Here is a 230,686-nt window from a genome sequence, read left to right as displayed (position 1 = left end):
ACGCAATCAGACCCACTGATAATAAGATCGTGCCGATGTTGATCTCAGTCAGCATATCCCAAAGGGTAGGGAAAGCTGTGATTACCAACATGAGGAATCCAGCAACAACACAGCCGATTCCCACCCAAGCTGGATTGATCTCTTCATGTGGATATCCAGGCATAGAGGACATACCCATGGTCCAAGGGGCTCCGAAGCTGTCTGGATGAAACATCATTCGTTCGTGTTCAGCAGCAGTTATTTTCATCCAAGCCGCCTTCTGCAGGGCATCAAACAACTGATAAAACCACAGCGCCGCCAGGGCAAACGGGAAGATCAAGGGCTCGGACGGAATAAACATTATACATAAGGACGCCCCGATCATAAACTGTAAACCCTGCTTTTTAAAGCCTAAGTACAAATGACCTACTCCAGGTATCATAGCCAGCATAAAAGTGAGCCAACGTCTCTTCTTAATCATAATACATCCTCCTAAAATTTGGGTAGCAAAACTTTAGCCAATTTAAACATCTATTAATGTTCAATTATTTTATTACTATCTCCCAAAGCCACCAAACCACTGGGTTACTGAATTCGACATATGGCCGTTTATTTCGGTAATACCATAGGCCAAATTCTCAAATACCCCAAACTGCAACAATAACAAACTGAGGCAAGCAGCCACTCCATAATGAATCCATGAGGTTTTTGGGGCAGAACGACGTCTTGCATTGGTCGCCTTAGTCGCTCGTGATCTGCGCCCTGTTTCGAGCTGCTCAATATGTGTCATAACATCTGCTGCGAGATCCGGGAAGTCCATCTGCGCCTGCAACTGTTCTCTGTCAGCATCCATTTCCGACCACAGCTCCGACATTGCTTTGGCTTCCTCCAGCCACTCTGCGCAATCAGGACATGACTCTATGTGCAATCGGATACTCAGCTCCATCTCTGGAGACAGTAGGCCGTCTATATAATGTGGCATCCATTCCTTCACTATTGCACAATTCATCGCCATTCCTCCCTTTGTTTACGCATCATCTGTCTGGCTCGATAAAGCTGCGATTCGATTGTTTTCACGGAAACTCCCTTTTGCTCTGCTATCTCTTGATAGGAATTTCGCTGAAAATAGTACAGCTGGACGACCGACCGGTACGGTTCCGCCAGACTGTTCACATTCTCTCCTAATTCAGCTGATGTTTCCTGCTCAAGTACCTCATGCTCCGGAGTTTGAGACGTTACCCAATCATTTTCTGTGTAATCAGCTGCACTTCGGTACTTCCACTCCCTATCGTTGGCCCGTTTCCAGTCCAGACAGGTTCGATAGGCAATCCGATACAGCCAAGTCGAGAAGGAGGATTGTCCTCTGAAGGAGGGGAGCGCTTTATATGCTTTTATAAAAACCTCCTGGGCCATATCTTTGGCCGATTCGGCTTCTCCTGTGATTTTGACACATACTCTGTATACCATGCCTTGGTAACGTGTCACCAAATGCCCAAAGGCTTGATGTTGACCGTTCAGCACAGCAGCAATCCATTCTGCCTCTTCCAGCTTTCTCCCCTCCTTCACCTTCATAACGTTAGACGCCAGCCAATCCTTCTCCCCTGCAACCTATACATAAATTTTTTAGAATTTTTTGAAATAGACTGAAGAGAGGAATATATAGTTTGTTGTCGAATAATGTTTAACTACTATGACTAAAAGAAAACTCTTCTTAATTATCGCATTGTTTCTTATTATACTCACTGGATTCCGTATCCTATGGGTAAAGATTTCTCCGCACACCACACAACCACCACTGATCAATGGTGTGTTGGATTTACGGGATAAACAATTGAATCAGGACAAGCTCCTTATTTTAAGTGGACAGTGGGAGTTCTATCCGGGTATGCTGCTTCCTTCATTCAACGAACAATCTGTAACTGCTGCTCCTGCAAAATATATACAAGTCCCGGGGAACTGGAAAGATGCCCTTAGCGGTAGCGATAGCGATAAATCTGCTTATGGCTACGGCTCCTATCGGCTACGTGTGCTTACAGATAATAATAAGAAGCAATCCTATAGTCTTCTCATTTCCGGAGCTCGCTCTTCTTCAGAAGTGTATGTCAATGGTGAACGACTGGGCAGCTCTGGTGCTCCTGCTGAGAATAAAGAGCACTATATTCCATACATACTGCCTTATTCAGTATCCTTTACAACCGATAAAAGTGAACTTGAAATTGTAATCCATGTAGCCAACTACTCCTTTTCCCAAACGGGAGGAATTTCTAAAACAATTGTATTTGGCAGCGAAAAAGCTTTAGCACGGGAAAGACTGCTCTCTATTAGCCTACAGTTGCTATTATGTGTTGTTCTACTGCTGCACGCTGTATATGCTGTTATTTTATATATAATTGGACTGCGGCAAAAGATGTTGATCTATTTTTTTCTGCTGGTAATATCCGCTATAACTACCGTACTCATAGATGATGACAGGCTTTTATTGCACGTATTTCCCTTGAACTATCAATGGAATTTCAAACTATTTTTTATCTCTTATATTGCTGTATTTATTTTTATCCTGCAGACAAGCAAACATCTTTTGTTCGCGGATTTAAAAATAAAAAGTATTCGTATCCTAACCATCCTGTCCGTAGTAGACATCCTGTTCATATTATTTGGACCCGTTGTTCACTATTATGAATTTCACACACTGATTTTCGGCATAAATTTATTAGTTTTAGCATTAGGTGTCGTAATTCTTTTTCTGAGATCTATTGTTAAAAATTACGAAGGCTCTATTTTCCTGTTGTTATCTATGTTTGCCATCGTTAACAGCACACTTTGGGGAATGTTCAAGAATTATAACTGGGTCAACGTTACCTATTATCCTTTTGATCTAATTATCGCCTTTTTGTGCTTTGCGACTTTTGGATTTAAGCGATATCACTGGAATACCAAGGAGACGGAAAAACTGGCGCACAGCCTGCAGAGAAGTGTTACGCAAAAGGATGTTTTTTTGGCTAACACCTCACATGAATTAAAAAATCCGCTGTACAGTATCATTAACATTGCCGAAACTGTCCTGGACAGCGAGCGTGACACTGTAACGCATCAAAATGCTGAGAATTTAAAACTGCTCATTACCGTTGGAAGACGTATGTCCCTTCTGGTAGACGATCTGCTGGATCAATCCCAGCTCCGTGAAAGCAATATACAATTGCAGCTCAGAGAACTTAAGATTCAATCCTTCGCAGTGGGTGTGCTTGATATGTTCAAATTCTTAACGGAAGGGAAATCTTTAACCCTAATCTCAGAAATACCAGATTCATTCCCTTCTATTGTGGCTGATGAAAAAAGACTCATTCAGATCTTGTTCAATCTGCTTCAAAATGCTGTCAAATATACGACTGTAGGCACGATAAGAATCCATGCAGATATTCATAAAAAATCGGCGCAGATTCATATTACGGATACTGGTCTTGGCATGAACGAGGAGACGTTGCTCAGAGCTTTCCAGCCCTATGAACAGGGCGACTCCAGCATGAACGAAGTTAGCGGTGGCATCGGGCTTGGATTAAGCACCAGCAAGCAGTTAGTTGAACTTCACGGCGGGAAAATAAGTGTAGTCTCTACACTTGGAGAAGGTACTACCTTTACATTCACAATGCCGTTATACGATTCAACCAGCCGGGTATTGAGTTCAGAACGGCCCTCTATGGCTGAATTCTCGGACACGCCATCTATGATCACTTTATCCAAATTAACCGCGCCGGGTATCGCATCATCAGCCCATGGAAGGAGACCCAAGCTTCTGGCTGTAGATGATGATCCGGTTAATCTAAAAATACTTACCAACGTACTTTCCATCAAGGACTATGAAATCGTTACGGTGACCAGCGGAAACGATGCTTTACTATTGCTGGATACCGTTCAGTGGGATTTAATTATTACAGATGTAATGATGCCACAAATGTCCGGGTATGAACTGGCGCATAGAATTCGTGAACGTTATACCATTGCTGAGCTTCCCATTTTGCTTCTGACGGCACGAAACCAACCAGAAGATATTTATGCCGGATTCATTTCAGGTGCAAATGACTATGTAATGAAGCCTATGAATGCAATAGAGCTGAAGGCCCGGGTACGCTCCTTAACAGATCTAAAGCAGTCCGTAAACGAACGGCTTCGTGTGGAAGCTGCCTATCTTCAGGCGCAAATACAGCCGCATTTCTTATTTAACACATTAAATTCAATATCCGCGCTGGCTTCTTTTGATATTAATAGAATGAGCCAACTTGTAGATGCCTTCAGCTCTTATTTGCGTTTAAGCTTCAATTTCCTGAATGCTGAGCCTATGATACCGATTGAACGAGAGCTTGAGCTTGTTCATGCCTACCTCTACATAGAGAAGGAGCGCTTTGAAGATAGGATGACCATTCATTGGGATTATGAGGAAAGCTTGCATTTTCAGCTGCCGCCTCTGACTATACAGCCACTGGTTGAAAATGCTGTCCGGCACGGTATTTTGAGTCGCTCCCAAGGAGGAACGGTGTCCATAACCCTCAAGGAACAAGCTGGCGATATTGAAATCACGATATCAGACAATGGCCAAGGTATGAAAAACGAACAACTCCAGCAGTTGCTCAGCAATCCGTCTAATGATGTAAGAGGAATCGGATTTTTAAATACACATAAACGGCTGTTGCGGGTCTACGGAAAAGGGCTGCAGATTAAAAGCGCCGAAGGGAAAGGAACTTCTGTGAGTTTTATTATTCCTTCTGACAAAAAAAATCCGCTTCGAAAACTTTCTGATTAACAGACAAACTATTGTGAACCGAAATATCAAGTAAGGATTCGGCGTATTTTTGGCTAAAATACTATATCTGAGTGGTGATTAATAATGATTCAGGCAATATTAGTTGACGATGAACGGCTTGCCCTTGTGAAATTAGAGTTTATGTTAAAAAAAATACCATCTTTACATATAGCCGCTTCCTATACGGACCCCTCGCAGGCCATTCAAGAGGCTCCGTCTTATCATCCTGACGTTATTTTTATTGATATTGAAATGCCTGAAATTAACGGTCTTCAAGCTGCGGAGATGCTCCAAGAGGCTTGTCCAAACGCAAATATTATCTTCGTTACCGCGTATAACCATTATGCTGTGGAAGCTTTTGAGATTAATGCACTCGATTATATTTTGAAGCCTGTGCGAAATGACCGACTACTGAAAGCTGTCCAGCGTTTAGAAGAAAGATTGTCACTTGCACCAAAAATCATAATTGCAACAGAAGAGGTAACCATTCGTTGTCTTCAATCGCTTCGTTTTGAACGAGGCGGACAATCTCTGAATAATCTGCGTTGGAGAACCTCTAAGGCCCAAGAGTTATTTGCCTTTTTGCTCCATAATCGCAACCGCTTCGTAAGTAAAGACATGCTGATTGAACTGCTGTGGCCTGACTTCAATCAGAAAAAGGCTTCTACCCATCTCTATACAACAATTTATCAAGTCCGGCAATGCTTAAAGCAGAATGAAGTCGACCTGCATATCAGCAACCTTAGCGGGGGAGAAGGCTATACCCTTGAAACCGGATCAATGTTGATCGATGTAGATAAGTGGGAACAGGGGATTCTGGCTCTGGAAACCATCAGTGAAGTTAATTGTGCGGAGCATCAAGTTTTATTCGAGCTTTATTCTGGAGATTACTTTGACGATTATGATTATTTATGGGCTGAAAGTGAGCGGCAACGCCTTCGTACCATTTGGCTGCACCATGCAATGGGCATAGCCCAATTTTATATAGAAAGCAACAGAATTGCCGAGGCCGTTACTGTCTATCAGCGAGTCGTGCAGCTGCAGCCTTATTTTGAACAAGGGCATTTAGGATTAATGAAGGTCTACGACAGTATTGGAGAACGTTCCGCTGTGGAAGAGCAGTACAAGCTGCTCAAGGATTTGTTCCAAAAGGAACTTAACCTTGGCCTTCCAGCCAGCGTTGAGCAATGGTACGAGCAATGGGAACAGCTTAACCATAGAGTGCGATGAGCTGAGTACCCTATCAAGACATAATAAAGACACCCGGATAAAACCGGGTGTCTTTATTATTACCTTCCTACCTAGTTATTACGTTTGAATCGTCTTGTTAAGACAAACCCTAGTAGTACCAGACTTCCACCTACCAAGTAGATCGGAAATGCGCTGTCTTCTCCCGTTTTCGGAAGCTGAGTCGGTTTATTGCTGTTATTTCCTGGCTTAGTGACTGTACCCTTTGGTACTTCCTCCACATCAATCTCTATGAGGATTTCTTCTTCATTTCCATTCTCATCTGTAACAATAATGGTGAACTTATCTTTACCAATATAGCCCGGATCAGGTGTGTAGACCCATTTGCCATCCTTAGTAATAATTACTTTACCATGTCCCGGCTCATCTCCCAGGCTTGGCACTCCCCCAAGTGGAATTTCACCTTCAATAGGAACATCTTCATTGGTAATCTCTTTCTGCACAGGTGGAGTTACCTGCGGAACAACAGGCGTACTAGTTGCCACAGGCTGGCTTGGAGTAGCTGTTGGCGTAACCGTTGGCGTTGCTGTCGACACTGGCGTTACCATCGGTGTTGGTGAAGGTGTTGCCACCACAACTGGTGTTGGTGTTGGCGTAGAAGTAACGACTACTTCCGGAGTCGGTGATGGTGTCCAGATAGGACCTGTCGGTTCCTCTGGTGCCGACGTTGGCGTTGCTGTTGGTGTCGATGTTGCTGTCGGTGTCGACGTTGGCGTTGCTGTCGGTGTCGACGTTGGCGTTGCTGTCGGTGTCGACGTTGGCGTTGCTGTTGGCGTCGACGTTGCTGTTGCTGTCGGTGTCGACGTTGGCGTTGCTGTTGGTGTCGATGTTGCTGTCGGCGTTGGTGTTGCTATCGGCGTCGGCGTTGGTGTTGCTGTTGGCGCTGGCGTTGGTGTTACCGTTGGTGCTGGCGTTACGGTCGGTATAGGCGTTGCTGTTGGTGTCGGAACTTTGTTTTTTACCTCAAGGCTTATCCCTGTCGTCGAAGAAATAGTCACTTCATGTGGTGTTTGATCAAGAACATAACCAGCAGGCGCTGTTTTCTCAATTAATACATATTTCCCACCTGTCAGTTTAGTAAATTCAAGTATCCCGTTTGTATCCGTAGTGCCTTCCTTAATCCAGATCTTATCGGCATCAACTACGCGATACAGATCAAAAACGGCCCCACTTAACACCTTACTCGTATTCCCGTCTTCTACTTTGGTAATCGTCAACGGTCCTCTTACGCCGCTTCCTGTACCGGAGCCGCTAGAGAGCTTAACGATAATTTCTTCGGTACTTACACCTGGAACTACCTTGATGTTTTTACCATCGAAACTAACCTGATTGGTTACTTTATCATTGTTTTGTGCTGTGATCAGGGAATCATATTTTAAAATATATGCTTCGGAAATATCCTTGAGGAAACTAAGCTTAAAGCTTTCTTTTCCGTCATTATCTGTAGTGATTTCCAGCTTATAATCTGTACCCCTCACCAATTCTTGGTTGGTGGATGTTACATCCCCATTGCTTGCAACTTTCGTTTTGTAGACATGGAATGTATTGGACAGCAGGATTTGATTGTCGCTTGGAATATCCGTAATTACCGCTTCTTTTACAAAAGATTGGTTACGGTTGATGTAAACCGTCCAATGTATTTTATTGCCATCCTGCGCACCTTCCTTGTTAACATATTCCCCGCCCTGAGGGATATTAACAGAAGCTTGCAGTTTAGCGGACTCTACTTTCGTACCGTCATATAACGTAGCTGTATTTTTAATTTCATTTGAATCAATTGCTTGATCCGCGAACGTTGTTTTGAAAGTGACGTAGAACGCATAATTAATCGTTTTATTAAATGTCACCTTCAGCTCACTGCCATCCAGCTCCACTTTATAATCAGCGGAATTCACACTAGCTTGCGGAGAAGGATTTCCATCCTTACCATACTCCCATTTATTTACTTTCACAGAATCCATATTTACAACTTGGCCAGCTGAAATGGTATCAACCAGTTGAGCTTGGCTTAACGTTTTCTGATTATAATTAGCCCCAATGTTCCAAGTGATCTCCTTAGTTACAGCATTGTAGGAACCACTCTTCTTCCCATTGTTTTTAACCTCATCTCTTGGATTAAAGGTTGCGGTCGCTTCTTTATGCTTAGACTCCTGCACCCCATTAACCGTTTCTTTCCAATCGAGTGCACCTGTATTAGTGAATTGAGTTTTACCCGGAGCCAGCCAATCATAGTTAAAGCTTGTTGTATAAGTAATTGTATAAGGCTCATTTATCGGCGCATTAAAAGTAATCACAAATCCATCGTTTACTGCAACCGGAGCATGCGCATTGTAAACAACACTATGGACGGTAGCAGTTCCACCATTAGTTGGTTGAACCTTTAATGTACCCGGGACAAGCTTTAATCCAGCATTGCCAAAAGTATCTGTCACCACTAAATTTTCCATAGTCTTGCTGTCATCGTTAATTTGGATAGTCCAATCGAGGGTCTTAGTCGCATAATTAACGTTGCTATAATTTTTATGGAGAATTTGCTGCTTGATATCACTGTAACCCGTTTCTGTTTTTCCATCATAAGTAATCTTGTTCGTAATCTGACCATCAACAAATACTCTGCCGTTTGCCTTTGTCTGATATTCAATACGGTAGGCAGAATTAATATCATTGTTAAATTTCAGATCAAAACCATTTAATCCCGTTGCAGTTGTTGGAGTTATTGTATATTCGCTTGAAGCGACTTCCGCGCTTTTAACCCCGTTGCCATTACTGTCGATCGTTACAGGATAAACTTTAACCGAGCTGAGAATTAGATCTTGGGTGTTAATAAATGTATCCTTCAAAATAGCATTTGCCGCTAGAATTGTTTTTTCATTGTAATTGAAATTAACAGCCCAGGAAATTACCTGATTCGCTGCATCGTATTTGGTGGACTCTTTCGATAGTGGTTTGCCACGTCCTACTGTAACTGTAGTGCTAGCCTTTTTAGAGAATCCGTTATCTCCTGTTAAGACTGCCTCATTAAAAAAGGTTTTCGCATCTACACCAGTACCAGTAATATCCGTAGAGAAGCCAATCCGGTAGGCCTTAGTAAGCGGGTTATCCGCAAATTTCAGCTTTAACTCTCCCAAAGTGGATCCTGTCACATCATACTTGCTGCTGTCCACTATACTGCCAAGACTCACAGTCCCATCGACCTTCACATCAAGCTCATAAACAGCAATAGATACCGTATTCAGTGATAATCCCGCAGGGAGTGTGTCTGTGACAACTGCATTTTTTACGCTTTCCAGTGCCTTATTCACATCAACCGTCCAAGCGATGCTTGTTGGGTTATAATACTGCGGCTTAGGCGAACCGTCTTTTTCTATAGTAGAGCTAACCTTCGGCTTAAAATTAAGCTCAATGGTCTGAGTACCGCCTTGTATCGGGAAAATCAGGGTTTGCTTCGTGGAGCCTGTAATCTTCTTGGAGCTCAAAAGCGACCTTACGGAGAAAGTCCCTCCCACTTTATCGTGGGTTTCGATATAAGCATTAAATGTAAATACAACGCGGTTAGTATTTTTGTCGACAGTATAAGTCCCTACAGGCTCATCGTCAAAAATAAGATCACCATTCAGATCGTTATAAAGTTCAAACTGTGTTGGAAGATCAAAGGTATAGGTGGACCCATCCTTATATCCATGCCCATCTGGAAGTGACCATGTATAGTTCAATTCCGAATAGGAATCAAGTTCATATACACTTTCTGTAACCGTATTTGTGTATTTATCATCGGTGTATACAGCAAGCGTAACACTAGTAATGAGGTCATCTCCAATTACAGTACCGTTGCCACTCGCATATGCCTGCGAATTGACTCCAAAGCCAAAGCTGTAAGCCCATTGCGTCACAAGCAAGAATACTACGAGCAATGCGCTAATTTTCTTTTTTGATAACATTATTAAAAATGCCTCCTTTGTCACTCCGTTTATCGTGCTTTCCTAAGCTTTATCCTTTGAATCCCGTACTCTACTCCCCCGCATTAACCTCCTTGACTCTTTCTCATGATATAAATTTGCAACCTAACAACTATTGTAAATAGTCCATCTATACATAATCTGAACAGCGTCCTATTACAGTCTTGGAGATCTTTTTATTGCAAAAAAAACAGGGATATGCGCAATAACTCGCATATCCCTGTCGTATTTACTACTTAGTGGAAAATAAAAATAACATTGTAGATCTTATAGACTAGCGTGATCACGTTTGGTGTAAGTCTTACGCTTCTCCAGAAGCTTGTTCAGCGCATCAATATAAGCGCGGGCACTTGCTTCTAGAATATCGGTGCTAAGTCCACGGCCTTGTGCAGCTACTTCTCCCTGCGAAAGCACCACATGAACCTCACCCTGCGCATCTTTACCACGGGAGACCGATTTAATCGAATAATCTCCAAGGGTAACTTCCTCATTCGTGGCTTTATCAATAGCATTGTAGATGGCATCTACTGAACCATTACCTTCGGCCTCAGCTACAATCGGCTGGTCTTCAGGACCTGCAATAATAACCTTGGCGGTTGGAACAGCTTCATTACCATAAGTAACGAACATCGTTTGCAGCTTAAAGACTTCTGGCGTATCAATTAATTTCTCTTCAATCAAAGCCAAAATGTCTTCATCTGATACTTCTTTTTTCTTATCTGCCAAATCCTTAAATCTAGAAAAAGCGGTGTTCAGCTCTTCTTCGGACAAATCATACCCTAGATCACTCAACTTATCGCGGAAAGCATGACGTCCAGAGTGTTTGCCGAGTACCAGCTTGCTCTCTTTAAGTCCAATAGTCTCCGGTGTCATGATCTCGTAGGTAGTTTTCTCTTTCAGCATCCCGTCCTGGTGAATACCCGATTCATGAGCAAATGCGTTAGCTCCTACAATCGCTTTATTCCCTGGAACCACCATACCTGTCAGCTTGCTGACCAGACGGCTTGTGCGAGAAATCTCGGATAACGTAAGCGATGTTTTTGCGCCAAAAAATTCAGCCCGTGTCTCAAGCGCTAGCGCAACTTCCTCAATCGCTGTGTTCCCGGCACGTTCACCGATACCGTTGATCGTTCCTTCGATCTGATCTGCACCATTCTGAATCGCAGCCAGCGTATTTGCTGTAGCCATACCAAGATCGTTATGACAATGGGCACTAAGCTGTACGCGTTCAATATCAGGCACATTCTCTTTTAGATATTTAAAGATAGCTCCGTACTCCGAAGGATTCAAATAACCTACAGTATCCGGGATATTAACAACATTAGCGCCTTCCCGGATAGCCATGCCGACCATTTCAGCCATGAAATCATACTCCGTACGGCCCGCGTCTTCTAATGAAAACTCAAGCTTAGGGAAATATTTTTTAGCGTAACGGATAGCAGACTGTGCAGTTTCCAACACCTGAGTCTTATCCATCCGTAGCTTATGCTGGCGGTGAATAGGAGATGTAGCTAGAAAAATATGAATACAAGGGTCCTGCGCTCCCTGTAGTGCTTCTTTTACAGCATCAATATCTGTCTCTCTAGAACGAGAAAGGCCGATTACCGTGACGTTCTTCACAGCTCTTGCCACCGCATTAACAGAAGCTAGATCACCTGGAGAAGCTGCAGGAAAACCCGCTTCCATGCGATCAATTCCCAGCTTCTCTAACTGGTAAGCGATCTCCACTTTCTCACGCGTGTTGAGGTTCACACCTGGTGACTGCTCTCCATCTCGCAGTGTCGTATCGAACACATAAATTTTCCGCATGCTAAGCACCTCCCAAAAATTGTGCTGAAACTCTCAAATGCGGCTCGCAAAGTCACGGCCGCATTTGAGGGTAATACTATTTAATCATAAGTATGATTATGATTATTTCTTAATCCAGTGCATCATTTCACGCAATTGGCTACCTACAACTTCTACTGGGTGAGCAGCTTCGTTGCGGCGAGTAGCGGTAAGGAAAGCACGTCCGGATTGGTTCTCAAGGATAAAGTCACGAGCGAATTTACCTTCTTGAATATCTGTCAGAACAGCTTTCATAGCTTTTTTAGTATCTTCAGTTACAATGCGCGGTCCAGTTACATAGTCACCGTACTCAGCAGTGTTACTGATGGAATCGCGCATGCTGGACAATCCGCCTTCGTATACCATGTCAACAATCAGCTTCAATTCGTGCAGACATTCGAAGTAAGCCATCTCAGGAGCATATCCTGCTTCTGTCAATGTTTCGAAGCCAGCTTTGATCAGTGCGGATACACCGCCGCAAAGTACAGCTTGTTCACCGAACAAGTCAGTTTCGGTTTCTTCACGGAAGGAAGTTTCGATAACCCCTGCACGTGTACAGCCGATACCTTTTGCATAAGCAAGACCGATTTCTTTAGCTTTTCCAGTTGCATCTTGTTCGATAGCAATCAAGCCAGGAACGCCAAAGCCTTCAACATAAGTACGACGAACCATGTGACCTGGAGATTTTGGTGCTACAAGCAGCACGTCTGCATCTTTAGGAGCAACGATTTGTCCAAAGTGTACGTTAAATCCGTGGGAGAACATCAAAGCTGCACCTTTTTTGAGGTTTGGTTCTACTTCATTTTTATATACCGAAGCCTGTGTTTCATCTGGCATTAGGATTTGCACAACATCTGCACGGGATACTGCTTCAGCTACTGGCAATACTTCAAAACCGTCATTTTTCGCAGTTTCAAAAGATTTACCTTCACGAAGACCGATGACAACTTGAAGACCACTGTCACGCAGGTTTTGTGCTTGGGCATGTCCTTGGCTACCGTACCCGATTACCGCAATTGTCTTTCCTTTTAATACACTAAGTTCTGCATCCTGTTCATAGTACGTTGTAACTGCCATTGTCAATATCCTCCTTTAATTTGAGACCCATCATAAAGAGCGGGTGCTTCAAGAGAACTGGTTTCATAGAAGATTCTAGCTGCTCCTCAAGCTCCCGCTCTTTAGCGGGAAGTTCATTCATATCATATCAGATTAATGCAATCAAGCAGTAATCCGTTAAAGTCGCAAAATAAAATATTTAAGAGTTACCGCGTACCATAGCCGTAATACCCGTGCGAGACAGCTCTCTGATTCCATAAGGTTTCAAAAGCTCGATCATCGCATCAATCTTCACTGTATCTCCAACTACCTGTACTAACAATGTAGTGCTGCCAATATCAACAACTGAAGCCCGGAAGGTTTCTACAACGCCCATAATTTCCGGACGCTCACTTGGATCAGCATTCACTTTAATCAGAGCCAGCTCACGAGCAACCATTGGCTTAGATCCAAGATCAACGACTTTAATTACATCAATTAACTTGTAGAGCTGCTTCTCGATTTGTTCAAGCGTATGCTGGTCTCCAAGAGTAACGATAACCATCCGGGACAATCCAACTTCTTCAGACTGGCCAACCGTAATACTCTCAATATTAAATCCGCGGCGACCGAACAAACCCGACACCCGTTGAAGTACACCCGGCTGGTCATTTACGAGTACAGAAATCGTATGTCTTGTCACTGTTATTCATCCCCCATCAGCATATGATCGATGGTTGAACCTTGAGTTACCATCGGGTAGACATTCTCGTCTTTTGGAACAACGAATTCTACCAATACTGGACCCGGTGTTTCCAGTGCTTTCTGCCATGCATCACGTGCTTCTTCCTTATTCGTCGCCCGTAGACCTTTTACACCATAGGCCTCAGCCAGCTTAACGAAGTCCGGACTGCCTGCGAGGTCTGTAAAGCTGTAACGTTTATCATAGATAAGATTCTGCCATTGGCGAACCATGCCAAGCACCTGATTGTTAATTACTACAATTTTGACTGGTATATTGTTAATCGCACATATCGCTAGCTCTTGGGAACACATTTGCATGCCGCCATCACCATTAATCGATACTACCAGCCGTTCAGGATGTGCCATCTGTGCACCGATAGCTGACGGGAATCCGAAGCCCATCGTTCCAAGACCGCCTGAAGTAATCCATGAACGCGGATGATTGAACTTATAGTATTGTGCAGCCCACATTTGATGCTGACCAACATCCGTTGTAACAATCGCTTCACCTTTAGTGGTGTCATTGATCATTTCAATCACCCATTGTGGTTTAAGCTCTGTTTCTGAATCCTTATACCGAAGCGGCTGATCTAGCTTCCACTGAGCAATCTGTGTTCTCCAAGCATCAGCATTAGATGCGCGGCCAACCTCAGGATTCAGCATTTCCAATACGGTTTTCACATCGCCTACAATCGGAATATCAGGCGATACATTTTTCCCGATTTCTGCAGGGTCTATGTCGATATGCACGATTTTGGCTTTTGGCGCGAAGCCGTCCAGTCTGCCAGTAACACGGTCATCAAAACGAGCACCGATATTAATGAGCAAATCGCACTGTTGGATCGCATTATTCGCGGTATACGTACCATGCATACCCGGCATTCCCATCCAAAGTTCTTCTGCACTAGGGAAAGCTCCGAGACCCAGCAAGGTTGTAGTGATTGGAATCTCTGTCCGTTTCACGAATTCGAACATAGCTTCATGTGCTCCGGAGTAAATAACTCCACCACCTGCAATGATGATCGGACGTTCAGCAACCGCAATCGCACGAACCAATTTATCAAGCTGCAGTTTGTTTGGAACTGTACAAGGATTGTAGCCCCGAAGATTCACTGTTTTCACTGGTGTGAACAACGTCTTTGCTGCTGACACATCTTTCGGAATATCGATCAACACTGGACCTTTACGACCGGTATTCGCTACATGAAAAGCTTCATGTATAACACGCGGGAGATCCTCAACATCTCTCACAAAGTAGCTATGCTTAGTGATTGGCATCGTTATCCCGGTAATGTCTGCTTCCTGGAAAGCATCTGTACCGATCAGGCTGGAGAATACGTTACCTGTGATTACAACCAATGGAGTGGAGTCCATATATGCTGTAGCAATACCTGTTACAAGATTCGTTGCTCCGGGACCTGAGGTAGCTATACATACCCCTGGTTTGCCACTTGCTCTAGCGTAACCGTCAGCTGCATGAATAGCACCTTGCTCATGACGTGTTAACACGTGATTGAAATCCGTAAAACCGTACAATGCATCATAGATGTATAGTACAGCTCCACCCGGATATCCGAATACAGTGTCTACACCTTCTAATACAAGGCTGCGGAGTAATATCTCGGAACCGGAAATGACCTCCGGCTCCATCCATTTTTCTTTTAACTGCTCAGTAGACCGTAATTCCGGTATTTGCGCGCTCATCAGTATTCCTCCTCCGATATTTAACATTCATTATGCAAATGACGGACCGTCCTTTATACATCAGCAAATGGTTCCTTATAAAACAAAAAAACCTTTCGCCTCCCACGCACAGTATTAGCGCGTGAGGGACGAAAGGTTGATCTTCCGTGGTACCACCCATGTTTGCATTACATCTCGCGATGCAACGCCTTATCAGGTATACAAAAATCCATCGATGTAGGCAAGGGCCCTAATCTCTGTAACCTGAAGTCCCTAACGCGGACTAAACGATTTCCCCTAATAATTCCACCACTCTAGCCAGTGGACCTTTCAGGAAAACAGCTCCGAGGTGAGCTCGTATATAAGGGATTTCGGTGGAGGTTGCAGCAGATCCTCACACTCTCTGAGCAAAAGAGCCCTTAAAACTTCGTCCTCATCATTGCCGATACATGTATGTTCGATAAAATGTTTAGACACATTATATGATTCCTAACATGGATAAGTCAATACCCTTATTTTTAATATTGTCACAACTCCTACTTCTACGTGCTGGGAACCCCCACCACGCTCCCGACATATGATGTACGACAATGCGTAGAAAGGGGGCGCTCTATGATCCGTTATCGTCGACCCAAGCAGGATGACGTCATTATCCTTGATTTAATCGAGCGACAGCTTGTACCATTATCTCATTTGCCAAAGACTGAAATTGCTAAAATCAAAAAAGATATCCCCCGTCGTCTGGGACACGGTATCACCTTAGTCGCCTGTCCCGACTATGAGAGTGATCCAATGGGGTTTGTCCATTTCCTGCTGCATGGTGATTTACTTTATATCGATATGTTAGCCATAGCACCCGCAGCACGGCGCAAACACTTGGGGAATATGCTCATGGATCGAGCAGAACGATTTGCACTATCACGCGGATGTCATCGGGCTAAGGTATCCGTCGATTTAGGAAACACAGCAGCTCTTGCCTTTTATCAAAAATTGGGCTACAGCGTAGCCCGTTATCAATCCCTAAGCTTCTGTTACGAATTGGAGAAAAGGTTCATCTAATTAAATCAAATTTCAACTGAACTTAAAAGAATCCGAAAGGTGGATAGGGTGTGCCTCCGTACCCGTAACCTCCATAAGGATTGCCATAGCCAGGACCTCCACCATAAGGCGCTCCACCGCCATAGCCACCACCATAAGCATAAGGTGCTGTACCAATGGCTAGCAAATCAAACAACACTAGAGGAATGATTGCTTTAGTTTGTACTTTTTTACCACTTACGCGTTGTAATATCAGACGATTTCCGGATACACGAAGCAGTTTACCTGTTACCTGAGTACCGTCCTTTTTTACTGCAATGATCTGCTTACCCACGAGTCTCATAACCTGATTCTTCGTAACTGGCTTAGTCATATGATCCCCTCCAAAATGTTTTGTCGCCTCTCATTCGCATCATCTACAAAACAGTCTATTCGCTGGAAAGAACCTTCGCCTGTACACTTGCCCTCCTGCCTCAATGTTTATCCTTGCTGATCCTAATAAAAAAGCCGTATTTCCGGGAAAAGACCGGAAATACGGCTTTGAAAAGTTACATTTCTATCGCTTACCAGGATCATATGGCTGTCCTAATGCCTTAGGAGCAGAGGAACGGCCTACAGCCCCTACCAGCACGATGATAGTCAGTACATAAGGGATCATAAAGATAAACTCTTGAGGAATATTTTGTGACCACTCATACAATTGAACATAGTTGCGAATCGCTTGGGAGAATCCGAAGAATACCGCTGCACCAAAGGCACCAAGTGGATTCCATTTCCCAAAGATCATCGCTGCAATGGCGATAAAACCTTGACCAGAGATTGTATTATGTCCAAAGGTTCCCGTTGTTGTTAAAGTGATTGTAGCCCCACCAATACCCGCCATCAATCCACTCAACATTACACCGATATATCTCATCCGATTAACTTTTACACCCAGTGTATCTGCAGCACTTGGATGCTCACCCACAGCACGCAAACGCAATCCGAATGGCGTCTTAAACAGAACCAAATAAATAACGATGACCAGTATTATGGCCAGATAAGTTGTAGGATAGGAATTAAAAATCCCTTCACCAATCACTGGGATTTTGGAGAGCCCAGGAATTGCAACCTTGCTGAATCCGTCAATGATCGGGGTTTCAGCAGATCCATCAAACAGGAGCTTTACCATATAGAGCGTGCTTCCTGCAGCTAAAAAGTTAATAACCGTACCACTAATCGTCTGATCAGATTTAAAGGTTATAGATGCAACCGCATGAATTAGTGAGCCTAGCACACCAACAGCTATAGCACAGAGTACACCAACCCAAGGAGCCCATTCGCCCATTCCAGCATCCTGAGCATAATAACCGCCTACTGCTGCCGCAAAGGCACCAAACATCATCAAACCTTCAAGTCCAATGTTTACGACACCGGAACGTTCAGAGAAGATGCCGCCAAGTGAGGCAAAAATGAGCGCTGTGGAAAAAACAAGCGTTGTATTAAGCAGTTGACCTAACGTCTGCAGATCCATCTATAACACCTTCTCTTTCTTGCGCTTGAAGTAAAAGGGCTTAAGCACCCAGCGCACAATCCCTTGTGCCGCAATAAAGAATATGATTGAACCAATAACGATACGAATAAGCTCTGGTGGAACATCTGCAGCAAAACTCATACCCGCAGAACCATAAGTCAGCGTACCGTAGAGAATCGCAGCCAGAATAACACCAAGTGGATGTGTTAAACCAAGAAGAGCAACGGCGATACCATCAAATCCATATCCTGGCGATGCCGCGAAAATAGCTTGATAATGGAATACACCAAGCACCTCTCCTGCTCCGGCCAGACCGGCGAATACACCACTTATGAACATTGCTTTCATAACGTTACGTCCAACATTCATCCCTGCATATTCGGCAGCATGTGGATTGTAACCAACTGCACGCATTTCGTAGCCCTGCTTGGTCTTCCATAAGTACACATAGAAGAATACCGCTGCAGCAAGAGCAATAGCTGTACCCCAGTGTAGACGCGCATTATCAAATATCGAATTCAAAAAGGTCATGGAAAGCGAGGCCGGAATATCCTCGGAACGATTTTGTCCTGGAAGCAACAAAAAGTTTCTTACGATATAATTCGACAGGTAAAGAGCGATCCAGTTTAACATGATTGTGGTAATAACTTCGTTAATCCCACGTTTTGCTTTCAAATAACCGGCGATCCCTGCCCATAAACCACCGCAGACACCCGCAATAATTACGGCAAGCGGGACAAGCAGGAAGGATGGCAGACCTGCCATCTTAATACCCACCACTGTTGCCGCTGTCATACCAATCATTACTTGGCCATCTGCCCCGATATTAAACATCCCTGAACGGAATGCGAAAGCTACGGCTAGCCCTGTAAGCATTAATGGTGTCATTTCGCGCACAGCTTCACCAAAGTTATACAAATTACCAAACACCCGTTTGAACAGTGCGGAGTAAGCAGTTATCGGATCATAACCGCCCAGAAGCATAACTATTGCTCCCACAAGAAAACCAAGCACGATGGCAACCAGAGGAACGATGTAGCTGTCAGTTGTGAAGATTTTTTTGAACTTATTCAACTGCCTTACCTCCCCGCTGCAAGCTGCCTGCCATCATAAGACCCAGTTCCTGATCATTCGTATCTTGCGGGAACACTTCACCGACAATTTTCCCTTCATAGATAACAGCGATTCTGTCAGAAACGTTCATAATCTCGTCCAATTCAAAGGAAATAAGTAGAACAGCCTTTCCTTGATCACGCTGAGCTATAAGTTGCTTCTGAACAAATTCGATAGCCCCAACATCTAAACCGCGCGTAGGTTGTGCGGCAATTAACAATGTCGGATTTTTATCTATTTCCCGCGCAATAATCGCTTTCTGTTGATTTCCGCCGGATAAAGAACGTGCTTTGGTCTCTATTGAAGGTGTACGTACATCAAATTGCTCTATAAGCTTCGCTGCATACTTATCAATGACATCATTTTGCAAAAAGCCATTTTTGTTGTAAGGACTCTTATAATAGGTTTCCAAAACCATATTCTCACTCATGGTGAAATCAAGCACTAACCCATGCTTGTGGCGGTCCTCAGGAATATGAGAGACATTCATCTCTGAAACCTTCCGCGGTGATAAATTAGCAATTTCATTGCCAGACACGGTTATCGAACCCGAATCAATTTTGCGCAGACCTGTAATGGCCTGGATCAACTCACTTTGTCCATTGCCATCTACGCCAGCAATCCCGAGAATCTCCCCTGCTTTAACTTCAAAGCTAAGACCATCCAGTACGGAGACCCCATCTTTACTCTTACTGCTGACATCCTTCAGTTTGAGTACAGATTGGCCAACCTCAGGAGCCTTCTTGTCCACTTTGAAAGTTACGCCACGCCCAACCATTTTTTCAGCTAGCTCATTAGGGTTAGTCTCTGCGGTATTCACAGTATCAATTACTTTCCCACGTCTAATAATGGTGACCCGATCAGATATTTGCATGATTTCTTTAAGCTTATGCGTGATCAAAATAATGGATTTTCCCTCTGCAACAAGCCGCTTCATAATCGCCATGAGTTCCGTAATTTCTTGAGGCGTAAGTACTGCGGTCGGCTCATCAAATATGAGAATATCCGCTCCACGGTACAGGGTCTTCATAATTTCTACCCTTTGCTGCATACCTACCGAAATGTCATGAATAACGGCATTTGGATTCACTTGCAGGCCATATTGCTCCGATAGCTTCCGAACCTGTTCCGCAGCGGATTTATAGTCAATTTTAAGACCTTTTTTCGGCTCCATCCCAAGAACAATATTCTCGGTCACCGTAAAAGGCTCCACAAGCTTGAAATGCTGATGAACCATACCAATACCAAGCTCAATAGCTTTATTGGGGTTATCAATAATAACCGGTTTCCCGTCGATTTCAATACTGCCTTCATCCGGTTGATACAATCCAAATACAATGTTCATTAAAGTGGACTTGCCTGCACCATTCTCACCAAGCAATGCAAGGATTTCACCCTTTTTAAGCGTCAAGCTAATGGAATCGTTAGCAACAATACCGGGAAAGCGTTTTGTGATTTGCTTCAACTCTACGACAGGAGCCGCAGCACTCATGGAATCACCCTCATCACAGAATATATAACTACCTTATAGACACGGATGTACCGCCCTTTGTAAGGCGGTATATCTATGTTCCTCTTATCATAACCAGTGCTTTAACAAGGAATAAGGCCAGCACAACACCGGCCTTATTCTTTGATCCTTATTGTAATGCAATAAATGGAGACTAACTATTACTCGGAAGGAACAGTGATTGTTCCATCAATGATTTGTTTTTTGTATTCTTCAACTTTAGCCAGGATCTCTTCAGAAACGTTGTCCTTAGTATCAGAAATACCAACACCATTATCTTTCAGACCAAGAACGGTTGTAGTACCACCCTTGAACGTACCGTCAATTACTTCTTTAGAAACTTTAAGAACAGCTTCGTCTACACGTTTGATCATGGAAGTCAAAGTAACGTCAGTACCAAACTCGATGGATTGGTCTTTATCTACACCAATAACCCATACTTTAGTACCGCCTGCTTTGTTACGAGCTTTAGCTTCGTTGAATACGCCATTTCCTGTTTGTCCAGCAGCAGGGAAGATAATGTCGTTTCCGTCGTTATACAATGTAGCCGCAAGAGATTTACCAACGTCTGGTTTGTCATAACCACCAGCATACGTAGGTGTTACTTTAGCTGAAGGGTTAACTGCTGCTACACCAGCTTTAAAGCCAGCTTCAAAACGTTTGATTACTGGGCTTTCCAGACCACCGATGAATGCAACTTTGTTAGTTTTTGTAGTCAGACCAGCAACCACACCAACCAAGAAGGAACCTTCATTTTCGGAGAAAGTAACGGAAGCTACGTTAGGAGCTTCAACTACGCTATCAATGATAGCCAAGTTAGCATTTGGGTTCTCAGTAGCTACTTTTTTAATTGCGTCGCCAAGGTCAAAACCAATACCCCAAGTCAAGTTGTATCCATCTTTAACGAAGGAGTTAAGGTTTGGCTCATAGTCAGCATTTGATTTACTTTGCAAGTACTTAACGCCACTACCTGTTTCTTTTTCAAGAGCTTGCAATGCTTCCCATGCGGATTGGTTAAACGATTTATCGTTTACGCCACCAATGTCAGTAACCATACCAAATTTGAAATCGGATTTAGGTGCGTTTGTTCCTGCATTGGTTCCTGCATTAGTTTCACCTTTAGCGGCGTTGTTATTGTTGTTTCCACAGCCTGTCAAAACGACTGTAAGAGACAGCAACATTGCAAGAGATAGCTTTAAACCTTTTTTCATTGAATGTAATCCCCCTTAAAATATTGGATGTCTTCTGTGTTCTGCTTGGACATTCCATTAGTTCAAATTATAACTGCAATAAAATCTAAAATCCAGTGCATAAATGACCTCAGGTCAATAATAATTTGCACTTTTTAGCAAGTAACCGCTTTCCATGACATAGCATGTTACAGTTATGTCTGGTTAATGTCAGAAACCCTGATTTTACTCTGTATAGTATTCCAACACATTACAAATATTATTGCACACTTAAGTGTTTTCTATTATTATGATTCCTTAGTAATTGCACTGAAAGGAAGTTATCAGATCATGACCGAAGAAAAAATTCCACAAACAACACCGGCCTTCAAATATTGCCGTGAATCCCGTGTCTTCAAAACCGGGCGCGTTTTCCCTAATGATGTCAATAATCACAAAACATTATTCGGCGGTAAGCTTATGAGCGGCATCGATGAAGTCGCCTCCATTTCTGCTATGCGCCATTGTCGAACTAACGTTGTCACAGCCTCTACAGACTCTGTAGACTTCTTGAGACCCATTCGGCCTACAGACTCCGTATGCTTTGAATCCTTCGTCTCCTGGACCGGACGGACAAGCATAGAGGTGTTTGTGAAGATCATTTCAGAAAATCTATATACTGGAGAGCGCGCTGTCGCCGCTACTTCATTTCTAACCTTTGTCGCAGTCGAAGAGGACGGCACACCTACTCCGGTTCCAGCTATCATCCCAGAAACAGACGAAGAGAAGCTGATCAACGAATCTGCTAATGAACGTTCTGAGCTACGAAAAGTTCGCCGCAATATCAGCAAAAAACTCGCCGCTCAATTAAACACCATAAAGTACTGGGAATAGCTCTGCAGATGCAGAGCTTTTTCTTTTATGTAGGGAATTCCAACGCTGCTTCATCCCTATCTTACCGCACAAAAAAGCACCGCTGCATGGGCAACCCGCAGGCGGTGCTTTTCGGTTATATTACAACACTTACGCGTTGATTTTCTCTTTAGCAATACCAGCCAAGGAGTTGAATGCGTTAAGATCATTCACAGCCAGATCAGCCAACATCTTACGGTTAACTTCTACACCAGCCAATTTCAGGCCGTATACAAGCTTGCTGTAAGAAAGACCGTTCAAACGAGCTGCTGCATTAATACGAACGATCCACAGTCTGCGGAAGTTACGTTTAGTTTGACGACGGTCGCGATAAGCGTAAACCATCGATTTCATTACTTGTTCTTTAGCTGTTTTAAAAATACGGTGTTTAGAACCGAAATAACCTTTTGCCAATTTCAACACTTTTTTATGTTTACGACGAACTACAAATCCGCCCTTAACTCTTGCCATATTAATAAACCTCCCAAAAATGTGTAATAAACTATTTCAAGTTAGCCAATCCTTGTTTCAAACGTCTTACATCCCCAGGGGCCATTACTGGATTTCCGTTCAGAACGCGCTTAGCGCGTTTAGATTTGTGGGACAGCAAGTGGTTTTTGTGAGCTTTGTAACGTGTTACTTTACCAGTTCCGGTAATTTTGAAGCGGCCTTTCAGGCTGCTGTGTGTTTTCATCTTAGGCATGGTGTTTCCTCCTTGAATATTATGCGGCGCCAAATTGCAGATAAGCAAGTGACTCCAGATTTATTGAGCTTTAGGAGCCAAAATCATAATCATGCTGCGACCTTCCAGCTTTGGCTGGCGCTCAACAACAGATATATCAGCCACTTCGTTCTTCACTCGTTCGAGGATTTTTTGGCCGATATTCGCGTGTGTAATCTCACGTCCGCGGAAACGTACGGAGCACTTCACTTTATCGCCCTCACCCAAGAACTTGATCACATTGCGGAACTTAGTTTGATAATCATGTTCCTCAATGTTAGCACGGAACCAGACTTCCTTGATATCAACGACCTTCTGGTTTTTACGCGCTTCCTTCTCTTTCTTCTGCGTTTCATAACGGAACTTGCCGTAATCCATGATGCGGCATACCGGCGGCTTAGCCTGTGGTGCTACATTGACTAGATCCAGATTAAGATCGATCGCCATTTGCAGCGCTTCGCGGATCGGTTTAATTCCGATTTGCTCACCTTCCGCACCAACCAACCGTACCTCTTTGGCCCGAATTTCATCATTGATCATATGTTCCTTACTGATAACTCTCCACCTCCGGATCTTTTTAACAACTATTCTCACGTAACTCCATAAAAAAGGGGTGCCGGTAACACCCGACACCCCGTGTTTGATCAACGTTCATGAACATTAACATTCATAAAGCATTGAGATCAAAACCAGCCGGCGAATATGCCAGTCAGGTGAGAAGCAGGTGCTTCTTCTTGCAATCCCTATGATTTGCGTACTTGAATACTATACACCACACTATTTGGGGTGTCAATCCTTTTATGCAGAAATTTCGTGAATTTTATACCTGCTTACTTTGTACTTCTTCAAGTCGCACTACGCGAGTATGCTTGGTATGGCTCCATTGCTTATTGTTCTGCGTGAAGAACGCATAGAACGTAATCGGATACCACGAGATCAAGTAGATCGGGAAGAATACAAGATAAGCATATACTTTCTTGAACGTAACCTTCTCCAATGCCATCGCAATACCAAAAGTCACCAGATTGGCGCCAATAGCTAGGAAGCTGAGCCAGATCGGCAAGCTGCCGTAAATGTTAGCGATATTCGGTCCGTTAAAGAACGCCATATCCACCCACATTACCGCCGTCATTAAAAAAGTGAGCAATACAATATATACATTCGCTCCATAAAGCGCGAGGTCAAACTTCGTTAAGCTGCGTTCTTTAATACTTTGCCAAAGCAATGGAAAAAAATAGCGGCGAGCAACAGTGAAGTGCCCCTGCATCCAACGCAGACGCTGTCTTGAGGAGGCCTTGAAGGTTAACGGCTTCTCATCAAATACCTTTGCATCATAATTGAACTTAGGATATACACCATGTGCTGCACTACGCATCGTAAACTCCAAGTCCTCGACCAAACTTGTAGCTCCCCAGCCCATTTCTTTAAGAAGTGTGGTCTCAAAACACATTCCGGTTCCGCCAAGGAAGTTAGCCATATTTAAATTATGGCGTGAAAGTTGCCACAAACGGTTAATATACCAGTACGAAATACCATAAGCAGCTGTAATCCATGAATCCTCTGGATTCTTGGTATCGATATAACCTTGGATTACCCGTGCACCTGAACAAAGATCATTATTCATCTCCATCAGGAACTCGGTATGCGCCAAGTTATCGGCATCGAACATGACAACAGCATCATATTGCCGCGGCATAGCCCACAGCTCTTTAAGCATCCATTCTATTGCGTAGCCTTTACCTCTCAGATTTGGATTGGTGCGGACACAGGCGTTCATGCCGTGTTCTCTAACGATGCGAGCTGTACCGTCTGTACAATTGTCACAAATTACGAATACATCGTACAGTTCTGATGGATAATTAAGCTGCTTCAGATTCTCCATTAATGCGCCGACAACTTCTTCCTCGTTATGTGCGGCAACAAGTACGGCAAAAGATTTTTCCGGCTTATACTGCGTCTTTTTCTTTTTCCTGTGCAGCCCGAATAATGAAAACGTAAACTGATAGACTGCGATTGCTGCCAAGATCACTTGGAGCGTAACAAACAGTGCGTCTGTCATGACCTTTTGATGCCCCCTTTTTTCACTCTTGGTGTTCTTTTTTTCTCTCTAGCTTGCTTGACGTTCTTTCTGACCCTTTTGTTGCATCCCTTAACAATAGACCAAGAGTATTCTTATTCTCGGCAGACTTCACAATTTTTATATATGCTGTTTAAAAGAATTCTATGGATTCCTTTTTTTTGAATCCTTATTTATCTCTTACCCTTTTAAACAGGTTTAGTCTGCTTGAATCATTGTAAAGCGTAATAGTGCTCTAAGTCAAAACTGGCAAATTTCGTGTAAACCTGAGCTTTTCCTTGAAATGAACTACCTTTAAAAAGTATGATTAAGACAGATCTAAGCTATAGAACGGATTACTGCATTAACATCTGTTAACGGTAGCCGGACTAGCGGAGGGAATTAGATATGAGACATTTATTCATGAAACTACATCTCTGGGAGCGGCATCTTTTTAAGTGGATCAACGGACGTATGCATAATCGTTTTTTGAACTTTTGGCTCTTTTACCTTACTCATTTGGGCGGAGCTACAAGCACGATTGTTATCAATATACTGGTATGGATATTAGCTCCTGAGCCTTGGAGAACTACAGGTTTACAAGCCTTGACAGCACTAGCTGTCAGCCATATACCCGTAGCTATCGCCAAAAAACTGTACCCGCGTATGCGTCCTTATCTGGCGTTACCGGAAACCAATACTTTTCGTAATCCGTTAAAGGATCATTCTTTTCCATCTGGTCATACTACAGCTATCTTTGCTTCTACGGTCCCTTATATGCTGGCGTTTCCTGCTTTGACCGTTATTTTGCTGCCGCTAGCTTGTATTGTCGGATTTTCTCGTATTTATCTTGGATTGCATTATCCATCAGATGTTATAGCTGGCGCAGTGATCGGTTCCTGCGTAGCAGCTGGTACTATAGCCTTATGGATGTAAAGCATTTATTGTTAATAACCGGGAAAACCCTTGAGAATAGGTGAATCAACATTGCGTAAAAAAAGAATCTTAATACTCTCGGAAGGTTTTGGCGCCGGACATACACAAGCAGCTTATGCGTTGTCCAGCAGTCTGCGCCAATTATCGCCTAATTTACAAACGAAGGTGCTAGAACTTGGGAATTTTTTAAACCCCAAGATGGCACCTATTATTCTGTCTGCTTACCGAAAGACGGTAACGACACAGCCAAAATTGATGGGTTATGTCTACCGTCACCAGAAATCATTTAATCGTCTTACCACGCTTGCCTTGCATCGTATATTTTATACGCATGCCAAAAATATTGTGAGACAACTGAAACCCGACGTAATTGTCTGCACACATTTTATACCAGGTGCTGTAGTATCCCGCCTAAAGAGATTGGATCCTACCCTAAATGTGCCGCTCGTCACCGTCATAACGGATTATGATGCGCATGCAACCTGGATTAGCCCAGAGGTAGACCTTTATCTGGTTTCAACACCTGAGGTTAAATCCAAATTGCGCAGCCGAAATATTCCTGCCACGAAAATTCAGGTAACAGGCATACCAATACATCCTAATTTTTGGAAGCATCCGGGAAAGCAGGAGATTCGAGAGCAATTCAATCTGCGGGAGATGCCAACCGTACTAGTCATGGGCGGCGGTTGGGGAATCATGAACGACCAAGTCGTAAATGCTTGTCTGGCGGAATGGCGTGACAAGATTCAGATTGTTTTCTGTCTTGGCAAAAACGAACAGCTGCTAAAGGAAATGAAAGAAGACCCGCATTATAATCATCCTAATATTTCCTTAATCGGCTTTACGCGTGAAATCCACAAGCTGATGGAGGTGTCCGATCTGCTGGTTACAAAGCCGGGTGGAATGACCTGCAGTGAAGGGCTTGCAAAAGGTATTCCGATGCTCTTCCATCACCCTCTTCCCGGTCAGGAGGAGGAGAATTGCCGCTACTTTACTGCAGCCGGCTTCGGAGAACCCATCGAATCTTTAGAGGTTGTCGAAATGTGGATGGAGCGCCTCTTAAACAACTATGAGGATGTGCAAAACAAGCGCAAACTTCATCTTGAAGACATTGCTCGCTACCACCCGTTACAATGTGCTCAGAGTATCATCGAATTATTGGAATAGTAAATTAAAAAGCGGCAGCCTCCAAACTAATTTACTTGGAGAGTTGCCGCTTTATTATTGAAGCATGCCATTTGGAGCAGTGCTTTGTAACTACAGCCGATATTTATCCAATCGGGTAGCCTGATACTGTTTGAGTGCTTCTGCACCTACAATTGCCTCGCAACGATGGATATTCACGCCACGTCCGACAAATTTCGTCTCATATTCTGTCATGATATGATCCTCGTTGATGATGCCATCTGCATGTAGGTCCAAAGAAATATTTTTCATCTGCAAGCCAAAGTCCGCAAAAGCATTTAATGAGAACTCAAAAAGACTGCGGGAATCTGTTTTCAGATGAATTTCACCTAGATCGCTAAGCAAACCGCGATATTTGTCAAGAAAACGCGGATGTGTCAAACGACGCCGGGCATGCTTGCTTTTAGGCCATGGATCGCTGAAATTAAGATAAATCCGTTCAAGCTCTCCCGGAGCAAATACTTCCTCAGCATAATCGATATTTGCAAGTGCCAATTTCAGGTTAGGCGGTGTTTCATGTCCTGCCGGCTCCCATACTGCTCTAGCCTTATCTCCAGCACGGCGGATCAGCTCATCATACATATCCACTCCGATAAAGTTAATATCAGGATATTTAAAGCTCATTTGGCTGATAAACTGTCCTTTGCCCATTCCGAACTCCACATGGATCGGATGATCGTTACCGAACAGCTTGGACCACTCACCTTTATAACTCCGAGGATCTAGAATAACTAAATCCGTCTGTTCTTCCAAACTTTCACGTATTCCTTTTCTTCCGCGTAAACGCATAGGTATTCCTCCGATTATCTCTTATACGATAACTGTCACTTGCAATATTGTGCCGAAATTGTCCCAAAAAGTAAAGGGATTGCGATAAAAAAGAAAAAGGAATTCTCTGGTTCAGCTCTTAAATGAGCTGTTCAGAGGAATTCCTTCGTTGTTGTATATTGGAAATAAATTTCGTTCTTGTCTGGCAAATCAGGATTTACTTTGTGTTTGTGGCAAATGTCTTTTTTTCGAATGCGCTACGAATTTTACGCTGCGCATCTGTCTTAATCTTAGGGTTGCCGTTAAATTCCACGCCCGTTAGTGCAAGGGCTTCATCTGGTGTTAAGTGGACTTCAATCGAATCTTTACCCTCAGCATATACCGTTTGAGAATTCATTGCTATCACCTCACGGTTATTATTATGGATCGGACGACACGAAATTATGAACTCCTGGATGAATTTCTTTATGCCACAGCAGCTTTTCACACTCTGAATATAACATACTATGTAAGCATTTTCAAGCTGAAAGCGCCTTATTTCCTGCCTATTTTTCATGCCGCTATGAGGAGTCAATGTTACGCCAAGCTCGGTTTTTTGATACAATGTATTGGATTATAAGAAACGGCTGTGCGTTCTCTGGGATAAGGACGCCATCTGTCTCAGAAAAATATAAGGATAAGGAAACTTATCCATAATTATATTTTCAGAAAGGGGCTTCTCGTGTCTAATCTTCAATACACTTCTCCTCCGCAACTTTGGGGAGATAAACGTTTTCATACTTGGAATTACGAAATGCGTGAACACATGAACACCAAGGTATTCAAAGTTATGCTTGATGCAGGCTTTACCTGTCCCAATCGTGACGGCTCCATTGCTAAGGGAGGCTGCACATTTTGCAGTGCCAGAGGTTCTGGTGATTTTGCCGGAAGCCGCCGAGATGACCTAGTCACACAATTCAATAACGTCCGTGACAGACAGCATCTGAAATGGCCAAATGCTAAATATATCGGTTACTTCCAAGCCTATACTAATACGTACGCTCCGGTCGAAGAGCTGAGAGAATATTTCGAAGTTATTTTGCAGCAGCCTGGTGTCGTTGGATTATCGATTGCTACGCGCCCTGACTGTCTGCCAGATGATGTGGTCGAATACTTAGCAGAGCTGAACAAGCGTACGTATCTTTGGGTAGAGATGGGTCTTCAGACTATACATGACTCCACTTCTGAGCTTATTAACCGGGCGCATGATACGCAGTGTTATGTGGAGGCTGTGGAGAAGCTGCGCCGTCACAATATTCGAATCTGTACCCATATCATTCACGGTCTCCCACAGGAGACGCACGAAATGATGCTCGAAACGGTATCTGCTGTAGCTCGCATGGATGTGCAGGGAATTAAGATTCACCTTCTGCATCTCATGCGCAAAACACCAATGGTGAAGCAGTATGAAGCAGGATTGCTCCGATTCATGGGACAAGACGAGTATGTAAAGCTGATTGCTGATTCACTTGAAATTCTGCCCCCTGAGATGATTGTACATCGCTTGACTGGAGATGCCCCACGGGATCTCTTAGTTGGACCGATGTGGAGTCTCAAGAAATGGGAAGTGCTAAATGCCATTGACGATGAGCTTGTTGCTCGTGATACTTGGCAGGGTAAGTATTGGAGGAAGGGCTAATGGGCTTTATGTCCGTTCTAAGCTTTGCTCATAAATTAATCTCTGAGCGGCTGATTTTAGGTGACCGTGCAATTGATGCAACTGTAGGTACTGGTGCTGACACGCTTTTTCTAGCCAAAACAACCGGAGCTCGTGGCGAAGTCTACGGCTTTGACATTCAAGCTGCGGCGCTGAAGCTGGCAGAAGAACGTCTCCGGCTTGCGCGGGAGGAAACTCCTTTGCTCTCTGCCGTTACCTTACTGGAGCGCAGCCATGCCGAAATGGCAGAAGCCGTCCCGGGTAACTGGCCAGGCACCGTTGGTGCTGTAATGTTCAATCTTGGCTATCTGCCTTCAAGCGATGCCGACAAGAATATCATTACTGAGCCGGATAGCTCTATTGCAGCCCTGGAAGCTTCACTTCAGCTGCTGCGTCCGGGGGGAATTATTACAGCTGTACTGTATCCTGGCCATGCAGGCGGAGATCTCGAAGCCGCCGCTGTTGAAGCTTGGGCTGGGACTATTTCCCCTAAGGTAGCGCAGAGCATTGTATATCGCCAGCTGCAGCGCACGGACGCACCTTATGTAATTGCCCTCGAGAAGAAAAAAGATTCTCCGTCTTAAGCTTTGTAAACAATCAAACTATCTTGTAATTGGGAAGGAAGATTACGAATGACACAACCATATCCTTTAAAATTTCAACCAGAGTTTAAAGAACGTGTCTGGGGTGGCCGCGCGCTGGAGAAATTCGGCCTGAATCTACCAGAAGGCCATATTGGTGAAGGCTGGATGATTGCCGATCATGCGAATGGAACATCTTCGGTGGTTAATGGAGAATTAGCTGGACAAGGTCTGGATCAAATTCGTGAGCAATTTGGTCATGAGTGGTTCGGAAGCAAGGGAATATCAGAAGCTGGCGGAAGATTTCCACTCTTGATCAAATTGTTGGATTGCAACGACAACCTTTCCGTTCAAGTCCACCCTACGGATGATTATGTAGGATTGCCTAAAGGTGAACTGGGTAAAACAGAGATGTGGTACGTACTAGACGCTAAGCCAGATGCAAAAATCATCTACGGCCTTAAAGAAGGCGTAGACCGTGAAACATTACGCGAAGCACTGGAAAAAGGCACGGTTATGGATAGCCTTCAAGAGGTATCTGTCTCCGCTGGCGATTCCTTCTACATCCCTGCCGGAACGGTACATGCTCTATGCGCTGGTGTCGTTGTAGCGGAAATTCAACAGAATTCCGACACTACATACCGTATTTATGACTACGACCGTCCAGGTCTAGATGGAAAACCACGCGAGCTTCATATCGAGGATTCTCTGAATGTTACAGCTTATGAAGGCGCCGGCGCTACTTCGATGAAGACCGATCATGCAGTGGCTGGAGAGTGGCTGCAGCTTGCCGCTTCACCTTATTTTATTGTCGAAAAAGGGATCGTAAATGGTTCATGGGATCTCACCACTTCAGAAGACAGCTTCACTATTCTGGTTATCTGCGAAGGCAGCGGACATCTGACTTGGGAAGGCGGCTCCCAGCCTTATGCCGCAGGGGAATGTTATCTGATTCCTTCCAACCTAGGCCGTTATACTATCGAGGGTCATTCTACTGTGCTTCGCTCTTATTTACCATAAGTCGAGAACCTTTAGGAGGAATGGACCATGAAGGAAAACAGCTTTACTCTAACGGATCCCATAGGTGTAACCATCCATGTCTATGAATGGTTACCTGAGTCCGATGTGCCAGTTAGAGGAATCGTGCAAATTTCACATGGGATGTGTGAAACTGCTGCCCGCTACGCTCGTTTTGCGGAAGCTTTAACCGGAGTTGGTTATGCAGTATATGCCAATGACCACCGGGGACATGGTAGAACCGCTGGTCAAGTCAATCTGCTTGGTGATGTTGGGGAGGACGGATTTTATTGGATGCGGCGCAATCTTCTGCAGGTAGGTGCCGCAGCACTCTCCAAGCATGAAGGAATGCCCATCATTTTATTCGCACACAGTATGGGTTCCTTTCTGGGTCAAAAACTCATGTGCGAAGAAGGCAACGAAATCTATTCAGGGTTTATCCTAAGCGGGACAAACGGTCCACGCAGTATGCTGCGTATTGGAGAATCTTTGGCTAGCGCGCAGCTTAAGCTAAAGGGTGAGCATCATCGCAGTGTACTGCTGAACAGTCTGGTATTCGGCAGCTATAACCGCGCCTTTTCCCCGGTCAGAACAACATTTGACTGGCTGAGCAGCGATACTGCAGAAGTAGATAAATACATTTCCGATCCATTCTGCGGAGCTATTTGTACAACCCGCTTTTTCCGTGGTTTCTTCCACCTCCTAAGAGAGATCCATACTGAGGAATCACTTAGCACACTGTGTACAAGTAAGCCCATTTATATATTTGGTGGGGATAAGGACCCTGTCGGAATGAACGGTCAAGGCATTCCCCGTCTTGCGGAGTTGTATAAGAAACGAGGAGTGTCAGACGTTGAGTACCGACTCTATCCAGAAGGCAGACACGAAATGCTAAATGAAGTGAATCGAGATCAAGTCACAGCCGATGTGCTCAACTGGTTAGAGCGCCACCTTCCTTCAGAGGTTTCAACGATAAGTTAAGAAAAAACGCGCTTGTTAGTGAATTTATGAGACGAGAAATGAGACAACAAATATGACAACATAGAAGCGATGCTCCCGGTATTTGGGAGATCGCTTCTTTGCGGTTTGCGGTTTGCGGTTTGCGGTTTGCGGTTTGCGGTTTGCGGTTTGGGTAGCTTGTCTCAGCAGACTTCTCAATCTAACAATCTCCAGTGCCTCCGCGCATCTGAACTTTAGTAAATAAACTTCCTCCACCGCTAATGGACTCAGTTGACGCTGTCTTCAGCTCATCGCTCTCCCACACCACGTACAAACTCGGTTGTCACTAGCTACACATCATTACTTTCCCACGCCGCTTGCTCAGTTGACACTAACTACATATCATTACTCTCCCCGCTACTTCCGGACTCAGTTGACACTAACCACACATCATTACTCTCCCCTCTACTTTCGGACTCAGATGTCACTATCGCCACACCATTACTCTCCCCGCTACTTCCGGACTCAGTTGACGCTATTTGCTAATTTATAGCCTTTCGCGCTAGGTTTCGGACTCCAGTGCACCTATTCATGCGAAACAGGTTCATATTGGATGTTTTTCGTGCCAATAGCGACTATGCGGTCCGTTAGCATCCAAAAAAACAGGATATTTCCACGTATAAGGTCCGCTGGGTCCGCCTGCGTCGGGTTACTCACCGCTTCCGGACTCAGTTGTCACTATCGCCACACCATTACTCTCCCCGCTACTTCCGGACTCAGTTGACACTAACTACACATCATTACTCTCCCCGCTACTTCCGGACTCAGATGACGCTATTTGCTGATTCATAGCCTTTCGAGCTAGGTTTCGGACTCCAGTGCACCTATTCATGCGAAACAGGTTCATATTGGATGTTTTTCGTGCCAATAGCGACTATGCGGTCCGTTAGCATCCAAAAAGCAGGATATTTCCACGTATAAGGTCCGCTGGGTCCGCCTGCGTCAGGTTACTCACCGCTTTCGGACTCAGATGACGCTAGCTACACATCATCACCATTCCCCCTACTCTCGGACTCAGTTGACACTAACTACACACCATTACTCTCCCCGCTACTTCCGGACTCAGTTGACGCTTTTTGCTAATTTATAGCCTTTCGCGCTAGGTTTCGGACTCCAGTGCACCTATTCATGCGAAACAGGTTCATATTGGATGTTTTTCAAGCCAATAGCGACTATGCGGTCCGTTAGCATCCAAAAAACAGGATATTTCCACGTATAAGGTCCGCTGGGTCCGCCTGCGTCGGGTTACTCACCGCTTCCGGACTCAGTTGTCACTAGCTACATATCATCACCTTCTTCCTCCGCTTTCTTTCGGACTCAGTCTCCAGCTGATCACCTTCCTCCACCACTTGCAGACTCAATCGTCACTAGATTCACATCATCACCTTCCCCCGCTACTTCCGGACTCAGTTGACGCTATTTGCTAATTTATAGCCTTTCGAGCTAGGTTTCGGACTCCAGTGCAGCTATTCATGCGAAACAGGTTCATATTTGGTGTGTTTCGTGCCAATAGCGACTATGCGGTCCGTTAGCATCCAAAAAACAGGATATTTCCACGTATAAGGTCCGCTGGGTCCGCCTGCGTCAGGTTACTCACCGCTTTCGGACTCAGTTGTCACTATCTCCACACCATTACTCTCCTCCACAACATGCGGACTCAATCGTCACTAAGCTCCACCTCATCCCCTTCCCAGCCACTTCCGGACCCAGATGACGCTATCGCCCAAGGCAAAAAAATAGACCGTCCCATAAGGGAACGATCTATCCTTCCACCCGCCTATTACAAAGGCAGTGTGTAGTACTGAGCGCGTTGGCTCTCGTTCTGCTGATACATTACGATTAGTAGCGTGCGTCCTTCCCTAATGGAAGCGGGATCCGCTACTGCTACAGCCGAGCTTGCTGCTTGCGCAGTCTCTTCTAAACTACTATCTGCTGCTCCCTGTAATGGCGAGTCTGCTGAAGGCAAAGCCTCCAGATTAGCCATATCAGCTTCACCATCCTCAAGGCCCTCATCGGCACGCATGCCGCTGATGGAATCCAGCACCGCTTCCAGCGAGAATGGCAATACTTCCAGCACAGTATACTTTTGCAGTTCTCTTTCGTTAAGTCCTGCTTCTGCTAACTGGGCAGAAATTTGACCCGGATTAGCCGCGATATCTTTCAAATAACTCGACCAATCCGACTTATCCAGCACGAAATCCCACCAGATTTTGCGCGGCTTGTACTTGTGTCCAAGAAAATAATCCAGCTTCATCAAGCCAGTTATAACATCCATAGACGGCGTCCCGCGATCTATCAGGAAGGACTGCAAGCGGGTGAAGAGATCTTCCAGCTGATGGCCGATCTTTTGCCAGCCTCGCTCCTCCCAGTAGTCACCGAACTCCTGAAAGAAATCGAATGGCGAATCAAATACATGACGGATCAAGTACTTAGCCGTATGGTCCATCCGGTGGCTGTTCCAGTATTTCTCCAGCACATCCTCAAGCCGCTTCAAACGAATAATGTCTGAGAAAGGCATCATATGACTGCTAAGGATTTCATAAGGTGCGTGTTCCATATACGTGTACTCATATTTAGACGCCTGCGCCCGCAGCCCCGTTCCCCGCAGCATTTTGAGGAATCCAAGCTGTAGCTCTTCCGGCTCCATAACGAATACATCATTAAACGTTTTACGGAAGGTGCTGTAATCCTCCATAGGTAGTCCGGCAATCAAATCCAGATGCTGATCGATATTGCCGCTTGCCTTAATCTTCATTACGGTACGGGACAGCTTTTTGAAATTCTGGCGGCGTTTAACAAGCTCATTCGTCTCATCGTTGGTAGATTGCACCCCAATCTCAAATCTAAAAATACCCGGAGGCGCATTCTTAGATAGGAAATCCAGAACTTCCGGCCGCATGATATCTGCGGTAATTTCGAACTGAAACACACAGCCTTGATGATTATCAATCAGGAATTGAAACATTTCCATTGCATAGTTGCGGTTGATATTAAAGGTACGGTCCAGAAATTTAATAATTTTGGCGCCATTCTGTATTAAATAAAGAAGATCAGATTTCACTCGTTCAATATCATAATAACGTACGCCTACTTCAATACTGGATAAACAGAACTGGCAGTTAAATGGGCACCCGCGGCTTGTCTCAAAATAAACAATACGTTTACTCAAATCTGGAATATCCTCAGGAAAACGATGCGGCGTAGGCAGCGTATTCAGATCGCTTTTGGGACGTGGAGGATTGACGATGATCTCTTCTCCCTTGCGATAAGCGGCACCATACACAAAGTGAAACTTACGATCATCCCTTAGCTCCTGCAGCAAATGGTGGAACGTCTCTTCCCCATCTCCATTAACTATAAAATCAATGCCAGCTTCTCTTTTCATCCAATGAAGCGGCTCATACGAAACTTCCGGTCCTCCGAGAACAATCGTAACTTCAGGCATCACTTGCTTAAGAATACCAATCAGCTTCAGCGTCTCTTCGATGTTCCAGATATAACAGGAGAAACCAATCACATCTGGCCGTTTCTGAAACAAGTCGGACACGATATTCATCACGGGATCTTTGATGGTGTACTCTGCCAAATGAATATCCTTAAATTCATGCTCACTGTACGCTTTTAGCAAGCGGATTGCGAGTGAGGTATGAATATATTTGGCGTTTAACGTGGTCAGGACGATTTTCATGCTACACGACCTTTTCTACATTTCATTTTGGAAAAACTCTAAGAATGCCTTACCGTACTTCCGGTATTTCACTTCCCCAACACCCTTTACCCTCAGCATTTCCGCTTCGGTCTGCGGGCAAACCACACTCATCTCACGCAGCGTGGCATCATTAAAAATAATGTACGACGGCACATGCTCGCGTCCTGCCAATTCACGCCGGATAAGACGCAGCTGCTCAAAGACAGTCTCATTGACGGCTGATGGCGACAGGTCATGCCCCCGACTACGAACTCTCGTACCAGATGTTGTACCTGTCCGCGAAGGCCGTGCCACACGTTGCATCACCTCACGCTGTCCGCGCAGAACCTCGGCAGCCAGAGGCTGAAGCCGTACTACAGGGTACTGGCCTTCCGACAAGGCAAGATACCCTTCTGAGATAAGCACATTGATACTCTCTGAGATTTCCTTCTCCGTCCGGCTCGACATCGTCCCGTGTGTGGGCAGCTTATCGAAGCCGTACTGCATCACCTTTTGATTGCGCGAGCCTTTCAGCACAGATGCCACCAACGCTACACCATAACGCTCCCGCATGCGGTGGATGCAGGAGAAGATCTTTTGCGCATCGACGGTCATATCCACTAGCTCTCGTTCATCCGTACATGAGCTGCAGATACCACATGGCTTGTCCCCATGCTCTTCCCCGAAATAATCCAGCTGGGCACTGCGCAAGCAGCGAGTAGTATAGCAATAATCAATCATTTGCTGAAGCTTGCGATATTCGTTAGCTTTACGGTCAGTGTCCTGTGGATTCTGCTCGATCAGGAACTTTTGCGTCATAATATCCTGCGCACTAAACAGCAAAATACATTCACTTGGCTCCCCGTCACGTCCAGCACGACCTGCTTCCTGGACATAAGCTTCCATATTTTTGGGCATATTGTAGTGAATTACGTACCGGACATTGGATTTATCAATCCCCATGCCAAAGGCATTGGTAGCTACCATGACCCGGATATCGTCATAGAGGAACCCTTCCTGGCTATCTGCCCGCTCCTGATCATTCATACCCGCATGATAGCGGCCTGCCGCTATGCCAGAAGCTTGCAGCCTCTGATACAGATCATCTACTTCTTTGCGGGTCGCCGCATATACAATCCCCGGCTGGTGAGAATGCGTAGCCGCATAATCCATAACGAATTCCCGCTTGTTCTCTCCCCGCAGCACAGACATTGCCAGATTATCTCTTCCTAGCCCCGTCATGAAAATACCCGGCTCGCGCAAGCGCAGCAGCCGGACCATATCCTCCATAACCTCCGGCGTCGCCGTGGCGGTAAATGCTGCCAGGATCGGACGTTCAGGCAGCTCATCTACAAATGGAGATACCGACAGATAACTTGTCCGAAAATCATGTCCCCACTGGGATACACAGTGCGCTTCATCAACAGCCACGCAGGAAATAGACAGCTCAGCCATTTCCAGACGGAACCAGTCCAGCTCAAGTCTTTCGGGCGCAACATAGAGCAGCTTCAAATCGCCCCGCCGGGCAGCCCGAATCCGCTCATTCACTTCTTTTCCGCTTAACGTGCTATTAATAAAGGCTGCCGGAATACCCGCAGTAGTTAACGCATCCACCTGGTCTTTCATCAACGAGATCAGTGGTGATATCACCAAAGTCAGCCCTGGCAGGAGCAGTGCAGGAACCTGATAACAGATCGATTTCCCGCCACCCGTAGGGAGGATTCCCAGTGTGTCGCGTCCTTCCAGCAAGTTCTGAACAATCTTTTTCTGGCCATCCCGAAAGTCTGGATAACCGTAATATTTTTGCAGCTCAGCCTGCGCCTGTTCAATAGTAGGTGCTTGCATCTTCATATCTCTCATAACTCCTTAGGCGTTTCTATCTTTAGTTTAGCGGTCAATGGTGTAATGAGCAACACCTCTTAACTATCATCACCCCGTTCTTCTTTTGAAATATTTACATAAAAGGTCTTCTTTTAAGCCAAGCTTTAATAAGTGTGATTTCATAGAAAGGTGGAGCGACCGTGCAAAATTGGAAACAAAAATATACCTCCTTTAAACAAAAGCCTGCACGTAAAGAGTCCTCTGCCCAGGACAATCATCCGGTCAAGCCACTGGATTCCAGCCTGAAGTGCAATATAAGCTTCATTCGACAAGTCTTTGGAGAAGACAGCGACCTTATTGTCCGTAACTTCAAGGTATACGGTAGATATGATGCGGCTATTATCTTTTTTTCTTCTGTGGTGGACCAGAATCAAATTCAGAACTATGTCTTAAAGCCATTAATGAATGTTTCCTCCGACCACTCAGAAATTCCAAAAGATCTAAAGGATTTACCTGATTACATCTGGAGTATGACGGTACAAGTCACACAAGGTAACCGCACTAAGGACCTAAATACTCTAGCCTCCGTCTTGTTGGATGGAAATGTAGTTCTAATCATAGATGGAATGGATCAGGCACTTTACTTCAATCTGCGTAAAATTGAGCATCGTAGCATTGAGCAACCTCAAACTGAACAAGTCATACGCGGTTCGCGTGATGGGTTTATAGAGAATTTAGAATCCAATATCTCTTTGCTTCGCTATCGACTGCAAACGCCCGATCTTCGTGTAGTAACTGCCCCTCTTGGCGTACGGACGCGCTCAAAAGTAGCGGTTTGTTATATCGAAGGAATAGCCGATCCAGGGCTAGTTCAAAAGGTGATGAAGCGATTATCAGCAATAAATGTAGACGGCATCCTTGATGCGGGGTATATCGAGCAATTCATAGAGGATCATCCCCTTTCCCCGTTTCCACAGGTTCAGCCAACCGAACGTCCGGATAAATCTATAGCCTCTTTATTAGAAGGACGAGTCATCATCCTTGTAGACGGCTCACCATTCTGCCTCATCGTCCCAGCGCTCTTCAATCAGTTCTTTCAGACGATGGATGACTATACAGAACGTTTTGTTGTAGGAAGCCTCCTAAGAATGATCCGCCTGATCGCATTATTATTTTCCCTTTTCTTCCCAGCCTTATATGTATCCATTATCTCTTTCAATCCTGAGCTACTGCCGACAGAGTTCGCCGTAGCAATAACTGGTGCAAGAGCTGGCGTACCCTTTCCAGCCGTATTGGAAGTTCTGATTATGGAAGTTTTCATGGAGGTGCTGCGCGAAGCAACCATTCGCCTACCGCAAATGATTGGCGGGGCTCTTTCTATTGTAGGTGTGCTTGTCATTGGTCAGGCAGCCGTAGCAGCAGGTCTGGCGAGTCCAACTACCGTAGTTGTTGTCGCTATAACGACCATAGGGTCTTTTGCCACACCCGCTTACAATGCCGCAATCTCTTCAAGAATGCTTAGATTTCCATTGATCATATTGGCAGGCTGCTTTGGCCTGTACGGAGTAATGCTGGGCACTATTGTTATTATCAACCACTTATTATTTCTGGAATCTTTTGGCGTTCCCTACATGACACCCTTTGTCCCTACAATATGGAAGGACCTTAAGGATAGTATCGTTCGGGTACCTTTATGGTGGATGCGAAGCCGCCCAAGCTTTCTTAATACACCTGATCCTGATCTTCTTGCGAAGGACATTCCCAAAATGCATACCGATCTGATTTTTAAGGAGAAAAGTGAAGCTGATGAATAGTAACCGCCCCATATCAACGATCCAAGTCATGGCTGTAATCGTCAGTACGATTATAGGAATAGGAATCTTAAGTATTCCTCGTTATATGGCTGAAGCTGGAGACAGTGGTGCACCGCTCGTGACTGCTTCTGGCGTACCTGTTGCTTTTTTGGGCTGCTGGTTTACGGCAGCTGTCTGCCGAAAATTCCCGAACGAAACGTTGTTCGTATTTAGCCGCCGCCTTCTCGGAACTGGGCTCGCGGATATTTTCTCCATTTTTATTTCTTTGTTTTTTGCTTTCTCTGCCGGGATCACCATGCGCCAATTCGGAGAAGTATGTATTGCGGTTGTCTTTAAAAAGACACCCATCGAAGCAGTAATTCTCTTAATGCTCGTACTGGTTGCCTTATCAATCCGTAGAAATATTGTGAAATTCACTTATGTCCATGTTTTCTATTTACCTTTTATTCTATTATCTGTGATAGCAATTGCCTTGGTAGCTATGAAAAATGTTGATGTTCTAAACTTGCTACCCCTCACCGGAAATCACACCACCTTTTCAAGCTTTTCCAAAGGAACGATTACGTCCGCTGGCCTTTATCAGGGCACATTTGTCATCATCCTGCTGGTTCCTTTAATGAAAAAACCTCAACAGATCCTCAAAGCAGGCACTGTTGCGCTTTGTATCATTGGATTCATTTATGTAATGATCGTTTGGGTCACTTTAGGCATGTTTGGAGCTCAAGAAACCAAATTACTTTCCTATCCAACCCTAGAAGCAGCTCGCTCCATATCCATCGGCGCAGGACTATTAGAACGGTTTGATGCTCTTTTTATAATAATTTGGGTGGTTTCTATATTCACTTCCATCTTTACGAACTACTACTTAGCCGCATACTCTCTGCAACAAGTGCTGCGGCACAAGGATCACCGCCTAATATCCAGTTTCTTACTTCCATTTATCATCACTTTTTCACTTTTTCCGAGAAATATATTTCAGGTCTATTCATTTGCTAGCATTACAGCAATAATCGGTTTGATTTTTTTGACCTTCTATCCTCTTTTATTATGGTTAGTCTCTCTAATCCGAAATAAAGGAGCCATTTCTCATGAATAAAAAAATTTACAAGCGTGTAGTTCTTATATTTATTCTCTCACTCATGTCTGGCTTACTCTCAGGGTGCTGGGACCAGCTTGAAATAGAAGACCGTGCATTGGTGCTAGGATTATCCATTGATTCCGTCCCTCCAGACAGCAAAATAAATGATGATCAAACCACTCATCTTAAAAGCGCAAATATTAACCTTCCCAAAATCCGTGTGACCGCCCAAATTGCGGTTCCGGGAAGAGTTCCACTCGGACCAGGCAGTGGGGGTGAAGGCGGAGGCGTGAATCAAAATCCAGTATGGGTCGTAGAAGTGTACGGGTACACCTTAGATGACGCCATGAACAATTTACAGCAGCAAATTTCTGATCCACGTTATCTAATTCATTTACGAGTGATTATTATTAGTGAGGACATAGCAAAAAAAAGCATGAATGATTTAAATGATTATTTGCGGCGAAATCCAGAAGTTCGTCGCCGGACCTGGCTGCTAGTATCCGAAGGGGAGGCTGCTAAATTTATGAATATTAATCCTCCGCTGCAGCGAGTGCCGACCCTTTACATCCTCTCCACCATGGAAAAAGCAGTAACATCAGGAAAATTCCCCGCTGATTATATAGGTGTATTCTGGTCAGCAGAATCCAAATGGGGCGAAAGTGGTTATCTGCCTTACGTCTCATTACATCAGGAAGACAATATCATGATTAAAGGCCTAGCTTACTTTAGTGGTGGAGTGATGGTCGGATCGACGATTCCGATTGAGATTGGCGCATATATGTCCATGAAGGGCATTAATCCGGGGGGATACTCCGATCTTTTTCATGCTGATGAATTCGGTCCGGTGATGCTCAAGGTCAACGACCGGTTCACGAGGGTGAAGGTTCATTTCAAAGAGGGCAAACCCCACATCACCTATAACCTTTTTTTAGAGGCGGCTCTAGATGAGCATTTACGTAGTGATATCCCTATCGATTCCAGCCGTTCTTTAGAAAAGATTGAAGAAATCTTTCAAAAGAGAGTGATCGGTATTTTCAACCACCTTATTGAAGAAACGCAACAAGCGCATTCCGATGTCTTTGGCATGGGTGAATATATTCGTGCATATGCTCCCTCCTACTGGAAAGCCAATATTCGTGACAAACATGACTGGGAGCAGCAGTATTCCAATCTAAGTGTTGAAGTTAAGTTGAAAACTCACATCGACAGAGTAGGTCTTAAACAAAATTAAAGGACGTTTATAGGAGGCTCTACTATGCTCTATCACCAGCTAACCTACGTAATTGTTGCGCTGCTGATCTCCAGTGTTCTGTTGCTTACTGTAGATACTAAAATATATGCAGTCAATGCTATGCACCGGGAAAAGAAATATGCCAGACTGTTAGGCTGGGTATATCTCGGTTTATTCCTGCTTCTTGGATTAGCCCAACTGTTCTATCTATGAGCATTTACAAACCAAACCAGCAAGCCTGCCCTCTCCATAGTATTTCTTCACAGCCCATGGTATATTGAGGAGTACAATATTAAAGGACGGAGAATGCATCCATGAACTCAAGAAGAAATCCTAAAGAAACAGCCAAAAGAGGTACTCGTTCTCACAGCAAGCCTACTGGCAAGCTTAACCATAAAACTAAAGCACCCGCAGCACCCAAGTCTTTTACTGTAAACGAACCTTCTGAACTGTTGCCTTTCTTACTCACCCACGTCACGGGTCGCGGACGAAATGCGATTAAATCCATCCTATCGCGTGGACAAGTGTCAGTAAATGATAAGGTAGTTACACAGCATAATTTCCAATTGCATCCGGGCCAAAGCGTTACTATTGATCAAGAGAAGCCTGTACAAACAGCAGAGATGATCGGACTTAAAATCGTTCATGAGGATGATGACCTGATTATTGTTCAAAAGGATGCTGGACTGCTATCTATCGCCACTGCGGAAGAAAACGAATTGACGGCTTACCGCCAGCTTATGGAGCATGTCCGTGTTAGCAATCCAAAAAATCGGATTTTTGTCGTACACCGTTTGGACAGAGATACATCAGGTGTAATGATGTTTGCCAAAAGCGAACGGATTCAGCAGGCATTACAAACTACGTGGAAAGATACTGTGAAGGAACGTTCTTACGTAGCGCTCGTGGAAGGCGCGGTTAAAAGACCTGAAGGCAAGATAAGCTCGTGGCTCAAAGAAACCTCAACCCTTAAAATGTATTCCAGTCCTCATGAAGGCGATGGACTACATGCAATTACACACTATAAACTTATTCAGGCTAACCGCCATTTTTCCTTGCTAGAGGTTAAGCTCGAAACCGGACGAAAAAATCAGATTCGGGTGCACATGGCAGATATCGGCCACCCTATCGCAGGTGACAAGAAATATGGTGCAGAGACCAAAACGGTAGGAAGACTTGGCCTACATGCTCGAGTGCTCTCTTTTATTCATCCAACCACTGGAGAACTGATGACCTTTGAGAGCCCGATTCCGAAGACGTTCCTGAAATATACTGCGCCTGCGCCTACAAACTAAGAATTGAACGGTATACCCACGACTGACGAGCATTCCCGCTTATGGGTAGCCGTAACTTCTACACAAGATGCCCGGTCCATTTGGTCCTGGGCGTCTTTTTTAACTTCCTATCACATCATGTTACAATATAAATAAACAAAGAAGGTGCCCTTATTGTTCCATCCTACTGTTTTCGATAATATTAAGATCGCCTTTGAGAACCAGATTTATGACTACGATAATTTAGACGGAATACTGGTGGTTACGGATCGCTCCGACCTTCTGAATATGGCGCTGATGTCCAGAGAGTTCAGTCTCTCCTTCCAATTAACTGCAGGCAGGAAAGTAACCGCCGAAATCCTGCTCACTTCGTCCACGAAAGATCTCAGCGATGAAATCTTGGAGGTTCCTAATACGGATCCCGGCTGTAATCTTTCACTTCGTTTTTATATGGAAGTCGAAGATATTCCTAGCGAATGTCAGGCGATAGACAGTATTCTGAAAGCGATCTGGGGACCTGATTTCCAGCCTGTGCAATCTTTAAGCTTCATATATGGCCAGGAAAGTGAAACTTACAATAACTGCATCGAGCTGCAATTCAAAAGACAACTTACAGAAGAACAAATGGAGGACATTCCCAACCTGCTAAGCCACCTGCTGCAAAGTGCGGAAGAACTGGAATCCTTCACGGTATAATCCCTACTTTTTAACGTTCGAACTATGGGAAAAGAGGTGTGCATGAAATGAAATTCCTGCCTGCTGCCAAAAGTAAACGTTGGTTTCTCTGGATGACCGTTTATGCCATTCTGCTATGGCTTCTCTTCCCTCTGCACCGATTTGTGATGCTGGCCCAAGAAATGGATGCCACACTCTTACTACGCTTTGCTCTTTTTTCCGTAGTAGTGGCTGGCATTGTCAACACTTTAGGCTGGCTTGGAGCACGTCTGCTCTGGGTATTTAGTACGGCGGGAATAATCATAGGCGCGGCATTTATGCTGGGCTACACCTACAAAGAGATGTCCGGTTGGGAGGATCTCGCAGGCTTCCTCGCATTTTCCTTATTTTCATGTGCCGGATTTGCACTGGGTTTATTAGCGGAAGGTATTCGTCTGCTGTATACGCGAGCATCGAAGTCTTGAATGGAAGAGGTGAAACGCTGTTGTCCAATTCTTTTCTAACCAAAAATGCATTGTCCCATTCTTTAAAAGAACTAATGGAGCATACACCGCTCAATAAAATTACTGTTAAACAACTAGTGGACCATTGCGGACTAAACAGACAAACCTTCTATTATCATTTTCAGGATATATTTGATTTGCTAGGTTGGATCTATAAGACTGAGGCTGTCGAAAGCCTCGCCCAGTATCGCAGCTACAGCACTTGGACGGACGGTTTTTATAGAATTTTCTGCTACATTGAGCGGAATAAATCCTTTTGCTGTAACACGCTAAATTCACTAGGCAGAAATCACCTGGATGCATATCTGTACGAAGTGACAAACGATCTCATCATGGGGGTTATAAACGAGTTGTCCTCCGGGATGGAGGTTTGCGAAGAAGACAAGCACTTTATAGCCAATTTCTACACGCTAGCCTTCACAGGCCTAATCATTCAGTGGATGAGAGAAGGCATGAAGGAACAACCGCACCATATGATTGAGAAGCTAAGTGATCTAATTGAAGGAAATTTTCTGAAAGCTTTACACAAATATGAGAACCATCCGTTGTAACCCTTTGGTTGCAGCGGTTTTTTTTGTCTAAAAACTAGACAGATCACCCATAATGACAAAAATCCAGACACTCTAAAGAGTTTGATTATACCTTCAAAATAGGAGTTGGTTTACATTAAGAGTGTGATTATTTAAACAACTACTTGGAGGCGACCATTGTGAAAAAAGAGTACGGTAATAGACAGGTTTATTTTGTCGGTGGCGGAATTGCATCCCTAGCGGGCGCTGCTTACCTGGTCAGAGACTGTGATTTTCCGGGACAAAACATTCACATTATTGAAGAGATGAAGATTCTTGGTGGTAGCAATGACGGCGCAGGTGACGCTGAACATGGTTACGTTGTCCGCGGCGGCCGTATGCTCAACGACGAAGCTTATGAGAATCTCTGGGAACTATTAACAACGATTCCTTCTGTCGACCGTCCGGGGTTGTCTGTGCGGGATGAAATTATTGCTTTTGATACCGCTAATCCAACACACTCAAACGCCAGACTTGTAAACAAAGACGGCAAAGTAGAAGATGTATTGTCCATGGGTTTTGATATGGCTGATCGTCTCGCTATGGGCAAGCTGATTATTACACCAGAAGATAAAATGGGAAAAGCGCGTATCAACGACTGGTTCGCCCCTCACTTTTTCACAACCAACTTCTGGTATATGTGGGCTACTACTTTTGCATTCCAACCTTGGCACAGCGCTGTAGAGTTTAAAAGATATATGCTTCGTTTCTTCCATGAATTCCCAAGAATTCAAACACTGGAAGGTGTAACTCGCACTCCTTATAACCAATATGACTCCATCATTCTGCCTTTGCACAAATATCTTGAACCATTCGGTGTCGATTTCACACTGAAATGTACAGTTACTGATCTGCAGTTCAAAAAAGGTGACGGAATTACCGTAACCCAAATGAATGTAGTGCGCGAAGGTGTCAAAGATGTGATTGATGTAAAAGAAGATGATCTCGTGATTATCACAAACGGTTCTATGACCGAAGGCTCCAGCCTTGGTTCTATGACTTCTGCTCCACGCCTTAACGGCAAAGGAAGCTCATGGAAATTATGGGAAAACATCGCTTCTAAGAAACCAAGTCTTGGCAATCCTTCTTCGTTCGATGATCATGTAGACGGTTCGAAATGGGAGTCCTTTACTGTAACTTTCCATGACTCCAAATTCTTCGATCTGATGGAAAATTTCACACGTAACCGTGCCGGCACAGGCGCTTTGGTCACTTTCAAGGATTCGAGCTGGTTTATGTCCGTTGTACTGGCTTACCAACCGCATTTCCGCAATCAGCCTGAGCATGTTAAAGTGTTCTGGGGTTACGGACTGTATCCAGACAAAGTTGGGGATTTCGTGAAAAAGAGAATGTGTGATTGTACCGGCGAAGAAATCATGCAAGAATTGATCGGTCATCTTCACTTTGAAGAACATAAGGACGAGATCATGGCTACCGCCAACTGTATTCCTTGCATGATGCCTTATATCACTTCTCAGTTCATGCCTAGACTCAATAGTGACCGACCAAAAGTTGTCCCTGAGGGTTCCACGAACCTGGCCTTTATTGGACAATTCTGTGAAATTCCAGATGACGTTGTATTCACTGAAGAATACTCCGTGAGAGCAGCGAGAATTGCGGTATATACTCTACTTGGTATCGAACGGCCTATCGAGCCAATCAACCAATATCAATACGATGTACGTACACTATTCTCAAGCTTTGTTACATCTTTCAGATAAAACCACAATTCAGCGGCGAGCGCTTCCGGATATCGGGAGCGCTTGTTTTTGAGTGTGGGAAGCAACAAAAGAACAGTTTTATCAAAACAAAAAAGAGCTGAGGGCTCCCTCAGCTCTTTTGTTTTACTCGAATCCAAACTTTAAATATTGCAAGATCCATCTGCGCAGCCATCATCGGTGGATACTTCAGAATTCCCCTTACCAACCACTTGTAACGTTGGTCCTGCTTGTTCCTCCGCCCACACAGTATCCAGTACCTCTGTAAATACAGGACCTGGTTGTGCACCAGATAAAGCATATTTATTGTTGAATACAAAGAAAGGTACACCGGTAATATTAAGGCGGCTTCCTTCTTCAATATCGCCATTAACCTCATTCGCAAAAGCATCCGTCTCCAGCATTGCCGCAGCTTCCACTTGATCCAGACCAACTTCAGCAGCGAGTGATGCCAGTACACTGCGATCTCCAAGATTTAAAGAATCCGTAAAGTAGGCGCGCAGCAGACGTTCGGACATTTCTGCACCTTTTCCCTTTGTGCTTGCAAAATGACTCAGTCTGTGACTGTCGAAAGTGTTGGTATGCTTTACTGTATCAAAATTAAATTCCAAACCCACATCTTTAGCCTGCTCCGCTAGTTGTGCGTTCATTGCTTTTGCTTTTTCGACGGTCATCCCGTATTTGGTAGCCAGCAGCTCATGAATACTCTTGTCTGTACTTACCTCTGCATGTGGATCCAGTTGAAAGCTACGGAATACTACCTCCACTTGATCACGGTTCGGAAATTGGCTTAGCGCATTCTCCAAACGTCTTTTGCCAATATAACAAAAAGGACATGCATAATCGGACCAGATATCTATTCTCACGAAAAAACCTCCTAATATTATTGATAATTTGTAGCTGTTATATAAGAGTAATAACTAAATATATGTCGCTTACTATTATATAGTTAAAAACTCAAAATTACAAACTTAACTTTTATTAAAATAACATTTATAGACGTGAATGTTAAAGCAAAAAGTAAACGAAAGTGGTATATACGCTCCCCTTCAGGGCAGATAGAATAAAGTTAACACCAGAAATTCCGAAGGGAGATCCCCATATGCATGATGTATCTATAGTGATACCTACCCGTAACCGTATAAACGACCTTACAGTGTGCATAGAGTCTATTAGCAAGCAGACACAGCTAGAGAATGTCTCCATCGAGCTCTGGATTGTGGATGACGGTGAGATTCCTGAAGAAAGATTAACCTATTATCGTAACATACTGAACAAATTGCCACAGGCTGAGTTTCGATATCATCGTAAGACTAATCCGGGGCTCTGGCTTTCCCGTTATGAGTCACTTGGACTAGTAAATGCTGAAATTGTGCTTCATTTAGACGATGATGCAGAATTAGATGATTCCTTATATATTCGACGATTACTTGATACTTATGCAGCGGACGGTTCAATTGTAGGTGTAGGCGGGGTGGCTAAAGGCATGCGCAGCAGCAAACCGGGCCGGCTGTTTGGCATGCTGACCGGACAAATGTCCGGATCCCCGGGCAGATTATCCCCAAGCATGTTTGCAGGCTCCCTATTCCTCTGGGGAGAGAAGGAGCAGGTTTTTGAGACGGATTTTTTTCACGGCTGTAATATGTCATTCCGGCGCTCAGCATTACAAGATATGAAACCCTATCCCTGGATGACAAGTTACTCCATTGCCGAGGATATTTACTTGTCCCATTTGGCTAGCCGTTATGGCAAGCTTGTCATTAACCCCGCTATGAAAATCATTCATCATGAGTCGCCGGGTTCTCGGGATAAGGCGGGCGTTGTTGCAAGAGCTACTGCCATCAATCATTATTATCTGCTCAACTTACGTAAAGCACCCCCTATGAATTATGCCGCATTGATCTGGACGTTAACCTGTCTGACAGGCAAAGAAACTCTCAAACGAAATTTTAAAGCCGTTAGCGGTTATGCCAAGGGAATCCTTTTCGTAATGAATCCTCGTAAAAACAAATACCGTGAATACATGCTAGATTAGCTCAGTAACTACCTCTATATTCACAGCATTGCTCCGAATCAGATTGCGGGGCTTTTTTTTCATGCAGACGGAGTTGTACCTAAATATGCCATGAAATTAATTTCCATCAACTTCTGATCTAGGGTATGATAGTAATAATGTGTTTTAGAAACTAACTTTATGGATGGTGGAATATGTTTAAGAACAAAAAAACGACGTTGATACTCGTTGTTATCCTCATCGCCGTCATAGCTGTCGGCGCTTGGCTAATTACTAAAAATAAGGATGACAAAGCGACTGAAACACCGGGTGGCGCAACAGCTTCAGGAAAAGGTGAAGCCAAGTCACTCTCACAGACCTTTTATATCTATGACACGGTCGTGAATATCAAAGTGTTCGGAGAAAATGTAGCCCAAAAAAATATGGATGATATTCAGCAAATGCTGGAGCGAATGGATATGGAGCTTAGCCGTACAAAAGAAGGCGGCGAGGTTTACGCAGTCAATCAAGCAGCAGGAAAAGAAGCGGTTGTCGTTTCGGACGAGACCTTAGATGTTGTAAAACAATCGGTGCAATATGCAAAAGAAATGGACGGGCTATTCGATCCCACGATTGGTCCGCTGATCGACCTCTGGAACATCGGTAGTGGCGGGGATAAAGTCCCTGATCCAGCAGCTATCGATGCAGCCAAGAGCCTAACCAATTACAGGGACGTTGAAATTGACGAAGCTGCTAAGACCGTGAAGCTACTGAAGGAAAATATGGTACTGGATCTTGGAGGTATCGGCAAAGGATATGCTGCTGACCGTATCGCTGATTATTTAAAAGAGCAAGGCCTTAACAGTGCAATGATCAACCTCGGCGGCAGCAGTATTATTGCGTTAGGTACGAAACCAAACGGAACGGATTGGAATATTGGCCTGCAAGACCCTGACCAAAGCCGCGGCACTCAGCTAGGAACAATTAAAATCGCGGATGAGGTCATCGATGCTTCTGGTGTTTACGAACGTTATTTTATGCAAGACAATGTTCGTTATCACCATATTCTTGATCCACGCACAGGTTACCCTTCTCAGAACGGTCTCAAAAGCTTGACCATTATGAGCCCTAATGCAACAGATGCGGACGCTTTGTCCACTGGGGTGTTCTTGATGGGGATCGAAGAAGGCATGAAATATCTAGAGTCGTTACCTGAAGATGTAGAAGCTTTCTTTATTACCGATGACAATAAAATCTACGCCACATCAGGCATTAAAGAAAGAATGAATCTGACTGACCCTACGTACAGCTTCGCTGATTAAATTTAGTTGAAAAGAGCTTGCCCCCATAAAGCCGTTGTTGGCTTTTAGGGGCAAGCTCTTTTGTTGCAGATAATGGTTCTTAGGCATGGCTGAGGGATGTTCATCGCCCAGCAGCCTGATAATTAGGGAATTCCTCCCTAAAATCATTAGATTTTTTCAAGGTAAACCTTCGATTAGGGAAAACCTCCCTAAAAATCACCCGAATATGGCTATAACCCTGCTTATTTCATTTTAATTAGGGAGGAATTCCCCAATAACCCCAATTTCTAGCTCTAATCGGTTAATTTCAGGGAGTTTTTCCCTAATTAATTCCCGATCAAGATTTTTACAGCACCAAAGGCAACTCGCTAAATTCCTTATAATTCGTGAAAATATAACTAGGCTCATGATCCGTAGCGGGCTGTCTGCCTCTCGGATTATACCAGCAGACCTTCCAGCCAGCCGCAAGCGCTCCTACTACATCATTAGCCCAGGTATCGCCTATATAAAGTGAATGGTCTGGTGAAGTGCCAGACTTCTGATTTACATGCAAAAAGAGTTGCGGATCTGGTTTGGCCAGACCTACAGCGTCAGAAATAAAAATCATCTCCTCGGGGATCATCTGATCCAGACCTAATCCGCGAATCTTTTTCATTTGATGATCCTTGGGTCCATTCGTAATGATGCCTACTTTATGACCAGCAGCAATGAACCTTTCCAATTGCTCCCGGACTCCATCTATCATTTGAATGGTGTACTGACGGCCAATGTATGCCGCTTGTACCGCCGTGGCTTGGTCACGATCAAGCTGTAGACCATACTCTGCAAAAGCAAGCTCCAATCGGCGTACCCTAGTCTCCTCCAGCGGAATTTCTCCACGTAAATACATAGGCCATAATACATCACTATGATGTCTTACTTTATAAAATAATTCCGCAAAGTCCAGACTGCTCTCATCCGGTTTAAGTACTTGACGCACCGCTTCTTTAAAAGGAACCAAATGATCATATAGGGTATCATCAAGGTCAAAAAAGATTGCCAACTTATTACTTGTATCCACTTTAACGCCCCTTACTCGTCTTTCTCTCTAGCTTTTAGAAAAAAAGGTTATAGGTATAAAAGTCATCATCCCGAATGTAGCCATGCGCTTCATATAAACGCTGTGCCCCCACATTCGCCGTCATTGTTGTCAGGGACAAGCCCTTCGTATTCGTTGCGAGCGCATGAGCTCTGGCACTTTCCAGCAGCTTGGAGCCGAGCCCATGTCCTCGCAGTTCCGTAGTTACATATAAATCATTCAAAATCCAGAGACGCTCCATAGAGACTGATGAAAAAGAGGGGTAGAGCTGAGTGAAGCCCCACGCTCTTTTCTCCTCGCCATCTCCCTCCACCGCAATAAAGATTACCGATTCGTTCAGCTTCAATCGATCTGATAAAAAAGCACGCGCACCATCCAGATCAGAGACTGCCCCATAAAATACCCGATACTCATTAAACAATGGGATAAGCCGTTCCAAATCATCATAGATCACATGTTCAATACGATAGTTGTTCATGCTCAGCGCTCACTTTCCGGCTTGGGCCGTTTTAACGTTATTGTATATTTCAGCCGTTCCGTGCACCATGGAGCGAACGCCAGATCATTTGGACAATTATTCTTATTCTTTGGAATCGTAGAACACATGCCGGGCACTGACTTTACCCTCTTCGATATCCAAAATTCCAAAGGAATACAGTTTCTCACGTCGTTTATCTGTTGGCGATCCTGGATTAAAGAGCAGAATCCCATTCTCTTCCCGCAATAAAGGCTGATGCGAATGACCAAAAAGAATACAATCCACCTTATCATTCGCAAAAGCAAGCAGCGCATTCCCGTCCGTTCCTTTGCGGGAGTGTGGCGTATGCCCATGCACCATTCCGATCCGGAATCCCTCAAGCGTTAGCAGCTTACGCTCCCCGAAACGCTCGATGATCTCTATTCCATCGTTATTCCCAGCAATCCCTTCCACTGGAGCCAATTCAGCCAACAAATCGTAGATTCCCATACTCACCCAATCTCCAAGATGTAGAATCAAGTCTACATTCCGGAATTCAGCAACAAGTGCTTTGGGCAGAGACTTAGCCATTCTTGTCATATGTGTATCTGATACCACGCCTACTTTCATATAACTCAGCTCCTAATCTATCATACTCATCTCATATTCAAATAATTGTACGATTTGCTTAAACGAGAAGCAAGCTCTGTGACTTCTCCCACACAGAAAAGCCGGGTACACCCCAGTAAAACAGAGCATATCCGGCTGCCATTAAGGAATTACGAAGAAATCATTTACGCTTACTACCTTCTACAGTATTTAGCATCCCGACTCAGTTCTCTCTATCCTGCCAATTCCATAATCTTACTTCTTCAACATGAATATTACTGACCCATTTTTCTTCCTTTAACTTGAGCAGTTCTTTAACCGGACCGGTTACGACAGCTCCATACAGCCTAACTCCGTTCTTCTCCAGATAACTAATGGAGTCATCCAGATCAATAAACGGAATTACCTTGTTGGCGATCGATTTATGCTCCTGCATTAAGTGCAGTGTCTTAAGGAAGTTCGCATTACGCAGTTCACCATCCCCATATGAGTCAACAGATGGAGAAACACTCGTGCGGCTAGTCCCCCCTCCAAACCAACCCCACTTTTTCTTTGACTCTTGTGTCACCTTCATATCATCAGCATGCCAGATAGGCGTACTTGGAAATCCTAAGGGATCATTTATTACTGGCTCTTGTATCCTTGGACCTGTATCTGCTGCGAACCATAAAAGCTCAAGATTTTTATGCTGAAACTTCTTCAATAGCTCATCTGTCGAAAAAAATTGTTCAAAAGACAAATAGGCTTCTCCTACCGTACCTTCAGGGAGCTTTTCTAGTTTTTCCCACTCACTGCTGTCATCTATCCTATTTTCCGCAGACTGGTTCTCAATGGGATAAATAAAGTAATTACCTGTCCCACTGCGTTCATATGTCCATGAATAACTATAGATTCTAGGCCAGCCTAATAGAAACTTCATCGAATAATCTCCAACATTAATCCGCGCATCACCAATTTGTTTTATTATTTCACCCTGCAGATTCATACTAAAAAACGGTCCGGAATCGCTACTCAAATGGACGATCGTGTTCGGCTGTGAAACAGCAATTGCGGAAGAAACGACATCACGGTAAGTCTCTCCTCTTTCTCCAGTGCCATAAAATACCGCTGTGATGATACTGCTGACAATCAAAAAAATCAAAAACGCAGAAATCACCGTTAAAGTATTTGATATGCGTGCTTTCCACTTGCCACGGCGGATGATCTTTTTTTCTTTGCCGGGTCTGTTTCTTTTACCCTTTCCGAATTTTATGCTCTTCTCCTCATCTGAAGCCGGCTTTTCTTCGCCCATGAGTTCATCCAGATAAGCCTGGTAAGCTTCCATCTTCTCTAGCTCACGTTCAACCTCATCCCTATCCTCATCAGCAAGAGTGCCTTCGCCATACCTTCTTAACTTCTCCTTAAACTCTTCACTCATGTTCATTTCTCCTCCGCTCTGCCTCACGCAGCTTCTGTCTGGCCCGAAAGATCAATATCTTATATTGGGACAAGCCCACATCCATAATGTCCGATGCTTCCCGATAACTCAGCCCATGAAAATCATGCAGCAGCAGTGCATTTCTCTGATTGTCCGGTAGCTCACTTACCGCTATCCTCATCTCTTCCCAACGTTCCTGATGAAGCAGTGTGCTTTCTGTGGTATCTGGATGAGCAAGCTTTTTGAAAAAATCCTCACTCTGAACTGTGCTGCGGCCTTCCTTTCGCTTGTAATCTACGAAGGCGTTATAAGCGACACGGAACAGCCATGGCTTAATCTTCTCTTCTTTGCAATTCTCCAAATGTAGATAAGCGCGATAAAAGGTTTCTTGCATCAAATCTTCAGCCGCATAATGATCACCACAAAGGGAGCGCAAATAGCGGTAAATATCCATTACATACATCTGATATATTTCATCCAATGAATTTCGCTTCATGCACTCCCCCCTTAACCTATCCACGTATCCCAGCCTAAAAAGTTACAGATGATTTTAGTAACTAGTATGAATATACCAGTAATTCCATGGAAAAAAGCGAAAAAAAGCCTGCTGGCAAGGAGTATTACTCCTGCCAACAGGCTTTTTAATTCACCAAGTTACTCTGCTTACAGAACAACTTCAACTTCTTTGAGCATTTCGCTAACGGATATTAAACCGCCACCGGACAAATACCAGTAGTTAGGATCCAAGTAAATGATTTTACCGTTTTTAAAGGCATTTGTGTTCTTCACTAGATCGTTTTCAACTGCTTTTTTAGCTGAGCCGGATTCGCCGCCATCACTCTTCACAGCCGCATCTCTGTCCACTACAAACAGATAATCCGGGTTCTTATCCGCTACATATTCGTAGGATACGCTTTGTCCGTGAGTGGATACTTCAATTTTATCATCAGCCTGTGCAAATCCGAACACATCATGGATAATCCCAAAACGGGAACCTGCACCGTAAGCACTGATTTTGCCTTCATTCGCAAGAATAACAAGTGCTTTTTTGCCATCAGCTGTTGCCTTCGTATTCAAAGCTTTGATGGAATCATTGATAGTCGCAAGCTCAGTTTCTACTTCTGCTTCTTTTCCAAAAATTTGACCCAGCATTTTCACGTTATTCGTAAAAGATTCCATGTAGTTTGCATTATCTACAGCCACATACAGAGTAGGTGCAATTTTGCTGAATTCTTCATAAGAATCCTGTTGTCTGCCGGAAATGATGATCAGGTCCGGAGAAAGACTGTTTATTTTTTCGAAGTCAGGCTCTTTCAAACCACCAACATTCTCATATTTAGCATCGTTATATTTAGAGAGATAAGCCGGTACATTACTTTGAGGCACTCCAGTCACCTCTACACCCAGTTTATCCAGCGTATCCAGTGTACCGAAGTCAAAAACAACCACTTTTTGCGGATTGCTTTTGATAGTTGTTTCGCCAAGCGCATGCTTGAAAGTAAGCTCTGTCGGTGCTGTAGTTGCTTCCGTTGTTGGTGCAGTAGTAGCCTCCGAATTGCCTGCCGCTGCTGTGTTGTTATTTGAAGTTGCTGCATTATTGGAGCCACAAGCCGCCAAGATTACCGCAAGAAATACTGTCATAATCAGTAAAGATAAGTTCTTCTTCAACGTATTCACCCCTAATTTTTATAGTGAAGCTATTTGAATTATTCGCGTATGCGTTAAGAAGCTGGCGCCTTTCACTTCTTACGTTACGTCATAATAATATCCGCATTGTAATAGTTACCATTTTAGAAATAGACACCGATTTTTCGGCCTCCTATAGTTTCAATAGGAATGTCCATGTCATATACCTCTTTAAGAACTGCAGAATCTATAATTTCATCCGCTGTACCCGAGGAAGCTACTCTTCCATTTTTAAGCGCAACAATGTAGTCAGAGTAACAAGATGCAAAGTTAATATCGTGGATAACGAGCACAATCGTCTTCCCCTTCTCGTCCACCAAGCGGCGAAGCACCTTCATAATTTGGACGGAATGCTTCATATCGAGATTGTTGAGCGGTTCGTCGAGCAGAATGTACTCTGTATCCTGAGCCATGACCATGGCAATATATGCCCGCTGGCGTTGCCCTCCACTGAGCTGATCAATATATTTATCCTGCATTTCTTGGAGATCCATGTAAGCAATTGCTTCGTCAACGAACGCCCGATCTTCCGGACTCAGCTTCCCCTGTGAATACGGGAATCTCCCAAAAGAAACGAGCTCCTTCACAGTGAGGCGTACACTAATATGATTGGACTGCTTTAACACCGATATTTTACGAGCAAGCTCATTACTTTTGCAGGTACCGATTTCCTTACCTTCGATCAGCACCTCTCCCGCGTCTTTGGAGATAAGTCTGCTGATCATGGAGAGCAGTGTACTTTTACCCGCACCATTTGGTCCGATAAACGAGGTGATTGCACCCTTTTTAATGGACAAGGACACATCATCAACGACGGTTACTCCGCCATAACGTTTGGTTAAATTTTTAACTTCTACCACGACTTATTCTCCTTTAACAGCAGATAGACGAAGTAGACGCCGCCTGCAAAATTGATAATCACACTAACCGTAGTATTGAATCCAAAAACACGTTCGACCAGAAACTGCCCGCCGACAAGCGCAACAATGCTCAGCAGAATCGTTCCAGGAATCAGATAGGCATGCTTATAGGTACGGAACAACTGGTGTCCCACATTAGCTACCAACAAACCTAAGAAAGTGATTGGCCCCACTAGAGCCGTCGAGATCGAAACGTAGATAGATACAATAACTAGCAACCTTTTGACCACATAGTCATAATTGATGCCCAGATTAATGGCTTCATCTTTTCCAAGCGAAATAACATCCAAATACTTAACAAATCGCAAGAAATACAACGTAGTTAGCGTCAGAACAATGGTGGAAAGAATCAATAGGTCACTGCTGACATTGTTGAAGCTGGCAAACATTTTCCCCTGTAGAATCAGGAATTCGTTCGGATCAATAAGCACTTCCATAAAAGAAGACGCGCTCTGGAACATCGTCCCCATGATCAGCCCTACCAGCAGCAGGAAATAAATATTTTGTCCTTCCCTACGGAACATTAGCTTATACAATACGCCTGAAAACAGGACCATGAGACACGCCGAGAACAAGAAGTTGATGTTTTTATTCATAAAGGTCATATTCGATGAACCTAGGGCATATACACCGAACGTCTGGATTAACATGTACAGGGAATCGAGCCCGAGAATACTTGGTGTCAAAATACGATTGTTCGTGATGCTCTGAAAAACTACGGTAGAGACAGCTATCACAGCTCCGGTAATCAGAATGGCCGCCAGCTTTCTTCCCCGGCTGGGCAGAACGTAGTCCCAATTTCCCAAAGCATGATACGTCATGAACAAGACGATGAGGGCGACAGCACTTATAGATAATATAGTTAGTTTTGTCTTCATCACTAGTTCGCCTTTCTTCTCATCAGCAAGTAGATAAACAGACCACTACCGATGACGCCTACCGTGAGACTGATTGATATTTCATATGGATAGATAATGAGCCTGCCCAAAATATCGCAGAACAGGAGGAACACCGCACCGAGAATGGCTGTATGTGCCAGACTTTTTTTGAGGTTATCCCCTATGTACAACGTTACAATGTTAGGTACTACCAGACCCAGAAATGGAATCGTACCTACGGTTAAAATGACAACAGAAGAAATTAACGCTACAATTACCAATCCCACGTTAACAACCGCTTTGTAATTCATGCCAAGATTAACGGAGAAATCCTCGCCCATACCGGCTACCGTAAATTTATTAGCGAAGAGATACGCCAGAATGACAAGTGGAATGCTGATATAAATTAATTCGTATTGGCCTTTGATAATCGTTGAGAAATCTCCAAGCATCCAAGACGAGATATTCTGAATCAAATCATTTTTATACGCAAAAAATGTTGTAATCGAACCTACAATGTTTCCGAACATGAGTCCGACCAGCGGGATAAAAATACTATCCTTGAACTTGATCCGATCCAGGATTCTCATAAAAATAAAGGTGCCCAATAGTGCAAAAACAAAAGCAACAAGCAATTTCTGCATTGGCGTTGCGCCTGTGAATAACATGAGGGATACGAGAATACCAAACTTCGCGGAATCCATCGTCCCTGCCGTAGTCGGTGAGACGAATTTATTGCGTGACAGCTGTTGCATAATTAATCCGGCAATACTCATGCTGACTCCAGCGATAATCAATGCGGCTAACCGGGGAATCCGGCTTACCAGTAAGGTCTGTGCTTGAGAGTCCGTAAGATGAAAGAGATCTAATGGGGATATATCTTTAACGCCTATAAACAAAGATATAAATGAAAATACTATTAGAAGTAGGGACAAATATTTTAGTTTCATGAGTTGTTCCTTATCTGTTTAATAGTTTACAAATGCGATTTTATGATAATGATTTTCATTCGCAATGTTTTAAATTATACCTAAGCCTACTTTGAGGGTCAACCCTTTCATATACTTAAATTTAAAATAATTAAGACTTAGACTTAGGCTTATCTGCTTAAGTTACATAAAAAAGACACCCTAACGGGTGCCTCTTTAATCTCTGCCATATTTTTAGCGCTAAGGTATAGGATTTATTTGTATTTCTTCCAATCCTGATTACTGTTCTCCAGCAGATGTGCAAAATCATTCTCCAACCTCTTCTGCTCAGCCTTGCGTTGATCTTCCACTGCCTTACGGGCAGCTTCTTTACGGTCATTTTCCTCCGCTTTCAATGCATCAGATTGCGCCTTCAGCTTTCCTAGAACATCACTGCTTAGCAGGTCTTTTAACGTAGCAGGACCATCATTCGTAGCGGCTCTAGGTGTGGTAGGCATTTTCTTTTTTTTAGCCACTGTCCATCATCCTTTCTAGTACTAAATTAAATTGGAATTTGTTTAAGTTATTGGTCTTTTCGTTTATAATGTTTACTAAGAGGTGAGCCCTATGAAGTCCAATGATTTATGTCCCCGGCTACAAAAAAGTATGGATATTATCGGCAGGCGTTGGACTGGTTTAATTATCTACCAGCTCCTTCAAGGACCCCAACGTTTCAATGTAATTGAAGCGGCATTGCCCATCAGTGGAAGACTGCTCTCCGAACGGCTCAAAGAGCTGGAACAGGAAGGGATCGTTCTTCGAGAAGTGTTCCCAGAGACCCCCGTGCGGATCCAATATTCTTTGACGGATAAAGGTCTTGCCCTGGAATCAGTCATCCGAGACTTACAGAGTTGGTCCAAGGAATGGGTCGATTGTGACACCGATAACCTAAATTCAACCCTCAAAATGTAAGCGTTTTATCTGGGGCTTTAGATTTTAAGCCCTACAATGACTAAATCGCGCTCTATACCGTCAAGTTCAGCCACACCAGGCAGCATTCCCCACTCTTCAAAACCAAACTTTTTCAGTAAACCAAGGCTTGGATCATTATGTCCAAACACAAAGCCGACTAGATTCTTAATTCCGAGACTAGGGGCTTTCTCAATGGCCTCTGTCAGAAGAATTCTGCCAGCACCACCACCACGGAACTTTTCATTCACGTATACACTGATTTCTGCTGTTGCATTATACGCTGGACGACCATAAAAGGATTGAAAACTGAACCATGCAGCAATTTCATCTCCTTGCTTCAGTACCCATAAGGGACGGTGATGGCTATTATGCTCAAGAAACCATTCCTCCCGGTCTGCAACAGTAATGGGTTCCAGATCTGCAGTTACCATCCTCCCAGCAATCGTTGAGTTATAAATATCTACAATAGCTGCTAAGTCTGCAGATGTTGCATCTTCAATTCTGCTGTTCTCCCAATTCATCCCTTAATTCCTCCAAATGTGTTAGTTAACTCAGGCCGACCTGCTCCTGGCTCCATTGCCACAGCCGTTCGGCCTCTATTGTATTCTGCGCTCTGGGAGACAGTTGTTTAATCTTTCTTCGATAATAATATTGACCGGTTACCTCTCCAAGATCGGGATCTGTAGCCAAATAAATCGCTGTATCGGCACCTTGTTCAGGTGTTAAGAAAAAGTAAGAGAGTAACTTAAGTACCGACTTGCCAAAACCGGTCTCCCGGTTTACACCTATATTCGTCCCCACTGCTCCTGGATGCAGGCAATTCACCGTCACCCTTGTTCCGTGAAGGCGCGAAGCCCGCTCCCGCGTGAACAGAATATTGGCTAGCTTGGATCGGGCATAGGCTTTTGCAGGATTAAAACGGCGAGCGAGGGTTGGATCTTCATAATGGAGCGCACCTATCTTGTAAGCACCGGAGGCAACCACAATGATACGGCCTTGCTCTGCTGCCTGCAGCGACCCAAGTAACAGATTGGTAAGTAGAAAATGACCCAAATGATTTACGCCAAGATCCATCTCAAAGCCGTCCTTCGTAAGCTGACGCTTAATCGTGACTACCCCGGCGTTATTGATAAGTATGTCTAGCATCGGATATTTCATAGTGAATTCATCAGCAAAGCTGCGAATGCTCTCAAGTGAAGCCAGATCACACAACATGAGCTCGATATCCTCGGAGTGGCTCTTTTGTTTGGCGGCAGCAAGTGCTTCTTCTCCCCGCTGGCGATTACGGCAAACCATAATCACTTTAGCTCCCTTGCGAGCCAGTTCAACTGTTGTGGCCAGCCCCATACCGGAATTCGCTCCGGTAACAAGTGCGATTGTTCCTCTCATTCCAAGAATCACTCCTCTCTCAACAACCGTACCCGAATAAGCTTCAGCCTAACCTTAGGAGAAGTATATTTAAAGATATGTTACACCAACTAGTAGGGTTAAGAAAAGCTTCATGTCATGATTAGCCAACGATAGTTATAGTTCGTCAGGTGCGTCTGGTCTATTTTTGATCTATAATAGGAATATTGCAGTTCTAATCGTGAAGTTGAAAGGGGAACACCAACTATGAATAATGCTCTGACAAGCTTAGAGCAGCAAATGGCGGGCGAGGGCCTGGATGCCCTGCTCGTAACAGATCCCAAGCATGTCTACTACTTAACCGGCTTCGCCAGCGATCCGCATGAACGTTTTCTGGGTCTGCTGCTGATACGCGGAGAAGAGCCTATGCTCATTCTGCCTGCATTGGATGCAGAAGCAGCTCAAGCGGCTTCTTCGGTCACCAAAATCCTAACTCACACTGATACGGATAATCCCTATAAACTGCTAAAAGATTGTTTCGGCAGCAGTAAGCTAGGTACTCTTGGCATAGAAAAGGAACATTTCTCAGTAGCCCGTTTTGAGCACCTAGCCGCTGCTGTTCCAGCTGAACGGTTTAGTGATATTGGTCCATTGCTGCGCAGCATGCGCTCCAAAAAGACCCCGGATGAAGTTAAGCGCATGAAACATGCCGCTGAGCTAGTTGAAGAAGCCTTGCGCCGCGTTCTTACCCACGTAAAAACAGGCGTTACAGAAAACGATCTAGTGGCAGAGCTAGAATATCTAATGAAAAAGGTTGGCGCTTCCGGTCCTTCCTTCGATACTATGGTGCTTTCTGGTCCGAAAACTGCCTTGCCTCACGGTGTTCCGGGCAACCGGGTCATTCAACCCGGCGACTTCCTGATGTTTGATATCGGGGTGTATGCCGATGGTTATGCTTCTGATATTACACGTACCTTTGCTATTGAATCCGTGGACGACAAGCTAGTCACTATCTATAACACTGTGCTGGCTGCCAACGAAGCTGGGATCGCTGCCTCCAATCCTGGAGCACCTTTCGGCTCAGTCGACAAAGCTGCACGTGATGTAATTGAAGAAGCTGGATTCGGAGAATATTTCTTACACCGTGTCGGACACGGACTGGGCATGGATGTTCATGAATATCCATCACTTCACGGACAGAACGATGACATTATCGAGATCGGCAATGTGTTCACCGTTGAGCCAGGGATTTATGTACCTGGACTAGCGGGTGTGCGTATCGAAGATGATCTGATTATTACAGCTGAAGGTGCAGAGACCTTAACAAGCTTCCCTAAGGAACTGACTATTCTTCATTTGTAGAAAAGAATTACAAGCCACAGCCAAAAACACAGAGCAGCGATTCCTCCAATAATGAGAGAATCGCCGCTCTGTGTTTTTTTAAATTCAAACCTGTGTTCCCCACATCCCGCGAACCAACTTAGCCTCTTTCACCATCCTGCCGATCAGCTCCGCGACTGTAGGAATATCTTGGATCATTCCTGTCACTTGACCTGCCCAGCCGATGCCCTCTTCTTTGATATCATCATAGATCCAGCGCTTGTTGGCTGCACCACTGATATATTCTTTTAATGCTTCATAGGTCGGTGTCACGCGCTCGATTTCAAGAATTTGATCAATGTAGTCACTACGTAACACTCGTGCGGGTGCTCCAATAGAACGTTTGATTACAACCGTATCCGACTCTGCGCTTTCTACTAAAGCTTTTTTATAAGAAGCGGCTGCATGCACACATTCCACTGTAGCAACGAAACGAGTGCCCATTTCAATTCCTTCAGCCCCAAGTGCATGAGCAGCCATCCATCCACGGCCATCTCCGATCCCTCCGGAAGCAATCACAGGAATATTAACCGCATCAACCACTTGCGGAACGAGCACCATGGTTCCAACATCGTCACGCCCTAAGTGGCCCCCTCCCTCATGCCCAACAACAATAACCGCAGAAGCCCCTAATTGTTCAGCTTTTTGGGCTTGTCTGCGTGAGGAGACGAGCACGAGTGTTTTAATATCGGTGGGCTGTAACATTTCCAGGATAGGGGCTGGATTCCCTCCAGTGAGGCTCACCACGGGAACCTGCTCGTCGATGGCGACCTGCACCCGATCTTCATAACCAATCCCATGCATGCCGATAGCAAAATTAACCCCAAATGGCTTGTCCGTTAGTGTTCGTACCCGACGTATTTCTGCACGTAAGGCCTCCGCATCCGGAAGACTCATTGCTGTGACCTGACCCAGTCCACCGATATTTGAAACCGCAGCCGCGAGGTCTGCATAACCTAAATAAGCAAGTCCTCCTTGAATAATAGGATATTCTATGTGCAATAACTCCGTAATACGGGTGTTCCATTTCATCTTCATCTACACCTTTCCTATCTTTAAGCAAAGCAGAATCACGGCAATTAAAAGGGCAGCTCCCCCTGCCAGATAATCTATTTGCTGAAATTGCAGTCTTTTAAAAGAAGTCCTCCCTTTACCATTCCCATAAGCACGCGCATCAATTGCATAGCTCAGCTGTTCAGCACGTTGAATCGTTGTGAAGAGCAGAGGAATAATGATCGGAATGTACGCATATATCCGTTTAGGCAGTGATAATACTGTAAGATCATAACCTCTAGCCTTTTGTGCGAGAAGAATACGATCAAGCTCCTCCTTGATAGTAGGGATAAAACGGATCGCAATCACTATCATTAAAGAGAACTGTTCTACGGGTACCCCAAATTTGGATAGAGGGGCAAGCAGCTTTTCCAGACCATAAGCTAAGTCCAGCGGCTTAGTAGTTAAGGTTAGAACTGAGGCTAACAAGATGAGCAATATAATCCGCCATACAAAACGTAATCCTATTCGCAGTCCCTCTTCAGTCACCTCGATAAAAAACCATGACCAGAGAATCGTCCCTTTGGTGAACAGGGCATTGTAAACTAAAGTAAACAATAAAATAAATAATACCGGCCGCAGCCCTCGCCAAAAAAAATGCACAGGAACTTTAGACAGTAATAACATTCCCAATACAAAAAAGGTTGCAATAACATAACTAAGCCCCGTACCAAGCATCATAAAGCTAAGCATCAGCATCACGATACTTACAAGCTTTGTACGTGGGTCTAAACGATGAAAAATCGAATGTGTCTCCACATATTGACCGACTAATACGGAATCAGCCATGCCCTTACCCCCTCGAATGCCAAATCGGCAAAATCGCTTCGAAGATATCCTGCTCTTTACAGCTGGCAACTTCAATCTTCTGATCAGATAATTCCTCCACTAGCTTCAAGAGCTGTACGGGTTCAGGCAAGGATAGTCCAAGTTCCAGCAATAATTTTTCCTTTTCCAGAAACATTGTTCTGGTATCATGATGCCCTTTTAACTGACCTTCATGAAAAACCATGACCTCATCTGAGTATTCGGCAACATCATCCATCTGATGCGAAACGAAGAGGATGGTGTGATTATCTTGTTGCTGCCATTCTTTTAATAGCCTCAGCAAAGACACTTGGCTAGCTGGATCGAGACCCGCTGTCGGTTCATCCAGTATCAGCAGCTTCGGATTTGTCATCAGTACAGAGGCAATAGCTACACGGCGCTTTTCACCACCGCTTAGCTGGAATGGATTTAAGGGGAGTATTCCGTCTGACAACCCCACTTGCGGCAAGATCATTTTAATCGCCTCTGTAATTTGCTGACGTGAAGCACCCTGCTGATTCAGAGCAAAAGCAAGCTCCTTATGCACCGTTGTTTCGAATAGCTGATGCTCCGGATATTGAAAAACGAAACCCAACTCGGTGACAACCTTTAAGCGCCCTTTAGCATCTCTGCTCGCAGGCTGCTGATTAATCCAATAGTCTCCTTTTACGGTGGGAATCAAGCCCTTCAGCACTTTGACAAAGGTAGACTTTCCTGCACCCGTTGGACCGATAATAGAAATCCATTTGCCTTCAGGAATAGTGCAGTTTATATTGCGCAAAGCCACATGATCGGCATAGTTCACACTTAGATTTTTTAATTGGTAGACCATTGTGATCGAATTATCCCCTTCCAATCGGCTGTTAGCGGTGCTGCTGAATGGAGCAATGTATGTACACGCACTGCGAAGGGCAGATGTAATTGATAGTCCGCAACAGGCATGGTTTCAAAAAAAGTCAGTGGATCGCCGTCAAACTCAAGTCGTCCTTGGTGCAGGAGCAATACGCGTTCTGCTGCAAGCACTTCCTCCATATGGTGGGTGATATGAATAAGGGTCAGGCCGTGACGATGCAGCTCTTGCATGATGGAATGAACCTGCTGTCTTCCCTGAGGATCAAGCATTGAGGTAGCCTCGTCAAAAATAATGACTTGCGGGCGCATCGCCAATATAGCTGCGATAGCGACACGTTGCTTTTGACCTCCAGATAGCTGATGTGGCATAGCCTCCAGATAATCCTCCATATGAACGGCCTGTAAGGCATAATCCAATCGGCTGCGCATTTCCTCCCTCGGCACACGGATATTCTCCAAACCAAAAAGCACCTCATCCATAACGGTTGTGGTGATAAATTGATCCTCTGGATTCTGAAAAACAAAACCAATTTGCTGATGAATCTCCGCAAGATCCGTTGGTTTTGCTGTGTCCAAGCTCTTAAATTGTACAGTCCCTTTTCGCGGCAGCAGCAGTCCGTCCATGAGCTTTGCAATAGTGGATTTGCCAGAACCATTCGCCCCGACTATCGCCACAAACTCCCCTGCGTCTATCGTAAAGCTAATATCCTCCAGGAGAGGTTGTCCTTTTTTATAATAAAAACAAACTTGATCGAAGGTAAGCATTTATTCAGTCCCCTTTTGACGGTGCCAAGCAGCAAAAAATGCCTCAATGCTATTCTCGGAAAATGCAGGTGCAGGCTTCTCCCATTTTGTCACTTTTGATCCATTCACAGCAAAGATTTCACCGGTTAAATCCGCGTCGGACTCATTCAATAATGCAGTCACGAAGGAAGCAATAGCCTCCGGGTCACCTATTCTCCAAAAGTCAGGCAAAGGTTCATTCCGACTGGCATGTTTTTCCCTCAGATGGTCAATTATAGGTCTGGTCATATCCGTTAACGCCGCTGGAGAAATCGCATTGACCCTAATCTGGTCACGTTTCAGCTCTGCTGCGAGCGTCCACATCATGCCGAGTATTCCAGCCTTAGCTGCACTGTAATTCACCTGACCCACGGAACCTGCTAGTCCAGCAGCAGAGCTCATCAACAGGATATCCCCACCTGTTTCACGCATATGCGGTAATACTCGTTGAATGCTGTAAAAGGTGCCATTCAAATGCACATCCAGAACAGCCCTCCACTGTTCATCCGTCATCCGCTGACATTTCTGATCCTGCACAATTCCCGCGTTAGCTATCAATACCTCAATACGACCGTATCGGGCAATGACCTCATCTACCATGGCAGTGACTGCGACTGGATCGGCTACATTAGCAGCGTACCCTAGCGCCTCTCCGCCTGCCTGGCGGATCTCGCGCACAACCTCATTGATTAAGACTTGTTTCGTACCATTTACAACCACTAGATAACCTGACTTACCAAGCTGCATGGCGATACTACGTCCGATCCCTCTTGTTGCTCCAGTAATTAAGGCCACTTTATTCATCACTACACCTCTTTCACTGCAAAAGCTCCCGCGGCAATAACATCGCCAGCTTCTGTTGTAAGGATCACTTTCACAAAGCAGTCGTCAGCTGCAAAATCAAAAATCACGACACTATCGACCTCTATAGGCTTATGAAATTTCATATCATATTGAGTGATCCACTGTGTAGGGTGCTCAGCAATGTACAAGGATTGGGCTAATCCCATAAGATACATCCCATGTGCGATGGGTCGCTCCAAACCAGCCTTGACTGCGGCATCTACATCTAAATGTATAGGCGCCAAATCTTGGGAAGCAGCTGCATATTGCCGGATAGCTTCAGCTGTTATGCACTTTTTTATCATGATCATCACCTACCCGAATTAACACCGTTTCTGCGGTGACTATAAGCTCACCCTCACACCTACAAACCAGCGTATGTGTGTAAAAAGTCAGTTTACCCTGTCTGCCTTCTTTTTGCACCTCACCCGTTAACGCTAATTCACAATCCAAAATCATCCCCGCCGTAATCGGAGCCTGATATGAAAATTTCTGAGTGCCGTGAAGCAAGGGTTCACCGATGATTAACCATGGAATATCGAAGTCTTGCCAGAAAATAATAGGCATCGTCGCAGGAGCGATCAGCTTTCCATTTATCGTCTGCACGGGTGCTTCAATACTCTGTGCGTAGTCCGAAATCCAGTCAGCCGTCATATGGATCTGATGTCGGACACTGTTCATTCTATAACCTCCACGAGTGTTGCCAGACCTATCCCGCCGCCGATTCCCAGAGTAGCAAGCCCTCGTTGGTAAGGAGCATGTTGCATTTCAGCACATAACCGAGTCATTAAAATAGCCCCGGAAGCTCCGTATGGATGGCCTATTGCTAAAGCACCCCCGCCAAGATTGACCTTTTCCTGTGGAATTTGAAGCTCATTCAGTGAAGCCAATACTTGTGAAGCAAAAGCCTCGTTAAACTCTACGATATCTAAATCGGCAACGGTAAGCTTTTGGCGTTTTAACACCTTTTGCACAGCTGGTACAGGCCCCATCCCTAAATAGTTCGGATCTACACCCGCAGCTTGCGCATCCACGACCCGTAAAATAGGCTTCAGCTTAAGCTGCTGGCATTTCTCCCGAGACATCATTAATAGAAGCGCTGCGCCATCATTAATAGGACAGGCATTTCCAGCAGTGACGGTACCCTTTTCTTCAAAAATTGGCGGCAGCTTTTGCAGCTTGTCCAGACTCGTATTTGCCCGAGGACATTCGTCGGTGCTCACCCACTGCCCCTCTACCTGAAGAGGTACTATCTCCTGCTGAAACCGGTCACTTTGCTGAGCATAAACCGCCTTTTGATGGCTTTTTAAGGCATATTGATCCTGCTCTTCTCGAGAAATCCCGTATTTCCTTGCTACATTCTCTGCAGCAATTCCCATATCCGGATCACCGTAAGAGCTAGGCGTAAAATGTGCACGGGTATATAGCTGCGGAACCCCCATTAAGGTCTGTGGTTTAGCCATTTTCCATGGAGCACGGCTCGTACTTTCGACACCACCCGCTAAATAAATCTCACCAGCGCCGCTTTGAATCAGTCTTGCTGCTATATTAATTGCCTCTAGCCCAGATCCGCACTGACGATCCACGGTGACGCCCGGAACCGAAACAGGCAGCCCCGCTTCAAGCGCAGCTACCCGGGCAATATTACCTCCTGGGCCCACAACATTCCCAATAATGACATCATCGATCAGTTCTTTAGGCAAGTTCGTTTCGGCTACAATATGCTGAATAAGCGGCGCCAGTAATGCTTCCGGCTCAAGTGTACTTAATAAGCCACCCATTCTGCCAATCGGTGTACGTTTTGCCATGACAATTACTGCTTCTATCATACCATCGCTCTTTTCACATAGTCTTTCATCGCTTGCCGGGCAATTTTGCCGCTGCTTGTATAGATAAATTCATCCAGGGTTAGCAGCTGCTTCGGCGCTTTGTAGCTCGCTAAATACTGGCGGCAATAATTCTTAATTTCGTCGACAGATAAGTGCTGCTCTCCGCTCCACTTCACGAGGGCTATCAGCTGTTCTCCCCAGTAATCGTCAGGCACGCCAAGCACCATCACTTCATCTATTTCCGGAAGAAACTCCAGCACCCTCTCTATTTCTTCTGGATAAACGTTCAGCCCTCCGGATATGATTTTATTCTTCAAACGTCCCGCCATATATAAATAACCAGCTTCGTCCTGATAAACATAGTCTTCTAAAATAAGCCATCCCTCTCTAAAAGCTGCTGCTGTCTCATTCGGTAATTGATGGTAGCCTGAAAATATCATATCACTACGCACATATAGCTGCCCAATCTCCCCAGTAGGGACTTCCCGGAACTGTTCATCACGAATGGAAATTTGCACCCCGGGATAAGGTTTGCCTACAGAGGTCGGATTATGCTCGGTCAGAACATCCAAATAACTAATATAACTCGCTTCTGAAGAACCGTAGGATTCATATAGGCGCGCTCCACCAAACACTTCCATGCCCCTTTTCTTGGACAACTCCGACCACTTTGCACCTGAGCTAATAATCGCATCAATCTGTATCTGCCCAGGTACAGCCTGCTGCATCATGGATTCGATCATTGTTGGTACGACGAACAGCACCACACCCGGAATTTGCCGGCACAGCTCTAACACCTGCGTGGCACTAAATTTTTGTGTGATATGAAAAGTTGCTCCACCATATAGACTCTGCATAACGGCGAATAAAGATAGGGAATGCACAAATGGACCTGGTGCCAAAACATCCTTCATAGCTTCCAATTCAAAAGCTATATTCGAGACCTCAAAGCTTTTTAACCATGATAAATGGGTACGCATATAACCTTTGGGCAACCCGGTTGTGCCTGAAGTAAAGCCAATAAATAATAATTCATTCGTCTCATCCAACTCAGCCTCCGGCTTCAGGGCAGCCAGCCACTGATCATAGGAACCTGTTCGTTCATTTGAGAAGGCCAGTGTTGGGATCGCTTGATCCTTGAAGACCAGATTCTTTGCGGTTTCCGGCTCGGCAAAAATCATTGTCGGCTGGCACTGTTCTATAATAACCTGCAGTTCATTAGCACTCCATTTGGGATCTAAGGGAATGGGAACACAGCCCGCATAAATCGCCCCCAAAAAAACCTCAACAAATTCAATACGATTCGTAGATAAAATCGCGATTTTGTCATGCCTCAGACCCTTTTGCTGTAAGCCATTCGCGATTCTCCGCATCGTTTCTACTAATGTGGCATAGGTATGACTTGCTTGGTCATGGGTTAAGGCAATGCTGTCGGGCTGCTGTGCTGCATGACGCAGTATAGGCACTACTAGATTCATCCTTGATCACACCTGTTCGTAATTTCTGTGACTACCGATTATATACATTCTCTTCAATCGGACTGCCCCGCAAGTCCAGCCCAGACCAAAGGATATGTGATAAGCGCCATCGCAGGCGCTCCTGTTAAACTAATCCGCTAGAATTGCTACGATAGCTTATTTTAGCTTTATATTATTTTTATGTACACATTTTCATGTAACTATTAAGTCCATCCTACAACTAAAAAAATAGCCAGCACGTATCGATTATGATCGGTACGCGCTGGCTGTATTGTTGTTTAGTCCTTCTTTTGAACAGATGATGGTGTACCCTCTTCAGCAAAAGTAAAGGTTCGGGCGATATATAAGATAGGTGTGCTTACTGCGGTTAGTAAGAACTTCGCTAGATAAGTTGTAAGCAAAATTTCAAGCCATACATTCCAGTCATACAAGCCCGCAAACGCAATGGTGCAGAAGATAAGTGTATCCACAAAGGAGCTAATCATCGTACTGCCGTTGGAACGAATCCACAGCTGACTTGAGGTGCTGTAATATTTACGAATCCAAGAGTACAACCGAACATCTAGGAACTGACTAATGAAGTAAGCAGTAAGACTACCCAAAGCTAGTCGAGGCATCAGCCCAAAAATCGTCTCCAAAGAAGACTGAGCGATATCGGTCTCCTGCGGCTTAAATACTAGTACCATCTGCATAATGACTGTAGTCATAAGCAAGGTGAAGAAACCAAACCAGACCGCTTTACGCGCTTCCGCTCTTCCGTACTTCTCATTAAGTAAATCGCTGGTCATATATAAAGTGACATACATCGTATTTCCGAGTGTCATCACAATATCAAATGGCATAGCAATCGTCTTAGCTACCTGAATGTTAGCAATTACAGTAGCAATACCTACCCAGGCATACATTCCACTTTTCCCGAACAGGCGGTAACAGAGCAGAAAAAAAGCAAAATTGACAATAACAAATAAAACTCCCCACAGCAAATTAAACATATTACTGAAATTCCTCCTAGTTTTGTTTACGCGGGATGGTTACGAACCGCGGCTTACAATATTAAATTTTCGGAACAAAACATTAATACTCTATCACAATAGCGCTAAACAATCCATAAAAATAATATTTTTATATGAAATTGGTAGTTCCAGTTCTTTTTTTTCGACAATTATCTAAAATAGTCAGCAATAATTCATTTTTTTCAGAAAAAAATGCTCTATAGGACAAAACTTTCACTATTCATCCAGAGGTTAATTCTATAGAATAGTATCAAACACCTTATTCCCGATCCATTTAGTAGAAATATGACATAACTATGGAATATATCTCGGGTCGCCAATTTCCAGCAGTTGGCATGGAGTATCTAGTGAAGACCAAAAAAGAAATGACCTCACCGTCCATAAAAAAAGGAGAGAACGATATGTTTCGTATCAAGCATTCGATCAGTCGCAAATTTACGCGTTTATTATTTGTTGTTCTGTTGCTCACGTCTCTTTTGTTAAGCACCAGCTTCTATTTTATCTCTATCAGTATCTTCAACAGCTATGTTATGCCGCAGATTAACAAAATCCTTACTGCCGCTGCTCAGGACGTATATAAGAATCTCAACGTAATGCACGCCCAGCAAACTCTAAATAAGAACGATCAGTCTGCCACCAATCTCGAGTTCTATTTTCAGGAAAAGAGGAAACAACATGGAGTGGAAACCATTTTTCTGGTCAATCTGAAAGGGAAAGAAGCTGAGATTCTATCCGCAGATCACGATGCAAAATTGCAACGGGCAGAAAGTGTCACCGTATCCTCTGCAATGCAACAAGCCTCTAAAGGAAAAACTGGACTAAGCGATACATATAGCGACGCGCATGGTATACATAAAACAGCTTATATCGGTATTCCCGGAAGTACGATGATCATCGGTGTAAGCAGTGACGTAAGCTTCATTCAAGAAAAAACAGACAGCATTCTATGGACAAGTGCCGGCATCACACTTCTGACGTTGATCATCGGCCTAACTGGTGCATGGTTTATGAGTGTGCGTATAACACGTCCAATCTCAAAACTGGCAGCTTATAGTGCCCGGCTCGCAGAGGGAGATTTCACCGAAGAATTATCAATTAAAGGAAATGACGAAGTTGCACAGTTGTCCGTAAGCTTCCAAGCGATGACCCAACGCCTGAAAGAAATGATCGGACATGTACTGGTAACCTCTAATACTGTCGTTGCAGATTCCAACTCTTTAAAAGAACGTGTTGAGGTTCTCAATGATATGGCAGAACACTCCAGCTCATCGGTAGTAGAAATCGGCAAAGGTAGTACGACTATCGCTAGCAGTGCATCAGATAACTCGAGAGCAATGGAAGAAATCAATTTAGGCATTCAAAGTATTGCCTCAGCAGCGAATGAAGTCACGGAGCAAATCAGTGAGGCTTCCGCTGAAGCAAGTGGCGGTAATGAAATTGCTCAAAGCGCTGTGCTGCAAATGCGCCAGGTTGAACGTGCTTCCCTACAGTCACTGGATCAGTTACAAATCATGAATGAGCGTTCAGTAATGATCGGAGAAGTCGTTCACAGCATTACTGAAATTACGAAACAAATCCAAATGCTGTCGCTGAATGCTTCAATTGAAGCTGCACGCGCAGGAGAGCATGGACGCGGCTTTGCTGTTGTTGCTGGAGAAGTACGCAAGCTGTCCGAACAATCACGCAACGCAAACGAACAGATCCGTGACTTCCTACTTGGACTTCAGGAAGATATGAGCCGCTCCGTTACCGAGATGAACCATGTGAATTCTGAGGTTGCCTCTGGAGTCGGCAAAGTAGCAGAAGCAGGTGATGCCTTTAATCACCTCCTGATTCTTATCCAAAGCATCAATCACAGCATCCAATCCGTATCTGCGGCTACACAGCAAATCTCGGCAAGTACAGAAGAAGTCAGCGCTTCCGTCGAAGAAACTGCACAAATTACATCCAGATCGCAAGAAAGTGCGGACACACTCGCTGCTAACTCAGAGCGGCAGCGCGTCGAACTGGAAGGCCATGCAGAAACCGTTAAACATCTGTACGAGCAAGCCAAGAAACTCCAAGAAGCTGTGCAGCAATTTAAGATTTAACGCTTGTAAACCAAAAACCCCCGTTCACACGAAAGTGTTGAACAGGGGTTTTTAGTTTACGATGGCTCGCTAGCGCTTGCGGAGGTCTCGCTTAGACTCGGGCGTCATGTGCTGCTGGCTTGCGCGATACTCTCGTTTAGCTCGGCGCGTCATGCGCTGCTGGCTTGCGCGATACTCTCATTTAGACTCGGCGCGTCATGCGCTGCTGGCTTGCGCGATACTCTCATTTAGACTCGGCGCGTCATGTGCTGCTGGCTTGCGGACTCAGATGCCGCTATTACTCGAAAAACCGCCATTTGGAGGCTTTTTCGGACTCGAGAGACGCTATTGCCTCATAATCAACCCAGACTCAGCCTATTTCGCTCAAATAGCGCCTCTGGTGTCCGAAAACGCTCCAAAATAACCCTTTTTTTCGCAAATAAAGTCTCCTGAGTCCGGAGCCAAGTTACTTACAGCAAATTACTCAAAGTGCCTCCGTGGCGCTACCTACTGCAAATTACTCAAAGTTCATCCGTCGATGCTACCTACTGCAAATTACTCAAAGTTCCTCCGTGGCGCTACCTACTGCAAATTACTCAAAGTGCCTCCGTGGCGCTACCTACTGCAAATTACTCAAAGTGCCTCCGTGGCGCTACCTACTGCAAATTACTCAAAGTTCATCCGTGGCGCTACCTACTGCAAATTACTCAAAGTTCATCCGTCGATGCTACCTACAGTAAATTACTCCAAGTCCCTCCGTGGATGCTACCTACTGCAATAGAATCGGCTACATGCGCTAGCTTGCGCGAAGCTCTCACTTAGACTCAACACACCATTTGCTGCTGGCTTGCGGACTCAGATGCCGCTATTACTCGAAAAACCGCCATTTGGAGGCTTTTTCGGACTCGAGAGACGCTATTGCCTCATAATCAACCCAGACTCAGCCTATTTTGTTCAAATAGCGCCTCTGGTGTCCGAAAAAGCTCCAAAATAACCCTTTTATCGCAAATAAGGCCTCCTGAGTCCGGAGTCAAGTTACTCACTTAGTAAAAACTGGGATACTCAGTGTTTTTCAGCTTTTATGGCTAAGTAACCCTCACTCAACCTAGTGCCGCGGTGCCCAGAGGATGACCGAAACACCGATCACACAAATAACAGCTCCGACCCAGTCGTATACGTCTGGTGTCTTCTTGTCTACAAGCCATCCCCATAAGACCGCGAGTACGATAAACACCCCGCCGTAAGCCGCATACACTCTGCCGAAGGAAGGGAATTTCTGCAACGTAGGGATAATCCCATATGCTATCAGAATCAAGGACCCCACTAAACCGTACCAAAGTGGCCGTGATTCTCTCAACCATAACCATACTAAATATCCGCCACCGATCTCAGCAAGCCCAGCAATTATAAACAGCAGAATGGCAAATAACATGTCATCCCTCTTCCCTATCTATCTCATAAAAACGAAAAGGTTACTCACAACAAATTGTACTCAAGGTTCACCGTGGAGCTACCTACAGCAAACCAGCTCAAGGTTCATCTGCGGAGCTACTGCAAACTACTCAATGTTCGCCCATAGTGCTACCTACTGCAAACTACTCAAGGCTCATCCGTAGTACCACCTACAGCAAACTACTCAAGGTTCCCCCCGTGGAGCTCACATTAAATTGTGCTGGAGCAGCAATAACACTAGCAGCAGCACAACCTCCAGCAGCTCGTTCAGCGCGCCGTACACGTCGCCGGTGAGCCCGCCGAGCCGGCTGCTGATCCGCCGCGCAGCTGCGGTGCCGCAGGCCAAGGCCGCGACCGGCAGCAGCAGAGCTGCCGCCAGATGCAGCGGCCACGCGGCTAAGCCAGCGCCGAGCGCCAGTGGCGCAGCGGCGGCGGCCAGCGAGAGCAGCGCGGCGACGGCCAGCGCGCGCCGCTCATGCGAGGAAGCTAGGCCGGCGAAGTTCGCGGCCAGCCCCTCGTCTCCACGGGCAATGGGATAACGCACCATTGCCCGCACCATATACCAGCGGCTCCAGACCGCTGGTACCAAGAGCAGCGGCAGCTCGTAGTAGGCGTAGCCTTCGATTAGAGCTGCCAGCAAAGAAGCTTTAAACAGCAGGAGCAGCACGCAGGCGAGTACGCCCATCGCACCCACACGGCTGTCCTTCATAATCTCCAGGGCACGCTCCCGTGGCCGATAGCTGAGCAGACCATCTGCGCTGTCCATCCAGCCATCAAGATGCAACCCGCCAGTGAGGCCTACCCACAGAATCAGAGTGAGCACAGCTGCTGGCCAAGCAGGTAAAAGCAATCCCGTCAGGGCTGCTCCAGCAGCTACACACAGCCCAATTGCTGCGCCTACCATGGGATAGAAGATTACACTCCGGCGCAACAGTTCAGGAGAGAATCCCGGATCACCTTTTACAGGAAATCGGGATAAGAACTGAAAAGCAGCTACGGCCGCATCCCTACGCTCCCTCATAAACGATACTCCCTGCTCTTCAGCTCAATCGGAATTCCAACAGTTACTAGAAAGACCTGTTCGCATTGCCGAGCGATCAGGGCGTTCATTCGTCCCGCCAGATCACGATACAATCGGCCAAGCGCATACTCTGGAACAATCCCGTCGCCAACCTCATTAGTGACCAGAATAAGCGTCCCTTGAAAAGAACGCACACTGTCTTCAAGTCTTGTTATTTCACTCTCAACAAGCTCTTGTCTATTTTCAAAACCCTCCACGGCCAATAATGCATTGGATAACCATAAGGTCAAACAATCTACGAGCACCGCTTTTTCACCCGATAATCGCTTTAGCAGATCTGGTAAATCATACGGTTCCTCAAGCGTCTCCCAAGCGTAACCACTTTCCATTCGTTGATGCTGATGCAGAGCAATCCGTTCCTTCATTTCGTCGTCAAAGGCCTGTCCGGTTGCTACATAGAAGGCCTGATCTGCCAGTGACTGTATCAGTTTTTCTGCAAAACCACTTTTCCCGCTACGTGCGCCTCCCGTTACAAGAATGCTCATCGTTGACCAGCTCCAGAGATGCCTGCACTTTCAAAGGTTGCCATTTCGCTCAAAATGCGGCAGATCGCCTCGATTAAATGAAGGCATAATACGCCCCCTGTTCCTTCACCCAATCGTAGACCTAGGTTAAGCAGCGGTTCAAGTCCAAGCTGCTCCAGCATTAGCTTATGACCCCGTTCTCCTGATACATGAGAGGCTATCATATAAGCGATGGATTCAGGTGCAAGGGCTTTTGCCACAAGCGCTGCCGCCCCCGAAATAAAACCATCCAAAATGATAGGTGTCCGATTAGCAGCCGCACCAAGAATCAGTCCCGCCAAGCCAGCGATTTCCAGTCCGCCAACTTTAGATAATACATCCAACGGATCTGCTGAATTCGGCTGATTTACCTTTAAGGCGCGTTCCACCACTGCAATTTTATGTAGTAAACGTTCATCATCAATTCCCGTTCCTCGTCCCACAGCTACTTCAGGGGCTATTCCTTTGAGAGCACATAGAATGGCAGCACTAGCCGTAGTATTTCCAATGCCCATTTCGCCTGTTATAAAAATCTCCGTTCCGTTCTTAACCGCTTCCTGCGCAACGCTTATCCCAACAAGAAGAGCATTCATGGCATCCTCACGACTCATCGCAGGTCCCACAGCCATATTATCCGTTCCCCGGCGCACTTTACGATCAATCAGATCGACATGACTAAGATCGCCGTTTATGCCGACATCAACAAACTGTACCTCTGCCCCAGCTTGACGTGCCAATACATTCACAGCCGCTCCACCGCTGAGAAAGTTATGGGCCATCTGTAGCGTGACTTCCTGTGGAAATGCGCTAACCCCTTCGCAGCACACCCCATGATCAGCAGCCATCACAACAACTGTTCGTTTGGTGAAACTAGGCTGCTCCGTACCCGAAATTCCAGCGAGCTTAACAGCCAGAGGTTCCAATTGTCCCAAACTGCCCGGAGGTTTGGTCAGAATGTTCAGCCGATGCTCCGCCTTGAGGATGGACTGATCATCAGCCGGAATGATTTGTTTAATTACGTCTTGAATATCTGAAAGCATATAATTACGACCTCCTATTAAATGTATCCGTATAACCTATTCTATCTCATATTCGCAGAAAAGCCCCCATCTATGATAGAGGGGGACTTCTAGAATTACAACTTCACTTTCATAAAATCTTCGATTCTCTCCAGCGCCTCCGTCAATTTTTGTAAGGAAGCGGCATAAGAGCAGCGAATATAACCCTCTCCGCCTGCTCCAAAAACATGACCCGGAACCGCAGCGACACCGACCTCCCTGAGCAGCTGCAAAGCGAAGTCTTCTGATTTCATTCCGGTATGAGCGATGGAAGGAAAGGCATAAAACGCACCCGCAGGTTCATGGCAAGGTAGTCCTATGGATCGAAATCCACTAACCAGCAGCTTTCTCCGCTCATCGAAGCATTGCTTCATATGTTCCTTATGCTGCATTCCGTTGCGCAATGATTCAATCGCAGCAATTTGACCGAGCACGGGGGCACACATCGCAGTGTATTGATGGATTTTTAGCATCGCAGCAATTAATTCTCGATTGCCACAAGCATAACCCACTCTCCAGCCAGTCATTGCAAAAGCTTTGGAGAAGCCGCTAATCACAATCGTCCTTTCCAGCATCCCGGGAAGAGAGGCGATGCTGACATGCTGACTGTCATACGTAAGCTCGGCATAAATTTCATCTGAAATGACCAGTAGGTTATTCTCTTTTACAATCTGTGCAATCGGCAGCCAGTCTTCATAAGTCATTACTGCACCTGTAGGATTAGTCGGAAAATTTACCATAAGAAGCTTGGAACGCGGGGTAATCACCTTCCGCAACGCTTCAGCAGTAAGCTTAAACCCCTGCTCGGCCGATGATTCTACCTCCACCGTAACCCCCCCGTTCAAATGGGTAATCGGCGAATATGCGATATAGCTCGGAGAAGGGACGATAATCTCATCCCCGGGTGTAATGAAAGCTCGTAATGCCAAGTCCACAGCCTCGCTGCTTCCCACCGTAACCATAATCTCATCGTTTGGCTCATAACGAAGCTTGAAACTTGTGTGCAGATAAGAAGCGATCTCCTCTCTAAGCTCCAGTAAACCGGAATTTGGTGTATACATCGTTTCCCCATTGTTCAAGGCACGAATACAGGCAGCTCTTACATGCTCCGGTGTAACGAAATCTGGTTCCCCTACACCCAGCGATATAATATCCTGATTCCCCGCACTTAGGTCAAAAAAAGCCCGAATCCCCGAGGGTGCAATCTCCCGCACACGTGGAGCAATCCATTCATTATGCATGGCTGTACACCTCTTCTTTTGCACTCTTTTCCGTTAGGGAAAGGGAGATGATTTCGTCCAGCAGTCCGCTGAAGGTGTAGCCTGCCGCTTGCGCGCTTTTGGGTAAAAGACTGGCCTTCGTCATGCCTGGTAACGTATTCACCTCCAGCACATAAGGAATCCCCTCTTTAAGCAGCATATCAACCCGTGCATACACGCTACATTTTAGTGCTTTGTAACAGCTCAAGGCAGCCTCGCGTACCCGCTCATGCACCTCAGTAGGCAATTCAATGACCCGTTCATCTGCCCCGCCTTCTTCATACTTAGCACTGTAATCGAACCACTCGGCATTTGCTGAGGTAATTCCCAGAATAGGCAGCAGCTCTCCGTTTAGAATAGAACAGGTAATTTCTTGGCCTTGAATGTAGCTTTCAATCAAAATCGACTGATCACAGGCAAAAGCCTTCTGCACTGCGCACAACAGCTCCTCGCTGCTGCTCACTTTTTCCATTCCGATACTCGAGCCGCCTGAACATGGCTTCACCATAACAGGATATCCGAGCCGTTCCACCTCTTCAGCCGAATAATCCTTTATGCTGTCCCAGCATAGCCAATCTGCTGTATTGACGCCTGCGCAGCGCATAAGCTTTTTGGAGAGATCTTTATCCATGCAAATGCTGCTAGACAAAACCCCGCTGCCCGTATACGGAATCCCCATCGTCTCCAGCATTCCCTGAACCGTACCATCCTCGCCGTAAGCTCCATGAAGTGCAAGCAGTGCGATATCGATCCCTTTTGCCTGCTCAATAAGCTCCTCACGCTTGGTGATCACAATTGGAATAATTTCATATTTATTGGGGTCTAGATTCTTCATTATTTCTCTACCGCTATTCATGGATACCTCATACTCTGAGGATACCCCGCCCATAATTACGCCTACCTTCATCTCAAGCACCTCTTTATCCCATTAGTTGTCGAGCAGTTCTGCCAATAATCTCAATCCCCTTGCGGATATCCTCATCCGTCACTCTGGAGAAACCGATCCGTATCGTATTTTGACCCTTACCGTCTGTAAAGAATATATCTCCTGCTGTAAAAATAACCCCTTGCTCATGACAGGCCGCCAACAGCGTCCTTGTATTAAAGCCCTCCGCGAAGGTTACAAAAAGATGCAGGCCACCGTCCCCTGACAGCGCCGTATAAGGAATAAAATCCTTGCAGCATTGCAGGGTTAATTCATACTTTCGTTTGTATTCCGCTCTGGCTTTTTTCAAATACTTCTCTAAATGACCACCCAATAAATACTGATACAAAATGGATTGATCCAGCGTCGAGGTGTGAATGGTACGTGCACGCTTGACGCTTTCGAGGGAATTGATCAACTCCTGATCCGCCAGCACCCAACCTACACGTAGTCCCGGAAATAATACCTTGGAGAAGCTGCCGAGATAAATCACGCTGTTGCCGCTGCCTGCTGCTGCGATAAGTGGAGCCACATGTGAGCCCGAATATCGTAATTCCTCGTTAAAACCATCCTCAATCACCGGGACTTGGTAGCAATTCATCAGCTTCATTAGCCGCTGTCTTTTCTCTGGAGACATTACAATTCCGGTTGGATTATGATAAGAAGGGACGAAGTATGCACAGTCAAAAGCTTGCTCTTGCAATGCTTTCTCCAGCTCCGCCAAATCAATCCCATCACGCTCCATCGAAATCCCGGTGATCTCAAAACCGTTCAGCTTCAAATTTTTGATCGCTGTATGATGCGTCGGATTCTCACAAATGACCGAACCATTTTTTTTACTCAGAGCAGATAATACAATATCGAATCCCTCAGTAAAACCATTGGTGATCAATATATCCTTGCCCCTCATTTCAACGCCCTTGTGCTCCATATACTGCTTCAAATAGTCTATTAAAGGCTTATACCCTTTGGCATAGCCGTAATTTAGCAGAACGTTGCCTTCTACCGACATCCGATCCATAAAGGATCTCTTCACATTATCCAGATCAAAAAGACTCTCATCAGGCGCTATGCTGGTGAAGGAGATCGTCCCCTTCTCCGCTCGGATCCCGCGCTTCATGATATCCAGTTCCTCTGCCAGCACCGCGTGATCATTGAGACGTGACTTCCAGTCCATCGTCCAGGAAGAGATCGTTTCACTGCCGGGCGGCGTAGCTGCAACATAACTTCCTTGCCCTTGCACGGCATAAGCAAAGCCATCATCCTCAAGCCCTGCATAAGCAGAGATTACGGAGTTGCGGCTAACCTTAAGCAATGTGCTGAGCTCTCGTGTGGAGGGCAGCTTTTGATTGCCTTGCAGACCGCCTTTTATGATTAAGTGCTTCATATAGTCTTTAATTTGTATATACACCGGCCGTCCGGCTATGAGCTTAAAATCCTTAAACATCTCTCAATCGCCCCCATGACTATCATGGCACAATCACTCGCTTAAAAAAAGAACCACAGCCATGGGATTTTAATCCGGCTGTGGTTCTATGAGAGGACAAATGCCCAAAAAATCAAGTTACAACTCTATGCTTCGATCACAAGCTCCCCTTCTCCAGCAGGAATCTCAAAACCATTTAAAAACCGGGTTAGTATCTCCTCAGTAATCGGAAATGCGGCATTGGCGTCAAAACGTTCACTCCGGATAAGCAGTCTCTGACGCAATTCATCTGGCTGAACCTTTAAGTGAATCAGTTCCCACACGCCACCATAACTCTCAATGAGTTGCTTGTAATCGTTCCGTCTCTGACGTTGCCAGAAGCTGAAATCGATGACAACATGGTGTTTTTCCTGAAGCAGATTCACAAGCTCCCCCCGCAGCTTTATCTCCGACTCTTCCTTATAGGACTCATAATTCTGCTCTGAATAATCCACCCCGAAACGGCCGTGCGTGGCCCAAATATCTTCATCTATCGAAAGTCTGGCGAATCCCTCTTTCTCCAGCTTTTTAGCAAAGGTTGTTTTACCCGACCCCGCTACACCGCACATCATCACTACGATGGAAACAACACTCGTACGCTTTTGCTGAAGCAATTTTTCAATAACCAACTTTTCGCTCAGCATTATAAATGCATCTCCCTTCCAATTGATGGTATACTCATCGTTACAAAATACTTTCTCAAGGGATTGTGATAAGGATATGGTGAAATCAGTCCAGCAGACCTCCTAAAATGAAAAACGAAATAATTTTAGGAGGTCATAATAAATGAGTTTTAACCCGATTGTCATTGATAACTGGAGTAGAAGACCCTATTTTGAACATTATTTAAACAATGTCAGATGCACCTATAGCATGACCGTAAATATTGATATCACCCTTCTACTGTCAGAGCTTAAGCATATGGGAATTAAGCTGTACCCAGCACTAATCCACATGATAACTACGGTGGTGAACCGTCATAGTGAATTCCGCACATGTTTTGATTCTGAAGGTAGAATAGGTTATTGGGATAGCTTGTCACCTAGTTTTACAATTTTCCATGCTGATGATAAAACTTTCTCAAGCATCTGGACTTCGTACGGTGAACAGTTTAATGATTTCTATAACCGTTATCTCGATGATATGAAAATGTACGGAAGCGTGAAACAATTTATCGCTAAAGCAAACGAACCACCGAACACCTTCCCTATCTCTAGCATTCCGTGGGTCAGCTTCACGAGCTTTAACTTGAACGTGTATAACGAAGGAACCTACCTACTTCCCATCTTTACGATAGGGAAATATTTTCAGCAAGACAAAAAAATACTATTACCCATCTCGGGGCAATTCCACCATGCCGTGTGCGACGGTTACCATGCCAGCATGCTGTATAATGAATTACAATCACGTGCAGATACCTATAAGGAATGGTTACCTAACCTCTAATTAACCACGTTATTCAGCTGACTGCGAACGATAGTTCAAACATAAAGGGCTCCACCTATTAGGTTTTCCTAATGATGTGGAACCCTTTTTCATGTAATCATCCTTTTTCCACAATATCAGCTTTATCAGCTGACCATTGTCCACGCTGCCAGAGTATTTTTAGTACCATTACATTCCCTGGAGAAGGAGCCACTGCACTGTAGAATGTGAGGTCAGGAACTAACTGTGCAAGTAAATTCCTGATTACACCCCCATGCGTCACTACCAATACTCTATTCGATGTAACCTCACTTTTTTTCTCCTTGATAGCACAGCATCCAAATGCAGCCATAGCAGCTTGACCTAGATCCAACAGGAAACTACGCAACCGTGCATCGAATTCTGTCCATGATTCTCCTTCTGGCGGTATAACCTTTGAAGGATCATCAATCCAACGTCTATATAGAGAGTTATCTTTCAGCTGCTCATAGGTATAGCCTTCCCAAGCTCCGAAGTTCATTTCACGAAGCCGCTGATCGTAAACAGCGTCCTGCTCTCGTGAAGGTACTACGAAAGCCAAGGTCTCCCGACATCTTAGCAAATCGCTACAGAACACACGCCAAAAACCACCTGATAACTCAGCCTGCATGCAGATCTGCTGCTGAAGTTGGGACAGCCGCTCACTTGCGTCAGGAAGCAATGGAAGATCCGTATGTCCCAGGTAACGATGCTCAACATTCCATTTCGTCTGCCCGTGTCGGATAAGCACCAGCTCAAGCTCTATAGAGGGAATTGCCATACCGGCGCTCAGCCTCCAATCCATATCCATGCCGCAACCGCACATAGACCTACAAATATTGAAGAGCAGAGCATCATCATCCGCGAGGTCTGGATGATATCATCCGGTTCCATCGTACGTACCGGATCACCCATATAAGCCCGAAAAGAAGCGACGCCATGATACACATTTTCGCCTCCGAGTCGGATGCCTAGTGCGCCAGCCACAGCTGATTCTGGATAACCGCTGTTAGGGCTTGGATGTAGATGTGCATCCCGCTTCACCATTTGCAGGCATCTGAGCCAATCCAGACGAAGCATCCCTGCACATAGCGCCAAAAGCAATGCCGTAATTCGTGCCGGGATAAAGTTAGCAACATCATCGAGCCGGGCAGATGCCCAGCCGAGATCACGGTATTTATCATTCTTATAACCGACCATTGAATCGAGTGTATTGACCGCCCGATAAGCCATAGCAAGCGGCGCACCGCCAATCAGCGCGTAGAAAAGCGGAGAAATAATCGCATCTACAATGTTTTCTGCTACGGTCTCCACCGTTCCACGGACAATTTCCGGGGCGTCTAGAGAAATAGTATCACGTCCCACGATCATCCCCAACGCCTTGCGGGCAGCAGGGATATCGCCCTTCTGCAATTCCACGTACACCGCTATTCCTGCATCCTTTAGTCCCTTGGAGGCAATCGTGGTTGAAATCAACCAAGCCTCGGCTATCCAGACGAGCCACGGTGAGATAGATGACAGCAGCCATAGCAGGATGGCTGTCAGTGCCCAAGCACCGCCCGCCACACATAGCGGAAGTAACACCCCTGCTCTGCGCAGGCTTTGCGGGCGGGACCATAAACGACGGATCGCCCGCTCCAGAGCCGTGATTGCTTTGCCCATACCAATTACGGGATGAGGCAGGTTACGAGGATCACCTACGATCCGGTCAATCACATAAGCCGCAAGCAACACCAAAGCGATTGTCACAAGCGATCACCTCTGAACGAACTTCCACATCTCCAGCTATCCATTCTCATTAGCTGTCCTTCCTTGCCTGCACCGACAGCAGGCTGCCCGTCACAGCGCTATATACAAGCCGGCCGATAGCGCCTCCAAGATCGGTCGCTGTTCCGGCATATACATGCTCGGCGCTGTATCGCCCGCTTTGGCTCACAGCGAGCACAATAGCATCCGTAGTTGTGCCGGTTGCGATCAGGCCATTCTCGGGATCGGTAATCCCGAGATCTGCCAGCGCAGCAGCTTTGGCTTCGACAGCTGTCTGCACAGCATTGACCATGGCCGCCGGTGTCAGGCGGCCATCCATGCAGAGCATGATGTTAATCGTACCCGCCCGATACACAGCCAATACATTGCGTTCCACACCTGCGCGCGCAGCATTTCCTGCGGCGGCTGTAACGCAAACAAAAATCCCCGCTGAACCCGTGTCCTCTTCAGCTACCGCTGCATGCTCTAGCGGCACAGCCGTCATCAGACCGGCACAGCCGGATAAAGGATAACCCCAATCGTGCAGCTTATTCTCCATATCCTGGACAGGATCACTACATTCGTAATTGCGATCAACATATAAATTGACGGCCCGCTGCAGCCGGTTCATTCCTCCGCCGTAGAACGCGCTCGATAAACCATCGGCTTCTGCTGGCAGCTCCAGCAGCAGATGCTTATCCTTCCATTGCAGAGCAAGCCCTGGCCAGACGGCCGGACGATACTCCCTGATTCCCCCTGTAAGATTAAATGGAATCTTCACTTCCACCATAGCCGATCCCGCTCCTTTCACCGCTCATTTCTTTCATTGAATACTTACAACCATCCGCGAAAGGATACCCCGCCAATCGCACTGTCAGCTCGCTCCGCACATAGAGTCATTAAAGACTACATCCACCTGTCACTTAGTCGCTAGAATCTCCGCCATCTGCAGCAAAAGGCGGGCATTATCCTCATGTCCCTTAACGGCAACTCGAATATGCTCAGCACCTAACCCTGAATACATAGCGCAGCTGCGCACTAGTATACCTGCGCGGCCAAGCCTAGTCTGAAACTCAGCCGCGCTCCATGGTGATGGCAAACCACAGAGCAGAAAGTTGGCTTCTCCCGGTGGGACATCGCAGCCCAGCTGCATAAGACCCTGCCGCAGCGTTTCGCGTTCTGCTGCAATAAGCTCACGCGTGCGCTGTTCATAGTCACGTCCACTTGTAAGGCAGGCTTCCCCTGCCAGCAGCGCCAAGCCGTTCACACTCCAGGTGACCTGCTTTCCGCTCATCGCCTTCGCCAGCTCCGGATGCGAAATTGCAAACCCGAGACGCAGTCCGGGAATCGCATAAAACTTCGTCATCGACCGCACCAGAACCGTATGCGGAAACCGCTCCAGCTCCGGCAGGAGTGTATTTCGCTCTGACTCCGGGATAAAGTCAATAAAAGCTTCATCCACAGCCAAATAAGTCCCACAGCTTTCAGCCTTCTGCGCTAACAAGCGCAGTTCCTCCACCGCATACTGAACGCCATTGGGATTATTCGGCTGTCCGAGAAATAACAGCTCCACCTGTTCAAGCAGCCCGGCAATCTCCTCCACTCCAGCGCGGAAATGCTGTTCCTTTGTCCCCTGAACCGATAATACTTCAGCGCCAAATTGTATAGAAAGCTGCTGATACTCAGAGAAACAAGGCTCCACGATGCCAACCTTTTGCGGAGCTATCGCCAGCAGCAGCAAAGCCATAGATTCCGCTGCTCCGTTGCCTACAGTTAACCAGCTATTATCTACGCCAAGATTTTCCGCCAGCAGACGTTTAAAGCGTCGGTGTCCAGGATCCGGATATGCCACCACCGTCGACAGTGCTGTTCTGAGCAGCTCCAAAACTTGCGGTGGAGGACCGAGCGGATTGATGTTGGCACTATAGTCGAGAAATGTGCCCCCAGCTTCTCCATAGAGCTCCGCTGCCGTCAGCAAATCACCGCCATGCCCATATTTTTCAAGCATAATTACACTCCCTCTATCTACTTTCTCTAGCACGATATGTATGTCATTGCCACCATTATTGCCTCTTTGCCGGAAGAACGTCAATGCTTTCGCAGAAGGAATCAGCTAAATCCCCCGCTTCCCTCAAACCGACATGAATCTCAATAATGTGATCTCTTTTGTTAAAAAACCGCTTTTGGTTTAAAATGAAGGTTGTAATCAATTTTGCTGCGACGGAGGAATTCACTATGCTTTTTATTGATAACACAGGGATTACTGACGCATCCATCAATTTGGCGATTGAGGAATATGCGCTGAAGCACTTGCCGATGGACGAGAGTTACCTGCTTTTTTATATCAACAGCCCATCCATCATCATAGGGAAACACCAGAATACTATCGAAGAAATTAACCAAGAGTATGTAAAAGATAATAATATCCAGGTCGTACGTCGTCTATCCGGCGGTGGAGCTGTTTATCACGATCTTGGAAATTTGAACTTCAGCTTTATTACCAAGGATGACGGCCAATCCTTTCATAACTTTTTGAAATTCACCCAACCGGTCATCGATTACCTGCAAAGCATGGGTGTTAACGCCGAGCTAAGCGGACGGAATGATCTGCAAGTTGGTGAGCAAAAGATTTCCGGTAACGCTCAGTTCTCCACACGCGGACGTATGTTCAGCCATGGTACCTTGATGTTCAATCTTAATTTAGATGATGTACAAGCCTCTCTAAAAGTAAATCCAGAGAAGTTTAAATCAAAGAGTACCAAATCCGTACGCAGCCGTGTAGCGAATATCAAAGAGCTGCTGGGTACAGATATGACGATCGAGGAGTTCCGCGCCGGCCTGCTGCGTTCGATCTTTGGTATGGACCCTTCTGAGGTTCCTCAGTACAAGCTGCAACAAGCCGACTGGGACAAAATTAACGAGATCTCCAAGGAGCATTACCAGAACTGGGACTGGAACTACGGTCTGTCACCAAAAAGCAACGTTAAGCACACACGCAAATTCCCTGCCGGAATTATTGATATTCGGATGGATATTGAAGATTCCCTTATTAAAGACATCAAAATTTATGGTGACTTCTTCGGAGTCGGTGACGTAGTAGATGTTGAAAATGCACTTCGTGGCAAACGTTATGACGAGGCTGAGGTTAGAGAAGCATTAGCTGATCTCGATTTGAAGCATTATTTCGGTCGTATTGAGCCGGAGGATTTTATCGGATTGGTCTTCCTAGAGGAATAGGATGAATTCACTGGTCATGATTTGAATCAAAAAGAGGACTCCTGCGCATTTGCCAGAAGTCCTCTTTTGCATGAATTAATACTCTTCGCTTTATCCTTTTACAGCAGATCCAACTGTCATTGCCCGTTCTACCTGCTCACTAAAGAACAAATAGACAATAACCATTGGCAGACTCGCCATCGTCATAACCGCCCCCATGCCACCCCAGTCTGTGCTGTATTGGCCTTGGAAGAACAATAGACCCAGCGGCAGTGTTTTCATCCCCTCATCAGAGATCAGAATATAAGCCAGCAAAAATTCATTCCAGTTGTTCAGAAATTGAAAAATGGCTACTGTTGCGACAGCTGGTGTTACAACCGGCACAATAATCTGCAGAAACATCCGGTATACATTAGCACCGTCCATACAAGCGGATTCCTCCAGCTCCCCAGGGATCCCCTTCATAAAGCCGTAGAATACCAGACAAGAGAACGGCAACCCAATGGCGACATAAGGAACAATCAGCCCACCGTAGGTATTCGTCAGATGTAAATCCCGCACGAGTATAGCCAGTGGAATCATAATTACCTGCAGCGGCATGAACATTCCGATCGTCATATACAATCTGACCCCTTCACGGAATCTCCACCGCAGCCGGGAAATTGCGAATGAGAACATCAGCGATAATATGATAATAAGTAGCGTTGAAATCGTAGAGACTACCAAGCTATTCGTAAAATATCGCGGTATATTGAACTGTGACCAAGCGGCCACATAGTTTTCAATCCGGAAATTAGTCGGAAATCCGAAAGGGTTGGTGACAAAAATCTCATCGTTATTTTTCAGAGAATAAGAAATCATCCATAATAGCGGATAGATGGAAATGATAAAATAAATCCATAAGGGAAGCTGTATGAGCAATGCTCTCACTTTTTTCATAACGTTCCTTTTCCTTTCCGGCGTACTGCCTTATGCTTCATTTCGGTCAAATGTCTTGTTGATAATAATGGTGGCCAGAAGCGACAGAAGGACAAGCACAACCGATACCGCACAGGCATAGCCGTAGTTGCTTTCCAAGAATGCATAACGATAAATCATAAAGGTAAGCGTATAGTTACTCGTTCCCGGTCCGCCGTTAGTCATAATCAACATTTGTACAAAAGCACCGATTCCTGAAGTAATGGCAATGATCAGACAGAATTTGAACGTCTCCTTCATCATTGGAATCGTCACCTTACGATGCGCCATCCATTTGGAGCAACCGTCAATCGTGGCAGCTTCCATGTACTGCTCAGGGACAGATTTAACCCCCGCATATAAAAGACTGAACTGGTAACCCATGAACTGCCAAGCATTAACAAAGGCAATCGCAATAATGGATGTGGTTGGCGAAGTGAGCCAGTTTTGTGGATAAGGAATATGCAAAATTTCAAAAAGCCTATTGATCAATCCGTTATTCGGATCGTAGATGGCAATCCATAGCTGACAAACAACCGTAACCGACAGAACTACGGGAATAAAATAAGCTGTTTTCAACAACTTACGCCCTTTGATTCGCGGATCGGCACAGGCAAGCGCAAGAATGGTTCCCAATCCGATCTGAAATACAGCGAGTACCAGTGCAAAAATCAGGCCGTTACGAAGGGATGTCAAAAGCAATGGATCATCAAACATCTCTACATAGTTGGAAAATCCGTTAAAAGTAGCCGTACTGAGCCCGTCCCACTCGAAAAAGCTACGATAAAAGGATTGCAGCACCGGATAGATAATCACTACGCTATAAATCAACAGAGCGGGAAGCAGAAACAGCATTATGGCTTTCTTATTACCTAAGTATTTATGCATGCGGTAAGATTCCACTCCTTCCTTGCCACGCAGCTCAGCCGATATAAGGGCTCGACCCGGGTGAGCTGCAGGGCATGGACCAATTTTTATTTATTTTATTTCTCTAATTATTTATTTTCTTTGTTCAGCACTCGGTTCATGTTATCCGTGAACTGCTTAGCCGAGAATCCTTCGATCAACATATTTTGTGTATTGTCGTCCAGTGCATTTTTAATTTGAACACTGCTTACCGCATTAGCGTAACCCTTCACGTTTGGCAGCACTTCTTCAGCGATTCTTTTCATCATGGCAGGCACTTCACCGGTCATTTCTTTATCCACTTTAGTCGCTACGATCGGGCTACCCAGCTGTGTATATTTGTATTCGCTATATTTTTGTGCGATGAAACTAGCTACTTTCACTGCAGTCTCTACATTCTTGCTGCTTGGAGAAACGGCAAAGCCACCAGGACCTCCTGCACCGTTAATGTACATTTTGTTGTTCTCATAAGTCGCTTCGTCCTTAGCTGGCCAGTACATCCAATCCACTTTATCCCCAAGCTTCTCAGCACTGCTGTAGATTTCCCACTGCCCGTTGACGAACATGCCAGCTTTTCCTTGGTAGAACAAAGAGGAAGCTTGATCATAATTGGTATTCGTAGCATTGACGTCGAACAAGCCTGCTTCTTCCAGCTTCTTCATTTGTTCTGCTGCTGTTACATAAGGCGAAGGCAATGTTGTCGTTCCCTTCGTTTCGAGTGGGCCAAACCCTTTCGTCTCCTCACGAGTCACAAGTCCGCTATAGAAGGAAGTAGTGATCCATTTCTCCTTCGCGAAAATGGAGAGCGGTGTATACCCTGCTGTAGAAAGCTTCTTAGCCGCTTCAGCCAGCTGATCGATCGTCTTGATCGGCATCTCTATGCCTACCTCTTTAAAGATATCCTTGTTGTAAAACAACATTTGGAATTCAATTCCCGTATACGGGAATGCGTATACATGACCGTCTGGGGCAATCAGACGGGACTCATTCCCTGTGTTTAGATTCGCTTTGAAATCTTTGGTGGCTTGGTATTCATCAAGCAGCTCGACATTTTTAGATTTGGCGAAGGTTTGCAGCGTAGGCCAGTCTGTTTCATAAATATCCGGCATGTTCCCAGTCGCGGCATATGTTTTCAGCTTCTGGTAGCCATCTTGAACAGCCTCATCCAGTACAATCTCCACCTCCGGCATTTCCTTTTTTAATTCCTCTACGGCATAATCAAATGGCTTTGAAGTATCTTCGTCAAAATGCTGTGCATAAATTTTTATTTGAATTTTCTTATCGGTATTCCCAGCGGTCGTATTGGAACCTTCAGAGGTTGAACCACCGTTTCCGGCATTGTTACCACCACAGGCTGTAAGTGAGAAAGCTAAGGATAAAACGGTTGCAACCCCCAGTGTTCTGAATAACTTGTTGCTCATAATGAATCCCCTTTCTGATGCTCTATTTAGTGGAGCTAGTTGAATCCGCTATTTGTTAGCGTTTTCATCGTCCTGTTTCTATTATATTTGAGCCTTGAAGACCCAAAAAGAGCCATATCGGGCACAATCGGTAATAAACAGGACAAAATGAAAGCGGCCTCACCAGAGAGCCGCCACCAAATTTGTTTATTAAATTTCATTATTAACGCCAATATGGCGGGAACGGGCAGCCAGCTGCTCAAATTCAGACGGCGGCATGCCATAGTGTTTTTTAAAGCATTTACTGAAATAATTCGGATCATTATAGCCTACTTTACCGGCGATTTCAGATAGTCTCACATTTCCTCCAGCAAGCAGTTCCTTGGCCTGCTTCATACGAGTATAGGTAATGAAATCAAGTACAGAGATTCCACCTTCTTTTCGAAAAACCTTCCGTAAATAGCTGGTATCTACATACACGCCATTCGCCACCTGGTCAACTGTCAGCTCACAATCGGAATAATGCTCCCGGATGTACTCTTTGGCGGCAATGAATAAATTGTAAGACTTAGAGGGGCGGTGCTCACGACCTTGATCAATGACTTTACTGTACAAGCCTTTTATCCAGCTTTCGGTCTCATCCCAGTTATCCATCTCCCGTAGCCGCTGCTCTGATGAACCTGCTGGTTTCCAGAGACTTTCCGGATTGATCCCTCTTTCTCCAGCATAGGCAAGGCAAAGGGATACTATACTCATTAATAGAGTAAAGGAATAGCTGCCTCCCCCTCTCTGGCGTCGTAGAATCTCAATTAATTTGCTTATGTCCTTCGCCGCTGCATCGCCATCCCCCATCTTTAACGCCATCAGCATGGCATCCTGAATTCCAAGATGAGTGATTTCTTTGGATGGAAAGGAGAACTCCTCTATCCCTTCAGAGGAATTCTGCTCGTCCATTTGGAGTGGAAAGAGCTTATTGGAAGCCGTTCCTTCTGCAATTATTTCCGGCTTCCCAGCTTTGCGTGCACCTATTTTATGTGACTGAAGGCGCTGCTTCACCTTGATCATCATCTCGTTAAACTCTTGCTGGTTAAACGGTTTCAATAAATAATCTTGTACACCTAAGCGAATCGCTTTTTGCGCATAATCAAATTCATTGTGCCCTGTTACAAAAACAATCAGCATATCAGGAGCATTGGTCTGTAACCGGGTAACCAGCTCCATACCGTCCATATAGGGCATGCTAATGTCCACTAAAGCCAAATCAGGTTTCGTCCGTTCCGCTTCTTCCAGCGCTTCTCTGCCATTTGACGCTTCACCACAGACACTGAAATCATATTTACTCCAATCCAGCTTGGTCCGCATATAATAACGAAACAGCGGCTCGTCATCCACAACCATCACTTTATACATCTATGCTGCCCCCCTGCGCTTCTGTTCCGGGAATTGTCATTTTCATAACAGTACCCTTTCCCAGTTTACTTTCCACCGATAGGCCATATGATTCTCCAAAATAAAGCTTAATCCGTTCATGAACGCTGTATATACCAATGGATGACGGTTTTCCTTCTCGTGAACGGTATTCTACAATCCGGGACACCTGCTCCTCTGACATGCCAACACCGTTATCCTCCACGGTAATGATAACTTCTTTTCCGTGTGTATAAGCCTCTATTGAGATTAGCCCCTGACTGCCCTTTGTTTTTAATCCATGGTAGATTGCATTCTCGATGAGCGGCTGCAGGGACAATTTGGGTACCTTGACTTCTTCGAGAGATTTCGGGATATTAATCTCGTAACGTAATACGTCGGGGTTGCGAACCTGCATAATAGCCAAATAATCAGCTGCATTTGATACTTCCTCGGACAGTGGAATAACCTCGTTCCCTTTGCTAAGAACAACCCGATAGAAGTCTGCCAGTGCCTTGGTCGTATCCCGAGCTGCTTCATTAAGCTCCAAATCGTTGAGTACATAAATCGTATCCAGTGTGTTGTACAGAAAATGGGGTTTGATCTGGGCATGAATCAGAGCTAGTTCATATTCACGTTTCCGGACTTGTTCGTTCGTAATCGTCCGCATCAGCTCCTGAATACGACCAACCATAGAATTGAATACGGTGGAGATCAGCCCCGTCTCATCCTCTGTAGTCACTGGTGAGGTGACATTCAGATCGCCTTCCCTTACTTTACGCATCGCCTTCGTCACCTGAAGAAGCGGATTTACGATAATCTGTGACAGCTTTCCTGCAAGCAGCAGAGACAGTAACAGGCATCCTATTCCCACGAATATAGTTAACGTTATATTGCGATGAATATCAGCGGTTAACTTTTGCAGCGAAATGGTATTCACAAGCTTCCAATTCAGCTTATCATAATACGTCACTGTGACCAGCTCTCGCCCGCTCCCCCTGCCGATAATTTCCGAGACAGAGCTTCCCGTCTTCCTAAGACTGCCGTTCAGTCTGTCCTCAGGCTTCAGTAGAAGCTTTGATTTATCAGGTGTAGACACGGTCCTTTGCGTTCCGTCTACTACAAAATATTTCTTGTCCGAAGAGGTTTCTCTAGCGGTTTCCAGAAAAGCAGAGAGAGTATCTTCTTTTACGTTCACAAATAATGTACCTATTAGGTTGCCCGTTTTAAGATTGTACACGACTTTACTTAGTGTGAGCACCGGAACTGCCGGATCACTAACCAGATAATCCCTCTGTTCCATGGGAAGCCAACGGTTGACTCCGTAGCTGCCTTTTTCTTTAGCCTTCTCCAGCATATCGCTGCTGAATACCTTCTGCTCGTTAGGATTACCGTAGGCGTAAGAGGAATAAATCTGGCCTTCCGTATCTACGAACACAGCAGAATCGACATCCGGAAAAATAATCAGATCGATAGAAAGCTGGCTCTGCATTAAATTGCGAAACCGCGTCTGCTCCACTGTCGAGGATAACAACGGACGTTCAGCATACATCCGATGGATGTCGGTAGTTATAATGTTGGCACTGCTCTCCGTATTTTTTACAATCGTATCTATTTGCTGCATGATGAGCTTGGATTCATCTTTAAAATTGTACTTAGCCTTTTCGATCATCGATCGGCTGAACATCTGCCCTGAGAGCAAGCCTAAAGCAAGCAATGGAAAAATGATCAACGGTATAAAAATAAGGATAATTTTATTACGAATCTGCAATCTTCCAAACCACTTCACTAAGGAATCCCCCCGCATAACAGCCGCCTCCTGTGTGTTCTAGCGGTAATTCATTATGTGCTTCATATCCGTAAATCTCAAGGAGAAAGTATAAATACATATACAACTAGGGCGAGTGTCAGCAGGATAAAAACATTCTCTACAGCTCCACCTTTTTTCGTGCCTGTACTCATTAGCTTTAGACGCAGCTTAAATGGAATGGGTGGCAGGGGCGTAATTCCCCTTTGGGTGAGAGAGTCGGCTAATAGATGAAGCGCATAAGACATGCCGCCTGCTATCCATAGACTGCCACCATCCTGTATACCCGATGAAGCAAAATACAATAAAGTACTCCAGCCTGCAACAGCATATAAGGTATGAGTTAATCCACGATGCGGGACAAGTGATGTAACTACGAGTATACAAGCTACTATGTAGTTCCAAGGATCATATGCACCTCCGTATGCAAATACTGCAGTAGCGATTAGTACCATCACCAGATGCCGCAGCTTTCTTCCCGGCAGGAAAGTCACACTCCCCACAAGTAGGGCCAGTACAATATTCCAAGGGCTTTCAACGATTCCTGCAAAATAAAGATAAATTGCTGCTCCTATCAAAGCAACCTGTAGTACCCTGAGCAGAAAGTCAGGAATCGCCTTGCGTACCAGTAACGAATTCGGTTCATCAATGTCTGGCAGGAGCGAGCTTAATGCCGCGACGGCAATAACCGGGATTGTAATCTCATGGGCCATCAAACTCATAACAGATAGGGTAACCCCGGTGCTGATAATTAAATGGGATCTGCCCATCATAGTGAAACCGCTCCTTTCTAAGATGCAAAAACAAGAACAAATGTGCGGTTATCGAAGTATATCAAGACCCGGTTTTTTTGTCTACATAAAACGCTGAAATCGCTTAGTCTATAAGCCTTTACGCGATTTCTATCTTGTCCTCCCCATGAATATACGATACAATTTGGACAACTTGTCCTTGTCGTCTACATAGAGACGGCAGCTGCTGAAGAAAGGATGACCTAAGTAGTGAAGCGTTCCCGTATAGCCGATTCCAGCCTGCTATTGGTGGCGATGATGTGGGGATGTACCTTTCTGATTGTACAAAATGCTGTCAAGGTGCTGCCACCGCTCGCGTTTAATAGCATCCGCTTTATGGGCGCTGCCCTGTTGCTGGCTCTAATCACAGTTATTTTTTACAGCAAGGATTGGAAACAGCTAAGTTTCCGCATGGTACGCGATTCTCTGCTGCTTGGCCTTTTTTTGTTTATGGGCTATGGCTTTCAGACTATGGGACTTCTATATACAACAACCTCTAATACCGGCTTTATTACCGGGCTATCAGTTGTCCTAGTACCCTTTCTGTCTCTAGCCTTATTGAAGCATGCGATTTCACGATACACTTGGTTCAGTGCGGCACTCGCCGCAATCGGGCTTTATCTGTTGACCTTCACGGGCTCTGCATTATCCTTGAATAAAGGCGATGCCTTGATTCTTCTATGTGCCATAGCTTTTGCGTTACAGGTAGCCTATACTGGCGTTTATGCACCTCATTATCCGGCGTTGCCGCTAGCTACTCTGCAGCTTGCTTTCGTTGGGCTGTTCAGTATTGCTGCCTCGCTTATTTTTGAAGGGGCAACACCTCTCGCCCACAGCGGGGAGCTGATTAAGGACCCAGATGTGCTTTGGGCTCTGCTGATCTCCATCGGGCCAACCAGCGCTTTTGCCTTCTGGATTCAAACCGCCTGTCAGAAATATACTACCCCATCACGGGTAGCCATTATTTATGCCACAGAACCGGTATTTGCCGTTCTGACGGGTTTAGCCTTTGGCGGGGAAACACTCGGGTTGTCCGCTCTGCTCGGTTGTGGTTGTATTCTGGGGGCTATGCTTATGGCAGAGCTGAGCCCGGAACCGGGTCAGAATCAACATAAGAAGAGTTATTTTTCCAAATTACATCTATTTAGAAAGAGATAAGGAGAGAGACAAATGTACAAATTGATCGCGATTGATATTGATGACACTCTGATTAATGATGACAAGGAAGTAACACCCGCTACCCAAACTGCGCTTGAAGAGGCTGTTGCCGCAGGTGTTGTTGTAACCCTTGCTACAGGCCGAGCTTACGCTTCCGCTCAAGCCATTGCCCGTCAAACTGGACTAAACGTACCTATCATTACTTACCAGGGTGCACTCGTTAAGAACTTGCTCGATGAAAAAGTACTGTATGAGCGTTACGTCCCGCAAGATGCAGTCCGCAAGCTGTTCACTTACTGCGTGGAGCATAATCTGCATTTGCAAACTTACATTGACGACAAGCTATATGCCCGTGAAGACAACCAAAAGATCAAAGACTATACGGACTTGAATAAAACGCAATATTTTATTGAGCCTGACTGGGAAAAGCTTGTTCCGCAAAAAACACCAAAAATGCTAATTATCGATGATCCTGATTTCTTGGATGAACTGGCTCCAATCCTGCATGAATTGCTTGGTGATTCCGTGCATATTACCAAATCCAAACCACACTTTCTAGAAATCATGCATCATGAAGGAACCAAGGGCATTGCACTTGAATTCCTAGCCAAACATTACGGCTGTGAGCTTTCCGAGACCATCGCTGTAGGTGATTCTTGGAACGACCATGAGATGCTGGAAGCTGCCGGACTTGGCGTCGCTATGGAGAATGCTATTCCTGCTCTGAAAGAAATTGCTGATTTCGTGACCTTAAGCAACAATGACGATGGCGTGAAATATGCGATTGATAAATTCATTCTTAATAAAGTAAACTAAATTTCCTTAAGCAAAAGGGTGCAGCAACGCCATATTTCATGACGTTGCTACACCCTTTTTTATTCCACCACTCAAACTCCTGTAGAAGCTAATTCCACTTTCTCGGGTCCCATTCCACTCTCTTCTTCCTGCTCTAGCTGAGAATAGTACAGATCATTATATCTTCCTCCGGCAGCAAGCAGTACATCATGCGTTCCACTCTCCACAATTTCACCATTCTCCATCACGAGAATGATATCAGCGTTCTGAATCGTAGATAAACGGTGCGCGATAACGAGTGTAGTTTTGTCTCCCATTAGTTTACGAATGGCCTGCTGCACCAGTTTTTCTGATTCATTGTCAAGCGCAGCAGTAGCTTCATCCAACAGCAGAATAGGAGCGTTTCTCAGAATTGCTCTTGCAATGGATAACCGCTGACGTTGCCCCCCGGACAGTCGTGAGCCTTCCTCACCAATATCAGTATCCAGTCCCTCAGGCAATTCCATTACAAAATCATAGGCATTCGCTTTTCGCAATGCTTCCAGGATTTCTTGCTCATCCGCCTCTGGATTTCCATTCCGGATATTATCACGAATGCTTCCCGTATAAAGACCTGCCTCTTGCGGCACATAGGAAAAATAACTTCTAAGCTTAGCCAGACTCATCTCGTTGATCCGCTGCCCATTGATTATTACTTCGCCTTCATCGGGTTCATACAATCCCAGCAATAGTTTGAAAAGCGTAGATTTCCCTCCACCACTGGGTCCCACAACCGCCATCTGTGCTCCTTTTTGAAGCTCTAAGCTGATCTTGTTTATACTTTGTCTCTCTGCTCCCGGATACGAGAAAGAGATCGACGACATTACCAAACTCTCAAATTCTGGTTGCTTTGTGTCCACTTCTGGAAGGGTCTCAACCTCCACCGGGCTATCCAACACTTCAAAGATCCGCCCCGCCGCCCCAAGTGATTGCTGCATCGAATTGATCAGTCCCGGCAATGACGAGAACGGCATTACTAAATAATTCATGAGCTGGATGAAAGCAATCATCGCACCGACCTCAAGTGATCCTTTTGCCACAAAATAACCAGCCACGACCAGCGCCAGAAGAAACGTAAAGTTTCCCAAAAAAGAGGAGAATGAGCCAGTAGCTCCCTCAATTCTTCCCCGCTTCAATTCTTCAGAAGTAATATTCTCACTATGCTCCTGATACTGCTTCATTAGTCTGCGTTCAATGCTAAAGGATTTAAACACCATACTACTGCCTAGAATGTCATGTAAAAAGGAAGTAATCTTGCTCATATTAGTCTGAATCTTCACACTGTTCTCACGCATCGCTGAACCGAAGATTTTTCCCGTAAGGAACATCAAAGGCCCCATTGCAAAACAGATCAATGCCAGTAGCCAGTTAATATAGAGCAAATAACCAAAAGCCGCAAGGGCTAGTAAAGGGTTACGGATTAGATCAATCATTACTTCGCCTGTAGCATTACCCACAGATTGATTATCATTGGTAAAGCGGGACAACAAATCCCCGGAATGATTACGGTCAAAATAAGACTGAGGAAGAGCTAAGGCATGCCGCATCATATCCAACCGCAGCTCATTTCTGATCTTGGCAGAGATTTTATTTTTGAAATATCGATCGATAAAACCATTAATTGCACTCACTAATAAGTAGATTAATCCGAAAATAACCAGCCCTTTAAAAGCTTTCACATCGAGTCTAACCGCAGCATCCGTAATTACTGAGAGCAGCCAAGCAATCGTTAAATCTAGAACAATCCCAAATAAAGTCGTAAATAATAAAATCGTATACAAAAGCTTGTGCCTTAACATATATGTACTTAATCTTGAAAATACGCCTTTTTGCTTCAAAGAACCAGCCCTCTCACTTAAAATTCTATACCTCTAACCTTAGCGAACACCTTATTATCATGCCGTTCCCCGTCATACCCAAGACTCGCACTGCGCAGGATCCCTTCCAGTGTAAAACCCGCACGTATGGCAAAATTGGTGATTCCATTTACGGCTTCTGTCATATATCCTTTGCCTGCACAGGTGCTCCGGATCCAATAACCAATCTCAAAACTGCGGAGTTCCCAGTTTAGATGATGCAGGCTAATGCAGCCGATAAAACCCTCCGTATCCCTTCTAAAAATACGCATATGTAGCTTATACCTTTTTAGAAACTCCAGTCTGCCTTCTCTATTAACTTTCTCTGATTCTTCTAGTGGGGGTATTACTTGAGCAAAAGCCAGGGGCACGAATGAGCAGCCTCTCTGTTTCAAAACTCTCGGGAAAATCAAGCAGGAATGGATCCTTGGAGTCAGCCACTTCATATGCCTCCTCTGACGATGATAATTATTCTAAATATGTAAAAATAATACGATATGCTTTTTGATTATATAGTATAAATGGGGATCTGAAAACTGAATGCAAAAGAAATCACAAAGGAACATCAACAGGTGGAAGTTGCCCGAATGATGTCCCTTTTTGATTTAATGAATATCTCAGCTAAAGCGGACCACTCCATTTCTTAGCTTGAAGAGTTAATTAAACGGATTCAACAAGGCGGAATATAACAGGTTTAAATAGGATCATGAAAACTCCCTTCCAGCAAAAGAAGGGAGTTTTCTTTTTTATCTAAATTTCAGCCGATCTCCGAAGACCCTAAGGGTATTCTCATCCCCGTTTCGGCCAGCGTAACATTTTCCGGTAAAATATATGATTTTCTCATATCCACATCATGCGACATATGGGTATAAATTGCCTTTTGAGGCTTCACCGTTTGCAGTAGCTCCGCCGCTTCCGTCATATCGTATACAGAACGAGTGGATAACTCCGCGGCTTCGTAATAGAAGCTTGTACCTAATACCAGCAAGTCAGCTCCATGCATCAGGCGTGTCTCTTCAGCTCCAAGAGAAATCGAATCTGGACAATACACCCATACATAGCCCTCCTTCTCCAGACGAAAAGCATACGAGTATCCATTCTTGCCATGGTTCACTTTCCAGGTATCTATTGTCCAGCCGTCTAGCTCTATGCCTTCATCACAAGGAATCATCTCGATCTGATTGCGCAGCCATGGATATTGCCGCTCTATAATCGGAATTACTTCTGCTGGGGCATAGAGCTGGCCCTTATATCCCATCCAGCGGCAAGAATCCGCCCATTCCGGCAGCCCACCAATATGATCAAAATGAGCGTGTGTCACCAGAAGTCTGCGCATATTGCGTACTCCCTGCGCCTCCATCTGACGCCGCCAGTCAGGCCCACAATCGATCACTAAAAAATCACTGCCATTATCTATAAGTACAGAAGAGCGTAGGCGAATATTCTTACCCTGTTCCCTTGCCTCTGTACAGGTCACACAGCTGCAATATACCCGAGGAACCCCCATGGCATCCCCTGTACCCAAAAACACCAACGTATCCATCTGCTATCTCTCCTTCAGGTTCTCATCAACGAAGTCTTAAATCTAAATTACCCTCTCTCTATCTTAAAGAGACCCACCAAAAAAAGCCATCCTCACCACAGAAGAACTGTTGGGATGACTTTTTACTATACCTCTACCTTATATTCCGGCAAGTACCTGATACCAAATTCCACGCTTGGAATAAAGTGAGCTTCGCACCTCATCCCAGCCTCCTAAATAGTTAATATCAAAGAGGCCCGCCGGATCAGGGTAATCGCTTTTGTGCTCGGCATAGACTTGTTTATCCACGGGACGAAAGCCATATTTTGCAAAGATCTCTTGTGCCTGTGGGGTTATCAAAAAATCAACCAGTGCTTCTGATGCTATGCGTGTCCCATGCTCATCCGCATATTTCTCTACGACAGCCGCCGGATTCTCAATCAGAATTGTATTTTTAGGAATAATAACTTCGTATTTGACTCCCTGGGCAATCCGCGCCAGCAGTTCATTCTCATAGGTGACAATTACATCCCCCACTCCATACTCGAAGGCTGCCATAGAAGCGCGGCCACTCTTATCCAGAGACTCTACATTGGCATGAATGCTTTCCAAAAAAGCTTTGGCTGCTGCTGGATCCTTTGCGCCCTCCTGCTCCTCTGACAGCTTCAGACCAGCCCCATAGATCGCGTTGATATCCCATTGCGCACCACCAGAGGTCTTCGGGTTTGGATATAATACTTTAATCCCCGGCTTGGCTAAGTCCGCAAAATCGCGAATGCCTTTAGGATTTCCCTCGCGGGTACCAAGAGCTACTACTGAACGTGTCACCATGCCTTGTTCACCCTGCTCTTTCCATGTCGGCGCTACGAGTCCAGCCTTAACTAGCTTCTCGACATCACCTTCCATAGCTAGCAGCGTCACATCCGCTTCAAATCCACCTACAATCGCTCGCGCCTGTGTCCCTGAAGCCTCATAAGACTCCTGAAAATTAATATCCTGACCCGTATCCGCCTTCCACTTGGCAGCAAATAACGGCAAAATATCCTGCATCGCATCCTTAGCCACACTGTATGCGCCAATTACCAGCGTAACATCCCCTTGCTTCGAAGGCTCTACCATCGTCGTAGCTGCCTTCTCATTCCCGCAACCGACTGCTGTCAGCGTGAGTATGGCCAGCATTAGGGCAGCAAAACATCCGTGCAGTTGTCTGCTCCTTTTGACATTCATTGCGGCCCACATCCTTCGAGGTAATGATTTTTAATATTTCCTTGAAAGTAGCTCTATGGCTGAAACTTAAAATTCAAGTAACCCACGTTTGGTATTTGCCGTAATTACGCGGAATGTTTGGACTTTCGGCCGCTGTTGTTCCCAGATTTATTAATTTTATATCCTCAGCGGATTAGATCCGGAAACAAAGGCGGTCGCTCCGCTCCTACAGTTCCAAACTTCCACTTCATTACTTCTGACCTTCACATCAGTTCCTCTAATCCTAGCGAATCACATTCGCAACTATCCAAAAAAATTGAAAATCATTTTATTTATTTTTAAATAAAAATCGGCATTGGATCTTCTTTCAGGTTGTTCTCCTGGATCCAGCTGCGCTCATCATTAAACAGATAAGCCCGATGTACCAGTACTGAGATTTCCTGACCCGGCTGCAAGGTTTCTTTCTCCAACGAACGGTAGGTGACCAGCTTGTGGCCATTTACTTCAACCTCAACGAGCCATTCGCTGCCGCGGAAATGCAGATGTTTCACAACACCTTTTTCCGTAGCAGAAGCCATCTTGAACTCATGCAGGTTTCCCACTTCAATATATTCAGGACGAATCAGCGCTTTGGTAGGTTTGCCGTCCCCCGCACCTGTAAAGCCTTTAACCTCAGAAGCGTTCTCAATCAGCGTAGATTCGCCGATAAACGTTGCCACGAACGGTGTTTTGGGTTCCTTGTAAATATCCCACGGGGTACCCTTTTGTTCCAAGCGTCCTTGATTAATGATCATAATTTCATCCGCTACTTCAATCGCTTCATCTTGGTCATGGGTTACAAAAATAGAGGTGATACCTACACGCTCAATCAATTCACGCAACCAAGCGCGCAGCTCCTGGCGGATCTTCGCATCAATAGCGGCAAAAGGTTCATCTAAAAGCAGCAGCTGTGGTTCAGGCGCAAGCGCACGTGCAAAAGCCACACGCTGACGTTGTCCCCCTGATAGCTGATGCGGATAACGTTTCTCGAACCCTTTTAACCCTGTAAGCTCTACAAGTTCCATAACGCGATCGCGGATAGCTGTTTTGTTAGCCTTTTTAACCTTTAAGCCAAAAGCGATATTATCAAATACAGTCATATGTTTGAAGAGTGCATAGTTCTGGAAGACGAAGCCGATCCCACGTTCTTGAGGAGGAAGATTGTTCACCGTCTGACCATGAAAAATAATCTCTCCGGTATCCGGTGACTCCAGTCCCGCCAGCATACGTAGAATTGAGGTTTTCCCGCCTCCACTTGGGCCGAGCAAACCAATCAGGTGACCTTTTGTAATGGTGAAATTGACGTCCTTGACCGCATGAAAATCTCCAAAATGCTTGTTTAACCCCCGCACTTCTACATGCATATTACTGCACTTCCTTTCTTCTCTTGGTCCATTCCATCAACAGCAGCAGACCTGCGGAAAATGCAGCCAGAACTAGCGCTATTCCTCCAGCAGCCGTCACATTAAAATTCTCAACATCCTGATAGACTAAAGTTGTCGCCGTCTGAGTTTTGTTCATAATGTTCCCCGAAACTACGAGCACCGCGCCGAACTCTCCAAGTGAACGTGCCACCGTAAGAATGACACCATACACAACCGCCCAACGAATCGAAGGCCAAGTTACCTTCCAAAAAATAGTCCAGCTACGAGCGCCCAATGTCGAAGCCGCTTCCTCCTGCTGTGAACCAATCTCCTGAAGCACCGGCATCACCTCGCGCACCATTAAAGGAAAGGTAACAAATAAAGTGGCAATGATCATCCCGGGAATCGCATAAACGATCTTTAGTCCAATCCCCTCAAAAATCGCTCCCAAGGTACTATCGGGACCCAGCAACAGGACAATCATCAATCCTCCGATTACAGGGGATACCGCGTAAGGCAAATCCACAATACTGTTCAATAATCCTTTTAGACGCTTGCCGATCCAGTTCGCCCGAACAAGATACAGAGCCATCATAATACCGAACAATGTATTTAATAACGTAACTACTATCACAACAAGCCCAGTCATCATAAGCGCATGCAGCGCTTCGGGCCTAGTCAGAGCATTCCAGAAACCACCAAATCCTTCACTAAAAGCACCAATAGCCATTTTTCCTAATGGAGCAGCAATCAGCAGAAAAAACACTAAATAAGTAAGAGCAATCCATAATTTTCTCATGAGCGTCTCCCCCGCATCTGCAGCATATTAATCAGCCAAAGAATGAGAAAGGATAAGGTCAAGAGAATAACAGAAACCGCTGCGGCGGAGACCGGATTATCACTTTCAACTTCACCAAAAATAAAAACAGAAGATACAAGCGTACGGCCCGGAATATTACCTGCGACGAGTACCACTGCACCAAATTCCGCAAGTGCTCTAGAAAATGCGAGCATCCCACCACTGATCATCCCAGGCGCCATTGATGGAAGAATAACTTGCCAGAATACCCTTGCCCCCTTGGCACCCATTGTATATGCTGCTTCCTCTTCGGATGGATCCAACTCCTCCAGCAAGGGCTGAACCGCTCGAATCACGAATGGAAACGTCACGAACACCATAGCAATTACGATAGCCGGTTGATGAAAAACAATTTCAAATCCAAGTGCCTCAGCTGCTTTGCCGATAAGGCTCCCTGGTCCAAGCAGCAGTAGAATCATCAAACCTCCGACAGCTGTTGGCAGTGCAAAAGGTAAATCGACCAGACTGTTTAGCAGCGCTTTACCAGCAAATTGATAACGAATAAGGACCCAAGCAATCATAGTTCCTAACAAGACATTAATTAAAGTAGCGATAATCGCCAGCTTTAAGGTTAGCAGCACCGACTTCCAAGCAATTGGGTCGCTGACGCTTTCCACAAAATTGCCAAAACCAAGAGAAAAAGAGTTGTAATAGACCCCGAGTATGGGCAACACGATCAATACTACAAAATAGAGCAAAATTGTAGTTCGGAAACCCCAAGTCCAGCCTTTGTGTCTAAGCAGCGAATTCAATGATTTTTGCCCTCCCACCTCCGGATAACCGGTCGGTATACTAACCAAAATCCTCATTAATTATTCCTATTTATATACTTGGTTTTATATTATTACTACTTTACCAAATCCTTCTCACCGCCGTCAATTACTTTCAAGTGAATTTGGGTTAAAATATAGGTATCAAAGGTACACTAAAAATGGCACCTCACAGGAAGGGGAATGTATTATGTTGCATACTCTGGAGATCACTACTACAAAGCGGGATGAATTACGTGATATTACTAGGGAAGTCATTTCTTATGTAAAAAAAAGTGGAATTCAAGACGGATTGATTGTAGTTTATTGTCCCCATACCACTGCTGGTATTGCTATTAATGAAAATGCGGATCCTGATGTGAAGCATGATGTTCTGATGCGTTTGGATGAGGTCTACCCTTGGGAGCATCCCAAGTATCGGCATGCGGAAGGCAATACTGCCTCTCACCTTAAATCTATTACGACCGGGCCTTCCCAGACCCTGATCATCCACGAAGGTGAATTAATTCTCGGTCGTTGGCAAGGTATTTATTTCTGTGAGTTCGATGGCCCTAGACGCCGGCAATGTTTCTTAAAAATAGTAGAGGGATAATAAACATACAAATGGCCGCTTCCGTTATCGCTGCGGAGCGGCCATTTTGATAATAACTAGAGTCTAGTAATACTTTCATCAAGCAGAGAAGCAGTGTTATACCAATGCACAGCTTTAAAGTGAAGATCTATAAAAAAAACAGCATGTTAAAGGCTGCGACATAAAACCTTTATATGAGCTAACGCTGCCTCTTTCACATCGTCAAATGATACTTTATCCTGGATATAATAAGAAATGAATCCGTGTGCAGACAAGAACATTGTTAACGGCACATTCTGCCAGTCCTCAGACACATATCCCTCTTCCTTCATATGACGGCGCACAATACTTGAGAATAAATCAAAACATCGTCCCTGTTCTGCTCTACAATAAGCTAGCAATTCCTCATCGCGAATCATGAACATAATTTCATATTGATAGGGGTGATCTATTCCAAATCTAATAAATTCCATAATCAGCTGTTCTACCCTTGTCATTCCTTCTTCAGGCGGTTTATTCATTACTTGGCTGAGTAAAGCAGCCACATGATTAAAATCCTCTACAACAATAGCGTAGAACAACTCCGCCTTTTCCTTGAAATGATAATAGAGAGAGCCGTGGCTATATCCCAAATGCTGACCAATACTTCGCATTGAAATTGCCCGATACCCTTTGGTTATAAACAGATGCCTAGCGGCCTCTAGAATCCTTTCCCTCGACAACTCCTGCTCCACTGCTCTCCTTGCCATATACTAATCCCCTTCGCTGTAGTAAATCCGCCGCCCTTCTGTTATCAGGGCTTGCCCTTGGGTTAGATCTGTCATCCATGCCATAAAAGTCTCACCCTCATCATTTCGCGGCAAACATAACAGCGTTACTTTGTCGGTGAACAAAGTCTCGCCAGTCTGAATCCCTCTTCCTCGAAGTTCGTTCTCAACCTTGCCCAGCCAAGTGTACTCGATCTCTACGAATACCTCTCGTCTCAGTACACGGGTGATTACTTCTCCTGCTTCAAGCGCAAGCACTGCTCCATCCGTATAAGCTCTAATCAGCCCACCGGCACCCAGCATAATGCCTCCGAAATAACGGGTAACTACGATTGCGACATTTTTAACTCCCTGATTGCGGATTACTTCCAAAATCGGTTTGCCGGCTGTACCACTCGGCTCCCCGTCGTCCGATTGCCTCTGGATTTCGTCTCTCTCCCCAATCACATAAGCAGAACAGTTATGCGTTGCGTTCCAATGTTTCTTCTTGATGTCCTCGATAAACAACAAAGCTTCTTCTTCATTCTCCACTGGCATAACATGACCAATGAAGCGAGATTTACGGATCACAACTTCCTTTGAGCCGGAAGAGCGTACCGTTTGATATTGTTCTAACATAATTATTCCAGTCCTTATTTACATATGATGTCTTCATATAATGTCAGGAGCAGTCCCGGTATTGGATTACCTATGGACTGCTCCTGGTGACTTACATTAGTATGAATATTCTGTGATTAATAGCCATTGTAAAACCTACTGCAATACTATTCAGTAAGTCTTGCTTCCAGCTCTGCTTTTTCTTTTTCGTAACCTGGTTTGCCAAGCAATGCGAACATGTTTTTCTTGTATGCTTCTACGCCTGGTTGGTCAAATGGGTTAACACCGAGCAAGTATCCGCTGATACCGCAGGCTTTTTCAAAGAAGTACACCAAATATCCAAAGGTGTATGGTGTTTGATCAGGAATAGTAACGATAAGGTTAGGTACTTGACCATCTGTATGTGCAAGCATTGTACCTTGGAAAGCTTTCTTATTCACGAAATCCATAGTCTTTCCTGTTAAGAAGTTCAAGCCGTCCAGATCATCCGGATCATTCTCAATCGTAACATGATGAGCTACTTGATCTACTTGGATAACCGTTTCAAAAATGTTGCGGTTACCTTCTTGGATAAATTGACCCATGGAGTGTAGATCTGTAGAGAAATCTACGGAAGAAGGATAAATTCCTTTGAAGTCCTTACCTTCACTTTCGCCAAACAATTGTTTCCACCACTCAGATACAAAGTGTAAGGAAGGTTCATAGTTGACGAGGATTTCAGTTGTTTTACCTTTACGGTATAAAGCGTTACGAACTGCAGCATATTGATAAGCTTGGTTAGTAGCTACATCTGGATTGTTGAACTCATCCGCAGCGGCAGCAGCACCTTGCATCATTTCTTCAATGTTAATGCCAGCTACAGCAATCGGCAGCAAGCCTACAGGTGTCAATACGGAGTAACGTCCGCCTACATCATCTGGAATGATGAAGGATTCATAACCTTCTTCAGTTGCCAATTTCTTAAGGGCACCTTTTTCCTTGTCTGTAGTAGCGTAAATGCGTTTACGAGCTTCTTCCTTGCCGTATTTCTTCTCCAGAGCAGCACGGAAAATGCGGAAAGCAATTGCTGGCTCAGTAGTAGTTCCTGATTTGGAGATTACGTTCACGGAGAAGTCTTTGCCTTCTACTAGATCAAGCAGATGCGTGATGTATGTAGAGCTAATGTTATTACCAGCGAAATAAACTTCTGGAGTTTTGCGTTTATCTTTAGAAAGGTTATTGTAGAAAGAATGCGATAGCGCCTCAATAGCTGCGCGTGCTCCCAGATAAGAACCTCCGATACCAATTACAATCAGTACCTCGGAATCGCTTTGGATCTTCTTAGCAGCTTGTTGAATGCGAGCAAATTCATCCTTATCATAAGCTGTCGGCAGATCGATCCATCCAAGGTAGTCAGAGCCTACACCAGTTTTGTTATGCAACTGTTCGTGTGCTAGCTTAACTGGGGCGGCAAGGTTGTCGATTTCTTGTTGGTTAAAAAACGAAAGAGCTTTTGTGTAGTCAAAATTAATCTTCTTAGACATCGGTAATGGTAACCTCCTGTTTTATCTCTTTAAATTTGAAACCGTTTGTTACAACTTTATAATTAGGATACTTTAATTTGCCTTGACTGGCAAGGTCTTAGGGCACATAGAGGGCATTAGAACCAAGTTTTCCAAAGTTCCTTGGAAGCGTTTCCTGTATCAAAAGACATAGGTGTGCTGTGGTGCTGGACAAAGTGCCGTGATAGAATAAAGAAAACGGAAGGTGGCTATATAAATGAAACAAATCGGTTTTATCGGACTCGGCACAATGGGTGCGCCTATGGCCTCCAATTTACTACGTGGCGGCTTTCAGGTTACGGTATACAACCGTACGGCAGCCAAATGTAAACCTCTTGAAGCAGAAGGTGCCCAGACTGCTCTCACGCCCCGCGAAGCGGCTGAGGGTAAGGATGTTATTATTACCATGATCAGCAATGATGATTCGGTTCGTGAAGTGTTTTATGGTCAAGATGGTATTCTTGATGCTGTGAAGCCTGGTGGGCTAATTATTGATTCCAGCACAATTTCACCAGGACTAGTTCGTGAGATTGCCGCTGCTGTAGAAGCTCGCGGTGGACATTTTCTAGATGCGCCAGTAACTGGAAGCAAACCAGCAGCGATTGAAGGAACCTTAGTGTTCATGGTCGGCGGTAGTGCTGAGGTCATAGAACAACATCGTGATATCTTTGATACTTTGGGTAAGAAGCTGCTACATATGGGTGAGAACGGCAGCGGCGCTGTGGCTAAGCTGGCTCACAATGCTATGGTTGGTATTCATAATGTTGCCCTAGCCGAAGGATTCGCCATTGCTGTTAAATCAGGCGTACCAGCAGACAAGTTCTTGGAACTGGTACAACTTGGTTCTGCGGGCAGCAAACAAGCTGAGCTTAAAGGCCGTAAAATCATAGAAGATGATTTCAGCAATCAATTCTCCCTTGCTCTAATGCTTAAGGATTTGAAGCTTGCCTCTGCCCACAGCGATTCAACAGGCGTTCCTTCTCCTATGCTGGGCTTGGCTAAAAGCATGTTCCAAGCTGGCTTCACCCAAGGTTATGGTGAAGAAGATCTCTCTGCCGTAGTGAAATGTTACGAAGAGTGGATCGGCCAAAAGATGGGTGCAAATGTATCCAATAAATAAATTCAAGAGCTCAAAACCTTCTTCATAAGAACATTTACGACCGCCTCGCACATGCTATTGCGATGCGGTCTTTTTTTTATGGACAATCCCATTTTGAAATTAAATATACGAACGTTTGTTTGTGTATTTATAATACCAAATTAGCAGTTGTAGTGCAAGAAAATATTGGTTGCTGTGGAGTTACTCCGAACGTTGTGGCGGTGTTGGTGGGATAGTTACTAAGGAGGTCGCGAAGTACTGGTTAGTCGCAAAAGTTACTGTATTAATGATGAAATGGTTGATAGTTGCTGGTGGAGTTACTGATGAGTTGCTAAATATTCGTAAAAAAGTTACTGAATGAGTGCTGAAATGTTGGGTAGGTACTTGAGAAGTTACTGGATGGTTGCAACATGGTTACCAAGTTGATTGCTTGATGACTACGGTATATCCCGTATTTTCTGGAACCTCTCCCTCGCTCGCTCCAAACCTCAAGCTCCTTTAACTAAGTAACCTCTGCGTTACACAGCTATCTCTATCGGACTCAGCTGACCTTATTCGCAGTATAATCCCACATTTGGCATGATATCGGACTCCATAGTCGCTATTGGCATAAAAAGCGTCATTTATGAGCCTATTTCCATGGAATAGTTGACTGGTGTCCGAAAACTTGCTCAAAAGACTATAAATTTGCTAATAGCGTCAGCTGGGTCCGTACGCAGTGGGTTGGCGCTAACCGGTGCACAAGTTAGTAATGACACAGCGCCATCGGACTCAGCTGACCTTATTTGCAGCATAATCCCACATTTGGCATGCTATCGGACTCCATAGTCGCTATTGGCATAAAAAGCGCCAATTATGAGCCTATTTCCATAGAATAATTGCACTGGTGTCCGAAAACTTGCTCAAAAGACTATAAATTTGCTAATAGCGTCATCTGCGTCCTTAGCGGTAGGATTGGGGTTGATTCGAGGCTTCATTGGTGTTGATGCAGTGTTAATGTCAGCTGTGTCCCTACGCAGTGGGTTGGTGCGGATCCGATGCTAAGCTGGTGATGACACAGCGCCTTCGGACTCAGCTGACCTTATTTGCAGCATAATCCCACATTCGGCATGCTATCGGACTCCATAGTCACTATTGGCATAAAAAGCGCCAATTATGAGGCTATTTCTATGGAATAGCTGCACTGGTGTCCGAAAACTTGCTCAAAAGACTATAAATTTGCTAATAGCGTCATCTGAGTCCGAACGCAGTGAGGATGGTGGTGACTCAGTGCTAATTTGTTAATGATCCGATCCAGCCCTAACGTCATTTGAGTCCATAAGCCTCAAAAGAGAATGGTGAATACATAATTGAACATCAAGCAATCACCAGCCACAACAAAAAGCAGCGATCCTCCAATAACGGGAGACGCTGCCTTGCTGACTTTACGATTTTTAAATCGAATCCGGGTCGTCTCACTCATAGAAAAAAGCTACTTATAGGACAGCCCTTAGAAAAGTCTGTTTTCTATAGAACCGGGTAAGAACAGCAATAATCAGTTACTTCAAATACTTCCAACGCAAATTTAGAGTTGCCAGGAACATTGAACGTTGACGCTCCCTTAATCTCCTGCCATACCTCAGTGCCGGGAAGCAGCACTTTAAGATCGCCGGACAGAATCTCCATAATTTCAGGACCATCTGTACCAAATTCATACACACCCGGCAACATGATGCCCAGTGTCACCTTAGATCCATCTTGCAAAATTACCGTACGGCTGGTTACTTGTCCGCCATAATATACATTGGCTGCTTTTTCGATCGTTGCGTTGTTAAACTGACTCATTACTTGTTCTCCCCCTAATGATTATTCAGTTAATTACAGAAGTGCTTTCACACGGCTAACTACGTTCTCTACAGTAAAGCCGTATTCTTTCATAACTCTATCGCCAGGCGCGGAAGCTCCGAAAGTAGTGATGCCTAGGATATCGCCTTGGTCACCAGTGTAACGTTCCCATCCGAAGGTTTGTGCCATTTCGATAGCAAGACGGGCTTTGACTCCTGGAAGAATTACGGAATCACGATATTCTTTGTCTTGTTTTTCGAACAGATCCCAGCTTGGCAAGCTGATTACACGAACATCGATGCCTTCTTCTGCCAAAGCAGCTTGCGCTTTAACTGCCAACTGTACTTCAGAACCAGTTGCGATAAGTTGTGCTTGTGGAGTGCCATTTTTGGAATCAGAGACAACATAACCACCACGTTTGATGTTTTCACGAACGCCATCTACGGTTCCAGCAAGAATTGGCAAGTTTTGACGGGTCAGAACCAAAGCAACCGGATTCTCTTTGTTTTCCATAGCATAAGCCCATGCTGCAGAAGTTTCGTTAGCATCAGCCGGACGAATAACAGTCAGACCTGGGATGATACGCAGGGAAGCCAATTGTTCGATTGGTTCATGCGTAGGACCATCTTCACCAACTGCAATACTGTCATGTGTCAGTACATAGGTTACTGGCAATTTCATGATCGAAGCCAAACGAATTGCTGGACGCAGGTAGTCTGTGAATACGAAGAATGTTCCTCCGAATACTTTAAGACCAGTGTGCAGGGCAATACCGTTCATTGCAGCAGCCATACCAAACTCACGTACGCCGAAATAAATGTTGCGGCCATCATAAGATTCTGGTGTGAAGGATGTCAAACCATTCAAATGCGTCATAGTGGAGCTTTCCAAGTCAGCGGAACCACCCACTAGCTGAGGAACGCCAGCAGTCAGACCGTTAAGTGCACTACCGGAAGCGACACGAGTCGATACTGCTTTATCTTCAGTAGTGTAAGTTGGAAGGTTAGCATCCCAGCCTTCTGGAAGATCGCCATTGATTACTGTTTCGAATTGTGCAGCCAGCTCTGGATATGCTTTTTTGTAAGCCGCAAATTTGTCGTCCCAAGCTTTGTTAGCTGCGATTCCGTTTTTCTTCACTTCTGCAAAATGTGCACGAACTTCATCAGGCACATAGAAATCTTCTTCGTAAACCCATTTGTAGAAATCTTTGGTCAGCTTAGCTTCTTCTGCTCCAAGCGGAGAACCGTGAGTACCGCCATGGCCGCCTTTACCTTGTTTGTTAGGGCTACCATAACCAATAACTGTTTTCACTTCGATCAAAGTTGGTTTGCTAGTCTCAGCTTGCGCCTCAGCAATAGCTTTTTCAATAGCCGGAAGGTCATTTCCGTCTTCTACACGCAGAACTTGCCAACCATAAGCATCAAAACGTTGAGCTACATTTTCGGAGAAAGAAAGATTCAATTTACCATCAAGGGAAATATCATTTGAATCATACAATACAACCAATTTTCCGAGTTTCAAATGACCAGCAAGAGAAGCGGACTCAGAAGAGATCCCTTCCATAAGGTCACCATCACCACAAATAGCATAAGTATAGTGGTCAACTACGTTATGTCCTTCTTTGTTGTAGGTTGCGCCCAATTGAGCTTCGGCCATAGCCATACCAACGGCCATACCAATACCTTGTCCAAGCGGACCTGTAGTTGCATCAACACCAGCTGTGTGACCAACTTCCGGGTGACCAGGAGTCAAGCTACCCCATTGACGGAATTGTTTCAATTCTTCCATAGGAAGATCATAGCCGCTAAGGTGCAGTAAGCTGTACAGAAGCATGGAACCATGACCAGCGGACAATACAAAACGATCGCGGTTTACCCATGTTGGATGATCAGGGTTATGATTCATTGTTTTTGCAAACAGTTGGTAGCCCATTGGTGCAGAACCCATTGGCATACCTGGATGGCCGGAATTCGCTTTTTCGATAGCATCAATAGCCAACGTACGAATTGTTGTGATAGACAGGTTATCTACTGTTGAGTTTTCTTCCTTCTGGATCGCTTGTTCTTGTTCACTCATTTAATAGTTCCTCCTCTGAAATCTCAAGAATGTCATTTTGACTCTTATTGTATCACTAGTGTGGAAGCAATTCCAATTGTTTTTAAAAACTCTTTGTTTTACAGCTTATGTTTTGCAATATCTACGCATTTATATACGCAAAAGTAACTATGTCATGAGACGGGTTTTTACTTAGCCTATGGTCTAGTTTTCTATTGCGACTAAAGTTTGTTTTACAATGCTCGAATATAAAGTAAGATGGAGTTACTCAAGTAAAATTTTCATTCATTATCCAATATCTCCAAGTGGAAAGGAATTCTGAACATGACTTCGAAAAAGGATGTTTATATTGTGCTTACCGGTACAGGTACAGCCTTCAGTGGTTTCATTAAGTGGTTTACAAAAGCTGATCTGAACCATGCTTCGATCGCCTTTGATAGTGAACTACGTGAGGTGTACAGCTTCGGAAGAAAAAAAATGCACAATCCATTCGTCGCGGGTCTGATTCAAGAAAATTTCATTCACCCTTTCTATAGCAGCGCAAATTGCTCTATTTATCAGTTACGTGTTAGTGCCGCGGAATACGATGCTATGTACAATCATGTCCAAGGGATGATGAAAAATCAGGAACGTTATAAATACCATCTTTTAGGCCTGATCGGCGTACTTCTAAATGTTAAAATAGATCGAGAGAACGCTTATTTCTGCTCTCATTTTGTTGCTTCCTTATTTGAAAATACCGCAGTTCAGCCTGTGAATAAGCCTTCCTGCTTTGTTACCCCGGAGGATTTCGCTCTTTCACTCTGTTCCCATAAAATATTCAGCGGCAAGTTATCCTATTATGTGCGTAGAGCTCAAAGAGCCTCTGCACGTTCGACGAATATACCTTTACATACACCTTCCGTTGCGACAAGAATGATGAGAATGAATGAAGAACGGACTGAAGGAGTTATATAAGTTGTTGCTCGTAAAAAAAAGGGCTATGCGGATCGTATTTCCGCGTAGCCCTTTTTAAATGGAATAAGGATACAGCCGTAAAAATCTCATTACTTCACACGATGGTTCCGAAAATATTCAGACCAATCGCCAGCAATCACAACAGTAACTGTATCTATTTTGGTATTGTACTCATTCTTAGCTGTGAAGGTAAAGGTCACTGGACCATCGGGAAGTTTCACAAATGCCGGATCATATAATTCGCCTGTCCACAAGGTTTTGTCACTGTTCGTTGGATTTAGTTGCGTAGAATAACCTCCCGTCATTGCCACCTCAACAGTATCGGGCAAGCCGGTTGCTGTCCCTTCCAAAATAAACCGTTCGCCCGCCCAAAACACATTGTAGCCTCTTGGACTCTCCTCATTACCGCTCTTGTTCAAATTGTAGCCTTTACGGTTGTTATTCCATTCCTCTGTGTGCTGGACCCCACCTTTAATACTCAGCAGATTAACCATAAAATATTTACGCGCTGAGATATTACTCCAGTTATAACCATCAAAAGCTTCCACTTCCACGGCATATTTTTCGTTCTCAACCAATATTCCCGCGGGCACTTGCCACTGTTTGACACTTGAGTTTTGTTCGCCAGACTCAGCCTTAACTCCCCCTGTCGCCAAGTTGATAATTTGTACCTTATACCGCTGTTGTTCATCTCCATCCTTATCTTGATAATCCCACTTGATGATTGGTGTAAGCGTACTTGCGATCATAGGCTTACTTGAGTCAGTACTTGTTGGGTACGTTATCGTTACGGTCGGTTTACGGTTGGCTACAGTGATACTCAGAGATAGCTCTCGATACAGTCCTAGAGAATCCGTAACGGTTTGTTTAAAGGTAAAGACGCCATTTGAGGTGAATTTCTTCGTAAATTCAGCTTGAATACTAGCCAATCCTTCCGTCCCGATAGATGATTTCAAATCATACTTATGGCTGATCGTATCTCCTTTTGGAAGGTCTAGATCCGTCGCTTTGCTCTTGATATTTAGAAGATCCGTGCGATAAATTGGCTCTTTGGCAGCATCTCTACCTGTATCCGTGATTACTGTGAATCCAGGCTGCGGCGGATTGTCGATGATAAACGTTTTTTCGTTAGATATTTCTGACCAGGATAACTTGGAATAAGCCCGACCATATACAGTGAAGTATTCAAATCGATTGAATGTATGGTTAGGGAGTTGATACTGCCGCAGCTGACCTGTGGTGTCAAGGTTCTCAACTGTCTTAACTAACAGTCCGTCTTTTGAAAAAAATTCTAAACGGTACTTCTCCTGCGGATCACTCTCTGGGTCTGTATAATTCCATTTTATTAATGGATCTCCTTGTATTTCGGCATCTATTACGGATGGATTGGTTACGGTTCCCACCGGGGTTATCAATGTCATTGAGGGCGCTAGATTTTTAGTAACATTCACCTTCAACGTAGCTATATTAGACTTATCACCGATCTGATCGATAACCCAGTGTTCCAATGTATAGATACCGGACTCAGGAAAATTAACATCAATATTAGGAGTTCGAAACCATTGCATAATGCCATCACTATCTGTTACTTTCCAGAAGTATTGCAGACTAGCGAGATCTGAGGGATCTCCATCCTCATCAAAAGATGTATATTGTCGGGTATCATATTGGAATACTGCCGATGGGCCACTAATAGCAGCTGTTGGAACATGATTTTTAACAGTAAATACACGTGTTGCATTGGAACTTAAAGCTCCAATACTCGAGGGATTAGGTACGTCTGTTGCCTTAAGGCGCATTTCCCATCCTTCTGATATAGCCTGCTGCGGTGAAATTCCGTTTCCAGCAATAAGATCTCGTATCGTCAAAGATTGGTTGCGGTTACTGCCAGCATAATAATAAGGACTATTGCTGAGTTTGGTGTACCATAAATAAGCAAGCGAATCTCCATCTTCATCAGGATCTGGTGTTAGATTATCCATTGTAATTACAGTATCTCGATATACTTCAGCTGGCATGTTAAATGCTGCTGCGGGTGGGTGATTAATCACTTGGACATTTTGGCGATACCAATCTGACCATAAACCTCGGTTGTCATGCACTTGTAAACTAATTTGATAATTACCGATCCCAAAAGCTGCGATATTAGGTGGCGTTGTAGCTCCACCCCAATGCTCCCAAACTTTGTTCCAACCGTCTTTGATAACCGTCCAGTAATACACATCTAATGGATCATTATCCGGATCAAACGATTTGTCTGTTATGGTAGTAGCTTTACGATAGGAAACAATATTAGGATCAACACTAAATAACGCTACGGGAGGTAGATTACCTGCAGCCCCCACCGTCCTTACACACCAGTCGCTCCAGACCCCTAACCCTTTTTCGCCATCGACATCACGTACTCTAAGGCGTATGTCATATTGTCCAGAACTCGGTAATTGAGCTGGCGGTTGACCATCTGTCCATATTTCAGAATCAGTTTTTTTATACTGCCATTGCCAAGCTATAAGTCCCTTATTAACAGCCGTGATGTGGTCCAAATCGTAGGAACTATCTGTTAGCAGAAGAGATCCCCACGCCAGTTTGGCAGCAAACAATGCAATGGGCTTCCGATGAACATGATAGGTCATTGAAGATAAATTATCTCGGCTCCATAAACGATAGACATCGAATCTGTCATCGTTTTTAGGATTATCTCGTGCTTGAAAGGTTGCGTTATAGAGTCCGCTATATGGAAAGGAGGTATACCTTTCTGAACGCCATAACCCACTATCCGAAATGATACCCATCGAATTATCGAAGAAATACGGGTTATGATCGTATCTATAGCGTTCTTGATATTTAGAATCTCCTTCATAGTCCTTGTATATGGTTGATACGTCTATAGGAGTGTTAATCAATATATAGGATTTATTCCTAAGCCTATAGGATACATTAACGACCAACGATTTCTCATCCTTATAATTATAGGGATCCACAACCTTGATAATGATATTGTGGCGTCCGGGAGGAATTCCGTCTGCCAAAACATCTATTGGGATGGAAAACCATTTATTATTTAGTGCCTGTTGGACATTGACTTGTTTATAGAACACATTAGGGATTTCAGCACTAACGACTAGATCATTATTGTCTACATCTCGAACATATCCCTCAAGGTTCATACCACTGAATCCTGGCTCATTTAGTAGCTGCTGCTCACTTGGTGTAGTCACTGTAAGAGTAGGTGCCGAATTTATTACTAGAGGTATGTTCTCCCAATCATAATATACGTTGTTATGCCAACCATTCATCCATTCGTTAGGTTGGTGTTGCGCATCACTTGCTCTTAGCGCGACTCTAAGGGCTTTTGGAATGCCATACTTCGCTGGATAAGCATAACTTTCATAAAAAGCGGTTGTATTTCTGTCAAGGTTAAACTGAAGACTATCCGAACTTTTCACAGGTGGCATTTCTTCAATTCTCCATGAGGCATCAGTAGCATAATCAGTATTACCACTTCCATCTGTCCTGTACATATAACTGTAAATATTAAGAAATCTAGTACGCTGCGTATCATAGTACCAATTAATATAACCTGATGTTAAAACTACAGGTGCATCAGGTACATAATCGTAGCGCAGTATTCTTGTTGTTAGATCAAAAGTAATATTGGTTAGGGTCATAGCAGGCATATTCAAACTTAAAGATCCTATATTCCCCATAGCCGGCTCCCAAGGAGTTGTTTTATTAAATCCTTCAAGACGGATATCCATAAAATTGATGATATTTGGGTCACCTGTCGCCTCTACCTTTGCACTCCCCGAATAAAATTCAGGGAATGAAAGAAGTAGTAATACAAGGGCCATAAACGTTGAAATTGTTTTTTTAAATTTCTGCATCTCTATTCCTCTCTACCATGACCAATCGACATCAGGTGCCTGATTTTTAACCGTGAAGATCCGTTCGATCACATTTTGTGTAGCTTCTGAATCTATGGATTGCCGATCAGCCTGCGTCACAAACTCCTCGATGGTCGGCTGGCCAAACTCTTCAAATACAGTTAGTCTTACTTCGTATTTTCCGACTTCCTTTACCTTGAGATTCAAACGATCTAAATTCTCATTATTAAAAACAACCCATGGTTCATCCGTAAAATTTCCGTTGTTATCAGAATCGTAGCGGTACTCCCAAAGCCTTCGAGCCACAATATCTTGGTCTGGTGAGTACGACATATCATCTATTGATAGGGTCGCTTGATTACCATCTGAAGGATTGCGATACGCTGTTCCAGCCATCGTAAAATACGCAAAAGGTTTCTGGTCTGGTGCTATATCAAAAGTTGCTTCGTTACTCGCAGTTAGCCCTAATGTATTCACCACATAAATGGTTGCTTTATATTTCCCAGGCTTCTTGAATAGCACATCTTTACTATATACCCCGTTCAGCGATCCGCTATATTTAATATCAGAATTCGTTCCACCTGATACGGCTGTGATGCTGATTTTAGTCTTAGCATCCACTAACGGATAGTGGGTCGGGCTACTAACATAACTTTGTATGATAACCTTTCGATTTTGCTTTAATGTACCATCTACCCTGATAGATGCATCTGGTTTTGGTTCGATGACGTGGATCTCAGTGCTAGTACTTCCAGTCATTTTGTCATCGTCCATCACAGTCAAAGCAAGGGTTTGTTCCCCCAAATGGTCTTTATCATACCAAAGCGTTCCCCTTGGCAAAGTGCTCAATTCTCCCTTAGCATTAGGCGTATCCCAAAAGTAATCCGTAATATAACCATCGGGGTCATACGATCCTGCTGCACTGGCTACAAACTCTTGTCCTGCTTTTACAGTTTTCGGTGCATTTATAAGGGCTACTGGAGGTTTTAACTCTCTCGGTAGTTCTGGCGGTGATGTAGGACCTGGAAACCCTCCTCCCGGAGGACCTGAGGTTGTATACGCTCCTGCTTTGACTGTAAAAGATTCTTTTAACGAATCGAACTTACTTCTTTTGGTCACGACTTCATTCTTAAATCTCACTACTATACTTAGTTCGTACTCTTGACTGTAGTTACTTTTAACTGCCACTTTCTCCTTCGGAATTTCAAACCTGAAAGTTTCGTTTGCCGTTAGAGTTTTGGTATACACCTTTTTTGTCTGGAGTGAGCCTTCATTACCTTTCTCTTTGGCATAAAAAATCCATTCTGAAATGTTCGAAGTATCTTTATAGGATACGAGTTCGCCCTTCAAAGCAATTTTAACTGGCACATTCTTATTATCAAACTTAATTGGGTTTGGATTAGGTTGTTCTAGAATTGCAGAACCTGTAAGAGTAGCTTCATCTGGGAGACCATATTCAAAGCTGACTGTTCCCCCGTAGCTGTAGGTGGTGACTTTAGCGTCTGCGGTGTAATAATAGGATGCGAATGCTTTATATCTTCGTCCCTCTGCTTTTCCAGTTAAATCCGTATTATCTTCAGGATCCCAAGGTACTCCTGCAGGAATCGTATAGTTCAAAATAATTCTTCCATTTTTAAACTTTGGATCTTGAGCATAAGAAGATTTCTTAACTACTTGAGGTTTTATAGTAGACTCAATGATATTTTGAGAATCGATAACCTCAGTTTTAGATCCGTTATACCATTTTAGGTAATCTTTATCTTGATAAGGTCCTGCAGTTACTACCGTTATTGGTGGATTCTTAGAAGGATAACTATCAGTTGCAACTTTATCATCTGTCACCAAACTATCTCTTTTTTCATCATACTGATTTATTTGCCATCTTCTTCCGTCAGAGTATAACCATATTGAATTATAAATATCGGTCCTATATAGCAACTCAAAGGATGCTCTATAACCCTGAACCTCTTTTATATATTTTTGATTTGCAACTCCTTGTAATGTCACTTTAATTTTCCCGTTCTCAAGAGAGAGGCTAGTTTTTTCGTTAGATCCACTATATTTTAAAGTACCTGTCTTAACTGAAGAACTAGATACTCCACTAGGAAGTTCCAAATAGAAGTCTTTAGCAGCATTGTTTGATCCTTGTAAACCTGTAGTAATTGGGACACCAACCGAGGTCAATTTCGTCTCGGCTGCTTTTACTGAAATAGCTGTCATAAGCTGAATGAGCAATAAAAAACATAGACATGAGATGATTATTTTTTTCATTTATACTTACTCCGTAGAATTAACTATAAATTTTTCGTCGAATCCGCCATCATGGAACAAGCGGATGGCAAAATAGTTGAAATCCTGATCATATAAATATGCTTGATAAGTAGTTAATTGCTCACTTGGCTTAAGAGTGTAATAATAAAACGCTTCTTTATTATTTAATTTTTCCACATTTACTTTTGGCCAAATTTGGTCTAATTGTCCCTTACCTTGTAAACTTAAAATCCATTTTTCTTTTTGATCATTTAAGGATCTTTTAACAATTTTATTGCTGTTATTCTTAATCGTAATCTTAGTCCAGATTAAATATTTAGGTTTGCTAACCATTACTCCAAAAGAATCATAATCATATTTCTTCACTAGATTTTGTGCATCTTTTGACTTGAAATCATAAATCATAAACTTCTCAAGCGTATAGCTAAGCCCACCTGCCGTAACCGTAACCGGCAACTCCAAATCCTTTTTCAAACCATATTTACTTAAGTTATCCCTCATAATAGGTACTGGTGTAGGAGTAGGTTTTGATGTAGCTGTTGGTGTAGCAGTAGGTTTTACTGTAGCTGTTGATGTAGCTGTGGCTACTGGTGTAACCGCTGCTGCGTTAGTAATCACGTTCTGCCCCAATACCATGCTAAATAACATTGTCGTAGTCAAAACTGCCCTTACAATGGTCTTCTTCATCACTGAATCTCTCCCTTTTCTTTAATTGGATTTTCACTACTTATTGATCTTATACTCTTGAACTGCTGGCACCCTGATGGGCTGTTGTGTTTTGGATCGGGAGATCAGAACCGGGTGCTCCGTCTCAATGACTGCAATAACCGAAGGACCTGCGATGTATTTGGTTATGCCATATTCGCTATCCTCGTATAAAAGTGGAAACGTCACGCCATCGGAATCATCAATAATATCGAACTTTACAATCTTTACTTGTGTCTTAAAACGGCTGCCCGCTTGTGGGGAAAGACCGCTATCAAGGCCTAGATTGTTCTGCAAGGCTTGCTGAAAAGTATCGTACGCATCTGTAGGATCTATAATCAGACGACCACGAGTCAATTCGGTCTCATCTAATTCCTGTGCGGCATCGTGAACAGCGATATTATTTGCGTCTTTTAACATGCTGCGCAGCTGGTCCCACTCCTGATTCTGGATCTGAAAGAACCAGGAATAGATAAAGATCAGTAGCACAAATGCCAGCTTAATAATGTAATCCATAAATTACGCTCATCCCTTAGTCAATCGAGATACTCACTCATAATTGATCCGTGCCCATAATATCGAGTCGGCTGCGAAACCGTAGAAAAATTATAAGGAAACAGTTTTATCCGCGGCGCGGTTACATACACATCCATTCGTTGCTTTCGCTCTTGAACGGTATCTGTACTACTCGTAATTTCTATCGAAGCTTCAGAAAATCCAATCGCCTTCAGATTTGAAATCACTTCATTCCGCATAGAAGCTGTAACCATCCCCTCTGTTGCTGCTTTTTGTGTGATATAGGACGTATTAGCTTTGACCTGTAAATCTAGCAGATAATCTATGTAGGAGAAGATAGGCTGCAGGATAATAAACAGGACTAGCCACATGAACAATGCCCGGAGGACGGTCTCCTTCATTAGACACGCCTCCTTCTAATACTGTTCCACTTGCTTAGTATGTGAGATGATGTCGTCCTGACTGCTGCCGATCATATGCGTAGCTACCGTGACAAACATCCCCGCAATTACAAAGCCAATAGCCAAAAACATAGCGACGGAAATAGAGTCTTTTTTCATCAGACTTATACCGAAACGTGAGTCATGGACATAGTTAGTGCAGTCTGGCTGGAATCCAGCGGTTGAGTTAGAGATACCCCCGGGATCGTCGGTCTATTATCATCGGCAGCATTAATCACGTCACGCACCAGAGGAATCAAAATGGCAATTACGATGGCCACACACAAAAAACCGATAGCGATAAATAAACCTGTAGAAATAGCGTCTTTTTTCATTGTTAATTTCTCCCTTTTTATTTTAGGTTTTAAAAATAAGGTTGAATATACAATTTTTCACTGGAACATGCCGACTCCATTAAAATTTCCTTTGATTAGCAAAATGTACTGCATCGCCATGGCAACGATCATCAAAAAAGTAGCAATCGATGGAATAACATTAATAATCGTCGATAGTTCACCGATGAAAGACCATTTTTTAAAATACTGATCGCTGGAGATTTTGGAGATAATCTTGCCTTGTTCACGTAAATAGTTTGCAGCTTCCGTGTCATCATCCATGCCTTCTGTAGCCAGTAAAATGGACCGGATGTCATTAATAAAATGATGGTTATCCGGAAATTTGGCACAAAACCATTCAATCGCCCCCTCCACTCCCTCATCTACTGCCCGTTCTGACAGCTCATACAAGTCCTGACGTATATATTGAAAATGTCCCGCTGTACTCCCACAAAAAGCACCAAACTGCACATATCCGCGCTTACGTAGGCGATTATTCTCATAGAGACGAATGAAGGAGATCAACTCGCCATCTTTTTGAATATTCGTCTTTTGGTGAAGCCACGCCAACACCCAACCAAGCGGAAGATAACGCATCGGACTGCTGATTACGAGAATAAGTAGAGCAATTAGAGGGGCATAGAATGAAAATGGAACAGATCGAATGAAATCGCTGACGACTTGGCTAAATAAATAGATGATTGCCGCTGAATAACGAAATAGCGTAACTTTTCGAGCCGAAATTGATAAACCGCATTCATTCAACAATTGCTGAAATCTATCACTCTGCACGTGTTCACCCAGCGAATTCCACCGGATGCCCAGTCGGACAAGATATCGTTCCTGCTTACTGCTGCTGCTCACAAACACAAGTAATGCGATATACACGATCCCGATCACTGTAATTAGTAGTAATAATCTATCCATAGTTCATCACCTTAGTGGTAGTCCAGTTTGGGCCTGGCAAGAATAGTACTGATCACAAAAGAGATAAAAAGACCGGAGACGATCACCATCAAAAAGGAAAGGCCTACCGTAGTTTCGAACTGTAGTTGGAAATAGACATCGGGCTTCAGCATATACATAAAGGTTCCAACCGTAGATACCAGCACCAGAAGATTCCCATATAAGCCAAGGCTGATCGCATCTCTGCTTCCTGCTTTTACAGTTAAAATCGTCTCTCTCTGCTGCTCCATAGAACGATTCAACAGCATTAGCGAGCTTTTTAAATAACGGGTTCCCTCCTTCTCGGCATAGAGCAAATCTGATATAAACTCTAAAGCGAAGGTGGTGCCAATCGCACTGGAGAATCTCCCTGCCTCCTCAACAAGCTCCTTCTCATTACTGTAATTAGAAAATGCGGCACCAAGCAGCTTCAGAGGACTCTTTAGTACATTTTTATCTGTTAGAAAATCCGCTGTACGATCAAGAATCGAATCTACCGACAAATGAGTGAATTTGGTGGAGATTTTGACTACATCGAGGAGATCGTAGCTTCCATGTACCTTCCGCTGTGCATAGATGTATCTAATACGAAAATAAGGAATCGTCGCAGATATTACAGCTATAAAAAGCGGAAATCTCCACGCCCCCTGAATCGGCTGTCCTTCATTAAAAGTAATCCCCTCCAAAAAGGGATTGTTAAAACTCAACCTTCCAGGGAGCTCACTAAGTGTCAGTAGTCCTGATAAGAAAACCGCAATAAATAAAATAGCTGTACGCATAACAAAACGCATTACGCTAATGCCCGGCTCATACTTTCGGTGTACGAAATAGAGAAGCTTGTCCAGATGGCGGTAGAGCCACAGCCTTTTTTTAACCGAACTAACTCTTTTGCCAAAAATACTCATCTTATGTTTAATTCGAAAATCGACTTTCTGGAATACCTGCCGTAAATGCCTTTCGATGAGCAGTTTGGTGAGTAACCACAGTCCCCACGCAATCCATAAATGAAGGACAAAACGAAAAATATACAATAGTAAATCCATAGCAGCACCTCCTCACTCATTAAGTACTATCTTAGATTTCAAGCTTTCTTTAAGCGGCTGATCCATCGGCTTTGTTGAAGCAAGTCGTCCCAGCTCTTTTTGGACAATCTGCGTAGCCTGCGCATTTTTCTTAGTCATTTTCAGCATCAGATTTTTCGTCAGCTTGTCATTGTAAGACCAACACATTTCCTGCGGCTCCCAGCGCATAAGATCATTAGCAAACACTGAATTTCTATCCTCTTCGTAAAAGATTTCTGATATTCGCGCCAGCCGCTTCTTCCCGTTCGGAACACTCTCCAAAATAAACACTAGCTCGCATGATTTCAGCGCAGAGATCAAATGCCCCTTTAGACTGCCGCCAATTCTTGTGGATACAGCAAACGCACCTTGATAAGGAATGTCCTCCGAGTCCACGGTGTGGAAGGTTCCGGTGATCCCGTCGTATCCTTTTTCCCCACTCCATAAATAAAATTCCCACTCGTTATAACGCATTTCTGTCATATACAAAATATTCGGGTCATGCCGCAGCGACTCTACTCCCACCTCCATCAGTTCCTCATTCGCAGCTTGAATTGGAATAATCCGATGGCCTTTAATCTGATACGGTAAAATGGATTCCGGATGTTTTTCTATCATCACTACTCCCATGCAGGAGGAAGAGCCAAGCAGTTGCTCACCAACGATCGTATTGGCAAAGGTTGTTTTCCCTGACCCTACAGCACCCGCAATAATGGTATTGCGAAACGTGGACGATAACGCCCGAATGAACTCAACCGCCTCCACAGGGATACATTCCGTACCCGCTTGATCCTCCAAATCCAGAAATTCCACAACCTGTCGCCGCAGTGATATCGTAGTAAAACCCTCCCAGACCCTAGGTGATACCCAAATCGCAAGCCGAATAAATCTACCTGGCCAAAGCGGATCATCCATTTTGAACTCCACCGAAGGATTATCCTTGTTCAGCTTTTTATTGGGATCACTTTTTAGCAAGGAACGCTTCAGCTGCTCGACCCGATCCAGTGAAGGCATCTCATACGGATAAGCTATAAACTCACCTTTATGGTTATAAAAAATTTGCTTCCCAATCATTTGTAATCCGGTTGACTCGCTGTATGCACGATCCGTAAACCAACGATACGCTGGTCCAAAACCCTTCCACTCGTGATACAGCGCCTCTGCCGCCGTTCGGTACGCTTCTGGAACCTTTCCAGTAAAAGGTGTTTTTCGTAAGTACTTCTCAATTTCATTCATAAAAAAGCTAACTGCCTGCGGATCGCCAATTAATGCCTTTGCATTTAGCTCGTAGTAAGCGTCATCCTCACGTTCTAGCCCTTCGTTCATCTCGGTCTTCATTTTTTGTAAAAAAGCATAAAAATCTTCCTTGCCCGGTTTGCTAGTGCTTAACACGCTTTGTTTTAGAGAAAAGAGTGGACAACTCGCGAGAGTTTCAATCATAGAAATATCCCTTTCTTTTTGGCCTCTGGCGCTAATCCCATCGACACCAATAGAGAATGTACCTTATCATCCACATGCTGCAGTTCTTTTTTGCCTAGAGGCAAGCTTTCCTGCAAGGGCTGGTAATACGGTAGCTCCAGCAAGATTTCAGTGCCAAATCTAAGGGCCATATTTTTGGACGAAGATATTTCCTCCACATTATTGCGGTTAATGATCAGCTGGAAATCATGTGGATGCAGATCTATATGCCCCGCAAGCTCGAGTAGAGGTTCTAATCTGTATTCATGTTTAGGATGAGTGACAATCATGCGTAACAACGACTTTTGCATACCGACATACCACGCAGCACTCTCGGGAATTGAACCGAAATCAGCAATAACCACATCCGCATTTGCTCCAGCTCTAGCCAAGAAATATTCGATCTCCTCCTCCAGATAATCCTGAACACTTAAGTAGTCGTAATTTCCCGGTAGATACAAATAGCCATCCTGTCTAATCAATTGTTCGAAATCTTCATCATGAATCATCTTCCCTGTAAGCTTGGGGCGCAGTTTGTCTAGACTGATCGTCGCTTTGCGGTCATACCCGGGATCATATAAATCCAAACCAAGTACAAGAACACGTAGACCTGCCGCAGCAATTCGTCTTGCGAACAGCTTCGCCACACTTGTGCAACCAATGCCTGGACCTGAGCCAAAAAAGCCAACCAAATTGCTCCGTTCCTCGCCATCCTCTTCCAGGATAAAACGAATCTTCTCTATCACTGCTGACGAGGTAGAACGAGGAGGAATAAAATATACCCCTAAGCTTTCACATAACATATGCACAGCTTGATAGCCACGAATTCCCTTTTGCAGATATAAATACAGGATCATAGAGCTTGGATATTTGTGTCGCAGCTCGCTAAGCGCTTGAACAGGTACCTGGTCACTAGTAACCATTAACATATGACCTTCGGTATGCGCCGGATCGGGATACACGTTTTGTGTAATTACATTAAATCCCGAGTTTTTGATATCATTAATCGTTAACTGATCTATGCCGAGACTAAATATTTTCAAGGCAATCTCCCCCTACTCTACCCGTACGATCCACAGCTTTTTGCCCTGCTCCAGAAATTGCCCTAGCCTTTGACCCTCACTTTTCTTCAGCTTCAATTCTGGTGTCGCCACCTTGCCAGTAGATGTGAACCGGTTATTGTTGTTACCTCTCTCAGAATCCTGCACATCATTATTGTCTTCTGTTCGCACATAGTTCACGGTAACTCCAGATAAGAAGATCTCTTTAGTAGGATCGCTAAGCAAGCTTTGTTCTTTCACCTGTTCCTCGTTTTCTTTTTTGCCTGTATTTGAACCGAGCACCTCTCGCTGCTTCTCTCGTTCACCTTCTACAAGATAAATGTCTACCTTATCCCGGCTTCGCAACGAACCATTGATCGCATAGATGGCCTCCTTCGGAATAGGAAATATACCTTCATCCTGCAAAGGCTCTAAATCACTAATATCCACCAGTGATGCTGTCAAAATACTACCGTTAGTCAGATTCACATTCGTAATTTTATGCTCCACTTGTGCGATTTGCGTGATTACACCAGAGGGTATGTCCTTGGTCTGAACAGAATCCAGATACAAATCACTTGCTTTCAGCTCATAATTTTTAGGTAGAGATTCTCCAGCTCCCACCTTAACTTTGACCACGGTTTGGGAAAGCACGTAGGGCTTGAAATAGAGATCATAACCTAGCAATCCCCCGAATCCAGTAATCAAAATAAGACTTGCGAAGAAATAATTACGTTTTAACAAACGTCCCCGCTGTAACGCCAAACCTTCCACCTCCTTAACTACATGATTTTTGAGAACGACAAAAAGCACCTTGGCATAAATAGCCAAGCTGCTGGTAAAATGCTTTTTTACCTGATAGAGATTTAGTGAACTATTAAATTAAAGGTTTCCGGTGAAAGCTCTTGGGCATAACCGCTCCTTTCACCGGAGAATAACCTTTATTTAAATACTACAGTTTTGTTCTGATGGACGAGAATCCGGTCCTCGATATGCCATTTCACCGCACGAGCCAGAACAACACGTTCAATGGTACGTCCAATCCGTTTCAGCTCAATAACATCATCACTGTGACTAACCCGCTGCACATCCTGTTCAATAATCGGTCCACCGTCTAGTTCTTCAGTAACATAATGAGCGGTTGCCCCGATAATTTTCACTCCGCGTTGGTACGCTTGGGCATATGGGTTGCCGCCAATAAAGGCAGGCAGGAAAGAGTGGTGAATATTAATAATCTGATGGCGGTAATGCTCAATAAAGGACGGCGAGATAATTTGCATATACCGTGCCAATATAATCACATCGATATCGTCTCCGATGACCTCTAACTGGCGTTTTTCTGCTTCAGCCTTAGTATCCGCTGTGACTGGAATATGATGAAATGGAATGCCAAATGACTCGACATAAGATTTCATATCCAAATGGTTACTAACGACGAGGGCAATATCGGCATCGAGATCGCCTGCTTGCCACTGCCAGAGCAGTTCAACAAGACAATGGTCTTCTTTAGAGACAAATATGGCAAGTTTCTTCTTATGACGAACATTAAAGATCTTCCAGTCCATCTTAAAACGCTCCGCCACTCCGCCAAATTGAGAGCGAATCTCTTCCAGACGATCGCCTAATTCAGGTAGATCAAACTCGACTCTCATAAAGAACATTCCACCATCTGGATCCATCGTATACTGATCCGACTGCACAATATTTGCGCCATGCTGATACAGAAAGTGTGAGACAGCCGCCACAATTCCCGGTCCGTCAGGGCAGGAAATAAGCATACGTGCCCGGTTGGAATAATGCTCGACACCCGACGAATTGTTTCTCTTTACGTGTAATTCCATGACCCTCTTCCCATCCTCTCATCTACATACACAATCTGAAGTATACTTAAGCGTTCATGAGCACTTATTTGCCTGCTAACCAAGCAATCAAGCGATGATTAATAGCTTCCTCGCTTAGTTGCGGGAACAGCTGAGCAGCGACAACTTCATCGTATAGACGCTCTAGCGGTTCACGTGGATCAGCTTTTTTAGCTTTGGCATCATTTTTCAGTAACTCCCAGACATTTAGTACATATTGACGGGAATCGATTTCCTGTTTGGCAAAAAATTCACGTAATGTCTCAACATCCTGCACGAACTCCGGTCCAAAGCGTTCCGCTACGTTACCACGCAGCAAAGCGATCTCTACCTCATACATCGGACGTTGTGTCTTAGCATCTTTACCAATCCATGGGGTCTCCAGAATGAAAGGCAGACCCTCCAGCTTTTCATGGTGTACGATTTTGTTAATCGTATCAAAGCCAATCCAACCCGAGCCAATTGGAGTGTGACGGTCTTTGCGAGCGCCACATGGATTTTTACTGTCATTAATGTGGATTACACCAAGACGGTTCAATCCGATAGTCTCATCAAATTTGTTGAGAACACCGTCCAAATCATTAACGATATCATAGCCAGCATCATGAATGTGGCAAGTATCAAGACAGACCGATAGACGTTCGTTATGTTCGACCTTAGCAATAATAGAAGCGATTTCTTCAAAACTGCGGCCGATCTCTGTTCCCTTACCAGCCATAGTTTCTAAAGCGATATGCACTTCCGTTTCGTTCGTGCCTCCAAGCACCTCATTCAGGCCATCTGCAATCCGCTGAATACCATATTCAGCATCTTTATCAGTGAACGCACCTGGATGTAATACAATATGCTTGACCTCAAGTGCATGGGTACGGCGAATTTCCTCTTGCAGGAAATCAACAGCCAGTTGGTACGTATTCTCTTTATAGGAAGCGAGATTAATAATGTACGGTGCATGGACAACAATCTCCTCTACACCATTCTCTTTCATAACTTGCTTCCCTTCGTTGGGATACATGGCATCAATCGGCTTGCGGCGCGTATTCTGCGGCGCTCCTGTATATATCATAAACGAGCTGGAACCATACTCATTTGCTTCATTTGCTGCGGTCAAAAGACCCTTGTCCGAGCAAGACACGTGTGAACCTATTTTCAGCATACTTCTTCCCTCTTTCCTTCACGAATTAACCCCTATTCTACCGTGATCGGAAAAATAAATCTAGACGAGGCCAATATGCCGGGTTCTGCTTCGCAAAACTTTGGAAATAAGCTATACTTTAATATGAGAATAATTCGTGTGAGAATCCTCATTGCCAAAAGGTGGTGTATGCATGTTTATCCAATCAGGACTTGGTTTATTATCCACACCGAGCAATTGGTTTATGAACTCTATCGCTTTCTGGACATTTATGCTGCTTGGTTCCATGTGTATCGGCGGTTTTTTTATGTTCCGCAAATTCCTAAAGGTCCTGCCCAAAGCTGATGGAAAGTCAAAGCTAGACTGGCAAAATTACTGGGTGGAACGCAGCCGCCCGCTCTGGAGTGACGAAACAAAAGCCTTTTTGGACCAGCTTGTTCAACCTGTACCTGGGCCATTTCGTGATATTGCGAAGCATTCTATTGCTGCCGAGATCGGAAAGATCGCCGTCGAGAGCAATGCAAAAGAAGTTACTCGCGATCACTGCATTAAAGGTTACATAGTTGCCACACCCCGGCGCGATAACCGTTTTCTTGTCAATTTTCTTGAAAAGAATAAAATCGATTACTCTGCTTACCAGCATTTGTTTAAGTAATTTTTAATAAATTGTACGATTTAGAACGGAGGCCCTCCTTTGAAATATGTGATATGTGGCGGCACCGGTTTTATAGGTAGCGAACTAGCAAAATACTGGTTGCAAGCAGGTAATGAAGTTGCTATTGTAGGTCGGAATTTACCAAAAGACGCAACAACAATTCATCATAAGCTGAGTTACCACACCTGGGACAGTCTAAGTTCTAATCCCGCTCCAGTGGAAAATGCAGCTGCCCTAATTAATCTCGCCGGAGCTTCCCTTAGCCAGCGCTGGAGTCCAAGTGGCAAAAAAGCGATTATGCAGTCCCGACTTGCAACCGTTTCCGCAGCAGCTAAGTTAGTAGATCAAATGAAGCAAAAGCCTTCCGTAATCATTCAGGCTTCCGCCGTGGCGATTTACGGTACCTCTTTAGAGGATACTTTTAGTGAGTCCTCACCAGCCCAGGTCATGGATTTCCCTTCAGAAGTAGTTAAGACATGGGAAGAGGCTTCAGATGAAACCTACCATGGTATCCGCGTGGTCAAGCTGCGTACCGGAGTTGTGCTCGGCAATGAGAGCGGAGCATTCCCCAAAATGAAGCTTCCTTATTTATTAGGTTTTGGCGGTAACATTGGCTCCGGAAAGCAGTGGGTCTCTTGGATTCATCTGACGGATATCGTCCGTCTAATTGATTTCTGTACGCAAAATCCCACGATTAACGGACCTGTTAATGCGACTGCTCCACATCCGGTAACGAACGAAGAGTTCGGCAGAACGATTGGCAAAGTCTACAAACGGCCGCACTGGTTCCCTTTGCTAGCCTTCCTGTTAAAAACAGCAGTCGGAGAATTATCCGAAATCTTACTCAAAGGTCAGCGCGTCCTGCCCGCAGCGGCATTAAATCATGGCTTTGACTTTACCTTCCCTACACTTCAAGTCGCTTTAGAAGATTTGAAAAAACAAAAATTGTAGAGCCACATTCATCGTTAGAACTCACCTTCATACTGTATGGAATGTGTAGCTTCCTTTTATAATTTTAAATGTGGTCCCCTCTGTTAGTGGATACTCTTTATACGGGACCATGGCTTCACCTTGAAAAAGCGTTCCATTTCTGGAGTCAAGATCCTTCAGAATATATCCGCTGGTGCTTCTAGATATCTCAGCGTGTACTCTAGAGGCTCCTTCTGATCTTTCCACATATTGAGCCACCTCTGCCGATCGGCCGATAATGAAGCTAGTTCGATTTAACTCGATCATTTCCACCTCTTCACCCTCCTCACCGCTTCTTTGGAGATAAGGAAGACTCGGATCCAGCTTTTCGATTTGTCGTCCTTGCTCAGGCGTTTTCTCCCGTGATAATAAAGTTGTTGGTGCTATGGCTTCTGGTGCTTTAACAGAACAATGTTCCTCTGCTAGTGATTCATGACGGGTTGCCGGAACGTTAGCTGCTGAATCTGAGGATTGCGGAGTTACCTTTGGAATTGTTGCTGGAGGACGCATAGAAGCCACAGGGTTCCTGCCAAAATTCCACTCCAATTCTTTTCGACTCGGATTACAGTTAGTATCTTCAGAATCCTCACTCAGACTATCCTCATCTTCTTTACCAACCTTCAGCCTTCCGCTCCAAACCATCCAGCTTAAAACAGCCAATACAATCGTCACAACTCCACAGACGGCAAGCCATAACGGCTTTGGGCTATCCAAATATAGAAACTTCCACAGGAGTGCATCGCCTAATAGACACCCTAACGCTATATAGGTTCTTGAGCTTGAGGCTTGTGGATTCATTACCTGCTCATCCTCCAAGCCTAGAGACACGCTCTCCTCCTCTTTTATCTTAAGATTAGGATAGCTGCTGATCCAAGGAGTAGCAGTCGCTTGTAACTCCAATTCCTTAGCTTCGCGGTGCTCATATGTTTTTCTTAATGGCAGAGCTGCCTCTTTCACTAGATATTCCTTTACACATTCATGAACCGGTCTTTCTGGTGTAACGGGCTCTCTTTCTGTCAGTAATTCTGATAAAAGAATCTTTAAGCCAGCTGGAGTAAATCCCTCTTCACTGCAATATTGCAGCAACCTTTGCACACCACTGCCAGTAAGCTCTGTGATAGATGCCATTAACACCATGATTAGCGACTTGAGTGACTCACCAAGCTTTGAACTAGACTTATTCTCCTGAATGGGTATGTAGGTCAGGTATACTTTACCGCTCTGTAACGACCCTTCAATAAAAATGTAATCTGCATGCAAAGCATACTGTTCCGCCCGCAGCATATATAACCTGCCATCTTCCATGCCTTGGGCAATTTGCAGCAATAACCCGAAAAACGAGTTCATACTTAGCTTCTCTCCTTTGAGTAGATGACTAAGCATTTTTTTGCGTAAAACAGCGTATTCCATAGTAACCTTCATATCTATTTCTCTAAGTAGCAGCCTCAAATGATGAGGAATGTCGGTGTTCATCAGCATGCGCGCCTGAATCAAATTAAGCTTCTCCGCAGCTATTCCTTCGGGTTCACCAAGGATCATATATATACCATCCTGTTGTATAAAATCACGGGTTAATCCGAACAACAAACATCACCTCCCGAACTAAAAGTATAGATAAGCGCATATGGAACCAGGGATTACTGCCAGCATGAAGGGAAATTTCAACAGTTCACTATCGTTATTTTTTAATAGAAACGGGCTTTTCCATAAAATAAATCCGGAAATTCTACTGATGATCTTACGCGAACGACTGACCGCCTCCCGTCTCTTTAAAACAATTAGCCAGCCTATTAAAGCTCCAAATAGTACGGAGTACATCACGACTTGCAGTGTAAAAAACATCCCTGTCCACGCGCCGATTCCAGCAAAAAGCTTAACATCCCCCGCGCCAACCGCCCCTATTAAATGCATGATCAGAAGGACTGCAAATCCTACAGCAGCTCCCCCGAAAGCCCTCAGCAGTCCATGCCAGCTATTTATCACTCCTTGTGCAAGCAGACCGGTGAGCAAGCCTGACAAGGTGATCCAGTTTGGTATTCTCATCGACTTTAAATCTGTAATAAGTGCCGCTGCTAAAAACGGTAGACATCCCCAAAATGCCCACTCTGCCATTCATTACACTCCTTTTTTCACCCTTTCATTTCACTACTGTAAACATAACCTCAACAGATCTACCGTCATCCAGTTGTATAACAAACGGCCACGAGCCCGGTGTGGTATTTACACCAATTTTCCATTCCCACTCGATATATCCATCTGTATCCGCTTGTTTCCAGCCTAAATATTTGGCAGTACTGCCCCCGCTCTTATAAAAGACTGACAAGCTGGCAGAAGCATTCGGCGGTATTCTGGCACGAACCTTGCCTTGCTTATTCGCTACAGCCGGGTTCGGCTTTTCTAAGATTTCAATGAATTCTTCTGGTTGGCCAGTACCGTTCCCCTCCTTGGCTGTGCCTTCTCCCGTATCCCCGATCCAGAGACGTTCAACAGCACTTGCTTCTAATACAATACTTTGGTTTAGAAAGGGGACCTTCATCGGCAGCTTATAACTAACCACTAGCCCAAGATAGGGACGAGTACCCTCTTTTAGCTCCGGCACCATAACATTGGATACATGAATTCGCTCATAATCCAGTAAATCTGATGTCAGGTATGGTTTCAATAAAGGTAAGATCGCAAGATCAAGTACACTTTCACTAGTCTCTGCCTGAAGCTTCTGCAACGGTCCCTCACCACTTTCTAAAGCTGACATAACCCACTCATTTAACGGCTTGGGTAAAGACTCAGCATAACTATTGCCCCAATCAGTAAGTGACAAGCGAGGAATATTCCATTTCAGGCCAGCAGAATGATCACTGTCACCCCCTCCTGAATCATCACTTACTTCGCTTGATGTTCCCCATTTCTGCACCGCCAAAGCCGCAGGATACATATGAGTTGAAAGAGACTTTACAGTGTCTGATGCTGTACTTTGCAAAGCTGTCGAATACAAGGTCATCTGTATGATAGAAATCAGGAACAGGACGAATAACAGGAAGAACGGAAGAACCATCGCCGCTTCTACTACCATGCTACCTTCTTCCTTGTCCTTCCCTCTGATTCCATGCCCATCCCCCATCTCCTTACCAACCTCCCGCTAATAAGAATAATCAGCTTTTACTGCCCTCAGATACTTATTCCCTTGTACATCTCCCGGAAAACTAGAAGTATAATTCAACATTTTAACTACACCTGGCAGAAACCATAACTGCATTTGGAGCTTAATTTCCGATGATACATAGGTGTTTCTTTCCTCTGGATTTATTCCTGTGTTCAGTTGAATCAGAGCCAGCATCCGCGATAGCTGCACTTCCCCGCCTCCATGCATTATCATGAACAGTCGCAGATGATCACGGTAAGTCAGCTGTGCCGGCACATATTTGGATAAAGGAATCGCATCCTTCTCACAAAGCTGCAACATATCCTGAATGGCATGCTGGATTCCATACAACAGTGCCGCCGCTAGAACAGCCAGTGGATTTCCCAAGGTTGCCTTCTCTATAAATCCTTCCATCGTACGAATGGACAACCTCATCGCGAATATTTCGGCATAGGCAGCAGCCACATTCCCTGCGGGATTATGAAATCCGTATAAAATGTATTCCAGCTCCTGAGCGCGAGGATCAAGCTGATCTGTGAGCTCACTAGTGTCTTCCAGAGAATTCAGTGCCAGACTAGCTAACTTTGAAACATCAAAATGCTGAAAATAAAGAGCGGAATACTCCGTTTGAAAAAGCCTGTCTCTAGCGCCCCCCATAATGCCACTCATTGCTGCATAAATCCCGTCAATATCCTTCATCGCCGAGCTTCCAGCAGCATAGGGATTTGAGGATATTCCAGATTTATCAGAGGATTGAGACTCCAACCCGTTGTTAAATGAAACATTGTCCTCATAAAATTGATGAAGGATTTGATAACGTTCCATAGAAGCTGCCGCTCCGCTACCTAGCATCCTAATTTTGTCCAGCAGTGCTCTAACCTCGCCCAGCTTGGATTTGGCTTCCCACTCTACTTGCTTACGTGCTTTATCTGAGCTGCGATGCTGTTCAAGAAATGCCAAATCACTAGCGATAACACTTCCCTTCTTACCGTATTTTTTATAATAGTTGCCCACTACATGCGAAGCCCCTAGAACAGAGGAAATCATTTGGTAGGAATCGCCGTTGACTCCCAAAGCTTCATGCAACACTCCTGATAATCCTGTTACCGTCGGTTCAATAGACTCGTACGCACTTTGCTGCTTAAATAAACTATTCTCCATACTACTAATGTCAGCCGAAGAGAGGATTAAGGCATCCTCCTGTTCATGCAGCTTTTTAAGTGGCTCAGCGCTTATTTCCCCGGAATTTCCCGGAATATCCCAGTCCTTAGCAGGATCGTCTGCCAGATTTACGCCACTTATTCGGGAAGTTGCCAAAACATCTCTCATCTCGTCATTCAATTGCTGCGCCTTGTTTAATGCATCCTTCGCTTCCTCCATTGAATGTCCATGTTCTTCACGAAAGGTTGTTAATAAGGCTGGGAGCCGCGACAACATCTCTGAAGTTCGGCTCTGATAAAGCGCCAACTGATAAGTGTACTTTGCAGGCTTTTTACTATCGCGATACAGATCGTCGTAATATTTCCCAAGATAGTCGCTATACTGTGCAGGTATATCTGCGGCTGCTTGCATGTTTCCGAGAGAATGGGCCAAGATAGAATCTCCGGGCGGATTCATAATCCATAGCAGCACTCTTCTTCCACTCTCCGCTGCCTGACTTCTCCGCTCTATCATTAGATCCAAATTCTCTTCACGTTCATCATATAAAGGTTGCAGCTTACTAAGTAATTCGGTAGCTCTTGAGGCCTCTGCCATTACGCACGACAACGGCTTAAATTTAGCTGCCAGCTCCAAGGCGAAATCTACCGGAGCCTTATACTTCATTTCTTCCAGTATTTGATGCCGAAAAACATCATAACTTCCCAGCGGCCGGCTCCATTCCAAAGAGGAGGACTCCAGTGCAAAGGGTAAGAGATTGAACGTATCCCCCCGCCCACTTTTATGCAAATTTTCATTGAGCACTTTGGACAGCAGCATATCACCATCACTATCACCGAATGCAAATAAACCGTATCTCTCACGCAATTCAACATGATATGAAGACATAACAGAGCGGACACTGGCTCTCGCTAATCGTTCCTCCTGAACGTTGAACGCAGCGATTCGCGCATAATCAATCAGCACAGCAGTAAATAGAAAGACGAAAGCCAGCACCATGATTAGGAAAATTGTAACTGAGCCTTCTGTTTTGTCCTTAGCAGGACAACCCGTAATTATACTTTTCATTAAAACCCCCTCCCTTGAGCAGAGATTTTACTTATCCTGAAGCTTGGTCAGCATAGCAGAAGCATCCTTCTTATCCATGTAAACTGCAGATTCACTGCCCTCAGAGCCACCTTTAAATTTAGCTCCAAAATAACGCATCAAATCGACCGTGCGAATAAACTCAACAGGCTCGACAATGATAGACAGGGCTTTAACAGTTGGGTTAGCCTCATCCGCTAGAACACTATCAAGCACAGGTAAGCTCAGCAGACGATTTAACTCAGCATTTACTCTCCGTCCTGTAAGGTTGTGAGTATAACGCATAGTTCCTGGCATATTGTCGGGAATCATAGTTGACGAATGGCCCAGTTTAAGCACTGGCAAATCACTCTTCTCTGATACTTCACCGGGCAACTCTATTGTCACGCCAGCACTGCCAGCTTCTCCACCGAATAATGAGGTTAGCAAGGCATCATCCCCAATTCTCCAATAAAGGGAGTCATACTCACCAGCCATGTAAGAACCAGAGACCTCTTTGTGACTGTTGTCCCAGTTGTACGCCGCCCGTTCAGTAGCTCCTGAAGCCACCTGCAACAGGATGGACTTCTGATAGCTATACAAGCAAAAAAACAAAAGAAGCATTGTAATAAACATGACGATCGGCAACAGAAGTGAAGCTTCAATGGTAAAGCTGCCTTGATCCCCCTTAAGCTTGTTCAATCGAATACTTCCTGGCTCTTTTCACCCGCCGTTTTAATTAAGGCTTCTACTACCTCTTGAATTTTGTCCTTAAACAAAAGAACAACCGCAATCAACACAGCAATAATCAAAATCATCTCCAAAGTTCCTAAACCTTCCTCGTCTATCCAAAAGTTACTCATACTGTCCAACATTGTTGATACCATCAGCTTCAGCCTCCTACATTTTTAACATCAAAAATGCTGGCGTTCCCACCAGTACAATTACTATTAAAAAGATAACTACCATCGGAAAAACTAATTTAGAGGATGCTTGCTCTCCGCGCGTCCGGCTAAGTGCCTTTCGTTTATCCCACAGCATCCGTGACAGATCACGTAGCGATAGCACAAAATCCGCTCCACCTCTGCGATAATTCAGCAAAACTGTCGTTGTGAATACCGATACCTCCTGTACAGCGCATCTCTTGCTGAAATTTTCAAAGGCCTGCTGGAAAGAATATCCGCCCTCCCATTCACTAGTCATAGTCATTAGCTCCTTATACAGAGGATGATTCGTATCCCCCCGGTGGCTTTCCACACAGCGAATAATAGCTCGTTGCACGGTCTCTCCTGCGCCAACCAACAACACAATACTGTTCAGCAGCTCTGGCAATTCGAGCATAATATTCTGCTCCCTAACTCTCACTTTTTTGTGCAGATCACTGACCATAGCGGTTGGTAGAGCAATTGCCAAAAATACACCCAATGTCATACCTGCCTGTTCGCCACTAAATGCTGTAATCAAGCTTCCACCTACAAGCAACAACCAGCTGTAACTTAGCATCTCACCCATGAACAGCAGGGTCCGTTCTGCGCTATAACGCATCCCATAACTCCGCTGTAGAGAACGCTGAATTCTGAACAACAGTGAGGGAAACCGACTGGCGATACCACTCTTCTCAATAAGCAGTAATAAAGGTTCGCCTAACTTCCGAAGCCGTAATCCTTCCATAGGAAGACTGCGTAACGCGACATATCTGTTGCCACATTGAATTCGCAGTAGAACCCAGACTATGAGCAAAATAACAGTAACCACCGCACATAGCCAGCGCATGATTTCACCCCCTTCACAGTGGAATGTCCATTATTTTAGTAGTCCAGAGATAACATAGAAATAAAGCAACAAGCGCTAATGTCGATATGGCTATACCCGCTCCTGTATACATTGGCTTCATATAATCTCCAGCCGTCAAACTCATAAACATCACCATGATCAGCGGAGATATCAGCAGTGCCTTAGCCTCAAATTTCTTCTGAGCAATACTTACAGCAATATCCTGCTGAATATCCAGCTTCTCACCGATAATCGTTGATGTACGGCGCACCACTTCTACAAGATCACCACCAGTACGTTTACAGACCGAGAACACATCCGCGAATCGCTCGATGTCCTCCATTCCCGCTCTTTCACTAAAGTTCCGCAGCGCTTCTTCCACAGGCTGTCCATATTCCATGCGTGCACAGATAATGTTTAACTCGGAAATCATATCACTGCTTCCCTCCGGATCGAGCATACGTAAATCCTGAACCGCCTCTCGGAATGCATTCTCCACCGAACGCCCAGCTGAAAGGGAGGAAGACAGCGAAAATAACGTCTGCTTAAATTGTAAATTCAGTGCATTTCGACGTCTTTTCAGTAGATAGTTACGCAGCATATGCGGGGCATAAGCTCCCCCCGGCATAAGCAGCAACGACAGCAGCCAATGATGATAAAAAAGATATCCAATTCCATACATCAGCAGTCCACCTGCAGTAAGGGTCAGAATCCTCTGCAGCAAGGTCAATTCGTATACCTTATAATCTGGCAATAACGAAGGACCGTCAGGATCCGCTTCTACAGGCTTTGCAGCAACAAATTTAAACTTAAGCATGATCTCCCCCCCTTCTGGAATTTTGAATCTCTATTGAGCCAATGGATAGGAGGTTACACCAGCCATCCTAAGCTTCGTTGTATGCAACAATGGGTTACCACAGGGAAGCAGCCCCCCTTGCACCCTTCCCTCTCGTTCACCAGCTTCTTGAAATTCATATAAGGGATTCAAGATCACTTCCCCGTCTTTCAACCCCGCAACCTCACTGATCTCCATCACCCGCCTGGAACGATCACGGAGACGGGATAAATGTACAAAAATATCAATTGCCGATGAGATTTGCTGGCGAACAACAGCTACCGGAAGCTCCGCAGCACTCAGCACCATCGTCTCCAGTCGACTGACCATATCGTGTGCGCTGTTACTATGGCCCGAAGACAAGCTTCCATCGTGTCCGGTGTTCATAGCCTGCAGCATATCAAGACATTCCGGTCCCCGTACCTCCCCCACAACAATCCGGTTTGGGCGCATTCGCAGGGAAGAACGAATCAAATCTCGGATGGAAATCTCCCCTCTACCTTCCGTGTTAGCATTCCTGGTCTCCAGTGAAACAAGGTTCGGCACGGTTACAATCTGCAGTTCAGCCGAATCCTCTATCGTAATGACCCTCTCCTGTGGGGGGATATACTGAGATAACGCATTTAGAAAAGTAGTCTTCCCAGAGCCGGTCCCGCCACTAATAAAAATATTGTATTTAGCAGCCACTAAAATTTGCAGCAGCTCTGCGGCTTCCAAGCTTAAGGCTTCACGACGAACTAAATCCTGCATCGTCATCGGTGTTTCAGGAAATTTACGAATAGTCATCGCTGGGCCTTTCAGAGCTACTGGCGGAAGCACGATATTTACACGCGATCCGTCTTTTAGCCGAGCGTCAACGATAGGAGAAGAGTCATTTACAACCCGGTTCACACCGGATACAACCGTCTGGATAATATCCTCCAACCTGCTGCTGGACTCAAATTCCAAATGGAGACGACGAATCTGGCCCTCCTCTTCTACAAAAATCTCAGTATGGCTGTTAATCATAATCTCAGTGATCGCCGGATTATCCACTAATGGCTGGAGCACATCCAATCCTCGAAAAGAATCGAACAATCTCTTCACGAGCTCATGTTTCTCCTGTGCTGTTAAATATCGCAGATTTTCGTTGTCCAAAATTGTCCTTTCAATATATTGGGTGAGTTCACGATTCCCAACTGCAGAAGTAACATCTAATCCTGCCCGGATATCACTACGAAGTGCCTTAAACATTTCCTCATTCATGTAAACCCTTACCAGTGAATACTTGCGGAAGCGACGGTTCTATAATTTGCTTGCACAGCTGTAAGATCTCCTTTTGAAATTGTGGTGAGTTCAGAAAAAGTTCCTCACGGTGCTGCAGCGTCCAAGATGGGATATAAGGAAGTACACCTTCAACGGTAATTCCTTCCGGAGGTGCCCACACCTCCAAACCATCTGCGGCAAAATTCACGGCAAATCTACTTTTGTCCATCACTTGGGTGGGCATACCAGAATTAGGAGCATTGCAATGGGATAGCCATCTCATGGTCTTATGAATGCTTACCTCGTCATTTCTAACTACCCACAATAGAATTCCGCATTTATGTAACACAGCTTTGGCACGTTCTTCTTCAATACTGCCGGTATCTATTATAACTACGTCAAAATTTCTTTCCGCAACCAACAGCGCCAACAAATCTAGCGTATCCTGCGTAGTCATCTGCAGCATTTCTTTTACATTAATAATTGGCCTAAAAGCAGCACTTCGAAGGTGATCATACCTAATCACGTATTGTCCCAAATCAATCGTATCGGCTCCGCCCTTATCCCGGCTGGCTTTGATTTCATAAAGGAGCCGCTCTAGTCCAGGCGTATTTCCTGCAGGGGGCCGTAAAAATAATCCACTGCTGTCCACACTTTCAAGATTCAAATAAAAGACCGAAAGCCCCAATTCACCTAGCTGCTTAGCCATATTCATAGCTACTGTAGTTTTGCCCGTATTCCCGCTTGAGGAGACGATACCGAGCAGCAGCGTTTCATCTAATACAGAGGAACCTCTAGCTCGTTTCACTTCACATAGTTGAATAAATGCTCCCAGCAGAGAAGGCAGTGCCTGATATTTCGCAATCATGATGCCTCCAGCCAAGCTTTTAGAACTCCTGCTAAGATAAGCTCCCTCCTCACTTAAAACTGCCCAAGGCACCTTATTTCTTCCCTCCACAAGCCAAGCCTCGATAAAAGTAACGTCACCTACAACAGCATCGGGCATATCCTCTCCCCTCATAAATTCGATAAAAGCATCCAGCCGACTAAAAGCCGTGATTCGCAGCATTTCTCCATACTCACTATGATGAAGATAGTGTAGCAATGGTTCGATATATTGACTTTCACGCACTGCGAGTACAATCCTTGCCGCCATAAAACCTCTCTCCTTTCGCAAGAAATTTATAAATATTGTCAAAAAAAAGACAGCAAAAAAGCACCGACAATAACCGTGGATACGGTACATTGAACGGTGCTTCCGTTACTATCCCTTTAATTTACAGCTATAGTAGCATATATATAAGAAGGCAGCAATAAGTTTTTTCGCACATCAAGTGGTTTTTAGACTCTCATCGTATCTTCACGCCAATTCTTGATGGCAGACCGGATATCGGCAGGACTAAGCTTTTCCTTCACCGTCCGCTGACATAGTTCCGGAAACTCTTCATCTCCTGCATACCGAAGCGCAATAATCTGAGCTAATTCAAGCTCTGGATTTAATGCTTCGCCTGTCAATCGGAAATACCGGAACTGCTCCTCCACCCTCACTACTCGATCCTGATTTTTTGTGGCATAAATTCGAATTCGAGTAATCGCAAATAACAGGCATAGAGATAAACCAAATAATAGCAAGGGTACTGTTAAAGCACCATCATCACGTAACACCTGAACGACATAAATTCCCGACCATACAAATATAATCAGCGCTAGCGGCATAGTTACAAAATGATAAGGCCAATCAAAACGCATAAAACCTTTAGGCTTCCCCTTGTTCATAATTCATCTCCATATTTATATGACTTGTATATTGCTTAAAGCTTAGTCTCTCCGGGAATAGCTACGACAAAAGGTTCATTATTCCCCCAGTACAGAGACTGACCTGAAACTTTAGTAGTTCCATCCGCATTAACCATTCCATAAATAATCTGACTTCCCCAAACACTCGTATAAAAGGAGGCATAGGATGGAGCTAGAACAGGTGCTTTACCATATTCCTTGGCAACTGGGTAACCGAATATCGCGGTAAAATCTTTACTTTTAGCCTCTTTGGATATATCCAGATCAGCTTCCCAAACTACTTTTACAATATTATCTTTAATCTCATAATACTTTACGAAATGGCCATACAATATAAAATAACCATCAGATCTACCTTCAGGAAAATAATACGTCATGGACAATGCTTCATTATCACCCGTCAATTTAGATGCTTCTCTTTCTTCAAACGGGAATTGCAGAGCAGCTATGCGGGAAACAACTAAGTCATTACTATTATAATTCTGCACAAGTTTAGCATTGGCCCGTTCCTGAACCCAAACCGTATTCGTAGCAGCATCTACTGTTACTCTCGCTCCAAGAGCCTCCGCAATAAACCGCAGGGGTACCGCTACTCTTCCCTCCACTATTTTGGCGGATACATCCAGTTGTACAGCTTCCGAGTTCTTCCAAGCCGTCCGTGAGCCAGCCGCAAGCTTAATCTTCATAGAATCTCTAGCAATCGTAGCTTGCTTGGTATTAGCATCCCATTGAATAGAAGTATTCTTGAATCTTTCAAAAGCTTTCAGCGGAATCAGCATCTTCCCCGAGACGATTTGCACACCAACATCCACACTTGAATTGTTCACCATAACGCGAAGCTTGGGGGCAGCTGAGGCCGTACCGATCATACTTAAAGATAACAACATGACTATAAAAAGCAGAAGCCCTTTCCGTTTCACTATTCGTTCACCCCTAGTGATAATATGAAAAAACTGTACCCATTTATAGTTTCATTATAACATTTTCCCAGATTATGGTTTACAAAAATCTCCGTTTGATCTCTGGGGTAGGGAGCATACACTGCTCATCACGTCCGAACCAACGATAGCGATTCTTAGCTACATACCGATAAAGGGCATTGCGCAATGGACGTGGTACTAAGATGAACACGTACACGGCAGGCCAAGGAAATCTCAATTTACGGGCAATTCTTAGCACAGCGGCCGACTCTGTATAATACACTCCGTTCTCCAGTAAAATCACCGTGTTTAATTGTCCAGGCTGAAGTCCGGACGCTTTCATTAGCTTTGCCGCAATCTCATTCTGTAGAGGTGCGAATAGAAATTTAGCCTCGGGGTCACGCGGGATAATGAAACGAACTACCCCCTGGCAAAGATGACACACTCCGTCTATCAACACGATGGACTTATCTTTCATAAGGTTCAGTTCCTCGTTCATGGCTCCCCCTCCGTCATAAAGGCGTAAATTTCTGCTTTTTTGGGTAAACAAAAACGCGGGATATCCTCCCGCGCCATCAAGTGCCGTTCTTTAATTATTCTGCGATTGCTTTTTCAATCCATTGATCCCCGATCATTTGCCCTTCGAAATCAGCAGTGAATGCCTCCATGCATTTGCAGATGAAATCTTTGCGGCAAATTGGACATGGAGTTTTAAGCAGGCGGCTGATGTTCGTCATTTTCCATTCCGGAAACCGATGATAAAACGCGCGGCACTCCGTTCCATCAGCAAGCTTGATAATGAACTCGTACAATCCTTCCTTATCGTTGCTGCTGGCTTTGGTCACATTCGTAATATTCGGTCTGTAAGACATCTTCATCACCCATTATTTAAATTTTTGGTTGTAAATTGCACACGCAGGCACATTCTCAGATACTTAGACATATTAAAGAATTTTAAGGGTGATGTCAACCAAAGACGCCTAACACGGCAGCTATTTATTACTCTTTTATGATTTACGTCTCTATTTAGCCATTATTTCCATAAAATATATACAGATACATTTAATCAACAATCTTTAATTCAACCTCGATATTACCTCTGGTTGCTTTGGAGTAAGGACAGAATTCGTGAGCCTTCTTCGCCAGTTCCTCTGCTTTGTCGTGTTCAATCCCTGGCAGCTTCACATCCATTCTCACAGCAAGTCTAAAGCCTCCATCGCTGTCATCCTTCCCAATGGACACATTACAAGTTACCTCCACGTCATGGAGTTTCACGCCTTCTTTACGGGCGATATTCGCTAGTGCACTCTCGTAACACGCTCCATAACCAGCCGAGAATAGTTGCTCTGGATTGGTACCGGAACCTCCCGGTCCTCCAAGCTCTTTAGGCATGCTTAGATTATGCTTTAACACGCCATCCGAGGATTCAATGGAGCCTTCACGACCGCCATGGACTGTTGTAGTTGCTGTGTATAATGCTTTCATGAGTCATCTTCTCCTTCATCAAGCTGTATTGGTCATGCTCATACTTTATACTTTAAACAACAGGTATGATTTGAAACGATGATGAGGAATGATTCATAATACTTTCTTATTTGGCTCCAGACCATAAATAGTGTACAATTAAATTGTTAAAAACTTAAATTAGCTATGGAGGTGTCATCCATGAGTATTTATGATTTTGAGGTCAACACTCTTAAGGGTGAAGAGGAATCATTGTCAAAGTACAAGGGTAAAGTACTCCTGGTTGTGAATACTGCCAGCAAATGTGGATTTACTCCCCAGTATAAAGGTCTTCAGGAAGTGTACGAGAAATTCAAGGACCGCGGGTTCGAAGTTTTAGGATTTCCAAGCAATCAATTTGCTGGACAAGAGCCTGGCGAAAGTGATGAAATTGCGGAATACTGCGAGATTAATTATGGGGTAACCTTCCCTATGTTCGAGAAGATTGACGTAAAAGGCGATGAAGCACATCCATTATTCAAATACTTATCCAAGGAAGCCCCTGGTGTCTTAGGCTCAAAAAGTGTGAAATGGAACTTTACGAAGTTTCTGGTTGACCAAGATGGCCGTGTTCTAAAACGGTTTGCTCCTAAAACCACTCCACAGCAGATCGAATCCGATATCTCCAAGCTTTTAAAATAATTCATTAGAAAAAGGATACTCACCACATCACACAGCCCCCTGTTGTTATGCGGTAAAGTATCCTTTTTAACTAGAAAGAACGTCATAATATCGCTATATATCAGCACCCTTTAATCTCTTGGAATATTTTATAATATGGTTGAAATATTTTTGCTGGGAGGGACAATCGGTGACTGTTCAACTGCTTGATATACCCGAACTAAATGTTATTGGCTGGGCAAATGTAAACTCATCCGGGGAGCCATATGCGAATCTTTGGGAATATGTTTTTGGCGAGCTGGATATTGATGCAAAATTTGATGCTATACCCACAAAAGTTCAAAGCAGCGGTTGTTATCTCGGTCTATTTCAGAACCGTACATCAGTGCCTAAACTGTGGGAGCATACCGCATGGGATATTGATTTTTTCCTTTGTGTTGAAGTCGGGCAGTTAGATTGTATCCCTGAAGGCCTTGTTCATAAAAAACTTCCTGCGTCTACCTATGCTATATTTACTGCAAACGGATTCCCTCAGTTGGCTTTTCAACACACCTGGAATTATATATATAATGAATGGCTGCCGGATTCCGGTTATAAGTTCAACCCTGATGGAGTCTTTTACATCCAATACACGGAAAAGTCCGGTCCGGATGATGAAGGATTCGAAGCCAATCTATGCGTGCCGCTTGTAAAGAAGTAGGTTATGTGATTGAGGATTGAACAAAAAAAGAAGCCTTGCATCGCAAGGCCTCTTTCTTCATTCTGTATGCGGTAGAGAGGACTCGAACCTCCACGGGTATACACCCACTACCCCCTCAAGATAGCGTGTCTGCCATTCCACCACTACCGCGCGGTGTGTTAAACATAGAACATAAATTTGTTTGAGGTCAACATTCATTATTATAAATGTACTTTTCTCAAAAGTAAAGATGCAGATTTTAAGATTCTTCGTCGACCATTTTCTGTTTACGATATTCAGCAAAAGCTATATATTCCTTGATAAAATTCTTTTCTGCTGGAAGTAATTCATCTACTCGGCTTTCCGATAGCTGAACACCACTCAAATCATAGTCTACGCCGCTCTCTCTTACAGTATCCGGTATATCTTTGCCGAGAATGAGCCAGTCCAGACTAACATGAAAAAAATCACCGATCTCAATCAGCTTATGCGTCCCTGGAGTAGTCTTCCCCCGCTTCCAATCTCCCATATTACCTGTGCTTATGTTTAACTGCTCACAGAATGATTTTTTGGTCAAACCTTTCTGCTTAATCAGGTATTCTATACGTTCGTATATGGTCTGCATCGGTGAATCGCCCTCCATCTAAAAATAAATTACTTATTTACGTAATTTCCTATTGCAAAATAACGTAAAAAAGTATATAATTAGTATTGTTATGTATTATCCGATTATATCATATGGCTGGAGTGACGATAAGAGGCGACTCAGGTGACAAGTATCTGTAGAATACCGTCTGGCCCCCTTTGTTAACTTATCATCCTGAATGATCTCTAGGAGGGAGCGGTGACTTTTGTCAAAATGCTTATCATCTTCCATTATCCATTCACTTGAAGCTTTACCGCACAATGCGGTGGTAATCAACAGTCATGGGATTATCCAGTTCACCAACAGTAGGTGGAAGGCCTTTAGTCATGAATATGGTCTTTCTACTAATAAGAAATGGATGGGTGCGTATTACTCAGAGCTCATGCTAGATGTGATTGTCGATCCCGATCAATGGGCCAAGCTTTATGAATCAGTGAAATATATACTCCGCAGAGAGCATCAGGTTTATACTTCCGAATTCTCCATACAAACCGCTAATAAAGGGAAACGAATCTTCCGTTTGGAGATCTATCCATTTCTCTCAGATCCGCACCCAGAAGCCACTTTTATAATTTCACTATATGATGTGGGCCCCTACAAAGAAGAACCTCTTCATCCGGAGATCATAAACCTCCGTTCAACCTTACCATCATCTTTTGAGCTAATCCCAATCTGTGCTTCCTGTAAATGTATTCGTAATCCCAAGGATGAATGGATCACCATTGAACATTTCTTAAAGCATCAGCTTTCTTTGCAATTCACCCATGATATCTGCCCAGACTGCATAAGACAGCTCTATCCCCAGTATGCTGGGGCTTTTAAGAGATGACCTGAGGCCACTGAATTTCACTTCTAATCTTATAAAAAAAAGTAAGAAATCCTCTGCGAACAAAGGGTTTCTTACTTTTTATTTGTATGCGGTAGAGAGGACTCGAACCTCCACGGGTATACACCCACTACCCCCTCAAGATAGCGTGTCTGCCATTCCACCACTACCGCATAATATGACCCGTATGGGATTCGAACCCATGTTACCTCCGTGAAAGGGAGGTGTCTTAACCCCTTGACCAACGGGCCATGCTTTACAAGTTATTTTCTTGTCACAACAAAAATGAGTATATCAAACCATAAGAATTTTGACAAGCCTTTTTTTAAAAAAAGTTTAAACTAAAAGAAACGCGCACCAATAAAGGTACGCGCCTCTAATCATAACGCTTATGGATTTACTTTTGCCTCAAAGGTTTGTACTCCATCTACAAACTTTAGCACCACAGCTGCTTTTACCGGGTCATGCGTTTCATTCATTGTGATTTTACCCGTGGCCAGTTGTAAATCCTTTGTCCCCGCCAGTGCATTCTTCAGCTTCTCAGGTTCTGTGGAATCCGCACGCTTAATCGCGTCTGCCACTAGTTTCACAGCATCATATCCAAGCGCAGCCATCCCATCTGGAACAAGATCACCGTTAGCAGCCTTGAAGGCATCTACGAACGATTTTACTTCTGGCGAGCTATCTTCAGGTGAATAGTGATTGGACATAAACGTATTGTTTAGGGCATCCGCTCCGGCAATCTCAGCCAGCTGAGGTGAATCCCAGCCATCCCCGCCCATAAACGGAACGGTGATCCCCATTTCGCGAGCTTGCTTTACGATTTTGCCGACCTCCTCATAATAGCCTGGAAGGTAAATAACATCGGGATTAGCTTCTTTAATACGTGTTAATACAGCTTTAAAATCAGAATCTTTTTGTTGATAGGATTCTTCACTTAAGATAGAGCCACCGTTCTTAGTAAACGTTGCTTTAAAGAAGGTCTGCAGTCCTTTGGAATAATCGCTTGAAGCATCCGTATAAATAACTGCCGTCTTCGCTTTAAGTGTATCCTTAGCAAAGTTAGCCATTACTTCGCCTTGGAAAGGATCAATAAATGAGGCCCGGAATACCCATTCGTTCAAATCTCCAGTACGTTCATCAACTGTTACTTTGGGATTGGTGGCTGAGGAGCTAACCAGTGGGATGCCTTTTTCTTGAGCAACGGGAACAATCCCGAGTGTATTCGTAGATGTAGTTGCACCGATAATAGCTACAACTTTATGGGTAGTAATCAGCTTTTGCGCTGCGCGTGTCGCCTCTTCCGACTTGGAGGCATTATCCGCTTCAATCAGTTCAAGTTTTTTGCCTAGTATTCCACCTGCGTCATTAATTTCTTTTACCGCCAGCTTTGCCCCTTTGAGTGCAGAATCACCGAAGGAAGCCTGGCCGCCTGTAAGCTCAAGGTCTGCTCCAATCTTGATGGTCCCTCCACTAGCATTCCCACCTTCTGCGGTAGTGTTGTCTGTCTTGTTCCCACAGCCTGCCAGCAATCCACCAGCCAGTAACGCAGTCAGCAATATGGCCCCGATTTTCTTCATCCTCTTCCAGCCTCCCAAAATAAATAATTTATAGGTTCTTTCTGTGATGCTGTTGTGAACTAGCCGATGAATTAATGTCCCAGATAAGCCATTCTGATCTCTTCCGAATCTGCCAATTCCTTGGCATCTCCCTCAAGCACCACTCTGCCCGTCTCAAGAACGTAAGCCCGATGAGCAATTTTAAGCGCTTGATGGGCATTTTGTTCTACAAGAAGCACTGTTGTTCCAGAGGCATTTACTTCCTGGATGATCCGAAAAATATCCTGAACGAGTAATGGGGCAAGCCCCATCGAGGGTTCATCTAATAATAAAAGCTTGGGATGCCCCATCATCGCACGCCCCATAGCAAGCATCTGCTGCTCCCCGCCGGATAATGTGCCGGCAAGCTGTTTTTTTCTTTCTAAAAGACGCGGAAAGGTGGAGTAAACCTTGGCAAAATCAGCAGCTAAGCTGCCCGAATCTTGTAAAAAAGCTCCTAGCTCCAGATTTTCTTCCACAGACATATTAGCAAATACACGCCTGCCTTCCGGACAATGAATAAGCCCCTGTTTTACGATGGACTGAACACTCTGATTCGTAATAGATTTATCCATGAAATCTATACTGCCTGTTTTGGGTTTCAGCAGTCCCGAAAGCGTCTTAAGCAACGTGGACTTGCCTGCTCCATTTGCGCCGATTAGAGTCACAATCTCGCCTTCTTTTACATTCATACTTAAATCCTTCAAGGCATGAATCGCCCCATAATATACATTGATCCCCTGTACGCTAAGCATGGTCCACTACGCCTCCTGTCCCAAATAGGCTTCTATGACTTTGGGATGATTCCGTATTTCAACGGGCGTACCTTCAGCAATCAACATTCCGCGATCCAGCACATAAATCCGGTCACACACCCCCATAACAAGGGACATATCGTGCTCGATAAGCAGGATCGTCAGCTCAAACTCTTCACGGATCCAGGCAATAAGATTCATTAGATCCCGAGTTTCATTCGGGTTCATCCCTGCGGCTGGTTCATCCAATAGCAAAAGCTTAGGTCCTGCTGCAAGCGCGCGTGCAATTTCCAAACGCCTTTGATTTCCGTAGCTAAGATTCCCGGCACATTCATCACATTGATCGGCAAGATTAAATATTTTGAGAATATCCATAGCCTTTTGCGTAATTCCGTTTTCTTCTGCAAAATGCTTAGGCAGGCGGAGCATGGAAGTGAACATCGAATGTCTGGCATGCTGATGAAATGCGATCTTAACGTTATCCAGCACCGTCATAGAGGTAAACAGACGAATATTCTGAAATGTCCTCGCTGCCCCTTTTCGGTTAATCCGATAAGGCTTCATCCCGCCTACTGCCTGATTGCCGAGGATAATATCGCCACTGGAAGGCGGGTATACACCTGTCAGCAAATTAAAAAGGGTTGTTTTTCCCGCGCCATTAGGTCCGATGAGCCCAATCAACTCACCTTTATTAATATGGAGGGATACCTCGTTAAGCGCCTTAAGCCCGCCAAATGCACGACTCGCTTGTTGAACATCAAGAAGCACTTCCACTGTTGATGCTGTCACTTGGTTTGACCTCCTTTTTAGACCATTTCAAGAAAGAAAAACCCGTGCTGCCAAGCAGCCCCTTAGGCCGAAAAATCATCATCAGAATTAGAATCGCCGAGTAAATAATCATCCGCAGCTCCGGATATTCCTGAAGCACCGTGAAGAGCACCGTCAGTACAATCGCACCCACGATGGCCCCGCTTGTACTTCCTAGTCCACCTAACACAACCATGACTAGAATTTCGAATGATTTTAGAAAATTAAAGCTTCCAGGATTGATGACGTAGAACTTATGAGCAGAGAGACCACCCGCTATTCCCGCAAATAATGCTCCAAGTGAAAAAGCAATGACTTTGTACAAAGTTGTATTAATCCCCATCGCTTCAGCAGCAATTTCATTCTCACGAATCGCTATACAAGCCCGGCCGTGAGTGGAACGTATAAAGTTATTGATCACAACAATCGTGACCAATGTGAACAGAAACATAATCGTCCAAGTCGTTTGATTGGGGATGCCGCTTAGACCTGAAGCTCCGCCCACATATTCTGTATTGAGCAGGACAATCCGGATAATCTCACCAAATCCCAGCGTAGCAATCGCCAGATAGTCTCCATTCAGCCGCAAGGTCGGAATCCCGATTAGCACACCGAAAAATGCAGCAACCAGTCCAGAGATCACTAGCGCCAGCACGAATGGCATATCAAAGTTCAAAGTTAAAATGGAAGAAACATAAGCACCAATGGACATAAATCCAGCATGCCCGATTGAGAATTGCCCTGTTATCCCATTAATCAGATTCAAAGACACCGCCAGCATGACATTTATACAAATTAGAATTAGCGTAGACTCCATGACATCATCAAATATTCCCGTTGTTAGAAGAACTTGAATGATGATATAAAGCATGATAGAAAAGACAATGCCTATCCAAAATGACTTATTTATCTTCTTCATACGGCATCTCCCTACACTTTCTCGCGGACATTTTTACCAAATAGCCCGGATGGTTTAAAGATAAGGATTAGGATGAGTACAGCAAATGCCACACCATCACGCCACGAAGAATATCCCAGAGAAGAAACCTCTGTCTCGACTGTGCCCAGCAGAAGTCCCCCTACCAGAGCACCAGGAATACTGCCAATGCCACCTAAAACCGCAGCCACAAAAGCTTTAAGCCCCGGAAGTACCCCCATCATCGGATCCACTGAATTGTAAGTCATTCCGAAAATAACGCCTGCTGCTGCCGCAAGTGCAGATCCTATAGCGAAGGTGGCTGAAATGGTCCGATCTACATTAATCCCCATCAACCGTGCTGCTTCCATATCAAAAGACACGGCCCGCATCGCTTTACCAATCTTTGTTCGGTGCACAATATACTGAAGGATAATCATCAAAATAACCGTCGTCCCCAAGATCATGATTTGATTGGAGTCCACCTGAATCGAGGAACCAAACAAGTTGTATTGCTGCTTATTAAGAATCTCCGGAAATCCTTTAGCCTGAGGACCAAGCACAAACACACCGCTGTATTCCAGCAAAAAAGAAACGCCAATTGCAGTAATCAACACAGCGATTCGCGAAGCTTTTCGTAGAGGTTTGTATGCTAGCCGTTCGATTGACATCCCCAGCAACGCACTGATTGTCATAGAGATCACCAATGAGATAAGTAAGACCAGTATCGGAGAAAGCCCTGCTGAAGCCAAGTACCTGGCACTGAACAATCCAATAAACGACCCAACCATAAACACATCCCCATGGGCGAAATTGATCAATTTAATAATCCCGTAAACCATGGTGTACCCAAGTGCGATCAGAGCATAGATGCTCCCTACAGAAATCCCGTTAATTAACTGTTGAATGAAATACTCCATCGCCGTCCCCCAATCCCCATATTTATTTTTAAAAACACCTTTCTTTAGCTTACATTCATTTTCATTGTTTTATGTCACTTATATTAACACAGTACTATACATGCGTCAGTAAAATTTGTGCTTTTTACTATAATATTCAATATTTATGTTATATTACATAACATATCGAGTTAATTCTTTGGGATGTATAAAGATAGAAATTGGGTAAAGAGAAGAAAACAGGAGAATTACGGAGATTTTTAAAGTTTGATTTTCAGGGGGGAGTCTTTGATTTTACCTACAGATTGCATTTAAAGATAAATAATATAACATTTGTCTCTTTCGACGTGTGTTTTTCGAGTTTATTATGAGTTACCGGTCAAGTTGTTTCTCTATTTTTGCACAAAAAAAAGCTCTGTCCCACACAATAATGGAGTGAGAGAAAGCTAATTATGGTGGTCAGCTCCATTCTTTGTACTTCCGTCACGGGTCAATTACTCATCATTTTCTTTTTTAGTTCTTTAATCTGCATCATATGATGTAGGTCATGCGATATAAAATCCTTTAAATAGGACTCAAAGGAAAACCTTCCGTCCACATATTTGTCTGAGTATTTTCCCTCTTCAAGACTACCTATACAATCTAATATTAAGTTACGGTACTTCATAGTCAATTCTATTAATTCGTCTTTGGTTTTTGTCTTACCATATGTAACAGCATCATTATTGAATTGATCGAAATCAATAAGTTGAAGTGTTATTGCTTTATCGCATGCTATCGGTTCGATCGTCGATTCATAGAAGTATTTATCCCATAACAAAATATGACTAACAACATCATGAATGGTCCATTTTCCTTCAGCGATGGGTGTTTTCCAATCTAAATCAATAATTTCTAAAACAAATCCATTCCATTCCTTAAACTGATTTAGCAAATCTGATCTGTTATTCATTGGCACATCTCCTTTTTTGGTAATCATCAAAATTTCCTCCTGTTGTTATTACCGCTTCTCCAACCTCCCCTTTGACTACGAATTTTCATGCAATCCTCTAATATCGCTTTTCCACCAGCTCTATGGATAGCTCCATCTACTCCGCCTCCACCCATCAAGCTTGTGTTTGCTGCATTGACGATAGCATCAACATCTAATTTAGTTATATCTCCTTGAATCAACTGAATCATTGAGTTATTTATAATTACATCCATCTGAAATCCCCCCCGAAGTATATTAGTTGCGAACAAGTATCAAGTGCTGATTGACATTCAAGCGGCTTAAATCACCCTAGGAAACAGTCGTTAGCATTAGACTCGTGGGGTTGTCCACCTGGCTAACTCTTCTTCAAACCTTTTACCTTCTATCAAACCAACACCTCGTGGTCCACAGCGTGAACGTATTGTTCGCAGATATCTAGCTTTTTCGGAGCTACTAATATGTTCTTCAGCATCCAGCTATTTTTTATATATGTAATCGATAAATCCTTGTCGTATCCATTCGCCTTCAAACTTTCTTTCCAGCACTCGATCTTCTTTGTATATTAACTGCAAATCATCAAACATAGAATCTGCTTCATGATAATCATAATAAGAGTGTATTACGAATTCATCATCTTCCATCTGTTCAAACTGATTATCCCCCAAATCAACTCCATCGCCGACTCTAAAATCCTTTAGGGTTAAAAAATTTACAAATAATAATCCATTAGGTTTTAGAACGCGTTTCATTTCATTTATCGCTTTTTTCACATCTTGTTTTCTCATATGAAAAATAGAGTTATATGAATACACAAAACTCATCGACTCATCACTTAGCGCCAACTGTCTCATGTCGCCTTGTTGTATATTTAGATTCTGTCCCCTTTCAGTTGCGAACTGATTAGCTCTTTTAATTTGTTCGTCATTCATCTCAATTCCGTTTGTACTGTATCCATAGTTCGCAAACAAACTTAGTGGAGGTGAATCCCCTCCCGCTCCGCAGTCTAATATGTTTTTTTCCATACCACTTTCATTGCATAATGCCAAAAATCTGTACAAGGGGATTTGCTTAAACAGTTCCATGTTGATTCCACTCCTTTGATCATGTAGTAATTGGATTTACTCATAGATCTTTTCCATATAAATTATTTGAGCACATCTCTTCCGTGGGTTTTCAGGTTTACTTTATTGAATCCCCGCAGTTCCAAATGTCTCTTTAATAACTTTTTCGTATTCATCCCATTTAAAGCAAAAAGGGCCTATATCAATAGCCTTATTACCGGATTCTAATTTGAAATCTCTCCATATAATAAGATCCCCTTCTCTCTCAATAAACACTGATATAAAGCCACATTCTTCATCGCCACACCAGGGACAGACTAATATTGGGTACCTGTAGTACAAATATTCATGCATTTCGTTTAACAAAAAATAGTTAATCATTTTCCTTTGATGCTCTTCACTACCCCACCCGAGGGAAGGAACCCTATCATATTTTTTTAACATTTGGTAAAGAGATCTACCATCAATTATTACGTCGGCAAAAACAGTATTTTTATTTCCCTCTTGATCCGGATCAAAACTATCATATCGGCTTGACGGTTTTGTTTGTATTTGATTTATAGTTTTCATGCTCCTCCTTTAAACTCTTCACACTTATCAAATAAACATTCGATCCCTCCACACCATTCCCCTTCCATAATATTGAATTCACCGTTTCTCAGAATCGCATATAGCAACCGAAAAATAAATTCACACAACAAAAAAGAGCTCCCAGAATGGAAGCTCTTCTTATGTAATTCAGAACGGAGAGAGTGGGATTCGAACCCACGCACCGCTTACGCAGTCTAACCCCTTAGCAGAGGGTCCCCTTATAGCCACTTGGGTATCTCTCCATGAAAATGGCTCCCCGAACAGGACTCGAACCTGTGACAACTCGATTAACAGTCGAGTGCTCTACCAACTGAGCTATCAGGGAACATTACAAGTGAACATGAATTAATTTATCATGATTTCAAGGTCTAGTCAAGCGGGCAAAATAATTTTTGTGATCGTTTTCAAATTTATGCTATGATTCGGCCGCTTGCTAGATTTTTTAAAGAGATTTCCATCCCTCTCCGTCTATAGATTACACCATTCTCCATCCTGCGGAAGCTGTACCCGATCCCCCAACGATTCCTTCTCCAAATAAGCTTTTAGCTTATCTCGGGTAACCAAACAATGGTTAATGGCGTCCATGTGCACAGCAATCACTTTAGTAGAAGGTGCATATTCACATAAGTCTACGACATCCTGTTCATTCATTGTAATATGACATCCGCTTAAAAACTGCGCACCACCAGCATTCACAACGGTCACCTCAGGTTTAAAAACGTCCAATGCCATTTTCACCTTATCGCACCAAATCGTATCTCCAGCCACATATAGAACAGGCTCGCCTTCCGCCTGAAACATAAACCCGGATACCTTCCCCATAAGTTTACCAGTCACTCCAGTGCCATGCCGTCCATCCGTACGTGTTATAGTTATTCCTTTAAACGTCAGAGAATCGCTAATTTCCGTGGTATGCTCAAACCCCTGCTTCGCTAATTTATCTCCATCTCCTTCCTGACATAATAGTGGTAGATCATGCGGCAACAAAGAAATGGCAGCGGCATCCCAATGGTCCTGATGAAGATGTGTGACAAGAATTGCATTAGGACTCAGCCATTGTTCTACGGCTCCCGGCAAAGGAACGAGCGGATTGCGGCGGTCATTTTCAGTATTAAAAATAGGCGGATTAGCCCCCTGTTCACTCAACATAGGATCAATTAAAAATGTACTGCCACCATACTCTAGCCATAGGGTCGCGTTGCGGATATGCTGTATTTTCATCGGAAGCCCTTCTTTCTTTCAGATATCTTCTGCTACAATTAATTATAGTTGGACCTTGAAACAGAATACATTGTGATTGGTAAAAGATTGGCCCGTTCTACTTTCACGCAGAAAGGATTTTAGATAATAATGAGTTCTTATTTTATAGATGATGTAGATTTTCGCATCCTGCAGCTTCTAATTGAAGATTCCACGATCAGTCACAAAGATATTGGGCAGCAAGTGCATATGACCGGTCAGGCTGTGGGCGCACGTATTCGCAAAATGATGGACACCGGAGTGATTGAAGGCTACACGGTCCGCTGGAATCCGGATAAGGTTGGGGAGACTATTCATGCCTTTATTACTGTTTTTTTGGGTTCGAATACCGTCCACCCAGCCTTTCAGACATTCGCAAAGCAGCATGATAGTGTAAAAGAAATACATAGGGTCAGCGGAGAAGGCTGCTACTGGATACGTGTTCGTACCGGAAGCCAAGAGGAGTTGAATAGCTTTCTCGACGAACTGCTGAAGTTCGGAAATTACAGAGTCAATCTATCGATGGGAAAACTGAAGTAAGGCTGCATCGGAATCGGATATGAAGCTACTATCGGACCCAGTTGACCTTATACTCAGCATAATCGGATATTTGGCATACTATCGGACCCCATTGCCTCTATTGGCACGAAAAACACCAAATATGAGCCTCTTTCGAACGAATAGCGTCACTTGAGTCCGAAACCCTGCCCAAAAGGCTAATAACTTGCCAATAGCGTCATTGGGGTCCGTAAGCCTCAGCCGATGATAGCTCGGCGGTGTTGGTGTTGATGTCGGTGTTGATGTTGATGTCGGTGTTGGTGTTGATGCAAGTGAATGGGTTACGCAAAGTCAATGAGCTTTCGCTTGCCCATAAGCTTTTATAGCAGGCCAGCCATCGTCAAAAACGCAGAGCAGCGATTCTCCAATAACCGGAGGAGATCGCTGCTCTGCTGTCTTTTTACTTATGCTATATTGTAGCTTCTACCGCGGTAGCTAATTCAATAATTCAGCTGCTTTAAGCAACCGGACAAGAATTACGGCGGCCTCTGCACGGCTAGTATCACTGCTAGGTGCAAAGCTGCCTGATGGTTGACCTTTCATAATACCTTTTGCAACCAGGTCAGACACTGCTTCTTTAGCCCATGAGGAAATAGTTGAAGCGTCTGTGAAAACATCTGTAGCAACGTTTGCTCCATATCCTTCAGCTTCTAGGTTCAGCAGCTTCATTGCTCTGGCTGCCATAACAGCCATTTGCTCCCGTGTAATAGGGGCGTTCGGACGGAAGGTTCCATCCTCATAGCCTTGAATCAGTCCTAAGGCTGCAGCAGCTCTGGCATCGGCTGCATACCACGACAAATCGGACACATCACTGAAGGTCTTCGTCGTGTTCGCAGCTACGAGACCCAACGATCGAATCAGCATAGCTGCGAACTCGGCACGACTGACAGATTTCTGAGGTGCAAAGGTATCTGTGGATTGTCCGGTCAAGATCAGTCGGCTGGCAAGTCCCTCAATCTCATTTCTCGCCCAATGTGTAGCAATATCCCCAAAAGTCACAGGGTGCAGCGCAGCGACAAATACACCGCTCGCAATACTGCTCTTAACCGTAACCTTGGTCATCCCATTAACTGGCTCAAACAATGCAGGTACATAACGGAAGGAACCCGTCTGTTCATCGTAAATAAGGACTACACCTGTCTTCGCATCCAGCGCCTCCTTAAGCATAAATGTACGATCTACATAAGTGGTGCCGAACCCGCTTGCTGCTACAGAGGTTTTTCCATCCGTTACCTTTAGAGTGATATTAGCCGGTGTTCCTTGCACAGTAAATCCTTGCTGCTTAGCCTTGGCAAGCAGTTGCTCCAATCCTTTTCCGCTTAGCGAATTTACATTGAACTCCAGTGTGCCTGCGGGCATTTGTGCGGCTTTGAGCACACTCTCCACAAGCTCTAACGGGAAGCGGTAGCTCATACCTCCGCTTTCAATAACAAGCACAGCTTTGGGGCTAAGTGCCGCCGCCTTACGTAAAGCATCTGCACTAAACCGGGCTGTGCCGTCACCATTAGCTGATATCTCGATAACTGCCTGCCCAGCAGTCGCCTTAGCTTTTAGCTGCGCATCATGATTACCTGCTGGCGTAGGTGCTGGTGTAACGGTCGGTGTGCCGGTTTGAACAGGGTTCACTGACCCAGTAGGGTCTGTTGGACCAGGAGTACTTGTTGGTTCTGGAGTATTCGTTGGACTAGGAGTACTCGTCGGGCTAGGAGTACTTGTTGGATCCACAGGATCGATCGGGTCTACAGGATCTATCCCGCCAGGTGATAGCACCTCAATTGTATATACCCTCTTCTCGTTGCCCACAGTTACCGTGAAGTCTGTGATACCCGCTTTAATTCCATTAAGACTGTCGTTGGTAAATGTAGCAATCTCACTGCTCATAAGATTCAGAGTAGCTTGTGCGGTAATATCTCTGCCTACTTTATCTAGTACCTTAAGCGTAGCTGACTTACCCTGCTCTAATATCACAGGACCGCTCTGTCCATCTGCTAGTTTGATAGAGAACGGTTTAATGGCTGTGGCTATCCCTTGATTTTGTTCTTTAATGCTTAGGTCAGGAGAGGCATTGGTCAGAAGATTCATCCGTTCGCCACGAATAATCATGTTGTCGACCAGCAGACTTCCTTTCAGATTTTTCGTAACTTCTATACCGCTTGTACCTGCGCCATCTAATACATTATTCGTCAGCACAACTCCATCAATGGAAGTGAGAGTATCTCCCTCTAGATCACCTTGAGCAATCAACCCCGAATAAGTGCTGTCCAGTGCCGTATTGTTGCGAATGAGTACTTTTCCTTTCAGATCACTCTCACCAGCATAAAGCCATAACGCACCCAGATTCACGCCGTAACCGGAATCGTAACTGCCAGTTCTAAGCAAGGTATTTCGCTCCACAACCGTTGTTCCTTGGAATGGCTCGGCGGTGAAACGGGTAGAGACTGCAATCCCGGCTCCATTAGTCACAGTGTCTTTTACCACGTTGTCCTGGACTTTGTTATCTTTCCCCCCAAAGATTACAATGTTATCCGCTAACCAAGGCAAGGATACCGTATTAAAACGTGCCGTGTTGTTATAGCTCGGTGTACGTTCCGTACCATTCACATCCGTCAACTTGCCGTCTGTAAACGACCACATTGCGATTCCATCATCCCCTGGATAGCGGATGTCACTTTGTTCCATCATGCTGTTGCCAGTCCCTACGGCAAAGTTAATCCCGTCTGCCATAAGATTGCGGATCCGCAGACCTGCCATGTACAGACCATTCGTACGCGCCTTTTCACCCATCGGCTGAGTTAACCACAAGCCTGCTTTGGTATGTTCTATCCAAACGTTCTGAATAATCGAACCTTGGCCAAAAGCACCATGGAAAGCGTTGGTGATCGCTTCATCATCCCGTTCGTTAATGCCGCCTTCAATCATCAGATCGTAAACACCAACCTTACCGCCGTGACCATAAAACTTAGCTCCATTCAGAACCGTATACCACATGCCGGCACCACGTATTTCAGCGGTATCCAGATCCAGCAGACCCTCACCGACATTAAAGGTACCCGCCGGGAACCACACACCTTTACCTGTCGCATTCGCTTCGGCAAGGGCTGCCTTGAAGGCTGCGGTATCATCTCCCTCATCATTCGCTGCCGCTCCAAAATCCGTTACGGAAATAAATCCGTCCGGGCGAGCCAACTCAGGGGCAACCTGCTCCATATCTACCAGGTCAATGACGTAAGAAGCGGCGTTGTCTCCTGTTCCCTTCTCTAAGCGAATAGTTGCTCCGGCAGGAGCATCGCCGATCAGAGCATGGATTTCGTCAAAGAAGCGGTGTCCACTGCCTTGGCGAGGGTCATTTGACCATGGGTAGCTGCCATATTCCCAAGCATATTTGGATGTCAGCTTAAGCTGCTTCTTAACTCCATCTACATATAGAGTCAAGGTTTCTTCCGCACCAGCCCCATCTGGACTATCAGGAATAGAATATCGAAGAACGATGGAGTTAGCTGATTCTGCAAGCTTGAACTCTAGATAATCTCCCGTATTCTTCAAGGCCACCGCTTGTCTTCCAGAAGCCTCGGAAGCCATGCTGAGATATTTTCGCGACGAGCCAATCAGCGTTCCGTTTGTTGCCGCATCCTCAGCTTCATAGCTGATATATGGAACCGTTGCTCCACGGTATGTTTTGTTTACGCTGTTTTTTACGGTCAGGCTATCAAGGGTTACTTTACTCCAATCCACGTTGTCACTACTTAGAGAAACCGTGTTGATGCCTGCACGAAGCTGCAATTTTACCTGTACAGTCTTCCAAGAGGCAGACTTGCCAAGACTAACCTTGCCCCCTTCGATTAATCCATTCACCTCTAGTGCCAGATCCGTTGCGGCAGCAGTGGTATTTTTGTATCGAATAACAGCATCGTATTCTCCGGTCTGCTGGGCGTTGACTGCAAACCGTATAATACGCTCCCCTTTGAATGCTTCTCCTCCTGCATAAATTGCATCACTAGGGATAGGTAAGAAACTCCAGAGCTCACTATCCGTTCCATTTGTAGCAGAACCAAGCTGAACAGCCGATGTGCTGTGAGTAAGAAGACCTGTTCCATTCGCATTTAGCAGAAGAGTATAACCTAACTTCTCTTCCAGCTTCCATTGGGATCTTTCTGTATCTCCAGCAGCTAACAAGACCACTTGGCCCGATTCATTGAGCGAAAGATAATGTTGTGTCTGAACATTCATAATCCGTTTGCGTCCGTTTATCTCCTGAACCAGCCACTGGGATTGAGCCGCCATATCGGAAGCATCTGCATATAGGACAGCCCCCTCTTTTTCGGCCAATACTTTACCAGCCATGCCTTTCGGTACAATGGTTATGATGTTGGTATCATTTTGAACTGGAGTTGTTGTATTGTTATTGCGCAGTTCTCCAGATGGAGTAGTAAACTCCTGTGGAGCCGCCTCAAGTGTCCATAGTGCCGTACCCTCACTTTCTAGCAATAGCGCACGTTCAGCATATCCTGTCTTATTGGCAATGTTTATTAATTCATCATCGTATTCTCCAAAGAGACTACGAATGGTGTAATGTGTATAATCGGAAGCCAAGCTTACTTCCCAGGCAGAGGCTCCGTCTACAGCAGGTTCTGTACTACTGCTCTCCAAATATGAATAATCACCATTCAGCGTTAAAAAATGACCTGTTGCCCGGTTGGTAATCGTCTGTTTACCCTCCTGCACAGTTACATTCCAGTGCGAAAATCCATTGTCTGCTGACGGTTGCCCGTACAGAACAACCCCATGCTCATTTTCGTATAAATACTCTCCGCTGCTTGCATTCTTGAATCTTACAGAGTAATCAGGCAGTGGCGGAGCAATCGCTTCAACCGCTTCAGCAGTAAAATGTGCACTGCTTTTTTCCGCTGTATCTGCAGCTTTACTGATTCGGAGAATCGGGTTGCCGTTATCATCAGGCGCACCATAGATATAGTGACCAGCCCATGAGCTCATAATGGTAGTCACACCGGACGCCTTCATATCAACCTTCCACTTAATGCTGGCCCATACATCGTACACTGTTTGCAAAGTCTGAACGCTAACTTTAGGATCAATCTCATCTACAGCCCCACCTATATGCTCAAGGGAGAGATAACGTCCAGTGCCTTTATTTTTTATCTTCACCGATCCATTGCTGCCGGCTATTTCTTGCAACTGCCAGACAAAGGAATCGTCATTCAAATCAAGTGGACCATAAGTAGCCTGGCCTACTGTTACATCCTCGTTGGCAACTGCTAGAGGTGCAAGACTTTCGTTAGAGTGTGCAGAGTCCTGATCAGCATAGACAGCTTCAGTAACCGTCTTGGATTCTGGCAATTCCTCTAGTGCGGCTGGAGAAGTCAGCAAAGGACCATCCTTAAGATATTGATCCTCTCCATTTACAGCATCTAGCTGAAAACGGAACAAGTCTTGTTTTTTCTCGGTGACCGGAACAAATCTCCACTGCGGACTGCCCCAACCGGGATTGATCACTCCGTACTCAGCATATTTAGTGAGGTTTTGAAGTGAAATATACTTCTCGGGGATCTTATTAGGTTCCTTGTCGAGAACACTACTGATTACGTAGGTGTTGTTCCCAACATTTTTGCCTGTCCAGATGTATTCTCGTTCCACATGATTTCTGTCTGGAAGCTCTGTGACTTGAAGGTGGCCATTTGGCATATTCATCGTGTTCATGTAATGGCCTGTTTTCTTGTTTTTGAACAGCTTGCGGCCGTTATATTTCTCCACGAGCCACTGATCGGAGCCGTCCTTTTGCATATTTCCATATTTTAAAAGACCCTCAACACTCTCATACCAATAAAATGACTTCCAGCCATTCTGAATCCGGTAATATGGCACTGTGCCGTCAGTCGGTGTGTTAGGATCTAAAAGCTGCCACTGAGCGCTCAAAGAAGTCGCATCCCCAATCGCACCAGCCTGTTCTCCACCCAATGTAGACAAATAAATGCCTGTGCTTTCGAGATTCTGAAGCGTCTGGTAATCATCATAATCATCGGAATCATTAAAAATCCATTGATCCGACGGCTGACTTCCGCTAATCTGCAAGGCCCTGGCAGTACCTTCACTATAAGAAACATAATGATCGGTTGCCGCATTACGGATACGCTTATTGCCGTCATAATCTTCTATATACCATAGATAGTCAGGGGTGTTAGCGGCATCTGGCGCAATAATTCCATGCTTAAGCTCGCCGTTTGCGGATTCATATAAAAAATCTGTAGCCACTTGTGCATCCGTATAAGTGGCCAGACGTACAGGCTGTAATTCGGAAATAGGCACGATTCTCCACTGCGCGCTTGGATTAGAGGCTGAACCCGGCCAGCTGTTAGATCGCACATTATTGTCATCGCTGAATTGTGGATTTAGCCATAATGGACTCCCCTCTTCAGTTAAACCACTGTTACGAAGGGTAATGAAGCTCGTTCCATCAAGGCCTGGTGCATGCTCTTGGACCCATTCACTTAGCTTCACGTGATCCAAATCGACTTCCTGCGAAAAAACCCCCGCCCAGGTCACTTCATTTTGTTTAATATAATGACCTGTCGCACGGTTGCGAATCATTACTGTTCCGTCATCCGTCCCTGATTCAAGATACCACTGGGCCGCTTCATTGCTGACAGGCTGTTTACCGTAAAGAACATTCCCTTCACTTTCATACATTACCTGACCGGGGCGGAGACGACTCTCTAGCCGTACAGGTGCTGCATTTGGATCTATAAAAGCCCACTGCGGACTCTCAAACGTAACATTAATATCCGAGCTTACTTGCGCATAACCAAGCTGATTCTCCTCGTGGATAACCAACTTCCCCTCTGGCACAGTCGCACTTCGGATGATCATGTATCCATTGCGATTGGAAGTATCGATCAGCCACTGATCCGCAACACTTCCTGAACCTTGGTGTTCTGCCGCCTTAAGTGAATCCTCTTTGCCGTTGTTACCAGCCATTGTAATGTAATGGCCTGTCTTCACATTCTTGATTCGTGACAGCCCGTTCACCGTCTCAACCGTCCAATGCGCTGAAGCATCGGCTGGATTGGTCATGCCATAACGCACGATTCCTGCGGATGTCTCGTATAAAAAGTTGTTTTTCCACTTATTCTTGATGAGTACCGTACCTGATGGAATTTGCTCAGCGCCTGTTCCTCCAACCCCTTCTGCTCCCACGGAACCACTACCGGTTCCCATTACAGGCAAGCTTGAAAAAATCAGCAGCAGCGCGAGCAGACCCGCCATTGCGGACCTGATTCGTTTCATACATGTGCCCCCTCTAATTAATATGGACTTCCTTTTCATATTAGTTTGGGAACGCTTACAAAACGATGTGCGATTTTATCCAGAAAAAGGTGTATTTGTACGGATATCCAATCCCTACAACCTTTATGAAGATTGACAAATCGGTTTAACGCGATGATAGTTAGTTTTAGCTACCCGCAAGGAGTAAACAAACGGAGGTACATATGAATTTCAAAATTGACTCGCCAAAAATAGCAGATCCAGACTCTCTTCTTCCTGAGCAAATATATTCGCTGCAAACCAAAGACGAATTCAGCTGTTGCAGCATCAGCGATACGGTTATTGATAATCAAGAGGCTAATAAGGTCAGCTTTGATCGTGTGATTTTTAAAAATGTAACGATTACGGAGTGCTCCCTAACTGGGATCGAGCTTATGGACGTGATTTTTGATCGCTGTGATCTATCTAATGTGGATTTTACGAATGGCATTATTCATCGAACTGAATTTAGAAACTGCAAGCTCATTGGCACAGACTTTACAAGAGGCAGATTCCAGAATGTTCGGGTAGTAGATTGTATCGGGGATTTTGCTACGTTTCGATTCGCTAATCTGAAGCAGGTTGCTTTTGAGAGCAGTTCATTAATGAGTTCCGACTATTATCAGTCAAATTTCCAAAAAATCAGCTTCAGCGAGTGTAATATGGATCAAGCCACATTGTCAGGATCAAAGCTTAATGGGATTGACCTTAGTGACTGCGAGTTCAGTGGCTTGATCGTGGATATCAAAGATTTAGAAGGATGCATCATTTCGCCTCAGCAAGCTGTTTCTTTTGTCGGATTATTAGGTTTGGTTATAAAATAAACAGCTTCAACTTGCCCGAACATTTACCGCAGCGATAACGCTTAGGGTCTACTTTTCGCTTACGCGGATACTCCATGGCACAGGCACTGCATACAAGCTTATATCGATAGGGCAGCGACTTCCGAGCTTTTGCACCCGGCAGTGTCTGACAGTAGCGGCTTCCGCCGACTTGCGCCAGCAGGCTTTTGAAATCAGCGTCACGATGCATATACCCGCGCTTAGCCAAATGCAAATGATAATGGCAGAGCTCATGCTTTATAATCCGCTCCGTCTCTTCTCTGCCAAACATGGCAAGCTGATGGGGATTAATCTCTATATTATGGCTTTTGGTAAAATATCGGCCGCCCGTTGAGGACAACCGGCTGTTAAAGCTCGCCTTGTGTCTAAACGGCACGCCAAAGCTGTCCCGTGATACCTGCTCAATCCACAGCTGCAGCTCTTCGTTGCTCATAGTTTCCATAGCGTTCTATCACAAGTCCTTTCCACGGGAAATAAGATCTCTACTTGAATTGTAACTTGTGCATAGGCTAAACTGTCAAGAAGGAAGACAAGTACGGAGGGAGAATGAACAATGCCGAAAATGCGGTATGTAATTTTGCAGCAAAATCAAGAATTACAATTCGTTGAAATGCCTGAGGAATATGCGTATCAACTAAGTGCGCTCAATTTACGCCTGAACAAAGAAATCGACAAGCTAACAGCCGATAATGTTCCGGATCTGCCCTTAGCCATCGCCGAGTGTGACTCGCTGGATCTGTTACGTGAGGATTACTCCCTGGAGTCCGGTCTGGATTATATCAATAGATTGGAACAAGCCTTCGCCTCTGTTCAGGAGCAGAAGAACTACCCACTGATCTCCCTGCTTACTGAGATAAGAGCGCTACAGGCTCAATTGGAGCAGTGGTACGAAGAGGAAGCAGAAAGCCTACTGTAATCCGCACCTTTAGGCTTATTTCTCCATATTCTAACTTACGTAAGTTGTTAGAGGAGGGATTCGCTTGCCACAGTGGCTCTGCCATCAGCTAATGAAAGCCTATTACAAAAAAGACCGCCGTCAGATCAAGCTGCTGAATGAGTGCTGGTTCTTTTATCGTAATTCTGCGGAATCGAGTAATGAGATGAAGTTATAGCCTCGGATGATTAAGATCTAGGACATCTTTAAAGCAACGGATATCGTCTTTTAAAAAGACGGTATCCGTTTTTGTTAAGAAAGGGGGGACTTATAATCATGATAAGTAGAACAAGACATATACAGCTTTCTCCGGAAAGTGAGACTGAGGAAGAGGACAATAATAATCTCTATGTCATAGTCACATTCCCTGACCGCTCCCGCTGGGCATCGGATTTCTACACCTTCAAGAACATCGAAGCGATCCGACAAGACTACATCCAAAATAGTGCTTGTCTAAATGGGGCCTACTGGAGTGCACCTAATTATCTAACTGTTGTGGATCATATTGATCGCAAGCGAATTGAAGAAGTCGTCGATTTATATCTTTCGGAAGGTACATTCGAATACGCCTTTGAATACATAGGACAGGTCACGGAGCGGGATCTGGAGATTATCGATTATCCGGAAGACTTCTTCAACCCTTTAGAGAAGCTTGAGCACAGGTACATTATGCGGCAGTTCGCTGCAATTGAGTTTATGCTGGAGAATGCTGCACCAGAAACTATAGCAGTAATAAAAAAGATCATCGCAGAGAAACAATAAAACTCCGCCTTAAGAATCAATTCCTATTAAAACTTAGGAAATACATATTTAACCAAAAAGAACAGGAAACCAAAAAATATAATAATGTAAGCAGCATATTTAATAAAGGTAGATGCGACAACGCTGGAATCCGATTTCCGTTGTACCTCCCTATGCTCCACTTCAACACTTCGATCCTTATAGCCCGGTTCCATCAGCAATCTCTCCTTTCGAATGTTCATCTTTGATAGCCTCCATTAACCCGGGGCTTTCAGGATTGAATCAAAATTCTAGATTGGATCAAAAAAAAGACCGGAATTCTCTTCAGCTTTTCGAGCTGAGAAATTCAGGTCTTCTTTCTACTTACCCTTTAACCGAACCTGCGGCAATTCCCTCAACGATACGGTTACTGAGGAACAGGAATGTAATCAGGATAGGCAAAATACTGATCATAAGCGTTGCCCCGATCGCACCCCAATCCGTCGTATATTGACCAATGAAGTTTTGCACCCCCACGGTCAGCGTCTTGTAAGAATCAGAACTAATAAATGTGTTTACAAAAATAAATTCGTTCCAGTTATAGATCATATTAATAATGGCTGTAGTCGCGATCACCGAGCTTGTCATAGGAAGTATAATTCTAAAAAACATTCTGTTCACGGAACAACCATCAATTACTGCAGCCTCTTCCACTTCGCGTGGCAGTGCGTAATAGAAACCCAGCAAAATCATAATCGTTATCGGCATGTTAAAAGCGACATAAGACAAAATAAGTGACAAAGGGTGATCCGTTAAGCCAATCTTATTGAATATACTAAATAACGGAATAAGCGTGGAGTGAACAGGAATCATCATCGCTACCATAAACAATCCCAGTACGAACGAGCTTCCCTTCCATTTCATCCTGGTAACTGCATACGTAACCAAGCTCCCGAAGATAACCGTTAACACCGTAGCCGCGATGGTAATCCATACGCTGTTGAAGAAATACACGTTGATGTTCCCTACATTCCAGACCTTCGCGTAATTCTCCCAATGAGGATTCATCGGCAACGATAGAGCAGGAAGGTTGAACACTTCCTGATTATTTTTTAATGAGAAAAACAGCAGCCATACAAGCGGAAACAATTGCAGAGCAGCAACGGCAATCAACACGATATATAGCAATGAGTATCCTAATTTACGTGTGATCTCCGCACCTGCGCCGCCTGGCTTTGGCCCGATTTCTAGCCTTCCTGCAGTTCCAGACATCATGAAGCGCCCCTCCTTATGAGTATTGGATCGAATCTTTCGTAGCAGTTAATTTGCGAATGACCCAAGTAATGACGAGACAGATGACGAGCAGGAAGAATCCAATTGCGCTCCCGTAGCCAAAATCATAAGCCCGAAAAGCCTGATGATACATATAAGACGCCATCACTTCACTAGAGCCATTAGGACCTCCATCCGTCATAACAAAGATTAAGTCAAAATACTTCAGAGAACCTACAACGGCCAGAACAATTGTAACTTTAATGACTTCCATTGCGAGTGGAAGCTTAATTTTCCAAGCGATTTGTAGGGCAGAGGCTCCATCAATCTTTGCCGCCTCTTCCAGAGAGGTCGGGATATTCTTGAGTGCTGCGTAATAGATCAGAATATAGAAACCAGCATATTGCCACAGAATGGGAATAAATAAAGCAAACAAAACTAATGTAGGCTCTGCAAGCCATGCAGGAGGATTAGCAAAACCAATGGATACTAATAAGCTGTTCACAATTCCGTTCGTCGGATGATAAATTCTTAGCCAAAGCTGCGCAATCGCAACGGACGATAGCAGCATCGGAATCAGATATATTTTGCGAAACAAGTTAGCTCCCTTGATCCGGGCGGCTAATACCATAGCAATTGCCAAATAAATAATGAGACTTAGGGTAGAAAACAACGCTAACTGCAGAGAATGCCAAGCACTATTCCAGAAGGTTTGGTCTGTTAGCAAAGCTTTATAGTTATCAAATCCGATAAAAGTCAGAGCGCCTATGCCATTCCATTTATTCAGTCCGTAATAACCCGTTAGAACAATCGGAATATATACAATAGCCAGAATGAGAAGCAAGGCGGGAAATACGTATAACGCGATTATTTTTTTGTTAGACATCACTTTATCCAAAGTGTCCGACTCCTTTCCTTCATAAACCGTTTGAGGAAAGGCTTATCCGGCATCACGCTGCCGGATAAGCTAATTGTCCCCTTCACCTAGTTGTCGAAGCTTTAGTTGCCTTTGGAGATGGCTGCGTCATGCTCCTCGGAATACTTCTCTGGCGTCACCGCTTTGCCAAAAAGAGCCTGGATCATATTCAGATGCGTTTCTGCTGCATTGGCACGCATTTGAACATCTGCGAATAATGTGATGCTGCTTGCTTTGTTCATTTCGTTAAACAAATCGATGTATAGCTGTGGTAGGTCCAGTGTGGCGGTGTCCACCTTCGTAGCTGGAATAACGCCTGCTCCAGTTACGGATTGCTCTCCCCATTTGGACACGAAATACTCGACGAATAATTTTGCTTCTTCTTTTACCTCAGAGTTCTCAGCAACAAATAATCCTACACCTGGTCCACCTACCCAGCTGTTAATGTCTCCCTTCCCGCCTTCAACTGTCGGGAATTTGAAGAAACCAACACTATTACGGAATTCCAGTGGAATTTCTTCATTCGTTGTGAAGTTTGGCAGATCCCATGATCCCATCATGTACATTGCTGCCTTGCCATTTACGAACTCTGATTTTGCCTCTTCATTTGATAAACCGTTGAATCCCTTAACAAATGCATTGCTGTCAACAAGTGATTGAACCTCAGAAGCCGCCTTTACTAATCCTTCATCCATAAATGATCCTGAACCACTGATCGCACCTGCAAGTGCCTGTTGGCCTGCGATCCGATCAGCCAGATACATATACCAAAGCGATCCTGTCCAGCGATCCTTATTGCCGAGAGCAATCGGTGCAATGCCCCCTTCAGATAGTGTTTTTACAACTTGCTTAAACTGATCGTAGGTTTGTGGGACCTCAAGATTATATTTTTCAAAAATAGCTTTATTGTAGTAGATAGGTGCAATGTTAAACTCAAGTGGAAGCGCATACGTTTTATCGTTAATAGCATAAGCTTCTGTAGTTCCTGCGACGAACTTGTCTTTTAATTCACCATTCAACAAGTCATCTACAGGAGCGAAGAGATTTCCTTCAACGTAAGGCTGCAAAAAGCCAGCGGCCCAAGTTACCCCAACGTCTGGCAATTCGTTAGAAGCAGACAATACCTTCAACTTATTTTTGTATTGCTCGTTGTCCAGAACCTCTTGCTTGATCACAACATTGGGATGCTCTGTTTGATATTCTTTAATGATTTGATTAACAATTTTATTTTGCCCGGCAGAAACACCTTCTGGCCATAAATGCATGAAGTTAACGGTGACTTTGTCGCTTCCCCCATTTGCACTACCTTTAGATTCACCTGCATTGTTATCTTTTTGACCACAACCAGCTGTGACAAGAACGAGGCACATCGTTAAGAACAATATTGTCCATTTTTTATTGCGCACGCTTACAACCCCTTTTCTATTGTTGTCTAGCGGCCTTGTAACCGCTTAACTAAATTGTAGCTTGGATCCCATGATGTCGTAAGGTCATAAGGATTGGGACTAATACCACTATTATTGGATTCTTTCCTCCGTGGACATGACGTTCTGCCGGTATTGCCCTGGACTAACATTTTCGAGTGCACGGAATACTTTCACAAAATATTTGGCCGTTTGATAGCCTACTTGTTCCGCGATTTCAGCAATGGACAGCCGTGTGCTAACCAGTAGTTCTTTGGCTCGTTGTATTCTCCTTCTCGTTACATATTCACTGTAAGTCAGTCCCGTCTGCTCTTTGAAAAGGACGCTGAAATAGCTGGCATTCATGTGTAATTGCTCCGCTATATCACGCATGGATATCGATTCGTGAAGATGTTCGTCTAAGTATTGGAGTGCCTCCCGCACTTGGGTGCTATACACTTTCTCCTGCTGTACCGTTTCCATAAGCTTGGGATCGATCAGCTTCTCCATTCGTTCGATTCGATAAATATCCTCCTTGCGTTTCAGTGCTAATTCCACTGCTCGGACCAGCTTCGTTTTGTCGAGTGGCTTCAGTAAATATTCAACCACACCAAACTGCAAGGCTTTCTGTGCATAGTCAAATTCAGGATGGCCAGAGATCACAATAACCACTGGAGGATGAGGCATTTCGTTCAGCTTTTCAACTAATTCTAGCCCTCCAATCTCAGGCATGCGCACATCGGTAATAAGTAGATTAACTTCGTTATTTTGCAGCCATGCCAGTGCTTCAACACCGCTTGCTGCGGTTTCGATGCGATATTGACCGGATGACCAGACTTCTAATGTTTTACGAACCCCTTCTCTTGTTCTCGGTTCATCATCCACGATGAGTATAGTTTTCACGTGTTTTTCCCCTCTCCAGGTTCATTCGGTATTTCAAAAGAAATGCTAGTTCCATAACCTTCTTCACTTCGTATTTCAAGCCCGTCCGTATTGTCTACGTAACTGAGTTTCAGTCTCCGCTCTATATTAGCAATACCAATCCCGGTCCCTTTGGAAGACCTCATACTCCCCTTCTCCATGGTCTGATAGATAGACGATATCTTTGCTGCATCCATCCCTGGACCATCGTCAGTTACCGTAACCAATGTATATCCCGGACGACTTGAGGGTCTGACAATTAGCATGACTGTCCCCGGTCCAACCCTTTGCTCTACGCCATGAAGAATCGCATTTTCGACAAGAGGCTGGATTAACAGCTTCGGTAGCGGAACACTTCGGCAAGCTTCATCTGACTCAATCCGCCAGGATAACCTGTCGAGCATACGCATCTCCATAATCTTCAAATATCTTTCGGCATGGTCGAGCTCATCGCCGATAGTCACCCATTCATCATCATCAGTTCGATTGATGACATAACGAAAAAGCCCCGACATATCAACCACAATTTGAGCTAATTCCTCCTCACCTTTTTCATCGAGGGCCCAGTAGAATGCTTCTAATGTGTTAAATAGAAAGTGCGGATTGATTTGAGCCTGAAGTGCCTTTAATTCTGTGCGACTCTGGACAATCTCCTTCTGATAGACGACTTCAATTAGTTCATTCAGAGAGTGAACCATCTGGTTATAAGTATTATTGAGCTCATTGATCTCCATGGTGGTAGAAGTGACTGAAATCGGTTTCAAGGTTCCAAATCGTGAACCGCGCATCACTTTAATCAAATTCAGTATGGGACGTGTAATCATCGTGGATAAAATAAAAGTAAAGATGAGAAACAATAAACTGCCAACAACACCGGATACGATGATCGCTGTACGAAGGACAGATATCCCCTCTGTCGTATAGTCAACTGGAGTGAGGATTACTAGCCTCCAACCTGTTGCCTTGGACTGCTTCTGAATCACAATGTAGTCTTCTCCGCCAACCTCAACCTTTTCTCCTCCATGATCCAGTATCTTATTTGCATTAACATTTACGGAAAAATCGGAAGAAATTTGCCGTCCCGCTTCATCAAATAATCTCATTAATTCACGCGTTTCCGCCTGTGATCTGTCCACCTCATCTGTAAGCTGGAAGTAACTTTTCTCAATTTGAACCATAATATAGCCAGCTTTCGTGAATGAATGATCAATCAGTCTAATATTACGAATCGCGATGACGATATCCGAATTCCGCGGGTCAAGTCCAAACCATACGAGACGTCCTTTGCCCTCGTCCACCCGGTTGATCCATTCTTCGGATACGCGATTGTTCAGACTGGCGTCATCAACAGAAAGTAATTTCTGATAATCACCTGCATACAGCTCAATGGAACGAATCCCTGTCGCATACGCCTCATATTTACGTACTTCCTGCTGGATGGTTTGACGTTCGGCGAAGCTGATCGGCTTTCCTTCGGCCTCTTGAGCGAGTAATCGCTGAATGGAGGCGTTGGTTGCCACTTGCGCCGTCAACGTGTTAATCTGCCGGATCAGTACATCCAATTTGCCCGTTGCCTGAACTGCAGTCTGTTCAATGTGCTTCTCCGCACTATTGCGTAATAGAACCGAAACTTGCCCGTACATAAAAAAACCAACCGTGGCGAGTACGATCACCATGACAAACATAAAACCCAGGAAAATTTGATTACGCAATGTGTTTAACTGTCCAAACCTCGTCAATCTTTACACTCCCTTCCGCCTGATAGTCTTTGATTCCTCATCAAAAAAGATGACCCTTGAATCTTCAGGAATCATCTACAGCTCTAGTTATTTGTTAATTCAGCCTTTGGATTATATGATATCAGTGATTAGTTTCTGAGCCCATATCCATATCGCGTTTTAATTTATCCAAATCAACCAAAAAAAACAATATAGAATATATACTCGTGCCTACCAGAGTTGCACAAAAAAAGCCATACCTCCGCTGACCCGGGTATACCGGAATAGCAGTGTACGGCTTGTATTTTTAAATGTGGAGGTTCTAATTAAAACTACGGTTGGACACCCAAGAACCCTGCAATTTACGCAGCATAATAATTTGTCCAGTATGGTAAGAATCGTGTAGGATAAGGCTCATTACCTCTTCCCCTGGCGCATGACCCGAACCGCCCCAATCATACGCGCCTTCTTCCAACGCTTCAATGATTTCTCTAAGAGCAGCATGCACGTCCTTCAGGTCTGCAACGGCTTTCGCCCATGCTTCTTCTCCTTCAGCTGTTACAGTAAAGGTATCATCGTTGCTTTCAGCATCGGGTTGTTTGGGCAACCCTTTTAGCTTTCGGAGCAAACGCACCTTATAATAAGTTAGATGGTTAACCGTTTCCCAGATAGAATTGGCCGCCCCACCCTCTGGCTTCCAGAGAGCCTGTTTGCTATCCACACCTTCCAGCGCATCGCTAAGCGGCGGAGCCCAATCCTCGATATCCATGCAATAATCCCAATTTTGGAGCAAGACCTCACTGATTTTATTTTGCATGTTCAACCTCCTAAAATTTGTGTAAACATAAACTTCATGGTGTAGCTTCAAAAAGAACTACTTCAAAGCCAACTAGTATGTAACGACTTAAACCATAATATAGTGGTTACAAAAGAAATGTAGCATATTTCCAGATTGCATTCAAGTAACTAGCTAAACTTATTTTTAACTGTTACAATGATTTGTAATGAGCGTTGAATCGGAAAGGATGAACAGACCGTGTTGTGGGAGAATTTCATTAACAGCTACTGGCGGGATTGGCGAACAGGAGATAAGAATAAAGATCGGGACAGGCTCGATGAAGAAGAATGGGTTTTTAAATGGCTGAAGGAGTATTCTCTTTTAGAAACACAGATGCCGAACACGATAGAAATGGCGCAGCTTAAAGAGCTTCGCTCTCTACTATGGAACTGGGTACAGGCTATTGTGCAAGGAAATGCGGTGTATGGAGTAATGCTGGAACAGCTCAATGTCTATATGGACAAGGGTCCTGTTACACGGCGAATTGTATGGAAAAGCGACGAGCAAGCTGAAATAAAGCTGTTGCCACTCCATAGCGGTTGGGAGCAGGTGATGGCGGAGATTGCGGCGTCTTTTGCCGAGGCATTGCTTGAAAAAGAACCCAACAGATTCCGCATCTGCGAGAATTCCGATTGCCTCTGGGTCTATTACGATGATACACGCAACCGCTCCAAGCGGTACTGCGATGACAAAGCCTGTGGCAATCTTATGAAGGTGCGGCGTTTTCGGGCGCGGAAGAAGGCTGAGTTTGAGGGGGAATAGGCGGTTGCAGCAACGATACTCCGGTTTGCGGTGGCTTGCTACAGCAGATTATGGGCAAGTGGAATAAGGCCAGCATAGCTTTATGAACTCGTAAAATAACTGCATTTCATACACTTATTCCATATCCCAATGGGATCATCAAGACTTTAATTGTATTCGGTACACTTAAAAACTAGAAAATGTGCCCATAGAGTAATAAATCACAAAAATAGGTGTACGAAATACAGTTATATCCTTTGGCGGGTTATTTGCAGGATTATAGTTGTACAAAATACAGTTAAAAGCTTCTGCACGTCGCTTCCCTTAGCTCTTAATCCCCAACAACCCCAATATCCCTCCATCCGATCATGATCTCTTCGACGACCTCATTCCCAATCTTCACTTCTTTTGTCGCAACAGATTGCCCACCCACTTTGTGATAGAAATGAATCGCGGGATTTCCTGTTACCACCCAAGTCATGAACGAGCTATAATTTTCCTCCAATAAATTCTGTGCTACGCTTCTTATGAGTTGCCTTCCAAGACCCTTTCCTTGCTGTTCCTTAAGCAAATAGAGTGCATATAGCTCCGCATCATAGAGATCTGAGAGATCTGACCCTCTTCGCGCTCCACCATTTGCAAAACCAATAATCGTCCCAGCCCCATCTTCAGCCACATACATAACCTCGTCTTTATTGGGGTTTTCAAAATTCCGAATCCAGAGCTTCCTTCTTGCTTCCATGGTGATTTTATCGAGAAACTCGTCCGAAATTAGCCCTTTGTACGTGGTTTTCCAACTCGCAGCGTGGACAAAAGCGATCCCGTCTATATCACTGGCTGTTGCTTCTCTAATCCTCAATTTATTTCCCCCTCAGATTTCCGATAAAAGCTTCAGCTAGTCCAAGATTGACAAGTACTTGCTTATGAATAGTAACTATTTAAGGATTCTCTAAAGACATTAATGGGCTTTTTATAATCAATAGGTTTATATATAATAGTGTTCAACCACTTATTCCTCTCAAGCAAGCTGCTGAAATCACTTTGAGCTACCGAATTGTATAGTGTTATTTCATTCATTGTTCCAAGTACACTTTTATTATTTGTACGGGATATAGTGATTTCTCCGGCCTCTAATAAATACTGATTTATGAGCTGCTTCTTAAAACCCTCCTGCAATAAATACTCCTTAAGTTCTATTCTGAACTTTTCAACCAATTTATCAGCTTGACCACTTCTTATTCCATCCAATACTATACATAACTGGCTTGCATCATGTACAAATAAAATATGTTTTTTTCTGAGCTGCATAATATTCACATGCCAACTGAAAAATGAGGAGATGTCTTCTACTTCTACTGGAGCTACTTTCATATCTTTTAATAATTTCTGAGTATATCTTAGTACTAACATCCCGGCACTCTCCCTAGTTTTTTATTTCCCGTCAGCGCCATTCTACCTCAATTTACCCTTGCAGTGCCTTTCGCACGCTTAATATATATTTCGCCTGATCAAGTGGGTTCACGCCCCGGCGGGTGCGCTCAGCAGATACGTCTGGTGGGCATTCTTCATAGCCGGCAAAAAAAGAAGTAAACGTGCTGCGCCCCTTCGTGTAGGAGCTTAAGCTTACGGGATAATCAAGCGACGTTGCCAGCGGCAGACGTCCTTCGATGATCATCCGTTCGCCTTGCAGCATGGGAGGCTCGAACGTGCCACGCATCTGCACGAGGTCGTTCATCACCCGTCCACCATTCTCCTCAGGGACCACGATTCGAACCTGCAGAATCGGCTCCAAAAGCTTAGTGCCTACCCGAGCGAGTCCGTCCATAATTCCCATTGGAGTCGCCACAGCAAAATCCAGCGGATGGGTATGCCATACATGATGCTGTCCCTCGATCAAGGTCACTTTAAGGTCGGTAACCTCCCAGCCGTACAAGCCCTGTTGTAGAGCTTCCGGTACACGGCGTGCGGTTTCGCTCTGGTATTGCGGCAGCAGATCGGAACTCCGCACTATCGAATCATAGACTAAACCACTGCCCGGAGGTCCAGGCTCAATCTGAAAGCGTAGAATCGCCCAGCACGGTTTCGGCATCGTGTAAGCGATAAAACCTTCCCCGGCACGGGCTGGCGTTTCTTTATATATGACAGAAGGCTGACCGAAAGTAACCTTCAGCGCATATCGCTCCTCCAGAACACTGTTCAGAATCTCCAGCTGAATCGGTCCCATTACTTTGATATGCAGCTCCCGCTCATCCTGCAGCCACTGTGCATCCAAAAGCGGATCTTCATCCGCCAGCTCCTGCAGCGCTCCGATAACCTTATGGTCATCCATATCTGGTTCCCAGAATACACGCACCGTTAGCAGCGGTACAGCCAGCTTCGCCTCCTCCGGAATGGCCCCCGGATGGCCGAGCACATCTCCGATGCGCACCCCGGAAAGACCATAGATAACAGCAATATCTCCCGCTTCAAGCGCTCCGACATCCTCGGTCCGACCACCTTCGACCTTGCGGATCTGAGTCACTTTTCCCTGAATATCCTGCGTATAATTCAACAGCGTATCGCGGTTACGAATTGTCCCTTCATAAAGGCGGACAAACGCCATCCGTCCCATACTTTTATCACGCTGAATATTGTATACGATGCCTGACACCAGACCCTCCACATTCCCACCAGCGCGCGGAAAATACTCAACCATCGCATCCAGCAAGGCAGTAATCCCAAGCCCCTTGGCGGCGACGCCATATACCATTGGAAAAAGGCGACCTGATGAGGCGGCTGTTTTCATATATTTTTTCCATTTAGACAAATCAATAGGACTACCTGACATATACTTCTCCAACAGCTCTTCGTCCCGTTCAGCTAAAGCCTCTAATAATTCTGTTCGCGCGTTAGCATCAGCTTCGTTCTCCCATAAATCTCTTGCTCCTATGTACTCCTTCTCTTTGCCGATGGGTTGCTGAACTGGAATGATATCACTAGACAAATAATTCCGCGCCTCTGCCAGCACAGCTTCAGCGTCAGCGCCTACACGATCCATTTTGTTCACAAAAATAAGTGTGGGGATTCCCAGCTTGCGCAGCGCGTTCCAGATCATCTCGCTTTGGGCCTGCACACCCTCCACGGCTGAAAGAACAAGCACCGCACAATCCATCACCCGCAAAGACCGCTCAACTTCGGACAGAAAATCGACGTGCCCCGGGGTATCGACCAGATTAATCTGCACACCTTTCCAAGCAAAAGAAGCCAATGCCGCCCGTACGGAGATCCCCCGCTGCCGCTCCACATCCATAGAATCTGTCAATGCCGTCCCTGTGTCTACGCTGCCAAGCGCTCGAATGCGACCGCTTTCATACAAAATATGCTCCGTTGTTGTCGTCTTCCCGGCGTCCACATGGGCAAATATCCCCACATTAATCCGTTCTGCTCCCTGCTGCTGAATCATCTATAGTTCCCCTATCATGAGCTAGATTTATCTAAATTTATCTGAATTTATATTTTTTACACTCTTATGTTCCATAGTAATATATCCATCCACGTTGTTCCACCCTCCAGTTCAAATGGTTAGATTCAGCTATGCCGGGTATGTAATTACTAATTAAGAAATCTAATGCCGAGGAGGAAATTCATCATGACAGATAAACGTTTGCAGGATAAAGTTGCAGTGATTACAGGTGCTGGTTCCGGTATTGGAAAAGCTACAGCGATTCGGTTTGCCCAACACGGAGCTAAGGTATATATGCTTGACCGCACTCCCGAGGATTCCTACGAAACTAAACGTGAGATTGAATCTATTGGCGGTACAGCAACAGTAATTGAATGCGATGTCTCCAATCCAGGTCTGGTCGAAGAAAGTATTCGTAAGGTTGGGGAGGCGGCCGGGAAAATTGATATTGTTTTTGCCAATGCTGGCATTAATGGTACATGGTCTCCCATCGAAACACTAGAAATAGAAGATTGGGACCAGACACTGGATACCAACCTACGCAGCACCTTTGCCACAGTAAAATATGCCATCCCCCTTATGAAAGAAAATGGCGGCAGCATCATTATCACCAGCTCCATTAACGGCAACCGAGTATTCTCGAACATTGGCGCCTCCGCTTACTCATCTTCCAAGGCTGGACAAGTTGCTTTTATGAAAATGGCGGCACTAGAGCTGGCGCAATACGGCATCCGAGTAAATGCCATCTGTCCTGGATCAATCGATACACAAATTGGAGATAATACGTATAAAAGCGATGAACTTCAAGAAGTGAAGATTCCTGTGGAATTTCCGGAAGGTAATCATCCGCTGGAAAATGCACCGGGTAAGCCTGAGCAGGTTGCCAATCTGGTATTATTTCTGGCATCGGATGAATCCTTTCATGTGACGGGAACTGAACTTTATGTAGATGGTGCCGAATCGCTCCTGCGTGGATAATATTTTACTTGAATCGTTATAATATTTTAAATTCTATGCAACATTTTGGTCTAATCTACCATCTAAGAGTATGGAGGTGACGCAAATGAAAAAACCATTATTCATAAATAACGCTAAAAAAATGACTATAGCCTGCGGCATTTTGGCAGCGAGTGTGTCTTTTGGGGCATCCGCTTTTGCTTTTTCAGATTTGAAAGGTGATCCTGCGGAAGCAAAAATCAACTCTTTGCATAAAGAGGGGATTATAAACGGAGTAGACAAAGATAAGTTTGCCCCTAAATCTAAGGTAAGCTTTGCGCAAGGGATACAATTCATCGTTGGGGGTCTGAATCTGACTCCGCAACCAGCGGCAGGTAGTAATTCTTCCAAAGCCAGTGATTATTTTGATAAAGTGAACGACAAATCCTGGTATGCTTCAGCTTTCCTGACTGCCAAGCATAATGGTCTTTCACTCGACCGGACAGTGGATCCTAACGGAACTATCACCCGTGCTCAGTTCGCGCACTTATTGACGCAAGCGCTGCAAAGTAAAGGTAACTTCCCTGTTACGCTGATGTATGTAGACATTAAGGATGGCGATAAACTCTCTACGGAGGTTATAAATAGTCTCCAGATCCTGCTGAATACACATATTGCCACACTCGATAAGAACGGTAATTTCCGGCCAAATGATGCTATTACCCGCTCTGAAGCAGCCGCTCTGATCTATGATGCAGCCGCTTTTGCTAAACGTGTAATTGTATCTAATGGCAGTCCCACTACTCCAACCTACGAAACTGAGGTTACGTTGACCAAAGCGGGTGAAGGCGTAAATAAAGCCACCCTTACCGTTAATAATCTACCTAACCCCGGGTATGGGCTGGTGATTGAGCGAATCGAATTTGGTAAAGATAATACGGCTGTGATTTACTTTAACGTGACTGCTCCTGAACCAGGGAAAATGTACGCGCAGGTGATCACAAAAGCATCTGTTGCCACTTATCTGCCAGATGGATACAAAGCTGTCGCTCAACCTGTAACTGGCTCCGCTTCTTATTCTTCTTCTAGCGCGGCACAATAATATAAATTGAGCTTGAGGGTTCTAGAGTTAAGGGTCAGTCGTAGCTGCGGTGAACATTTGGACTTCCAGCTGCCGTTTACGACGGCTGAGATACGAGAAGCTTATGCTTACGAAGATGGCTTTCCTGTGGAAAGCTTAGGGCGGTTGCTGTCTCTCTTCCAGTTCCAAAGTTCCCTTCGCCTCTCTTCCTTTCCTTAGCTTTCTAAGTTCATTTTTATAAGTAAATAAGGGATGCCTCAAAAGCCATCATAATGGTTGCTGAAGCATCCCTTGTTTGTTGTTCCTTGTTTGTTGTTCCTTCTCCCTTTATCCCAATTCCAAACTCCGAATGATAAGGTAACGGATGCAGCGGCTATCGGACTCCATAGTTGCTATTGTCTAAAAAATATCCAATATGGTCCTATTTCTAACGAATAGCTGCACTGGAGTCCGTAACTGTGCTCCAATCGCAATAAATTTGCAAATAACGTCGCTGGGTCCGCAAGCTAACTCAGGCTTAGAAATGCTGATTACTTGGCGATGATGATTATCAAACTACGAGCGAATAGATCATCTTTGTGTGCATGAGGCTACTTGACGGGGATGAACATCAAACTTCGAGCGACTAGATCATATTTGTGTACATGAGGCTACTTGACGGGGATGAACATCAAACTTCGAGAGGTTAGATCATATTTGTGTACATGAGGCTACTTGACGGGATGAACATCAAACTTCGAGAGGTTAGATCATATTTGTGTACATGAGGCTACTTGACGGGGATGAACATCAAACTTCGAGAGGTTAGATCATATTTGCAGAGACGCAGCTGCTATCGGACCCAGATGACCTTATTCGCCGCATAATCGCACATTTGGACTACTAAAGGACTCCATCGTCGCTATCGGCACAAAAAGCACCTTAAATGTGCCTTTTTGTAATGAATAGCTGCACTGGAGTCCGAAACTGTGCTCCAATCGCTAAAAACACGCGAATAGCGTCATCTAGGTCCGTAAGGTTCAGCATATATCAACGGATGTGAATAATTCGTTGAATCAAGTAAACAACGTCCATAATAGCGTCAACTGAGCCCGTAAGCTAAGGGCGTCCATAATAGCGCCGTCTGAGTCCGTAAGCTAAGGCGTCCATTGATCATGAATAATGCCGACTAATGCATGGTCTTCTCCGATCTTTTCGAAGACTAGGCGCAGGCTGCGCCAATCCATTCCCTCGACAGAAGGATCGATGCCAGCAATATGATATTCAACGAAATCATATTGCTCCTTAGGATACACTTCGTTTAAGTTATTGATCGTCGTCCCTTGCCCAAGCCCCTTGTTCACAGTAATTTCGGCCTTCTGAATGAAATCCGCATCGTAGACAAACCGCTTGTAGTAATCTGCGAATGTCAGCTCAATTAAATCACCGGAGCCAGCAAATGTTCGCCAGACTCTTTTGGTGGAATCTTTCATTAACCCTTCTACTTCCTCCCGGGTGAATACAAGGTCATTTTTTGTATCCACGTATGCATATGGAGAGAAACGTAGCCCTTTCTCCTGATGTACCCATGCCGCTAATTGCTGCATATCCTTATTCCTAATGGAGTTCATTACCGTAGACGCCGCTTCCTCAACTAATGGCGGCAATCCCTCTAGATCCTGCGGCTGCCCCGTACTTGATGTCACAGTCTCCTGTGGTGATTCCGTAGTAGCCGCTGACGCAGTTGATGTCTGCACTGGTGTCTGCTCTTGTGACTGCTCTGGCGTCTGCACTGGTGTCTGCTCTGGCGTCTGCACTGGTGTCTGCACTGGTGTCTGCTCTGGCGTCTGCTTTGGCTCCGTCCCTGCTTCTGGCGTTCCGCTACATGCTGTAAGCCATAACATTGCTGCTATCAGCGCCAGCCTACCGATGTTTTTTGCGAAGTACATAAGATCCCTCCTTAGCTTCGATCCTTCACTTCTTTAGACTGATTTGAACAAATGAAGGTTGCAAGCTTATACTAAAACTATCAATTATACAACTCTTATGAGAGGGCTGGGTTACTATTCATTTAACAGAAAAACTTAAAAGCCTTCCCCTAACTCCCGGCGTTTATCTCATGAAGGATAATCTCGGTCATATTATATATGTCGGCAAGGCAAAACAGTTAAAACGGAGAGTCCAATCCTATTTTCAAAACTCAAAATCTCATTCCCCAAAGGTTAAGCAGCTTGTAAGAAATATTAAAGATCTGGAAATCATCCTTACGGATACCGAATTTGAAGCCTTTATGCTGGAATGCAAATTAATTAAAGAGATCAAACCCATGTACAATAAAAAAATGAAAAACCCGCAGGCTTATACCTATATCGTAATAGGAGCGGATGAAAAAATACGTTCGTTAGAGATTACCTATGATCCTGCGGTCAAAGAAGGCACTCAGGTTTTGGGTCCCTATACAAGCAGAAGCACGGTGGAACGGGCAGTGCAAGGCATTAAAGAAAGCTCAAAAATCCTTTGCAGCAACCCTGGCTTTAAAAATTCACTATGCCTAAACCATTCGCTTGGATTATGCATAGGGATGTGTGCAGGCGGAGATGCCGCTGTTCAATATAATAAAATTATTGATCGGATCATTGGCTTACTAAACGGCTCAGATTCCAGCATCCTCGAGGAAATGGAGCAACGGATGGCAGTGGCCGCGGAGCACTATGACTTCGAAACCGCCGCCAAATACAGGGATTATATTGGAGCTGTCAGCTTCCTGATTCACAAAGAAAAGGTTATCGAATTTGCTCAAGAGAATCAGAATATCGCAGTTCTTGAGGCCATGAATGAACAGACGCTTAAACTCATTCTGCTCAAGGGCAACCGTATCCTGTCCCATACCAAGCTACAATATGATCAACCGGATATCACCCACCTGCAAGCGGCAATAAAATCAGCGATTATGAACACCTTTCAGAGTGAACCCAATCAGACCCCGGCAGCGATTGGACGCCATGAAATTGACGAAGCACAAATAATATACAGCTATTTAAAAAGCAGTTCCTGCAGCTACATCATCATTCAAGAGGATTGGCTTGCAGCTGAGCAACGTTCCAATATGGAGACTTCGGTAAATGAGCTGTTGCAGATTTTTTTAAATGCGCTTCCCTCTCATTCCTATAATTAAAAGGTACGGGTTGTAACTGCGGTGAATGTTTGGACTTCCGACGATTATAGTAAACGGCGGCCTGCCTTTGCAGGCTGCATTTTTCGGTTTCGCTTCAACAATTTTTTATAGCGTTTCTGAGTGTATAACACCTCGCCCGCCTCCATTACCGTTTCCTTTGCCTCATTAACAACCAGCTTAGTTTCCTCCACACTTTCCTTCATACGATTGATCCCCGATTTGAATCCCTCAGATCTGTCCTTCGCCTGCTCCAACGTGATCTGAATGTTTCCCTTCATCTCATCTATAGGTTTTTTCAATCCCTCTACTGATTGCTTAACTCCGTCAAGGGATTGCTTCAGGCCATTCATACTATTTTTTAATTCTTTCAATGGATTTCCCATGTCTGTCTCCTCCTAGAAATAAGCCATTAGTTCAACTGTTACTCTAAACTTACCCAAAGAGTGCACATCCTTCACTCCTTTAATGACAAAAAGGGTTCCAGCTGAAAATAATCAACAAGAAGCCAGTCCCCAATAATAGAGACTGGCTTCTTGTTGTCATTCTTAGAGGATCACAGCGATCTGTCTACTTTACACTTCCCGCCTCAACACGCGGCGGACGCATCGTCAAGCTGACCCGGCCCTTCTTCAGGTCAACACCCATCACCCAGACGGTGACATTGTCTCCTACGGAGACGACGTCCATCGGGTGCTTCACAAAGCTGCCGCTGAGCTGGGAAATATGCACCAGCCCATCGTTTTTGATGCCGATATCGACAAACGCGCCGAAATCGATAACGTTGCGGACCGTTCCCTGCATTTCCATGCCAGGAACCAGGTCCTCGATCTTCAGCACATCGGTACGGAAGATCGGCAACGGCAGCTCCTCGCGCGGATCGCGGCCCGGACGCTGCAAGCTCTCCAGGATGTCACGCAGCGTAGGTACGCCGACATCCAGCTTCACAGCCAGCTCCTCGGCATTTTGCACCTCAAGCTGTGAGGCTACTTCTTTGCTGCCAAGCTTATTCACATCGAGGCTTAGCTCACGGAACAAACGATCCACCACCGGATAGGACTCGGGGTGAATAGGCGTGCGGTCCAAGGTGTTGTCTCCACCCGGAATCCGCAGGAAGCCGATACATTGCTCATAGGACTTGGCACCTAGACGAGGTACCTTTTGCAGCTGCTTCCGAGTCGTGAACTTGCCGTTCTCTTCCCGGAATTTAACGATATTCTTAGCAATTGTTCCATTAACCCCTGCTACATAAGAAAGCAAGGCAGGAGATGCTGTATTCACATCAACACCAACATGGTTTACCGCCGATTCCACGACAGCTTTCAGACTCTCCTCCAGATGCTTTTGAGAGACGTCATGCTGATACTGTCCCACACCAATAGCTTTCGGATCGATTTTCACCAGCTCCGCCAGCGGGTCTTGCACACGGCGGGCAATTGAAGCCGCGCTGCGCTCCGCTACATCCAGATCCGGGAATTCCTCCTGCGCCAGCTTGGAAGCCGAATAGACACTCGCTCCCGCTTCATTAACGATCAGGTACGCCAGCTCTGGATTGCCAATCTCGGCAATCACTTCTGCAGTAAACTGCTCCGTTTCACGCGAGCCTGTACCATTGCCGATTACGATGAGCTGAATGCCGTACTTAGCAATCAACTCTTTGAACTTAGTAGCAGCTTCGAGCTTTTTGTTGTTCGGCGGCGTCGGATAGGTCACGGCTACTTCTAGCAGCTTACCAGTATCGTCTACAACAGCCAGCTTACAGCCAGTGCGGTATGCAGGGTCAACACCCAGTACACAACGCCCCTTGACTGGCGGTTGCAGCAGCAGGCTACGTAGATTGCCAGAGAAGATCGAAATCGCTTGGTTCTCCCCTCGTTCGGTCATCTCTCCCCGAACTTCGCGTTCTACAGAAGGAGCAATCAAACGTTTGTAGGCATCCTCAGTCACTGCTTCCAGCAGTTCCTTCGCCGGGGATGGCCCTTTAATGATTTTCCGTGCAATATAGGCATGAATTTTATCAGTGACGACCTCAATGCCTACCTTCAATATATTTTCACGCTCACCACGGTTAATTGCTAGGATGCGGTGAGGTGGCATTTTGTGTACAGGTTCACGGTAACTATAATAATTTTCGTATACGGATTCTTGTTCTGCATCCTTTGCTTCAGACACAAGAATACCTTGACTTGCTGTATACTGGCGAACCCAAGAGCGGATCGCAGGATCATCTGCTATGTTCTCGGCAATGATGTCCAGTGCGCCTTGCAGTGCTTGGTCTGCGCTCTCTACTCCCTTTTCCACATCAATATATTTCGATGCTTCAGTCTGCGGGTCCCCTTGTCTTTGCTGCTCCAAGATCCAGTTAGCAAGCGGCTCTAGTCCTTTTTCCTTCGCAACACTAGCCCGTGTCTTACGCTTTTGCTTGAAGGGACGATACAAGTCCTCTACTTCCTGAAGCTTGACCGCATTGATAATTTGCTCATGAAGCTCCTTGGTCAGCTTGCCCTGCTCTTCAATATTGCGTATAACATCTTTTTTACGTTCCCCTAGATTGCGAAGATAACCAAGCCGTTCTTCAATATCACGAAGCGCATTCTCGTCCAGCTCACCCGTCATTTCCTTCCGATATCTGGCGATGAACGGAATAGTATTTCCCTCATCCAGCAGTCCTACCGTAGTGCGTACCTGTTTCAGACTAATGTTCAATTCCTTGGCAATCGCTACGGTTATCAATTCCTGCTCCCGCTGTGCGTTTGCCTCATCCGTAATGACTTCCGTATTGCTGTTATCTACCGCCATTAGTATCCCTCTTCCCGTACACAATCTGCTTATACATATCTTGATCTCATAATTAAAATAGTATCACAGATTCGGCTCTGCACCAAAGACCAGCCCGAATAGCGCGCGTTGTACTGAACCGCTGTGCCCATATATCGAGGCATGGTAGACGGGTCAGAGCCCGGATTTAGCGATTACGCCCGCTGTCCCATTCCGCGTTTGCCGGAACTCAGTGACAATACAAAACACAAAGCCAGAACGAGCGCGGCTGCCCCATATGGGAAGTTAATACTAAGATCAAACAAATACCCTGCGACGATAGGCCCAGCAATATTTCCGAGACTTGTATAAGCTGAGTTCATTCCCGCTACGAAACCTTGCTGCGATTCTCCGGCCATTTTGGAAAGCTGTGTACCTACTGCTGGACGCAGAATATCCATTGCAAAGAACACAATAAAGGTAACCGTAATAATGGCCCAAAAGCCGCTTACAAACAAGGTCAGAAGAATAAACAATGATGAGACTATAAGACAAGTGGAGATCACCTTGTTCTCCCCGAATTTATTCAAGATCCAGCCAAACGCGGACACCTGCACCACCGCACCTGCAATAGAACCAAAGGTAATTACAAAAGCGATATCCTTAGGCGTAAAGCCAAATTTATGATCCACGAACAATCCGAACACCGTTTCATAATTAGCCAGCCCAAAAGCCATGACAAATACAATAATTAAGCCGAAAAAGTACGGCTCGCGATAAGAACGCATTAGCTGCGTCAAGAAGCTTTCCTGATTGTTTTTTGATAACTTCGCTTCCTTACGTTTCTCTTCAGACAGAGACTCAGGCAAGATTAAAACTGTAATTAGAGCTGCAACTCCAGCTGCACCAGCCGCGCAGAAAAAAGGTACCCTCATTCCAAGCTCAGCCAGATAACCGCCAATCCCAGGACCAATAATAAAGCCGGTGGTAATGGCTGCATTAATTAGCCCCATTCCTTTAGCTCTCTCTTCAAAAGAAGTCGTGTCCGCTACATAAGCCATAACTGCCGGCATAATTAGAGCAGCTCCTGCACCACCAAGCAATCTCGAAACGAACAAGAGCCAGGGTACATTGGCCAGACCAAAAATCAGCTCCGATATCGCAAACACGATCAAACCTGCGACAATCACCTTTTTTCTACCGATTCTGTCGGATAATCTGCCGGCAAATGGCGATATTAATAGTTGGGCAAGCGAGAAGGAGGCGACCAAGAGCCCGACAGTACTTCCGCTGATCCCAAGCTCATTCATGTAGGTTGGCATTATTGGGACTACTAGCCCAATTCCAGTGAAAGCCAGAAAAATATTAAGCATAACAAGCAGCATAGCGCCTCTGTTTCTAAGTAACAATGACATTGTATTAACCCTCCGTGTGTTTAAAGCCAAAACTTCGAATATTATGCATGTTAAGACCGACCATCCGGTCTAAATAATAGTAAAAAAATAACCCTTCCTATCCCGGTGCCTTTGAGAAGCTTCAGCCTTCATGATCCTGAATGTAAAGCTTCTTTTCATGCCCCTCGTTATCTTACCCCGTACGGATCCCTTGTAATAATAAATTTACTGCTTCCCGGTAATATTTTTTTATATCCTCCTGGGTCTTCTCATGAATCGAGAATTCAGAAACTCTTCCAATCCCTTCAAGCATGCCACTCACGATGATTACATAGTTCTCTAAGTCGCCCTTTACCAAATATCCCGTTTCAATACCTTCCTTCAAAAGATCACGACAAGCATGTGAGGCTGCTTCATAAAGAAGTGAAAGCCGCTTGCTAATCTCTTCCGGGTGGCATCTGCTTCTGGAGAATTCCTCGAGCGCATGAATCAATGGATTCTGAAAATCATTTGCGTAGTGTTCGGCTAACGCATAAAATCGTTCTTCGATCCCTACAATTTCCTGTTTCTTATCATCCCACGCTTGCAGCCATTCTAACGTATCCACTTCCACTACAAATAGAAAAAGCTCATCCTTGCTCGGAAAATGGTGATACAGACTGCCTTTACTGACATTCGAGGCTACACAAACTTCATTCATAGTTACGGCAGCATAACCCTTCTGTACAAACAGCTGCGTGGCCTTGCGCACAATTCTTTTTTTAGTTTCTTCTCCGTCTGAGCGTCCTTTGATTCTAAGCACCTCCTAAACCGACCGTACGGTCTAATAATATCAGATCATTTTCAAAAAGTGAAGACCTAACGATTCTTTATTTACTATACGCAAAAACGCACATTAAAAGACGCCCGGATTCGTACCCGAGCGCCAATCTCATGAGTTATCTATAACCTAGGGTGATTAAAAATCAATCAGACCAAGGCTGATTTGCAGCGATTCATCCACCTTTTTCATCGTTTCATCATCAAGGTGGGTGATCTTGTCAGTTAAGCGTTGTTTGTCAATCGTCCTAACCTGTTCCAGCAAAATAACAGAATCTCTGTCAAAGCCATGAGCAGCTGCGTCAATTTCCACATGTGTAGGTAACTTAGCCTTCTGGATTTGGGCTGTGATTGCAGCCACAATTACCGTCGGGCTAAAGCGATTGCCAATATCGTTCTGGATGACCAGAACTGGCCTTACTCCGCCTTGTTCAGAACCTACAACCGGCGAAAGATCAGCAAAAAAAACATCGCCACGTTTAACGATCAATGTCTACACCCCGCTTACTAAGCGGCCAAGAGTGCTGTCTGCATCTTCCTCCGCGAGGAAAGCCTCGCATGCCATGGTCAAGTTGATCTTAGCCATTTCCATGTAGCCGCGCTGCATGGACTCCCGGATGGAACGTTTCCTCCGTTCGCTCAAGTACAGCTTCATGGCCTGCCTAATCAATTCACTCCGGTTGGAATTCTCCAATTGAACAATTCCGTCCACTTCCTGCAAGAGATGATCGGGCAAGCTGATCATGATTCTTTTGGTGTTCTGCAAATTAGCCACCTTCTCTTCCACCCCCACAAACCTTCTGCCCTTGTGTTCCAGTGTTACAATATACAAGGAATTTTATACAAGGAATATATGCCGCCAGTATATCAAGTATGCTGCATCCCATTATAAACTAGAAATGGTGGTTCGTATAGGCTTTTAGTCACATCTCCTAATACGATACAATTCCTTCTATTTTCTCCCTTGTATAACATCACTGTCAAGAACTTTCAGTTTGTGAGCAGAGCATTTACTAATTTAGGAAGTGTGCCTTCACTTATATAAACGCGGGGCACCCGATGAGCCAACATGCAGATAACCTCGTAGTGAATTGTTCCAAGCTGGAGAGCCAACTCGTCTGCCGTGATCATCACGTCAGCTTGACGGCCGATGAGAACAACTTCTTCGCCTGCTTTAATTTGTTCCGCTTCTACAGCGAAAGATTTGAGTGATACCATACACTGATCCATGCAGATTGTTCCGACGACAGGAACGCGGCGTCCACGTATTAGCACCTCCGCTTTGCCAGTTAGCATGCGGGAATATCCATCTGCGTACCCCACAGGTAGCGTTGCAATAATCTCCTCGCTCTCTGTGATGTACCTAGTGCCGTAACTGACGCCCCAATCGGCAGGCAGGCTTTTGACATATACAACCTGCGTCTTCAGCGTCAATACCGGACGTAGTTCTACCAGTTGACGGTTCACCTCTGTGGAGGGATAAAATCCGTACAAGCTGATGCCTACACGCACCATGTTGCTGGATAAATAAGGTGAATCAATGGCCGTAGCGCTATTGCCCGTATGTATGATCGGGATCTGAATGTTCTGCTCCCGCAGCGTTTCCGCCACGCTCATGAACCGTCGATGCTGTTCCAGTGTATAGCTTTTGTCTTGTTCGTCTGCCTTGGCAAAATGGGTAAACATACCCTCCAGCTCCGCCTGCGCAACAGACTGCACTTCAGAGATAAATGCAGGTGCGTCAGCTGGTAAAAGACCCAGTCGTCCCATCCCGCTATCAATCTTGATATGCACCTTCAGCCGATGTTCCGGATCTATAGGAAGCTGTCTTATAGCCTCCAGTACCTCCGGTGTGAACAGTGTTACAGTTACATGGTTCTCCCAGGCAACGGCTATTCCTTCTGGGGAAGTGTAGCCAAGCACCAGTATAGGAATCAGTATTCCCGCCTGACGCAGCTCCAATGCTTCATCCAAAAAAGCCACACTAACATAATCTGCTCCGAGTCTTTCCAGCTCCCGTGTCACTTCCACTGCTCCATGGCCGTACGCATTTCCTTTGACGCATCCCATAAACTTTGTCTCTGCCGGCAAGTAGCGGCGAAAGGCTTCGTAATTGGCACGCAAATCATCCAGATTAATTTCGGCTACTGTCGGTCGATAGCTTGCTTGCACTTCAAGTCACCTTCTTACGTTGTAGTAAAACGTCATTGCTGCATTGCATTAATCATTGTCTTAGTACCAATGGTAATGCTACAGAAGGTGGCTGTCAATGTGTGCTGGAGCCCCGGCAAATAAAGAAAAGCGGATACTACGTTGTAGAGGAAAGAATCCCACAAAACGCAGTATCCGCCTACTTTTTATTATTTACCCGATTGTGCCTCCATAGAAGCGGCAATTTGCATCATTTCATTAGCAGGAAGATTGGCACTTGTAATTCGGTACTCTACTCCCTCAGACATCCAGGTCAATGTCTGCTGCTCATCCCCACTCAGAACTCCCCATGTAAAACCAAGGTCTTTCAGGGTTCCAGGCGCCAGTGCTACCGCACGGTCCAGTGGACGGGATTCCATAATAGTGTACTGATAAATCCCATCATATCGGATGAGAACAGCATGGTCTTTGTTCCCCTCCAATTTATGCGAGTCCTTAAACTCGACACCAGCTGGAATATAATCAGGTTCAATGATCCCAAAGTCTCCAAGCTCTGCAGCCACTGGTTGCTCAGCCGGTTCTTGGCCTTCAGGAGCTGTAACCGGATTACCATTCTCGTCAACCTCAGCTACTGTGCTCTCTGCGGACTTACCTGAGGCCATGTTCTTTTCCATATCAAAAGAATCCTTGGTGAAATCCGTATCGAATTTGAAGGTGTCAAACTTCACGTTTACAACTACCTTCGCTTCAGAATCCGAGACTTGAACCTGTTTAGGTTCATAAGTCTTTTTATCAAGCCAAATCTTTTGCCGTACAAGGGCATTGCTTTGATAATTCGCAGCTACCTCGAACACATAGTTATCCCCATCTTCCACAAATTGGCGATTATTATCCGAAACTATGCCACGAACCAACGTCTGATACAGATAGACCTGACCTTGATCATCCGGCCAATCGCTTTGGAAACGGAAGCTCTTATTCATACTTGGTGTGAGTACGAACACTCCCTCATCATTACGAAGTACGATCTGCGTAATATCCTTCTGAACATTTGCCAAGCTGATCCGGTAGTAGGAAGGATTCTTGTACCATACCTCTACCTTATACTCCTGCGGCTGTTCCCCGGTATACAGGGTCATTGTGCCAGAACCTTGGTACGTTCCCTGCTTACTTTCCAACTTGTCAGCCACATTGTTCAAATCCTTGACTACGGAAGCGGCATCCTTCTTCCCGCACCCCGTCATCACCAGGGCCACGCTCATAATGATCGCGAGTACCCATGTTATCCGGCGCATGACATCATCCCCTTAACCTGTTTTGAATGCATTGATTAGTACATGTCTATGAGGGACTTGGCCGCAATATGCAGACGGGCATGACAAGCGTGTTGCATTGATTTATTTTATAAGCTCCAACAAGCCAAAAAGCCCGCGCACAGCGCTGGCTCTATACTTCATCAGAAGTTGTAATATCATTATGTAGAGTGTTTTAACCATTCTCTTCAATTCTCGTTATCACTATGTACTGCTTTATTGTACTGATTAATTAATTCATCTAATCTCATGGACTGTCTGATCACATTTGGATGCAAAAGCCCTCCATGTTGCCTCTCCATCAAATAAAGTTTGTTTCTAGCACCCTCTATTCTCTTTTGGATAATTTCCTGATCATTCATTAACACTACCTCCCTAATGAAATATTCTAGAGGTATATGTCAAATTCTTAATTTTACATTGAAGTGCATTACTAGAATTCAAAAAAAAGCGATTCCAGATTTAATCTGAGAACTCTCTTGACTGATATTTTCTATGAAACTATCACTACTAAGCACTGTCAATAACAAAGCAATTTTTCTTTTCATTGATTCTAAGCAGATTCTGGTACTCCTTCTGCGTTTCTAAAGATGCAATATGCCGAAGCTGCTCAAACATTCCGACACACTTAATTATACATGATTCGTTATTAATCCTTACAGAATTCTCTAAACTATCCATTATATATTTTATACTAAGCTCATATTTTCCTCTTCTTATATAATACAATGCTATTTCAGCCATAAAAAAAGTGTGTCTATCTTCGATAATTTGTCGATTATAACATTTAAGATTTCTCTGCTGATCTCTAAAATCTGATATTTCTGGCTCAAACCGCTGAAGAATATCGTCCACATTAAAATCATAGTGATTGGCTGCCTGAAGGATTTTGAACAGTCCTGGAAGAAACTCTTCTTTTCTATCTTCAATATAGGTCACATATTCCGGAAGCATTGCTGCATCACCTTTTAAAATTTTCAGCAAAAAAATATTAGCCTGCGCCCAACCCATACATTGATCCATAAGTTGCAAAGCTTCCTCCGTATCCTCACGAATCCAGCTCATATCCATGTAAAGATTGATATAATGCAATGCTCTATCATAATCTCCAAGCTCTCTGTAAACTACTGAACGTAACACATAAGAATATAAAATATATGAAAATAAGGGCATTGCAGGTTCCTTCTGTACCCCGTTTTTTCTGGCTCGCTCATTATTATAATTATATTGAATGGATGCTTTTTTACCCAATTCCTTAGTCATTACCATTACCTTATCCCAATGCCTCAAAGCGCTATATGTATTCGCCAGAACCTTCAGTGCGTCAAGCTGATCAACTTCATCAAGCCGATTTACAAAGCCCTCAAACTGCACCGCTGCTCGCAAATTCACATCCTGATCGCCCCCTAGAGCAATCGTAAATAATCTGTATTGGCAAAAAGCCAGCCGCTCTGAATGCTGATACTTCTCACTCTCCGCCACACTCCGGTATAACAACGCTGCAGCTTCATATTTCCCTTGTGCAAAGAAATCTTCTGCTGTATCAAACAACGGGTGTGTATAAGATAGGCTGTCCATCATGATTCCAATCACCCGACTTATACATTCCAGCTTATCTAGTTCAGCACAGCGATATAGAAAAGGTCGAAGACGTCTCCAATTGGGATTGGAATGTATAAAACACTCCTCCACATACATATCGTAAAAGCAGCCTTCCTCTAATCCCATACCTTTTGTAATCCGATCTAATTGCTGCATGGCTATAGGACGATTCCCATTCATAATGTTGCTAATCGTGCCTGAATTTACTTTAGATACCTCTGCGAATTGATTAATCGTTATTCCATTCTTCTTGAGGTAGACCGCCAGTTCTGCACGAATGGTCATCTGCTTCATGATCAAAGCCACCTTTCGCCATCATGATTCATATATAGATCAATAGTATTTAAATAATAATATGTCTAATTATTCCAGTGGTCAAATACTTTTTTTGACTCAATTGATTATAAATTTATTCAATTAGTGATGTATAAAATACAAATTAGCCGAATGTAAAAAACCACCAGAACACAAGGTGTATTAGACCTTTTCTGGTGGCTTTTCTAATGCTACTTCTATCCATTGTTATTCAATACATGCATTTAAATTCAACTAAGAACTAGGTTTAATCATCATGTCCAGCTTATTTATATAAGGGCCGAGCGCTTCAATTAACTTCTCTTGGTTTTGTATCTCCTCTTTCGAAAGCCGATCCATATGAACACTTCCATCTGCATCAAATACCTTGGCATCATAGCTTTGCAACTCATTTATTAAATGTTCGATCTCCGCAAACTCTTCTTTAGTAAGCCTCTGTTCAGCTTTTTCCAGCAAGCCATTCCAGAAAGTATCACGATCAACGACAGCCGCCTTTGCCTGAGGGATTTCATTTTCATTCATTTTCTCGAAATAAGGTTTAAGCTCAACCTGTAAATCGTTATATGCCTTTTGATCCTTCGCACTTAACTGTTCCAGGTGAAAGACTCCGTCCGCATCGGCCATTTGCAGATTGTAAGCTCCCAATTCCTCTAATAAAGACATCAATCTTGTAAATTCCTCTTCGTTAAAGCTTTGCTTCGCGCTCTGCAGCTTGGCTTCAAGCCTGTCATATTGTTGCTGGGTTACTCCAATCGTAGCAGCAGTTGCTTGTGAGCCATACAGGGTATCCGCCAAATAATTATATCCGGCATATGCTCCAGTAGGAATTAATAATGCAGCCGCCAAAAGGCTTGCTACAAGCCATTTTTTCATTCGTCTTCCCCCTAACCTAGTCTCGGTCTGATTTAGTATTTGCTCCTTCAGTTCCGGTGGGGCACTTAGATTTCTCGCCTCTTCCTGCAGAACTGTCCGTAACTCTTCATTGAAATTCATGCAGGTCCTCCACCTTTCCCTTAAAAAGAGTATGATTTTCTGGCTTCTGACGAAGCTTATGCAGTGCAGCATGAATACGGGATTTCACCGTCCCCAGAGGGATACCCAGTATCGCGGCACTTTCTTCCTGTGAATATTCATTTAAATAGTGCAGAATAATCACCTGCTTCAGCTTAAATGGAAGACGGTCTACACTTGCTAGTAGACGGCGGTTAGCTAACCTGTCCACAACATCACTAGTGAAATCAGGTTCCATCCTTAGATCAGTCTGCTCTACTTTTTTGACCATTCGGAGATGCGTCCATCTCTTTCTTCGATAGGCATGAATTTGCCGCATAACCAGCCCCATAAGCCAAGGCCTAAAAGGACGATTGACATCAAATTGCTCAAGCGACCGGTGCACCTGAATATAAATCTCCTGAACAACATCATCCACATCGGAGGTTTCGCGAACGAGAAAATGAACGGTCTGATACACATCCCGAATCGTTGCTTCATATAGTTCACTGTACGCTTCACGGCTGCCGGCTAGCGTAAGCGCAATGAGCTGAGAATATTCATTTGGATGTTTCATACCTCTCAATCCCTCCTTCGGTCTTACACTATGTATTGGTAAAATAGAGAATAAATCGTTCGATTTATTTTTAAAAACAACCAGTCAGCGATTTCCGGTTATTGGAGAATCGCTGACTGGTGTTTACTCTGCAGCGGCTTATTGGAATAGATGAAGTCGGCGGAGGCTGACCACGGCTTTGCTTGAGCAGATTACGCGTAGGTGGAAGCTAGTCTTCAGCTTTGCTTGAGCAAGTTATGGGCGGTGGAAGCTGGTCTTCAGTTTTGGCCGGACCCTGCCGAAATCTATGAGATAACTGCATTCTGTACACTTATTCCGTATACAAAAGGGGTTACTCTGATTTTAAGTGTATTCTATACAACTAAAAAGCAGAAAAACTTCCTACAATGGTGTAAATCGTTAAAATAAGTGTACGAAATACAGCTATTTTCATTGGAGAGATATTTCGCAGGAATATAGTTGTACGAAGTACAGCTATATTCTCCCAATCGTTGTTTGCATGTGCCCTCAATAAAGCGAAAAAGGGGAGATCCTTATGGATCATCCCCTTACCCGTATACACTCGAATAGTAACCGCTTATCTTTCTAAAAAATCAGTCAGCGGATAGACTCAGCAACTTTGATCAAATCATTTTTGTCCAAGCTAGCTGAGGTTACACCGTATAACACTCCATTGGCTTCCCAGTCCAACCCTTTTCCATTAACCAATACAGCATCAGCTCCGTTAATCTTCACTTTTTCGATGGTGCCATCCGTCGACATCTCGTAAGCCGTTTCGGAATCAGCGTGCCGCTGCTGCATCGAGATGATCTCATCGGTAGCTTCATTAACAAAATATAAATTAATATATTTACTGTTGATCACTTCACCATTGCTATCCTTATAAAACTCTGCACGATCAAAGGTATAACCCTCTGGTAAATACGCCGGTAAGCCCACATCAAAAATCGTATATTCGTTTAGCTTGCTAGAATCCCTCTCGATCAGCAATTCCGCTTTCTCTTGATCCCTCTCAGATTGCGTAACCAGTCTGCCGTCTTCAACTCCGACGATTTTTTCCCCGTCAGCATTGTAGATATCACCTGCCTTTTGAGCAGCGCCGAGGGTCACAAGCGCATTTCCTTTGCTATCAAAAATCTTCCCCTTAAAGTCATCCGGAATCACGTGGGAATCCGCAGAAAACTCTACTTCATGGGCTACAATGTGGCCTAAGTTTATCGTTTGCAATACTTTCATTAACAGCTCCTGCGCAAATGACGGCTGCACAAAAGTTACACTTAATACGCTAACCACTAGCAAAGTAGCCAGCATAATAGCAAGACGTCTTAATCTATGTTTTGTACGCAATCCTTTCTCCTCCTTTTGGCCGGCATACTTTCTCCGTGCCTTATTCAGAATGGCTGTTTTGTCAGAACCCTCGCTGAAATCTTTATGGGCCAGAACCCTGCCTAGCTCCAGCAGCTCCTTGTACTCCCCAGCACCCTTTAAATCATTTGCCGCTCCATATATACTTTCATCAAAATCTGCTGAGAACTTCTGCTGTATGTCTTTACTGTTCATAGCTGCTCCACGCTCCCTATTTCAGTCTTCAGCTTTTTCATAGTCCGGTAGAGTATCACACCGATATTGCTCTCCGAAATTCCCGTAACTTGGGCAATCTCTTTGTTTCTCAGATTAGCACCAAATTTTAGAGCCACAATATTCCGCTCCTTTGAGCTCAATGTATTCAAGGCTTCGTTAAGCCTTCCACTACGTTCTCCCTGGAGGATCAAGCTTTCTGGATCTTTCCTGCTAGAAACCAGTTCCTTGACGGCATCCAGCGAAAAGAAACTTCTTCTTTTAAGACTCCGGTAATAATCATTGACCACATTTCTGGCAATGGCGAATAACCATACCTCTAAAGGAGCTTTTTCCTGAGAATAGGTCGATAGTTTCGCCAACGTTTTCTCAAAAACGAGGCTTGTCAGATCCTCAGCCGTATGGAGAGAACTAACCCGGTAAGCGATGTAGTTGAATATTCTTTTATAGTAGGTTTCAAAAATCGTTGTGAACAAAACATCTATGTCAGCATTTTCCTGTATATTCTCTTTTACAAAAGGATGAAGCAATGCGCGCTCATGCATCAATCGAACTCTCCTTTCCCACCACATTTTCACTTAGCTAAGTAAATTCATCAGTTAATACGATACATTTCCAATTTCATTACAAGATATAAAAAAGAAGAGTTCCAGCGCTAAATTCAGTCTTTCTAACCAAGCTACAGTAACCCGTCAACTTGACAAGCTTATTATAGCTTCTATATATTTTAGTAACTAAAGTAAATTGGAGCGAGGCAATGTTATGAGCACAAAGGAAGAGAAACAAAATGCTATCCATAAGGTCATGGAATCTATGGCAAATGTGCAGCAGAAATCCCAGTTTTTCATTGATATGATCACTAAAAAGGAAACCCTGACTCACAATCAGATCATGCTGCTGTTTCAACTCCGGCTGACCGGAAGCTTGAACATTACTGACATCTCTGAACGCTTCGTGGTCACACCCGGAGCTGCTTCTTCCATGTGCGATAAGCTTGAGGAAGCTGGACTTATTGAACGGGTACGGACTAAAGAAGACCGCAGAGTTGTGAATATTGTCCTCACAGAACAAGGTGATCAGCGTATCCATACAATATTTGAAGCATTTCCTACCCCAGATCTGAATAAAATCTCCGGAACTTTAGAACAAATAAATAAATTGATGGAACAAATGATGCACTAACAGCCTTCATTTTGTTCCTTATCAGCTAACTCTTTTCTATAAACACTGTCTGTCAGGAAACTGACGGCAGTGTTTTTTTAGGTTTAATTCCCAAATTATTATATTGACTATATATTATAATGAATATATATTTTAATGATTAAAATATATTTCGAAGGACGGTACTGTAAATGTCCAATAATAACAATACTTATGAACGTACTGACATGATCGATCCACCATTGAAGGTAAGAGGTTCGCAGTTTGTTCGAGAGAATATTAATGCGGTCACGGTTGATGTGTTTGGCCACTTAAGTACCAAAGGGAGCGTCTCGACTTCTAAACTCAAAGTATCTGGTGACTGTACAATTGGGGGGAATTGTAAGGCCAATCAGGTAAACAATCTAGGGAGTCTGCGCGTTCAAAATATCCAAGCAGATAATCTCCGCTCTTCTGGATACATGTCCGTAGCAGAAAATGCTGCAGCTGGGACTTTTTATGCTGAAGGTGCTGTGAAGATAAAGAGACTAACTGCAGATTCATCGATTGAGATCCGTTTAGGCAATAGAAGCACTGTCGAGGTTATGAGAGCTGGCGGTAACATTATCGTTAAACCCTCTTCCAAGTTGATTAATGCGCTGATGCACCCTTTTCGAAAACTTACCTGCTCAACAATTGAAGGAACTAACATAACGTTATACCGGACGACAGCTGACCTTGTGTGCGGTGAAGAAATCATCGTCGGACCGGGTTGTACCATTGGGGAAATCCGCTATAGCAAAAGTCTGACGGTGGATCTTAAGTCGCAAGTTGACCGAACTGTGTTTTTAAACCCATAAAGGAGAGTTTACATGAAAAAAAGCACTCATTTGTCAGGAGCCACTGTGCTCAAAAACATCACCAAAGGAGCCACCATCTTATTCTGTGTACCGATCCTTAGTGTCTGGGCCGTGGGGAGTGTTCTCTGTGCAATCATTGCACCTATCGGTGGTGTACTAGGTATTGTTGGCATTCAAGGGATAGGACTAAATGCCTTCCCAGATTATGATTTACCGAACATTCTCAGCCTTCCAATCGGTCTCTGCCTCTCCTTACTTTTGTTCATTTCTTTCTATTACACTCGTCGTTTATTGCGCGGCTGCCTGCATTTTATTAAAAACTAGCGAACTGTAACAAGCTTGTATTCTCTTTGTTAATAGAAAGTGAACTACAACGCGCTGTTTTATTCTATACTTAAGGGGACTGGACTTTATCCTGGAGGTAATTATGAATAAAATCATCGCTATCGGAGCTATCACGCTCTTTTTGGCCGGATGCGGAGCATCGGCAACCATAGATATGGATACAACAATGGCTATTAACCAAACACAAGCTACTTCGGCACCACTGAAACTAATCGTCGACGGCGAAGCCGTTCTTCCTACTCTCTCCCCTTTTTCCCTAGATGATAAGGTCTATGTACCTGCAAAAGTATTAATGGAATACTACACCTCAGAACAAAAATGGGATAATAACTTAAAGACCTTAACCATCTCTGACGGAAGCAGCAGTTATGTTCTGACGCCGGACAATGAGTATATACAAGCTGACGGATATCAAACCTCGCTTGAAGGACCAGCTATTCTACGAAACGGTATTTTATATATTCCAGCCGATTCCTTAAACTCTCTGTCTGGTGCCACTGCGCAGCTGAATGCAGCTGGAACTGAAGTATTAATAACATCAGGGGATGTTAGTACTACCGTCAGAACACCCAGCGAACCTCTTGCTATTGCTACAGAAAATGACCAAGTGAAGCTGTATACTGCCCTTAAAGATGGCAGTACCTACGAAGGATTTGTTGTAGAGGTGAACGGTAACAAGCATACATTTGATTGGGAAGCACCCAGACTCCTAAGCTACCCTCCTGAGATTCATTATGCCGACATCGATCAGGATGGGCAGGAAGAAATCGTTGTTATTCTGTGGCTCGGAACAGGTACAGGCATGTCTATGCAGGAGCTTCACGTGATTAAGCCTAACCAGTGGAAAGAAGTCACTGTCCCTTCCGCGGATAAAGCTGCCTCCGCAATGGTTGCGTCAAAGATTTCCAATGATAAAGGAGATGCCCTGATTCAAATTCAAGTTAAAGGCTCAAGTCCATCCATGGTAACCTTGCGATATCCAGATCGTGCCGAAGATGGCAATCTAGGCGAACAAGCCGGCATTGGTGCTGTTACTCACTACATAGTGGAAGAGGGCAAGCTAAAGGCGGAAACAAATGTTTATATTGGATTTCTGGAGAGTATTGGCACACTAACTTTTGCCTACAAACCGGGAAAAGATGGAATGGAACCCGACTCTATTCGCTTTGAGGTTCATGAGGAATTAGCTTCTTACGTGGAGGGTGAACAGTTATGATTGATGCCCATATACATTTAGAGCAATATGAACCTGAAGTTGCCCAACAGATACTGAGTGAACTGCCTGACATGGGAATTAAAGCCCTTATCGCTGTCTCTATGAACTTGGACTCTTGTATACGCACCCAAAGACTTGCAGCCATAAATCCCGGAGTGATCCGTCCAGCTTATGGCTTTCATCCAGAGCAACCCTTGCCGCAGGATGCTGAGCTGGCTGCTCTACTGAAATGGATCGAGAGTCAATCTATTGAGGATTATATTGCTGTGGGGGAAATCGGGCTACCTTACTATTCGCGTGCTGAAGCCTTAGAACGTGGCGAAACCTTTGATATGAGGCCCTATATTGAGCTGCTGGATCAGTTGCTTGGGTTAGCTGCCCGTCTCGATAAACCTGTGGTGCTGCATGCTGTCTATGAAGATGCGCTTATTGCTTGTGATCTCCTGGAGAAACATAACATACAGCGTGCCCACTTCCACTGGTTCAAAGGTCCGGAAGAAGCCATTGCCCGCATGATGAAGAACGGCTACTATATCTCCTTCACCCCGGATATCCTGTATGAGCCAGAGATTCAGGCGCTTGCCCGCCGTTATCCCCCAGAGCTAGTCATGGCTGAAACCGATGGTCCTTGGCCGTTCGAAGGACCTTGTGCGGGGAAAATCACCCATCCGTCTATGATTCGCGAAGTCGCCGCTGCTTGGGGAGTGCTCCATGGTTACACCCCCGGCGAAGCGGAAGAGTTACTGACTGCGAATACTAAGCATTTCTATAACTTGTAGATGCTTTATAGCTTGTAGATAGTTTTATAGCTTATAGATAGATCGATAGCTTCATAGAAAATAGAAAAGCCGCTCCTTAGCGAGCCTGCCCTAACGCCAGACCAACATTATGATTAAACACAGCTTGGCTAGTAAATCCGTATTTTTCATAGTGGAAGTACTGTTCACAAGCCGACCTTACTTAATTCAAATCCCCTTACCAATTTTCGTTTGAGTCGGTAATATTTTTGCGTACATATATTTGCGTATATATTTACTTGTACTTATACATGCATGTATTTACACGAACGTAATTACACGTACTTATACCTTGTACGCATTTACGCGTACTTATACATGCATGTATTTACACGAACGTATTTATGCGTACTTATTTACCTGTACATAGTTACGTGTACGTAGTTTACGCGTACTTATTTATCTGTACGTATTTACGTGTACGTAGTTTACGCGCTTATTTACCTGTACGTAGTTACCTGTACGTAGCTACACGTACCCATTTACATGTATGTATTTCTCGTACGTATTCACTCGTACGTATTTACGCGTGTGAAGCCGCTATCGGACACCGTGGACCTTATATGCAACAATTCCCCACTTTTGGGATGAGAACGGACCCCAGAGTCGCTATTGGTATAAAAAACACCCAATAAGGTGCTCTTTTTAAGGAATAACGACGCTGGAGTCCGAAACCTTGCTCCAAAGGCTAATAATCTGCGAATAATGTCATCTGGGTCCGTAAGTCTCAGGTTGATGATGCTCGAGGTGCCTGTAGGCAGCCCCAATAATCATAACCGCTCCACACCCACTAACGTTCCGCCTGTGAACTCCATTTTATAAATATCCGGCTTTGTGGTTTGAAGTAAAAAATTCAGATCATATTTGGCATCAAAATAGTTCATCATAAGCGTCATGACTGCACCGTGAGTGCCAATAGCAACCTTTTGACCACTGTGATTACTCAGAATTTCTGCCAGTACACTAACTGATCGCTTCTGACACGCATGAATGGATTCCCCACCAACTGGGACAAAATCCGGATCTTCAAACATTTTTGCCAGTAATGGATACAGTTCCTGATCAGTCATAATCGTACTTCCGTCCGAGAAATGGATTTCCCGCAGGTCTTCAACACTTTGAATCTCTGCTCCTAACTCCTGCGCCAATCCAGAAATCGTATGTATAGCCCGAAGGTATGGACTTGAATAGAAGACTTGAATTCCTTCCAGACGTAATTTTTCCGTTATCTTGCGGGCATCTGCCTCCCCTTTCGCAGTTAGTCCACGAGTCCTTTCAGTTCCTCCGGGCAGTTTGGGCGACTCACCGTGCCTCACCATATAAATAAAAGTAACCATCCTTTCCCCTCCTTTACCTCTATAAATTCTAATGCTCTAACCAATCTCCTCCATACACTAAAAAAGCCCTTACGGACATGAAACTGTCCTATCGGGCTAGGTAATATTGTAACTTATAACGTTTCGTGCAGCAGTTGCTTTAGATCACAAAGTAATAACTTATTGAGAGGTGACTTATTAAGGAGATACTTATTGAGAAGTCACTTATTGAGAAATCACTCACTGAGAAGTCACATATTAAGGCGACTATGACTAAGGAGACTCTTAATTGCACTATATACAACTATTAAGCGGTAAAAGAGAACTCCTGAGCAAATAAGTGTATTCTGTGCAACTAAAAATCATCATTCCTAGACTAAAAGGGAGAAAATCAAATAATAACTGCACAAAGTACAACTAAGTCCCAGTTCGATCGCTGAAAGGGAATTTAACTGCACATTCTGCAACTAAATGCTAGAAAGTCACGCTAGATTCTCTCTCCCACTCAAGCTTTCTAGTTCCGCTAGGAAGTCCAGCTAGCTAGATAGCGTGCTACCTCCTAGCTACCCTCCATCACCTCAACCGTCCTAGATTGCTCCGCAGAGCTATCGCTCTTCTCTTTCTGCGCGGGCCACAGTACACGCCCGAATGTGATGCCCAGCACACCAATCAGAGCGATTACGATGCCAAAATTCAAAAAGATACGGCTAGGCCCAGCAACCTGCACCATCACTCCGCCGAGGAGTGGCGCGCCGATCATAACACCGCTAAGGATGGTACTCTGAATACCGAACACACGCCCTGTCATGTGCGGGGGCGTTTCTTTTTGCAGACAATAATTGAACGTGATCATAAACATTCCATTCCCGAGACCCAATAAAAATCCTAGCAGCAATACAGTAAGGATGGAGACTCCCGGCTGAAGCAGGCCCAGCCCTCCGACCGATATACCAATAAGCGCGTAACCCGTACCCAGCTTCCAGCCGTAGCCTGTTCCCCTATTCAATTTGTTCAGGACCATGATCATGAATACAGCCCCCACACCCGTTGCCGCAACAAGCCAGCCCAGCATAGATTCCTCAAAAGGTGCAATAATTCTGAATAGACTAGTGAATTGAAAATCGATCATCTGAATGGCCAACGCACCCACTAAACCAAACAGCATGCTGTTTAGAAGCAATCTACTGCGCAGCATAAAGCTCCAGCCTTCCTTCCACATGGTGCGGAGAGCAACACGCTCCTCTTGATCCCCCTTACCTTCCGAGCTGACTTGTCCTGCCTCACTGTTTTTAACGGTAAGTAAGAGCAAATAAGAGCAGCCTCTGAGACAAGCATTGATCAAAATACACCACTGCGGGGTCAGCACAGACAACGCGAAGCCGCCCAGTAAAGGTCCCGCGATTTTCGAGCCTTGATTTACAAGCCCATTAAGCGAGGTAGCTTGAAGCAGCTGGTCTTCTCTAACCATACTGCGGGTCATCGACTGCTGAGCAGGCACGTTTAACGTAGAAATGGCAGCACGCAACATCAATAACGGGAGTAGCCACACCATACTCGGAGCAAATAATACGAATACGGTTAACAATGCCGTAAGCAGATCACACATCCGCATCAGCTTCAGCTTGTTCAGTCGGTCAGCCACTACCCCTGCGAACGAACCCAGCAAAATCCCCGGCAAAGCTATGGAGACCGGAATCAAAGCCAGCATTAGCGGGCTGGCCTGCCAGCGGTACCCTACGAGTACCTGAATCGCCAAGGCATCGAACCAATCCCCAAAGGTCGCTGTCGCAAATGCGCTGTACACACGCATATACACCTTGTTCTTAAGCAGGCTCGTGCCTGCTTGTGTTGAAGCATTCATTAAACATTCCTCCAAATTACAATTAAGAACTTATTAGCATGACCTTAATGTAATGGAGAATTGTCAGAGAATTATCATGGGGCAGTCAGGGGGCAGTCATGGAGCAGTCACAAGGTTCGTAAGCACGGTATCCAAGGATTGTTCTAACCGATGGAACCCCCGCTCTTCCTTCTCTCGTTCAAATAAATTCATATATTTGTGATACAAAGCTGGCTTGGGTGGAAATCGGTTACAATAGTGAACAATTCGGTATAATGCATATATCCGCATCGGCACGAACCCTGACATCTCAAGCACCTGAAGTGCCTCATCTAACAGTTGCTCGGCTTCACGCCAAGACTGGCGCCGTAGAAACCACAAGCCCCTTGCAACTTTGTAACTGCCGATCTCACGCAAAAAAGGTTTCTCCAGCAAAAGCGCTTCAATGTCTGTTGCCATCCGTTCTATTACGTGATCTTCTGTTCCCATCCACAAGTGTGCAAGCATTTCTGAGGTCGCCGTTATAGGAATAAAACTCTCATACCCCGGCTCTTTAATCACTTCATATGTTAGCTTTAGTCGTTCCAGTGCTTTTTCCGGTTGCCCAGCCAGTATGTACAAATCCAGAATATTAAGGATCTCCACTTCGCGATGCTGAGGCGGCAAAAGAATCTTTTTTTCAAGAACCAACTCACAGAACTCTAGTTTTTTCTTAGGATCACCCAATAGAACATAACAGATTAATAAGGAATAAAACCGTTCCTCGATCCCCACCTCGGTTGTGTTCAGCAGCCAATCCAAATCTCCCTGTACAAAATGAATATAGATCGAATAAAACGGATCCATCGCATACCCCAAAACATCCTGTTGGCGTGCGAGGATTAACATCGAGCGACCTTGGCCATATAGGTGATATTTCTTAAATACTTCCCGCATCGTCTTTTGCATCTCTAAGTCATATGTAGTCGGATTAGCCATAGCAGCTGAGGGCTCTTGCATAGTCAGACTATAACCAAATCCCCGAACAGTCTTAATATCCAGGCCCTGTAGCTTGCCTAGCTTTTTACGAAGCCGATAAATATGATCATCTACCGTTCGCTCTACCGGATATTCAAGCGGCCATACTTTATCCAACAGTTGTTCCCGACTGAATGTACGCCCTCTGTTTTTGTACAAGAACTGAAAAAGCGTAAATTCTTTTGGGAATAATTCTATCGTTATCCCTTCTGCGGTCACTTTATATTCACTTTCATTTAATTCCAGTTGCATGATAGAACCTCACTTTCCCCGAACCCGCTCATTGGTTACATTATAACAGTCCGTCCAGGGCCTACTCCACCTCAAAAAAGAACATACAAAAAGAGCAACCCACAGATTCCTCTGCGTGATTGCTCTCTCCTCTTCTAACCCATGCCACTTACCCAGCCATATTGTTAAAGGAATCCTGTTCACTAAATACGGATATATGATCTACTGTACCGGTCGAGCTTGGAATAATAAATTTCAGCTGGTATTGGTCATTGGCTTGATAGGTGTAAATCTTATCCTCTCCGTTCACTTTGGTATCATCTGGCTTGCCGAGTGTTGCCTCAATTTGCTTCAGCGTCAGCTTTTGCAGCGCGGAATCACTTGAACGAACATCGAAGATTAAACTTCCTTTATTAAATCCAAACACGACATGTCTGTCAGTGTAGGTAGCATAAATACCTTTTCCCGCTGACTCTTGTTGATCAGGTTTGCCCCAATCCGCTTCGACCTCATCAATGAGTCCGGTATGAGCGGCATATTTTACACCGGGTACCTTCCCCTTTTTGGCAAGCTCGAGTAACTCTTTAAGCTGTTTGTCGCTATTTTGTGAATTTGAGCTGGTTAAATCTTTATCAGTCTCCGTAGGGGAGGAAGTCGCTGCTGGTGCAGTTTCTGCTGGGGTGCTTGATGGACTAACTTCCGGCTCAGAGGTTGCTGTTACAGCCGTTTCTGTTGGGGCCGTTGCCTGGGATTCTGAATTCCCCGCCTCATTGTTCGAGCTGCATCCAGCAAGCCCAATCATTCCTGCGAGTAGGATAGAGCCTGCTATTAATTTTATCTGTACTGGCATGATGTCATCTCCTTAGTGGATTACCTTAAAGTCGTCTTGCAAAAAAATGAAACTGAACATACAGACGAGGTGAAAATCAAATAGTTGCAGGATAGCGGCAATTTTTCTGGCTAACCCTCTTTTACCCATATCTACAAATATAAATTCATACACACTCTATTTTCTACATAAAACTCTTTTTTCCGACACCTAACTCAGATAAGTTTCTCTTTTAAAATCTCCACATAACTCCATCTAACTATAAACTCGTGAACTCATAAGTTCATAAGCTCATAAACTCAAGAACCATATAACCTTAGACGTCATTCCCAGCCCCAATGTGTTTTTTTGCAAAACGTACAATAGAAAGGAGCTAATCCTGCTTGAAAAAGCAATCCATTGCACTACGTGCAATAGATTCCACAGTAAACCCATATCCGGCATTCCTGCGTCCTTCTGAGAACACGAACTGCAATCGCGACATTTGTTGAAGAATTTTCCATCCAAACGCAACCTTAATCCTCCAAGCCGCATCTTATTAGTAAAGGGAGGGGAGCTGCATCTGAATATTATAGAGAGAATTGTGGCAAAAGATGAGTCAGCTCTCCGCCTGTTAATGAACGAATATGGAGATATGCTGCTGCGAACCGCTTCTTTACTGCTCAAAGATAGACAAAGTGCCGAAGAAGCGGTACAAGATACTTTTATTCAAGCTTATGCCAAAATGAGTCAGTTACAGGAGCCGGATCGGCTGAAGGCATGGCTGATACGGATAGTGGTCAATCGCTGCCGCATGAGGCAACGGACTTGGAGCTGGCGTAATATTTTCCCGGCGGGAGGGTCAGAGCTGCAAATTAACGAAGATGCTGACTTCACTGCCGGAGCAGAAGAGCTTTTTATGGTGGAATGGCATAATGTCAGGCTCGCTGAGTCCCTGAAAAATCTCGATTATCTATACCGTGAATGTCTGACGTTATATTACTTTCATGAGATGAGTATCCGGGAAATTTCCGAGCAATTAAATACATCTGAAAATACGATCAAATCCAGACTCGCCAGAGGCCGGACGCTCTTAAAAAAGATTTTGGTGAAGGAGGGACATTTCTTATGAATACAGAACGCGATGCGGTCAAAAGGCAGCTGGATGAAGAATTAAAGAACCTCCAGTTCACTGGACACGACCGGGTTATTAAGCAGACTCACCCTCCAACCTTTGGAGCCCGTTTATTGGCGCTGTGGAATAAAGAAATTGAGATCCCTGTCAAACCTATAGGTGCGATCGGTGCCATTATTCTAATCGTTTCGCTGACCCTGCATCAGCCAGAGATTAAACAGCAGCCACAACAAAATACCCCGCAGCGTGCGAACCGAGAACTAATCGAAGCTGGAGGCAATACGTATTGGAAGGATATCTACGAGCAGGCGGTGAAAAAACATGAGAATTAAGATAAAAATCAAACATCTGGTGTTATTCGTGCTGCTCCCTGCCTCCCTGCTTATTCTTCTGTTTAACTTCTTACCTTCACAGAGGCAGATGGAACAGAGCACAACTATTCAATCTAACATAGATAGAACTGATCTTCTGCAAAAGCTGGCTTCCACAACCGGGAGTAAACGTATCGAGCTAATCCGTACAAATATCCTTGATAAGGATCACAGCTATGATCCCTACAGATATGACGTTAATGTCAGCCCTTCGATGAGCCAGTGGAATAATGATGAAACCCAGCGTTCCGGTCTGTTACCGGAGGACATAGTACCTTTGCTTGAGGAATATATCCTTGAGGGGCCTTCGGATAATACACGTATATTTGCGGCTAAGCAGTTAACTTATGAATATGATGCTCTTGGCCGGAAGGAAGATGGAGATCAAGCGCTAATCACCGCAGCGAAACAGTTAAACAGCAGCTCCTCTGTAGCTAAACAATTGGAGCTCCTTCGAGCGGAGCGAGCCCTAAATAGTGGCGATATAACAACCGCTGAAACAATTCTTGAACAAACCCCCTTTCCATCCGAGTATCAGGAAGAGCTAAACGCACAAAAAGCATGGCTTACCGGGCGTTTACTCTTTACAAAAGGCGAAGCGCAGGAAGCACTTGCCGTAGTAAAAAATGGCTTGGAGAGCTACAAAAAATTCTGGCAGGAAATTCATAAACAAATGAACGTTGCCACCAGCAGTTCGAACGAAGGCTCCACAGACAATACAGGATCAGAAGCAGCACCAGAAGCTGGGACTTCAGATACTGAAAGACAGCTGGAATCGCTTCGAACCGCAATTCAGTCTGCTATAGCTATGGGAAACACTTCAACTGCTGTCGTCTCCGGTACCCTTACACGAAGCGATGGCACCCCAGTTCCGCGGGCAGGTATTTTTCTCCGCGCTGAAAGCGAAGTTAACCATAGCATCACTTCTGCTGAACCTTACCGAATCGTCACAGATACTGAAGGACGTTTCGAATTTCACGGTGTGATTCCGGGCTTTTATCAGTTACAGCTTGGACTTGGCTATGATCAGATCGACGGCTGGACTTGGCCTGTACAATATGACGATTGGATTGAAGTAAAACCAGATGACAGGTTGAATGAGAGCATAGTTCTACAACCTCTGCTTGAGCTGCAGTCTCCCATTAATCAGGAAACCCTAATAGGCAAGACCATAAATTTCCGCTGGAAAGCTGTTGAAGGTGCAGCTTACTATCGTTTAAGCGGTGGCGGGGAGGGGGCCGTGTTGGGCGTACAAATTCGGGATCGTATTGTAGATAATCATATCTCCATTCCTGTAGAAGAACTTTACGATGGCGGCGGTTTTTCCTATGGCAGCAGGGGAGATGGCTGGGAATCTATTGACCCCCTCTCCCTTCTCGGATTTATGAATCCCGAAGTGCGCTTTTCTTGGAATATTGAAGCCTTAGATGCTGATGGACACCTGATTACCCGCAGTAATGGCTACAGATTGAACGAAGACACCGTCGGCAATCTGCCGTTCTTTTATCTCAAGGAAAGAGAGCTTACTATGGCTGACCAACTACTACTGGATAAGAAAACGGATCAGGCACTAGAAATGTACCAACAAAATATTGACGATGACCCACAGGATGTTCACGCCCTGCACATGCTAGTAAAGTTGATGCTGGCAAAATCATCCCTCACAAAGGATACAACATTAGAAGATAAGGCGATTCCTTTACTCGAAAAGCTAATACAACTACAGCCTTCTACTAATTACGCCTTCACATTATCGCAGTACTATTTTGAGCATGCGGACTGGAAGTCGTATAACAAATATTATTCCTACTACAACGAACTAAACCGACCCAATACTAACGGTTATGTACTTTCTATTAACGCCACAGCCCTCATGCAACAAGGGAAGCTGGAAGAAGCTCGTAAACAATTCGCGATCGCCCTAAAGTATGATGATAGCCATCGTTTTATTGGCAGCTTTTTGGCGGCAGAATTATACGCTGGTGAATCACTCTCTTCGGTAATGGCACTAGCTGAGCGTTATCCTGAACTCAGCTTTGGTCATAGTGGGTATCGCTGGCCACAAATGATTAAACAACTGTTAGCGGAACGAAAAAATCAACCTAAAGTCTTTGACCAAGAGTTAAAAGAGAAGCTTGAATGGTACGTGAACGGTCAGAAGGATGTGCTGAAGCAATGGATTGCAAGTGCCAAACCTTCCGCTCTGAAGGCCTTTATGCAGGAGGTTTTAGAGGTACGCTAATTCATTAAAATAAACAAAAATCCGGTCCCGCTCGACAAATTCGAGCATGGACCGGGTTTTTAATTGCGCGAGTCTTTTATTTAGATTTAGCTTCCATCATGTAATTCTGGAAATCCGTGATACTTGGGTTAGACATATAGTGGCCACCCTCTACTTCAATCGTTTGGCCTGTGATGAATTTGGATTCATCCGATGCCAGGAACAAAACCGTATTGCCGATATCATCAGCTTCACCGTGATAAGGAAGCGCGTTGAATTTTTGGAAAATATCCAATACCGCTGGCGGCATATTTCTTGCAGCGGCAGGTGTTAGGATCAGCCCTGGTGCCACCCCGTTACAACGGATTTTGTCTTTACCATATTGTGTAGCGATGTAACGAGTAAGGTTCACAACCGCTGCCTTAGAGGAGCCATAAGCAGTACGCAATGAATCCCCTGCGAATGCTGACATCGAAGCCGTGTTAATGATCGAGCCTCCGCCCGCTTTAATCATATGGGGAATAGCAAACCGGCTGCCTAACAGAACACTTTTGGTATTTACGTTCATCAGGCGATCCCACTCTTCCAAATCTATATTGACCACATCAAGGTCTTTTTGCAGATTAGTTAGACCGACATTATTGAACAATATTGTGATGGTGCCATACTGAGCAACTGTGAAGTCAACAGCTTCCTTGATCGAATCCGCTTGGGAGGCATCCAAGAAAAGACCTTCAGCCTCTCCGCCTTCACTTTTAATCTTAGATGCTGCTTCTTTGGCTGCTTCCACATTAAAATCGGCAATGACAACCTTTGCTCCTTCTCTAGCTAATAGAGTGGCAGCTGATAAGCCAATACCTGAAGCGCCTCCAGTTACTAATGCAACTTTACCTTGAACTCTTCCCATGTTCATACCCCTTTATAATGTTATTGTGCTTCTAAGATGACTTGGTTTATGTTTTAGAGCTATCAAAGCTCGTTAACAACTTCTCATAGATTTTCAAGAATTGCTGCAGTTCCTCCTCATTGAGCTTTTGGAACATTTCAGCTCTTAGCTCCTGTCCCTTAAGCTGTGCTTCCTTCAGAACGTCTTTTCCTTTGTCCGTGATAGATAGAAGTACATTCCGTCGATCATCTTCGTTATATTTTCTCTCGGCCATCCCCTGCTTAATTAGGCGATTAGCAATGTTAGTCATTGCTCCCGGCGTATATCCTAGTCTCTTAGCCAAAATAGTCTGCTTCAAGGGGCCTTTTTTATTCAATTCGCCCAAGACTAGAACTGGAGATATCCCAATATTGTGATCAAATGCGTTCATCCACCGGACAATAACTTCATTCGTAAATAATTCAACTGCATGTATTAGCTTAAAAATATCTGGATTTTCCAAGTAGGTTCTCCTTTGGCATTCATGATGATCGGCTGCTCATAAAAGTATTTTAACATTAAAATATTTAATAGTAAAATACATAATATTAAAAAAAAGAATGCTTGGTGAAAAGCATTCTTCAAATTGCGGATTTTTCAACAACATAAGTGCCAGCCAGCAAATCGTGAATCGCACGTTTACGGGGATGGAATCCAACCAACAAGTAATCCACCAGCATGATTGGACCCAGGATTTGAGTGAGGTCAAAAGCCAAATCCGACCATAAGGATAATTTAGCGGAAATAACGGTAAAGTCATAGCTGCTGACCGCAATTACCATTGAAAGAATCATACTAATCATTCGGAAAACATTTCGAATCAGAGCTTCCTTCACTGTAGGGTAATTCCCTTGCTCATTGACAATTTTTATTTTTAAAATCAGCTTCCCAGGGGTTCCGCCAAATCTAACGATCATAAAGATATCAAAGGCGATAAACAAAATGTACTCCAGGATAATAGGTATCTCCGAGTGTAATGAAACAGCTAATGAATTGAGTATCCAGTATACGATAACCCCAGGTATTCCAATGACCAAGAAATCAAGAATGGAAGCCAGCACTCTTTTCCAAAAGCCTATAAAATTCTCCTGATCCAAATGCTCGGGTAGAATGTTATCCATGCAAGCACTCCTCTCTCTATCATTTACTTTGTCGCTCAATCCCTATTTAACAATCCCTTCCTCAGATGCTCTTGGATAATAGAATCCAGCTCTTGATTATCTTTAACAATTACCCGTTTATCAGACAGAGTATCCGTTAACTCTATAATCCTATGTGCGGCCTCCTGATCATATCCACGGTTCCATTCAAAAATCATCACATACAGATTCTTAAATGACTGCTTGTAATTCGCTTGCTCTAAACCCAGTCTTGTTTTTATAAACCTTGTAAACACTCTCAAATCCCTGATCACTTTATTAGGATTCAAAATAACGATTAAGTCAGCAGCTTTAAAACTCTCTTGTCCCCATTTGTAATGTGCACCTTCCAGAATCCATGAGGGTTTAGCAAGGATTTCTTCCAACTGAGCATCCCTTGCTTCAACTGAAAAGCGCAAATTCTCGGCACTTCTGTCCCATACCAAGTTGTCTGTCTCGTAATACTCTACACCGTATTTTCTAGATAACTCCCGGGCGATATAGGATTTGCCGCTGCCGCAAGCGCCAATGATTCTAATCTTCATAAGATCAGCCTAGCCCTATCGGCAGGATTATTAGTCCTATGGAAATTACGGTGATTATTCTTGTGGTGAAGAGCGTTAGCTTTTGGTTCTTCTCTGATTTATACCAGCCTTTAAACTGAAAATGATTCCGGTACAGCATAAAAAATAACAATAAATTCCCGAATCCCATACTCCAGTTATACACAGGTTGACCAAATATCAATTGATAGATCAATCTTTCTGCCCAACCCAAAACTAATAAAGTCAGCACAAGCAATATACATAAGCGAAGTAATTCCAATATAAAAGAGCCCAATTTCAGCAATTCTGCAACCATCCTCTCAAGGTTTCTTTATCGCCAAGAAAATCCACATTCCTCCAAATTATACACCTTACGACTCCTAACTAAAAACACAACCTGCCCAAGTTAAATTTATCCTGAGCAAGGTTGTGTTTTTTATCCGCTTAGGAGGATACGGGTTTCCCCTCGCCCCTTAGTTCTTGTATTTGTCGCTGCAAATTAACGATTTCCGCCACTAGCACTGCATTCTCCGCCTCAGAATCCACACCGCTACTCTGAATCAACTGATTCAGACGCAGCTGCAGAAGGGCGAGGTCATCCTCCCGAGCCTGTTCTATACCAGTAAGCAGAAGGGTTCTGTCTTTTGCAAAATATTCAGCATACGTTCCTTGAAAAAACTTTGGTACCTGAGACGGCTCTAAAATCACCAAGCGATTAGCCACTTTAGAGTGAAGATAACGGTCATGCGAGACCATTACTAACCCGCCGGGATACACCATAAGCGCCTCTTCTACTCGTTCCCTAGTGTCAATATCCAGATAATTAGTGGATTCATCTAAAACCAATAAATTCGCTTTTCCAAAATACAACTTGAGGAAAGCCACACGGCATTTCTCCCCCAGACTCAAATCCCCAATCCGTTTAAATACATCGTCCCGTGTAAATAAAAAGCAACCCAGAATCGTCCGCGCCTCCGTCTGGGTCATTCCCGGCAGTTCAAGCAAGCTATCCAGAATCGTAGAGTTCATTTCTAAGTTATCTAGCTCTTGTGCAAAATAACCGATTGTCGTCCGTGGATGCAGCCGCACTTCACCTTTTGTAGGCTTATTGATCCCTGCAATCAATTTCAGCAGCGTAGACTTTCCAACACCATTAGGACCCAGAATAGACAGTCGGTCTCCCCGGTTTAGCGACAAACTGAAATCCCTAAGAAAAGGCGCACTCCCCTTATAGGCAAACTCTATCTCACGGAGTGTCAGTAAAGAATCTGCCAGAAACTCTTCGCTTTCCAGCTTCATCTTCAGCTTGCCAGTCTCACGGGGCAATTCTACACGGTTCTTATTTAACCGTTCCAGCGCTGCTTCCTTGGCATGGAAACGAGACACATTTTTCTTGGATTTCGAACGCAGGAAATCGTTTTGTCCGGCAGCACGATGCGCTTGCTGGAACCATTCTGCATACCGCCTAATGCTCTCCAGCAGCTTCTCCTTTTCCTGCTCCTGCTTTTTATATTGTCCCTCCAATGTTCTCAGCTCTATAGTCTTCTGCTCCCGGTACTGTGTATATCCACCCGAATAACGCCGGCATCCCTCCGGACTAAGCTCCAGCACAGACGTTGCAGTTCGATCAATAAATGTACGATCATGTGATACATAAAACACGGTTCCAGCGTAGGTGCACACCCAATGCTCCAACCACTCCATCGTTTCTCCATCTATGTGATTGGTCGGTTCATCCAGAATCAATAGCTTGGGCTGCCGGGCTAATAATGCTGCTAATTGCACCCGTGTCTTTTGCCCACCACTAAGTGAGGCGTATGGCAAATCCCAGACTGCACGTTCAAGCTTGAGCTGCTTTAGACTTTTTTCCGCTTTGACCTCCCAGCCATATCCATCAAGCTGCAAGTAACGATCGTACACCTCTGCATATTCAGCCAACTCAGCTTCGGTATCAGCTTTCTGCTCCTGCAATCTCTGACTGAGGGCTTCAAGCTGGCGTTTTAATTCAGGCAGCTGTGCTGACCCTGAAAGAACGTAGTCCAATGCGGTTACTTCCTCAGGTACCTCAAGCTGTTGATCGAGCACACCCCATTCTTCAGATGGCAAACCATGATAGATACTCCCCTCTTCAAAAGTAAGCCGACCGATCAGCCCCTTAAGCAGTGTGGTTTTGCCAATCCCGTTTCGTCCGAATAAAAGCACGCGCTCTCCCTCTGCTATCTCAAAGGATACCTCCTTAAATAAAGGGATCCCGTTCCATTCCTTACGTAAATTCTTCACTTTAATTACAGTCATCTTTCATTCCTCCGATTTCATTGCAAATAAAAAACCGCAGCCAGCGGTCTGCGGTCGAATAGCGTATGAAGGGGGAATGTGCCCAGACATGGATAGACTACGGCCGTGTTCACCTGCTGGATGCAGAGTAAACCAACACAATAGATAGAACTATCCATATAAGAGCATCGTAAGACCCCCGACCGACACACGTATCCCTGACCGTTATCACCCTGCGCGGGTGCTCCGTGACTTGTGCATATGCACTTCACAAACTTTCTGGTCTGTTTCAGGAAACGTGTTAGTTATTCATCAGTCGGTGGCCCTCCGTAATTGTCCGTATTTTTAGAATAAGTACAGTATATAACAATTTAAATCAGAATTAAAAGGTCAAGAACAATTATAACTTAATCTTTACCACCTGAGTCTGCGCATTCCACTGCACCTGAACAGCAAATAAATCAGGCAGGATACTCAGCGGAATTAGTAATCGGTTATTTTCATTGCGTGACGGTAAAATCGTAATGGATTTGCCATTCACAATAGCCTTATTGGATAATGGCTTATGTGTCACCGTACGATTGCCGATCGTAATTAGCAGTGCACCTGTCCCCGCTTCACTCTGCAAAGTTCCACCCAGTAAGGCCACGGATTCTCTCAGCGGAACAAACACACGGGAATTTTCCAATATAAAAGGATCCTTCAGCTTTGTTGTCGTCCCATTGATCTCAAAAGTCCCCACAAACTTATTACTTCCCACAGAGTACCCGTTTTTAGTTGCAATATTCTCCATAGCCAGTGTGCTCGTTGTAATGATAACTCGAGTATTCTTGGCTACTTTTGGATACAGCCAATGAATATCATCATTATGCATTCGAATACAACCGGCGCTAACGTACTTCCCTATCGATGACTCATTATTATTGCCGTGAATCGCATAAGTCGTGCCATAGGTCCCGTTCACTTCCAGCCCCAGCCAGCGGTCACCAAGCGGATTGGCCGGATCACCACCGGGAATTTTCTCTTTGTAGTAGGGTCTGTTTTTTACTTTAACCACCATTTTGAAGCTACCTTCTGGCGTCAGTTCCTTCGACTTCCCTGTGGCAACCGGAAAAGTCTTCACCAGCTTGCCGTCACTGAAATACGCGAGTTTGTTTGTTTTTTTGTTCACGATGATCAGATCTGAGCCAGCAGCTTCTACCCTTCCAACTCCTGTAAAGCAAGCAGCGAACAAAAGCCCAAATACAAGCATCAGTTTAATGTTACGCTGTAAAAAAGTTTGAAACCGGCTTCCCGAAAAGCATAAATTCATCTTGCTCCACCTCCGTTATATAAAGACGAAATCATTTCAAATATGTTGCGTACCAGCCTGTACCTATTCTTTTCAACTCGTCCACTCCCGCTTGACGCAGAGATTGCAATACTGTAACCAGTGAATGCACGACAAAAAGCCGATCTTTAGATACGCAAAGATCAGCATGCGCATAAGCACATAAGTTGCGGACTCCAGAGCCCCTATTTGCGACAAATCCGCTGTTTTGAGGTGCTATCGGACTCCAGCGCAGTTATTCGCTCTAAACACCTCGAATTCCTTACTTTTCACGACCAATAAGGTCTTTCGGGTCCGAAACTCGCTCAAAAAGGCCTAAAACACGCGAATAGCTGCATCTGAGTCCGTTAGCACAGTTCTACCTTGTTCTTTCCTATGTCTCTATCATTTCTGCCCTATGCCTCATACATTACTGCCCTACATCTCATACACTTCTGCCCTATGTCTCATACATTTCCGCCCTATGTCTCATACATTTCCGCCCTACGTCTCATACATTACTGCGTCCGCTCATTTGCCCGTTACCGTTAGCACAGTTACCTACCACATCTGCACCAAAACTCCACCACTTCTCCACCACGCTCCGCTCCAGCCCCAGACTAACTGCGCTGCACATTTACCCGTATCCCATTCTACCGAAGCTCAACGCACCAGCCCCCAAACTAACTATGGTTGTACCATCGAAGATCAGCATGCGCATAAGCACATTAGTTACGGACTCCAGAGACCCTATTTGCAACTTTTTCGCTGTTTTGAGATGCTATCGGACTCCAGCGCAGTTATTCGCTCTAAACACCTCGAATTCCTTACTTTTCACGACCAATAAGGTCTCTCGGATCCGAAACTCGCTCAAAAAGACCTAAAACACGCGAATAGCTGCATCTGAGTCCGTTAGCATACTAGTTCATTTTTGATTGGTAGTTAGTTCGTGTTTAGTTGGCTCTTCGTTCGTTTCTTGTTTCATTTCTGGGTTCGTTTCTAGTTTGTTTCCAGTACATTTCTGGTTAGTTTCTAGTTCGTTTCTTATTAGCTCCTACTCGTCCCTACCTCCTCCCTATCTCTTAGCCAGCTCGTTTCTACTCCATTCCGTTCTTCCGTTCTCCCCTTCCGTTCTTACCTTCCGTTCTCCCCTCCCGTTCTTCCGTTCTACCATTCGCCCGCTCTTACGCTCCCCCTACATCCCCACTACACACAAAAAAAGCCTTGATTCTCTTATAGAGAATCAAGGCTTTCTAATTCGACCTTACACCCACCACATACCCTGAGGCTGGTCATGAATAAGAATGGATTGCAAATTGGTTACTGCACGTTGGAAGCCTTCGTCAACCGTCATAAGAGGGTCTTCATGCTCGATGCTCACCACGTAATCATAACCGTAAGTGCGCAGCGCGCTCATGATATCTGACCACTCAGATATGCTGTGGCCGCAACCAACGGAGCGGAAGGTCCATGCGCGGGTCTGCACATCGCCATAAGGTTGCATATCGGTCAGACCATACATATTGATGTTGTCCTGATCCAAGTAAGTATCCTTGGCATGGAAATGGTGAATCGCGCCAGCTTTACCGAGAATCTTAATGGCACCTACAGGATCAATACCTTGCCACCACAGATGGCTCGGATCCAGATTAGCTCCGATAGCATCGCAGGTTGCTTCTCTAAGCTTCAAAATCGTATAAGGGGTATGGCACAGGAAGCCGCCATGCAACTCGATGCCGATCTTAACGCCATGCTCCTCGGCCAGCTTGCCGATTTCCTTCCAGTAAGGGATCAGCTTATGTTCCCACTGCCAGGTTTTGATGTCGCTGTACACGGTAGGCCAAGGTGTGACTGGCCAGTTCGGTGCTTTTGCCTCATCGCTGTCCCCAGCCGTTCCCGAAAAAGTGTTCACGACCTTAACACCCATGAGTGAAGCCAGCTTGATCGATTTACGGAGAATTTCATCCCCGGCGCGGGCTTCTTCTTTATCTGGTGAAATCGGGTTATTATGGCAACTGAAGGCACTGATCATAATGCCACGTTTTGTGAACTTTTCCAAATATTCTAGACGTGCTGACTCGCTCGCAAGCAGCTCATCTGTCGGACAGTGAGCATTACCGGGATTACCGCCCGAGCCGATTTCTACCGCATTCAAACCTGCGGCGGCGATTTTATCTAACATCTCGTCAAGACTCAAGCTTCCAAATACAGGATCAAATACGCCTAATTTCATTTATACGACCACCTTTTCTTTGATAGGCTCTAAGGCTTCAGAATGTCCGTAAACCGGATAGTCACGTTTCGTTGGTGCACACCAGTTTACGCCATTGATGATAACTTTTTGAATATCCTTGTTGTAATAGGTTGGATAAGATTCATGACCAGGCTGGAAATAAAAGATCTTCCCGCTGCCTCTACGGTAGGTCGATCCGCTAGGGAAGACGTTGCCGCCTTCGAACCAGCCGACAAATACAAGACTCTCTGGTGCTGGCACATCAAAATGTGCACCATACATTTCCTCTTGCTCCAAGTCGATGTATTCACCAATGCCCTCAGCAATCGGGTGACTTGGGTCCATGACCCACAGGCGCTCCTTCTCCTCAGCTTCACGCCATTTCAGATCGCAGCTGGTGCCCATTAATTTCATAAAGATTTTGGACATATGGCCCGAATGAAGTACTACAAGCCCCATACCTTGCAGCACTCGCGCATGTACACGGTTTACAATCTCATCACTTACTTCATGATGGGCGATATGTCCCCACCAGATCAGCACATCCGTGTTATCCAATACCTCTTGCGTCAGTCCGTGCTCTGGTTCATCCAGCGTAGCTGTCTGAGTGTCCAGTCCTGCCTCTTGAAGAAAACTTGCCAGTTGTCCATGAATACCTTGCGGATAGACCTTAAGAATTCTTTCTTCCTGCCGTTCATGACGGAATTCATTCCATACGGTTACTCTTGTCACTTGGGACACACTCCTAGTTCATATTTATCTATGACCATCGAATTTGCTTGATTATTCAAAAAACACAGGCATTCCAGTTTCAGAGGATTTATAAATAGCTTCCAAGATGCGAGTCACAACCAACGCCTGCTCCGGCTTCACTACAGGCTCGGTGTCATTTACAATGCTGTCAATCCACTGAGCTGCCTCTATCACAGCTGGATCATCTCCTGCACCATCATAAAAGTCGACGCCACCGGCATCCAGACCGATATGCTTTTCAAAGGTTTTACCGTAGGCTTCCCCGTTAATGCGTAGACCCTTCTCCATATCTGCTCCGCCTTCAGTCCCACAAAGTACCGTTTTGGCCTCACCGACATCGAGTGTATTCAGTGCCCAGCTTGCCTCTAAGACGATGGTAGCCCCATTCTCCATAGTGATGAATCCAATGGCGGAATCCTCAACTGTAAACTTCTCAGGATCCCACGGGCCCCAAGCATTCGCAGCATTTTTACGACCGGACAGCTTATGATAAGCGTTGCCCACGACATATTTAGGTTTGTAATTATCCATCATCCACAGGGTCAAATCGAGCGCATGGGTCCCGATATCAATCAACGGACCGCCGCCTTGCGCTTCTTCATCCAAAAACACACCCCAAGTTGGGACAGCGCGACGACGGATAGCCTTAGCTCTGGCGTAATAGATCTCACCAAGCTCATTATTCTCACATACCGCATGCAGATAAGCTGAGTCTGGTCTGAACCGGTTCTGATAACCGATGGTCAGCTTTTTACCAGTTCGTTCTGAGGCCTCGATCATCGCTTGTGCTTCTGCCGTGGTTTTAGCCATCGGCTTCTCACACATTACGTGTTTGCCTGCTTCCATAGCCGCAATGGAAATCTCCGCATGGGAAATATTCGGCGTACATACATGAATCACATCTATACTTGCATCGTTAAGAAGCTCTTTATAATCTGTGTAAACTACGGACTGCTCATCTCCAAACTCCGCTTTTGCCTTCTCGGCACGTTCAGCGACGATATCACAAAAAGCAACCATTCGCGCACCTTCTACTTTTTTTAACGCGGGCATGTGCTTGCCGTTCGCAATACCTCCGCAGCCGATAATTCCTACTGTTAAAGTCATTCTGGTCTAACCTCCACTTATTCCTGTTTTGATATCTCTATCATACAAAGCTGAGGAAGGGCTTTCTTCCTGCAATCTTGCTGTATTATTCCCGAATATTGTCTTGTGGTATTTCAGCGGGGATATCCCCGTCGCTTCCTTGAAAAAATGATGGAAGGTCTTCACGCTGCCAAACCCGGCTGCTTCCGCCACGGCAGACATCGGCAGATCTTCATTGATCAAGATCCACTTGGCTTTGTTAAGCCGGTATTCGTTTAAGAACGCGATAAAGGTCATGCCCGTGTTTTTCTTGAACAATTTGGTAAAATAATAAGGACTAAAACCCATATAATTAGCTACCTCATTCAGCGAAATAGCCTCCTGATAATGCTGCTCCACATAAATAAAAATCCGCTCTAGTCTCTCCAATGTTTCTCTCGATTGATTCAGTGTATCTTCTGAGAACTTAGGCTGTTTATTGATCGGACTTTTCGGTACCTCACGTAAAATAACGGTCAGCAGTTCAAACAATCTAGCCTTGATTAGAAAAACATACCCTTCTCTTCGCTGTACATCTTCCTCGTAAATACTCTCAATCAGCCCTTTGAGCTTCGCGGCAGTTGCCACGGGCCATCTAGAACTGGAATACTCCATAAGCGTAAAGACCTCACGAAGTGAGTAGTCATTACCGTTCAAAGCGGCTACTTCCTGAAACAAATTCAAGTCAAATTGAATCACTACCCGTTCACTCTCAGGTGAAGAGAGAAAATAATGCACATCCCCACCATTGATAAACTGAACCTCGCCCTGCTCCATGTGAATAGGGGTATCGTTAATTCCCAGATTCAGGCTTCCTTTGGTAACATAGATAATTTCAATTTCTTTATGCCAATGCGGATAACATAACGTATCACCATTGCAGAGTAAACTGCGGTAAGGAAAGTGCTTATCCACATCCGGAATCTCGAGATAAATATTCATAAATACAACTCCTTATCCGAGTAAATCATTAAAACCAAGGCTTTCATGCCATATTTAAAAATTTTACGTAAGCGTTTACTCTCTAAATGTTAGACCTCCAATATTCTTTTGTCAATTCCGATATTTCTAAGTAAATTTTTGGTATATGCATCGGTTTCATTCCTATTAAAAGATTACTGCTCTTGCGTATTTTTGATCATTTTTTTATTTTTTAAGTACAGTTGACAAAAGCGCCTACCAGCATTTATATTCGGGGTAAGCGTTTACGTTCTCTTCCTTCATAACTTACTCTCATCAGCGTAAGCGTTTAATTCAAGGATAACCGTAGTTTAAGGAGCTCATAGGAATGAACCCAACGATTAAAGATGTTGCACAGAAAGCGAACGTCTCCATTGCCACAGTCTCTCGCGTGCTAAACAATTTAAGTGGGTATTCGGACAAAACGAAACAAAAGGTAAATGAGGCGATCAAAGAAATTGGTTATCAACCCAATGCGATTGCCCGGGGTCTAATCAATAAGCGTACACAAACCATTGGTGTTATGTTCCCTAGTGTTTCTGGTGCCTTCTCTTCCGATCTGCTCAAGGGTATTGAAGAATTGGCCAATGACCGGAACTACAGTGTGATGGTATGCAATACCGATCAGGACGGTAAAAGAACGTTGAAGTATTTGCAGCTCCTGAGAGAGAAACAGGTTGATGGCATTATTTTTTCTAGTGAAGTCCTTAAGAAAGAATATTACGATGTGCTCGAAACCATGAGGATCCCCGTTGTATTGGTCTCTTCCCAAACAGAATTCGCCAAGGTCCCTTATGTGAAAGTAGATGATTATCGAGCAGCTTTTGACGCTATCCTCTACTTAATTTCAAAAGGTCACCGCAAAATAGCCATGATTAGTGGAAACCCTAGCGATCTTATCGCTGGTGCGCCAAGAGCAGAAGGTTATAAGCATGCGCTTGAAGCAAATGGCATTCCTTTTGACAGCCGCTATCTTGCTTATGGAGATTTTTTGTATGAGAGCGGAAGTATAGCTATGGAGACTCTTTTGGAGCAAGCGCCTGATGTGACTGCCGTTTTTTGTGCTAGTGATGAAATGGCGATTGGTGCCCTCTCCACCGTTATCAAAAATGGTCTAAGTGTGCCCGAGGATATCTCCATTATGGGATATGACGATCTTGGATTAGCCAAAATGGTTATTCCGCCTTTAACAACAGTACGCCAACCGCTGTACGATATTGGAAAGATCGCCGTGGAGAAGCTCATTCAGATGATTGAAACAGGTGAGTCTGTCAACAGCCAGATTGTCGATCACACAATTGTGGAAAGACAAACGGTAAGATCGCTTACCTAAGTCTTTTTATCAATATTACGTAAACGTTTACCGTCCACTTTATTGCATACCCGTCGCTTAGAAGAACATGAACATCATTTAAGTTTGCAGTCAACGTAAACGTTTACCGTCCACTTTATTGCATACCCGTCGCTTAGAAGAACATGAACATCATTTAAGTTTGCAGTCAACGTAAACGTTTACCCTTACCAAATTCATCATAATACCAACACACTATTAGGAGGATTTATCATGAAAAAAACAATTAAACCCGTAATGGTTAGTCTACTGGCAATGTCCGTGCTTAGCGCCTGCGGTAGCAATAGTGGTAACAATGCGGCTGACAACACATCTAGCGGCGGGAACTCCTCCGGTGACAAAGTGAAAATCGAGTTTTTCCAAAATAAGACCGAAGCTAAAGCTACCTTCGACAAGCTGGTTGCGAAATTTAATGAAGCCAATCCGAACATCGTAGTCACTCAAGTGAACCCACCGGATGCCGAAACCGTGCTGAAGACTCGTGCAGCTAAAAAAGACATCCCTGACGTAGTGGGTATCGGAGCCACTGACACCTACAAAACATTATCCGGAAGTGGTCTGTTTGAAGACTTCTCCAGTGATCCACTTGCTGAAAATATCCAGCCTGCTTATGTTCAAATGCTGAAAGACCTGACGGGTTCGAGCGAGCTGAATGGTCTTCCATTCTCTTCGAACGCAAGTGGTGTCATTTACAATAAAGCGATGTTCACTGAAGCCGGCGTTACCGTGCCAACCACTTGGGATGAGTTCATTGCCGTCGCTCAAAAGTTCAAGGACAGCGGTAAAAATGCTTTTTACCTGACCCTTAAGGATTCCTGGACAACCCTTACGCCGTTCAACTCTCTCTCTACAATCATTAAAGGCAATGATTTCTTCAAGCAACGTACTGAGGGTACGGTGACTTTCACAGACAGCTTCACCGAAATTGCTGAAAAGCTGCTTAAGCTGACGGAGTTCGGTCAAAAAGATATTTTTGGAAAAGGCTACAATGACGGCAACACAGCTTTCGCTAAAGGTGAATCTGCAATGTATCTGCAAGGGGTGTGGGCGATCCCAGAAATCGTAAAGGCTAATCCATCCATTGAGCTTGGTGTATTCCCTTTCCCAGCGACAAATGATGCTGCTAATAATAAGGTCATTTCTGGCGTAGACACATTGTTGACTATCTCTAAGAGCACTAAACATAAAGAAGAAGCTAAAAAATTCGTTGAATTCCTGCTCCAGCCTGAGAATGTTAGCCTCTACATTAACGAGCAAAAAGCATTCCCAGCTGTGCAAGGTGTAACACAAGATGATCCAACAATGGACGGCTTCAAAGCAGCATTTACCTCAGGTAACTTGGCCGACTTTGCGGACCACTACATCCCAAGTGCAATGAAAGTGGATACCATCAATCAAGCCTTCCTGCAAAAGAAAGATGTTGATGCGTACCTGAAACAGCTTGATAAAGAATGGGATAAGGTAGCTGACCGGAAATAACGAGACCTGACAAATAAGAGCCGAGAAAGAGAACGGGATTCCCCCTTCTCTTTCTCTTTTCCAAGGAGGATTACATGATGGCCAAACGCCGAGTCGCCTTTTATCTAATGACTATACCGGCATTGCTTCTTTTCTTTGCCTTTCACACCTTTCCTGCACTGCAGGGTATTTATTATTCGTTCACTAACTGGGACGGCTTCAGTGACAGCTTTGATTACGTAGGATTTAAGAACTTCATTAACATTTTTCAAGACGAAAATGTGCTGAATTCATATGTGTTCACTTTTAAATATGCCATCTTAACAACTATTCTCATCAACATCATCAGTTTGTTGATTGCGCTTGGACTTAACGCCAAGATTAAAGCCAAAAACTTTTTCCGCGGTGTATATTTCCTGCCTAATATCCTCAGCGTGCTGATTGTCGGCTTTATTTTCAACTATTTGTTCGCAAATGTATTCCCTATCTGGGGCGAGAAGCTTGGCAGTGAATTCCTTTCGCAGAACATTCTCGGCAACTCCGATTGGGCCTGGATCGGTATCGTCATTGTAGCCGTTTGGCAGGGAATTGCTTATAACACGATTCTATATCTGGCAGGTCTACAGACGATTCCGCAAGATCTTTACGAAGCCTCCAATTTGGACGGCGCTAGCCGCTGGAGAGAATTCTGGAGCATTACTTTTCCAATGCTTGCTTCCTTCTTCACGATCAACATGGTGCTGGCGATGAAAGGCGGCTTAATGGTATTCGACCAAATCGTAGCCTTGACAGGTGGGGGACCTGGACGTTCAACACAATCCATTGCCCACTTAATCTATACAGGCGGCTTCCAAGGCGGAGAATTTGCCTATCAATCGGCGAACGCCGTGATTTATTTTATCGTGATCGTTGTGATCTCCGCCCTTCAGCTTAAATTTCTGCAGAAACGGGAGATGGACTTATGATCAAAAAATCAAGCAACTGGCCTGCAACGATTCTTATCGCGCTAGGCTCACTACTGATCCTTTTTCCGCTGTACATGACTATTGCTATCGCGCTAAAAAATCCCGAGGAAATGGCTCAATCCATCTTTTCACTGCCAACTGGCCTGCATTTTGAGAACTTCGCCAATGCCATTAAGGCAACCAATTTCTTTAACGCCTTAGGAAATAGCGCCACGATCACAATAACATCAGTAGTGTTCATCTTGCTTACCAACTCCATGGTAGCCTACGCGATTGCCCGCAATATGAACCGAAAATTCTTCAAAGCGCTTTACTTTTATTTTATCAGCGCAATGTTTATTCCTTTCCAGATTATTATGCTGCCTGTGGTCAAAGTGACAACGGATCTGCATATGAACAACATTCTGGGTCTTATTATTCTATACATTGTTTATGGCTTGGCTTTTAACGTGTTTGTATACACTGGCTATATCCGCTCTATTCCTTATGAGCTAGAGGAAGCTGCCACAGTAGATGGTGCAACGACATTCGGAACATTCTGGAAGATTATTTTCCCACTTCTTGCTCCGGTCAGTGCAACAATTGGTATCCTCTCTTGTCTGTCGACTTGGAACGACTTTATGCTGCCGTTGATTCTGCTCGGTGATCAGGATTCATACACACTTCCGCTTGTACAGTATGTCTTCCAAGGTCAATTCAGCACAGATTTCAACTTAGCCTTTGCTTCGTATCTGCTTGCTTTATCCCCGATGCTCGTGGTCTATTTGTTCGCGCAAAAATGGATTATCAGTGGACTAACATCAGGGTCCATTAAATAACTAAGATTTATATAGAGAGATAGGAGAGTTATACATGGATAAGAAATGGTGGAAAGAAAGCGTAGTTTATCAAATCTATCCCCGCAGCTTCAAAGACAGTAACGGGGACGGCATCGGTGATCTGCAAGGCATTATCTCGAAACTCGATTATTTAAATCAGCTTGGCGTCGACGTAGTCTGGTTATGCCCGGTATATGAGTCGCCAAACGACGATAACGGCTATGATATCAGTAACTATCAAACTATTATGGATGATTTCGGAACACTCTCTGATTGGGAGGAACTGCTAGCTGGACTTCACAGCCGCGGCATGAAGCTGATTATGGATCTCGTGGTCAACCACTCCTCTGATGAGCATGCTTGGTTCGTGGAGTCCCGCAAATCAAAGGATAATCCTTATCGTGATTATTATATCTGGCGGCCGGGCCAAGACGGACAGACGCCTAACGACTGGGGTTCCTTCTTCAGCGGTTCGGCTTGGGAATTCGATGAGAAGTCGGAGGAATATTACCTCCATCTCTTCTCGAGAAAGCAACCCGACCTGAATTGGGATAATCCTAAGCTGCGCCAGGAAGTCTACGATATGATGACCTGGTGGCTGGATAAGGGTATTGACGGATTCCGCATGGATGTAATCAACTTGATTTCCAAAGTACCAGAATTACCTAGCGTTGCCCCAGAAAATAACGGAGAACAGCCTACGTACCACTTCGGAGGAGACTATTTCGTTAACGGACCACGCGTACATGATTATATGCAGGAAATGAACCGTGAGGTCCTGTCCAAGTACGATATCATGACAGTGGGCGAAGCCGTTAATGTCACTCCCGAGGAGGCTTCCTTGTACGTTTCCGAGGATCGCAACGAGCTTAACATGGTATTCCATTTCGAGCTCATGGACGTCGATTCCGGACCTGGAGGCAAATGGAATGTGCAGCCTTGGAAGCTGGCGGACATCAAGTCCATCATTTCCAAATGGCAAGTCGCGCTGGACGGTAAAGGTTGGAACAGTCTGTATATGAACAACCACGATCAGCCGCGTATGTTATCCCGCTTCGGAGATGATAAGCTATATCCGAAAGAATCTGCCAAGATGCTGGCAACACTGCTGCACACGCTCCAAGGCACACCTTACATCTATCAAGGCGAAGAAATCGGCATGACGAATGTACAGTTTAATTCTATCAACGATTACAAAGATATCGAAATCTTGAATATGTATAAAGAATACTTGGCTGCCGGTCATTCGGAAGAAGCTATCATGAACTCCATTTACATTAAAGGCCGGGACAATGGCCGTACGCCAATGCAATGGAACGCCGAGCCGCAGGCAGGCTTCACGACGGGCTCTCCTTGGCTAGCCGTAAATCCTAATTACAAGGAAATTAATGTGGAGCAGGCGCTGGCTGATCCTGATTCTATTTTTTACTATTATAAGAGACTTATTGAGCTGCGCAAGCAGCATGAAATTATCGTATATGGTAGCTATACGATCTTGGCTGAAGAGAACGAGCAAATCTATGCTTATCTGCGTACTCTTGGAGAAGAACAGCTACTGGTTGTATTGAATTTCTTCGGAGAGCCCGCGACCTTCGAGCTTCCTTCCACTGTGAAATTTCAAACGAAGGAACTGCTCATTGCCAACTACGAGGTAAATCCAGAAGAAGAACTAAATACAATTCAGCTTCGCCCTTATGAAGCTCGTGTGTATAAGCTTAAATAATTCCCCCCTTGCATGGAAACAACAAAAAGGAGCCTCACGGCTCCTTTTTACTTTCCTCCAACAGCTACCGGATTGACCTGTACCTGTCCCGCGTTCAATTTCTCGATAATCGCCAGTAAGAAGGTTTCGGCTAGGCTGTTCTTTTTAATCGCTCTGGCGGCTTCTTCCAAGGTAAACCATTCAGCATGATCAACCTCAGTACTCACCTGGCTCAAGTCCTCCGAATCTGCAACACCTATAAAATTCAGCATTAGCGTATTGGATGGCGCGAAGTACAAGCTGCGCATATATTCATAAGCGACAATATCAAGTCCTACCTCTTCTTTTACCTCACGTACGAGAGTCGTTTCCGCATCTTCACCTTTGTTCACGTATCCTGCGAGTAATATGTAGTCTGGCCGATTATATTGCTGAATTAATAAAATCTTGTTTTTCTCCCTGTTTAATACTGCTGTACTAATCGCCGTACTGAAAATAGGGAATCGGAACATTTCACATGCATTACAATAAGGTACCTGCCCTTCCCCATCGGCTTCTTTCATTACTAACGCAGTTCCACATTCCAGGCAATACTTCAAACTGATCGCTTCCTTCTATTCTAAGTTAGCCTAATTCTACTCCAATTGAGGAGCAATCCGGTGATACGTAGCTTGTTCAAACCCGTATGCTAAGGCTATGAGCGTAGGCTCGCTATAAGCTTTTCCGGAAAAAACAACACCAAAAGGCCCCCTGGTCGAATCCCCATCCGCATCAATAATGCCTTGAGATACATATCCCGCCGGAACGGTAACTAATGGATAACCTAAGCGTGCCGCAATATACATGCCATCTACATCACCAGGCAGCAATAACGCGTCTAAACTATATTGTTCCAACACATAATCTATTCCTTGCTCAAGCGCTAATTCCTTGTATTCTTGTCTCTTCTCTTCATAGACCTCTTCACTTAATGTTATTTCTTCTGATCTTGTCAGGGTGTCTTGCCCATATTGCAAGGCAATCTCAGCATGTCTTTCATTATAGGCTATCAATTCCTGCAAAGAGTGAATCGGAACGGATTCATCTACTTGTGCTAAATACTGGTTGAGCCCTTTTTTAAATTCATAACAAATCACATCATTATTCCAATTCTGTTGTTCAACATGTACTGTGACAGGATCTATAATGGTAGCCCCTTCATTCTTCAAGGTCAAGATAGCTGCTTCCATAATTGCAAGCCTCTCAGTGTCTAAATGCTTATAATAATGCCGTGGAATACCTATTCTTGCTTGTCGTATAAAGCTTTTATCTAAACTTGAAGTATAGTCTGTATAAGCGTATTTTTTGCTTGAAAATGTTGCTGAATCGTTGGCGTCCACTCCGGTTAATGCCCCTAAAATAATTGCCGCATCTGTAACCGTTCTAGCTATAGGGCCAGGTGTATCCTGACTTACTGAAATGGGAATGACTCCAGTACGGCTGACTAATCCCACCGTAGGTTTGATTCCGACAAGAGCATGTTGGCTGGCTGGACCGATAATAGATCCTGCGGTTTCCGTTCCGATCGCTGCTGCTGCCAGATTCGCTGCTACAGCTGCCGCAGGCCCAGAGCTGGAACCACTGACAAATACCGTCCCAGGTCCATATGGATTCAGTACAAGCCCTCCCCGCGAGCTATATCCCGCAGGCATTGTACTAGACATAAAATTAGACCATTCCGACATATTCGCCTTCCCAAGTAAAATAGCCCCCGCCAATCGAAGCTTGGCCGCTACAAATGAATCTTTTGCCGCAATTGATCCAGCTAAAGCTACAGAACCGGCACTCGTATGCATCTTATCCGCGGTGTCTATATTATCCTTCAATACAATAGGAATACCGTGCAGGCTCCCCCGGCTCCCTTTTTCTGCTCGTTCTTTATCGAGTGCTCGCGCGATTTGTATAACCTCTGGATTTATTTCTAAAATAGAGTTTATGTCTATATCGTATTTATGGATCCGCTCCAAATACACTTGAACTATATCCTCTGAGTTGATTAAACCTGCTTCCAGAGCCTCTTGCATTTTAATTATATCCGTCTCAATAATCCATTCCTGAAGTTTATTCTTCATACGAATAACTCCTTCCAAAAAAATAAAAATGCCTCTAGTATAAACCTACCACAAAATTTCACCTCAATAATATGGAGAGTTTAACTATAGTTATATTCAGCTATTTGACTCCCTCGGCTACAGATGATAGGGTATTTTCGAAGTTAAATTTTTCCGGGAGGGAACACCCATGACGGCAGTAAAGCTTAGCATCGGATACGACGAATTCGAAGAAGGTCAAAGAATTGGCAAAGCAATTGAGAAGTTAAGCAGCAGCGCTGAAAGTGCGTCACTAACCAGCCTAATTATTGGTGATTGGGGGCAAGCCTACGAGAATAGCTCCGATGAGGTTGTGGATGCGCTGGTTACGCATAGTGCAAGCTTCCCTGCTTTACGCAAGCTTTTTATTGGTGAGATGGGTTATGAGGAGTGCGAGATTTCTTGGATTACCCAAAGCGATCTATCACCGCTGTTGCCTGCTTTTCCAGAATTACAATCACTCACCATTCAAGGTGGAAATGAGCTAAGCCTCTCAGAGCTAAAACATGACAAGTTAGAAAAGCTAATTATTATTACTGGTGGCTTGAGTAAAACCGTGCTTGAAAATATTGCAGCCAGCCAATTGCCGAATTTGCGTAAGCTGGAACTATATCTTGGCGTAGATAACTACGGCTTTGACGGAAGCCTCGCAGATATTCTACCTCTTTTAGAAGTAGGAAAGTTCCCTAAACTTACCTATCTGGGATTAAAAAATAGCGAAATACAAGATGAAATCGCCGGTGCAGTAGCAAATGCTCCAATTCTGGATCAGTTGGATACGCTAGATCTGTCTCTAGGTACCCTCAGCGACGAGGGGGCTGAGTTGCTTCTAGCCAGCGAGAGAATCAAGGGACTAAAGGCATTGAACCTAAGCCATCATTATATGTCTGACGAGATGATCAGCCGCTGGCAAAAGAGTGGATTGCCTGTCGATGTCAGCGACAAGCAGGAAAGCGATGATGAGGAAGACTGGCGTTATCCTTCCATCACAGAATGAGCCCCTCATGCGGCCAATGATCGTTATTGGTATTCCCGGAGATAAACGAACTAGCGGCATTCAGCAAGCGCGTTCCGATCTCGGAATGCCACCCGCCATCATTTTATCGTATGCTGAGTTCCTGCAAGGAAGATCGTTAAGTGATCTATTGAAAGTGCAGAAGCAACAGCTATCTAGTCAGCCAGTCGTGTATAACGGCATAGATCTCAGTGCGGCTCCTCCGCTGCTGAGATTGGAATCGCCTGGCAGCAGCTTTGAGGTAGAACGAGCATTGATCGCTCTCGGCGCACCGGATGCCGTTGATGTTGACGATTCGCTGCATCCCTACGCTGAAAGACCTGATCCGCGCCCACTCCGTGTGAAGGTAGCCCATCAATTGAAGGAGATGCAGGGTGTCCTGCATCATCCTTCGCAATGGTTCCGCGGTTATTGCCGCATGCTGGCTAGACTACAGCGCGAAGTCAAAGAGGTTTGTCCAGGTTCGCTATGGTTAAATGACCCCGCTGACATTGCGGCCATGACCGATAAACGGCGGGCACAACAGATTCTGAGTGAGGCAGGCATCACTATTCCTCGTCCATTAGGCGAGGAACAGCAGCCTACGGACTATGCCTCTCTCCGTGAGATGATGATCTCCCGGCGAATGCACCGGGTATTCATCAAGCTAGCCTTCGGCTCTGCCGCTTCCGGGGTGATCGCCTATCAGCTCCATCCCGTTACAGGTGCCGAAGTTGCCTTAACTACAGTGGGGGTCGAGAATTATATCACCCGACCACCCATTTACTATAATTCCGGTAAACTGCGGCGGTACACAGATACCGCCACGATCTCCGGCATTATTAACTGGATTTATCGACATGGTGGTTATGCCGAGCAATGGATCCCTAAGATCGGCCATAACGGCAAAGCCTTCGATATCCGCCAGCTCGTGGTTCTCCGCGAGGCCTGTCATGCAATTGCTCGTGTAAGTTCCACCCCAATTACGAATCTGCATTTACGCAGCCAGCGGATGTCTCCTTCAGAAGCCGGTCTATCAGAATTCATACAGGAGCAGGTACGAAATACCGCGTTGCAAGCGCTGGCGGCATTTCCCCGTTCTGGAGTTGCCGGGATAGACGTGCTGATATCTGGAGGATCG

Annotated in this window: 219 protein-coding genes, 5 tRNA genes, 1 pseudogene and 1 riboswitch (2 of these 226 running past the window's edge); of the genes and pseudogenes, 61 read left to right on the top strand and 164 right to left on the bottom strand. The window is 44.5% G+C overall.

Features of this window, described 5'->3' with window-relative positions:
* The 3 genes from MKZ09_RS07015 to MKZ09_RS07005 form a co-directional block, all read right to left on the bottom strand.
* Positions 1 to 460, bottom strand: the 5' portion of a protein-coding gene (locus MKZ09_RS07015) for a hypothetical protein (RefSeq protein ID WP_076125480.1). It extends 38 nt beyond the left edge of the window; 460 of the gene's 498 nt are visible here — the first part of the coding sequence; its start codon is at positions 458 to 460; the stop codon falls past the left edge of the window.
* 75 nt (positions 461 to 535) lie between these two features.
* Positions 536 to 988, bottom strand: coding sequence for an anti-sigma factor family protein (locus MKZ09_RS07010; RefSeq protein ID WP_076136210.1), 453 nt, complete (start codon positions 986 to 988; stop codon positions 536 to 538).
* Positions 985 to 1,551 (bottom strand): RNA polymerase sigma factor, encoded by a 567-nt coding sequence (locus MKZ09_RS07005; RefSeq protein ID WP_051491104.1) that lies wholly within the window; start codon positions 1,549 to 1,551, stop codon positions 985 to 987. Before MKZ09_RS07005 ends, MKZ09_RS07010 begins: the two co-directional genes overlap by 4 nt.
* A gap of 118 nt (positions 1,552 to 1,669) precedes the next feature.
* Here MKZ09_RS07005 and MKZ09_RS07000 point away from each other — a divergent pair, with 118 nt between their 5' ends.
* Both MKZ09_RS07000 and MKZ09_RS06995 read left to right on the top strand, forming a co-directional pair.
* Entirely contained in the window at positions 1,670 to 4,774 is a 3,105-nt protein-coding gene (locus tag MKZ09_RS07000; protein WP_076206271.1) for an ATP-binding protein, read from the top strand.
* Between the two features lie 84 nt (positions 4,775 to 4,858).
* Positions 4,859 to 6,004, top strand: a complete 1,146-nt coding sequence (locus tag MKZ09_RS06995; protein ID WP_081389040.1) for a response regulator — start codon at positions 4,859 to 4,861, stop codon at positions 6,002 to 6,004.
* Between the two features lie 71 nt (positions 6,005 to 6,075).
* Here MKZ09_RS06995 and MKZ09_RS06990 read toward each other — a convergent pair whose 3' ends face one another.
* The 5 genes from MKZ09_RS06990 to ilvB all read right to left on the bottom strand — a co-directional run bounded on the left by MKZ09_RS06990 (position 6,076) and on the right by ilvB (position 15,288).
* Positions 6,076 to 9,960, bottom strand: a complete 3,885-nt coding sequence (locus MKZ09_RS06990; RefSeq protein WP_076206273.1) for a collagen binding domain-containing protein — start codon at positions 9,958 to 9,960, stop codon at positions 6,076 to 6,078.
* 285 nt (positions 9,961 to 10,245) lie between these two features.
* A complete protein-coding gene (locus MKZ09_RS06985) occupies positions 10,246 to 11,787 on the bottom strand; it encodes a 2-isopropylmalate synthase (RefSeq protein ID WP_076206276.1) in 1,542 nt (513 codons plus the stop codon).
* A 102-nt stretch (positions 11,788 to 11,889) separates the two neighbouring features.
* The gene (gene ilvC, locus MKZ09_RS06980) at positions 11,890 to 12,882 is read right to left on the bottom strand and encodes a ketol-acid reductoisomerase (RefSeq protein ID WP_036679485.1); all 993 of its coding nucleotides are present in this window, start codon (positions 12,880 to 12,882) and stop codon (positions 11,890 to 11,892) included.
* 178 nt (positions 12,883 to 13,060) lie between these two features.
* Positions 13,061 to 13,549, bottom strand: a complete 489-nt coding sequence (gene ilvN / locus MKZ09_RS06975; RefSeq protein WP_170914191.1) for an acetolactate synthase small subunit — start codon at positions 13,547 to 13,549, stop codon at positions 13,061 to 13,063.
* Positions 13,546 to 15,288, bottom strand: a complete 1,743-nt coding sequence (gene ilvB / locus MKZ09_RS06970) for a biosynthetic-type acetolactate synthase large subunit (protein ID WP_036679490.1) — start codon at positions 15,286 to 15,288, stop codon at positions 13,546 to 13,548. Before ilvB ends, ilvN begins: the two co-directional genes overlap by 4 nt.
* Before the next feature lie 591 nt (positions 15,289 to 15,879).
* On the opposite strand from ilvB, the gene MKZ09_RS06965 reads away from it, so the two are divergent.
* Positions 15,880 to 16,326, top strand: coding sequence for a GNAT family N-acetyltransferase (locus tag MKZ09_RS06965; RefSeq protein ID WP_036679492.1), 447 nt, complete (start codon positions 15,880 to 15,882; stop codon positions 16,324 to 16,326).
* A gap of 22 nt (positions 16,327 to 16,348) precedes the next feature.
* Here MKZ09_RS06965 and MKZ09_RS06960 read toward each other — a convergent pair whose 3' ends face one another.
* From MKZ09_RS06960 to MKZ09_RS06940, 5 genes are all read right to left on the bottom strand, one after another.
* Positions 16,349 to 16,678: a hypothetical protein gene (locus MKZ09_RS06960; RefSeq protein WP_076136203.1), complete on the bottom strand. Its 330-nt coding sequence runs from the start codon at positions 16,676 to 16,678 to the stop codon at positions 16,349 to 16,351.
* A 183-nt stretch (positions 16,679 to 16,861) separates the two neighbouring features.
* Entirely contained in the window at positions 16,862 to 17,818 is a 957-nt protein-coding gene (locus MKZ09_RS06955) for an ABC transporter permease (RefSeq protein WP_036679496.1), read from the bottom strand.
* Positions 17,819 to 18,892 (bottom strand): ABC transporter permease, encoded by a 1,074-nt coding sequence (locus MKZ09_RS06950; protein WP_076107269.1) that lies wholly within the window; start codon positions 18,890 to 18,892, stop codon positions 17,819 to 17,821.
* Positions 18,885 to 20,423 (bottom strand): ABC transporter ATP-binding protein, encoded by a 1,539-nt coding sequence (locus tag MKZ09_RS06945; protein ID WP_036679500.1) that lies wholly within the window; start codon positions 20,421 to 20,423, stop codon positions 18,885 to 18,887. The genes MKZ09_RS06950 and MKZ09_RS06945 overlap by 8 nt, the downstream gene beginning before the upstream one ends.
* A 179-nt stretch (positions 20,424 to 20,602) precedes the next feature.
* Complete coding sequence (locus MKZ09_RS06940) at positions 20,603 to 21,652, bottom strand: BMP family lipoprotein (RefSeq protein ID WP_076107271.1); 1,050 nt, start codon at positions 21,650 to 21,652, stop codon at positions 20,603 to 20,605.
* Positions 21,653 to 21,961: 309 nt separating this feature from the next.
* On the opposite strand from MKZ09_RS06940, the gene MKZ09_RS06935 reads away from it, so the two are divergent.
* Complete coding sequence (locus tag MKZ09_RS06935) at positions 21,962 to 22,504, top strand: acyl-CoA thioesterase (protein WP_076107273.1); 543 nt, start codon at positions 21,962 to 21,964, stop codon at positions 22,502 to 22,504.
* A 129-nt stretch (positions 22,505 to 22,633) separates the two neighbouring features.
* Here the strand turns inward: MKZ09_RS06935 and rplT are convergent, their stop codons facing one another.
* The 4 genes from rplT to MKZ09_RS06915 all read right to left on the bottom strand — a co-directional run bounded on the left by rplT (position 22,634) and on the right by MKZ09_RS06915 (position 25,302).
* Entirely contained in the window at positions 22,634 to 22,993 is a 360-nt protein-coding gene (gene rplT / locus MKZ09_RS06930) for a 50S ribosomal protein L20 (protein WP_036679505.1), read from the bottom strand.
* 31 nt (positions 22,994 to 23,024) lie between these two features.
* The gene (gene rpmI, locus MKZ09_RS06925) at positions 23,025 to 23,225 is read right to left on the bottom strand and encodes a 50S ribosomal protein L35 (protein ID WP_036679507.1); all 201 of its coding nucleotides are present in this window, start codon (positions 23,223 to 23,225) and stop codon (positions 23,025 to 23,027) included.
* A gap of 60 nt (positions 23,226 to 23,285) precedes the next feature.
* The gene (gene infC, locus MKZ09_RS06920) at positions 23,286 to 23,783 is read right to left on the bottom strand and encodes a translation initiation factor IF-3 (RefSeq protein WP_036679510.1); all 498 of its coding nucleotides are present in this window, start codon (positions 23,781 to 23,783) and stop codon (positions 23,286 to 23,288) included.
* Positions 23,784 to 24,063: 280 nt separating this feature from the next.
* Positions 24,064 to 25,302: a glycosyltransferase family 2 protein gene (locus MKZ09_RS06915; protein ID WP_076107274.1), complete on the bottom strand. Its 1,239-nt coding sequence runs from the start codon at positions 25,300 to 25,302 to the stop codon at positions 24,064 to 24,066.
* 405 nt (positions 25,303 to 25,707) lie between these two features.
* Between MKZ09_RS06915 and MKZ09_RS06910 the strand changes: the two genes are divergently transcribed.
* Together MKZ09_RS06910 and MKZ09_RS06905 are read left to right on the top strand one after the other, a co-directional pair.
* The gene (locus MKZ09_RS06910; protein ID WP_076136201.1) at positions 25,708 to 26,235 is read left to right on the top strand and encodes a phosphatase PAP2 family protein; all 528 of its coding nucleotides are present in this window, start codon (positions 25,708 to 25,710) and stop codon (positions 26,233 to 26,235) included.
* 51 nt (positions 26,236 to 26,286) lie between these two features.
* Positions 26,287 to 27,402, top strand: a complete 1,116-nt coding sequence (locus MKZ09_RS06905; protein ID WP_076136200.1) for an MGDG synthase family glycosyltransferase — start codon at positions 26,287 to 26,289, stop codon at positions 27,400 to 27,402.
* 90 nt (positions 27,403 to 27,492) lie between these two features.
* Here the strand turns inward: MKZ09_RS06905 and trmB are convergent, their stop codons facing one another.
* Positions 27,493 to 28,209 carry a tRNA (guanosine(46)-N7)-methyltransferase TrmB gene (gene trmB / locus MKZ09_RS06900; protein WP_036679523.1) on the bottom strand — a complete coding sequence of 239 codons (717 nt, stop codon included), beginning with the start codon at positions 28,207 to 28,209 and terminating at the stop codon, positions 27,493 to 27,495.
* A gap of 196 nt (positions 28,210 to 28,405) precedes the next feature.
* Positions 28,406 to 28,585, bottom strand: a complete 180-nt coding sequence (locus tag MKZ09_RS06895) for a hypothetical protein (protein ID WP_036679526.1) — start codon at positions 28,583 to 28,585, stop codon at positions 28,406 to 28,408.
* A gap of 324 nt (positions 28,586 to 28,909) precedes the next feature.
* Between MKZ09_RS06895 and MKZ09_RS06890 the strand changes: the two genes are divergently transcribed.
* Genes MKZ09_RS06890 through MKZ09_RS06875 form a run of 4 tightly spaced genes read left to right on the top strand, consistent with a single transcriptional unit; the run spans position 28,910 to position 32,463 of the window.
* Entirely contained in the window at positions 28,910 to 29,866 is a 957-nt protein-coding gene (locus tag MKZ09_RS06890) for a TIGR01212 family radical SAM protein (protein ID WP_076136197.1), read from the top strand.
* Entirely contained in the window at positions 29,866 to 30,468 is a 603-nt protein-coding gene (locus MKZ09_RS06885; protein ID WP_076136195.1) for a class I SAM-dependent methyltransferase, read from the top strand. The genes MKZ09_RS06890 and MKZ09_RS06885 overlap by 1 nt, the downstream gene beginning before the upstream one ends.
* Positions 30,469 to 30,516: 48 nt before the next feature.
* Positions 30,517 to 31,485, top strand: a complete 969-nt coding sequence (locus tag MKZ09_RS06880) for a type I phosphomannose isomerase catalytic subunit (RefSeq protein WP_076136194.1) — start codon at positions 30,517 to 30,519, stop codon at positions 31,483 to 31,485.
* A gap of 27 nt (positions 31,486 to 31,512) precedes the next feature.
* Positions 31,513 to 32,463 (top strand): alpha/beta fold hydrolase, encoded by a 951-nt coding sequence (locus MKZ09_RS06875; RefSeq protein ID WP_076206278.1) that lies wholly within the window; start codon positions 31,513 to 31,515, stop codon positions 32,461 to 32,463.
* 1,798 nt (positions 32,464 to 34,261) lie between these two features.
* Here MKZ09_RS06875 and MKZ09_RS06870 read toward each other — a convergent pair.
* On the bottom strand, positions 34,262 to 36,169 hold the full coding sequence (locus MKZ09_RS06870) for a B12-binding domain-containing radical SAM protein (RefSeq protein WP_076137468.1): 1,908 nt from the start codon (positions 36,167 to 36,169) through the stop codon (positions 34,262 to 34,264).
* A 15-nt stretch (positions 36,170 to 36,184) separates the two neighbouring features.
* Positions 36,185 to 38,020 carry a DNA helicase RecQ gene (recQ, locus tag MKZ09_RS06865; protein WP_076206615.1) on the bottom strand — a complete coding sequence of 612 codons (1,836 nt, stop codon included), beginning with the start codon at positions 38,018 to 38,020 and terminating at the stop codon, positions 36,185 to 36,187.
* 170 nt (positions 38,021 to 38,190) lie between these two features.
* Here recQ and MKZ09_RS06860 point away from each other — a divergent pair, with 170 nt between their 5' ends.
* The 9 genes from MKZ09_RS06860 to MKZ09_RS06820 all read left to right on the top strand — a co-directional run bounded on the left by MKZ09_RS06860 (position 38,191) and on the right by MKZ09_RS06820 (position 46,858).
* The gene (locus MKZ09_RS06860; RefSeq protein WP_232061172.1) at positions 38,191 to 39,804 is read left to right on the top strand and encodes a spore germination protein; all 1,614 of its coding nucleotides are present in this window, start codon (positions 38,191 to 38,193) and stop codon (positions 39,802 to 39,804) included.
* Positions 39,797 to 40,900, top strand: a complete 1,104-nt coding sequence (locus MKZ09_RS06855; RefSeq protein ID WP_076137471.1) for a GerAB/ArcD/ProY family transporter — start codon at positions 39,797 to 39,799, stop codon at positions 40,898 to 40,900. Before MKZ09_RS06860 ends, MKZ09_RS06855 begins: the two co-directional genes overlap by 8 nt.
* The gene (locus MKZ09_RS06850; protein WP_076137473.1) at positions 40,893 to 42,116 is read left to right on the top strand and encodes a Ger(x)C family spore germination protein; all 1,224 of its coding nucleotides are present in this window, start codon (positions 40,893 to 40,895) and stop codon (positions 42,114 to 42,116) included. The genes MKZ09_RS06855 and MKZ09_RS06850 overlap by 8 nt, the downstream gene beginning before the upstream one ends.
* A gap of 24 nt (positions 42,117 to 42,140) precedes the next feature.
* Positions 42,141 to 42,329: a CLC_0170 family protein gene (locus tag MKZ09_RS06845; RefSeq protein WP_076137474.1), complete on the top strand. Its 189-nt coding sequence runs from the start codon at positions 42,141 to 42,143 to the stop codon at positions 42,327 to 42,329.
* 101 nt (positions 42,330 to 42,430) lie between these two features.
* Positions 42,431 to 43,411: an RluA family pseudouridine synthase gene (locus tag MKZ09_RS06840; RefSeq protein ID WP_076137476.1), complete on the top strand. Its 981-nt coding sequence runs from the start codon at positions 42,431 to 42,433 to the stop codon at positions 43,409 to 43,411.
* Between the two features lie 153 nt (positions 43,412 to 43,564).
* A complete protein-coding gene (locus MKZ09_RS06835; RefSeq protein WP_036681441.1) occupies positions 43,565 to 44,086 on the top strand; it encodes a hypothetical protein in 522 nt (173 codons plus the stop codon).
* Positions 44,087 to 44,133: 47 nt separating this feature from the next.
* A complete protein-coding gene (locus MKZ09_RS06830) occupies positions 44,134 to 44,529 on the top strand; it encodes a hypothetical protein (protein WP_076137477.1) in 396 nt (131 codons plus the stop codon).
* 20 nt (positions 44,530 to 44,549) lie between these two features.
* The gene (locus tag MKZ09_RS06825; protein ID WP_036681438.1) at positions 44,550 to 45,119 is read left to right on the top strand and encodes a TetR/AcrR family transcriptional regulator; all 570 of its coding nucleotides are present in this window, start codon (positions 44,550 to 44,552) and stop codon (positions 45,117 to 45,119) included.
* A 158-nt stretch (positions 45,120 to 45,277) separates the two neighbouring features.
* On the top strand, positions 45,278 to 46,858 hold the full coding sequence (locus MKZ09_RS06820; protein ID WP_076128088.1) for an oleate hydratase: 1,581 nt from the start codon (positions 45,278 to 45,280) through the stop codon (positions 46,856 to 46,858).
* Between the two features lie 140 nt (positions 46,859 to 46,998).
* Here MKZ09_RS06820 and MKZ09_RS06815 read toward each other — a convergent pair whose 3' ends face one another.
* Positions 46,999 to 47,721: a DsbA family oxidoreductase gene (locus MKZ09_RS06815; RefSeq protein ID WP_076137479.1), complete on the bottom strand. Its 723-nt coding sequence runs from the start codon at positions 47,719 to 47,721 to the stop codon at positions 46,999 to 47,001.
* A gap of 236 nt (positions 47,722 to 47,957) precedes the next feature.
* Between MKZ09_RS06815 and MKZ09_RS06810 the strand changes: the two genes are divergently transcribed.
* Positions 47,958 to 48,890 carry a glycosyltransferase family 2 protein gene (locus tag MKZ09_RS06810; protein ID WP_076137480.1) on the top strand — a complete coding sequence of 311 codons (933 nt, stop codon included), beginning with the start codon at positions 47,958 to 47,960 and terminating at the stop codon, positions 48,888 to 48,890.
* A gap of 173 nt (positions 48,891 to 49,063) precedes the next feature.
* Entirely contained in the window at positions 49,064 to 50,170 is a 1,107-nt protein-coding gene (locus tag MKZ09_RS06805) for an FAD:protein FMN transferase (RefSeq protein WP_076137482.1), read from the top strand.
* Positions 50,171 to 50,495: 325 nt separating this feature from the next.
* On the opposite strand, the gene MKZ09_RS06800 is transcribed toward MKZ09_RS06805, so the two are convergent.
* From MKZ09_RS06800 to MKZ09_RS06755, 10 genes are all read right to left on the bottom strand, one after another.
* Positions 50,496 to 51,209, bottom strand: coding sequence for an HAD family hydrolase (locus MKZ09_RS06800; RefSeq protein WP_076137484.1), 714 nt, complete (start codon positions 51,207 to 51,209; stop codon positions 50,496 to 50,498).
* 34 nt (positions 51,210 to 51,243) lie between these two features.
* Positions 51,244 to 51,705, bottom strand: a complete 462-nt coding sequence (locus MKZ09_RS06795; RefSeq protein WP_076137485.1) for a GNAT family N-acetyltransferase — start codon at positions 51,703 to 51,705, stop codon at positions 51,244 to 51,246.
* Positions 51,706 to 51,807: 102 nt separating this feature from the next.
* The gene (locus MKZ09_RS06790) at positions 51,808 to 52,314 is read right to left on the bottom strand and encodes a metallophosphoesterase family protein (protein WP_076137487.1); all 507 of its coding nucleotides are present in this window, start codon (positions 52,312 to 52,314) and stop codon (positions 51,808 to 51,810) included.
* 202 nt (positions 52,315 to 52,516) lie between these two features.
* Entirely contained in the window at positions 52,517 to 53,710 is a 1,194-nt protein-coding gene (locus MKZ09_RS06785; RefSeq protein WP_076137489.1) for an anti-sigma factor, read from the bottom strand.
* Positions 53,703 to 54,206: a sigma-70 family RNA polymerase sigma factor gene (locus MKZ09_RS06780; RefSeq protein WP_076137490.1), complete on the bottom strand. Its 504-nt coding sequence runs from the start codon at positions 54,204 to 54,206 to the stop codon at positions 53,703 to 53,705. Before MKZ09_RS06780 ends, MKZ09_RS06785 begins: the two co-directional genes overlap by 8 nt.
* A gap of 167 nt (positions 54,207 to 54,373) precedes the next feature.
* The gene (locus tag MKZ09_RS06775; protein WP_269473479.1) at positions 54,374 to 55,378 is read right to left on the bottom strand and encodes a siderophore ABC transporter substrate-binding protein; all 1,005 of its coding nucleotides are present in this window, start codon (positions 55,376 to 55,378) and stop codon (positions 54,374 to 54,376) included.
* Positions 55,379 to 55,500: 122 nt separating this feature from the next.
* Positions 55,501 to 56,256, bottom strand: a complete 756-nt coding sequence (locus tag MKZ09_RS06770) for an iron ABC transporter ATP-binding protein (RefSeq protein WP_036681845.1) — start codon at positions 56,254 to 56,256, stop codon at positions 55,501 to 55,503.
* Positions 56,250 to 57,194, bottom strand: coding sequence for an iron chelate uptake ABC transporter family permease subunit (locus tag MKZ09_RS06765; protein ID WP_036681842.1), 945 nt, complete (start codon positions 57,192 to 57,194; stop codon positions 56,250 to 56,252). The genes MKZ09_RS06770 and MKZ09_RS06765 overlap by 7 nt, the downstream gene beginning before the upstream one ends.
* A 2-nt stretch (positions 57,195 to 57,196) precedes the next feature.
* Positions 57,197 to 58,144 (bottom strand): ABC transporter permease, encoded by a 948-nt coding sequence (locus MKZ09_RS06760; RefSeq protein WP_076137492.1) that lies wholly within the window; start codon positions 58,142 to 58,144, stop codon positions 57,197 to 57,199.
* 233 nt (positions 58,145 to 58,377) lie between these two features.
* On the bottom strand, positions 58,378 to 58,638 hold the full coding sequence (locus MKZ09_RS06755; RefSeq protein ID WP_076137494.1) for a YqkE family protein: 261 nt from the start codon (positions 58,636 to 58,638) through the stop codon (positions 58,378 to 58,380).
* A 91-nt stretch (positions 58,639 to 58,729) separates the two neighbouring features.
* Here MKZ09_RS06755 and MKZ09_RS06750 point away from each other — a divergent pair, with 91 nt between their 5' ends.
* Positions 58,730 to 59,074, top strand: a complete 345-nt coding sequence (locus tag MKZ09_RS06750; protein ID WP_076128100.1) for a winged helix-turn-helix transcriptional regulator — start codon at positions 58,730 to 58,732, stop codon at positions 59,072 to 59,074.
* A gap of 17 nt (positions 59,075 to 59,091) precedes the next feature.
* Here the strand turns inward: MKZ09_RS06750 and MKZ09_RS06745 are convergent, their stop codons facing one another.
* Together MKZ09_RS06745 and MKZ09_RS06740 are read right to left on the bottom strand one after the other, a co-directional pair.
* Positions 59,092 to 59,595, bottom strand: a complete 504-nt coding sequence (locus tag MKZ09_RS06745; protein ID WP_076137495.1) for a GNAT family N-acetyltransferase — start codon at positions 59,593 to 59,595, stop codon at positions 59,092 to 59,094.
* A gap of 25 nt (positions 59,596 to 59,620) precedes the next feature.
* The gene (locus MKZ09_RS06740; RefSeq protein ID WP_076206613.1) at positions 59,621 to 60,463 is read right to left on the bottom strand and encodes an SDR family oxidoreductase; all 843 of its coding nucleotides are present in this window, start codon (positions 60,461 to 60,463) and stop codon (positions 59,621 to 59,623) included.
* A gap of 225 nt (positions 60,464 to 60,688) precedes the next feature.
* On the opposite strand from MKZ09_RS06740, the gene MKZ09_RS06735 reads away from it, so the two are divergent.
* Entirely contained in the window at positions 60,689 to 61,783 is a 1,095-nt protein-coding gene (locus tag MKZ09_RS06735) for a M24 family metallopeptidase (RefSeq protein ID WP_076206611.1), read from the top strand.
* Between the two features lie 84 nt (positions 61,784 to 61,867).
* On the opposite strand, the gene MKZ09_RS06730 is transcribed toward MKZ09_RS06735, so the two are convergent.
* The 10 genes from MKZ09_RS06730 to MKZ09_RS06685 all read right to left on the bottom strand — a co-directional run bounded on the left by MKZ09_RS06730 (position 61,868) and on the right by MKZ09_RS06685 (position 70,438).
* Positions 61,868 to 62,833, bottom strand: coding sequence for an NAD(P)H-dependent flavin oxidoreductase (locus tag MKZ09_RS06730; protein ID WP_076137626.1), 966 nt, complete (start codon positions 62,831 to 62,833; stop codon positions 61,868 to 61,870).
* Between the two features lie 6 nt (positions 62,834 to 62,839).
* On the bottom strand, positions 62,840 to 63,643 hold the full coding sequence (locus MKZ09_RS06725; RefSeq protein ID WP_076137499.1) for an energy-coupling factor transporter transmembrane component T family protein: 804 nt from the start codon (positions 63,641 to 63,643) through the stop codon (positions 62,840 to 62,842).
* A 4-nt stretch (positions 63,644 to 63,647) separates the two neighbouring features.
* Positions 63,648 to 64,493, bottom strand: coding sequence for an ATP-binding cassette domain-containing protein (locus MKZ09_RS06720; protein ID WP_076206609.1), 846 nt, complete (start codon positions 64,491 to 64,493; stop codon positions 63,648 to 63,650).
* Positions 64,478 to 65,278 (bottom strand): energy-coupling factor transporter ATPase, encoded by an 801-nt coding sequence (locus tag MKZ09_RS06715; RefSeq protein WP_076206607.1) that lies wholly within the window; start codon positions 65,276 to 65,278, stop codon positions 64,478 to 64,480. Before MKZ09_RS06715 ends, MKZ09_RS06720 begins: the two co-directional genes overlap by 16 nt.
* The gene (locus MKZ09_RS06710; protein ID WP_081394327.1) at positions 65,279 to 66,100 is read right to left on the bottom strand and encodes an SDR family NAD(P)-dependent oxidoreductase; all 822 of its coding nucleotides are present in this window, start codon (positions 66,098 to 66,100) and stop codon (positions 65,279 to 65,281) included.
* A 2-nt stretch (positions 66,101 to 66,102) separates the two neighbouring features.
* The gene (locus MKZ09_RS06705) at positions 66,103 to 66,444 is read right to left on the bottom strand and encodes a MaoC family dehydratase (RefSeq protein ID WP_076206603.1); all 342 of its coding nucleotides are present in this window, start codon (positions 66,442 to 66,444) and stop codon (positions 66,103 to 66,105) included.
* A complete protein-coding gene (locus MKZ09_RS06700; protein ID WP_076206600.1) occupies positions 66,419 to 66,820 on the bottom strand; it encodes an FAS1-like dehydratase domain-containing protein in 402 nt (133 codons plus the stop codon). The genes MKZ09_RS06705 and MKZ09_RS06700 overlap by 26 nt, the downstream gene beginning before the upstream one ends.
* Positions 66,817 to 67,968 carry a thiolase family protein gene (locus tag MKZ09_RS06695; protein ID WP_076206598.1) on the bottom strand — a complete coding sequence of 384 codons (1,152 nt, stop codon included), beginning with the start codon at positions 67,966 to 67,968 and terminating at the stop codon, positions 66,817 to 66,819. Before MKZ09_RS06695 ends, MKZ09_RS06700 begins: the two co-directional genes overlap by 4 nt.
* The gene (locus MKZ09_RS06690) at positions 67,965 to 69,446 is read right to left on the bottom strand and encodes an AMP-binding protein (RefSeq protein WP_076206595.1); all 1,482 of its coding nucleotides are present in this window, start codon (positions 69,444 to 69,446) and stop codon (positions 67,965 to 67,967) included. Before MKZ09_RS06690 ends, MKZ09_RS06695 begins: the two co-directional genes overlap by 4 nt.
* 278 nt (positions 69,447 to 69,724) lie before the next feature.
* Positions 69,725 to 70,438, bottom strand: coding sequence for a queuosine precursor transporter (locus MKZ09_RS06685; protein WP_076104819.1), 714 nt, complete (start codon positions 70,436 to 70,438; stop codon positions 69,725 to 69,727).
* Positions 70,439 to 70,448: 10 nt separating this feature from the next.
* A riboswitch (PreQ1 riboswitch) is annotated at positions 70,449 to 70,494 on the bottom strand.
* A 366-nt stretch (positions 70,495 to 70,860) separates the two neighbouring features.
* Here MKZ09_RS06685 and MKZ09_RS06680 point away from each other — a divergent pair.
* Positions 70,861 to 72,549 (top strand): methyl-accepting chemotaxis protein, encoded by a 1,689-nt coding sequence (locus tag MKZ09_RS06680; protein ID WP_076104820.1) that lies wholly within the window; start codon positions 70,861 to 70,863, stop codon positions 72,547 to 72,549.
* A 1,084-nt stretch (positions 72,550 to 73,633) separates the two neighbouring features.
* Here MKZ09_RS06680 and MKZ09_RS06675 read toward each other — a convergent pair.
* The 8 genes from MKZ09_RS06675 to MKZ09_RS06640 form a co-directional block, all read right to left on the bottom strand.
* On the bottom strand, positions 73,634 to 73,960 hold the full coding sequence (locus MKZ09_RS06675) for a YnfA family protein (protein ID WP_076128128.1): 327 nt from the start codon (positions 73,958 to 73,960) through the stop codon (positions 73,634 to 73,636).
* Between the two features lie 225 nt (positions 73,961 to 74,185).
* Positions 74,186 to 75,001, bottom strand: coding sequence for an adenosylcobinamide-GDP ribazoletransferase (gene cobS, locus MKZ09_RS06670; RefSeq protein ID WP_076137511.1), 816 nt, complete (start codon positions 74,999 to 75,001; stop codon positions 74,186 to 74,188).
* Positions 74,998 to 75,546, bottom strand: a complete 549-nt coding sequence (gene cobU / locus MKZ09_RS06665; RefSeq protein WP_076137512.1) for a bifunctional adenosylcobinamide kinase/adenosylcobinamide-phosphate guanylyltransferase — start codon at positions 75,544 to 75,546, stop codon at positions 74,998 to 75,000. The genes cobS and cobU overlap by 4 nt, the downstream gene beginning before the upstream one ends.
* A complete protein-coding gene (gene cobT / locus MKZ09_RS06660; protein ID WP_076137514.1) occupies positions 75,543 to 76,604 on the bottom strand; it encodes a nicotinate-nucleotide--dimethylbenzimidazole phosphoribosyltransferase in 1,062 nt (353 codons plus the stop codon). The genes cobU and cobT overlap by 4 nt, the downstream gene beginning before the upstream one ends.
* Before the next feature lie 95 nt (positions 76,605 to 76,699).
* Positions 76,700 to 77,863 (bottom strand): aminotransferase class I/II-fold pyridoxal phosphate-dependent enzyme, encoded by a 1,164-nt coding sequence (locus MKZ09_RS06655; RefSeq protein WP_076206592.1) that lies wholly within the window; start codon positions 77,861 to 77,863, stop codon positions 76,700 to 76,702.
* On the bottom strand, positions 77,856 to 78,788 hold the full coding sequence (locus tag MKZ09_RS06650; RefSeq protein ID WP_076206590.1) for a D-alanine--D-alanine ligase: 933 nt from the start codon (positions 78,786 to 78,788) through the stop codon (positions 77,856 to 77,858). The genes MKZ09_RS06655 and MKZ09_RS06650 overlap by 8 nt, the downstream gene beginning before the upstream one ends.
* A 13-nt stretch (positions 78,789 to 78,801) precedes the next feature.
* The gene (gene pdxR, locus MKZ09_RS06645) at positions 78,802 to 80,253 is read right to left on the bottom strand and encodes a MocR-like pyridoxine biosynthesis transcription factor PdxR (RefSeq protein WP_076137520.1); all 1,452 of its coding nucleotides are present in this window, start codon (positions 80,251 to 80,253) and stop codon (positions 78,802 to 78,804) included.
* A 125-nt stretch (positions 80,254 to 80,378) separates the two neighbouring features.
* Complete coding sequence (locus tag MKZ09_RS06640) at positions 80,379 to 80,915, bottom strand: AAA family ATPase (protein ID WP_076206587.1); 537 nt, start codon at positions 80,913 to 80,915, stop codon at positions 80,379 to 80,381.
* A gap of 142 nt (positions 80,916 to 81,057) precedes the next feature.
* Here MKZ09_RS06640 and catA point away from each other — a divergent pair, with 142 nt between their 5' ends.
* Positions 81,058 to 81,717 carry a type A chloramphenicol O-acetyltransferase gene (gene catA / locus MKZ09_RS06635; RefSeq protein WP_076206584.1) on the top strand — a complete coding sequence of 220 codons (660 nt, stop codon included), beginning with the start codon at positions 81,058 to 81,060 and terminating at the stop codon, positions 81,715 to 81,717.
* Positions 81,718 to 81,814: 97 nt separating this feature from the next.
* Here catA and MKZ09_RS06630 read toward each other — a convergent pair whose 3' ends face one another.
* The 4 genes from MKZ09_RS06630 to cobD form a co-directional block, all read right to left on the bottom strand.
* Entirely contained in the window at positions 81,815 to 82,495 is a 681-nt protein-coding gene (locus tag MKZ09_RS06630; protein WP_076206581.1) for a histidine phosphatase family protein, read from the bottom strand.
* Positions 82,496 to 82,503: 8 nt separating this feature from the next.
* Positions 82,504 to 83,463 carry an adenosylcobinamide-phosphate synthase CbiB gene (gene cbiB, locus MKZ09_RS06625; RefSeq protein ID WP_076137528.1) on the bottom strand — a complete coding sequence of 320 codons (960 nt, stop codon included), beginning with the start codon at positions 83,461 to 83,463 and terminating at the stop codon, positions 82,504 to 82,506.
* A gap of 49 nt (positions 83,464 to 83,512) precedes the next feature.
* Positions 83,513 to 84,250, bottom strand: a complete 738-nt coding sequence (locus tag MKZ09_RS06620; RefSeq protein WP_076206579.1) for an adenosylcobinamide amidohydrolase — start codon at positions 84,248 to 84,250, stop codon at positions 83,513 to 83,515.
* 129 nt (positions 84,251 to 84,379) lie between these two features.
* A complete protein-coding gene (gene cobD, locus MKZ09_RS06615; protein ID WP_076206576.1) occupies positions 84,380 to 85,468 on the bottom strand; it encodes a threonine-phosphate decarboxylase CobD in 1,089 nt (362 codons plus the stop codon).
* Positions 85,469 to 85,695: 227 nt separating this feature from the next.
* Between cobD and MKZ09_RS06610 the strand changes: the two genes are divergently transcribed.
* Positions 85,696 to 86,697, top strand: a complete 1,002-nt coding sequence (locus tag MKZ09_RS06610; RefSeq protein ID WP_076128152.1) for a lipoate--protein ligase — start codon at positions 85,696 to 85,698, stop codon at positions 86,695 to 86,697.
* A 90-nt stretch (positions 86,698 to 86,787) separates the two neighbouring features.
* Here the strand turns inward: MKZ09_RS06610 and MKZ09_RS06605 are convergent, their stop codons facing one another.
* The 6 genes from MKZ09_RS06605 to MKZ09_RS06580 all read right to left on the bottom strand — a co-directional run bounded on the left by MKZ09_RS06605 (position 86,788) and on the right by MKZ09_RS06580 (position 93,926).
* The gene (locus MKZ09_RS06605; protein WP_036681776.1) at positions 86,788 to 87,615 is read right to left on the bottom strand and encodes a carbohydrate ABC transporter permease; all 828 of its coding nucleotides are present in this window, start codon (positions 87,613 to 87,615) and stop codon (positions 86,788 to 86,790) included.
* A 30-nt stretch (positions 87,616 to 87,645) separates the two neighbouring features.
* Positions 87,646 to 88,521 (bottom strand): carbohydrate ABC transporter permease, encoded by an 876-nt coding sequence (locus tag MKZ09_RS06600; protein WP_076206574.1) that lies wholly within the window; start codon positions 88,519 to 88,521, stop codon positions 87,646 to 87,648.
* Positions 88,522 to 88,628: 107 nt separating this feature from the next.
* The gene (locus tag MKZ09_RS06595; protein ID WP_052096834.1) at positions 88,629 to 89,960 is read right to left on the bottom strand and encodes an ABC transporter substrate-binding protein; all 1,332 of its coding nucleotides are present in this window, start codon (positions 89,958 to 89,960) and stop codon (positions 88,629 to 88,631) included.
* Between the two features lie 189 nt (positions 89,961 to 90,149).
* Positions 90,150 to 91,349: a response regulator transcription factor gene (locus MKZ09_RS06590; RefSeq protein ID WP_076206571.1), complete on the bottom strand. Its 1,200-nt coding sequence runs from the start codon at positions 91,347 to 91,349 to the stop codon at positions 90,150 to 90,152.
* Positions 91,342 to 93,153, bottom strand: a complete 1,812-nt coding sequence (locus MKZ09_RS06585; protein ID WP_076206568.1) for a cache domain-containing sensor histidine kinase — start codon at positions 93,151 to 93,153, stop codon at positions 91,342 to 91,344. The genes MKZ09_RS06590 and MKZ09_RS06585 overlap by 8 nt, the downstream gene beginning before the upstream one ends.
* 59 nt (positions 93,154 to 93,212) lie before the next feature.
* On the bottom strand, positions 93,213 to 93,926 hold the full coding sequence (locus MKZ09_RS06580; RefSeq protein WP_076128159.1) for a metal-dependent hydrolase: 714 nt from the start codon (positions 93,924 to 93,926) through the stop codon (positions 93,213 to 93,215).
* A gap of 228 nt (positions 93,927 to 94,154) precedes the next feature.
* Between MKZ09_RS06580 and MKZ09_RS06575 the strand changes: the two genes are divergently transcribed.
* Together MKZ09_RS06575 and MKZ09_RS06570 are read left to right on the top strand one after the other, a co-directional pair.
* Entirely contained in the window at positions 94,155 to 95,102 is a 948-nt protein-coding gene (locus MKZ09_RS06575) for a DMT family transporter (RefSeq protein ID WP_076206565.1), read from the top strand.
* A 12-nt stretch (positions 95,103 to 95,114) separates the two neighbouring features.
* Positions 95,115 to 95,918, top strand: a complete 804-nt coding sequence (locus MKZ09_RS06570) for a Cof-type HAD-IIB family hydrolase (protein WP_038569149.1) — start codon at positions 95,115 to 95,117, stop codon at positions 95,916 to 95,918.
* A 71-nt stretch (positions 95,919 to 95,989) separates the two neighbouring features.
* Here MKZ09_RS06570 and MKZ09_RS06565 read toward each other — a convergent pair whose 3' ends face one another.
* The 7 genes from MKZ09_RS06565 to cysT form a co-directional block, all read right to left on the bottom strand.
* On the bottom strand, positions 95,990 to 97,774 hold the full coding sequence (locus MKZ09_RS06565; RefSeq protein WP_076206563.1) for an ABC transporter ATP-binding protein: 1,785 nt from the start codon (positions 97,772 to 97,774) through the stop codon (positions 95,990 to 95,992).
* A gap of 17 nt (positions 97,775 to 97,791) precedes the next feature.
* Positions 97,792 to 98,064 (bottom strand): GNAT family N-acetyltransferase, encoded by a 273-nt coding sequence (locus tag MKZ09_RS06560; RefSeq protein ID WP_305953778.1) that lies wholly within the window; start codon positions 98,062 to 98,064, stop codon positions 97,792 to 97,794.
* A gap of 485 nt (positions 98,065 to 98,549) precedes the next feature.
* Positions 98,550 to 99,335 (bottom strand): MBL fold metallo-hydrolase, encoded by a 786-nt coding sequence (locus tag MKZ09_RS06555; RefSeq protein ID WP_076137544.1) that lies wholly within the window; start codon positions 99,333 to 99,335, stop codon positions 98,550 to 98,552.
* 138 nt (positions 99,336 to 99,473) lie between these two features.
* On the bottom strand, positions 99,474 to 100,541 hold the full coding sequence (locus MKZ09_RS06550) for a sulfate ABC transporter substrate-binding protein (RefSeq protein ID WP_076206560.1): 1,068 nt from the start codon (positions 100,539 to 100,541) through the stop codon (positions 99,474 to 99,476).
* A 317-nt stretch (positions 100,542 to 100,858) separates the two neighbouring features.
* Positions 100,859 to 101,923: a sulfate/molybdate ABC transporter ATP-binding protein gene (locus MKZ09_RS06545; protein ID WP_076104838.1), complete on the bottom strand. Its 1,065-nt coding sequence runs from the start codon at positions 101,921 to 101,923 to the stop codon at positions 100,859 to 100,861.
* Position 101,924: 1 nt separating this feature from the next.
* Complete coding sequence (locus MKZ09_RS06540) at positions 101,925 to 102,722, bottom strand: sulfate ABC transporter permease subunit (protein ID WP_076104839.1); 798 nt, start codon at positions 102,720 to 102,722, stop codon at positions 101,925 to 101,927.
* Entirely contained in the window at positions 102,719 to 103,534 is an 816-nt protein-coding gene (gene cysT / locus MKZ09_RS06535) for a sulfate ABC transporter permease subunit CysT (protein ID WP_038569140.1), read from the bottom strand. Before cysT ends, MKZ09_RS06540 begins: the two co-directional genes overlap by 4 nt.
* A gap of 208 nt (positions 103,535 to 103,742) precedes the next feature.
* On the opposite strand from cysT, the gene MKZ09_RS06530 reads away from it, so the two are divergent.
* Positions 103,743 to 104,144 (top strand): secondary thiamine-phosphate synthase enzyme YjbQ, encoded by a 402-nt coding sequence (locus MKZ09_RS06530; RefSeq protein WP_036681742.1) that lies wholly within the window; start codon positions 103,743 to 103,745, stop codon positions 104,142 to 104,144.
* Positions 104,145 to 104,290: 146 nt separating this feature from the next.
* Here the strand turns inward: MKZ09_RS06530 and MKZ09_RS06525 are convergent, their stop codons facing one another.
* The 3 genes from MKZ09_RS06525 to MKZ09_RS06515 all read right to left on the bottom strand — a co-directional run bounded on the left by MKZ09_RS06525 (position 104,291) and on the right by MKZ09_RS06515 (position 107,010).
* The gene (locus MKZ09_RS06525) at positions 104,291 to 104,872 is read right to left on the bottom strand and encodes a TetR/AcrR family transcriptional regulator (RefSeq protein ID WP_036681739.1); all 582 of its coding nucleotides are present in this window, start codon (positions 104,870 to 104,872) and stop codon (positions 104,291 to 104,293) included.
* Between the two features lie 3 nt (positions 104,873 to 104,875).
* Complete coding sequence (locus MKZ09_RS06520) at positions 104,876 to 105,508, bottom strand: YigZ family protein (RefSeq protein WP_076137551.1); 633 nt, start codon at positions 105,506 to 105,508, stop codon at positions 104,876 to 104,878.
* Between the two features lie 146 nt (positions 105,509 to 105,654).
* Positions 105,655 to 107,010, bottom strand: a complete 1,356-nt coding sequence (locus MKZ09_RS06515; protein WP_076137553.1) for a glucose-6-phosphate isomerase — start codon at positions 107,008 to 107,010, stop codon at positions 105,655 to 105,657.
* 235 nt (positions 107,011 to 107,245) lie between these two features.
* Here MKZ09_RS06515 and MKZ09_RS06510 point away from each other — a divergent pair, with 235 nt between their 5' ends.
* Positions 107,246 to 108,148 (top strand): NAD(P)-dependent oxidoreductase, encoded by a 903-nt coding sequence (locus MKZ09_RS06510; RefSeq protein WP_076206557.1) that lies wholly within the window; start codon positions 107,246 to 107,248, stop codon positions 108,146 to 108,148.
* A 169-nt stretch (positions 108,149 to 108,317) separates the two neighbouring features.
* Positions 108,318 to 108,488 (top strand): hypothetical protein, encoded by a 171-nt coding sequence (locus MKZ09_RS06505; RefSeq protein ID WP_179089599.1) that lies wholly within the window; start codon positions 108,318 to 108,320, stop codon positions 108,486 to 108,488.
* 1,145 nt (positions 108,489 to 109,633) lie between these two features.
* Here MKZ09_RS06505 and ppnP read toward each other — a convergent pair.
* On the bottom strand, positions 109,634 to 109,951 hold the full coding sequence (gene ppnP, locus MKZ09_RS06500) for a pyrimidine/purine nucleoside phosphorylase (protein ID WP_036681729.1): 318 nt from the start codon (positions 109,949 to 109,951) through the stop codon (positions 109,634 to 109,636).
* 33 nt (positions 109,952 to 109,984) lie between these two features.
* Positions 109,985 to 112,027 (bottom strand): transketolase, encoded by a 2,043-nt coding sequence (gene tkt / locus MKZ09_RS06495; RefSeq protein ID WP_036681727.1) that lies wholly within the window; start codon positions 112,025 to 112,027, stop codon positions 109,985 to 109,987.
* A gap of 303 nt (positions 112,028 to 112,330) precedes the next feature.
* Between tkt and MKZ09_RS06490 the strand changes: the two genes are divergently transcribed.
* Positions 112,331 to 112,963 (top strand): hypothetical protein, encoded by a 633-nt coding sequence (locus tag MKZ09_RS06490; RefSeq protein WP_076206555.1) that lies wholly within the window; start codon positions 112,331 to 112,333, stop codon positions 112,961 to 112,963.
* An 89-nt stretch (positions 112,964 to 113,052) separates the two neighbouring features.
* Here the strand turns inward: MKZ09_RS06490 and MKZ09_RS06485 are convergent, their stop codons facing one another.
* From MKZ09_RS06485 to MKZ09_RS06420, 14 genes are all read right to left on the bottom strand, one after another.
* Positions 113,053 to 116,847, bottom strand: coding sequence for a hypothetical protein (locus tag MKZ09_RS06485; RefSeq protein ID WP_076206550.1), 3,795 nt, complete (start codon positions 116,845 to 116,847; stop codon positions 113,053 to 113,055).
* Positions 116,848 to 116,859: 12 nt separating this feature from the next.
* Positions 116,860 to 119,118, bottom strand: coding sequence for a PKD domain-containing protein (locus MKZ09_RS06480; protein ID WP_076206548.1), 2,259 nt, complete (start codon positions 119,116 to 119,118; stop codon positions 116,860 to 116,862).
* A 6-nt stretch (positions 119,119 to 119,124) separates the two neighbouring features.
* Positions 119,125 to 119,805, bottom strand: coding sequence for a hypothetical protein (locus MKZ09_RS06475; protein ID WP_076206547.1), 681 nt, complete (start codon positions 119,803 to 119,805; stop codon positions 119,125 to 119,127).
* Between the two features lie 36 nt (positions 119,806 to 119,841).
* Positions 119,842 to 120,339, bottom strand: coding sequence for a hypothetical protein (locus MKZ09_RS06470; protein ID WP_076206546.1), 498 nt, complete (start codon positions 120,337 to 120,339; stop codon positions 119,842 to 119,844).
* A gap of 20 nt (positions 120,340 to 120,359) precedes the next feature.
* Entirely contained in the window at positions 120,360 to 120,740 is a 381-nt protein-coding gene (locus MKZ09_RS06465; RefSeq protein WP_076206545.1) for a hypothetical protein, read from the bottom strand.
* 15 nt (positions 120,741 to 120,755) lie between these two features.
* Positions 120,756 to 120,899 carry a hypothetical protein gene (locus tag MKZ09_RS06460; RefSeq protein ID WP_162636675.1) on the bottom strand — a complete coding sequence of 48 codons (144 nt, stop codon included), beginning with the start codon at positions 120,897 to 120,899 and terminating at the stop codon, positions 120,756 to 120,758.
* 5 nt (positions 120,900 to 120,904) lie between these two features.
* Positions 120,905 to 121,114: a hypothetical protein gene (locus MKZ09_RS06455; RefSeq protein WP_076137569.1), complete on the bottom strand. Its 210-nt coding sequence runs from the start codon at positions 121,112 to 121,114 to the stop codon at positions 120,905 to 120,907.
* 57 nt (positions 121,115 to 121,171) lie between these two features.
* Positions 121,172 to 122,041 carry a hypothetical protein gene (locus MKZ09_RS06450; protein WP_076206543.1) on the bottom strand — a complete coding sequence of 290 codons (870 nt, stop codon included), beginning with the start codon at positions 122,039 to 122,041 and terminating at the stop codon, positions 121,172 to 121,174.
* Positions 122,042 to 122,052: 11 nt separating this feature from the next.
* Positions 122,053 to 123,102 carry a hypothetical protein gene (locus MKZ09_RS06445; protein ID WP_076206540.1) on the bottom strand — a complete coding sequence of 350 codons (1,050 nt, stop codon included), beginning with the start codon at positions 123,100 to 123,102 and terminating at the stop codon, positions 122,053 to 122,055.
* Between the two features lie 12 nt (positions 123,103 to 123,114).
* Complete coding sequence (locus tag MKZ09_RS06440; RefSeq protein ID WP_076206538.1) at positions 123,115 to 124,560, bottom strand: ATPase, T2SS/T4P/T4SS family; 1,446 nt, start codon at positions 124,558 to 124,560, stop codon at positions 123,115 to 123,117.
* Entirely contained in the window at positions 124,557 to 125,621 is a 1,065-nt protein-coding gene (locus MKZ09_RS06435; protein ID WP_076206535.1) for a hypothetical protein, read from the bottom strand. Before MKZ09_RS06435 ends, MKZ09_RS06440 begins: the two co-directional genes overlap by 4 nt.
* Positions 125,622 to 125,633: 12 nt before the next feature.
* A complete protein-coding gene (locus tag MKZ09_RS06430; RefSeq protein WP_076206533.1) occupies positions 125,634 to 126,383 on the bottom strand; it encodes an SAF domain-containing protein in 750 nt (249 codons plus the stop codon).
* A gap of 176 nt (positions 126,384 to 126,559) precedes the next feature.
* Positions 126,560 to 127,459 (bottom strand): formyltetrahydrofolate deformylase, encoded by a 900-nt coding sequence (gene purU, locus MKZ09_RS06425; protein ID WP_036681703.1) that lies wholly within the window; start codon positions 127,457 to 127,459, stop codon positions 126,560 to 126,562.
* A gap of 64 nt (positions 127,460 to 127,523) precedes the next feature.
* Complete coding sequence (locus MKZ09_RS06420) at positions 127,524 to 128,633, bottom strand: deoxyribonuclease IV (protein ID WP_076206523.1); 1,110 nt, start codon at positions 128,631 to 128,633, stop codon at positions 127,524 to 127,526.
* Positions 128,634 to 128,805: 172 nt separating this feature from the next.
* Here MKZ09_RS06420 and MKZ09_RS06415 point away from each other — a divergent pair, with 172 nt between their 5' ends.
* Positions 128,806 to 129,267: a DUF2621 domain-containing protein gene (locus MKZ09_RS06415; RefSeq protein ID WP_036681700.1), complete on the top strand. Its 462-nt coding sequence runs from the start codon at positions 128,806 to 128,808 to the stop codon at positions 129,265 to 129,267.
* A gap of 48 nt (positions 129,268 to 129,315) precedes the next feature.
* Positions 129,316 to 130,218 carry a TIGR01777 family oxidoreductase gene (locus MKZ09_RS06410; RefSeq protein ID WP_305953779.1) on the top strand — a complete coding sequence of 301 codons (903 nt, stop codon included), beginning with the start codon at positions 129,316 to 129,318 and terminating at the stop codon, positions 130,216 to 130,218.
* 27 nt (positions 130,219 to 130,245) lie between these two features.
* On the opposite strand, the gene MKZ09_RS06405 is transcribed toward MKZ09_RS06410, so the two are convergent.
* The 15 genes from MKZ09_RS06405 to MKZ09_RS06335 all read right to left on the bottom strand — a co-directional run bounded on the left by MKZ09_RS06405 (position 130,246) and on the right by MKZ09_RS06335 (position 143,653).
* On the bottom strand, positions 130,246 to 131,820 hold the full coding sequence (locus MKZ09_RS06405; RefSeq protein ID WP_076137584.1) for a DUF6382 domain-containing protein: 1,575 nt from the start codon (positions 131,818 to 131,820) through the stop codon (positions 130,246 to 130,248).
* 18 nt (positions 131,821 to 131,838) lie between these two features.
* A complete protein-coding gene (locus MKZ09_RS06400) occupies positions 131,839 to 132,348 on the bottom strand; it encodes an A24 family peptidase (RefSeq protein WP_076137586.1) in 510 nt (169 codons plus the stop codon).
* Between the two features lie 25 nt (positions 132,349 to 132,373).
* Entirely contained in the window at positions 132,374 to 133,354 is a 981-nt protein-coding gene (locus tag MKZ09_RS06395; protein ID WP_076206521.1) for a TadE/TadG family type IV pilus assembly protein, read from the bottom strand.
* Between the two features lie 18 nt (positions 133,355 to 133,372).
* A complete protein-coding gene (locus tag MKZ09_RS06390; RefSeq protein ID WP_076206519.1) occupies positions 133,373 to 135,601 on the bottom strand; it encodes a hypothetical protein in 2,229 nt (742 codons plus the stop codon).
* Positions 135,602 to 135,628: 27 nt separating this feature from the next.
* Positions 135,629 to 136,300 (bottom strand): TadE family protein, encoded by a 672-nt coding sequence (locus MKZ09_RS06385; RefSeq protein WP_256719246.1) that lies wholly within the window; start codon positions 136,298 to 136,300, stop codon positions 135,629 to 135,631.
* A complete protein-coding gene (locus MKZ09_RS06380) occupies positions 136,297 to 136,485 on the bottom strand; it encodes a Flp1 family type IVb pilin (protein WP_076206517.1) in 189 nt (62 codons plus the stop codon). The genes MKZ09_RS06385 and MKZ09_RS06380 overlap by 4 nt, the downstream gene beginning before the upstream one ends.
* Before the next feature lie 13 nt (positions 136,486 to 136,498).
* Complete coding sequence (locus MKZ09_RS06375; RefSeq protein WP_076206512.1) at positions 136,499 to 137,374, bottom strand: type II secretion system F family protein; 876 nt, start codon at positions 137,372 to 137,374, stop codon at positions 136,499 to 136,501.
* Between the two features lie 10 nt (positions 137,375 to 137,384).
* Positions 137,385 to 138,188, bottom strand: coding sequence for a type II secretion system F family protein (locus MKZ09_RS06370; RefSeq protein WP_076206510.1), 804 nt, complete (start codon positions 138,186 to 138,188; stop codon positions 137,385 to 137,387).
* Between the two features lie 30 nt (positions 138,189 to 138,218).
* Positions 138,219 to 139,451, bottom strand: coding sequence for a CpaF family protein (locus MKZ09_RS06365; RefSeq protein ID WP_076206507.1), 1,233 nt, complete (start codon positions 139,449 to 139,451; stop codon positions 138,219 to 138,221).
* Complete coding sequence (locus MKZ09_RS06360) at positions 139,444 to 140,607, bottom strand: hypothetical protein (RefSeq protein ID WP_076206505.1); 1,164 nt, start codon at positions 140,605 to 140,607, stop codon at positions 139,444 to 139,446. Before MKZ09_RS06360 ends, MKZ09_RS06365 begins: the two co-directional genes overlap by 8 nt.
* 185 nt (positions 140,608 to 140,792) lie before the next feature.
* Positions 140,793 to 141,227: a DUF6526 family protein gene (locus MKZ09_RS06355; protein WP_076206503.1), complete on the bottom strand. Its 435-nt coding sequence runs from the start codon at positions 141,225 to 141,227 to the stop codon at positions 140,793 to 140,795.
* Positions 141,228 to 141,262: 35 nt separating this feature from the next.
* Positions 141,263 to 142,168 (bottom strand): copper amine oxidase N-terminal domain-containing protein, encoded by a 906-nt coding sequence (locus tag MKZ09_RS06350; RefSeq protein WP_076206501.1) that lies wholly within the window; start codon positions 142,166 to 142,168, stop codon positions 141,263 to 141,265.
* A gap of 79 nt (positions 142,169 to 142,247) precedes the next feature.
* Positions 142,248 to 142,667, bottom strand: a complete 420-nt coding sequence (locus MKZ09_RS06345) for a thiol-disulfide oxidoreductase DCC family protein (protein ID WP_076206499.1) — start codon at positions 142,665 to 142,667, stop codon at positions 142,248 to 142,250.
* Between the two features lie 94 nt (positions 142,668 to 142,761).
* Positions 142,762 to 143,040, bottom strand: a complete 279-nt coding sequence (locus MKZ09_RS06340; RefSeq protein WP_036681678.1) for a hypothetical protein — start codon at positions 143,038 to 143,040, stop codon at positions 142,762 to 142,764.
* A 190-nt stretch (positions 143,041 to 143,230) separates the two neighbouring features.
* Positions 143,231 to 143,653 (bottom strand): organic hydroperoxide resistance protein, encoded by a 423-nt coding sequence (locus tag MKZ09_RS06335; protein ID WP_036681676.1) that lies wholly within the window; start codon positions 143,651 to 143,653, stop codon positions 143,231 to 143,233.
* Between the two features lie 180 nt (positions 143,654 to 143,833).
* Between MKZ09_RS06335 and MKZ09_RS06330 the strand changes: the two genes are divergently transcribed.
* On the top strand, positions 143,834 to 144,313 hold the full coding sequence (locus tag MKZ09_RS06330) for a glutathione peroxidase (RefSeq protein WP_038569095.1): 480 nt from the start codon (positions 143,834 to 143,836) through the stop codon (positions 144,311 to 144,313).
* 169 nt (positions 144,314 to 144,482) lie between these two features.
* A complete protein-coding gene (locus MKZ09_RS06325) occupies positions 144,483 to 144,992 on the top strand; it encodes a GyrI-like domain-containing protein (protein WP_076206497.1) in 510 nt (169 codons plus the stop codon).
* A 67-nt stretch (positions 144,993 to 145,059) separates the two neighbouring features.
* On the opposite strand, the gene MKZ09_RS06320 is transcribed toward MKZ09_RS06325, so the two are convergent.
* A tRNA-Leu gene (locus tag MKZ09_RS06320) sits at positions 145,060 to 145,142 on the bottom strand.
* A gap of 88 nt (positions 145,143 to 145,230) precedes the next feature.
* A complete protein-coding gene (locus MKZ09_RS06315) occupies positions 145,231 to 145,596 on the bottom strand; it encodes a helix-turn-helix domain-containing protein (protein WP_076206495.1) in 366 nt (121 codons plus the stop codon).
* 226 nt (positions 145,597 to 145,822) lie between these two features.
* On the opposite strand from MKZ09_RS06315, the gene MKZ09_RS06310 reads away from it, so the two are divergent.
* Positions 145,823 to 146,446 carry a hypothetical protein gene (locus MKZ09_RS06310; RefSeq protein WP_076206493.1) on the top strand — a complete coding sequence of 208 codons (624 nt, stop codon included), beginning with the start codon at positions 145,823 to 145,825 and terminating at the stop codon, positions 146,444 to 146,446.
* An 87-nt stretch (positions 146,447 to 146,533) separates the two neighbouring features.
* On the opposite strand, the gene MKZ09_RS06305 is transcribed toward MKZ09_RS06310, so the two are convergent.
* The 14 genes and pseudogenes from MKZ09_RS06305 to MKZ09_RS06240 all read right to left on the bottom strand — a co-directional run bounded on the left by MKZ09_RS06305 (position 146,534) and on the right by MKZ09_RS06240 (position 155,264).
* Positions 146,534 to 146,616: transfer RNA gene (locus MKZ09_RS06305), tRNA-Leu, on the bottom strand.
* A 6-nt stretch (positions 146,617 to 146,622) separates the two neighbouring features.
* Positions 146,623 to 146,694 (bottom strand) — tRNA-Glu (locus tag MKZ09_RS06300).
* Between the two features lie 138 nt (positions 146,695 to 146,832).
* Positions 146,833 to 148,023: an ABC transporter substrate-binding protein gene (locus MKZ09_RS06295; RefSeq protein ID WP_076206491.1), complete on the bottom strand. Its 1,191-nt coding sequence runs from the start codon at positions 148,021 to 148,023 to the stop codon at positions 146,833 to 146,835.
* A 71-nt stretch (positions 148,024 to 148,094) separates the two neighbouring features.
* A complete protein-coding gene (locus MKZ09_RS06290) occupies positions 148,095 to 148,796 on the bottom strand; it encodes an ABC transporter ATP-binding protein (RefSeq protein WP_076106949.1) in 702 nt (233 codons plus the stop codon).
* A 6-nt stretch (positions 148,797 to 148,802) separates the two neighbouring features.
* Entirely contained in the window at positions 148,803 to 149,585 is a 783-nt protein-coding gene (locus tag MKZ09_RS06285) for an ABC transporter ATP-binding protein (protein WP_036681664.1), read from the bottom strand.
* The gene (locus MKZ09_RS06280) at positions 149,554 to 150,522 is read right to left on the bottom strand and encodes a branched-chain amino acid ABC transporter permease (RefSeq protein WP_076137616.1); all 969 of its coding nucleotides are present in this window, start codon (positions 150,520 to 150,522) and stop codon (positions 149,554 to 149,556) included. Before MKZ09_RS06280 ends, MKZ09_RS06285 begins: the two co-directional genes overlap by 32 nt.
* A gap of 11 nt (positions 150,523 to 150,533) precedes the next feature.
* The gene (locus tag MKZ09_RS06275) at positions 150,534 to 151,361 is read right to left on the bottom strand and encodes a branched-chain amino acid ABC transporter permease (protein WP_370510626.1); all 828 of its coding nucleotides are present in this window, start codon (positions 151,359 to 151,361) and stop codon (positions 150,534 to 150,536) included.
* A 547-nt stretch (positions 151,362 to 151,908) separates the two neighbouring features.
* Positions 151,909 to 152,397 (bottom strand): DinB family protein, encoded by a 489-nt coding sequence (locus tag MKZ09_RS06270; RefSeq protein ID WP_232061169.1) that lies wholly within the window; start codon positions 152,395 to 152,397, stop codon positions 151,909 to 151,911.
* A 35-nt stretch (positions 152,398 to 152,432) separates the two neighbouring features.
* A pseudogene (locus MKZ09_RS06265) lies at positions 152,433 to 152,624 on the bottom strand (macro domain-containing protein); the annotation flags it as partial.
* A gap of 243 nt (positions 152,625 to 152,867) precedes the next feature.
* Positions 152,868 to 153,473, bottom strand: a complete 606-nt coding sequence (locus MKZ09_RS06260) for a class I SAM-dependent methyltransferase (RefSeq protein ID WP_076206489.1) — start codon at positions 153,471 to 153,473, stop codon at positions 152,868 to 152,870.
* Positions 153,474 to 153,575: 102 nt separating this feature from the next.
* On the bottom strand, positions 153,576 to 154,022 hold the full coding sequence (locus tag MKZ09_RS06255) for an oxidoreductase (RefSeq protein ID WP_076206487.1): 447 nt from the start codon (positions 154,020 to 154,022) through the stop codon (positions 153,576 to 153,578).
* A 174-nt stretch (positions 154,023 to 154,196) separates the two neighbouring features.
* Positions 154,197 to 154,285: transfer RNA gene (locus tag MKZ09_RS06250), tRNA-Ser, on the bottom strand.
* Positions 154,286 to 154,292: 7 nt separating this feature from the next.
* A tRNA-Asn gene (locus MKZ09_RS06245) sits at positions 154,293 to 154,368 on the bottom strand.
* A gap of 143 nt (positions 154,369 to 154,511) precedes the next feature.
* Positions 154,512 to 155,264, bottom strand: a complete 753-nt coding sequence (locus MKZ09_RS06240; RefSeq protein ID WP_076207771.1) for an MBL fold metallo-hydrolase — start codon at positions 155,262 to 155,264, stop codon at positions 154,512 to 154,514.
* Between the two features lie 129 nt (positions 155,265 to 155,393).
* On the opposite strand from MKZ09_RS06240, the gene MKZ09_RS06235 reads away from it, so the two are divergent.
* On the top strand, positions 155,394 to 155,822 hold the full coding sequence (locus MKZ09_RS06235) for an Lrp/AsnC family transcriptional regulator (protein ID WP_076207769.1): 429 nt from the start codon (positions 155,394 to 155,396) through the stop codon (positions 155,820 to 155,822).
* A 453-nt stretch (positions 155,823 to 156,275) separates the two neighbouring features.
* Here MKZ09_RS06235 and MKZ09_RS06230 read toward each other — a convergent pair whose 3' ends face one another.
* A complete protein-coding gene (locus MKZ09_RS06230) occupies positions 156,276 to 163,139 on the bottom strand; it encodes an S-layer homology domain-containing protein (RefSeq protein ID WP_076207767.1) in 6,864 nt (2,287 codons plus the stop codon).
* A gap of 203 nt (positions 163,140 to 163,342) precedes the next feature.
* On the opposite strand from MKZ09_RS06230, the gene MKZ09_RS06225 reads away from it, so the two are divergent.
* Entirely contained in the window at positions 163,343 to 163,981 is a 639-nt protein-coding gene (locus tag MKZ09_RS06225; RefSeq protein WP_036686811.1) for a pentapeptide repeat-containing protein, read from the top strand.
* On the opposite strand, the gene MKZ09_RS06220 is transcribed toward MKZ09_RS06225, so the two are convergent.
* Entirely contained in the window at positions 163,971 to 164,432 is a 462-nt protein-coding gene (locus MKZ09_RS06220; RefSeq protein ID WP_080742673.1) for a SprT family protein, read from the bottom strand. The two genes, MKZ09_RS06225 and MKZ09_RS06220, sit on opposite strands and share 11 nt — an antisense overlap.
* A gap of 120 nt (positions 164,433 to 164,552) precedes the next feature.
* Here MKZ09_RS06220 and MKZ09_RS06215 point away from each other — a divergent pair, with 120 nt between their 5' ends.
* From MKZ09_RS06215 to MKZ09_RS06205, 3 genes are all read left to right on the top strand, one after another.
* The gene (locus MKZ09_RS06215) at positions 164,553 to 164,915 is read left to right on the top strand and encodes a hypothetical protein (protein WP_036686808.1); all 363 of its coding nucleotides are present in this window, start codon (positions 164,553 to 164,555) and stop codon (positions 164,913 to 164,915) included.
* A 64-nt stretch (positions 164,916 to 164,979) separates the two neighbouring features.
* The gene (gene cmpA, locus MKZ09_RS06210; RefSeq protein WP_094903512.1) at positions 164,980 to 165,111 is read left to right on the top strand and encodes a cortex morphogenetic protein CmpA; all 132 of its coding nucleotides are present in this window, start codon (positions 164,980 to 164,982) and stop codon (positions 165,109 to 165,111) included.
* Between the two features lie 98 nt (positions 165,112 to 165,209).
* Positions 165,210 to 165,695, top strand: coding sequence for a hypothetical protein (locus MKZ09_RS06205; protein ID WP_076207765.1), 486 nt, complete (start codon positions 165,210 to 165,212; stop codon positions 165,693 to 165,695).
* Between the two features lie 26 nt (positions 165,696 to 165,721).
* On the opposite strand, the gene MKZ09_RS06200 is transcribed toward MKZ09_RS06205, so the two are convergent.
* The 7 genes from MKZ09_RS06200 to MKZ09_RS06170 form a co-directional block, all read right to left on the bottom strand.
* Positions 165,722 to 165,916 (bottom strand): hypothetical protein, encoded by a 195-nt coding sequence (locus tag MKZ09_RS06200; RefSeq protein WP_036686806.1) that lies wholly within the window; start codon positions 165,914 to 165,916, stop codon positions 165,722 to 165,724.
* Between the two features lie 121 nt (positions 165,917 to 166,037).
* Positions 166,038 to 166,928 (bottom strand): carbohydrate ABC transporter permease, encoded by an 891-nt coding sequence (locus MKZ09_RS06195; RefSeq protein WP_076137638.1) that lies wholly within the window; start codon positions 166,926 to 166,928, stop codon positions 166,038 to 166,040.
* Between the two features lie 13 nt (positions 166,929 to 166,941).
* Positions 166,942 to 167,823: a carbohydrate ABC transporter permease gene (locus MKZ09_RS06190; RefSeq protein ID WP_036686803.1), complete on the bottom strand. Its 882-nt coding sequence runs from the start codon at positions 167,821 to 167,823 to the stop codon at positions 166,942 to 166,944.
* A 101-nt stretch (positions 167,824 to 167,924) separates the two neighbouring features.
* Positions 167,925 to 169,247, bottom strand: coding sequence for an extracellular solute-binding protein (locus MKZ09_RS06185; protein WP_076100035.1), 1,323 nt, complete (start codon positions 169,245 to 169,247; stop codon positions 167,925 to 167,927).
* 111 nt (positions 169,248 to 169,358) lie between these two features.
* Positions 169,359 to 170,147, bottom strand: coding sequence for a response regulator transcription factor (locus MKZ09_RS06180; protein ID WP_076207763.1), 789 nt, complete (start codon positions 170,145 to 170,147; stop codon positions 169,359 to 169,361).
* The gene (locus MKZ09_RS06175; protein ID WP_076207761.1) at positions 170,144 to 171,904 is read right to left on the bottom strand and encodes a sensor histidine kinase; all 1,761 of its coding nucleotides are present in this window, start codon (positions 171,902 to 171,904) and stop codon (positions 170,144 to 170,146) included. Before MKZ09_RS06175 ends, MKZ09_RS06180 begins: the two co-directional genes overlap by 4 nt.
* Before the next feature lie 301 nt (positions 171,905 to 172,205).
* On the bottom strand, positions 172,206 to 172,700 hold the full coding sequence (locus MKZ09_RS06170) for a DinB family protein (protein ID WP_036686798.1): 495 nt from the start codon (positions 172,698 to 172,700) through the stop codon (positions 172,206 to 172,208).
* Between the two features lie 219 nt (positions 172,701 to 172,919).
* Here MKZ09_RS06170 and MKZ09_RS06165 point away from each other — a divergent pair, with 219 nt between their 5' ends.
* Positions 172,920 to 173,483, top strand: coding sequence for a CGNR zinc finger domain-containing protein (locus tag MKZ09_RS06165; protein ID WP_076207759.1), 564 nt, complete (start codon positions 172,920 to 172,922; stop codon positions 173,481 to 173,483).
* Between the two features lie 310 nt (positions 173,484 to 173,793).
* Here the strand turns inward: MKZ09_RS06165 and MKZ09_RS06160 are convergent, their stop codons facing one another.
* The 3 genes from MKZ09_RS06160 to MKZ09_RS06150 form a co-directional block, all read right to left on the bottom strand.
* Positions 173,794 to 174,321: a GNAT family N-acetyltransferase gene (locus MKZ09_RS06160; protein ID WP_076207757.1), complete on the bottom strand. Its 528-nt coding sequence runs from the start codon at positions 174,319 to 174,321 to the stop codon at positions 173,794 to 173,796.
* A gap of 62 nt (positions 174,322 to 174,383) precedes the next feature.
* Entirely contained in the window at positions 174,384 to 174,872 is a 489-nt protein-coding gene (locus MKZ09_RS06155) for a DUF6933 domain-containing protein (protein ID WP_076137649.1), read from the bottom strand.
* A 52-nt stretch (positions 174,873 to 174,924) separates the two neighbouring features.
* The gene (locus MKZ09_RS06150) at positions 174,925 to 176,904 is read right to left on the bottom strand and encodes a GTP-binding protein (RefSeq protein ID WP_076207755.1); all 1,980 of its coding nucleotides are present in this window, start codon (positions 176,902 to 176,904) and stop codon (positions 174,925 to 174,927) included.
* A 186-nt stretch (positions 176,905 to 177,090) separates the two neighbouring features.
* Here MKZ09_RS06150 and MKZ09_RS06145 point away from each other — a divergent pair, with 186 nt between their 5' ends.
* Both MKZ09_RS06145 and MKZ09_RS06140 read left to right on the top strand, forming a co-directional pair.
* On the top strand, positions 177,091 to 177,882 hold the full coding sequence (locus MKZ09_RS06145) for an SDR family oxidoreductase (protein ID WP_076207753.1): 792 nt from the start codon (positions 177,091 to 177,093) through the stop codon (positions 177,880 to 177,882).
* Between the two features lie 85 nt (positions 177,883 to 177,967).
* On the top strand, positions 177,968 to 178,942 hold the full coding sequence (locus MKZ09_RS06140) for an S-layer homology domain-containing protein (protein ID WP_076207751.1): 975 nt from the start codon (positions 177,968 to 177,970) through the stop codon (positions 178,940 to 178,942).
* A 1,115-nt stretch (positions 178,943 to 180,057) separates the two neighbouring features.
* Here the strand turns inward: MKZ09_RS06140 and MKZ09_RS06135 are convergent.
* Positions 180,058 to 180,849 (bottom strand): hypothetical protein, encoded by a 792-nt coding sequence (locus MKZ09_RS06135; RefSeq protein WP_076207748.1) that lies wholly within the window; start codon positions 180,847 to 180,849, stop codon positions 180,058 to 180,060.
* A 170-nt stretch (positions 180,850 to 181,019) separates the two neighbouring features.
* On the opposite strand from MKZ09_RS06135, the gene MKZ09_RS06130 reads away from it, so the two are divergent.
* Positions 181,020 to 182,075, top strand: a complete 1,056-nt coding sequence (locus tag MKZ09_RS06130) for a GIY-YIG nuclease family protein (protein WP_076207746.1) — start codon at positions 181,020 to 181,022, stop codon at positions 182,073 to 182,075.
* Between the two features lie 44 nt (positions 182,076 to 182,119).
* On the opposite strand, the gene MKZ09_RS06125 is transcribed toward MKZ09_RS06130, so the two are convergent.
* From MKZ09_RS06125 to MKZ09_RS06060, 14 genes are all read right to left on the bottom strand, one after another.
* Complete coding sequence (locus tag MKZ09_RS06125) at positions 182,120 to 182,458, bottom strand: hypothetical protein (RefSeq protein WP_076100048.1); 339 nt, start codon at positions 182,456 to 182,458, stop codon at positions 182,120 to 182,122.
* A 184-nt stretch (positions 182,459 to 182,642) separates the two neighbouring features.
* Positions 182,643 to 184,871 (bottom strand): Tex family protein, encoded by a 2,229-nt coding sequence (locus MKZ09_RS06120; protein ID WP_076207744.1) that lies wholly within the window; start codon positions 184,869 to 184,871, stop codon positions 182,643 to 182,645.
* 173 nt (positions 184,872 to 185,044) lie between these two features.
* The gene (locus tag MKZ09_RS06115; RefSeq protein ID WP_076137661.1) at positions 185,045 to 186,244 is read right to left on the bottom strand and encodes an MFS transporter; all 1,200 of its coding nucleotides are present in this window, start codon (positions 186,242 to 186,244) and stop codon (positions 185,045 to 185,047) included.
* 172 nt (positions 186,245 to 186,416) lie between these two features.
* Positions 186,417 to 187,025, bottom strand: a complete 609-nt coding sequence (locus MKZ09_RS06110) for a TetR/AcrR family transcriptional regulator (protein ID WP_081383506.1) — start codon at positions 187,023 to 187,025, stop codon at positions 186,417 to 186,419.
* Positions 187,026 to 187,181: 156 nt separating this feature from the next.
* Positions 187,182 to 187,532, bottom strand: coding sequence for a type II toxin-antitoxin system PemK/MazF family toxin (locus MKZ09_RS06105; RefSeq protein WP_036686777.1), 351 nt, complete (start codon positions 187,530 to 187,532; stop codon positions 187,182 to 187,184).
* A 3-nt stretch (positions 187,533 to 187,535) separates the two neighbouring features.
* Positions 187,536 to 187,817, bottom strand: a complete 282-nt coding sequence (locus MKZ09_RS06100; protein ID WP_025698676.1) for a CopG family ribbon-helix-helix protein — start codon at positions 187,815 to 187,817, stop codon at positions 187,536 to 187,538.
* Between the two features lie 215 nt (positions 187,818 to 188,032).
* A complete protein-coding gene (gene alr, locus MKZ09_RS06095; protein WP_076137663.1) occupies positions 188,033 to 189,214 on the bottom strand; it encodes an alanine racemase in 1,182 nt (393 codons plus the stop codon).
* Positions 189,215 to 189,402: 188 nt separating this feature from the next.
* Positions 189,403 to 190,488 (bottom strand): LolA family protein, encoded by a 1,086-nt coding sequence (locus MKZ09_RS06090; RefSeq protein ID WP_076137665.1) that lies wholly within the window; start codon positions 190,486 to 190,488, stop codon positions 189,403 to 189,405.
* 206 nt (positions 190,489 to 190,694) lie between these two features.
* The gene (locus tag MKZ09_RS06085) at positions 190,695 to 190,868 is read right to left on the bottom strand and encodes an aspartyl-phosphate phosphatase Spo0E family protein (protein ID WP_111502786.1); all 174 of its coding nucleotides are present in this window, start codon (positions 190,866 to 190,868) and stop codon (positions 190,695 to 190,697) included.
* A 148-nt stretch (positions 190,869 to 191,016) separates the two neighbouring features.
* Positions 191,017 to 192,402, bottom strand: a complete 1,386-nt coding sequence (locus MKZ09_RS06080) for a helix-turn-helix domain-containing protein (RefSeq protein WP_076207741.1) — start codon at positions 192,400 to 192,402, stop codon at positions 191,017 to 191,019.
* Positions 192,403 to 192,657: 255 nt separating this feature from the next.
* Positions 192,658 to 193,416: a DUF3600 domain-containing protein gene (locus MKZ09_RS06075; RefSeq protein WP_076137670.1), complete on the bottom strand. Its 759-nt coding sequence runs from the start codon at positions 193,414 to 193,416 to the stop codon at positions 192,658 to 192,660.
* Positions 193,403 to 193,990 (bottom strand): sigma-70 family RNA polymerase sigma factor, encoded by a 588-nt coding sequence (locus tag MKZ09_RS06070; protein ID WP_036686766.1) that lies wholly within the window; start codon positions 193,988 to 193,990, stop codon positions 193,403 to 193,405. Before MKZ09_RS06070 ends, MKZ09_RS06075 begins: the two co-directional genes overlap by 14 nt.
* A 597-nt stretch (positions 193,991 to 194,587) precedes the next feature.
* Positions 194,588 to 195,550: a DUF4367 domain-containing protein gene (locus tag MKZ09_RS06065; protein ID WP_076207739.1), complete on the bottom strand. Its 963-nt coding sequence runs from the start codon at positions 195,548 to 195,550 to the stop codon at positions 194,588 to 194,590.
* Positions 195,547 to 196,113: a sigma-70 family RNA polymerase sigma factor gene (locus tag MKZ09_RS06060; protein ID WP_076207738.1), complete on the bottom strand. Its 567-nt coding sequence runs from the start codon at positions 196,111 to 196,113 to the stop codon at positions 195,547 to 195,549. The genes MKZ09_RS06065 and MKZ09_RS06060 overlap by 4 nt, the downstream gene beginning before the upstream one ends.
* A gap of 217 nt (positions 196,114 to 196,330) precedes the next feature.
* Here MKZ09_RS06060 and MKZ09_RS06055 point away from each other — a divergent pair, with 217 nt between their 5' ends.
* The 5 genes from MKZ09_RS06055 (at position 196,331) to MKZ09_RS06035 (ending at position 199,908) form a co-directional block, all read left to right on the top strand.
* Positions 196,331 to 196,750: a MarR family winged helix-turn-helix transcriptional regulator gene (locus MKZ09_RS06055; protein ID WP_076129540.1), complete on the top strand. Its 420-nt coding sequence runs from the start codon at positions 196,331 to 196,333 to the stop codon at positions 196,748 to 196,750.
* Positions 196,751 to 196,920: 170 nt separating this feature from the next.
* Entirely contained in the window at positions 196,921 to 197,568 is a 648-nt protein-coding gene (locus MKZ09_RS06050; protein ID WP_076207737.1) for a hypothetical protein, read from the top strand.
* A 12-nt stretch (positions 197,569 to 197,580) separates the two neighbouring features.
* Entirely contained in the window at positions 197,581 to 197,892 is a 312-nt protein-coding gene (locus tag MKZ09_RS06045; protein ID WP_076207736.1) for a hypothetical protein, read from the top strand.
* Between the two features lie 103 nt (positions 197,893 to 197,995).
* Entirely contained in the window at positions 197,996 to 199,129 is a 1,134-nt protein-coding gene (locus MKZ09_RS06040) for a copper amine oxidase N-terminal domain-containing protein (protein ID WP_076207735.1), read from the top strand.
* The gene (locus tag MKZ09_RS06035) at positions 199,126 to 199,908 is read left to right on the top strand and encodes a TatD family hydrolase (RefSeq protein ID WP_076207734.1); all 783 of its coding nucleotides are present in this window, start codon (positions 199,126 to 199,128) and stop codon (positions 199,906 to 199,908) included. The genes MKZ09_RS06040 and MKZ09_RS06035 overlap by 4 nt, the downstream gene beginning before the upstream one ends.
* Positions 199,909 to 200,696: 788 nt before the next feature.
* Here the strand turns inward: MKZ09_RS06035 and MKZ09_RS06030 are convergent.
* From MKZ09_RS06030 to MKZ09_RS06015, 4 genes are all read right to left on the bottom strand, one after another.
* Complete coding sequence (locus MKZ09_RS06030; protein WP_076207732.1) at positions 200,697 to 201,263, bottom strand: histidine phosphatase family protein; 567 nt, start codon at positions 201,261 to 201,263, stop codon at positions 200,697 to 200,699.
* Between the two features lie 538 nt (positions 201,264 to 201,801).
* The gene (locus tag MKZ09_RS06025) at positions 201,802 to 203,103 is read right to left on the bottom strand and encodes an MFS transporter (protein ID WP_076207729.1); all 1,302 of its coding nucleotides are present in this window, start codon (positions 203,101 to 203,103) and stop codon (positions 201,802 to 201,804) included.
* 96 nt (positions 203,104 to 203,199) lie between these two features.
* Positions 203,200 to 204,351: a winged helix-turn-helix domain-containing protein gene (locus MKZ09_RS06020; protein ID WP_076207727.1), complete on the bottom strand. Its 1,152-nt coding sequence runs from the start codon at positions 204,349 to 204,351 to the stop codon at positions 203,200 to 203,202.
* A gap of 148 nt (positions 204,352 to 204,499) precedes the next feature.
* Positions 204,500 to 205,180, bottom strand: a complete 681-nt coding sequence (locus tag MKZ09_RS06015; protein ID WP_076207725.1) for a YjgB family protein — start codon at positions 205,178 to 205,180, stop codon at positions 204,500 to 204,502.
* 562 nt (positions 205,181 to 205,742) lie between these two features.
* Here MKZ09_RS06015 and MKZ09_RS06010 point away from each other — a divergent pair.
* From MKZ09_RS06010 to MKZ09_RS06000, 3 genes are read left to right on the top strand one after another with little or no spacing between them, the layout of a single operon-like run.
* Entirely contained in the window at positions 205,743 to 206,270 is a 528-nt protein-coding gene (locus MKZ09_RS06010) for an RNA polymerase sigma factor (protein WP_232061166.1), read from the top strand.
* The gene (locus tag MKZ09_RS06005; protein WP_076207722.1) at positions 206,267 to 206,605 is read left to right on the top strand and encodes a hypothetical protein; all 339 of its coding nucleotides are present in this window, start codon (positions 206,267 to 206,269) and stop codon (positions 206,603 to 206,605) included. Before MKZ09_RS06010 ends, MKZ09_RS06005 begins: the two co-directional genes overlap by 4 nt.
* Positions 206,595 to 208,886 (top strand): carboxypeptidase-like regulatory domain-containing protein, encoded by a 2,292-nt coding sequence (locus MKZ09_RS06000; protein ID WP_076207720.1) that lies wholly within the window; start codon positions 206,595 to 206,597, stop codon positions 208,884 to 208,886. Before MKZ09_RS06005 ends, MKZ09_RS06000 begins: the two co-directional genes overlap by 11 nt.
* A gap of 76 nt (positions 208,887 to 208,962) precedes the next feature.
* Here MKZ09_RS06000 and MKZ09_RS05995 read toward each other — a convergent pair whose 3' ends face one another.
* The 12 genes from MKZ09_RS05995 to MKZ09_RS05940 form a co-directional block, all read right to left on the bottom strand.
* Complete coding sequence (locus MKZ09_RS05995; protein WP_076207718.1) at positions 208,963 to 209,772, bottom strand: SDR family NAD(P)-dependent oxidoreductase; 810 nt, start codon at positions 209,770 to 209,772, stop codon at positions 208,963 to 208,965.
* A gap of 46 nt (positions 209,773 to 209,818) precedes the next feature.
* A complete protein-coding gene (locus MKZ09_RS05990) occupies positions 209,819 to 210,253 on the bottom strand; it encodes a MarR family winged helix-turn-helix transcriptional regulator (RefSeq protein ID WP_076207716.1) in 435 nt (144 codons plus the stop codon).
* Positions 210,254 to 210,371: 118 nt separating this feature from the next.
* Positions 210,372 to 210,911: an RDD family protein gene (locus MKZ09_RS05985; protein ID WP_076207713.1), complete on the bottom strand. Its 540-nt coding sequence runs from the start codon at positions 210,909 to 210,911 to the stop codon at positions 210,372 to 210,374.
* Between the two features lie 35 nt (positions 210,912 to 210,946).
* A complete protein-coding gene (locus MKZ09_RS05980) occupies positions 210,947 to 211,474 on the bottom strand; it encodes a hypothetical protein (RefSeq protein WP_076207710.1) in 528 nt (175 codons plus the stop codon).
* Between the two features lie 4 nt (positions 211,475 to 211,478).
* The gene (locus MKZ09_RS05975; protein ID WP_141240365.1) at positions 211,479 to 211,778 is read right to left on the bottom strand and encodes a hypothetical protein; all 300 of its coding nucleotides are present in this window, start codon (positions 211,776 to 211,778) and stop codon (positions 211,479 to 211,481) included.
* 140 nt (positions 211,779 to 211,918) lie between these two features.
* Positions 211,919 to 213,769, bottom strand: coding sequence for a ribosomal protection-like ABC-F family protein (gene abc-f / locus MKZ09_RS05970; protein ID WP_076207708.1), 1,851 nt, complete (start codon positions 213,767 to 213,769; stop codon positions 211,919 to 211,921).
* A gap of 379 nt (positions 213,770 to 214,148) precedes the next feature.
* Positions 214,149 to 215,060, bottom strand: coding sequence for a L,D-transpeptidase family protein (locus tag MKZ09_RS05965; protein ID WP_076137702.1), 912 nt, complete (start codon positions 215,058 to 215,060; stop codon positions 214,149 to 214,151).
* A 508-nt stretch (positions 215,061 to 215,568) separates the two neighbouring features.
* Positions 215,569 to 215,694, bottom strand: coding sequence for a hypothetical protein (locus tag MKZ09_RS05960; protein ID WP_256719292.1), 126 nt, complete (start codon positions 215,692 to 215,694; stop codon positions 215,569 to 215,571).
* Between the two features lie 627 nt (positions 215,695 to 216,321).
* Complete coding sequence (locus MKZ09_RS05955) at positions 216,322 to 217,290, bottom strand: sugar phosphate isomerase/epimerase family protein (RefSeq protein WP_076137704.1); 969 nt, start codon at positions 217,288 to 217,290, stop codon at positions 216,322 to 216,324.
* Positions 217,291 to 218,022, bottom strand: coding sequence for a ThuA domain-containing protein (locus MKZ09_RS05950; protein WP_038569006.1), 732 nt, complete (start codon positions 218,020 to 218,022; stop codon positions 217,291 to 217,293).
* Positions 218,023 to 218,073: 51 nt separating this feature from the next.
* Positions 218,074 to 219,150 (bottom strand): Gfo/Idh/MocA family protein, encoded by a 1,077-nt coding sequence (locus MKZ09_RS05945; RefSeq protein WP_076129559.1) that lies wholly within the window; start codon positions 219,148 to 219,150, stop codon positions 218,074 to 218,076.
* 6 nt (positions 219,151 to 219,156) lie between these two features.
* Positions 219,157 to 220,110 carry an AraC family transcriptional regulator gene (locus MKZ09_RS05940; RefSeq protein WP_076207705.1) on the bottom strand — a complete coding sequence of 318 codons (954 nt, stop codon included), beginning with the start codon at positions 220,108 to 220,110 and terminating at the stop codon, positions 219,157 to 219,159.
* A 346-nt stretch (positions 220,111 to 220,456) separates the two neighbouring features.
* Between MKZ09_RS05940 and MKZ09_RS05935 the strand changes: the two genes are divergently transcribed.
* The 5 genes from MKZ09_RS05935 (at position 220,457) to MKZ09_RS05915 (ending at position 226,443) form a co-directional block, all read left to right on the top strand.
* Complete coding sequence (locus MKZ09_RS05935; RefSeq protein WP_076137710.1) at positions 220,457 to 221,461, top strand: LacI family DNA-binding transcriptional regulator; 1,005 nt, start codon at positions 220,457 to 220,459, stop codon at positions 221,459 to 221,461.
* 231 nt (positions 221,462 to 221,692) lie between these two features.
* A complete protein-coding gene (locus MKZ09_RS05930) occupies positions 221,693 to 222,958 on the top strand; it encodes an ABC transporter substrate-binding protein (protein WP_076207703.1) in 1,266 nt (421 codons plus the stop codon).
* Between the two features lie 77 nt (positions 222,959 to 223,035).
* The gene (locus tag MKZ09_RS05925) at positions 223,036 to 223,902 is read left to right on the top strand and encodes a carbohydrate ABC transporter permease (RefSeq protein ID WP_038568998.1); all 867 of its coding nucleotides are present in this window, start codon (positions 223,036 to 223,038) and stop codon (positions 223,900 to 223,902) included.
* Entirely contained in the window at positions 223,899 to 224,720 is an 822-nt protein-coding gene (locus tag MKZ09_RS05920; protein WP_172628781.1) for a carbohydrate ABC transporter permease, read from the top strand. Before MKZ09_RS05925 ends, MKZ09_RS05920 begins: the two co-directional genes overlap by 4 nt.
* A gap of 34 nt (positions 224,721 to 224,754) precedes the next feature.
* Positions 224,755 to 226,443, top strand: a complete 1,689-nt coding sequence (locus MKZ09_RS05915; protein ID WP_076207700.1) for a glycoside hydrolase family 13 protein — start codon at positions 224,755 to 224,757, stop codon at positions 226,441 to 226,443.
* Between the two features lie 47 nt (positions 226,444 to 226,490).
* On the opposite strand, the gene MKZ09_RS05910 is transcribed toward MKZ09_RS05915, so the two are convergent.
* Complete coding sequence (locus MKZ09_RS05910; protein ID WP_076104689.1) at positions 226,491 to 227,021, bottom strand: NAD(+) diphosphatase; 531 nt, start codon at positions 227,019 to 227,021, stop codon at positions 226,491 to 226,493.
* 36 nt (positions 227,022 to 227,057) lie between these two features.
* Positions 227,058 to 228,533: an amidase family protein gene (locus MKZ09_RS05905; protein WP_076207698.1), complete on the bottom strand. Its 1,476-nt coding sequence runs from the start codon at positions 228,531 to 228,533 to the stop codon at positions 227,058 to 227,060.
* Positions 228,534 to 228,702: 169 nt separating this feature from the next.
* Between MKZ09_RS05905 and MKZ09_RS05900 the strand changes: the two genes are divergently transcribed.
* Entirely contained in the window at positions 228,703 to 229,548 is an 846-nt protein-coding gene (locus tag MKZ09_RS05900; protein ID WP_076137718.1) for an STM4015 family protein, read from the top strand.
* Positions 229,508 to 230,686, top strand: the 5' portion of a protein-coding gene (locus tag MKZ09_RS05895; protein ID WP_256719291.1) for an STM4014 family protein. The gene runs 159 nt beyond the window's last position; the window shows 1,179 of its 1,338 coding nt (coding positions 1–1,179); the start codon lies at positions 229,508 to 229,510; its stop codon lies beyond the right edge, outside the window. Before MKZ09_RS05900 ends, MKZ09_RS05895 begins: the two co-directional genes overlap by 41 nt.

The sequence above is a fragment of the Paenibacillus sp. FSL R5-0908 genome (assembly GCF_038006245.1).
GTDB classification, from domain to species: domain Bacteria; phylum Bacillota; class Bacilli; order Paenibacillales; family Paenibacillaceae; genus Paenibacillus_AQ; species Paenibacillus_AQ odorifer.
Note: the sequence above shows the minus strand (reverse complement) of the source record. Positions and strands in the feature narration are given on the sequence as shown.

What these genes read in the sequence shown, in the direction of transcription:
- MKZ09_RS07010 (WP_076136210.1), bottom strand. Translation starts at nt 988, where the DNA reads ATGAATTGTGCAATAGTGAAGGAATGGATGCCACATTATATAGACGGC.
- MKZ09_RS07005 (WP_051491104.1), bottom strand. Translation starts at nt 1,551, where the DNA reads ATGAAGGTGAAGGAGGGGAGAAAGCTGGAAGAGGCAGAATGGATTGCT.
- MKZ09_RS07000 (WP_076206271.1), top strand. Translation starts at nt 1,670, where the DNA reads ATGACTAAAAGAAAACTCTTCTTAATTATCGCATTGTTTCTTATTATA.
- MKZ09_RS06995 (WP_081389040.1), top strand. Translation starts at nt 4,859, where the DNA reads ATGATTCAGGCAATATTAGTTGACGATGAACGGCTTGCCCTTGTGAAA.
- MKZ09_RS06990 (WP_076206273.1), bottom strand. Translation starts at nt 9,960, where the DNA reads ATGTTATCAAAAAAGAAAATTAGCGCATTGCTCGTAGTATTCTTGCTT.
- MKZ09_RS06985 (WP_076206276.1), bottom strand. Translation starts at nt 11,787, where the DNA reads ATGCGGAAAATTTATGTGTTCGATACGACACTGCGAGATGGAGAGCAG.
- ilvC (WP_036679485.1), bottom strand. Translation starts at nt 12,882, where the DNA reads ATGGCAGTTACAACGTACTATGAACAGGATGCAGAACTTAGTGTATTA.
- ilvB (WP_036679490.1), bottom strand. Translation starts at nt 15,288, where the DNA reads ATGAGCGCGCAAATACCGGAATTACGGTCTACTGAGCAGTTAAAAGAA.
- MKZ09_RS06965 (WP_036679492.1), top strand. Translation starts at nt 15,880, where the DNA reads ATGATCCGTTATCGTCGACCCAAGCAGGATGACGTCATTATCCTTGAT.
- MKZ09_RS06960 (WP_076136203.1), bottom strand. Translation starts at nt 16,678, where the DNA reads ATGACTAAGCCAGTTACGAAGAATCAGGTTATGAGACTCGTGGGTAAG.
- MKZ09_RS06955 (WP_036679496.1), bottom strand. Translation starts at nt 17,818, where the DNA reads ATGGATCTGCAGACGTTAGGTCAACTGCTTAATACAACGCTTGTTTTT.
- MKZ09_RS06945 (WP_036679500.1), bottom strand. Translation starts at nt 20,423, where the DNA reads ATGAGTGCTGCGGCTCCTGTCGTAGAGTTGAAGCAAATCACAAAACGC.
- MKZ09_RS06940 (WP_076107271.1), bottom strand. Translation starts at nt 21,652, where the DNA reads ATGAAAAAAGGTTTAAAGCTATCTCTTGCAATGTTGCTGTCTCTTACA.
- MKZ09_RS06935 (WP_076107273.1), top strand. Translation starts at nt 21,962, where the DNA reads ATGACCGAAGAAAAAATTCCACAAACAACACCGGCCTTCAAATATTGC.
- rplT (WP_036679505.1), bottom strand. Translation starts at nt 22,993, where the DNA reads ATGGCAAGAGTTAAGGGCGGATTTGTAGTTCGTCGTAAACATAAAAAA.
- rpmI (WP_036679507.1), bottom strand. Translation starts at nt 23,225, where the DNA reads ATGCCTAAGATGAAAACACACAGCAGCCTGAAAGGCCGCTTCAAAATT.
- infC (WP_036679510.1), bottom strand. Translation starts at nt 23,783, where the DNA reads ATGATCAATGATGAAATTCGGGCCAAAGAGGTACGGTTGGTTGGTGCG.
- MKZ09_RS06915 (WP_076107274.1), bottom strand. Translation starts at nt 25,302, where the DNA reads ATGACAGACGCACTGTTTGTTACGCTCCAAGTGATCTTGGCAGCAATC.
- MKZ09_RS06910 (WP_076136201.1), top strand. Translation starts at nt 25,708, where the DNA reads ATGAGACATTTATTCATGAAACTACATCTCTGGGAGCGGCATCTTTTT.
- trmB (WP_036679523.1), bottom strand. Translation starts at nt 28,209, where the DNA reads ATGCGTTTACGCGGAAGAAAAGGAATACGTGAAAGTTTGGAAGAACAG.
- MKZ09_RS06895 (WP_036679526.1), bottom strand. Translation starts at nt 28,585, where the DNA reads ATGAATTCTCAAACGGTATATGCTGAGGGTAAAGATTCGATTGAAGTC.
- MKZ09_RS06885 (WP_076136195.1), top strand. Translation starts at nt 29,866, where the DNA reads ATGGGCTTTATGTCCGTTCTAAGCTTTGCTCATAAATTAATCTCTGAG.
- MKZ09_RS06880 (WP_076136194.1), top strand. Translation starts at nt 30,517, where the DNA reads ATGACACAACCATATCCTTTAAAATTTCAACCAGAGTTTAAAGAACGT.
- MKZ09_RS06875 (WP_076206278.1), top strand. Translation starts at nt 31,513, where the DNA reads ATGAAGGAAAACAGCTTTACTCTAACGGATCCCATAGGTGTAACCATC.
- MKZ09_RS06870 (WP_076137468.1), bottom strand. Translation starts at nt 36,169, where the DNA reads ATGAAAATCGTCCTGACCACGTTAAACGCCAAATATATTCATACCTCA.
- recQ (WP_076206615.1), bottom strand. Translation starts at nt 38,020, where the DNA reads ATGAAGATGCAAGCACCTACTATTGAACAGGCGCAGGCTGAGCTGCAA.
- MKZ09_RS06855 (WP_076137471.1), top strand. Translation starts at nt 39,797, where the DNA reads ATGAATAGTAACCGCCCCATATCAACGATCCAAGTCATGGCTGTAATC.
- MKZ09_RS06850 (WP_076137473.1), top strand. Translation starts at nt 40,893, where the DNA reads ATGAATAAAAAAATTTACAAGCGTGTAGTTCTTATATTTATTCTCTCA.
- MKZ09_RS06845 (WP_076137474.1), top strand. Translation starts at nt 42,141, where the DNA reads ATGCTCTATCACCAGCTAACCTACGTAATTGTTGCGCTGCTGATCTCC.
- MKZ09_RS06840 (WP_076137476.1), top strand. Translation starts at nt 42,431, where the DNA reads ATGAACTCAAGAAGAAATCCTAAAGAAACAGCCAAAAGAGGTACTCGT.
- MKZ09_RS06830 (WP_076137477.1), top strand. Translation starts at nt 44,134, where the DNA reads ATGAAATTCCTGCCTGCTGCCAAAAGTAAACGTTGGTTTCTCTGGATG.
- MKZ09_RS06810 (WP_076137480.1), top strand. Translation starts at nt 47,958, where the DNA reads ATGCATGATGTATCTATAGTGATACCTACCCGTAACCGTATAAACGAC.
- MKZ09_RS06805 (WP_076137482.1), top strand. Translation starts at nt 49,064, where the DNA reads ATGTTTAAGAACAAAAAAACGACGTTGATACTCGTTGTTATCCTCATC.
- MKZ09_RS06795 (WP_076137485.1), bottom strand. Translation starts at nt 51,705, where the DNA reads ATGAACAACTATCGTATTGAACATGTGATCTATGATGATTTGGAACGG.
- MKZ09_RS06790 (WP_076137487.1), bottom strand. Translation starts at nt 52,314, where the DNA reads ATGAAAGTAGGCGTGGTATCAGATACACATATGACAAGAATGGCTAAG.
- MKZ09_RS06785 (WP_076137489.1), bottom strand. Translation starts at nt 53,710, where the DNA reads ATGAGTGAAGAGTTTAAGGAGAAGTTAAGAAGGTATGGCGAAGGCACT.
- MKZ09_RS06780 (WP_076137490.1), bottom strand. Translation starts at nt 54,206, where the DNA reads ATGAAGCGAAATTCATTGGATGAAATATATCAGATGTATGTAATGGAT.
- MKZ09_RS06765 (WP_036681842.1), bottom strand. Translation starts at nt 57,194, where the DNA reads ATGAAGACAAAACTAACTATATTATCTATAAGTGCTGTCGCCCTCATC.
- MKZ09_RS06760 (WP_076137492.1), bottom strand. Translation starts at nt 58,144, where the DNA reads ATGAAACTAAAATATTTGTCCCTACTTCTAATAGTATTTTCATTTATA.
- MKZ09_RS06750 (WP_076128100.1), top strand. Translation starts at nt 58,730, where the DNA reads ATGAAGTCCAATGATTTATGTCCCCGGCTACAAAAAAGTATGGATATT.
- MKZ09_RS06745 (WP_076137495.1), bottom strand. Translation starts at nt 59,595, where the DNA reads ATGAATTGGGAGAACAGCAGAATTGAAGATGCAACATCTGCAGACTTA.
- MKZ09_RS06740 (WP_076206613.1), bottom strand. Translation starts at nt 60,463, where the DNA reads ATGAGAGGAACAATCGCACTTGTTACCGGAGCGAATTCCGGTATGGGG.
- MKZ09_RS06735 (WP_076206611.1), top strand. Translation starts at nt 60,689, where the DNA reads ATGAATAATGCTCTGACAAGCTTAGAGCAGCAAATGGCGGGCGAGGGC.
- MKZ09_RS06730 (WP_076137626.1), bottom strand. Translation starts at nt 62,833, where the DNA reads ATGAAATGGAACACCCGTATTACGGAGTTATTGCACATAGAATATCCT.
- MKZ09_RS06725 (WP_076137499.1), bottom strand. Translation starts at nt 63,643, where the DNA reads ATGGCTGATTCCGTATTAGTCGGTCAATATGTGGAGACACATTCGATT.
- MKZ09_RS06720 (WP_076206609.1), bottom strand. Translation starts at nt 64,493, where the DNA reads ATGGTCTACCAATTAAAAAATCTAAGTGTGAACTATGCCGATCATGTG.
- MKZ09_RS06715 (WP_076206607.1), bottom strand. Translation starts at nt 65,278, where the DNA reads ATGCTTACCTTCGATCAAGTTTGTTTTTATTATAAAAAAGGACAACCT.
- MKZ09_RS06710 (WP_081394327.1), bottom strand. Translation starts at nt 66,100, where the DNA reads ATGAATAAAGTGGCCTTAATTACTGGAGCAACAAGAGGGATCGGACGT.
- MKZ09_RS06705 (WP_076206603.1), bottom strand. Translation starts at nt 66,444, where the DNA reads ATGATAAAAAAGTGCATAACAGCTGAAGCTATCCGGCAATATGCAGCT.
- MKZ09_RS06700 (WP_076206600.1), bottom strand. Translation starts at nt 66,820, where the DNA reads ATGAACAGTGTCCGACATCAGATCCATATGACGGCTGACTGGATTTCG.
- MKZ09_RS06695 (WP_076206598.1), bottom strand. Translation starts at nt 67,968, where the DNA reads ATGATAGAAGCAGTAATTGTCATGGCAAAACGTACACCGATTGGCAGA.
- MKZ09_RS06690 (WP_076206595.1), bottom strand. Translation starts at nt 69,446, where the DNA reads ATGAATCTAGTAGTGCCTATACTGCGTCATGCAGCACAGCAGCCCGAC.
- MKZ09_RS06685 (WP_076104819.1), bottom strand. Translation starts at nt 70,438, where the DNA reads ATGTTTAATTTGCTGTGGGGAGTTTTATTTGTTATTGTCAATTTTGCT.
- MKZ09_RS06680 (WP_076104820.1), top strand. Translation starts at nt 70,861, where the DNA reads ATGTTTCGTATCAAGCATTCGATCAGTCGCAAATTTACGCGTTTATTA.
- MKZ09_RS06675 (WP_076128128.1), bottom strand. Translation starts at nt 73,960, where the DNA reads ATGTTATTTGCCATTCTGCTGTTTATAATTGCTGGGCTTGCTGAGATC.
- cobS (WP_076137511.1), bottom strand. Translation starts at nt 75,001, where the DNA reads ATGAGGGAGCGTAGGGATGCGGCCGTAGCTGCTTTTCAGTTCTTATCC.
- cobU (WP_076137512.1), bottom strand. Translation starts at nt 75,546, where the DNA reads ATGAGCATTCTTGTAACGGGAGGCGCACGTAGCGGGAAAAGTGGTTTT.
- cobT (WP_076137514.1), bottom strand. Translation starts at nt 76,604, where the DNA reads ATGCTTTCAGATATTCAAGACGTAATTAAACAAATCATTCCGGCTGAT.
- MKZ09_RS06655 (WP_076206592.1), bottom strand. Translation starts at nt 77,863, where the DNA reads ATGCATAATGAATGGATTGCTCCACGTGTGCGGGAGATTGCACCCTCG.
- MKZ09_RS06650 (WP_076206590.1), bottom strand. Translation starts at nt 78,788, where the DNA reads ATGAAGGTAGGCGTAATTATGGGCGGGGTATCCTCAGAGTATGAGGTA.
- pdxR (WP_076137520.1), bottom strand. Translation starts at nt 80,253, where the DNA reads ATGTTTAAGGATTTTAAGCTCATAGCCGGACGGCCGGTGTATATACAA.
- MKZ09_RS06640 (WP_076206587.1), bottom strand. Translation starts at nt 80,915, where the DNA reads ATGCTGAGCGAAAAGTTGGTTATTGAAAAATTGCTTCAGCAAAAGCGT.
- catA (WP_076206584.1), top strand. Translation starts at nt 81,058, where the DNA reads ATGAGTTTTAACCCGATTGTCATTGATAACTGGAGTAGAAGACCCTAT.
- MKZ09_RS06630 (WP_076206581.1), bottom strand. Translation starts at nt 82,495, where the DNA reads ATGGCAATTCCCTCTATAGAGCTTGAGCTGGTGCTTATCCGACACGGG.
- MKZ09_RS06620 (WP_076206579.1), bottom strand. Translation starts at nt 84,250, where the DNA reads ATGGTGGAAGTGAAGATTCCATTTAATCTTACAGGGGGAATCAGGGAG.
- cobD (WP_076206576.1), bottom strand. Translation starts at nt 85,468, where the DNA reads ATGCTTGAAAAATATGGGCATGGCGGTGATTTGCTGACGGCAGCGGAG.
- MKZ09_RS06610 (WP_076128152.1), top strand. Translation starts at nt 85,696, where the DNA reads ATGCTTTTTATTGATAACACAGGGATTACTGACGCATCCATCAATTTG.
- MKZ09_RS06605 (WP_036681776.1), bottom strand. Translation starts at nt 87,615, where the DNA reads ATGAAAAAAGTGAGAGCATTGCTCATACAGCTTCCCTTATGGATTTAT.
- MKZ09_RS06600 (WP_076206574.1), bottom strand. Translation starts at nt 88,521, where the DNA reads ATGCATAAATACTTAGGTAATAAGAAAGCCATAATGCTGTTTCTGCTT.
- MKZ09_RS06595 (WP_052096834.1), bottom strand. Translation starts at nt 89,960, where the DNA reads ATGAGCAACAAGTTATTCAGAACACTGGGGGTTGCAACCGTTTTATCC.
- MKZ09_RS06590 (WP_076206571.1), bottom strand. Translation starts at nt 91,349, where the DNA reads ATGTATAAAGTGATGGTTGTGGATGACGAGCCGCTGTTTCGTTATTAT.
- MKZ09_RS06585 (WP_076206568.1), bottom strand. Translation starts at nt 93,153, where the DNA reads ATGCGGGGGGATTCCTTAGTGAAGTGGTTTGGAAGATTGCAGATTCGT.
- MKZ09_RS06580 (WP_076128159.1), bottom strand. Translation starts at nt 93,926, where the DNA reads ATGATGGGCAGATCCCATTTAATTATCAGCACCGGGGTTACCCTATCT.
- MKZ09_RS06570 (WP_038569149.1), top strand. Translation starts at nt 95,115, where the DNA reads ATGTACAAATTGATCGCGATTGATATTGATGACACTCTGATTAATGAT.
- MKZ09_RS06560 (WP_305953778.1), bottom strand. Translation starts at nt 98,064, where the DNA reads ATGCGTATTTTTAGAAGGGATACGGAGGGTTTTATCGGCTGCATTAGC.
- MKZ09_RS06555 (WP_076137544.1), bottom strand. Translation starts at nt 99,335, where the DNA reads ATGGATACGTTGGTGTTTTTGGGTACAGGGGATGCCATGGGGGTTCCT.
- MKZ09_RS06550 (WP_076206560.1), bottom strand. Translation starts at nt 100,541, where the DNA reads ATGAATGTCAAAAGGAGCAGACAACTGCACGGATGTTTTGCTGCCCTA.
- MKZ09_RS06545 (WP_076104838.1), bottom strand. Translation starts at nt 101,923, where the DNA reads ATGCATGTAGAAGTGCGGGGGTTAAACAAGCATTTTGGAGATTTTCAT.
- MKZ09_RS06540 (WP_076104839.1), bottom strand. Translation starts at nt 102,722, where the DNA reads ATGAGAAAATTATGGATTGCTCTTACTTATTTAGTGTTTTTTCTGCTG.
- MKZ09_RS06530 (WP_036681742.1), top strand. Translation starts at nt 103,743, where the DNA reads ATGTTGCATACTCTGGAGATCACTACTACAAAGCGGGATGAATTACGT.
- MKZ09_RS06525 (WP_036681739.1), bottom strand. Translation starts at nt 104,872, where the DNA reads ATGGCAAGGAGAGCAGTGGAGCAGGAGTTGTCGAGGGAAAGGATTCTA.
- MKZ09_RS06520 (WP_076137551.1), bottom strand. Translation starts at nt 105,508, where the DNA reads ATGTTAGAACAATATCAAACGGTACGCTCTTCCGGCTCAAAGGAAGTT.
- MKZ09_RS06515 (WP_076137553.1), bottom strand. Translation starts at nt 107,010, where the DNA reads ATGTCTAAGAAGATTAATTTTGACTACACAAAAGCTCTTTCGTTTTTT.
- MKZ09_RS06510 (WP_076206557.1), top strand. Translation starts at nt 107,246, where the DNA reads ATGAAACAAATCGGTTTTATCGGACTCGGCACAATGGGTGCGCCTATG.
- ppnP (WP_036681729.1), bottom strand. Translation starts at nt 109,951, where the DNA reads ATGAGTCAGTTTAACAACGCAACGATCGAAAAAGCAGCCAATGTATAT.
- tkt (WP_036681727.1), bottom strand. Translation starts at nt 112,027, where the DNA reads ATGAGTGAACAAGAACAAGCGATCCAGAAGGAAGAAAACTCAACAGTA.
- MKZ09_RS06490 (WP_076206555.1), top strand. Translation starts at nt 112,331, where the DNA reads ATGACTTCGAAAAAGGATGTTTATATTGTGCTTACCGGTACAGGTACA.
- MKZ09_RS06485 (WP_076206550.1), bottom strand. Translation starts at nt 116,847, where the DNA reads ATGCAGAAATTTAAAAAAACAATTTCAACGTTTATGGCCCTTGTATTA.
- MKZ09_RS06480 (WP_076206548.1), bottom strand. Translation starts at nt 119,118, where the DNA reads ATGAAAAAAATAATCATCTCATGTCTATGTTTTTTATTGCTCATTCAG.
- MKZ09_RS06475 (WP_076206547.1), bottom strand. Translation starts at nt 119,805, where the DNA reads ATGAAGAAGACCATTGTAAGGGCAGTTTTGACTACGACAATGTTATTT.
- MKZ09_RS06470 (WP_076206546.1), bottom strand. Translation starts at nt 120,339, where the DNA reads ATGGATTACATTATTAAGCTGGCATTTGTGCTACTGATCTTTATCTAT.
- MKZ09_RS06465 (WP_076206545.1), bottom strand. Translation starts at nt 120,740, where the DNA reads ATGAAGGAGACCGTCCTCCGGGCATTGTTCATGTGGCTAGTCCTGTTT.
- MKZ09_RS06460 (WP_162636675.1), bottom strand. Translation starts at nt 120,899, where the DNA reads ATGAAAAAAGACTCTATTTCCGTCGCTATGTTTTTGGCTATTGGCTTT.
- MKZ09_RS06455 (WP_076137569.1), bottom strand. Translation starts at nt 121,114, where the DNA reads ATGAAAAAAGACGCTATTTCTACAGGTTTATTTATCGCTATCGGTTTT.
- MKZ09_RS06450 (WP_076206543.1), bottom strand. Translation starts at nt 122,041, where the DNA reads ATGGATAGATTATTACTACTAATTACAGTGATCGGGATCGTGTATATC.
- MKZ09_RS06445 (WP_076206540.1), bottom strand. Translation starts at nt 123,102, where the DNA reads ATGGATTTACTATTGTATATTTTTCGTTTTGTCCTTCATTTATGGATT.
- MKZ09_RS06440 (WP_076206538.1), bottom strand. Translation starts at nt 124,560, where the DNA reads ATGATTGAAACTCTCGCGAGTTGTCCACTCTTTTCTCTAAAACAAAGC.
- purU (WP_036681703.1), bottom strand. Translation starts at nt 127,459, where the DNA reads ATGGAATTACACGTAAAGAGAAACAATTCGTCGGGTGTCGAGCATTAT.
- MKZ09_RS06420 (WP_076206523.1), bottom strand. Translation starts at nt 128,633, where the DNA reads ATGCTGAAAATAGGTTCACACGTGTCTTGCTCGGACAAGGGTCTTTTG.
- MKZ09_RS06415 (WP_036681700.1), top strand. Translation starts at nt 128,806, where the DNA reads ATGTTTATCCAATCAGGACTTGGTTTATTATCCACACCGAGCAATTGG.
- MKZ09_RS06400 (WP_076137586.1), bottom strand. Translation starts at nt 132,348, where the DNA reads ATGGCAGAGTGGGCATTTTGGGGATGTCTACCGTTTTTAGCAGCGGCA.
- MKZ09_RS06395 (WP_076206521.1), bottom strand. Translation starts at nt 133,354, where the DNA reads ATGGGGGATGGGCATGGAATCAGAGGGAAGGACAAGGAAGAAGGTAGC.
- MKZ09_RS06390 (WP_076206519.1), bottom strand. Translation starts at nt 135,601, where the DNA reads ATGAAAAGTATAATTACGGGTTGTCCTGCTAAGGACAAAACAGAAGGC.
- MKZ09_RS06380 (WP_076206517.1), bottom strand. Translation starts at nt 136,485, where the DNA reads ATGGTATCAACAATGTTGGACAGTATGAGTAACTTTTGGATAGACGAG.
- MKZ09_RS06370 (WP_076206510.1), bottom strand. Translation starts at nt 138,188, where the DNA reads ATGCTTAAGTTTAAATTTGTTGCTGCAAAGCCTGTAGAAGCGGATCCT.
- MKZ09_RS06365 (WP_076206507.1), bottom strand. Translation starts at nt 139,451, where the DNA reads ATGAATGAGGAAATGTTTAAGGCACTTCGTAGTGATATCCGGGCAGGA.
- MKZ09_RS06360 (WP_076206505.1), bottom strand. Translation starts at nt 140,607, where the DNA reads ATGGCGGCAAGGATTGTACTCGCAGTGCGTGAAAGTCAATATATCGAA.
- MKZ09_RS06355 (WP_076206503.1), bottom strand. Translation starts at nt 141,227, where the DNA reads ATGAACAAGGGGAAGCCTAAAGGTTTTATGCGTTTTGATTGGCCTTAT.
- MKZ09_RS06345 (WP_076206499.1), bottom strand. Translation starts at nt 142,667, where the DNA reads ATGAACGAGGAACTGAACCTTATGAAAGATAAGTCCATCGTGTTGATA.
- MKZ09_RS06340 (WP_036681678.1), bottom strand. Translation starts at nt 143,040, where the DNA reads ATGTCTTACAGACCGAATATTACGAATGTGACCAAAGCCAGCAGCAAC.
- MKZ09_RS06335 (WP_036681676.1), bottom strand. Translation starts at nt 143,653, where the DNA reads ATGAAAGCATTATACACAGCAACTACAACAGTCCATGGCGGTCGTGAA.
- MKZ09_RS06330 (WP_038569095.1), top strand. Translation starts at nt 143,834, where the DNA reads ATGAGTATTTATGATTTTGAGGTCAACACTCTTAAGGGTGAAGAGGAA.
- MKZ09_RS06315 (WP_076206495.1), bottom strand. Translation starts at nt 145,596, where the DNA reads ATGCAGACCATATACGAACGTATAGAATACCTGATTAAGCAGAAAGGT.
- MKZ09_RS06295 (WP_076206491.1), bottom strand. Translation starts at nt 148,023, where the DNA reads ATGAAGAAAATCGGGGCCATATTGCTGACTGCGTTACTGGCTGGTGGA.
- MKZ09_RS06290 (WP_076106949.1), bottom strand. Translation starts at nt 148,796, where the DNA reads ATGCTTAGCGTACAGGGGATCAATGTATATTATGGGGCGATTCATGCC.
- MKZ09_RS06280 (WP_076137616.1), bottom strand. Translation starts at nt 150,522, where the DNA reads ATGAAGAAGATAAATAAGTCATTTTGGATAGGCATTGTCTTTTCTATC.
- MKZ09_RS06275 (WP_370510626.1), bottom strand. Translation starts at nt 151,361, where the DNA reads ATGGTTTACGGGATTATTAAATTGATCAATTTCGCCCATGGGGATGTG.
- MKZ09_RS06270 (WP_232061169.1), bottom strand. Translation starts at nt 152,397, where the DNA reads ATGATTACCAAAAAAGGAGATGTGCCAATGAATAACAGATCAGATTTG.
- MKZ09_RS06260 (WP_076206489.1), bottom strand. Translation starts at nt 153,473, where the DNA reads ATGGAACTGTTTAAGCAAATCCCCTTGTACAGATTTTTGGCATTATGC.
- MKZ09_RS06255 (WP_076206487.1), bottom strand. Translation starts at nt 154,022, where the DNA reads ATGAAAACTATAAATCAAATACAAACAAAACCGTCAAGCCGATATGAT.
- MKZ09_RS06240 (WP_076207771.1), bottom strand. Translation starts at nt 155,264, where the DNA reads ATGAAAATACAGCATATCCGCAACGCGACCCTATGGCTAGAGTATGGT.
- MKZ09_RS06235 (WP_076207769.1), top strand. Translation starts at nt 155,394, where the DNA reads ATGAGTTCTTATTTTATAGATGATGTAGATTTTCGCATCCTGCAGCTT.
- MKZ09_RS06230 (WP_076207767.1), bottom strand. Translation starts at nt 163,139, where the DNA reads ATGAAACGAATCAGGTCCGCAATGGCGGGTCTGCTCGCGCTGCTGCTG.
- MKZ09_RS06225 (WP_036686811.1), top strand. Translation starts at nt 163,343, where the DNA reads ATGAATTTCAAAATTGACTCGCCAAAAATAGCAGATCCAGACTCTCTT.
- MKZ09_RS06220 (WP_080742673.1), bottom strand. Translation starts at nt 164,432, where the DNA reads ATGAGCAACGAAGAGCTGCAGCTGTGGATTGAGCAGGTATCACGGGAC.
- MKZ09_RS06215 (WP_036686808.1), top strand. Translation starts at nt 164,553, where the DNA reads ATGCCGAAAATGCGGTATGTAATTTTGCAGCAAAATCAAGAATTACAA.
- MKZ09_RS06205 (WP_076207765.1), top strand. Translation starts at nt 165,210, where the DNA reads ATGATAAGTAGAACAAGACATATACAGCTTTCTCCGGAAAGTGAGACT.
- MKZ09_RS06200 (WP_036686806.1), bottom strand. Translation starts at nt 165,916, where the DNA reads ATGAACATTCGAAAGGAGAGATTGCTGATGGAACCGGGCTATAAGGAT.
- MKZ09_RS06195 (WP_076137638.1), bottom strand. Translation starts at nt 166,928, where the DNA reads ATGATGTCTGGAACTGCAGGAAGGCTAGAAATCGGGCCAAAGCCAGGC.
- MKZ09_RS06170 (WP_036686798.1), bottom strand. Translation starts at nt 172,700, where the DNA reads ATGCAAAATAAAATCAGTGAGGTCTTGCTCCAAAATTGGGATTATTGC.
- MKZ09_RS06155 (WP_076137649.1), bottom strand. Translation starts at nt 174,872, where the DNA reads ATGTTAGTACTAAGATATACTCAGAAATTATTAAAAGATATGAAAGTA.
- MKZ09_RS06150 (WP_076207755.1), bottom strand. Translation starts at nt 176,904, where the DNA reads ATGATTCAGCAGCAGGGAGCAGAACGGATTAATGTGGGGATATTTGCC.
- MKZ09_RS06145 (WP_076207753.1), top strand. Translation starts at nt 177,091, where the DNA reads ATGACAGATAAACGTTTGCAGGATAAAGTTGCAGTGATTACAGGTGCT.
- MKZ09_RS06140 (WP_076207751.1), top strand. Translation starts at nt 177,968, where the DNA reads ATGAAAAAACCATTATTCATAAATAACGCTAAAAAAATGACTATAGCC.
- MKZ09_RS06135 (WP_076207748.1), bottom strand. Translation starts at nt 180,849, where the DNA reads ATGTACTTCGCAAAAAACATCGGTAGGCTGGCGCTGATAGCAGCAATG.
- MKZ09_RS06130 (WP_076207746.1), top strand. Translation starts at nt 181,020, where the DNA reads ATGAAGGATAATCTCGGTCATATTATATATGTCGGCAAGGCAAAACAG.
- MKZ09_RS06125 (WP_076100048.1), bottom strand. Translation starts at nt 182,458, where the DNA reads ATGGGAAATCCATTGAAAGAATTAAAAAATAGTATGAATGGCCTGAAG.
- MKZ09_RS06120 (WP_076207744.1), bottom strand. Translation starts at nt 184,871, where the DNA reads ATGGCGGTAGATAACAGCAATACGGAAGTCATTACGGATGAGGCAAAC.
- MKZ09_RS06115 (WP_076137661.1), bottom strand. Translation starts at nt 186,244, where the DNA reads ATGTCATTGTTACTTAGAAACAGAGGCGCTATGCTGCTTGTTATGCTT.
- MKZ09_RS06090 (WP_076137665.1), bottom strand. Translation starts at nt 190,488, where the DNA reads ATGCGCCGGATAACATGGGTACTCGCGATCATTATGAGCGTGGCCCTG.
- MKZ09_RS06085 (WP_111502786.1), bottom strand. Translation starts at nt 190,868, where the DNA reads ATGAATGATCAGGAAATTATCCAAAAGAGAATAGAGGGTGCTAGAAAC.
- MKZ09_RS06080 (WP_076207741.1), bottom strand. Translation starts at nt 192,402, where the DNA reads ATGAAGCAGATGACCATTCGTGCAGAACTGGCGGTCTACCTCAAGAAG.
- MKZ09_RS06075 (WP_076137670.1), bottom strand. Translation starts at nt 193,416, where the DNA reads ATGAATTTCAATGAAGAGTTACGGACAGTTCTGCAGGAAGAGGCGAGA.
- MKZ09_RS06070 (WP_036686766.1), bottom strand. Translation starts at nt 193,990, where the DNA reads ATGAAACATCCAAATGAATATTCTCAGCTCATTGCGCTTACGCTAGCC.
- MKZ09_RS06065 (WP_076207739.1), bottom strand. Translation starts at nt 195,550, where the DNA reads ATGAACAGTAAAGACATACAGCAGAAGTTCTCAGCAGATTTTGATGAA.
- MKZ09_RS06060 (WP_076207738.1), bottom strand. Translation starts at nt 196,113, where the DNA reads ATGCATGAGCGCGCATTGCTTCATCCTTTTGTAAAAGAGAATATACAG.
- MKZ09_RS06055 (WP_076129540.1), top strand. Translation starts at nt 196,331, where the DNA reads ATGAGCACAAAGGAAGAGAAACAAAATGCTATCCATAAGGTCATGGAA.
- MKZ09_RS06050 (WP_076207737.1), top strand. Translation starts at nt 196,921, where the DNA reads ATGTCCAATAATAACAATACTTATGAACGTACTGACATGATCGATCCA.
- MKZ09_RS06045 (WP_076207736.1), top strand. Translation starts at nt 197,581, where the DNA reads ATGAAAAAAAGCACTCATTTGTCAGGAGCCACTGTGCTCAAAAACATC.
- MKZ09_RS06040 (WP_076207735.1), top strand. Translation starts at nt 197,996, where the DNA reads ATGAATAAAATCATCGCTATCGGAGCTATCACGCTCTTTTTGGCCGGA.
- MKZ09_RS06035 (WP_076207734.1), top strand. Translation starts at nt 199,126, where the DNA reads ATGATTGATGCCCATATACATTTAGAGCAATATGAACCTGAAGTTGCC.
- MKZ09_RS06030 (WP_076207732.1), bottom strand. Translation starts at nt 201,263, where the DNA reads ATGGTTACTTTTATTTATATGGTGAGGCACGGTGAGTCGCCCAAACTG.
- MKZ09_RS06025 (WP_076207729.1), bottom strand. Translation starts at nt 203,103, where the DNA reads ATGAATGCTTCAACACAAGCAGGCACGAGCCTGCTTAAGAACAAGGTG.
- MKZ09_RS06020 (WP_076207727.1), bottom strand. Translation starts at nt 204,351, where the DNA reads ATGCAACTGGAATTAAATGAAAGTGAATATAAAGTGACCGCAGAAGGG.
- MKZ09_RS06015 (WP_076207725.1), bottom strand. Translation starts at nt 205,180, where the DNA reads ATGCCAGTACAGATAAAATTAATAGCAGGCTCTATCCTACTCGCAGGA.
- MKZ09_RS06005 (WP_076207722.1), top strand. Translation starts at nt 206,267, where the DNA reads ATGAATACAGAACGCGATGCGGTCAAAAGGCAGCTGGATGAAGAATTA.
- MKZ09_RS06000 (WP_076207720.1), top strand. Translation starts at nt 206,595, where the DNA reads ATGAGAATTAAGATAAAAATCAAACATCTGGTGTTATTCGTGCTGCTC.
- MKZ09_RS05995 (WP_076207718.1), bottom strand. Translation starts at nt 209,772, where the DNA reads ATGGGAAGAGTTCAAGGTAAAGTTGCATTAGTAACTGGAGGCGCTTCA.
- MKZ09_RS05985 (WP_076207713.1), bottom strand. Translation starts at nt 210,911, where the DNA reads ATGGATAACATTCTACCCGAGCATTTGGATCAGGAGAATTTTATAGGC.
- MKZ09_RS05980 (WP_076207710.1), bottom strand. Translation starts at nt 211,474, where the DNA reads ATGAAGATTAGAATCATTGGCGCTTGCGGCAGCGGCAAATCCTATATC.
- abc-f (WP_076207708.1), bottom strand. Translation starts at nt 213,769, where the DNA reads ATGACTGTAATTAAAGTGAAGAATTTACGTAAGGAATGGAACGGGATC.
- MKZ09_RS05965 (WP_076137702.1), bottom strand. Translation starts at nt 215,060, where the DNA reads ATGAATTTATGCTTTTCGGGAAGCCGGTTTCAAACTTTTTTACAGCGT.
- MKZ09_RS05960 (WP_256719292.1), bottom strand. Translation starts at nt 215,694, where the DNA reads ATGTGCAGCGCAGTTAGTCTGGGGCTGGAGCGGAGCGTGGTGGAGAAG.
- MKZ09_RS05955 (WP_076137704.1), bottom strand. Translation starts at nt 217,290, where the DNA reads ATGAAATTAGGCGTATTTGATCCTGTATTTGGAAGCTTGAGTCTTGAC.
- MKZ09_RS05945 (WP_076129559.1), bottom strand. Translation starts at nt 219,150, where the DNA reads ATGACTTTAACAGTAGGAATTATCGGCTGCGGAGGTATTGCGAACGGC.
- MKZ09_RS05940 (WP_076207705.1), bottom strand. Translation starts at nt 220,110, where the DNA reads ATGAATATTTATCTCGAGATTCCGGATGTGGATAAGCACTTTCCTTAC.
- MKZ09_RS05935 (WP_076137710.1), top strand. Translation starts at nt 220,457, where the DNA reads ATGAACCCAACGATTAAAGATGTTGCACAGAAAGCGAACGTCTCCATT.
- MKZ09_RS05930 (WP_076207703.1), top strand. Translation starts at nt 221,693, where the DNA reads ATGAAAAAAACAATTAAACCCGTAATGGTTAGTCTACTGGCAATGTCC.
- MKZ09_RS05925 (WP_038568998.1), top strand. Translation starts at nt 223,036, where the DNA reads ATGGCCAAACGCCGAGTCGCCTTTTATCTAATGACTATACCGGCATTG.
- MKZ09_RS05920 (WP_172628781.1), top strand. Translation starts at nt 223,899, where the DNA reads ATGATCAAAAAATCAAGCAACTGGCCTGCAACGATTCTTATCGCGCTA.
- MKZ09_RS05915 (WP_076207700.1), top strand. Translation starts at nt 224,755, where the DNA reads ATGGATAAGAAATGGTGGAAAGAAAGCGTAGTTTATCAAATCTATCCC.
- MKZ09_RS05905 (WP_076207698.1), bottom strand. Translation starts at nt 228,533, where the DNA reads ATGAAGAATAAACTTCAGGAATGGATTATTGAGACGGATATAATTAAA.
- MKZ09_RS05900 (WP_076137718.1), top strand. Translation starts at nt 228,703, where the DNA reads ATGACGGCAGTAAAGCTTAGCATCGGATACGACGAATTCGAAGAAGGT.